221 protein-coding genes and 1 pseudogene (2 of these 222 only partly in view) are annotated in these 224267 nt (G+C 71.7%); 103 read left to right on the top strand and 119 right to left on the bottom strand.

The features are described 5' to 3' along the window. Both BLV05_RS03925 and BLV05_RS03920 read right to left on the bottom strand, forming a co-directional pair. Positions 1-438, bottom strand: the 5' portion of a protein-coding gene (locus tag BLV05_RS03925) for a GNAT family N-acetyltransferase (protein ID WP_046766383.1). 99 nt of this gene lie to the left of the window's left edge; 438 of the gene's 537 nt are visible here — the first part of the coding sequence; the start codon lies at positions 436-438; the stop codon falls past the left edge of the window. After that, positions 435-1727 carry a hypothetical protein gene (locus tag BLV05_RS03920; RefSeq protein ID WP_197683525.1) on the bottom strand — a complete coding sequence of 431 codons (1293 nt, stop codon included), beginning with the start codon at positions 1725-1727 and terminating at the stop codon, positions 435-437. The genes BLV05_RS03925 and BLV05_RS03920 overlap by 4 nt, the downstream gene beginning before the upstream one ends. 644 nt (positions 1728-2371) lie before the next feature. Here BLV05_RS03920 and BLV05_RS03915 point away from each other — a divergent pair. From BLV05_RS03915 to BLV05_RS03905, 3 genes are read left to right on the top strand one after another with little or no spacing between them, the layout of a single operon-like run. After that, on the top strand, positions 2372-2596 hold the full coding sequence (locus BLV05_RS03915) for a hypothetical protein (protein WP_152690512.1): 225 nt from the start codon (positions 2372-2374) through the stop codon (positions 2594-2596). A gap of 22 nt (positions 2597-2618) precedes the next feature. Then, the gene (locus BLV05_RS03910; protein WP_046766385.1) at positions 2619-2828 is read left to right on the top strand and encodes a hypothetical protein; all 210 of its coding nucleotides are present in this window, start codon (positions 2619-2621) and stop codon (positions 2826-2828) included. Next, positions 2825-3109 (top strand): hypothetical protein, encoded by a 285-nt coding sequence (locus BLV05_RS03905; RefSeq protein ID WP_046766386.1) that lies wholly within the window; start codon positions 2825-2827, stop codon positions 3107-3109. Before BLV05_RS03910 ends, BLV05_RS03905 begins: the two co-directional genes overlap by 4 nt. Before the next feature lie 21 nt (positions 3110-3130). Here the strand turns inward: BLV05_RS03905 and BLV05_RS03900 are convergent, their stop codons facing one another. Further along, positions 3131-4009: a hypothetical protein gene (locus BLV05_RS03900; protein ID WP_046766387.1), complete on the bottom strand. Its 879-nt coding sequence runs from the start codon at positions 4007-4009 to the stop codon at positions 3131-3133. 215 nt (positions 4010-4224) lie between these two features. Between BLV05_RS03900 and BLV05_RS03895 the strand changes: the two genes are divergently transcribed. From BLV05_RS03895 to BLV05_RS35505, 4 genes are all read left to right on the top strand, one after another. Continuing rightward, on the top strand, positions 4225-5307 hold the full coding sequence (locus BLV05_RS03895) for a hypothetical protein (protein WP_046766388.1): 1083 nt from the start codon (positions 4225-4227) through the stop codon (positions 5305-5307). 274 nt (positions 5308-5581) lie between these two features. Beyond that, positions 5582-6418, top strand: a complete 837-nt coding sequence (locus BLV05_RS03890; protein ID WP_046766389.1) for a DNA/RNA non-specific endonuclease — start codon at positions 5582-5584, stop codon at positions 6416-6418. Beyond that, on the top strand, positions 6415-6864 hold the full coding sequence (locus BLV05_RS03885; protein WP_046766390.1) for an antitoxin YezG family protein: 450 nt from the start codon (positions 6415-6417) through the stop codon (positions 6862-6864). The genes BLV05_RS03890 and BLV05_RS03885 overlap by 4 nt, the downstream gene beginning before the upstream one ends. Before the next feature lie 32 nt (positions 6865-6896). Beyond that, the gene (locus BLV05_RS35505; protein ID WP_152690513.1) at positions 6897-7976 is read left to right on the top strand and encodes a YaaC family protein; all 1080 of its coding nucleotides are present in this window, start codon (positions 6897-6899) and stop codon (positions 7974-7976) included. Between the two features lie 253 nt (positions 7977-8229). Here the strand turns inward: BLV05_RS35505 and BLV05_RS03875 are convergent, their stop codons facing one another. Together BLV05_RS03875 and BLV05_RS03870 are read right to left on the bottom strand one after the other, a co-directional pair. Further along, a complete protein-coding gene (locus BLV05_RS03875) occupies positions 8230-9144 on the bottom strand; it encodes a hypothetical protein (RefSeq protein ID WP_046766392.1) in 915 nt (304 codons plus the stop codon). Further along, positions 9141-9800, bottom strand: coding sequence for a TauD/TfdA family dioxygenase (locus BLV05_RS03870; RefSeq protein ID WP_082154850.1), 660 nt, complete (start codon positions 9798-9800; stop codon positions 9141-9143). The genes BLV05_RS03875 and BLV05_RS03870 overlap by 4 nt, the downstream gene beginning before the upstream one ends. A gap of 184 nt (positions 9801-9984) precedes the next feature. Between BLV05_RS03870 and BLV05_RS03865 the strand changes: the two genes are divergently transcribed. From BLV05_RS03865 to BLV05_RS03855, 3 genes are all read left to right on the top strand, one after another. After that, positions 9985-11100 carry a helix-turn-helix domain-containing protein gene (locus BLV05_RS03865; RefSeq protein WP_046766394.1) on the top strand — a complete coding sequence of 372 codons (1116 nt, stop codon included), beginning with the start codon at positions 9985-9987 and terminating at the stop codon, positions 11098-11100. Positions 11101-11108: 8 nt separating this feature from the next. Beyond that, entirely contained in the window at positions 11109-11639 is a 531-nt protein-coding gene (locus BLV05_RS03860) for a hypothetical protein (protein WP_052762004.1), read from the top strand. Positions 11640-11821: 182 nt separating this feature from the next. Then, positions 11822-12928 carry a hypothetical protein gene (locus BLV05_RS03855; protein WP_046766395.1) on the top strand — a complete coding sequence of 369 codons (1107 nt, stop codon included), beginning with the start codon at positions 11822-11824 and terminating at the stop codon, positions 12926-12928. 48 nt (positions 12929-12976) lie between these two features. Here BLV05_RS03855 and BLV05_RS03850 read toward each other — a convergent pair whose 3' ends face one another. Further along, positions 12977-14308, bottom strand: a complete 1332-nt coding sequence (locus BLV05_RS03850) for a hypothetical protein (protein ID WP_152690514.1) — start codon at positions 14306-14308, stop codon at positions 12977-12979. A 476-nt stretch (positions 14309-14784) separates the two neighbouring features. Between BLV05_RS03850 and BLV05_RS03845 the strand changes: the two genes are divergently transcribed. Then, a complete protein-coding gene (locus BLV05_RS03845) occupies positions 14785-15654 on the top strand; it encodes a hypothetical protein (protein ID WP_152690515.1) in 870 nt (289 codons plus the stop codon). A gap of 473 nt (positions 15655-16127) precedes the next feature. Here BLV05_RS03845 and BLV05_RS03840 read toward each other — a convergent pair whose 3' ends face one another. From BLV05_RS03840 to BLV05_RS03830, 3 genes are read right to left on the bottom strand one after another with little or no spacing between them, the layout of a single operon-like run. Further along, positions 16128-17396, bottom strand: a complete 1269-nt coding sequence (locus BLV05_RS03840; protein WP_046766397.1) for an MFS transporter — start codon at positions 17394-17396, stop codon at positions 16128-16130. Beyond that, the gene (locus tag BLV05_RS03835) at positions 17393-18661 is read right to left on the bottom strand and encodes an MFS transporter (RefSeq protein ID WP_046766398.1); all 1269 of its coding nucleotides are present in this window, start codon (positions 18659-18661) and stop codon (positions 17393-17395) included. The genes BLV05_RS03840 and BLV05_RS03835 overlap by 4 nt, the downstream gene beginning before the upstream one ends. Next, entirely contained in the window at positions 18658-19335 is a 678-nt protein-coding gene (locus BLV05_RS03830) for an ArsR/SmtB family transcription factor (protein ID WP_046766399.1), read from the bottom strand. Before BLV05_RS03830 ends, BLV05_RS03835 begins: the two co-directional genes overlap by 4 nt. A 93-nt stretch (positions 19336-19428) precedes the next feature. Between BLV05_RS03830 and BLV05_RS03825 the strand changes: the two genes are divergently transcribed. Next, a complete protein-coding gene (locus tag BLV05_RS03825; protein ID WP_046766718.1) occupies positions 19429-20799 on the top strand; it encodes an MBL fold metallo-hydrolase in 1371 nt (456 codons plus the stop codon). A gap of 3 nt (positions 20800-20802) precedes the next feature. Here BLV05_RS03825 and BLV05_RS03820 read toward each other — a convergent pair whose 3' ends face one another. Together BLV05_RS03820 and BLV05_RS03815 are read right to left on the bottom strand one after the other, a co-directional pair. Beyond that, on the bottom strand, positions 20803-21639 hold the full coding sequence (locus tag BLV05_RS03820; protein ID WP_046766400.1) for an ABC transporter permease: 837 nt from the start codon (positions 21637-21639) through the stop codon (positions 20803-20805). Further along, positions 21639-22595: an ATP-binding cassette domain-containing protein gene (locus tag BLV05_RS03815; protein ID WP_046766401.1), complete on the bottom strand. Its 957-nt coding sequence runs from the start codon at positions 22593-22595 to the stop codon at positions 21639-21641. Before BLV05_RS03815 ends, BLV05_RS03820 begins: the two co-directional genes overlap by 1 nt. Before the next feature lie 107 nt (positions 22596-22702). Between BLV05_RS03815 and BLV05_RS03810 the strand changes: the two genes are divergently transcribed. From BLV05_RS03810 to BLV05_RS03800, 3 genes are all read left to right on the top strand, one after another. After that, entirely contained in the window at positions 22703-23296 is a 594-nt protein-coding gene (locus BLV05_RS03810; RefSeq protein ID WP_046766402.1) for a TetR/AcrR family transcriptional regulator, read from the top strand. Between the two features lie 176 nt (positions 23297-23472). Then, the gene (locus tag BLV05_RS03805) at positions 23473-24234 is read left to right on the top strand and encodes a TetR/AcrR family transcriptional regulator (RefSeq protein WP_046766403.1); all 762 of its coding nucleotides are present in this window, start codon (positions 23473-23475) and stop codon (positions 24232-24234) included. An 89-nt stretch (positions 24235-24323) separates the two neighbouring features. Beyond that, a complete protein-coding gene (locus BLV05_RS03800; RefSeq protein WP_046766404.1) occupies positions 24324-24959 on the top strand; it encodes a class I SAM-dependent methyltransferase in 636 nt (211 codons plus the stop codon). A gap of 333 nt (positions 24960-25292) precedes the next feature. Here the strand turns inward: BLV05_RS03800 and BLV05_RS38485 are convergent, their stop codons facing one another. From BLV05_RS38485 to merA, 11 genes and pseudogenes are all read right to left on the bottom strand, one after another. Beyond that, a complete protein-coding gene (locus BLV05_RS38485; protein WP_407929308.1) occupies positions 25293-25364 on the bottom strand; it encodes a hypothetical protein in 72 nt (23 codons plus the stop codon). Positions 25365-25861: 497 nt separating this feature from the next. Continuing rightward, positions 25862-26035 (bottom strand): annotated as a pseudogene (locus BLV05_RS38480) (FAD-dependent monooxygenase); the annotation flags it as partial. A gap of 136 nt (positions 26036-26171) precedes the next feature. Beyond that, complete coding sequence (locus BLV05_RS03790) at positions 26172-28061, bottom strand: hypothetical protein (protein ID WP_046766405.1); 1890 nt, start codon at positions 28059-28061, stop codon at positions 26172-26174. After that, entirely contained in the window at positions 28058-28537 is a 480-nt protein-coding gene (locus BLV05_RS03785) for an ABC-three component system middle component 2 (RefSeq protein WP_152690516.1), read from the bottom strand. The genes BLV05_RS03790 and BLV05_RS03785 overlap by 4 nt, the downstream gene beginning before the upstream one ends. Positions 28538-28541: 4 nt before the next feature. Further along, on the bottom strand, positions 28542-29630 hold the full coding sequence (locus tag BLV05_RS03780) for an ABC-three component system protein (protein ID WP_052762007.1): 1089 nt from the start codon (positions 29628-29630) through the stop codon (positions 28542-28544). A 587-nt stretch (positions 29631-30217) separates the two neighbouring features. Then, the gene (locus BLV05_RS03775; RefSeq protein WP_160312693.1) at positions 30218-31045 is read right to left on the bottom strand and encodes an ABC transporter permease; all 828 of its coding nucleotides are present in this window, start codon (positions 31043-31045) and stop codon (positions 30218-30220) included. Between the two features lie 14 nt (positions 31046-31059). Beyond that, entirely contained in the window at positions 31060-31905 is an 846-nt protein-coding gene (locus tag BLV05_RS03770) for an ABC transporter permease (protein ID WP_046766408.1), read from the bottom strand. Next, complete coding sequence (locus BLV05_RS03765; RefSeq protein WP_046766409.1) at positions 31902-32879, bottom strand: ABC transporter ATP-binding protein; 978 nt, start codon at positions 32877-32879, stop codon at positions 31902-31904. The genes BLV05_RS03770 and BLV05_RS03765 overlap by 4 nt, the downstream gene beginning before the upstream one ends. Before the next feature lie 14 nt (positions 32880-32893). Further along, on the bottom strand, positions 32894-33541 hold the full coding sequence (locus tag BLV05_RS03760) for an alkylmercury lyase family protein (protein WP_052762008.1): 648 nt from the start codon (positions 33539-33541) through the stop codon (positions 32894-32896). A gap of 67 nt (positions 33542-33608) precedes the next feature. Further along, positions 33609-34055, bottom strand: a complete 447-nt coding sequence (locus BLV05_RS03755; RefSeq protein ID WP_052762009.1) for a MerR family transcriptional regulator — start codon at positions 34053-34055, stop codon at positions 33609-33611. Between the two features lie 17 nt (positions 34056-34072). After that, positions 34073-35473, bottom strand: a complete 1401-nt coding sequence (gene merA, locus BLV05_RS03750) for a mercury(II) reductase (protein WP_046766410.1) — start codon at positions 35471-35473, stop codon at positions 34073-34075. Positions 35474-35680: 207 nt separating this feature from the next. On the opposite strand from merA, the gene BLV05_RS03745 reads away from it, so the two are divergent. After that, the gene (locus tag BLV05_RS03745) at positions 35681-35995 is read left to right on the top strand and encodes an ArsR/SmtB family transcription factor (protein ID WP_082154905.1); all 315 of its coding nucleotides are present in this window, start codon (positions 35681-35683) and stop codon (positions 35993-35995) included. Between the two features lie 92 nt (positions 35996-36087). On the opposite strand, the gene BLV05_RS03740 is transcribed toward BLV05_RS03745, so the two are convergent. Both BLV05_RS03740 and BLV05_RS03735 read right to left on the bottom strand, forming a co-directional pair. After that, the gene (locus BLV05_RS03740; RefSeq protein ID WP_046766412.1) at positions 36088-36663 is read right to left on the bottom strand and encodes a permease prefix domain 1-containing protein; all 576 of its coding nucleotides are present in this window, start codon (positions 36661-36663) and stop codon (positions 36088-36090) included. After that, entirely contained in the window at positions 36642-36989 is a 348-nt protein-coding gene (locus BLV05_RS03735) for a PadR family transcriptional regulator (RefSeq protein WP_046766413.1), read from the bottom strand. Before BLV05_RS03735 ends, BLV05_RS03740 begins: the two co-directional genes overlap by 22 nt. 59 nt (positions 36990-37048) lie before the next feature. Between BLV05_RS03735 and BLV05_RS03730 the strand changes: the two genes are divergently transcribed. Both BLV05_RS03730 and BLV05_RS03725 read left to right on the top strand, forming a co-directional pair. Continuing rightward, positions 37049-38032, top strand: a complete 984-nt coding sequence (locus tag BLV05_RS03730) for an ATP-binding cassette domain-containing protein (RefSeq protein WP_046766414.1) — start codon at positions 37049-37051, stop codon at positions 38030-38032. Continuing rightward, positions 38029-38835: an ABC transporter permease gene (locus BLV05_RS03725; RefSeq protein WP_052762010.1), complete on the top strand. Its 807-nt coding sequence runs from the start codon at positions 38029-38031 to the stop codon at positions 38833-38835. The genes BLV05_RS03730 and BLV05_RS03725 overlap by 4 nt, the downstream gene beginning before the upstream one ends. Positions 38836-38952: 117 nt before the next feature. Here the strand turns inward: BLV05_RS03725 and BLV05_RS03720 are convergent, their stop codons facing one another. Together BLV05_RS03720 and BLV05_RS03715 are read right to left on the bottom strand one after the other, a co-directional pair. Continuing rightward, positions 38953-39588, bottom strand: a complete 636-nt coding sequence (locus BLV05_RS03720; protein ID WP_046766415.1) for a response regulator transcription factor — start codon at positions 39586-39588, stop codon at positions 38953-38955. Beyond that, positions 39585-40808, bottom strand: a complete 1224-nt coding sequence (locus BLV05_RS03715; protein WP_046766416.1) for a sensor histidine kinase — start codon at positions 40806-40808, stop codon at positions 39585-39587. The genes BLV05_RS03720 and BLV05_RS03715 overlap by 4 nt, the downstream gene beginning before the upstream one ends. Before the next feature lie 131 nt (positions 40809-40939). Between BLV05_RS03715 and BLV05_RS03710 the strand changes: the two genes are divergently transcribed. The 5 genes from BLV05_RS03710 to BLV05_RS03690 are packed head-to-tail and all read left to right on the top strand — an operon-like array spanning position 40940 to position 45459. Continuing rightward, entirely contained in the window at positions 40940-41662 is a 723-nt protein-coding gene (locus tag BLV05_RS03710; RefSeq protein ID WP_046766417.1) for an ABC transporter ATP-binding protein, read from the top strand. Continuing rightward, positions 41659-42465 carry an ABC transporter permease gene (locus BLV05_RS03705; protein ID WP_046766418.1) on the top strand — a complete coding sequence of 269 codons (807 nt, stop codon included), beginning with the start codon at positions 41659-41661 and terminating at the stop codon, positions 42463-42465. Before BLV05_RS03710 ends, BLV05_RS03705 begins: the two co-directional genes overlap by 4 nt. Further along, entirely contained in the window at positions 42465-43361 is an 897-nt protein-coding gene (gene lgt, locus BLV05_RS03700; protein ID WP_063932479.1) for a prolipoprotein diacylglyceryl transferase, read from the top strand. The genes BLV05_RS03705 and lgt overlap by 1 nt, the downstream gene beginning before the upstream one ends. Next, positions 43358-43678, top strand: a complete 321-nt coding sequence (locus BLV05_RS03695) for a DUF1707 SHOCT-like domain-containing protein (protein ID WP_197683523.1) — start codon at positions 43358-43360, stop codon at positions 43676-43678. Before lgt ends, BLV05_RS03695 begins: the two co-directional genes overlap by 4 nt. After that, a complete protein-coding gene (locus BLV05_RS03690; protein ID WP_046766420.1) occupies positions 43678-45459 on the top strand; it encodes an ABC transporter ATP-binding protein in 1782 nt (593 codons plus the stop codon). The genes BLV05_RS03695 and BLV05_RS03690 overlap by 1 nt, the downstream gene beginning before the upstream one ends. 722 nt (positions 45460-46181) lie before the next feature. On the opposite strand, the gene BLV05_RS03685 is transcribed toward BLV05_RS03690, so the two are convergent. Continuing rightward, positions 46182-47411, bottom strand: a complete 1230-nt coding sequence (locus BLV05_RS03685) for an IS481 family transposase (protein WP_046766725.1) — start codon at positions 47409-47411, stop codon at positions 46182-46184. 243 nt (positions 47412-47654) lie between these two features. Here BLV05_RS03685 and BLV05_RS03680 point away from each other — a divergent pair, with 243 nt between their 5' ends. Continuing rightward, a complete protein-coding gene (locus BLV05_RS03680; protein WP_046766726.1) occupies positions 47655-48662 on the top strand; it encodes an RNA polymerase subunit sigma-70 in 1008 nt (335 codons plus the stop codon). A 55-nt stretch (positions 48663-48717) separates the two neighbouring features. Here the strand turns inward: BLV05_RS03680 and BLV05_RS03675 are convergent, their stop codons facing one another. Together BLV05_RS03675 and BLV05_RS03670 are read right to left on the bottom strand one after the other, a co-directional pair. Further along, entirely contained in the window at positions 48718-49302 is a 585-nt protein-coding gene (locus BLV05_RS03675; protein WP_046766421.1) for a dihydrofolate reductase family protein, read from the bottom strand. 107 nt (positions 49303-49409) lie between these two features. Further along, entirely contained in the window at positions 49410-50033 is a 624-nt protein-coding gene (locus BLV05_RS03670) for a M15 family metallopeptidase (RefSeq protein WP_046766422.1), read from the bottom strand. A gap of 87 nt (positions 50034-50120) precedes the next feature. Between BLV05_RS03670 and BLV05_RS03665 the strand changes: the two genes are divergently transcribed. Together BLV05_RS03665 and BLV05_RS03660 are read left to right on the top strand one after the other, a co-directional pair. Further along, a complete protein-coding gene (locus tag BLV05_RS03665; RefSeq protein ID WP_046766423.1) occupies positions 50121-50816 on the top strand; it encodes a response regulator transcription factor in 696 nt (231 codons plus the stop codon). Further along, the gene (locus BLV05_RS03660; RefSeq protein WP_046766424.1) at positions 50809-51903 is read left to right on the top strand and encodes a sensor histidine kinase; all 1095 of its coding nucleotides are present in this window, start codon (positions 50809-50811) and stop codon (positions 51901-51903) included. Before BLV05_RS03665 ends, BLV05_RS03660 begins: the two co-directional genes overlap by 8 nt. Here BLV05_RS03660 and vanX read toward each other — a convergent pair. From vanX to BLV05_RS03640, 4 genes are all read right to left on the bottom strand, one after another. Continuing rightward, positions 51896-52504, bottom strand: a complete 609-nt coding sequence (gene vanX / locus BLV05_RS03655; protein WP_046766425.1) for a D-Ala-D-Ala dipeptidase VanX — start codon at positions 52502-52504, stop codon at positions 51896-51898. The genes BLV05_RS03660 and vanX overlap by 8 nt on opposite strands. Next, positions 52501-53541, bottom strand: a complete 1041-nt coding sequence (gene vanA-Sc, locus BLV05_RS03650) for a D-alanine--(R)-lactate ligase VanA-Sc (protein WP_046766426.1) — start codon at positions 53539-53541, stop codon at positions 52501-52503. Before vanA-Sc ends, vanX begins: the two co-directional genes overlap by 4 nt. Next, positions 53534-54499: a D-lactate dehydrogenase VanH gene (vanH, locus tag BLV05_RS03645; RefSeq protein ID WP_063932480.1), complete on the bottom strand. Its 966-nt coding sequence runs from the start codon at positions 54497-54499 to the stop codon at positions 53534-53536. Before vanH ends, vanA-Sc begins: the two co-directional genes overlap by 8 nt. A 64-nt stretch (positions 54500-54563) precedes the next feature. Beyond that, positions 54564-55712: a lipid II:glycine glycyltransferase FemX gene (locus BLV05_RS03640; protein WP_046766427.1), complete on the bottom strand. Its 1149-nt coding sequence runs from the start codon at positions 55710-55712 to the stop codon at positions 54564-54566. Positions 55713-55870: 158 nt separating this feature from the next. Between BLV05_RS03640 and BLV05_RS03635 the strand changes: the two genes are divergently transcribed. Beyond that, positions 55871-56524 carry a response regulator transcription factor gene (locus BLV05_RS03635; RefSeq protein WP_046766428.1) on the top strand — a complete coding sequence of 218 codons (654 nt, stop codon included), beginning with the start codon at positions 55871-55873 and terminating at the stop codon, positions 56522-56524. Here the strand turns inward: BLV05_RS03635 and BLV05_RS35500 are convergent. Beyond that, positions 56502-56663, bottom strand: coding sequence for a hypothetical protein (locus BLV05_RS35500; RefSeq protein WP_157524186.1), 162 nt, complete (start codon positions 56661-56663; stop codon positions 56502-56504). The two genes, BLV05_RS03635 and BLV05_RS35500, sit on opposite strands and share 23 nt — an antisense overlap. Positions 56664-57066: 403 nt before the next feature. On the opposite strand from BLV05_RS35500, the gene BLV05_RS03630 reads away from it, so the two are divergent. The 3 genes from BLV05_RS03630 to BLV05_RS03620 are packed head-to-tail and all read left to right on the top strand — an operon-like array spanning position 57067 to position 60451. Next, a complete protein-coding gene (locus BLV05_RS03630) occupies positions 57067-57498 on the top strand; it encodes a response regulator (RefSeq protein ID WP_197683521.1) in 432 nt (143 codons plus the stop codon). Between the two features lie 13 nt (positions 57499-57511). Continuing rightward, positions 57512-59479, top strand: coding sequence for a GAF domain-containing sensor histidine kinase (locus BLV05_RS03625; RefSeq protein ID WP_052762011.1), 1968 nt, complete (start codon positions 57512-57514; stop codon positions 59477-59479). 24 nt (positions 59480-59503) lie between these two features. Next, complete coding sequence (locus BLV05_RS03620) at positions 59504-60451, top strand: aldo/keto reductase (RefSeq protein WP_046766430.1); 948 nt, start codon at positions 59504-59506, stop codon at positions 60449-60451. A gap of 10 nt (positions 60452-60461) precedes the next feature. Here the strand turns inward: BLV05_RS03620 and BLV05_RS35495 are convergent, their stop codons facing one another. Then, positions 60462-61346: a serine hydrolase gene (locus tag BLV05_RS35495; RefSeq protein ID WP_046766431.1), complete on the bottom strand. Its 885-nt coding sequence runs from the start codon at positions 61344-61346 to the stop codon at positions 60462-60464. Then, positions 61343-62215, bottom strand: coding sequence for a LysR family transcriptional regulator (locus BLV05_RS35490; RefSeq protein ID WP_046766432.1), 873 nt, complete (start codon positions 62213-62215; stop codon positions 61343-61345). Before BLV05_RS35490 ends, BLV05_RS35495 begins: the two co-directional genes overlap by 4 nt. An 85-nt stretch (positions 62216-62300) precedes the next feature. On the opposite strand from BLV05_RS35490, the gene bla reads away from it, so the two are divergent. Next, entirely contained in the window at positions 62301-63248 is a 948-nt protein-coding gene (bla, locus tag BLV05_RS03610) for a class A beta-lactamase (protein WP_046766433.1), read from the top strand. 14 nt (positions 63249-63262) lie between these two features. Here bla and BLV05_RS03605 read toward each other — a convergent pair whose 3' ends face one another. From BLV05_RS03605 to BLV05_RS03565, 9 genes are all read right to left on the bottom strand, one after another. Beyond that, complete coding sequence (locus BLV05_RS03605) at positions 63263-64033, bottom strand: sugar isomerase domain-containing protein (protein WP_046766434.1); 771 nt, start codon at positions 64031-64033, stop codon at positions 63263-63265. A 5-nt stretch (positions 64034-64038) separates the two neighbouring features. Continuing rightward, the gene (locus BLV05_RS03600) at positions 64039-65256 is read right to left on the bottom strand and encodes a hypothetical protein (RefSeq protein ID WP_046766435.1); all 1218 of its coding nucleotides are present in this window, start codon (positions 65254-65256) and stop codon (positions 64039-64041) included. Beyond that, entirely contained in the window at positions 65253-65921 is a 669-nt protein-coding gene (locus BLV05_RS03595) for an N-acetylmannosamine-6-phosphate 2-epimerase (protein WP_052762012.1), read from the bottom strand. The genes BLV05_RS03600 and BLV05_RS03595 overlap by 4 nt, the downstream gene beginning before the upstream one ends. Beyond that, a complete protein-coding gene (locus tag BLV05_RS03590) occupies positions 65914-66864 on the bottom strand; it encodes an N-acetylglucosamine kinase (RefSeq protein ID WP_052762013.1) in 951 nt (316 codons plus the stop codon). The genes BLV05_RS03595 and BLV05_RS03590 overlap by 8 nt, the downstream gene beginning before the upstream one ends. Next, entirely contained in the window at positions 66861-67724 is an 864-nt protein-coding gene (locus BLV05_RS03585; RefSeq protein WP_046766437.1) for a carbohydrate ABC transporter permease, read from the bottom strand. The genes BLV05_RS03590 and BLV05_RS03585 overlap by 4 nt, the downstream gene beginning before the upstream one ends. Beyond that, positions 67721-68638, bottom strand: coding sequence for a carbohydrate ABC transporter permease (locus BLV05_RS03580; protein WP_082154855.1), 918 nt, complete (start codon positions 68636-68638; stop codon positions 67721-67723). Before BLV05_RS03580 ends, BLV05_RS03585 begins: the two co-directional genes overlap by 4 nt. Positions 68639-68642: 4 nt before the next feature. Beyond that, on the bottom strand, positions 68643-69941 hold the full coding sequence (locus tag BLV05_RS03575) for an ABC transporter substrate-binding protein (protein ID WP_046766439.1): 1299 nt from the start codon (positions 69939-69941) through the stop codon (positions 68643-68645). A 45-nt stretch (positions 69942-69986) separates the two neighbouring features. Beyond that, positions 69987-70748, bottom strand: a complete 762-nt coding sequence (locus BLV05_RS03570) for a GntR family transcriptional regulator (protein ID WP_046766440.1) — start codon at positions 70746-70748, stop codon at positions 69987-69989. A 171-nt stretch (positions 70749-70919) separates the two neighbouring features. Further along, positions 70920-72272: an FAD-binding protein gene (locus tag BLV05_RS03565; RefSeq protein ID WP_052762014.1), complete on the bottom strand. Its 1353-nt coding sequence runs from the start codon at positions 72270-72272 to the stop codon at positions 70920-70922. A gap of 67 nt (positions 72273-72339) precedes the next feature. On the opposite strand from BLV05_RS03565, the gene BLV05_RS03560 reads away from it, so the two are divergent. Further along, positions 72340-73401, top strand: a complete 1062-nt coding sequence (locus BLV05_RS03560; RefSeq protein WP_052762015.1) for a helix-turn-helix transcriptional regulator — start codon at positions 72340-72342, stop codon at positions 73399-73401. Here BLV05_RS03560 and BLV05_RS03555 read toward each other — a convergent pair. Further along, a complete protein-coding gene (locus BLV05_RS03555) occupies positions 73398-74129 on the bottom strand; it encodes an NIPSNAP family protein (RefSeq protein WP_046766731.1) in 732 nt (243 codons plus the stop codon). The genes BLV05_RS03560 and BLV05_RS03555 overlap by 4 nt on opposite strands. A 32-nt stretch (positions 74130-74161) precedes the next feature. Then, complete coding sequence (locus BLV05_RS03550) at positions 74162-74812, bottom strand: TetR/AcrR family transcriptional regulator (protein WP_052762016.1); 651 nt, start codon at positions 74810-74812, stop codon at positions 74162-74164. Positions 74813-74839: 27 nt separating this feature from the next. Here BLV05_RS03550 and BLV05_RS03545 point away from each other — a divergent pair, with 27 nt between their 5' ends. Continuing rightward, positions 74840-75406 carry an anthrone oxygenase family protein gene (locus tag BLV05_RS03545; RefSeq protein ID WP_046766442.1) on the top strand — a complete coding sequence of 189 codons (567 nt, stop codon included), beginning with the start codon at positions 74840-74842 and terminating at the stop codon, positions 75404-75406. Here the strand turns inward: BLV05_RS03545 and BLV05_RS03540 are convergent. Further along, positions 75343-76218 carry an alpha/beta fold hydrolase gene (locus tag BLV05_RS03540; RefSeq protein WP_046766443.1) on the bottom strand — a complete coding sequence of 292 codons (876 nt, stop codon included), beginning with the start codon at positions 76216-76218 and terminating at the stop codon, positions 75343-75345. The two genes, BLV05_RS03545 and BLV05_RS03540, sit on opposite strands and share 64 nt — an antisense overlap. Before the next feature lie 60 nt (positions 76219-76278). On the opposite strand from BLV05_RS03540, the gene BLV05_RS03535 reads away from it, so the two are divergent. Together BLV05_RS03535 and BLV05_RS03530 are read left to right on the top strand one after the other, a co-directional pair. Further along, positions 76279-78231: an AfsR/SARP family transcriptional regulator gene (locus BLV05_RS03535; protein WP_046766733.1), complete on the top strand. Its 1953-nt coding sequence runs from the start codon at positions 76279-76281 to the stop codon at positions 78229-78231. Between the two features lie 27 nt (positions 78232-78258). Next, positions 78259-79638, top strand: coding sequence for a pyridoxal phosphate-dependent decarboxylase family protein (locus BLV05_RS03530; RefSeq protein WP_046766444.1), 1380 nt, complete (start codon positions 78259-78261; stop codon positions 79636-79638). Between the two features lies 1 nt (position 79639). Here BLV05_RS03530 and BLV05_RS03525 read toward each other — a convergent pair whose 3' ends face one another. Next, positions 79640-80803, bottom strand: coding sequence for an ATP-binding protein (locus BLV05_RS03525; protein ID WP_269149058.1), 1164 nt, complete (start codon positions 80801-80803; stop codon positions 79640-79642). Between the two features lie 258 nt (positions 80804-81061). Here BLV05_RS03525 and BLV05_RS03520 point away from each other — a divergent pair, with 258 nt between their 5' ends. From BLV05_RS03520 to BLV05_RS03495, 6 genes are all read left to right on the top strand, one after another. Further along, positions 81062-82045 carry a LacI family DNA-binding transcriptional regulator gene (locus tag BLV05_RS03520; protein WP_197683520.1) on the top strand — a complete coding sequence of 328 codons (984 nt, stop codon included), beginning with the start codon at positions 81062-81064 and terminating at the stop codon, positions 82043-82045. A 148-nt stretch (positions 82046-82193) separates the two neighbouring features. Beyond that, positions 82194-84272: a beta-galactosidase gene (locus tag BLV05_RS03515; protein WP_197683519.1), complete on the top strand. Its 2079-nt coding sequence runs from the start codon at positions 82194-82196 to the stop codon at positions 84270-84272. After that, on the top strand, positions 84269-85147 hold the full coding sequence (locus BLV05_RS03510; protein WP_046766447.1) for a carbohydrate ABC transporter permease: 879 nt from the start codon (positions 84269-84271) through the stop codon (positions 85145-85147). The genes BLV05_RS03515 and BLV05_RS03510 overlap by 4 nt, the downstream gene beginning before the upstream one ends. Beyond that, positions 85147-86001, top strand: a complete 855-nt coding sequence (locus tag BLV05_RS03505) for a carbohydrate ABC transporter permease (protein ID WP_046766448.1) — start codon at positions 85147-85149, stop codon at positions 85999-86001. The genes BLV05_RS03510 and BLV05_RS03505 overlap by 1 nt, the downstream gene beginning before the upstream one ends. A gap of 22 nt (positions 86002-86023) precedes the next feature. Continuing rightward, positions 86024-87376, top strand: a complete 1353-nt coding sequence (locus BLV05_RS03500; protein ID WP_046766449.1) for an ABC transporter substrate-binding protein — start codon at positions 86024-86026, stop codon at positions 87374-87376. Between the two features lie 10 nt (positions 87377-87386). Then, positions 87387-88751 (top strand): GH1 family beta-glucosidase, encoded by a 1365-nt coding sequence (locus tag BLV05_RS03495; protein WP_046766450.1) that lies wholly within the window; start codon positions 87387-87389, stop codon positions 88749-88751. 43 nt (positions 88752-88794) lie between these two features. Here BLV05_RS03495 and BLV05_RS03490 read toward each other — a convergent pair whose 3' ends face one another. After that, on the bottom strand, positions 88795-89640 hold the full coding sequence (locus BLV05_RS03490) for a 2-keto-4-pentenoate hydratase (protein WP_046766451.1): 846 nt from the start codon (positions 89638-89640) through the stop codon (positions 88795-88797). A gap of 35 nt (positions 89641-89675) precedes the next feature. Beyond that, positions 89676-90398: an aspartate/glutamate racemase family protein gene (locus tag BLV05_RS03485; protein ID WP_046766452.1), complete on the bottom strand. Its 723-nt coding sequence runs from the start codon at positions 90396-90398 to the stop codon at positions 89676-89678. 113 nt (positions 90399-90511) lie between these two features. Between BLV05_RS03485 and BLV05_RS03480 the strand changes: the two genes are divergently transcribed. Next, the gene (locus BLV05_RS03480; RefSeq protein WP_046766453.1) at positions 90512-91441 is read left to right on the top strand and encodes a LysR family transcriptional regulator; all 930 of its coding nucleotides are present in this window, start codon (positions 90512-90514) and stop codon (positions 91439-91441) included. A gap of 50 nt (positions 91442-91491) precedes the next feature. Continuing rightward, complete coding sequence (locus BLV05_RS03475) at positions 91492-91842, top strand: cupin domain-containing protein (RefSeq protein WP_082154857.1); 351 nt, start codon at positions 91492-91494, stop codon at positions 91840-91842. Here the strand turns inward: BLV05_RS03475 and BLV05_RS03470 are convergent. Both BLV05_RS03470 and xylA read right to left on the bottom strand, forming a co-directional pair. Next, complete coding sequence (locus BLV05_RS03470; protein WP_197683518.1) at positions 91823-92584, bottom strand: arginase family protein; 762 nt, start codon at positions 92582-92584, stop codon at positions 91823-91825. The two genes, BLV05_RS03475 and BLV05_RS03470, sit on opposite strands and share 20 nt — an antisense overlap. Positions 92585-92735: 151 nt before the next feature. Further along, a complete protein-coding gene (gene xylA, locus BLV05_RS03465) occupies positions 92736-93893 on the bottom strand; it encodes a xylose isomerase (protein ID WP_046766454.1) in 1158 nt (385 codons plus the stop codon). A 169-nt stretch (positions 93894-94062) separates the two neighbouring features. Here xylA and BLV05_RS03460 point away from each other — a divergent pair, with 169 nt between their 5' ends. After that, positions 94063-94974 carry a fumarylacetoacetate hydrolase family protein gene (locus tag BLV05_RS03460; RefSeq protein ID WP_046766455.1) on the top strand — a complete coding sequence of 304 codons (912 nt, stop codon included), beginning with the start codon at positions 94063-94065 and terminating at the stop codon, positions 94972-94974. Further along, complete coding sequence (locus BLV05_RS03455) at positions 94971-95969, top strand: LacI family DNA-binding transcriptional regulator (protein WP_046766456.1); 999 nt, start codon at positions 94971-94973, stop codon at positions 95967-95969. Before BLV05_RS03460 ends, BLV05_RS03455 begins: the two co-directional genes overlap by 4 nt. Positions 95970-96106: 137 nt before the next feature. On the opposite strand, the gene BLV05_RS03450 is transcribed toward BLV05_RS03455, so the two are convergent. Next, positions 96107-96802 carry a haloacid dehalogenase type II gene (locus BLV05_RS03450; RefSeq protein ID WP_046766457.1) on the bottom strand — a complete coding sequence of 232 codons (696 nt, stop codon included), beginning with the start codon at positions 96800-96802 and terminating at the stop codon, positions 96107-96109. Between the two features lie 40 nt (positions 96803-96842). On the opposite strand from BLV05_RS03450, the gene BLV05_RS03445 reads away from it, so the two are divergent. Both BLV05_RS03445 and BLV05_RS03440 read left to right on the top strand, forming a co-directional pair. After that, positions 96843-99503, top strand: a complete 2661-nt coding sequence (locus BLV05_RS03445) for an ATP-binding protein (protein WP_063932481.1) — start codon at positions 96843-96845, stop codon at positions 99501-99503. 152 nt (positions 99504-99655) lie between these two features. Then, a complete protein-coding gene (locus BLV05_RS03440; RefSeq protein ID WP_046766459.1) occupies positions 99656-100972 on the top strand; it encodes an FAD-binding oxidoreductase in 1317 nt (438 codons plus the stop codon). Here the strand turns inward: BLV05_RS03440 and BLV05_RS03435 are convergent, their stop codons facing one another. Genes BLV05_RS03435 through BLV05_RS35485 form a run of 3 tightly spaced genes read right to left on the bottom strand, consistent with a single transcriptional unit; the run spans position 100973 to position 102334 of the window. After that, positions 100973-101959 (bottom strand): o-succinylbenzoate synthase, encoded by a 987-nt coding sequence (locus BLV05_RS03435; protein WP_082154858.1) that lies wholly within the window; start codon positions 101957-101959, stop codon positions 100973-100975. 4 nt (positions 101960-101963) lie between these two features. Next, on the bottom strand, positions 101964-102203 hold the full coding sequence (locus tag BLV05_RS03430) for a PIN domain-containing protein (protein ID WP_046766460.1): 240 nt from the start codon (positions 102201-102203) through the stop codon (positions 101964-101966). After that, complete coding sequence (locus BLV05_RS35485; protein WP_157524184.1) at positions 102194-102334, bottom strand: hypothetical protein; 141 nt, start codon at positions 102332-102334, stop codon at positions 102194-102196. Before BLV05_RS35485 ends, BLV05_RS03430 begins: the two co-directional genes overlap by 10 nt. 113 nt (positions 102335-102447) lie before the next feature. Between BLV05_RS35485 and BLV05_RS03425 the strand changes: the two genes are divergently transcribed. The 3 genes from BLV05_RS03425 (at position 102448) to BLV05_RS03415 (ending at position 104456) form a co-directional block, all read left to right on the top strand. Next, on the top strand, positions 102448-103857 hold the full coding sequence (locus tag BLV05_RS03425; RefSeq protein ID WP_046766461.1) for a lipase maturation factor family protein: 1410 nt from the start codon (positions 102448-102450) through the stop codon (positions 103855-103857). A gap of 90 nt (positions 103858-103947) precedes the next feature. After that, complete coding sequence (locus BLV05_RS03420) at positions 103948-104199, top strand: type II toxin-antitoxin system Phd/YefM family antitoxin (RefSeq protein ID WP_046766462.1); 252 nt, start codon at positions 103948-103950, stop codon at positions 104197-104199. Continuing rightward, positions 104196-104456 (top strand): Txe/YoeB family addiction module toxin, encoded by a 261-nt coding sequence (locus tag BLV05_RS03415; protein WP_046766463.1) that lies wholly within the window; start codon positions 104196-104198, stop codon positions 104454-104456. The genes BLV05_RS03420 and BLV05_RS03415 overlap by 4 nt, the downstream gene beginning before the upstream one ends. 54 nt (positions 104457-104510) lie before the next feature. Here the strand turns inward: BLV05_RS03415 and BLV05_RS03410 are convergent, their stop codons facing one another. After that, the gene (locus BLV05_RS03410) at positions 104511-104798 is read right to left on the bottom strand and encodes a WhiB family transcriptional regulator (RefSeq protein WP_046766464.1); all 288 of its coding nucleotides are present in this window, start codon (positions 104796-104798) and stop codon (positions 104511-104513) included. A gap of 221 nt (positions 104799-105019) precedes the next feature. Here BLV05_RS03410 and BLV05_RS03405 point away from each other — a divergent pair, with 221 nt between their 5' ends. Then, entirely contained in the window at positions 105020-107479 is a 2460-nt protein-coding gene (locus BLV05_RS03405) for a transglycosylase domain-containing protein (RefSeq protein WP_160312694.1), read from the top strand. A 4-nt stretch (positions 107480-107483) separates the two neighbouring features. Here the strand turns inward: BLV05_RS03405 and BLV05_RS03400 are convergent, their stop codons facing one another. The 5 genes from BLV05_RS03400 to BLV05_RS03380 are packed head-to-tail and all read right to left on the bottom strand — an operon-like array spanning position 107484 to position 113085. Then, complete coding sequence (locus BLV05_RS03400; RefSeq protein ID WP_046766465.1) at positions 107484-108635, bottom strand: ArsA family ATPase; 1152 nt, start codon at positions 108633-108635, stop codon at positions 107484-107486. After that, a complete protein-coding gene (locus BLV05_RS03395; RefSeq protein WP_046766466.1) occupies positions 108632-109609 on the bottom strand; it encodes an ArsA-related P-loop ATPase in 978 nt (325 codons plus the stop codon). Before BLV05_RS03395 ends, BLV05_RS03400 begins: the two co-directional genes overlap by 4 nt. 45 nt (positions 109610-109654) lie before the next feature. After that, complete coding sequence (locus tag BLV05_RS03390) at positions 109655-110470, bottom strand: phosphatase PAP2 family protein (protein WP_046766467.1); 816 nt, start codon at positions 110468-110470, stop codon at positions 109655-109657. Positions 110471-110509: 39 nt separating this feature from the next. Then, complete coding sequence (locus BLV05_RS03385) at positions 110510-112162, bottom strand: ABC transporter permease (RefSeq protein WP_046766468.1); 1653 nt, start codon at positions 112160-112162, stop codon at positions 110510-110512. Continuing rightward, complete coding sequence (locus BLV05_RS03380) at positions 112159-113085, bottom strand: ABC transporter ATP-binding protein (protein ID WP_046766469.1); 927 nt, start codon at positions 113083-113085, stop codon at positions 112159-112161. The genes BLV05_RS03385 and BLV05_RS03380 overlap by 4 nt, the downstream gene beginning before the upstream one ends. A gap of 83 nt (positions 113086-113168) precedes the next feature. Here BLV05_RS03380 and BLV05_RS03375 point away from each other — a divergent pair, with 83 nt between their 5' ends. Next, positions 113169-113681, top strand: coding sequence for a GbsR/MarR family transcriptional regulator (locus tag BLV05_RS03375; protein WP_046766470.1), 513 nt, complete (start codon positions 113169-113171; stop codon positions 113679-113681). Here the strand turns inward: BLV05_RS03375 and BLV05_RS03370 are convergent. Continuing rightward, the gene (locus BLV05_RS03370) at positions 113638-114471 is read right to left on the bottom strand and encodes a DMT family transporter (RefSeq protein ID WP_052762019.1); all 834 of its coding nucleotides are present in this window, start codon (positions 114469-114471) and stop codon (positions 113638-113640) included. The genes BLV05_RS03375 and BLV05_RS03370 overlap by 44 nt on opposite strands. 201 nt (positions 114472-114672) lie before the next feature. Here BLV05_RS03370 and BLV05_RS03365 point away from each other — a divergent pair, with 201 nt between their 5' ends. Further along, the gene (locus BLV05_RS03365; RefSeq protein ID WP_046766471.1) at positions 114673-115185 is read left to right on the top strand and encodes a GbsR/MarR family transcriptional regulator; all 513 of its coding nucleotides are present in this window, start codon (positions 114673-114675) and stop codon (positions 115183-115185) included. On the opposite strand, the gene BLV05_RS03360 is transcribed toward BLV05_RS03365, so the two are convergent. From BLV05_RS03360 to pdhA, 3 genes are read right to left on the bottom strand one after another with little or no spacing between them, the layout of a single operon-like run. Then, positions 115168-116481 carry a dihydrolipoamide acetyltransferase family protein gene (locus BLV05_RS03360; protein ID WP_046766472.1) on the bottom strand — a complete coding sequence of 438 codons (1314 nt, stop codon included), beginning with the start codon at positions 116479-116481 and terminating at the stop codon, positions 115168-115170. The genes BLV05_RS03365 and BLV05_RS03360 overlap by 18 nt on opposite strands. Further along, on the bottom strand, positions 116478-117482 hold the full coding sequence (locus BLV05_RS03355) for an alpha-ketoacid dehydrogenase subunit beta (RefSeq protein WP_046766473.1): 1005 nt from the start codon (positions 117480-117482) through the stop codon (positions 116478-116480). The genes BLV05_RS03360 and BLV05_RS03355 overlap by 4 nt, the downstream gene beginning before the upstream one ends. Before the next feature lie 10 nt (positions 117483-117492). After that, on the bottom strand, positions 117493-118623 hold the full coding sequence (gene pdhA / locus BLV05_RS03350) for a pyruvate dehydrogenase (acetyl-transferring) E1 component subunit alpha (RefSeq protein WP_082154861.1): 1131 nt from the start codon (positions 118621-118623) through the stop codon (positions 117493-117495). 117 nt (positions 118624-118740) lie between these two features. Here pdhA and BLV05_RS03345 point away from each other — a divergent pair, with 117 nt between their 5' ends. The 5 genes from BLV05_RS03345 to BLV05_RS03330 are packed head-to-tail and all read left to right on the top strand — an operon-like array spanning position 118741 to position 121365. Continuing rightward, positions 118741-119253, top strand: coding sequence for an Lrp/AsnC family transcriptional regulator (locus BLV05_RS03345; RefSeq protein ID WP_046766474.1), 513 nt, complete (start codon positions 118741-118743; stop codon positions 119251-119253). A 24-nt stretch (positions 119254-119277) separates the two neighbouring features. After that, positions 119278-119436: a DUF4177 domain-containing protein gene (locus BLV05_RS35480; RefSeq protein WP_119659507.1), complete on the top strand. Its 159-nt coding sequence runs from the start codon at positions 119278-119280 to the stop codon at positions 119434-119436. Continuing rightward, on the top strand, positions 119433-119897 hold the full coding sequence (locus tag BLV05_RS03340) for a RidA family protein (RefSeq protein ID WP_046766475.1): 465 nt from the start codon (positions 119433-119435) through the stop codon (positions 119895-119897). The genes BLV05_RS35480 and BLV05_RS03340 overlap by 4 nt, the downstream gene beginning before the upstream one ends. A gap of 8 nt (positions 119898-119905) precedes the next feature. Further along, positions 119906-120607, top strand: a complete 702-nt coding sequence (locus BLV05_RS03335) for an NUDIX hydrolase (protein ID WP_046766476.1) — start codon at positions 119906-119908, stop codon at positions 120605-120607. Between the two features lie 56 nt (positions 120608-120663). Next, on the top strand, positions 120664-121365 hold the full coding sequence (locus BLV05_RS03330; RefSeq protein WP_082154909.1) for an MBL fold metallo-hydrolase: 702 nt from the start codon (positions 120664-120666) through the stop codon (positions 121363-121365). 19 nt (positions 121366-121384) lie between these two features. On the opposite strand, the gene BLV05_RS03325 is transcribed toward BLV05_RS03330, so the two are convergent. After that, positions 121385-122062: a Crp/Fnr family transcriptional regulator gene (locus BLV05_RS03325; protein ID WP_046766478.1), complete on the bottom strand. Its 678-nt coding sequence runs from the start codon at positions 122060-122062 to the stop codon at positions 121385-121387. A gap of 169 nt (positions 122063-122231) precedes the next feature. On the opposite strand from BLV05_RS03325, the gene nth reads away from it, so the two are divergent. Genes nth through BLV05_RS03310 form a run of 3 tightly spaced genes read left to right on the top strand, consistent with a single transcriptional unit; the run spans position 122232 to position 124794 of the window. Further along, entirely contained in the window at positions 122232-122936 is a 705-nt protein-coding gene (gene nth, locus BLV05_RS03320; RefSeq protein ID WP_046766741.1) for an endonuclease III, read from the top strand. Then, a complete protein-coding gene (locus BLV05_RS03315) occupies positions 122933-123604 on the top strand; it encodes an NUDIX hydrolase (protein WP_046766479.1) in 672 nt (223 codons plus the stop codon). The genes nth and BLV05_RS03315 overlap by 4 nt, the downstream gene beginning before the upstream one ends. Next, positions 123601-124794, top strand: coding sequence for a MarP family serine protease (locus tag BLV05_RS03310; RefSeq protein WP_052762020.1), 1194 nt, complete (start codon positions 123601-123603; stop codon positions 124792-124794). The genes BLV05_RS03315 and BLV05_RS03310 overlap by 4 nt, the downstream gene beginning before the upstream one ends. A 30-nt stretch (positions 124795-124824) precedes the next feature. Here the strand turns inward: BLV05_RS03310 and BLV05_RS03305 are convergent, their stop codons facing one another. From BLV05_RS03305 to BLV05_RS03285, 5 genes are all read right to left on the bottom strand, one after another. Further along, on the bottom strand, positions 124825-125334 hold the full coding sequence (locus BLV05_RS03305; RefSeq protein WP_046766480.1) for a GNAT family N-acetyltransferase: 510 nt from the start codon (positions 125332-125334) through the stop codon (positions 124825-124827). Between the two features lie 128 nt (positions 125335-125462). Then, positions 125463-126389: an alpha/beta fold hydrolase gene (locus tag BLV05_RS03300; protein ID WP_407716977.1), complete on the bottom strand. Its 927-nt coding sequence runs from the start codon at positions 126387-126389 to the stop codon at positions 125463-125465. Then, complete coding sequence (locus BLV05_RS03295) at positions 126389-126802, bottom strand: phage holin family protein (RefSeq protein ID WP_046766482.1); 414 nt, start codon at positions 126800-126802, stop codon at positions 126389-126391. The genes BLV05_RS03300 and BLV05_RS03295 overlap by 1 nt, the downstream gene beginning before the upstream one ends. Positions 126803-126922: 120 nt before the next feature. Next, positions 126923-128206, bottom strand: a complete 1284-nt coding sequence (gene nhaA / locus BLV05_RS03290; protein ID WP_052762021.1) for a Na+/H+ antiporter NhaA — start codon at positions 128204-128206, stop codon at positions 126923-126925. A gap of 101 nt (positions 128207-128307) precedes the next feature. Then, positions 128308-128781 (bottom strand): pyridoxamine 5'-phosphate oxidase family protein, encoded by a 474-nt coding sequence (locus BLV05_RS03285; protein ID WP_046766483.1) that lies wholly within the window; start codon positions 128779-128781, stop codon positions 128308-128310. Positions 128782-128844: 63 nt separating this feature from the next. Between BLV05_RS03285 and BLV05_RS03280 the strand changes: the two genes are divergently transcribed. Together BLV05_RS03280 and BLV05_RS03275 are read left to right on the top strand one after the other, a co-directional pair. After that, complete coding sequence (locus BLV05_RS03280) at positions 128845-129810, top strand: helix-turn-helix transcriptional regulator (protein ID WP_046766484.1); 966 nt, start codon at positions 128845-128847, stop codon at positions 129808-129810. Between the two features lie 110 nt (positions 129811-129920). After that, positions 129921-131102: a Fic family protein gene (locus BLV05_RS03275; protein WP_046766485.1), complete on the top strand. Its 1182-nt coding sequence runs from the start codon at positions 129921-129923 to the stop codon at positions 131100-131102. Positions 131103-131160: 58 nt separating this feature from the next. On the opposite strand, the gene acs is transcribed toward BLV05_RS03275, so the two are convergent. The 3 genes from acs to BLV05_RS03260 all read right to left on the bottom strand — a co-directional run bounded on the left by acs (position 131161) and on the right by BLV05_RS03260 (position 135163). After that, a complete protein-coding gene (acs, locus tag BLV05_RS03270) occupies positions 131161-133122 on the bottom strand; it encodes an acetate--CoA ligase (RefSeq protein ID WP_046766486.1) in 1962 nt (653 codons plus the stop codon). A gap of 137 nt (positions 133123-133259) precedes the next feature. Then, on the bottom strand, positions 133260-134876 hold the full coding sequence (locus BLV05_RS03265) for a solute symporter family protein (RefSeq protein WP_046766487.1): 1617 nt from the start codon (positions 134874-134876) through the stop codon (positions 133260-133262). Continuing rightward, the gene (locus BLV05_RS03260; protein WP_082154862.1) at positions 134876-135163 is read right to left on the bottom strand and encodes a DUF485 domain-containing protein; all 288 of its coding nucleotides are present in this window, start codon (positions 135161-135163) and stop codon (positions 134876-134878) included. Before BLV05_RS03260 ends, BLV05_RS03265 begins: the two co-directional genes overlap by 1 nt. A 283-nt stretch (positions 135164-135446) precedes the next feature. Between BLV05_RS03260 and BLV05_RS03255 the strand changes: the two genes are divergently transcribed. Further along, positions 135447-135731, top strand: a complete 285-nt coding sequence (locus BLV05_RS03255) for a type II toxin-antitoxin system Phd/YefM family antitoxin (protein WP_046766744.1) — start codon at positions 135447-135449, stop codon at positions 135729-135731. Continuing rightward, positions 135728-136114, top strand: coding sequence for a type II toxin-antitoxin system VapC family toxin (locus BLV05_RS03250; RefSeq protein WP_046766489.1), 387 nt, complete (start codon positions 135728-135730; stop codon positions 136112-136114). Before BLV05_RS03255 ends, BLV05_RS03250 begins: the two co-directional genes overlap by 4 nt. Before the next feature lies 1 nt (position 136115). On the opposite strand, the gene BLV05_RS03245 is transcribed toward BLV05_RS03250, so the two are convergent. Genes BLV05_RS03245 through BLV05_RS03225 form a run of 5 tightly spaced genes read right to left on the bottom strand, consistent with a single transcriptional unit; the run spans position 136116 to position 141177 of the window. Next, complete coding sequence (locus BLV05_RS03245) at positions 136116-137843, bottom strand: sodium/solute symporter (protein ID WP_046766490.1); 1728 nt, start codon at positions 137841-137843, stop codon at positions 136116-136118. Beyond that, the gene (locus BLV05_RS03240) at positions 137840-138202 is read right to left on the bottom strand and encodes a membrane protein (RefSeq protein WP_046766491.1); all 363 of its coding nucleotides are present in this window, start codon (positions 138200-138202) and stop codon (positions 137840-137842) included. Before BLV05_RS03240 ends, BLV05_RS03245 begins: the two co-directional genes overlap by 4 nt. A 4-nt stretch (positions 138203-138206) precedes the next feature. Next, positions 138207-138941 carry a LytR/AlgR family response regulator transcription factor gene (locus BLV05_RS03235; protein WP_046766492.1) on the bottom strand — a complete coding sequence of 245 codons (735 nt, stop codon included), beginning with the start codon at positions 138939-138941 and terminating at the stop codon, positions 138207-138209. Between the two features lie 39 nt (positions 138942-138980). Next, the gene (locus tag BLV05_RS03230) at positions 138981-140165 is read right to left on the bottom strand and encodes a sensor histidine kinase (RefSeq protein ID WP_082154863.1); all 1185 of its coding nucleotides are present in this window, start codon (positions 140163-140165) and stop codon (positions 138981-138983) included. Between the two features lie 10 nt (positions 140166-140175). After that, positions 140176-141177, bottom strand: coding sequence for a threonine ammonia-lyase (locus BLV05_RS03225; RefSeq protein WP_046766493.1), 1002 nt, complete (start codon positions 141175-141177; stop codon positions 140176-140178). 83 nt (positions 141178-141260) lie between these two features. On the opposite strand from BLV05_RS03225, the gene BLV05_RS03220 reads away from it, so the two are divergent. Next, positions 141261-142154, top strand: a complete 894-nt coding sequence (locus BLV05_RS03220; RefSeq protein ID WP_046766746.1) for a LysR family transcriptional regulator — start codon at positions 141261-141263, stop codon at positions 142152-142154. On the opposite strand, the gene BLV05_RS03215 is transcribed toward BLV05_RS03220, so the two are convergent. The 4 genes from BLV05_RS03215 to BLV05_RS03200 all read right to left on the bottom strand — a co-directional run bounded on the left by BLV05_RS03215 (position 142141) and on the right by BLV05_RS03200 (position 146005). Continuing rightward, entirely contained in the window at positions 142141-142947 is an 807-nt protein-coding gene (locus tag BLV05_RS03215) for an ABC transporter ATP-binding protein (RefSeq protein ID WP_046766494.1), read from the bottom strand. The genes BLV05_RS03220 and BLV05_RS03215 overlap by 14 nt on opposite strands. Then, a complete protein-coding gene (locus tag BLV05_RS03210; RefSeq protein ID WP_082154864.1) occupies positions 142940-144046 on the bottom strand; it encodes a FecCD family ABC transporter permease in 1107 nt (368 codons plus the stop codon). Before BLV05_RS03210 ends, BLV05_RS03215 begins: the two co-directional genes overlap by 8 nt. Beyond that, a complete protein-coding gene (locus BLV05_RS03205) occupies positions 144043-145170 on the bottom strand; it encodes a FecCD family ABC transporter permease (protein WP_046766495.1) in 1128 nt (375 codons plus the stop codon). Before BLV05_RS03205 ends, BLV05_RS03210 begins: the two co-directional genes overlap by 4 nt. A 109-nt stretch (positions 145171-145279) precedes the next feature. Beyond that, on the bottom strand, positions 145280-146005 hold the full coding sequence (locus BLV05_RS03200) for a class I SAM-dependent methyltransferase (protein ID WP_046766496.1): 726 nt from the start codon (positions 146003-146005) through the stop codon (positions 145280-145282). Between the two features lie 96 nt (positions 146006-146101). Here BLV05_RS03200 and BLV05_RS03195 point away from each other — a divergent pair, with 96 nt between their 5' ends. From BLV05_RS03195 to BLV05_RS03185, 3 genes are all read left to right on the top strand, one after another. Next, positions 146102-146704, top strand: coding sequence for a PadR family transcriptional regulator (locus BLV05_RS03195; RefSeq protein WP_046766497.1), 603 nt, complete (start codon positions 146102-146104; stop codon positions 146702-146704). Further along, positions 146701-147285, top strand: coding sequence for a DUF1707 SHOCT-like domain-containing protein (locus tag BLV05_RS36845; RefSeq protein ID WP_052762023.1), 585 nt, complete (start codon positions 146701-146703; stop codon positions 147283-147285). The genes BLV05_RS03195 and BLV05_RS36845 overlap by 4 nt, the downstream gene beginning before the upstream one ends. 171 nt (positions 147286-147456) lie before the next feature. After that, positions 147457-148344, top strand: a complete 888-nt coding sequence (locus tag BLV05_RS03185; protein WP_046766498.1) for an oxidoreductase — start codon at positions 147457-147459, stop codon at positions 148342-148344. A 28-nt stretch (positions 148345-148372) separates the two neighbouring features. On the opposite strand, the gene BLV05_RS03180 is transcribed toward BLV05_RS03185, so the two are convergent. The 4 genes from BLV05_RS03180 to BLV05_RS03165 are packed head-to-tail and all read right to left on the bottom strand — an operon-like array spanning position 148373 to position 151612. Beyond that, entirely contained in the window at positions 148373-148663 is a 291-nt protein-coding gene (locus tag BLV05_RS03180; RefSeq protein ID WP_046766499.1) for a hypothetical protein, read from the bottom strand. Positions 148664-148696: 33 nt separating this feature from the next. Beyond that, positions 148697-150154 carry an MFS transporter gene (locus BLV05_RS03175; protein WP_046766500.1) on the bottom strand — a complete coding sequence of 486 codons (1458 nt, stop codon included), beginning with the start codon at positions 150152-150154 and terminating at the stop codon, positions 148697-148699. Beyond that, positions 150141-151037, bottom strand: a complete 897-nt coding sequence (locus tag BLV05_RS03170) for an SRPBCC family protein (RefSeq protein ID WP_046766501.1) — start codon at positions 151035-151037, stop codon at positions 150141-150143. The genes BLV05_RS03175 and BLV05_RS03170 overlap by 14 nt, the downstream gene beginning before the upstream one ends. Beyond that, positions 151034-151612: a winged helix-turn-helix domain-containing protein gene (locus tag BLV05_RS03165; RefSeq protein WP_046766502.1), complete on the bottom strand. Its 579-nt coding sequence runs from the start codon at positions 151610-151612 to the stop codon at positions 151034-151036. The genes BLV05_RS03170 and BLV05_RS03165 overlap by 4 nt, the downstream gene beginning before the upstream one ends. A 185-nt stretch (positions 151613-151797) precedes the next feature. Here BLV05_RS03165 and BLV05_RS03160 point away from each other — a divergent pair, with 185 nt between their 5' ends. Continuing rightward, the gene (locus BLV05_RS03160) at positions 151798-152532 is read left to right on the top strand and encodes a Fic family protein (RefSeq protein ID WP_046766503.1); all 735 of its coding nucleotides are present in this window, start codon (positions 151798-151800) and stop codon (positions 152530-152532) included. A gap of 255 nt (positions 152533-152787) precedes the next feature. Here the strand turns inward: BLV05_RS03160 and BLV05_RS03155 are convergent, their stop codons facing one another. Continuing rightward, positions 152788-153708 carry a hypothetical protein gene (locus tag BLV05_RS03155; RefSeq protein WP_152690518.1) on the bottom strand — a complete coding sequence of 307 codons (921 nt, stop codon included), beginning with the start codon at positions 153706-153708 and terminating at the stop codon, positions 152788-152790. Between the two features lie 99 nt (positions 153709-153807). On the opposite strand from BLV05_RS03155, the gene BLV05_RS03150 reads away from it, so the two are divergent. Further along, entirely contained in the window at positions 153808-154257 is a 450-nt protein-coding gene (locus tag BLV05_RS03150) for a tetratricopeptide repeat protein (RefSeq protein ID WP_046766505.1), read from the top strand. Positions 154258-154374: 117 nt separating this feature from the next. Here the strand turns inward: BLV05_RS03150 and BLV05_RS03145 are convergent, their stop codons facing one another. Beyond that, entirely contained in the window at positions 154375-155190 is an 816-nt protein-coding gene (locus BLV05_RS03145; RefSeq protein ID WP_046766506.1) for an HAD family hydrolase, read from the bottom strand. 438 nt (positions 155191-155628) lie between these two features. Here BLV05_RS03145 and ssd point away from each other — a divergent pair, with 438 nt between their 5' ends. From ssd to BLV05_RS03105, 8 genes are all read left to right on the top strand, one after another. Beyond that, positions 155629-156756 carry a septum site-determining protein Ssd gene (gene ssd / locus BLV05_RS03140; RefSeq protein WP_046766507.1) on the top strand — a complete coding sequence of 376 codons (1128 nt, stop codon included), beginning with the start codon at positions 155629-155631 and terminating at the stop codon, positions 156754-156756. Between the two features lie 79 nt (positions 156757-156835). After that, positions 156836-158026, top strand: coding sequence for a TadA family conjugal transfer-associated ATPase (locus BLV05_RS03135; RefSeq protein ID WP_046766508.1), 1191 nt, complete (start codon positions 156836-156838; stop codon positions 158024-158026). Continuing rightward, complete coding sequence (locus BLV05_RS03130; RefSeq protein ID WP_152690520.1) at positions 158023-158835, top strand: type II secretion system F family protein; 813 nt, start codon at positions 158023-158025, stop codon at positions 158833-158835. Before BLV05_RS03135 ends, BLV05_RS03130 begins: the two co-directional genes overlap by 4 nt. A 234-nt stretch (positions 158836-159069) precedes the next feature. Continuing rightward, positions 159070-159831, top strand: coding sequence for a type II secretion system F family protein (locus tag BLV05_RS03125; protein ID WP_160312695.1), 762 nt, complete (start codon positions 159070-159072; stop codon positions 159829-159831). A gap of 38 nt (positions 159832-159869) precedes the next feature. After that, positions 159870-160298: a TIGR03668 family PPOX class F420-dependent oxidoreductase gene (locus BLV05_RS03120; protein WP_201777953.1), complete on the top strand. Its 429-nt coding sequence runs from the start codon at positions 159870-159872 to the stop codon at positions 160296-160298. 172 nt (positions 160299-160470) lie between these two features. Further along, on the top strand, positions 160471-160659 hold the full coding sequence (locus tag BLV05_RS03115) for a DUF4244 domain-containing protein (RefSeq protein WP_046766510.1): 189 nt from the start codon (positions 160471-160473) through the stop codon (positions 160657-160659). Further along, positions 160656-161072: a TadE family type IV pilus minor pilin gene (locus tag BLV05_RS38100; protein ID WP_197683517.1), complete on the top strand. Its 417-nt coding sequence runs from the start codon at positions 160656-160658 to the stop codon at positions 161070-161072. The genes BLV05_RS03115 and BLV05_RS38100 overlap by 4 nt, the downstream gene beginning before the upstream one ends. Then, positions 161072-161437: an Rv3654c family TadE-like protein gene (locus tag BLV05_RS03105; RefSeq protein WP_160312696.1), complete on the top strand. Its 366-nt coding sequence runs from the start codon at positions 161072-161074 to the stop codon at positions 161435-161437. Before BLV05_RS38100 ends, BLV05_RS03105 begins: the two co-directional genes overlap by 1 nt. A 54-nt stretch (positions 161438-161491) precedes the next feature. Here the strand turns inward: BLV05_RS03105 and BLV05_RS03100 are convergent, their stop codons facing one another. From BLV05_RS03100 to BLV05_RS03090, 3 genes are all read right to left on the bottom strand, one after another. Beyond that, positions 161492-162361, bottom strand: coding sequence for an EamA family transporter (locus BLV05_RS03100; protein ID WP_052762026.1), 870 nt, complete (start codon positions 162359-162361; stop codon positions 161492-161494). A 173-nt stretch (positions 162362-162534) separates the two neighbouring features. After that, positions 162535-162948 (bottom strand): hypothetical protein, encoded by a 414-nt coding sequence (locus BLV05_RS03095; protein ID WP_046766513.1) that lies wholly within the window; start codon positions 162946-162948, stop codon positions 162535-162537. Between the two features lie 76 nt (positions 162949-163024). Next, on the bottom strand, positions 163025-165532 hold the full coding sequence (locus BLV05_RS03090) for a DEAD/DEAH box helicase (RefSeq protein WP_046766514.1): 2508 nt from the start codon (positions 165530-165532) through the stop codon (positions 163025-163027). Between the two features lie 89 nt (positions 165533-165621). Here BLV05_RS03090 and BLV05_RS03085 point away from each other — a divergent pair, with 89 nt between their 5' ends. Beyond that, positions 165622-165969 (top strand): STAS domain-containing protein, encoded by a 348-nt coding sequence (locus BLV05_RS03085; protein ID WP_046766515.1) that lies wholly within the window; start codon positions 165622-165624, stop codon positions 165967-165969. A gap of 236 nt (positions 165970-166205) precedes the next feature. After that, positions 166206-168464, top strand: coding sequence for a sodium-translocating pyrophosphatase (locus BLV05_RS03080; protein WP_046766516.1), 2259 nt, complete (start codon positions 166206-166208; stop codon positions 168462-168464). 185 nt (positions 168465-168649) lie between these two features. On the opposite strand, the gene BLV05_RS03075 is transcribed toward BLV05_RS03080, so the two are convergent. After that, positions 168650-169951: an aminotransferase-like domain-containing protein gene (locus BLV05_RS03075; RefSeq protein WP_052762027.1), complete on the bottom strand. Its 1302-nt coding sequence runs from the start codon at positions 169949-169951 to the stop codon at positions 168650-168652. Between the two features lie 68 nt (positions 169952-170019). Here BLV05_RS03075 and BLV05_RS03070 point away from each other — a divergent pair, with 68 nt between their 5' ends. Together BLV05_RS03070 and BLV05_RS03065 are read left to right on the top strand one after the other, a co-directional pair. Beyond that, a complete protein-coding gene (locus tag BLV05_RS03070) occupies positions 170020-170949 on the top strand; it encodes a DMT family transporter (RefSeq protein ID WP_046766517.1) in 930 nt (309 codons plus the stop codon). Between the two features lie 95 nt (positions 170950-171044). Continuing rightward, entirely contained in the window at positions 171045-171455 is a 411-nt protein-coding gene (locus BLV05_RS03065) for a protein-tyrosine phosphatase family protein (protein WP_046766518.1), read from the top strand. Here the strand turns inward: BLV05_RS03065 and BLV05_RS03060 are convergent. The 5 genes from BLV05_RS03060 to BLV05_RS03040 form a co-directional block, all read right to left on the bottom strand. Further along, positions 171452-171997 carry an RNA polymerase sigma factor gene (locus BLV05_RS03060; protein WP_267884839.1) on the bottom strand — a complete coding sequence of 182 codons (546 nt, stop codon included), beginning with the start codon at positions 171995-171997 and terminating at the stop codon, positions 171452-171454. The genes BLV05_RS03065 and BLV05_RS03060 overlap by 4 nt on opposite strands. 535 nt (positions 171998-172532) lie before the next feature. Continuing rightward, entirely contained in the window at positions 172533-173405 is an 873-nt protein-coding gene (locus tag BLV05_RS03055) for a heme ABC transporter ATP-binding protein (RefSeq protein WP_082154868.1), read from the bottom strand. After that, a complete protein-coding gene (locus BLV05_RS03050) occupies positions 173402-174568 on the bottom strand; it encodes a FecCD family ABC transporter permease (protein WP_063932482.1) in 1167 nt (388 codons plus the stop codon). The genes BLV05_RS03055 and BLV05_RS03050 overlap by 4 nt, the downstream gene beginning before the upstream one ends. Continuing rightward, positions 174565-175752, bottom strand: coding sequence for a heme/hemin ABC transporter substrate-binding protein (locus tag BLV05_RS03045; protein ID WP_197683516.1), 1188 nt, complete (start codon positions 175750-175752; stop codon positions 174565-174567). Before BLV05_RS03045 ends, BLV05_RS03050 begins: the two co-directional genes overlap by 4 nt. Before the next feature lies 1 nt (position 175753). Continuing rightward, positions 175754-176443, bottom strand: a complete 690-nt coding sequence (locus BLV05_RS03040; protein ID WP_046766519.1) for a biliverdin-producing heme oxygenase — start codon at positions 176441-176443, stop codon at positions 175754-175756. A gap of 231 nt (positions 176444-176674) precedes the next feature. Between BLV05_RS03040 and BLV05_RS03035 the strand changes: the two genes are divergently transcribed. Together BLV05_RS03035 and BLV05_RS03030 are read left to right on the top strand one after the other, a co-directional pair. Continuing rightward, on the top strand, positions 176675-177373 hold the full coding sequence (locus tag BLV05_RS03035) for a hypothetical protein (protein WP_152690521.1): 699 nt from the start codon (positions 176675-176677) through the stop codon (positions 177371-177373). Continuing rightward, entirely contained in the window at positions 177370-184752 is a 7383-nt protein-coding gene (locus BLV05_RS03030; protein WP_082154870.1) for an HtaA domain-containing protein, read from the top strand. Before BLV05_RS03035 ends, BLV05_RS03030 begins: the two co-directional genes overlap by 4 nt. 131 nt (positions 184753-184883) lie before the next feature. Here the strand turns inward: BLV05_RS03030 and BLV05_RS03025 are convergent, their stop codons facing one another. Further along, entirely contained in the window at positions 184884-186410 is a 1527-nt protein-coding gene (locus BLV05_RS03025) for an MFS transporter (RefSeq protein ID WP_046766758.1), read from the bottom strand. 140 nt (positions 186411-186550) lie between these two features. Here BLV05_RS03025 and BLV05_RS03020 point away from each other — a divergent pair, with 140 nt between their 5' ends. Beyond that, on the top strand, positions 186551-187201 hold the full coding sequence (locus BLV05_RS03020) for a LysE family translocator (RefSeq protein WP_046766521.1): 651 nt from the start codon (positions 186551-186553) through the stop codon (positions 187199-187201). Between the two features lie 30 nt (positions 187202-187231). Here the strand turns inward: BLV05_RS03020 and BLV05_RS03015 are convergent, their stop codons facing one another. Further along, positions 187232-187789, bottom strand: a complete 558-nt coding sequence (locus BLV05_RS03015) for a dihydrofolate reductase family protein (protein WP_046766522.1) — start codon at positions 187787-187789, stop codon at positions 187232-187234. Between the two features lie 71 nt (positions 187790-187860). Continuing rightward, complete coding sequence (locus BLV05_RS03010; RefSeq protein ID WP_152690522.1) at positions 187861-189099, bottom strand: DUF2470 domain-containing protein; 1239 nt, start codon at positions 189097-189099, stop codon at positions 187861-187863. 17 nt (positions 189100-189116) lie between these two features. Between BLV05_RS03010 and BLV05_RS03005 the strand changes: the two genes are divergently transcribed. After that, positions 189117-190616: a DUF7059 domain-containing protein gene (locus tag BLV05_RS03005; protein WP_082154872.1), complete on the top strand. Its 1500-nt coding sequence runs from the start codon at positions 189117-189119 to the stop codon at positions 190614-190616. Here BLV05_RS03005 and BLV05_RS03000 read toward each other — a convergent pair. From BLV05_RS03000 to BLV05_RS02960, 9 genes are all read right to left on the bottom strand, one after another. Further along, positions 190613-191449 (bottom strand): hypothetical protein, encoded by an 837-nt coding sequence (locus BLV05_RS03000; RefSeq protein ID WP_046766524.1) that lies wholly within the window; start codon positions 191447-191449, stop codon positions 190613-190615. The genes BLV05_RS03005 and BLV05_RS03000 overlap by 4 nt on opposite strands. Next, entirely contained in the window at positions 191446-192174 is a 729-nt protein-coding gene (locus BLV05_RS02995; protein ID WP_046766525.1) for a hypothetical protein, read from the bottom strand. The genes BLV05_RS03000 and BLV05_RS02995 overlap by 4 nt, the downstream gene beginning before the upstream one ends. Before the next feature lie 166 nt (positions 192175-192340). Further along, positions 192341-192748 (bottom strand): VOC family protein, encoded by a 408-nt coding sequence (locus BLV05_RS02990; protein ID WP_046766526.1) that lies wholly within the window; start codon positions 192746-192748, stop codon positions 192341-192343. A gap of 41 nt (positions 192749-192789) precedes the next feature. Beyond that, a complete protein-coding gene (locus tag BLV05_RS02985) occupies positions 192790-195015 on the bottom strand; it encodes a glycoside hydrolase family 31 protein (RefSeq protein ID WP_046766527.1) in 2226 nt (741 codons plus the stop codon). Beyond that, entirely contained in the window at positions 195012-196151 is a 1140-nt protein-coding gene (locus BLV05_RS02980) for a glycoside hydrolase family 15 protein (RefSeq protein ID WP_052762031.1), read from the bottom strand. The genes BLV05_RS02985 and BLV05_RS02980 overlap by 4 nt, the downstream gene beginning before the upstream one ends. Further along, on the bottom strand, positions 196148-197395 hold the full coding sequence (locus BLV05_RS02975; protein WP_046766761.1) for an ABC transporter substrate-binding protein: 1248 nt from the start codon (positions 197393-197395) through the stop codon (positions 196148-196150). Before BLV05_RS02975 ends, BLV05_RS02980 begins: the two co-directional genes overlap by 4 nt. A gap of 12 nt (positions 197396-197407) precedes the next feature. Next, entirely contained in the window at positions 197408-198208 is an 801-nt protein-coding gene (locus BLV05_RS02970) for a carbohydrate ABC transporter permease (RefSeq protein WP_046766528.1), read from the bottom strand. Beyond that, positions 198201-199064 carry a carbohydrate ABC transporter permease gene (locus BLV05_RS02965; protein ID WP_046766762.1) on the bottom strand — a complete coding sequence of 288 codons (864 nt, stop codon included), beginning with the start codon at positions 199062-199064 and terminating at the stop codon, positions 198201-198203. The genes BLV05_RS02970 and BLV05_RS02965 overlap by 8 nt, the downstream gene beginning before the upstream one ends. A 95-nt stretch (positions 199065-199159) precedes the next feature. Continuing rightward, complete coding sequence (locus BLV05_RS02960; RefSeq protein ID WP_046766529.1) at positions 199160-200320, bottom strand: ROK family transcriptional regulator; 1161 nt, start codon at positions 200318-200320, stop codon at positions 199160-199162. A 178-nt stretch (positions 200321-200498) separates the two neighbouring features. On the opposite strand from BLV05_RS02960, the gene BLV05_RS35475 reads away from it, so the two are divergent. After that, a complete protein-coding gene (locus tag BLV05_RS35475) occupies positions 200499-200669 on the top strand; it encodes a hypothetical protein (protein ID WP_157524182.1) in 171 nt (56 codons plus the stop codon). Positions 200670-200773: 104 nt separating this feature from the next. On the opposite strand, the gene BLV05_RS02955 is transcribed toward BLV05_RS35475, so the two are convergent. Continuing rightward, positions 200774-202414, bottom strand: coding sequence for a DEAD/DEAH box helicase (locus BLV05_RS02955; RefSeq protein WP_231948726.1), 1641 nt, complete (start codon positions 202412-202414; stop codon positions 200774-200776). A 195-nt stretch (positions 202415-202609) separates the two neighbouring features. Here BLV05_RS02955 and BLV05_RS02950 point away from each other — a divergent pair, with 195 nt between their 5' ends. Beyond that, positions 202610-203107 carry a cupin domain-containing protein gene (locus tag BLV05_RS02950; RefSeq protein WP_046766530.1) on the top strand — a complete coding sequence of 166 codons (498 nt, stop codon included), beginning with the start codon at positions 202610-202612 and terminating at the stop codon, positions 203105-203107. On the opposite strand, the gene BLV05_RS02945 is transcribed toward BLV05_RS02950, so the two are convergent. From BLV05_RS02945 to BLV05_RS02935, 3 genes are all read right to left on the bottom strand, one after another. Next, a complete protein-coding gene (locus BLV05_RS02945; RefSeq protein WP_046766531.1) occupies positions 203108-204190 on the bottom strand; it encodes a fatty acid desaturase family protein in 1083 nt (360 codons plus the stop codon). A gap of 169 nt (positions 204191-204359) precedes the next feature. Continuing rightward, the gene (locus BLV05_RS02940) at positions 204360-205565 is read right to left on the bottom strand and encodes a sensor histidine kinase (protein WP_052762032.1); all 1206 of its coding nucleotides are present in this window, start codon (positions 205563-205565) and stop codon (positions 204360-204362) included. Beyond that, positions 205562-206233, bottom strand: coding sequence for a response regulator transcription factor (locus tag BLV05_RS02935; RefSeq protein ID WP_046766532.1), 672 nt, complete (start codon positions 206231-206233; stop codon positions 205562-205564). The genes BLV05_RS02940 and BLV05_RS02935 overlap by 4 nt, the downstream gene beginning before the upstream one ends. 157 nt (positions 206234-206390) lie before the next feature. Here BLV05_RS02935 and BLV05_RS02930 point away from each other — a divergent pair, with 157 nt between their 5' ends. The 9 genes from BLV05_RS02930 to BLV05_RS02890 all read left to right on the top strand — a co-directional run bounded on the left by BLV05_RS02930 (position 206391) and on the right by BLV05_RS02890 (position 215125). Further along, positions 206391-207077: a GNAT family N-acetyltransferase gene (locus tag BLV05_RS02930; protein ID WP_046766533.1), complete on the top strand. Its 687-nt coding sequence runs from the start codon at positions 206391-206393 to the stop codon at positions 207075-207077. Next, positions 207074-208084, top strand: coding sequence for a hypothetical protein (locus BLV05_RS02925; RefSeq protein WP_046766534.1), 1011 nt, complete (start codon positions 207074-207076; stop codon positions 208082-208084). The genes BLV05_RS02930 and BLV05_RS02925 overlap by 4 nt, the downstream gene beginning before the upstream one ends. A gap of 169 nt (positions 208085-208253) precedes the next feature. Beyond that, complete coding sequence (locus BLV05_RS02920; RefSeq protein ID WP_152690523.1) at positions 208254-209396, top strand: tyrosine-type recombinase/integrase; 1143 nt, start codon at positions 208254-208256, stop codon at positions 209394-209396. Then, the gene (locus BLV05_RS02915) at positions 209393-209737 is read left to right on the top strand and encodes a helix-turn-helix domain-containing protein (protein ID WP_046766536.1); all 345 of its coding nucleotides are present in this window, start codon (positions 209393-209395) and stop codon (positions 209735-209737) included. Before BLV05_RS02920 ends, BLV05_RS02915 begins: the two co-directional genes overlap by 4 nt. Before the next feature lie 22 nt (positions 209738-209759). Next, positions 209760-211970, top strand: a complete 2211-nt coding sequence (locus BLV05_RS36840; RefSeq protein WP_197683515.1) for a hypothetical protein — start codon at positions 209760-209762, stop codon at positions 211968-211970. A gap of 77 nt (positions 211971-212047) precedes the next feature. Beyond that, entirely contained in the window at positions 212048-212785 is a 738-nt protein-coding gene (locus BLV05_RS02905) for a class I SAM-dependent methyltransferase (RefSeq protein ID WP_046766537.1), read from the top strand. A 167-nt stretch (positions 212786-212952) separates the two neighbouring features. Next, positions 212953-213348 (top strand): GntR family transcriptional regulator, encoded by a 396-nt coding sequence (locus BLV05_RS02900; protein ID WP_046766538.1) that lies wholly within the window; start codon positions 212953-212955, stop codon positions 213346-213348. Continuing rightward, entirely contained in the window at positions 213345-214232 is an 888-nt protein-coding gene (locus BLV05_RS02895) for an ABC transporter ATP-binding protein (RefSeq protein ID WP_046766539.1), read from the top strand. The genes BLV05_RS02900 and BLV05_RS02895 overlap by 4 nt, the downstream gene beginning before the upstream one ends. Next, complete coding sequence (locus BLV05_RS02890) at positions 214229-215125, top strand: ABC transporter permease subunit (protein ID WP_052762033.1); 897 nt, start codon at positions 214229-214231, stop codon at positions 215123-215125. The genes BLV05_RS02895 and BLV05_RS02890 overlap by 4 nt, the downstream gene beginning before the upstream one ends. Positions 215126-215207: 82 nt before the next feature. Here BLV05_RS02890 and BLV05_RS02885 read toward each other — a convergent pair whose 3' ends face one another. Next, a complete protein-coding gene (locus BLV05_RS02885) occupies positions 215208-216041 on the bottom strand; it encodes an alpha/beta fold hydrolase (RefSeq protein ID WP_046766540.1) in 834 nt (277 codons plus the stop codon). Between the two features lie 108 nt (positions 216042-216149). On the opposite strand from BLV05_RS02885, the gene BLV05_RS37480 reads away from it, so the two are divergent. After that, positions 216150-216665: a CGNR zinc finger domain-containing protein gene (locus BLV05_RS37480; protein WP_046766541.1), complete on the top strand. Its 516-nt coding sequence runs from the start codon at positions 216150-216152 to the stop codon at positions 216663-216665. On the opposite strand, the gene BLV05_RS02875 is transcribed toward BLV05_RS37480, so the two are convergent. Next, positions 216646-217050: a VOC family protein gene (locus BLV05_RS02875; protein ID WP_046766542.1), complete on the bottom strand. Its 405-nt coding sequence runs from the start codon at positions 217048-217050 to the stop codon at positions 216646-216648. The two genes, BLV05_RS37480 and BLV05_RS02875, sit on opposite strands and share 20 nt — an antisense overlap. A gap of 44 nt (positions 217051-217094) precedes the next feature. Here BLV05_RS02875 and BLV05_RS02870 point away from each other — a divergent pair, with 44 nt between their 5' ends. Further along, positions 217095-217634 carry a gluconokinase gene (locus tag BLV05_RS02870; RefSeq protein WP_046766767.1) on the top strand — a complete coding sequence of 180 codons (540 nt, stop codon included), beginning with the start codon at positions 217095-217097 and terminating at the stop codon, positions 217632-217634. Positions 217635-217864: 230 nt separating this feature from the next. Next, positions 217865-220384, top strand: a complete 2520-nt coding sequence (locus BLV05_RS02865; RefSeq protein ID WP_052762034.1) for a transglycosylase domain-containing protein — start codon at positions 217865-217867, stop codon at positions 220382-220384. On the opposite strand, the gene BLV05_RS02860 is transcribed toward BLV05_RS02865, so the two are convergent. Continuing rightward, positions 220365-221714: an FAD-dependent oxidoreductase gene (locus BLV05_RS02860; RefSeq protein WP_046766543.1), complete on the bottom strand. Its 1350-nt coding sequence runs from the start codon at positions 221712-221714 to the stop codon at positions 220365-220367. The genes BLV05_RS02865 and BLV05_RS02860 overlap by 20 nt on opposite strands. A 180-nt stretch (positions 221715-221894) precedes the next feature. Between BLV05_RS02860 and BLV05_RS02855 the strand changes: the two genes are divergently transcribed. Both BLV05_RS02855 and BLV05_RS02850 read left to right on the top strand, forming a co-directional pair. After that, complete coding sequence (locus tag BLV05_RS02855; RefSeq protein WP_046766769.1) at positions 221895-223328, top strand: MFS transporter; 1434 nt, start codon at positions 221895-221897, stop codon at positions 223326-223328. 94 nt (positions 223329-223422) lie between these two features. After that, on the top strand, positions 223423-224267 hold the 5' end (the start) of the coding sequence (locus BLV05_RS02850; protein WP_046766544.1) for a molybdopterin oxidoreductase family protein. The gene runs 1243 nt beyond the window's last position; the window shows 845 of its 2088 coding nt (coding positions 1-845); its start codon is at positions 223423-223425; its stop codon lies beyond the right edge, outside the window.

Genomic DNA, 224267 nt, shown 5'->3' with positions numbered 1-224267 from the left:
GACGACCGCGATGGAGGCGGCGTTCTGCGGGCCGATCGCGGCCGTGATCCGGTGCAGGTCGAGGACATCCCACGCGTAGCGGATCACGGTCTGGACCGCGTCGGTCGCGTAGCCGTGGCCCCAGTGGTCAGCCGCGACGGCGTAGCCGACCTTCGCCGCTTGAACGCCGGTGAGGGCGAGCCGGATGAAGCCCACGGCGGGCGGGCCGGCCAGCGGTTCGATCGCGAGGTAGAACTCGGCGCGCGGTTCCGTCCTGGCGCTGCTGAGCATGCCGGTCAGCAGCGCGCTCGCCTGGTCGCGGGTGCGGCTGTCGAAGGACAGGAAGGTCGTCACGCGGTCGTCGCCGGCGATGCCGGCGATGGTGTCGAGGTCGTCCGGCGTGAACTCGCGCAGGCTGACCCGCTGCCCGTGCAGGCTCAGCGGATACGTGTCGCTCACTGCTCGGTCGCGGGTAGCGCAGCGCGGCGGAAGAACTCGATCTCGTCTTGAAGCTCGACAGCATCAGCGGATCGGATACCGGAGCTGATCAGCGCCCCGTGCACGCGTTCCACCGAGGAGGCGATGCCATGGATCCTCTGTTCCGGCGGCAGATCGAGCACAGGCCGGACAGCCTCGACGGCGCCGTCGAGCTCCTGACGCTGAATCCGCGCGACCGCCAGGTCGCTCATCGCGCCGGCCTCGTCACCGAAGGCCCAGTCGTCGTCGTGCGCGGCGTAGGCGGCCACGGCGGCTTCGCCGTATCGCTCTGCGTCGGCCCCGGCCGTCGGGAGCCAGGCCAGCGCGTCGGCGGCGTAGTACAGCTGCCGGCTGCGGGAGAAGGTACATAGGCCGCCGAGATCGTCGAGGTCGTCTGGCTGCGCGCCGTCAAGCGCGGATTCGGCTCGCCCGATGGCGGCCTTCGTCTCGTCGGTGCGGCCAAGGGCGGCCCACGCTCGAGCCTCGCTCGCTGGGAGCCACACGGCGACTGTGGAGCCCGCGCGTTCGGCGAACTCGGCGCCGCGCTGGGCGTATCGCACGGCGTCACGTGGGCGTCCGGACCAGTAGCTGAACAGGCTCTCCAGACCGTTGATCCATGCCCGCAGGCCGTCATGGCCGGCCTGCTCGGCGCACAGGAGCGCGGTGCGGGCATGTGTCATCGCCGCGGGTGCGCGGCCCAGGTCGTGTGAGGACTTGGCGACCAGGCCCGAGGTGACCGCGGTCAGGAAGTAGAGCCGGCGCAGATGCATCGGGTGCTGCTGCGGGGTCTCGATCAGGTCCATCAGGTCGCCTTGGACCTTGATCAAGCTGGGGAGCAGCTGAAGGACCGGCCGTTGCGGGTAGTCGGTCGCGAGTGATCGAACCTCATCCTGAATCTGTTCCATCGCCTCGTCGGTCAGTCGCGACCGCGACCGCTCGCCAAAGGCTCGTGCGCGTTCAGCCGCCATGTCGACCTCATCTCCCAGACCGGTGTTTCCGCCGGTTGCGTCGGTTAGATCCGAGGGAGGAGGCGACAGCAGCTCGTCGACGGACCGATTGAAGAGGAGCCGAAGCACGCGTCGCGTTGGCGCGCTCGGCGAGCGTCCACGCGTCTCGGCGCGTGCCATCCGCCCGAGGTGGCGCGGGCTCATCGTCGCGCTGATCCCCGCCCTCTCCGCGGTGACCTCGAACTCGTGAGCTGCGTCCTCGAAGGTCCAGTCCTTCTGGACGATCAGCCAGTGAAGGAGAGTCGCAGGCTGCAGATCCGTCACGTCGTCACCTCCCATCCCACTGAGAGCAAGCGTCGCTCCCCAGCCCGACGCGGGAAACCGATGTCACCGAGATGTCCTGCCAGGACCCGCACATGTCCGCCGGTGGCGGTCGAGATGTCCGGACCACTGACAGGACGATTTCGACATGGTCAACGCTACACGTCACCGCCACGGCCGCTGGGCTCGTCGAGGGAGACCAGCCCTCTGGTCTATCGACGCCGCTGCCACGTTCGTGAGGCCGCGCTGACCAACGTCCGTCTGCCCGCTCAGAGATCACGAGCGGGAGAAGGCTCGACGTCCTCGTGCGCTGGGTGTCGTTCCACTCATCCAGGCGGAGCGAACGGACGCCGATCCTCGACGGCCCGCCCACCCACCAGGCCAACACCGCAGAACGCTCCCCGGAGATGGAGAACCGCAATGGCTGGTTTCACCGCCCGCGTGCAGGGGCACGGCCTCGTTGACTGGTCGGCGGAACGCATCGACCTCTACGCCGAGGCGGTGCGGAAGGCGCATGTGCCGGTCGGTCGCTGGATCCCGCACCGCCGATCGACCTGTGCCAGCTGTGCGGCGCCTTGGCCGTGCGCCTGGGCCGGCTGGGCCGAGCATTGGCGGCGCAGCCTCACGCGTAGTGAGGCGACCCGATCATGACTATGGGTGCGTTCGTCCTGCCCTCGTCGCGCTCGGGATCTCTGCTGCGCCACGTGTTCGTCACGAGGGCCGGCGAACCGATCACCGACCGGCCGTTGCCGTACGGCACCCGGCTACCCGACGGCGCTGATGTCGAGCTGAACGGGCTTGGCTATGCCCGGGTCGACGACTGGACCGAGGCCGCCGATGGCTGGCGCTGCACGGTCCAGCCGCACGCCTGAGATCACAGGGAGGAAGGACTCCATGGGATTCACGCCCCGACAGATCCAGGCCGTCGCCGACCGGCTCCACCACATCGCCACCCATGCGCAACGGGACAGCTGGACGCCTGCGCGTGCCCACGGCGCCGTCAACGCAGCACTCGAACAGCTCGGGCCTGCCGAGCCCCTGGACGACGTTGAGGCCGCCTTCCCGCCGCTGCGGATCTGCTACGAGGCGGAGTTCACGCAATGACCCAGAAGCGGCGCATCATCAAGAACGACAAGTGCCATCTCAGGTGGTGCCAGGAGGCCGGTGCCCACGCCGTGCACCGCCAGTACCTGACCTCCTTCCTGACAGATGAGGGGCGGGCCGTCGGAGTCAATGTTGTGCAGTCCGGCGATAGGCCACGTGCCGTCGAGCTGACCATGCTCCCGAGGCGCGGCAGGGGGCAGACCGTCGTCTTCCAACTCACCGAGGCCGAGGCCGTCGCCAAAGGCATGCGGGCCGGGATCAGACTTGCCCGCCCCCGCTGAGCCTGCCGGGTGCCGGCGGTTCTACATCCCGGGCGCAGGGGGGTCGGTGCGTTCAGTGCCTCGCGGCGACGACGGCGGTTGTGGCGTCCAGCCGCCGGGCTGCCGCGGCGAGTCGGGAGGCTGGGGTGCGTCCGTCGATCCAGGAGGATTGTTCGTGCGTTGCGTCCGTGGGCGGTCAGCTGGGCGGAGCCGAGTGAACGATGCCGCCATCGGTTCGCCTGACAACTCTGACTTCGCGACGATCACGACGAGCCTCTGTGCTGGATGGTGACGCAGATGCGCGTGGTACCGGCCAGGTGACAGGCGGTAGTGAGCGTCGCTGGCGGGTCCTTCGTACAGTGGAGGACCGAGCGGATCATCGGGGTCTGGGACTGCGACATCTCGGTCTGCCGTTGCCGCGAGTCTCTGCAACTCGGCAAGGGTCTCGGGCCCGAAGAGGCCAGGTCCGTTCATCTGTGTTTCGACGTGCAGTGCTTCCCGGGCGATCTCGACGGCCAGGAGAAGCCGATCCGCGGGTATCCCGACCGTGTGTACCTCGGCAGGGGTCACCCCGGTCAGGGCGACCATCTTCAGGTCGTTCAGGTGCCGGGCGGCCATCGCCGACAGCCAGATCGGAAGCTTCATCGCTCCAGGGGTGTCGGAGAAGAAGTCCTCGCCGGCGTCGACCAGCAGGCCGGCCAGCACGCGCAGGCCATCCCGAGGGGTCAACTCCCTGGCACCGATGTCGTACTGGTGGTCGTCGAACAGCCTGCCCGGCAGGTGCGGATCCGTCGACACCACTCGCCACCCGAACCGCGTCACGACCTCGCCCGGACCCAGGCTCGCCGAAGCGAGGTACGACACCGACAGGTGGAGTGCACCCACAAGACAGTGCACTTCGTGCCCTTCCTCCGCAGCCATGGCTTCTCCCGTCGCGTCTGTGTCCAGTGCTGACGTCGATGAGGTACGCCACCGCGCCCGCACCCCGCCGCGACGGCTGCGCGCGCACGCTCAGAACAAGATGTGGTCGCCGCTCAGGGGTCTGCGCGCGATGCACCGGTTGGGGGCAGCGCCACACCAGGTCCTACGAGGATGCGGAACCACCGCGCCCTCGTCTCGAGGGAGGACCTGCACCCATGACGCACGACGACCTGCCGATGAATGATCCGCACGTCGCGACCATGGTCGCGCTGACAGCGGTCGCTCGAGAGCGACAGCTGACCGACGCCGGCGAACGCCCCTTCGACTTCGCTGACGAGCTGGCGGAGATCCTTGCCGCTGTCAACGCCCGCGTCGGCGGGACCGACGAGCTCTTCGCCGGCCAACCCGCCACGGAGCGCACCGAGCTGATCACCTCGCTGATCGCCGCCGGCACGCAGCGCCGCCCCGGCCCCGACCGCGGCATCCACGAGGCCACCGTGTTCCGCGCGATCGTCGCCGTCACGGAGCTGGCCCGCCAAGCCGTGGCCTACATCGCCGACGACGGCCGCTCACCGTTCCCCTTCGCCGACGAACTGACCGACGCCCTGGACAGTGTCGCGACCCGCATCGGCGGGATCGAGGAACTGTTCGCCGGCCAGCCGATCACGCCGAACATGACGACCGTCGCCGCGCTGCTCGGCTCGGCACTGCCGGACACCCTGCCCGGCCATCGGTCAGAACCGGTCCGCGTACTGCTCGACGTCGACGACCAGTTCGACGCATTCGGGCTGTGGGATGACTACCGCTGGGCACTCCAGGGACTCTTGATAGCGGACCCGGACGAGAACCTCCCCGAGGAAGCCCGGCGCCGGGCAGCTGCCGCCGACCAGGCGATCCGCGCCGACTACACCGCGCAGAAGGCCGCCTACGCCGAGAACTACATCAGCACCGCTCCACAGGTCGCACGCGACCTCGGACTACACGTGCCGATCGAGGTGCTCCTCGGACCTCACTACGACCCGGCCGCGCCCGCCATCGACCCGCTCTCCGAGCACGTTACCTGGGCGCTGACCCAGGCCACCGTCGTCCCCGCCACCGGCCAGGCGCCCCGCGACCACCCCGGCCGCCGACCAGCTGACCTCCCCGGCACCCGGCAGCCGACCGGCACCGGCGACCATCCGGGGGCCAAGCCCTCACCGCCGGCGCCCACCCAGCCACGAGCCGATTCCGGCACCATCCCCAGCCCGCCCACGAAATGCCCGTCACACGATCACCGCTCCCACGGGCTCCACCTGTAGTGACTAACTTCTGAAGCTACAGCCGTGTGCCTGGGCGTAAGCGTCGAGAACGGTCTGCGCTAGGTCGGCCGTGTTGGCACAACGACGCTTCGCACGTTCGGGCTGAATGACGTGCTGCTCCGGGCCGGGGCGGAATAGGGCAGGGGGCGGTCACTTCCTCTACCAGGCGATTCATTGGCGTTGCTGTTGAACACTCCTGTCGCTCCGCGCAGGTGATCCAGATGTGAGAGCCTTGAATCACGATCAACAAACTCGCAGGGCAGGAGATCGTGGCATGACCGATCGGCCGATCGAGCACGCCGTCGACGGCCTGCACGAAGTGCGCGATGACGCCGCGCGCGGCGTGGCCGAGGTGGCGGACCACGCCAAGAAGGCCGCCGAGCGAATCACGCGCGTGGTCGAAGGGGCCAACGTCGGCAGCGGCACAGAGAACCCTGCCGCCGACGTGGCGGATCTCGGTCAAGCTATCCAGGCCGCACTGGGCCACCTCGGCATCGAACTACATTCCCTCCTCGACGGTGCTGCTGATGACCTCGAGGAGCTGCGCCGCCCCGCCGGCAGCTCGGCAGCTGCTGCCGCGCCGGCTGCGGTCGCTGCGGTGCCCGCCGACACGCTTCCCGTCGTTAAGGTCTCGACCGATGCTCCCGAACGGCACCCGGCGCTCAGCAACCCGCCGCCGTCGAGCGTCATCGAGGTCGACGAGACCGTGCGCTACACCACCGACGACCGCGGCCGGGTCATCCGCACCCAAGCCGTCCTGATCGAAACCACGCCCGATCAGCCACGCCACAAGTACGCCCAGACGAGCTTGCAGGACAAGCTTCCCGGTGATCATGCCGGGCACATCATCGCCCGAATCTTCGGCGGCATTGGCCAGCGCCTCAACCTCGTGCCCATGGAAGGCAAGCTCGTCAACCAGGGCCAGTACGCCACACTCGAGGGCCAGTGGCAGGAGGCCGTCGAAGCCGAGAAGCAAGTCGAACTCGACGTCCGCCTGTACTACAACGATCAGACCCGCCGGCCGTACAAGTTGGTGGTTTTCCACACCATCGACGGCAAGACCGAGAAGACCACCATCCGGAACAAGCCAGCCCGCAAGAGGTCATCGTGAACCTGGAAACCACCAAGGCGCTGCTCAACGAGATCGGCAAGGCCATGGTCCGGTCCAGCCCCGACGGCTGGCGGACCATCACGCTCAAGGTCACCGCGGCCGCCAACATGATGACGAGTGCGCTCGACGTAGAACTGAGCGACGGCAGCCACGACACCAGCGCGGCGATCGACAGTGACGGCGATGACGCCCTCGACGAGTTGCGCGACGCGCTGTACCAGGAGGACACGGGCACCTGGTACAACGCGACCTTCATCGTCAGCGAGGGCGGCGACCTCGACTACACGTACGACTACGACAACCCGCCCTACGGCGGCATGGCCGACGACCCCACGAACACCGGCAGCGCCGCTCGCGAACTGCTGCTGTACGACCACGAGATGTTCCCGCGTGATGATGCGAACCTACCGATTTGGCATCCGGCGAGACTGGCCCACTCCGACTGAACCGGTGAGCATCGGGACCGCAAGGAGCAGCGATGGCCCGGACCTGGCGTGACCTTGGCCTGCCGACCCGTGACGAGGTCTGGCGTGACTTGCGTGGGATGCGCGCTCTCGCCCCCAGCAGGGCGGCAAAGTCAGCGCGCCGCGCAACGTTTCAGACTTCGCTGGAGCAGGCCCAACAGTTCATGGAGGCCGCAGCTGGAGCAGGCTACGCCACCCGAGCGCTCCACCTGTTCTACGCAATCTCCCAAGGCGGGCGCGCGATCGCGGCAGCCTCCGAACGACTCCCACACACAGCAGAACCCCCAGCGGGCAGCAACCGAGCCGCGAAGATTGTCGACTGGCGACTCGGTGGCCACGGCATCAAGACATCCAACACGGAGGCCGTTCACATCTCCGAGACCCGAATCAGATTCGACGGGTACGGTCTTCCTCAAGGTGTCGCTTTGGCGATCGGAGTCGAGCTTCCAGGCGCACAAGGTGAGTTCCGATTGGGCGACTTGTGGGCACTACTGCCGGAGGCTCATGACGTGCCGCTCAGCGCAGCAACTATTGCGGCGCTATCGTTTGACGGCGATCTTGTGCGGCGTCGCACGTCCAATGGACACGATCAGGCAACTCTTAACTATGTACCGCGCGCCGTACGTGACGAGTGTGGAGACGATCGCGAGAAGATTCGAGAATTCCTTGACCACTACCCGTCGCTGAACGGATGGGCGTATCCCTTTAGTGACGGGAATCCCGTCGGCTGGTCTGACAGCCCCGAACGCCTCTACAGCGGCCTGCCTATCTATTGGAAGTATCCCGTCGAGGGAACGCCCGAATTCGATCAGCTAATCGCCGCCACGAAGGCAACGGCATATCGCACGCCAACCGACCACTGGGTATTTCCGAAGCTCGGCAATATGACGACGCCGATGCACCCGCTGTTGGCCTGGTGGACAGTGCTGCTTGCCCTGTCGATACTAACCCGGTACGAGCCGAGCAACTGGGGCCGTGCCATCAACATCGACGTCTCGCCAGAAGCGAACGCGATCGAGCACATCCTCGATATCGCGCTCGACGTACTGCCGGCGATCATCCTTCGCGGAATCCACGCGGCCATCGAGACCTAGGCGGGTGTCTCCGCATCGATGCTGCGCCATCGCCATGTCGCCAAGCGTCTCTCCATCGCCATCCACATAGTCGGTGCGCCGCGGATATCAAGTGGGCCCCGCCCTCGGCCGGTAGACCTCGGTTCCTTCGCTGCGTAGAGCCAGATCAAGATCATCGGGGATCTGTGGGATGATCTAGATAGTCAGGCTGGGCCAAAGGCCTTAAGTTGGGCTATCCAGGGCCGTGAACGCAGAGCTCGAATGCGGCGGCCAGTCAATCGTTACCGTAATCACCCTCGTAAGGGATGTCGCTGTCATCGCCCTCGGCCTCGAATGTCGGCTGGATTCCGGCCTGCTCCAGGAGCTGGTAGTTGTCGAGGACTAGGCCGCAGTGAGGGCAGCTGAAGAATTCCGAGTCGACGGTGAGCGTCACGATCACCTCGTAGTCCTCGTCGATCCGCTCGTACTGGGTGTCCACGTCGGACACGTCTTCTCCCTCGATCACGCCTTGTCTTCCGCAGGCGGGGCAAGGCTCCTCCTGGGAGTGCGACAGCCCGGCCGTAAGTAGTTGTCCGGGTTGCCATTCGCCCGCCACCCTGGCAGGCAGGGTGCCGGCGTCGTACTGCGCGCGCCGTTGTCGCGCTCGTTCGAGGAGCATCTCGGTGCGGTGCTCCACGTTCTTCTTGTTCTGATCGAGGTGGTCACGGACCAGCGTGGCGCGTGAGTCACCCACCAGATCCTCGATCTCCTTGTCGCATGCCGCGACGACGATCACTGCCTGTGCCCAGTACCGCGGCCACCACGCCGCTTCGGGGATCAGCGTGAACCCGGCGGACACGCCGTGGAGGTACTCGTTCCTGGCTTGGCTGATCTTCCCGGCCTCGGCCTTGCTGAACGGTTTGAAAGCTTTCTCGCAACGCGAATACAGGGTCTTCGCCGGCACCGACTCGAACCGCGCTGTCCCACCAATTAGACCTAATGCGATGAGCACGTTCATGCCGTCCTCGGTCGGAACGGCGATGAGCAACGGCGACGCACGGGCGAGTGCTGCCTTGGCCAGCAGTTCCAGCGCCAGCGACGCCCACATCGCCTGCTCGTCGAACGACCGCGCCTCGTCGTTGTCCATTGCCCGGTTGAGGAACAATTTGGCCTTCAACCACAGTGCCTCGTGGTCGTACGGTGCGTTCACGAGTGCTCGCTTTCCGCGATTCGAAACATCAGGCGTTGGAGTTCTCGATCAGGATCGGACTGCGCATCGGCTCGCGCGTGGAGGACGGTGCGGTTGTCGATCACCAGCACCTGATCTGGGTCAGTCCAGTTGAACGACGTGGCCGAGTCGAGGACGTCACGGAAGTGTGCGGCGACCCGGCGCGCACGTGAGTCGGCAGGCGTCATGCAACCTGGGTCGAACCGAAGCCTGCCTCGAGCGTAAGCCGGCGCCAGGAAGTGGGTCTTCCCGTCGTCAACGGTGAACAGGCCGTGGGAAAGATCATCATGAAGGGCGCCCGCGGTTGACCGGTCGTGCCGCCAGAGCATCGTCGCAACGGTGCTTCGTCGCGTCGAGGCCAGTATGACGATATCCGGCGGAGCGGTTAGGTGCGCGCCATCGGTGTGGAGCGGTTGCGCACCGCGGCCGTAGGCCGCACTCAGGGACCGCTTCGGGGCGTCCGCTGAGGTGATCGGATGCAGGACGTCCTGCCTGTCTTGGCCCTGACGGCTCGTCACCGGGTCGAGCAACAACAAGCTCGCCTGAAAGCGCAGGTGCAACATCGATGCTGTTCCCGACGCCCAGCCATCGGCACGAGCAGTTCCCACCAGGTCGCGAAGCGCGCTCGTCAGCGCCATTGCGGGCTCCTCGGCGTCACCCGTCCGCGCGACCGAACAGGTATGGGCGTGTCTCTCAGAGTTGGAGGCACAGGCGGGTAGCTTGAGCCGCTTACGCTGACTGAGCTAGTCAACGGCAAGTGCCCAAACGAAACAGACTGCCACACCGATTGCGATTTTCGCAACTCGTCGGTAGACTACAGGCATGGCACACGAGGTGACGGCAGCGCGAGTGCGCCAGGTGATCAAAGAGAGCAGTCTGACCCAAGCACAGTTCGCGGTCAAGGCTGGTCTCGACGCACCCAAGATGTCGAAGTCTCTGACCGGTACCCGGCGCTTCACCTCCCTTGAACTCGCTCAGATTGCCGAGCTGGGCAGTGTGACGGTTGACTGGCTGCTTGGTGCTGAGCGTCAGCTGCCGGCCCTGGCGGCCAGGGCGCCCGGTGCGGCCTCGCTCGAGGTCATGCAGGTCATAGATCGGGCGCGGCGGCTTGCGCAATTTAGGTCCGATCTCGCGTTCCTGGGTTATGAGCAGAATGTTCCGGAACTGCCTAGACTCCCTGAGCGTCGGCGCCTTGTGGATCAGGGTTCATACCTCGCCAATCAGGCTCTAGCCTACGCCAGAGCCAAGGGGATAGAACCTCACGAGGTTCGCGATATCGCAGACGCGATCGAGGATGCATTCGAAATTGACGTCGCCATCTTGGATCTACCGGACCACTTTGACGGTCTCGCTTGGAGCGATCCGGAGGCGAAGCTTATTGTCGTTGCCGCTTCTGAGATCCCCGCGCGGCAAAGGTTCACGCTTGCTCACGAGCTGGAGCACATCCTTGCCGGCGACGACCAGGCGCTCATCATAGATGAGAACATCGACGATCCTGAGCGCAAAAAGCATCCGAGCGAGATGAAGGCGAATTCCTTCGCTGCTTCGTTCCTAATGCCGGAAGATGTGATACGCGAGGCGGCGGCTGGCGGAGCCCTGACGGAGGAATCATTCGCACAGCTCTCGGTGAACCTTTCTGTTTCCCCAAGTTCGCTCGCATGGCGCTTGCACGATCTTCGGATCATTGATAGGCGGCAGCATGAAATTTTCCGTCGCATCACCATGGCGCGCGCCGCCGATTTGGTTGGTTCGGTAGGCGACCTTGCGGAGTGGATCGCTGTTTCGTCTCGGAGTCGAGTTCCTGGCCGGCTGGTACGGGGAACGCTCGACGCCTACACTGAGGGTAAGGCAACCATTCGACCGTTCGCCAATCTCATCGGTGCTGATCCCAGCCAAATTAGGCTGAGCATCGATGAGGCTGGGGTTCCCTTGCCCTAGGTGCGACCGTGTTCTTCTTCTTCCCGGACAACACCGTGCTCAACAACTTTGCCGCGGTGGACAAGCTCGACCTGTTGGAGGAGCTACTGCGAGGGCGTGGCCGGTGGGTCGACGCCATCGCGTATGAGGCGTCTCGATCGGCGGCGTTTCACCCAAAATTGGCGTCGATCGCAGACGACGGGTGGCTCGGCGACCCCATCGTCATCACCGACGAAGGCGAGCAATACATCGTAGAGCGCACCCGGCGTTCCGCGTTCGGCGGCGACGAACGCGAACCCTTGAAGCACCTGGGCGAGGCGCAGACCTGTCACGTCCTGCAGCATTGGGAAGAGTTCAACGGGTCGTACTGGATCACCGACGACGGCGCCGCCGCAGAATACGCGCGGGATAGAAGCATCACCACCCGCGAAACGATGGACCTGATATCGGAAGCGATCGCAGACGGCGCCGTGACACGAGAGGAAGGCTTCCGAATCCTTCAAGCGATGCGCCTCGCGGGAAGAAACCTCCGGATACCGAAACGCGCGTCGGAACTGTAAGCAGAGCGCAAGGTGAGGGCTTCAATCACCCCTTGATGTCGGGCAACCAGCCCACGATCCTCACCAATGACCTCTGCGACCTGGCCAGCGCCTTTCCCAGCCGTTGACGTTCGTGGTAGGCCACGTTCAGCTAGCTTGCCGGCGCCCGTCGGCCATGTCGTGTAGACGGAAGGAGAATCTGGATGGCTCAGAAGGACGTGCGGAAAGCGGTGATGATTACCGCATCGAACGGAGTTAGGTGGACGCGCCGGCTTGAGGGCCGTTCCACCGGTCCGGAGTTCCTCCAGGCGCTGGAAGACTTCTGCAGGACGAGCGACTTGTCTCGCCAGTGGAATTGGTGGCAGGAAGGCCGCCGCGATCACGAGCACGACTGGCTGTGGCAGATCCTCAGCGAGTGGGACAACGGCGCACCCCAAAAGTCCGAGGAGGAAGCAGAGGACTTCGCACAAGCCGAAATGGACAAGCTCGACGAACGGCGCGAGGCGGACAGGAGACGTCGAGCCGATCTCGTGGCCCGGTCGTACAACGAGGACCGTGGGCTCCAACGGCTGCGCCTGTTGCGGGCCGAGTCCGACGCCGCGTTCTTCGCACACGTTCTCGCAGCGCCAGCCAGTGCGGCGCAGCAGAAGGACGCGCAACGCCGCGTCACCGAACGCCGGACCGAAGCAGATGAGCTGCGACGGCAGCTTGGCGACCCTGACCAGGTCATCGACCGCCAGGGGTTCCTGCCAGCCGAGCGGCGCGAGATGAATCTACGGTCGCACATGGACTGCTGGCGGCACCGCGTCCTCCGCGATTGGGAGAAGACCGATAGGCGACGGTTCAGCGCCCTGCTGAAGATGCCAGTGCCGGACCCGACCGACATGTGCTCGGAGTGCCAGGCGCCGGCGGAGTGGCAGGAGTATGACCTGTCGCTGCGGTTGTTCCAGCAGCCACCTGAACCAGGCTCGACGGCCGAGCAGATCGCCCGACTGATGCCCGGGTGGTGGGAGAGGTGCCCGGCCTGCACGGCATACAAGATCGAACACCAGTGGGGCGGTCATGCGGCGCTGCCCGACTTTGACTACAAGCAATGGCGGGCCATGCTCCCGCCGCTGGTCCGCACGATCTTCACCCCAGCAGAGCCACGGCCGAAGCGACAGCAGCAGCCCAAGCCGCAGCCGTTAGCGGTCATCGCACCAGGGCCGATCAGCGAGGTAATGACTAAGCTGGCAAAAGCCCAAGCCAAGCACCCCAGCGCACAACTGCGCCGCGGAAAGGGAGACACTTGGGAGCTGTGGCCGACATGACCGCGTGCCTCGCCACAGCACCCCGTCCTCGTGAGTTGCGCACCGTGATCAACGGCCGAAGGGCCAGCGGCTACGCCGGCGAGGACGGCCGGACTTGCTGGTCTCCATAGGGTCGCTCCGTGGGACTGTCATCCGAGGCGGGAGGATGGCGTGCTGGATGGACTCCCAGTCCCCGCGTCTCCACCAGTCGAACAGTTCGCGGGTACTCACAACCGCTACCGCCAGGCTCGCGACGAACTCGGCCCGCGTGTAGACCTGGGTGTGGCGTAGCGATGGGTCGGTCCTGATGTGGTGATTGACGATCAGCACACCGGTGCCGACCGGCACGCCAGGCTTGAGCTCGGGCCACGTCGCCAGGTGGCGTTGAAGATCACCGACCAGGGACTCAGACGGCGCACCGCTCGCCGACTTCACCTCAATCAGCACATGGTGGCCGCCGACGGAGACGAGAAGGTCCGCAGACTTGGTGCCGAGTTCACGGTCGAGGTCCACGACGGTGAGACCGGCGTCACGCAACACCGCGGCGACTGCGTCTTCGAGCGGTTTGCCGGTGCTGAAGAGCAGCCCGTAGCGGATCGGCTCGGCGGACTCGCGTGCCTGCCGAAGCGCGTCCTCGGCCTCGGTCGCCTCCTGAGCGTGCCGGGCGTTCATCTCAGCCAGAGCCTCGGCGGCGCCGGCCTCCGCCGTGGTTTGAAGGTCGGGATCGTGGAAATGCGGAGAACGGACGCGGCGCAGCGCATTCGGAACGAACGTCGGCAGCGCCTGCTGCACCAGCCAGTCAACGACCAGCTTTCCATTGGTGCCGTCAGGCACGATGTACCACCGCTCGTCCGCATCGTCGGGCAACCAGACAGCGACCAGCGGGTCACCGAGGGCATCCTGAAGAATCGGTTCGAGCCGTCCCTGAGCAGGGTGATGCACCGCAGGCCCACCGGACCCGGGCTGCAGCGTGAGCCCTGAGAGACTCAGCGCCCACCACGTCTTCCCAGTCCCGTTCAACAGGCGCAGACCAAGATCTCGGTCAGGTCCGGTAAGACCAGGAGCCAGAATGGGCTGCGTGCCCGAAGGTAGGCGCCGGCCGCTGATGTATCCCGTAAGATCGGGCAGGCTCACCGAGGAGTCGTGGGTCCGCATAGCCGATCGTGGCGAATCGTCATCCAGCACACCGATCGTGGCGACAAGCAGCGCGGTCTCACCACGCACCTTGGCGCCAGCCAGAAACCGCCGAACCTCATCGACGCCATGGCCGAAGACTTGGCCCGGGTCGAACGCGGCCGCACACTCGCTGGTGTCCTGCCCCAGCCACCGAGGCTCGACACCCAAGGTCTCCCAGTCGATCTGCTCACCGAAGACCGGCTTCACCCGGAACCGCGACGCCAAGTACGAAGACTCCGTCCCGCCAGTCGGGGCTGGGCGCGAGACAAGCACAGGAACGAGTCCAGGACCCCTGTCGCCGGCGGCAAATGTCACCCGATCACGGTACTAGCCCACGGGACAACTCCGTTCGCGTCGGTGAACGGGGCGGTGACCGGCGTCGGGAGCCGCCGGAGCCGATCGCAGCCGTCGGCCCCCGGCTGTCCCCGATCGGGAGCGACGCGGAGTTGAGCAGTGTCTCGCTGTGTCGGGCGGTCTGGTTCCCGACGTCACGCTGGCCGGCCTCGACAAGAACGCTCGGCCTCGCCACCGCCTACGCGGCTGCCCACGATCTGGCAGACCGTGCGAACACGGCGCTCAGGAGCGTCGTGGGCCGGAAGCGTGCTTGTCGACGGTCTGAGCCACGACATCGATTCCGCGAAGTCGACATGTGCTGATCACCGTCTGGCATACGCACGCCCGAAAGGCGCAGACTTACCGCTGTGGACACCCTCTCAATGAGAACACTGGGTCATCTTATTCAGCTGGTTGTGACCATGAGAAAGTCCGATATCCGGGATCTGCTGATGCAGTCTGGCGTCTATGACGCCACCGGCATGGACGCCGCGGACCTGATGGATCGTGGGATCGCGGGTCCGAACAAGAACGAGACTCTGCGGGACCCGCTGTTGAAGGCTCAGGACATGGCCATGCGCGGCAACCGGGAGGCTCACGATGCGCTATTGGAGATCGTCCGGCTCGGCGCGGAACGGATCGCGGCCTTCAACGACGACGCTACAGCGAAGTTGTCAGCGCTGCGGGAGGCGCTGCTCAGTGACGGCTACGAGCTCCGTGTGATCCAGACAGACTCGGACTTTGGCTTCAGTGTCACGAACACGATTCAGTTGTTGCCAGTCGATCCAGATGCGATACCGATCAGCGACGAGCTCACTGCGTTGGAAGCCGAGCTGGAAGACCGCGGGTACGCCGAGGCGCGGGAGCACTACCGCTTGGCTGTCAAACACTTCACCGAGCAGGACTACCCATCAGCCAATAGCCAGCTTCGCAACATGGTGGAGAGCCTGGTCGTCAGACTTGCGGTTGATCACACGAACTACACCGATACGAAGAAGGCGAACCAGGGAAGTCAGGCGATCAAGGCTCTATACACGCCTGGCGGCCGGGCACCCGCAGCCGTTGGGCGGCCGCTGCCGGAGTTCGACGGAGGCAGGATGCTGCATGGCATTTGGGAGACCCTGCACCCGAACGGTTCCCATCCGGGACTGTCCGATGCGGATGAGGCTCGCCTGCGAATGCAACTCTGCACAGGGCTAGCGCGGTTCCTGCTGAAGCACTTTCCGGCCAAGCCATGAGACGCAGCCCGCCAGCCGGACGGTCAGCCATGACCGCCGCATGAGCAAGTGACGACTGCTCTGGGTTACCCGCTAGGACGCCCAAGTCGCCCGCCTGACTCGCCCGCCTGGGGACGACAGAGCGGGTGAGCATGCTGCTCATGGAGTCCTGTTAGCCGGCCATGGCATCCATAACCCACAAGATGCGACGGTCAGGCCGCACATCGGGCCGTGCCTCAGAGTTCTTGTCGGAGGGGCCGTGGATGGGTGCGGTGACGAGAGTTCGTCTGGGGCGGCTTGCGGCCCCCTCACGGTCGCAGACCTCCGAACGTTCGCTGAGCAGACGCACATCAAGATCAAGGGAGATCTGTGGGATGATCTTGCTCGCAGGTCTCCGACCAAGTCTCTGGCGGCAGCTTGGTTAGTGCTCGTGAGAGCACATTCATCCGACGTATCTAGGCTCGTTGAGCAGACACCTCTTGGCCGTTCGTCGCTCAGGTGCCGGTCGATCCTTTATGGCCGGGCCGCAGCTCGGCGCGGGGGTGGGTTTCATACATGCGGATGGCGACGATGAGCCCAGAGGCCAGGGACAATGCGGCGGCGGTCCAGACGGCCGCGGTGAGATTGATGGCGTCGGCGACGAGGCCGCCCAGGACGGCTCCGACGGCGTAGCCGAGGTCGCGCCAGACTCGGTAGATGCCGATGGCGCGGCCGCGCCAGGCGGGGTGGGCGACGTCGCCGACGGCGGCGAGTAGCGCGGGGTAGACCATCGCCGTGCCGAGCCCGAGCAGAACGGTGCCGGCGGCCCAACCGGTGGGGTCGGCGGCAAGCGCGATGACCGCGAGCGACGCGGCCTGGAGGAGCATGCCGCCGCTGATGAGGGGTTTGCGGCCCCATCGATCGGATAGCCATCCGGTGGCGAGCTGGCCTGCTCCCCATACGGCGGGGTAGAGCGCGACGAGGATGCCGATCTGGGCGATGTCGAGGTCGCCGGTGGCGAATAGGAGGGGGAACACGCCCCATGACAGGCCGAAGTTGAGGTTGTTGACGAGGCCGGCTTGGCTGGCGGAGGAGAGGGCGGGTTCGCGCCAGGTGACGTCGGCGAAGATCTGCCGATTGCTGGCCGGCGATGGCGGGGTGGAAGCGGCTTCGAGTGCTACGTGGTCGCGGGTCTCGCGGACGAATGTGGTGGTGAGCAGCAGCGCGAGGGCGGCGTAGCTGAGGCCGAGCAGGAACGGGGCCGGGCGCAGGCCGTGCTGTTCGGCGAGGTGTCCGGCGATCACCGAGGTGACGGCGACGGCTCCGTATCCGGCGGCTTCGTTCAGGCCCATGGCCAGGCCTCGTTGGCGGGGCCCGACGAGGTCGATCTTCATCATGACGGTGGTGGACCAGGTCAGGCCTTGGTTGATGCCGAGGAGGATGTTGGCGGCGATCACCCATTCCCAGGCCGGTGCCCAGATGATGAGCAGTGGTATCGGGATCGCGAAGAGCCAGCCGATCACGAGGACGGGTTTGCGGCCGTAGCGGTCGGCCAGGGTGCCGGCGGCGTAGTTGGTGGCGGCTTTGGTGACGCCGAAGGCGGCCACGTAGGCGAAGATGAACGGGTACCCGGTGAGACCGAACTCGGTCTCGGCCAGCAGAGGCAGCACTGTCTGCTGTTGCCCGACCATGCCGCCGACCAGGGCGTTGACCGCGACCAGGAGGGTGAACTGGGCGGCGTTCTCGCGCAGGCCCAGCTGTATCGGGGCGGGTAGGCGTGTCATCCGGCAGCCGGGGCTGGTGTGCGCTGGTCGCGGTGGGCCCAGAACAGTACCGGGATGAGGACCAGCGCGAGCGCGCCGCCGCCGAGGGACAGTGTCGCGTAGTCCGAGGCGGACATGACCACGCCGGATATGGCGCCGCCGCCGGCGCCGGCCAGTGCAACGAGCACGTCGGTGGCGCCCTGGGTGCGGGCTCTGTTTGCCGGCACGGTGGCGTCGACGACCAGGGCGGTCCCGGCGATCAGCCCGAAGTTCCAGCCGAGTCCGAGCAGCGCGAGCGCGACGATCAGCAGGCCGAGCGAGTCGCCGGGCGCGGCCGCAGCGGTCACCCCGGCGAGCAGCAGGGTCAGGCCGGACGCGACGGCCATCGGTGTGCGTCCGATCCGGTCCACGAGCATGCCGGTGACCAGTGACGGCAGGAACATCGCGCCGATATGGATGCCGATGACGAGGCCGACCTCGCCGAGGCCGTGGTGGTGCGCGCGCATGTGCACCGGGGTCATCGTCATGATGGCGACCATGGAGATCTGGGTCAGCACCATGATCGTCGCGCCGACGTAGGCGGCGCCGCCGGGTCGCGGCCCGGTACTAGCGGCGGGCGCGTCGACGGGTTCTGCCGCCGCTTGTCGGCGGGCGAGCAGAAACGGGTCGGGGCGCAGCAGGGCGAACAGCGCGGCGCCGGCCGCGGAGTAGGCGACGGCGGCCAGCAGGAACGGCCCGGCCAGCGCGGGGATGCCCAGACCGGTGGCGAGGTCGCCCAGTGGTTCGACGAGGTTCGGGCCGGCGACGGCGCCGAGTGTGGTGGAGACCATCGCGACGCTGATCGCTGTGCCGCGCCGCGCGGGCGGCGCGAGGTCGGTGCCGGCGTAGCGGGCCTGCAGGTTGGTCGCGGTGCCGGCGCCGTAGACGAACAGCGCGGCGAACAGCAGCGGCACGTTGTCGGTGGCAGCGGCGATGACCACGCCGGACGCGCCGGCGCCGCCGGCGGCGAACCCGGCGCCGAGGCCGATTCGTCGGCCCCACCGCTGGGTGAACCGTCCGACAAGGTACGCGGCGAGCGCGGAGCCGAGCGTGAACAGCGCGGTCGGCAGCCCTGCGACGCCGTCGGAGCCGAGCATCTTCTGCGCCAGCAGCGCCCCGACGGTGACCCCGGCGGCCAGGCCGGCGCCGCCGAGGACTTGGCTGACGACGACGACGGTCAGGGTGCGCCGCTGTACCCGCTGCCGCTCGGCCTCGTCGAGCGCGACGGCGGTGTCCGGCGCAGTCACGGGCGGTCGCCGTCGTCGACGGGCAGGTCGGCGAGGCGCCACTCCAGCATGCCGTCGTTGAGGCGGATCGCCCGCCGGTCGTTCGCGGTCAGTAGGCGGACGGCGTCGTGGGCGAGCACGCAGTATTCGCCTCGGCAGTACACGACCGTCTCGGCGTGCTCCGGTAGCTCGGTGATCCGCTCCGCGAGCTGGTCGACCGGGATGGAGATCGCGCCGGGGATGTGCCCGGCCAGGTACTCCTCCACCGGGCGCACGTCGAGCAGGACGACGTCAGCGGCCGCGACCCGGGCCCGCAGCTCGTCGCGGCTGAGTTCTGCGGTGCCGGGACCGCCGAGGTAGGCATCGCGGGCGGCGGGGACGGCGGCCTGATGGTGCTCCGCGACCTTGCGCAGCAGCGCGAACAACTGGGCGACGTCGTCGCCGGCGAGCCGGTAGAAGATGCGCACGCCGTCGCGGCGGGTGGCGACGAACCCGGCCTGCTTGAGGGTCTGCAGGTGAGCCGACGCCGTCGTCAGGTTCAGCCCGGCCACCTTCGCCAGCCCGTCCACGGTGCGCTCGCCCTGCGCCAGCAGGTCGAGTAGTTCCAGTCGTTTTCCGCTGGCCAGCGCTTTGCCGCTGGCCGCGAACGCCTCGTACAGCTCGGTCTTCGCCAGTGCTCGGATGGTCGCCGCCACAAATCCTCCAATAATCTGTGGAGTATCGTATAACAGCGTGTGGAACGCCGCACCACACGCCGCAGCGCCGTCTCAGAGACCTGGAGCACCGTCGTGGGCTTCGCCGAGGAACACCTGATCCCGCTGGTCGACGAAGGATTGGGTAACAGCGCCTATGTCCTCGACCTGGGCGACGGACGTGCATTGGCGGTGAACGCCAGCCGGGACCTGCGCGCCCTCTACGCGACCGCAGGGCGGCGAGGCCTGACTGTGGCGTTCGCCGCCGACACGCACCTGCACGCCGACTTCCTCTCCGGCGCCGTCCAGCTCGCCCACGACCAGGGCGCCACCGCGCTGGCGTCGGCGGCCGGGCGGCGCGCCTTCGCTCACACACCTCTCGCCGACGGCGACGAAGTGGATCTCGGCGGGCTGCGGCTGCAGACGCTGGCCACGCCCGGGCACACCGACGAGCACCTGGCGTTCCTGCTGCTGGACGGAACCCGTGCGCTCGGTGTGTTCACGGGCGGCTCGCTGATCGTCGATTCCGCCGCCCGAACCGACCTGCTGGGCGCCGACCGCACCGAGGAGCTCGCTCGCGCCCAATACCGGTCGCTGAAGAGGCTGGCCAGCCTGCCGGACGAGACCGCGGTATGGCCTACCCATGGTGCGGGTTCATTCTGCTCCGCCCCGTCCGGTGCGGAGCGCACCACAACCGTCGGCGCACAGCGGCGCGACAACCCACTGCTCGCCGCGCCGGATGAGGACACGTTCGTCCGCGAGCTGCTGGACCGCCTGGGGTCGTACCCGGCCTACTTCGACCGGCTCACCGAGCGCAACCGGCGCGGCCCGGCCGTCGTCACCGCCGCCCCGCTGATGACGGCGCTCACTGTCGACCAGGTCGTGACGCTGATCGACGGCGGCGGCTACGTGATCGATGTGCGGCCCGCGGTCGACTACGCAGCCGGCCACATCCCCGGTGCGGTCTCCATTCCGATGCGCTCGCAGTTCGGGACCTGGCTGGGCTGGCTCCTGCCCGACGATGCCCCGCTCGTCTTCGTGTCCGGCGACGACCAGGACGTCGGCGAGATCGTCTGGCAGGCGTACAAGATCGGCTACGAGCGGCTGGCAGGCCGGCTCGTCGGTGGCATCCCGGCCTGGCTGGCGGCCGGCCGGCCCCAGCGCACCACCGCGTTCGTGACTGCGGACCGTGCCCCGTCCGGGCCCTACCTCGACGTGCGGCAGCAGACCGAGTACCGCGATGGCCGCGTCGCCGGTGCTCTCAATGTCGAGCTCGGCCAGCTCGCCGATGTGGCCGATGATGTGCCGGCGGGTGCGGTCGTGGCGTGTGGTCACGGCGAGCGGGCGATGACCGCGGCGAGCATCCTCGAGCGTGCCGGCCACACCGGCCTGACGGTCCTCGACGGCGGCCCGGCCGACTTTGCCGCCGCACATGGCGCCGAGCTGGTCCAGGAGGGGAACGCGTAAGGATCAGCGGCTGGTGCGGCTGAACACCCGCACCGCGAGCGGTGCGAAGACAACGGTGAAGACTGCGGCCCAGAGGAGGGTGAGGGTGACCTGGCCCGCGACAGTCTGCCCAGGTGGCAGGGCTCCCTCACCCAGCATCAGCCCGCGAAGCGCGCCGGCGGCGACGGTAACCGGCTGGTGGGTGGCGAACGGTTCGAGCCAGCCCGGCATGGTCTCGGCGGGGACGAAGACGGCGCTGGTGAAGCCCAGCGGGAACACGACTATGTAGACCGCGGCCTGGACCGCTTCGGCGGATCGGACCACGAGCCCGACCAGGGCCATGAGCCATGACATGCCGTAGCTGAACGCGAGCGCGACGCCGATGCCGGCGATCAGCCCGGCGGGGCTGGTCTGCCAGCGGAACCCGATGAGGATGCCGACGCCGAGCATCAAGGTGACGGTGACCGCGGAGCGGAACAGGTCGGAGAACGTGCGGCCTGCCAGGACGGCGAGCCGGCTCATCGGCAGGGACCGGAACCGGTCGACTGTGCCGGAGGTGAGGTCGTCGGCCAGGCCGGCGGCGGTGGCGGCGCCGCCGAAGAGGGCGAACTGGGCGATCAGGCCGGGGACGAGCCAGTTGACGTATTCGCCGGCGGCCGCCGCGGGGAGCACGCCCTCGATGGCGCCGCCGAACACGAAGGTGAACATCAGGATGAAGATCACAGGCATGGTGGCGGACAGGACCAGGACGCCGGGGAGCCGGACGGTGTGCCGCAGGTTGCGCCGGGTGACGGTCCAGATGTCGGCGACTGTGCGGCGGGTGCCGCGCGGCCGGACCAGGGGAGCGGTGGCGGTGGTCATCAGGCGGCCCTTCCTGGGGTAGTGGTCCGGTGCCCGGTCAGTGACAGGAAGACGTCGTCGAGCGTGGGCCTGCGCAGGGCGACATCGATGGCGTCGATGCCGGCGGCGTCCAGGACCTGGAGCACGCGCCAGAGCGTGCGGGTGCCGTCGGGGGCAGGCAGGACGACGGTGTCGGGTGCGTTTTCGCCTGGCCGGGCGTCGAGGTCGCTCAGCTCGTGGAGGGCGCGGGACCGGTCGGCCGGATCGACGGTGATCTGCACCGTCGCCGCGCCGACCGTGGCCTTGAGCTGCTGCGGAGTGCCGTCGCTGACCACACGACCGTCATCGATGACGGTGATGCGGTCGGCCAGCTGGTCGGCCTCCTCGAGGTACTGCGTGGTCAGCAGCACCGTGGTGCCGTCGCGAACCAGCAGCCGGATCAGCTCCCACAGGTCGCGGCGGCTGGCCGGGTCCAGTCCGGTCGTGGGCTCGTCGAGCAGCAGCACCGACGGCCGGCCCACCAGCGAGGCGGCCAGGTCGAGGCGCCGGCGCATCCCGCCGGAGTAGGTCTTCACCTGCCGATCGGCGGCATCGGCGAGCCGGATGCGGTCGAGGAGCTCCCCGGCGCGCCGCCGGGTCTCCGCCGCGGTGAGCCCGTAGAGCCGGCCGACCATCTCGACGTTCTCACGGCCGGTCAGGTAGTCGTCGACGGCGGCGGACTGGCCGGCCAGGCCGATGCGGGCACGCGCCGCCGCCGGATCGGCGAGCACATCCACCCCGGCGACCCGGGCCCGGCCCGCATCCGGCGGGAGCAACGTCGACAGCACCCGGATCAACGTCGTCTTACCGGCGCCGTTCGGACCGAGCAGGCCATGCACAGTCCTGCCCTCGACCGACAGCGTCAGGCCATCCAGCGCCTGGACACCTCCACGGAACGTCTTGGCCAGGCCGGTCACCTCGACGATCGGGTTGATCATCAGTCCCTCCCTTGATGTTGACTTCTAAATGTAGACGCTAGCGTGTACATATCGAGATGTAAACTGTGGAGGGTTCTTGCTGGTTCAGGGGAAGGTGGGTTTCACCCATGGAGACTGCGGCGCAGCCTCGGCTACCGCGGGCCGAGCGGCGCGAGCAGATCGTCGCCGCCGCCACCAGGGCGTTCGCCACGGAGGGCTTCGCGGCGACCGGCCTGGACGAGATCGCCGCCGAAGCGGGCATCAGTCGCGCCATCCTCTATCGGCACTTCGAGTCCAAGACCGATCTCTATCGCGCCGTCCTCGATCGGGTCTGCGAGCGGCTCGGCGCCGCCGTCGGGGAACGGCCCGGCGGCTTCACCGACGCCGCCGTGGACGGCCTGATCGCCGGCGCGGCCGCCGACCCCGACGGCTTCCGGCTGCTGTTCCAGCACGTGCCCCGCGAGCCCGAGTTCCGCGACTTCGCCGACCGGTTCGGAACCGGGATGACCGCCGCCGCGCACCAGCAGATCGCCGCTCTCGTGCCCGATCCCGCCTGGGCGCGATGGGCGGCCAAGCTCGCACCCGTCGTCGCCATCGAAGCCGTCATCGCCTGGCTCGACGCCGGCCGGCCCGACATCGACGCGGCGGCCGACCGCGTGCGGGGCGCCATCGGCGGCGTCGTCTCCGCCGCCCAACACCGACCGGAGCCGACCGAGGCGTAGTGCACCGAACTGTCGCGGCATCGGCGCGTCTGAGTGGCGGCTTGAAGCCGATAGCCCGGGTGGGACTCGAACCCACCGGCACGCATTTCGAGTGACCTCGAAGGCGTGAACGCCAATGCGAGCGCGATGGCCAAGAATAGTTGACCGACTGGGTCGGTCAGTTATAGCGTGGGTCCATGGCGCGGACAATCCCCTCGGACCGGTTCGCAGCGGTGATCGCCGCGGCGGCACGGGTGTTCATCACGCATGGCTACCAGCGTGCTCAGCTTCAGGACGTGGCCAACGCTCTCGGTTTGGGTAAGGGCACCCTGTACGGCTATGCCCAGGGGAAGGCGGCATTGTTCGCGGCCACGGTCCGGTACGCCGACGGTCGCGAGCCGCTGCCGACGCCGGCTGAGCTCCCGGTACCGGTCGCAGCGGACGGGGAGACCGCCGCGCTCGTGGCGGGCCGGTTGGCGTCCGAGGTCGCCGACATGCAGCTGTCGCGGGCGCTGGCCGAGCCGCTGCCTCCGTCCGCGACACCGGCGGATCGCAGCGCCGAGCTCGCCGGCATCGTGACTGACCTGTACGCCCGGCTCGCCCGCCACCGCATGGCCATCAAACTCGTCGACCGCTGCGCCCCGGAACTGCCCGATCTGGCGCAGGTGTGGTTCGGCACCGGACGGCGGGCCAATGTCGCCGGTGTCGAGGAGTATCTCGTGCGCCGTCAGCAAGCGGGCACGGTGACCCTGCCCGGCCCGGCGCCGTTGGTCGCCCGCACCATCGTCGAGCTGTGCGCGTTGTGGGCGGTGCACTGCCATTTCGACCCGGCACCCGACCCGCTCGCCGGCAACAGAGCAGGCGCCGACCAAGCCCCCGGTATCGACGACGGGGCCGTCGCCGCGACCCTCGCCGAACTGATCGTGCGGGCCACCACACCATCCGCCGACCAACCCTGAGTCCATCTCTGAATCGACCGGAGGGCCGCATGATGCTGCGCCGCACCTGTCCCAACCCGAGTGTCCGCAGACCACCCTGGCATCGACGGATGGGCGCCGCTGCCATCGGCCCTGTCGGGCGATACCTGTCCCGGCAAGCGGCCAGGCCGCACGGCGTGGTCGGACGGTTGCTTGGAAGGATCTGGGTCAACGAATCCGCCGCCGTGAACGACGTGGCCGTGGAGCTGCTAGGTCCGGCGCCCGGAGAGCGCATCTGCGAGATCGGCTTCGGTCCCGGCCGAACCCTCGGCCGGCTCGCCGCCGCCGGTGCGCAGGTCATCGGGGTCGAGGTGTCCACGATCATGGAGGAAGCGGCCGCGCGCCGCAACGCCGACCTGATCGCCGCCGGCCGCCTGAGCCTGCACCGAGGTGACGGCATCCACCTCCCACTACCCGACGACAGCCTCGACGCCGTGCTCGCCGTGCACAACATCTACTTCTGGCCCGACCCGGCCGCCACGCTGGCCGAGATCGCCCGAACTCTGCAGCCCGGCGGCAGCCTCGTCCTGGCATTCCCCGCCGGCGAACACCCCCTCCCGGCCCGATTCGACCCGGCGATCTACCGCCTCCCCACCACCACAGAGGCGACGCACTGGCTCCAGTCCGCCGGCTTCGTCGACATCGACGTCGAACGAAGGCCGCACATCTCCGCCGCCGTAGTCTGGATCATCGCTACCGCCCCGTGATGAGCGGAACCTGACCCAGGCGCCGCTCGCTCACATGAAACGTCGGCCGTGGCGCCTTCGGCATGGCCAGCCGCGGTGGCGCACGGCTTGCCCCGGCGCAGTCACGACAGGAAGCATGTTCATGACGTCGTCGCCGCGCGTGGAGTGGTTGACGACAACGTGATCGTTGCTCGGTTTCGGCTCGTCGGAACCGACGTCGTGCAACCTGAGATATTCGACCTCGACATCGAGTTTAGGTGACGTGGAAGGGTCGTCGTGGTGCCGTCGCATTGTGGTGGTAGCGGTTGATCGCATCGTGCGGTGCAGGGCGCGACCGTGGTCGGCGGGCGCGCGTCAGCCGGGAATCAACCAGCGACGTAGATATTCCTGCACGCCGCTGAGATCGGCGTCGCCGCGGTACCCGATGTAGCCGTCGGGACGGACGAGCAGGTGAGCGGCTGTGCCGCCGACGCTGAGGATTCGGCGCGCAATTCCGGTGTGATCGAGCAGAACGTCGTGCCGTCGTGCCGTCCGAGTCTATGGATCGTGAGAAGGCCTGGGTGGCCGGTTGCCAGGTCGTTTCCGGCCGACGTCGGCCATTGGGCCGACGAGCCGCACAACAGCAGGTGGAACCCCGGTGCGCCGAGCTCGGTGTGCAGCGTCGTCACCCGCCCCCCGCGGGTGACAGGAGCGTCGGGGAGCCGGTCACCGGGACGTGGCCTGCGGCGGGATGCTCCGCCTGCGGACAGTGGGCTCTGCCGGTAGCGGATGGCGAGCTGGGCGAGGACGCGGAATCCGTAGCCGCGGACCTGCCGGAACCGGGTGGCCAGCGGCGCGATGTAGGGGACGACGCGGGCGCGGGCGGTGCGGATCAGCGGGTTCGACGAGGTGGCGATGGTGAAGGCGCGGTCGGTGAAGCGCAGCACGCGACGCCCGACCGGTGCGTGTTCGGTCTCGTAGGTGTCCAGCAGCGCGGGGTCGCCGCGGCCGGTGACGACGAGGCCGAGTTTCCAGCCGAGGTTGATGGCGTCCTGGATGCCGGTGTTCATGCCTTGCGCGCCGGCCGGGCTGTGGATGTGGGCGGCGTCGCCGGCCAGGAAGACGCTGGCTCAGGGCAAATTGGTCAGGCGCCACCTGGGGACATGCGTCAGTCGTGCGCCGCTGGGGCACCGACAATAGCCAACCGGCGCACCAAGATCGTCGACGACTGCCCGGGTTGCCCAGCGTGAGCAGTCAGGTGGAGGCCGGATAGAACCCAGCTCGGCCATGTGCCGCGCTGCCAGTGAAGTACAGGATCTTGCACCCTTCCGTATCGACACTGGGCGGCGTTTGATTCTCGAGCACGAGGGTTTGCCCCGGGTGAGTGGTGGCGAGGTAGTCGTAGAACGCTTGGGCAACCGTCGTGCTCATCAGTTCGTCCTCAGCGTTGTGGGCTCGCCCTTCACCTTCGCTGTCGGGGCGGATGTCGCCGTGGGAGGTGGTTGATTGTCCCGCGTCTGCGTCGCGATAGGTCAACACAGGGGTGTCGAGTGCGACGAAACCGGGATGCGGCAGATCCCGCTCCAAGCAGTATTCGCTGAGTGCGATGCTGAAGCCGGCGTGAAGGACTGAGCGCATGCCCTTGCCGCGGTCCGCGCGCCGACGGTCCTGAAGCACTACGTCCGGAGGAGCGTCGAACCGGAATCCCGCCTCATCGGCCCTGGGCACGCCCCAGTCGACCAGGACGCGACGCAGGTCCGAAGAGAAGTCACGCCCAGTCCTCACTCCCACGCCGTCCGCGACCGGGTCGGCGGTCAACGGCTTCTCCTGCGCGACGCTGGCTCGCAAACCCTCCAGATCGGTGACCTGCTGCCAGAGTCCCAGCCACCGTTCGAGCTGAGACCGCCGCGCGATGAGCTGATCCAGATCGCGCTGCGCAGGAAGCATGCGCCGAGCGATTCCATCTACCTGGTCCGTGGCTGCTGCAATGTCGGCGCCGAGCGATGCGGACAGCTCTTGGGCTCGAGCTTGAGCCGCCTGTATCGAAGTCAACGTGGACGCCAGATCGGTGCGGAGCGCGCGCGTCCTGCTCGTCTCTGCATCGACCGATTCAGCCAGTTGCACGGTCTCGTAAACGGCATGCTCACGCTGCTGATGCTCGGCCGATGCGCCGCAGAAGACGCATGCCTCGGCGTCGAAGTAGCCGAGCAGCGTTCCTGCGTCCTTCACCATCTGCAGCCGAGCAAGGTCTGCCTGGTACTGGGCATCGAGTAGCGAGAAGCGGTTGAACAATGTGATCGCCTCACTGGCTCGCACGTTCTGGCGACGTTGCTCAGCCTGTAGTTCGTCGCGCCGGGCGACGATGAGGTCTCGTTCAGCGAGCCCAGTCGATATCGACGCTGAGGCTTGCTGGATGGATGCGTTCACCCGCGCAAATAGGTCCAGGCGCTCCGGCTGTTCCGGTGCCTCGTACAGGTGGGTGCGGACCTGGGTGATGGCGCGATCGAGAACCTCCAACTGGGCGCGGTTCACCCGGCTGAACGCGGCTGGGTCTTGGCCAGCGCCCAGACCTGAGTCGTCGTCGCCCTCCAGCAGGAGCTTCAGCGCGGACCGCTCCACGGTGCGTGTCGCAGGGATGCCCGTTTCGACTGGCGACGTCCGGGACTGCATTCGCTCCTCGTCGACGAGCACCAGATGGGCGATGTTGCGGAAGCTCATCGCCACGACTTCGTTGCGACTGTTCTTCCGTAGCTTCGCGTCGGCGACACCGAGCCGGTCCAGAAGGAAGTAGGAGATGGTGTCGGTGGCGTCCTTGCGATGTTTCGCCGCGAGTTGTCGGTCGCCCGGTCTATCGGGCAGGCTCCGTATGTCTTCGTCGAAAGCCGAGATGGGCCCGCCCCGCAGGCTCCTTGCCAATGTGACGACGTCGTCGCCGCCAAAGTCGATGCCCAGAAGCATCGCCCGATAACCGGCTGCCTCGGGGATGTCGCGCAACTGCGAAGCGCCGAACATGTAGTCGAGCGCCTCGATCACGTACGACTTTCCGGCTTCCGACGCCCCGTACACAACGGTCAACCGAGGAGCGAACTCCAATGTGGCCGTGGGGACATCCGGACCGACCGCACTCAGATGCAGCAGTCTCACAGCAACGTCTCCTCGTCGTCCGGTCCTGGCCCGAACCAGCTGGGGAACTCGTCGGTCCACTGCTCGGTCCACCGGTCCGCGATCGCTCGGATCCTGTCGCGGACCTCGTCGGTCGGCAGGTCGCTGAACTCCGAGGCAGCCCACGCCGCAATCTCGCTGAGTGAGCGCACCAGCGGCGAGTCGACGAGCCGGAGGAACGGGGCTGCCTCCTCGCTGGCGCGGTACGTCAGGCCATCGGCGGTAGCGACCAGATCAACCATTTGAGCTCGGGCCATGACCTGCACGCCGTGCTCCAGGACTGATCGCTTCACGCCCAGTTCGCCACCTCTGGTCGGGACCGGCGGAAGCACACTCGGCGGCCCGCCGAGGTCGGCGCTGTGCAGTAAGCAGTAATCCATCAGCACCAGCCGGTCGATATCGAATGACCGTGGGAAGGAAGCCGTTAGCACCACCAGCGCACGCAGCCCGAGCTCCAACGGGCTATTCAGGGGTCGCATGGCACCAACTCAACCTGTCGTCGTTCGCCAGCTGGTGACAGATGCCAGTGCGGTCGCGAAGTTCCACCACCGGCAACAGACCATTGGCCGTCATCGCCAGGCTGTGTGCGGCACGAGTCACCTGCAGCAGCCGCTCCATGCCGTCGGCATGGCCGGTGTCATGGACATCGACCACACCGTCGAAGATCTCTTCCTGCAACGCATCGAACGTGCCCTCCGGGACCGAGTCGCGAGCGAAGACCCGTAACGCTTCGGCGCTGTAGAACGCCACCCGTTGTCGGAGATAGTGAGCGCTTACCTGGTTGCGACCAGCGGCGAGGGTTGCGGTGAACTCCTCACCGTGCCGTTCCTTATACGCGGCAAGCAGCTTCGCGATATACAGCTGTTCATCAACGGTCGGCTGATCTGTTGGGGTGGGCGGGTCGGGCCGGTTCGGCAGGTCGACCCCGAATCGTGCCGAATGCCAGCGTGTCTGCTGATGCATCGAGATCATTTCATGCGGCTCCACCGTGCCGAAGCGTGAGAAGTCGGCATCGTCGATGAACTCCAGCACCGACGCCAGAGAGTGCTCACCAAGCAGCCGCTGCAGCGGGCTTCCCTTCTTGGTCAACGCGGCCTTCAAGCCTGCTCGTAGCTTCGACGGAGAGTGGATCACTCCTGCCAGCGTCGTACCGCATCCCTTCGGAGCAGCGAACCGGTAGGCACGAGGCCACGTGTAGTGACCCGACATGGTGCCCACCACGACCTTGACGATCTCCGGGTATGCGTCGCTTGGCAGCAACGCCTTGCCGTAGTGCTTGCACTGGAAGCAGTCCCACTCGCCGTCGAAGCCGGCGCCGGCCACGAACCCCGCAACATCCACTCCGTGGTCGTGGGCCCCGCCGCTGCGCATCACCTGTACGTACGGGAGCACTGTCGCCCACTCCAGGACGAACTCCTCCCACTGCTTGTCGCTGCACAGAGAAAGGCGCTGCTCGGGCGTGATCGACAGGTGGCTCGGAGCCGGCACCCACGACCCGGCGTCGAGCAATGTCGGCTTTGGGACAGGAACTAACCTGACGCCAGCGTCCATCGAGTCACCGCCCAAACCAGTTCTCCTTGTCAGACGCCTGCCGCAGACATAGAGCACCGCAGGAATGCTCGGCAAGCAGGATGGACCACACCCCGGACAGAACATGGCTGGCACATTCGTCCGGGACCGCAATCCTGTTCGGAGCGGACCGAGCAAGCAGAACCCCACGGGTCAGCCCTAACCATCCGGTGTTGGTGCTTGCTTCTGCCCAGTGCCATAGCGACCCGACTGCTCATCCGCAGGTCGACCGACGTGCGCGGAAGTGTCGGTACTCTCGGAACCGGACCCGGGGACCACCGACATCAGACCTAGCCGACAGGGCTAGAGCTGATACTCCTCGACGAGCACGAGCCGTCCGCCCCCGGCGGTTGCCACGTTTGTGCGCCCGGACGTGATCACCCTGAGCCCGCCAGTCCGCGCGAACAGCTGACGTTGCGAACACCGCTCTCGTCGTGTGCCCTGCGTTCTTCGCCGCTGCCGGGGTGACGGCCCCCCTGGGTGGTGTCCCCGCTGGGGTGGTGTCCACCCCAGCTGGGGGATTGCCCGTAGAGAGAAGCCGACTTGGGGCGGCTCCACCTGGTTTGCGGTCAGAAGCGGGAGAGGCTGCCGCGGCGTAGCGCGATCCGTTCGCAGAAGTGGAAGATGGTCAGGCCGGCGAGGAACCAGCCAGTGGCGGTGGCGAGGGTCCAGGCCCAGCCGCCGGTGCCAGCCCAGGCGAGGGCGTCGCCGTCGACCATGACGATGCGGATTGCTTCGGTGGCGTGGGTCATGAAGATCGGCTTGCCGATGTCCTGGGCCCAGCTGGGCATGTCGGCGAGGGGTAGGGCGGCGCCGCTGAAGAAGAAGATGAGCATGAGGATGAGGTCGTTGAGGAGCTGGATGCGTTTCCAGACCAGGGTGATGCCGGCGATGATCATTGCCAGCCCGGCTGCCCCGGTGATCAGCAGGGCGAGCGGGACCAGCGCCGCGGGCCGCCAGTGCAGGTCGATCCGGACGAACAGGCTGGTGACGGCGTATACGACGCCGGCGACCACGGCGGTCTCGGCGATGGCCGCGGCGATCCGGCCGGCCACGACGTGCACCCAGGATGGCAGCGGGCTGAGGTAGGTCTGCTCGAGTGTGCCGGTCTGGATCTCGGCGAGGAACCGCCAGAACATCTTCTGCACGTGCAGGTAGGTGTAGATGAACACGACCATGCCGATGATCAGCCAGGAAGCATGGCTGGTGTCGATCGACCAGTCGAGCGCGCCTGTGGCGGCGATGGTGTCGCCCTTGCCGGTGGTGTACCCGAGCAGCAGCACGAAGATGATGAACAGCGGCATCTCGATGAGGATCTGTAGCCGCTCGCTCCAGCCGTGGCGCAGACCCTTGACGGTCTCGTTGCCGACGGCGGTCAGCGCGCGCCGCGGTGTCATGGTGTGGATGGTCATCAGGCGCCGAGCCTCCCTTCGCGTAGGCCTCGGCGGATGGCAGCCTGGTAGACCGCCCAGCCGAGGATCAGGAGCAGTGCGGCGTGCGCCAGTGCCCACGGCAACGTGCCGTCGGCCCAGATGTCACCCAGCGTCTCGTTCGTGGTGATGAGCCGGCGGGTCGCGTCGGCGCCCAACGCGCTGGGGACGAACTTCGCCGCCAGTTCCAGCCCGTCCGGGAAGACGAACAGCGGGATGAACGCGCCGTTGCCGAACATGATGAAGCCCTGGATGACGTGGACGATCGCGCCGATGGAGTTCACGATCAGAGCGATACCGCCGATGAGCATCGCGAAGCCGGCGATGTCAGCCATGGTCACGAGGGCGGGAATCACCGCCGACCAGTGCGCAGTGAACTCGACGTCCATTACGGCGAAGATGACCAGGTAGGCGACGGCCACAACCGCGGCGGTGACCAGGCTTTCGACCATGGCAGCGGCGAGCCGGCCGATCGACTGTACCCAGGGCCGCAGCGGGCTGAGCAGGCTCTGTTCCAGCGTTCCGGTGAACATCTCCTCCAGCAGCCCGGCCGCCATCCGCAGGAGCGCCATGTAGCTCACGACGTAGGCCAGGTAGCCGGCGAACGTCATGGCCAGCAGCTCGTCGACGAACCCCCCGCCACCGATGAACAATTGGATGATCCAGTAGTTCACCGCCATGAGCGCCAGCTGCACCACCAGCGGTCCCTTGTGCACCCACATCACCCGCAGGCCCTTACCGGTCTCGTTGCCCAGCATCCGCAGACCCGCACCGAACCGGCCTGTGGCGGTCGGGATGACCGGGGAGGCGGTATGGATGGTGGTCATGGTCGGTCCTCTCGCACTAGCTTGACGAAGACCTCTTCCAGGCTTGGCTTCACCCGGTTCACCCCGAGCAGCGACACGTCGCTGGCGTGCAGCCGGGCGAGCACCTCGAAGAGCGCGTCCTGGTCCGACGTCGGCAACTGGATCGTGGTGCGCCCGTCGGCGGACTCCAGGGCGCCGTTGACCGGCAGCGCCGCGGCGACAGTGGGCCCCGCGCCGGCCACGTCGACGGCGAACCGGTCCTCGACGTAGCGGTCCAGCAGTTCGGCGGTGGGCAGGTCGGTGATGATGCGGCCGTCCCGGATGACCGCCACTCGGTCGAACAGCTCCTCGGCCATCGCCAACTGGTGCGTGGTGAGCACGATGGCCTTGCCCTCCTCGTGGGCTAGCCGGAGGATCCACTCCCGCACGGTTCGGGCGGCGTCGACGTCCAGCCCGATCGTCGGCTCGTCCAACAGCACGATCGCCGGATCGGTGACCAGCGCGGCGGCGATGGCGACCTTCTGCTGCATGCCACGGGAGAACCCACCGACCTGCTGCCCGCGTCGCTCCCACAGGCCCAGCTCGCGCAGCAGCCATTCGGCGCGCGGCTTGATCTCGGCCGCGCGTAGGCCCTTGAGCCGGCCGAAGTACAGCAGGTTCTGCCACGCCGACAGCGACCAGTACACGTTGCGTGAGCCCTCCAGCACAGCGCCGATCTGGTGGACGGCCTGGCTGCGCTGCTTGCCGATGTCGTAACCGCGCAGTAGCGCCGTCCCGTCCGTCGGGGTGACGAGGCCGGCCATCATCTTGATCGTTGTCGTCTTGCCGGCGCCGTTCGGCCCGAGCAGCCCGAAGATCTGCCCGGGCGGAACGTTCAGCGACACCCGGTCGACGGCGGTGAACGACCCGTACCGCTTGGTCAGGTCGCGCAGCTCGATGGCCGGACGTGCCGCACCTGTCGCCGTCTGCGGCTGGTGGGTGAGCGTCTTGCGCATCGCCGGTCTCCGCCTCACGGTGCGACCCGGAGCAGGGCACCGAACTCGGTGATCCCGCATGCCAGTGCCTCGGGTTGGTCGAGCAGGCTGCCGGTGACGTCGGGGTGGCGGTGTGCCCACCGGCGGGCGGCCTCGTGGGTGGTGAAGAAGTTGATGGTGCTGCAGGTCCGGTCCACTGAGGGGCAGCAGGCGTCGCCGGTGGTGCCGGCGAACACGACCGCGGTGTCCGGGGTCCAGGCGGCTCGGTCGCCGTCGACCTCGACGGTGACGACGCGGTCATCGTCCGGCTCAGTCGCGGTGATCGTGACCGGACGTCCGAGCATGGCCGACATGCCCAGCGCGTCGACGGCGCACATCGCATAGACGGTGGGGCCGCCGCCCCAGGTCACCCGGATCGCCGTGGGAGTCGGCGAGAACGGGTAGGCCGCGCGGATCTCGCCATGGGCGTCGAACGCGACGACGTCACGGTCGGCCAACTCGGCCAGCGCCGCTGCAGGATCGGTGCCGAGATCACCGGCGAGGCGCAGCAGCTCGGTGCGCGCCGGCGGCCGGCCGGTCTCCGCGAAGCTGGTCAGGACGGCCAGCTGCACCCGCCGCGCGGACGGTGTGAGCTGGGCCGCGGCGCTGTTCTTGTTCAGCTGCAGGTCGGGTAGCTCGGTCATCGCGATCCTCTCCACGTGTGGGCGTGTGGTCTGATCGCGACCGTAGGGTCTGACCCCGGGGTGAGGGTCAAGCCTTCGAGCAGGACTGTCTGGGGTCGTCGGCGCCCAGGTCGACGCCCGGTCGATCGGACAGCTCGGCCTGGTGGCGTGATTCGAACTCGTTGATGCGGTGAAGCGTCTGCTGCAGCTCGGCGATCCGGTCTTCGATGCGAGCCCGGGCGGTGTGCAGCCGTTTGGCGACTAACGGGCCGAACGGCTGGTCGCATCCGTGGTCCAGGTATTCGTGGGTGAGCTCGCGGATCTCGGCCACCGTGACGCCCAGCTGCCGCAGCGTGCCGATGAGTTGCAGGCACCACAGGGCGTCGTTGTCGAAGAGCCGGTAGTTCCCGGCGCTGCGGCCGACCGTGTAGACCAGGCCCCAGTCGGTGTACTGGCGCAGGTTCTTGACCGATACCCCGGTGCGGCGGGACAGCTCTCCCACAGTCATCAGCTGTCGCTCAGTGTCGATGGTCATGTGGGTTCTCCCTCCGGTCAGGCGGCGCAGCAGGACAGCTTCGACACGTCGCGGGTGAAGGTCTGCGCGGCCAGCTTTAGCCCCTCGGCCATGGTCAGGTACGGGCTCCAGGTGCTGGCCAGTTGGGTCACGGTCATGCCGGCCTGGACGGCGTAGACGGCGGCTGCGATGACGTCGCCGGCGCCCTCGGCCACTGCGGTGACGCCGACGACGCGGCCGGTGCCGCGTTCGGCGACGATCTTCACGAAGCCTCTGGTGTCGCGGTTGACGATGGCGCGGGGCACGTTCTCCAGCGGCAGCACCCGGCACTCACACGCGATCCCCTGCTCAGTGGCCTGGGCGTCGGTGAGGCCGACGCCGGCGATGGCCGGGCCGGTGAACGTCACCCGGGGCAGGTAGCGATAGTCCAGAACCCGCTCGGCGCCGTCCAGGGCGTTGTCGGCCACCAGCGTGCCATGCGCCGCGGCGACGTACACGAACTGCGGGTGCCCGGTCACGTCGCCGGCAGCCCAGATGCGCGGGTTGCTGGTCCGTAGGTGCTCGTCGACCAGGACCTCGCCGCGATCACCCACCGTGACTCCGACCGTGTCCAGTCCGAGGCCGTCGACGACCGGGCGGCGGCCGGTGGCGACGAGGACCTCGTCGGCGCGCAGCTCCCGGTCGGCGAGCGTGGCCACGACCTGGCCGGCGCCGCGCCGGACCGCCCTCGCCGTCGCGCCGGTGTGCACGGCGATGCCCTCGTCGGCGAACACACCGGCGATCACCGGGCCGACCTCGGGTTCCTCGGTGGGAGCGAGCCGATCCAACATCTCCACCACACTCACCTCCACACCGAGGCGAGCAAATAGCTGCGCCTGTTCCAGCCCGATGAAATTGCCGCCCACCACCAGCAGCGAGGAGGGCAACCGGTCCAGCTCCATCGCGGTCGTCGAGGTCAGGTAACCTGCCTCCTCCAGGCCGTCGATAGGCGGGATCCACGGCGCCGAGCCGGTGGCGATCACGTAGTGGTCGGCCTCGACCCGTAGCGTGCCGCCCTCGTGCAGCAGCACGTCCAGCGCCGGCCCGTCGGCGAAGCGAGCCTCACCGCGGATGATGTCCCAGCCGTACTCCTTCGCCAGATCGACATACTTGCCGGCGCGCATCTCCTCGACCAGGGTCCGCTTGCCGTCGATCAGCGCGGCGAAGTCCACGTCGTCCCTGCTGGCCCGGATGCCGGGGAACCGGCCCGCATCCAACGCAACATGCCGCGCCTCGGCGGCGGCCAGCAGGGCCTTGGATGGCACACACCCCGTGTTGACACAGGTCCCGCCAACGGTGCCGCGCTCGATCATCACCACCGAGCGGTCCTTCCGCCGCGCCGCGATCGCCGCGGCGAACGCCGCCCCGCCCGACCCGATGATCGCCAGATTGAACCCCATGACCCCTCCTAGATCGCGGCTTGGCGGCCGCGCCTACCGCGTCGTATTCGCCCAAGCGGATGTATCATCGCTGTCATAGTATTCGCCTAAGCAAATACGTCGAGCCGCAATCGCAAGGGAGTCGCCGTGGCGACCGACACCGCGACGCGAACCGCGACCAAGACGCCGCGCGCCTCGTGGGTGCTGTTCCCCGCCCAGGGCGCCGACATGGCCACGGTGGCGAAGTTCTTCCGCGCCCTCGGCGATCCGAGCCGGCTGCGGCTGCTGGAGTTCCTGCTCCACGATGAGCACACCGTCACCGAATGCGTCCAGCACATCGGCCTGTCCCAGGGCCGCGTCTCCACCCACCTGGCCTGCCTGGCCGACTGCGGCTACGTCCAGTCGCGACGCGACGGCCGTCGCGTCTACTACCGCGTGGCGGACCCACGCGTCGCCGACGTGATCGTGCTCGCCCACGCCCTGGCCGCCGACAACCACGCCGCCCTGGCGTGCTGCGACCGGATCGACGCCCACACGCATTGAGGCCGCCGCTGATGTCTCTTTTTGTCCGCTGAATTCGACAGTGCACTGAGGCGTCAACAAAGACTGGCAGTTGACGGACCTCCGTACGGCGTCTAGTTGCAGAGGATGCGGCGGACCTGGTGCGCACCGAGCGTGATGCGGCTGATGCTAGCTGTCGCGGCGAGGGCGGCGGACCAGGTCAGCGATGGTGCGATGACCGCGACCAGGGTGATCATGGTGACGTCGAGAACGATCATGCCAGCGCAGGCTGGAGCCGCTAACCGGGTGGTGAGGTAGTTCTGACTGGTGGCCACGGTGACCAGGAGCGTGACGATGGCCAACAGAATGGCCGCGTAGACGATGGTCGCAGCGGTGGGGATGGTCCACGTCCAGGCATGGCTGGTGATGAGCGTGGTGCCCCAGAGTGCGGCGAAGATCGGGCCGCTGGCCAGCATCGCGAGCGCGGTGCGGTGTCCCGGCGACTGGCGGGCGAACTCGGCGGTAATGCGCGCCGGGTCGCCGAACTCGGCGGTAGCCGCGGTGGCGGCCTCGTCCGGGCTCAGGCCGCGGGCCAGGTGGTGCTGGAGTGTCTCGTCGAGGCCGTCTGCGAGCTCGTTGACGATCCCGGGTGGTAGCCGGCGGGCCAGCTCGGCCAGGTAGGTGTCGATCAGCTGCTCGTGGCCGGCCATGGCCTCTGTCCCAGCAACGAGGTGACGGCGTCGGCGAACTCGCGCCAGTTGGTGCGCTCGTGGGCGAGCCGGCGCTCACCTTTGGCGGTGAGGTGGTAGCTGCGCCGGCGCCGACCATCCACGGTCGACCAGTCGCCGGCGATCAGTCCGGCTTGTTCGAGCCGGTGCAGCGCCGGGTAGACGGTGCCGGTGGGCAGGTCGAACCGGCCGCCGCTGCCCTCGCGCAGCGCCTCCTTGATCGCGTAGCCGTGGCGTGGTCCGTCGGTCAGGGTGGCGAGCAACAGGACGTCGAGGTGTCCCTTGAGTGCTTGTGCATCCGACCTCATAGGTAGGTATCCTACGCTCAGGTGTATAGGTAGCAATCCTTGTTATAGGTGGTGGCGGCGTGGACGAGCCGGCGATTGTGGCTGAGGGCCTGGTGAAGCGGTTCGGGCCGATCGAGGCCGTGGCCGGCGTGGATCTGCACGTTCCGGCCGGAATGGTGCTGGGGTTGCTCGGCCCGAACGGGGCGGGCAAGACCACGATGGTGCGGCTGCTCACGACACTGCTGCGCCCGGACGCCGGGACGGCTCGGGTGGCCGGGTGGGATGTGGTGTCCCGTGCCGCCGACGTGCGGCGGTTGATCGGGTTGTCCGGCCAGTTCGCCGCGATCGACGCCTACTTGACCGGGCGGGAGAACCTGCGGATGATCGCCCGGTTGTCCGGGCTCGGCCGGCTTCGCACGCGGCGCCGCGTGGACGAGCTGCTGGACCGGTTCGACCTGGCCGAGGCCGCGGATCGGGTCGCGGGCGGGTACTCCGGTGGCATGCGCCGGCGGCTGGATGTGGCAGCGAGCCTGGTCGCCGAACCCCCGGTGCTGTTCCTCGACGAGCCGACGACCGGCCTGGACCCGCGTGGCCGGATGGGGCTGTGGGAGCTGATTTCGGGTTTGGCCGAGCAGGGCACCACGGTCGTGTTGACCACTCAGTACCTTGAGGAGGCCGACCGCCTAGCCGGCATGATCATGGTGATGGACGGCGGGAGAGTGCTCGCCACTGGCACGTCGCAGGAGTTGAAGGACCGGGTGGGTGGCGCCCGGCTGGAGTTGCAGATCCCGCCGGGCGGTGACCTGGACGCGTTGATCGCCACGGTGGCGGGTCTGGGGTCCGGCCCGCCGGTCACAGACACCGACACCGGCGGCGTGGTGCTGCCCGTGGACGACGGCCCGCGGGTGCTGCTGGACGTGGCCGCCCGGCTCGCCGGCGCCGACGTGCCCGTGAGCGATCTGGCGCTGCGGCGGCCGTCGTTGGACGACGTGTTCCTGGCGCTGACCGGGCAACGGGCTGGGACATCACAACCGGACGACGTCCAGGCAGGGAGGGTGGCATGACGGCGACCTCCAGGGTCGATGTGTCGACCAGCGGGCCGGGTTGGCTGGTGGTGAACGTGGCGACGATCACCACACGCAACCTTCGGCGGTTGGTCAGGGTGCCGACGCTGATCGCGTTCGCCACCGTGCAGCCGGTCATGTTCGTGCTGCTGTTCACCTACGCCTTCGGTGGCGCCATCGACCCGCCCGGGGTGGACAACTACGTCGACTACCTGCTGCCGGGGATCTTCGTGCTCGCGATCGCGTTCGGAGCCTCGCAAACCGGTGTGGCGATTGCCGACGACCTGGCCACCGGGATGATCGACCGGTTCCGGGCACTCCCCATGCACTCCGCGGCAGTGCTGGCCGGCCGCACCGCCGCGGACGCCGTGCGCAACCTGTTCGTGCTGCTGCTGATGACCGGTGTCGGCTACGCCATCGGGTTCCGCTTCCATGCCGGCCCCGCCGCGGCGACCGCCGCGATCGCGCTGGCGCTGCTGATCGGCGTCACGTTCTCGTGGATCAACGCTCTCATCGGGCTGATCGTGCGCGACGCCGAGTCGGCCGGCCTGGCCGGGCTGCTCGCGGTCATCCCGCTTGTATTCACCAGCTCCACCTTCGTTCCGGTCGACACCATGCCCGGCTGGCTGCAAGCCTTCGCCAACGTCAACCCGGTCACCGTCACCGTCGATGCCCTGCGCGCCCTCACCCTGGGCGGACCCACCGCAGAACCGGTGTGGCAGGCGCTTGCTTGGATCACCGGCCTGCTCGTCATCGCCGTGCCGGCGGCGGTCCTGAGCTATCGGCGGACCACCGCGCGATGACCACCGGACATGGGAGTCCCGCCGGCCGCCGGAGGGTGCTGCGTCGCTGGCTGCCCTTCCTTCAAGAGGTCCACGGCCGACTGCGGGCGGCCGGCTTCACGCATATCGAAATCGTGATCAGGCGAGGCGGATGATGCCGCGTGCCAGTGCGGTGGTGACGGCGGCGGTGCGATCGGCGACACCGAGCTTGGTGTAGATGTGCAGCAGGTGGGTCTTGACGGTGGCCTCACTGAGGTGCAGGTCGCGGGCGATCTGCTTGTTGCCGCGGCCGCGGGCGGCCGCGGTGAGGACTTCGATCTCGCGCGGTGAGAGCCGGGTGTCTGACGCTCCGCGCATCCGGTTGAGTACCTTGGCGGCGACGTCGGGAGACAGCGCCGAGCCGCCGTTCGCGACGGTGCGGATTGCTGCGCACAGCTCGTCTCGTCCGGCCTGTTTGAGCAGGTAGCCGTCCGCTCCGGCGTCGATGGCGGCGATGATGTCGGAGTCGGTGTCGTATGTGGTGAGGACGAGGACGTGCGCTTGGGGGTGTGCGGCCTTGATCGCCGCGGTCGCCCGTACCCCGTCCATCTCCGGCAGCTGCAGGTCCATGAGCACAACGTCCGGGATGACGGTCGCGACCTGGCGCAACGCTTCCTGGCCGGTGCCTGCGAGGCCGGCGATCTGCAGGTCGGGTTGCGTGCCGAGCACGGCCGCGATCCCGTCCCGGACGACCGGGTGGTCGTCCACGATCAGCACTCGGATCGATGTGGTCATGGCGACGCGGGCGACCGGTGGTTGGCGACGGAGTCGCCGTCGGGCACCATGTCGACCCGTGACGTGGCCGTGGCCGGGACGGTGACCGCGACGGTGGTCCCGTCGCCGGGCGTGCTCTCGATGGTCAGCGCTCCGCCGACCCCGTCCACCCGCTCCCGCATGGCCGGCAGCCCGACTCCGGGGGACCGCGCGCTGGTGTTGAAGCCGAGGCCGTCGTCGTGGACGTCGACGACGACAACGTCATCGAGGTAGGAGATCGTCACGGTCACCGTGTCGGCGGCAGCGTGCCGCCGCGCGTTGGTCAGCGCCTCCTGGATCACCCGCAGCATGGTGGCCTCCACCGTGGGGTCGAGGCCGACCGGGGTCCCAGTGATGACGGTGTCCGCGGCGACGCCGGTCTCGTCGGTCAGGCGGGAGGTGAGCTGCCGGACGGCGTCGGGTAGCCGGGCGTCGTCGAGGTGCACCGGGCGCAGCGCCTCGACCAGGCGCCGGCTCTCGGCCAGGTTCTCCCGGGCGGTGCGGATCGCCTGGTCGATGCGGCGTTGCGCGGGCCCGTCCGGCGGGAGATCGGCCAGTGCCGCGTCCAAGAGCATGGAGATGCTGGCGAAGCCCTGGGTGAGGGTGTCGTGGATGTCGCGGGCCAGACGTTGCCGTTCGGCCAGCCTGCCTGCCTGCCGTTCGGCCGCGGCCAGTTCGGCGTGGGCGGCCGCCAGTTCCTCGAGCAGCGCCTGCCGCCTGCGTCCCTCGCGATCGAGCATGGCGATGTACCCGGAGATCGCGGCGACGGCCACGACACCGAGTGCACAGCCCAGCACCGTGGACCAGTCCAGCGCGCCCTCGGTGGCGAACCGCTGCCAGAGCCAGGCCCCGCCGAGGACGACGAACCCGGCCGCTGCCCACCACGCATGGCGCATGCAGTAAGGAACGACTGCCACCGCGCCGACCCACAGCAGGGCGGGATCGAGCGCCGCCATCACCGCCCACAACGCTGCAGCTCCGAGCAGGTACGGCAGATGAGCCACGCTCGCGTCTGGTCGCAGCACGAACCAGTACCCGTACCAGGCCCCCAGTCCGGCCGCGAAGCCCAGACGCGCCGCGGCCGGGACGCCCTCGGTAGAGCTGGTGACCGCGCCCAGGCTGGCCAGGCCGAGCGCCACGACGAAGAACGCGTGCTGCCACTCGGTCTTCCACTGCTCCCACGGCTGCGGTTCACGCGCCATGCCACCAGGGTAGGCCGTGCGCCACAGCCGGCGAATCCATGAAAAGTCGTGACCGCCATCAACCACCTGGTGGCGAGGAATCCATCCGGTGGTCGATGCGCAGCCGGCACCGGCCTGGCGACGATCAACTGGTGATAGAAGTACGAGGACTGAGCAAGCGATACGGGCCGACCACGGCGGCCGACTCCCTGACGTTCACCGCGAAGCCTGGAGTCATCACCGGGTTCCTCGGACCCAACGGTGCCGGCAAGTCCACCACCATGCGGCTCGTCCTCGGCCTGGACCGGCCCGACGCCGGACACGCACTGGTCGGCGGACGGCCGTACTGGTCCTACCGTCGGCCCATGCGCGAGCTCGGTGCGCTGCTCGAGGCCGGCAGCGTGCATCCGGGACGCACCGCGTTCCACCACCTGCTCTGGCTGGCCCACACCCACGGCATCGGGCCAAGCCGGGTGCTCGCGGTCCTGGACCAGGTCGGCCTTTCCGACGTGGCCCGCCGGCGCGTCGGCGCCTACTCTCTTGGCATGCGCCAGCGCCTCGGTGTGGCTGCGGCGCTGCTGGGCGACCCGGGCACGGTCATGCTCGACGAGCCGATGAACGGCCTCGATCCCGAAGGCATGGTCTGGATCCGCCGGCTGCTGCGCACGCTCGCCGACGACGGCCGCACCGTCCTGGTCTCCAGCCACCTGATGAGCGAGATGGAGAAGATCGCTGACCACCTGATCGTCATCGGCCGCGGACGGCTGGTCGCTGACACGACGCCTGCCCAGCTGCGCGCCGGTCACGACTCGCTCGAGGATGCGTTCCTTGAGCTGACCCGAGCCACTGCCGAGTACCACGGGAGAGCCCGATGAGCGCCCTCATCAGCACGACCGGCTCTGCGCCCGCCCGCGGTGACCTCGGCCGACCCGTGCACGCGGAGTGGACCAAGTTCCGCACGGTGAGATCCAGCTTCTGGACACTGGTGATTTCGGCAGCGCTGACTGTCGGGATCGGGGCCGGGTTCCTCCCGTTCGTCATCGACACCTACGACGGATCCGTCGACGAGGCCGCGGCCTGGGCCGTCGAGGAGGGGTGGTGGTTCGAGGGCCTGCACATCGGCATCCTCGCCGTGATGATCCTCGGCGTTCTGGTCGCCAGCTCCGAGTACGGCACCGGCACCATCCGCGCCACCCTCGCAGCGGTCCCCTCCCGAACGCGGGTCCTGGCGGCCAAAGCCGTCAGCTTCAGCCTCGTGACGCTGGTGACCGGTGCCATCCAAGCGGCGGCGGCCTTCCTCATGGCCCGGCCGATCCTGGCCGACCGGTCGATCGACGTCCCGATCAGCGACCCGGGCGCGTGGCGCGGCGTCGCGATGGCGACCCTGGCGATCGTGGGTGCCGGGTTGTTCGGCCTCGCCGCCGGGTTGCTGATCCGGCACACCGCCGGCGCCATCGGCGCCGTCGTCGCCGTCATGTTCGTCGTTCCGATCCTCGCCCTGCTGCTGCCGCCATCCTGGGACACCGTGGTCAAGACCCTCCCCTCGTTCGCCATGAACGGGATGTTCACCCCGAGCGCGAACACCTTCTCCGCCGGGACGGCTACCGCGGTCTTCGCCGCCTATGCGGCGGTCCTCGTTGCGGCAGCCGGCATCCTGTTCGCTCACCGGGACGTGTGATGGTGCCGGCGTCGATCCCGAGCCCGAGCCAGGGCGTGTGGCACCTCGGGCCGATCCCCGTCCGCGCCTACACGCTGGCCATCCTGGCCGGCATCTTGATCGCGATCTGGGTGGGAAACCGCCGCTGGATCGCCCGCGGCGGACGGCCCGGCGTCGTCGCCGACGTCGCGGTGTGGGCGGTGCCGTTCGGCATCGTCGGCGCCCGCGCCTATCACGTGCTCACCGACTGGGATCGGTACTTCGGCCAGGGACGCGACCCCGCCGACGCCCTGCGGATCTGGGAAGGCGGGCTCAGCATCTGGGGCGCGATCAGCGCCGGCGTGCTCGGCGGCTACCTCGCCGCTCGCCGCAACGGCATCCCGATGCCGGCGCTGGCCGACGCCGTCGCGCCCGGCATCATCCTCGCCCAGGCGATCGGACGGTGGGGCAACTGGTTCAACCAGGAGTTGTTCGGCCGCCCCACCGGCGTGCCGTGGGCGCTGGAGATCGACCCCGACCACCGGCCGGCAGGCTACGCAGACATCGAGACGTTCCACCCGACGTTCCTGTACGAGTCACTATGGGCCGCAGCCGCCTTCGCGATCTTGATCTGGGCGGATCGAAGGTTCCGCATGGGCCATGGCCGGGTGTTCGCCCTGTACGTCGTTCTCTACACCAGTGGGCGCACCTGGATGGAGACACTGCGGATCGACACCGGTGGAAGTGTCGACGGGCCGGCGCGTGAACTCCTGGGCCTGCGGATCAACGGGTGGGTCTCGCTGCTGCTCCTGCTGGGCGCGCTGGTCTACATCGCTGTGTCCGCACGTCGACACCCGGGCCGCGAGGACCCCAATGAGGTTGCCGGCCGAGACAGCACGCACGTTCACGTCGGCGACCAAAGGAGCAGGGACACGTGAATCGTGACGACCCGGGAGGCTTGATCATGACAGACGCAGCAGCGCAGCATCGGCTGCGCGCCGCCGATGCCGACCGCGACGCGACAGTGGATCGGCTCGGCGCGGCGATGAGCGAGGGTCGGCTCCGGCCGGACGAGTACGAGGAACGGCTGGAGCGGGTCTTTGCCGCGATCACCTATGCCGAGCTCGATCGACTCGTCGCGGACCTGCCCGGCCCGCCACCGACCACCCCTTTGACCGAGCCGGCGACGGTGCGGCGACGTCGTGCTGCTGCTGGTAGATCGCGACAGCCCGGCGTGAAGGGCAGGTCGGTGTGATGAGCCGAGCGGTTCCGGCGGCGTACAGTGCCGGCTTGGACTCGGTGGGGCGTGTGCCGGCCTGGCGAGTGATGCTCGGATACGCGCGTCGTCACTGGCTCGCGTTGGTGTGCGGTGGCGTGTTGAGCTTGGCGACGGCGGGGACCGGATTGGCGTTGCCGCTGGTGGTGCGTGAGCTGATCGGCGAGCTGGGTGCGGACCGGACGGTGGCCGGCCTGCTGGGGCTGATGATCGTGCTCGTGGTGGCCAACGCCGCCATCGGCGCGGTGGGCAGCTACGTGCTGGAGCGCACCGGTGAGTCGGTGGTGCTGGAGGCTCGCCGCGGGCTGGTGGCTCGGCTGATCAGACTGCGCCTGTCCGCCGTTGAGAGCGCCGAGCCCGGTGACCTGATGTCGCGGGTGACTGCGGACACGACGTTGCTGCGTGCCGTCGCCACCCAGACAGTGGTGTCGTCGATCACCGGGACGCTGACCTTCGTCGCCACGATCGTGCTGATGTTCCTCATGGATCCGGTGCTGCTCGGTGTGACCATGGCCGTGCTGGTGGTAGCCGGTGTCGTGATCGGCGTGGTGGTGCCCCGGATCAACCAGGCGTCGACGCGGGCGCAGGAGTCGGTCGGGGTGATGGGCGCGGCGCTGGAGCGGATGTTCGGTGCCTTCCGTACCGTCAAGGCCTCGGGGGCGGAGCATCGGGAGCGGCAGCGCGTCGACGATGCGGCCGCCGAGGCATGGCGGGCCGGTGTTCAGGCGGCGGCGTGGAACTCCGTCGCCGGCAACACCGCCGGGCTAGCGGTCCAGGCCTCGTTCGTCGCTGTGCTCGCCGCCGGCGGCGCGCGCGCCGCGTCAGGCGCGATCGACGTCGGAACGCTGGTGGCGTTCCTGCTGTACGTGTTCTACCTGATGCCGCCGGTGCAGGAGCTGGTCGGCGCGGTGACGCGGTACCAGGTCGGCGCTGCCGCGATCGCCCGCATCCACGAAGCCGAGATGCTGCCGGTGGAGCCGCACTGTGAGCCGGTCAGCCTCCTCGGGTCTGGCGCGCAGCCGGCGATGGTGGCGTTCGAGCAGGTACGGTTCCGGTACCGGCCGGAGCTGCCGCTGGTGCACCACGGCGTCACGTTCACCATCTCACCCGCCGGCATGACGGCGTTCGTCGGTCCGTCCGGGGCCGGCAAGACCACGGTGTTCTCCCTGATCGAGCGGTTCTACGAACCCGACTCGGGTGCGGTCCTGGTCGATAGGACGGACGTGCGCGACTGGCCACTCGCCGACCTGCGGGCCGCCATCGGCTACGTGGAACAGGACGCGCCGGTGCTGTCCGGGACGCTGCGGGAGAACCTGCTCTTCAGCGCCCCGCAAGCCGGCGATGACGCGCTCACCCGCGTGGTCGCGACCGCCCGGCTCGACGCCATGGTCGCCGCCCTGCCCGACGGCCTGGACACCGCCGTCGGGCACCGCGGCATGAAGCTGTCCGGTGGCGAGCGCCAGCGGGTGGCGATCGCCCGGGCACTGCTACGCCGTCCCCGGCTGCTCCTGCTGGACGAGGCCACCTCACAGCTCGACGCGGTCAACGAAGCCGCGCTACGAGACACCATCGCCGACGCCGCGACGACCACCACCGTCCTGGTCGTCGCACATCGGCTGTCCACCGTGACGATGGCCGACCGGATCGTCGTTATGGACGCCGGACGCGTCGTCGCCGCCGGCACCCACGAGGAGCTCATCGCCGGCAACCCGCTGTACGCCGAGCTCGCCGCCACACAGTTCCTCACCACCGTCAGCTGATCCAGGACAACAGTCCACGAACGACCCGACAGAGTCACGCGAACGGCGCGGCTGCTCCAGATGGCCGACCCGGAGGCGGTCGCGGACCGGGGGCCCCTACGACATCATGCTTACGCACCGGAGCTAGAGCTGATACCGCTCGACCATCACGAGCTGCCCGCTGCCAGCGGTTGCCCATGTTTTGCGTGCCCCCGGCAGGGCTCGACCTATTCCACGGCCATTGGCTGATGCCGTGCAGGTGTCCGACCGTATGCGATGACGACCGACTCTGTACGACTGTCGTGTGGCAAATACGTGTCCAAAGTTCCCGAGAGTTGCGGCCGTTAACGCGTGTTGCGGCAGGTCAGAGCCGGGTTAGATGTCTGCGGCCACGATGCGCTCGCAAGGCGGTAGCGAGGCTTCGAATCCCGTCGGCTTGGGCCTCGAGGAGCGCCGACGCGGTCGGGGCGGAGCAAGGCGGCGGGACTGGGGAGCGGCGGTAGACCTCCGATCAGTCGATGCGCAGAGCCGCGACAAGATCATGGGAGATCTGTGGGATGATCTTGATAGCCAGAGTGGGCCAGGCGTGGTGAGCCTGGGTCAGGCAAGGGTGTGACCTCGGCAGATGTGAGTCCGGCAAGGTCACGAGCGTCGGGTTTCCTTGTTCGGGACGAAGAGGTCGCAGGTTCAAATCCTGTCACCCCGACCAGTGTGATGTCTCAGGACATCCCGGACGGCCGGACCTACGATTTCGTAGGTCCGGTTTTCTGCTTCTTGGGTTGCGGGCCGGGCGGGCGTCCGGTGCCCTGGTAGTCCTTGTCGGGGTCGAGGGTGAGGTCGCGTAGGAGTTCGCCGGTGGTGGCGTCGATGATGCGGATCTCGAGGTCTTGGACCAGGAGCAGGACGTAGGTTCCGGCGTAGGTTCGTCCGACTCCGATGTGGTGGAGTTTGCCGTCGTTGCGCAGGGTGACGGCGCCGGCTTTGTCGACGCGGTCGTGGCGGATTCGCTCGTGGGTCGTGCTGGCGCCGCCAGGGGTGGCTTTGGGGCGTGCGGCGTAGGCGGTGGCCGGGGTGGCGCGGTGCGGCAGGGACCGGTGCGGGCGCCGGTGGTTGTACTCGTCGACGAACTCGTCGATCAGGGTCTGCAGGTCGGCGATGTTGGTGGGCTGGGTCGGCTGGGTGGTGAGCCACTTCTTGAGGGTCTGCTGGAAGCGTTCGACCTTGCCCTGGGTCGTGGGTCGGTGCGGTTTGCCGTTCTTCTGGGTGATGCCGCGTCGGGCCAGTTCCTTTTCCAGCGCGGTGCGTCCGCCCTGACGGCCGGTCCCGGCCAGGCGCACGGTGTAGACCATGGCGTTGTCGGTGAGTGTGCTGGCAGGGTATCCGTGCTTTTCAGCGGCCTGACAGAAGGTCTTGTGGACGATCGGCGCGGTGGTTGTCGGGTGGGCACTGACGTGCAGGGCGAAGCGTGCGTGGTCATCGAGCCAGGTGATGATCTCGGTGTCGGCGCCGGGGCGTCCGTCGGGTTTGGTGAGGCGGTAGTGGGTGAAGTCGGATTGCCAGGTCTCGTTGGGCTGTTCGGCGGCGAAGCGGATGTAGGAGCTGCGGGGCCGCTTCTTCGGCTCGGGTGTCACGGCTCCCTCGCGGGACAGGACGCGGTGGATCGTGGCGCGCGACAGGCGCACGTCGTGGTGGTGTTCCAGATGCCAGGCGATGGTCTCAGCGCCCGAGTCGAGGCCGGCGTCGGACAGCTTCTTGCGCAGGGTCAGGATCTGCTCGACGACGGCGGCCGGGGTGGCGGCAGGTGAGGTCTTGGGGCGTCGCGAACGCGGGGTGAACGCGGCCTCGCCCTCGGCTCGGTAGCGGGCCAGCAGTTCATACACCCAGGAGCGGGCCACGGCGTACTCGGCAGCGACTTGGGCGACGGGACGGCCTTCGATGGCGACGGCGGTGATGACCAGGCGGGCCTTTGACATGCGCTGCACACCATCAGCCGCCGCCGGCGTCCGGGATCACCCGCGACAGCGTGTCCGGGATGTCGTGAGACAGGTGTCCGGGATGTCCTGAGACTGAACACTGTCACCCCGACACAGGTCAGCGAGATGTCGATCACCTATTCCTGGTGATCGGCCCGGTGCCAGCGGCTGCACCGATCAGAAATCCTCCGCCACGTCGTCAGTTCTGGTTGCCCCCTTGCACCGGTGGAAGGATTGATGACCATGACCGACGCTAGACCGCTGGGCGCCGACGAGGCCACGTTCATCGCGGCGGTCCGCTCAGGCGATGCGGCACGGTTCGCGCTCATCACGGAGCGCCACCGGCGTGAGCTGCAGGTGCACTGCTACCGGATGCTCGCGAACTACGAGGACGCCCAGGACATGACGCAGGAGACGTTCCTGCGAGCGTGGAACAAGCGGGAGTCGTTCAAGGGCCACGCTGCGCTGCGGACCTGGCTCTACCGGATCGCGACGAACGTCTGCCTGGACTTCCTGGAGAAGCGCAACAACCGCACCCCCATACCGTCCGAGCTGCCGGACTCCGCCTCCGAGGTGCTGTACCTGCAGCCGTACCCCGACCGGATGCTTCCCGAGGACCCGCAGGAGTCGGTGGTGGCGCGGGAGACGATCGAGCTGGCGTTCATCGTCGCCGTCCAGCACCTGCCGCCGCGGCAGCGGGCGGTGTTGATCCTGCGCGACGTCCTCGGCTGGCCGGCGTCGAAGGCCGCCGACGCCCTCGAGCTGACCGTCGCATCGGTGACCAGCGCACTGCAGCGGGCGCGCGTGACGATGCGCGCGCAACTGCCCGACCGCCGCCTCGACTGGCGCAGCCCCGCCACGCACGAGCTGTCGGATGACGAGCGCGGCGTGGTGAAGTCGTACATCGACGCCCATGAGCGCAACGACCTCGACGGGCTGATGTCCCTGCTGCGCGACGATCTGCGCTTCGCGATGCTGCCCGAGCAGGGCACCATGACCATGACGGCCGAGGACGCGGTGGACGGCTGGGTCTCCGGTGGGCTCTTCCAGCCCGGCCACGACGACTGGCGCGGTGTCGCCACGACGGTCAACCACATGCCGGCCGCCGCGCTGTACCTGCGCACCCCCGACGACCCGGAGTACCGGCTGTTCGCCGTCGCGGTCCTGCACATCGTCGACGGGAAGATCGCCGAGCTCACCGGATTCGACGCCACCGACAAGCCATGGCTGGACCTGCCCCCGACACTGTGATCACACCGCCCCGCCGGCGTTGCCGGCGGGGCTTGTTCATGCCCTGAGCCCGCGCTCATCGCCTCGTCGCGTATCGGGTCAGCACCACGCCGCCGGGGAACGTCCGCGTCTCCACCAGGGTCAGGTTCACCCAGCTGTTCAGCGCGGTGAAGAACGGCGTGCCGCCACCCACCAGCACCGGATAGGTGACCAGCACGTACTCGTCGATCAGCCCGGCCCGCATGGCCGCCGCGGCGAGCGTCGCGCCGACGATGTCCATCGGGCCGCCGTCCTCGGCCTTGAGCCGGGTGATCTCGGTGACCGCGTCGCCGGTGACCAGGCGGGTGTTCCAGTCGACCTTGTCGATCGTCGAGGAGAACACCACCTTCGGCATGTCCCGCCAGCGGCCGGCGAACTCGATCTCCGCCGGTGTGGCGCCGGGCTGCTGGTCGGCGGTCGGCCAGTGGGAGCTCATCGCCTCCCACAGCTTGCGCCCATACAGCGACAGGCCCGTCGCACCCACCCGGTCGGACCACCACTGGAACAGCTCATCGCTCGACGACGAGTCCGGTCCCTCACCCCCACTCCAGCCGAGGTCGTCGCCGGGCGCGGCGATGTAGCCGTCCAGGGTCACATTCATGGCAAAGGTCAGTGTCCGCATGGCGTCAGCCTTCCGTGAGTCGATCTCACACGTACAGACGGGCGCGGCGCGAGAACCTGATCGGTCCTGTTCGAGAAGATCAACTCGCGGTGGTGAAGGCCGCGAGGTCAGCGCTGCATCCTCGGATCGTGCGTCGGGTCGGCGTACATGGGCGGGCAGCCGTGGTCGACGGCGTCGGGGCGCAGCTCGTAGTGCCAGGGCTCGTTGCGGTAGATCTGGCACAGCCCGTACCGCGCGCCGTTCTCGGACAGCCACGCCTTGGCCGCGGCGTGCCCGATGTCGATCGCGTTCCCCTGCACGTGCGGCGACGTCTCGGGGGTGGCCACCCAGCGGGCCGCCTCGGCGGCCGAACCGTACTTCGCCACCGCCTCCCGGAGCAGGTGCTCCTGGTACTCCGGCGACCGCCAGCCACTGTTGACGTAGAACTCGACGCCATCGGCCGCGGCGTCGGTGGCGGCTCGGCGCAGGGCGGCGAGTAGTTCGGGATCGAGGTTGGCCACCGCCGGGAGGTCGGCGAACACCGTCAGGCCGTCCGGAACGGCGCCGTCGGCCTCGCCGAGAGCACGCGGGCGCTGACGGGTGTCGCCGGGCGAGACGGCCGATGAGGACGGGGCCGCCCACGACTGGTAGGCGAGGACCCCGGTGAGCGCCGCGCTGAGGACGACGAGGGCGGCGAGGCCGGTCGATCGGGGCCGGCGCCCGACTGTTCGTGCTGGTCGGCTGAGAGGCATGCCTCCAGTCGATGAAACGCGGTGTTGCCAGCACGTATCTGGTTTTCGATACGCAGACGATAGGTTCCGGCTCGTAGCATCGAGAGCGTGCGTGTGCTGATCGTCGAGGACGAGCCCTATATGGCCGAGGCCATCCGCGACGGACTGCGCCTGGAAGCGATCGCCGCCGACATCGCCGGCGACGGTGACAGCGCGCTGGAATTGTTGAGCGTCAACGGCTACGACATCGCCGTCCTCGACCGCGACATCCCCGGGCCCAGCGGTGACGAGATCGCCAAGCGCATCGTCGCCTCCGGCACCGGCATGCCGATCCTCATGCTCACCGCGGCCGACCGTCTCGACGACAAGGCCTCCGGGTTCGAGCTCGGCGCCGACGACTACCTCACCAAGCCGTTCGCGCTGCGAGAGCTCGTGCTCAGGCTCAGGGCACTGGACCGCAGGCGTGCGCACAACCGGCCGCCGGTGCGCGAGATCGCCGGCCTGCGGCTCGATCCGTTCCGTCGCGAGGTCTTCCGCGACGGCCGCTATGTCGCGCTGACCAGGAAGCAGTTCGCCGTGCTCGAAGTGCTCGTCGCCGCCGAGGGCGGTGTCATCAGCGCCGAGGAGCTGCTGGAGCGGGCGTGGGACGAGAACGCCGACCCGTTCACCAACGCCGTGCGCATCACCGTCTCGGCCCTGCGCAAACGCCTCGGCGAACCCTGGATCATCGCCACCGTGGCCGGTGTCGGCTACCGCATCGACACCGAACGAGACGACGGCCCCGAGGGAGGCGACCGTGGATAGGCCGCCCGGCTTGAGCGTTCGCCTCAAGCTCACCCTCAGCTACGCCGGGTTCCTCGTGCTCGCAGGTTCCATGCTGCTGGCCCTGTGGCTGTTCCTCATGTGGTACTTCCCCAACGCCGCGATCATCAACGACACGAGATCGGGCATCGGCGGGGCGTTCGCTCCGGGCCGCTCCGGCACCCAGCGATCCTTCACCCAAGTGGCGATCGCGGCGCTGGCGTTCCTGCTGGTGTTCGGCCTCGTGGGCGGCTGGATCCTCGCCGGCCGCATGCTCGCGCCCCTGACGCGCATCACCGACGCCACCCGCATGGCCGCGCACGGGTCGCTGTCGCACCGCATCCGGCTGGAGGGCCGCAACGACGAGTTCCGCGAGCTCGCCGACAGCTTCGACAAGATGCTGGCGCGGCTGGAGTCACATGTCGCCGAACAGCAGAGATTCGCCGCCAACGCCTCCCATGAACTGCGCACCCCACTGGCGGTCACGCAGACGCTGCTCGACGTCGCCCGCAACGATCCGCACCGCGACCCCGGCGAACTCGTCGAACGCCTCCACGCCGTCAACACCAGGGCGATCGACCTCACCGAGGCGTTGCTCATGCTCAGCCGTGCCGACCAGCGATCGTTCAGCCGCGAGCTCGTCGACCTGTCGCTCATCGCGGAGGGGGCCACCGAGACGCTGCTCCCGCTTGCGGAGAAACGCGGCCTCACCATCGAGACCTCTGGCGACCCGACGCCCACCGTCGGCTCGCACGCGCTGCTGTTGCAGCTGACGACGAACCTCGTGCACAACGCGATCGTCCACAACCTGCCCGATCAGGGCAGCGTGACGGTCACGACCGGCGTCCGCGCCAAGACCGTGGTGCTCACCGTCGAGAACACCGGCAAGAAGCTCGACCCGCACTCGGTCTCGACGCTGGTCGAGCCGTTCCAGCGCGGCAGCGGACGCGTCCGCACCGACCACGTCGGCGCCGGCCTCGGCCTGGCCATCGTCAAGGGCATCACCGAGGCCCACGACGGGACCCTCACCCTCACCGCCGTCCCGGCCGGCGGGCTCCGCGTGACGGTGGAACTGCCCGCCGTCAAGTGATGGGAACATCGAAGTAGGTGTCGCGATACGGCTCGTCGCGCAGCGTGTAGTGCCACCACTCGCGCTCGTAGGCGCTGAAGCCGCAGGCCTCCATGACGGCGCGAAGCGTTCGGCGGTTGCTCGCCTCGACCGGCGTGATTCCCGTCGCCCCATGGTGCGAGACCGGATCCATCAGGTCGTGGTCGCCGCCCATGGGAGCGTGGTCGCCGGTCGCCAGGTGATAGAGCGTGAGGTCGACCGTGCTGCCTCGGCTGTGGCCCGACTCGGCCGACACGTAGCCCTGCTCGAACAGCTCGGTCCGGTCGAGGTTCGGATAGTGCCGCGGCTTGGTGCGGCCGTCTTCCGGCTCCTTCGACCAGCGCAGGAAGCCGGCCACGGCGCGTTGCGGGCGATAGCCGTCCCAGAGCAGCAGGCCCAGGCCGAGCGGCGCGGCCTTCTCGCGTGCTCGTTCCAGCGCCGCACACAAGGCCCTCGTGCCGACGATCCGATTCGCCAGGTATCCGTCCACCGGTCGGCCGGTGAAGTTGTCCCAGGTGGCGTACTTGGCGTCCCAGCGGACTCCGGAGACGAACTCGTCCACGAAGACGAGGTCGTCGTTCATCGGGCTTTCCCGGTCAACGTCAGCGACACCAGCTGGTCGATCACCTCGTTGAGCGGCACCCCCGCGGCCGCCATCATCCTCGGATAGCGGCTGTACGACGTCATGCCCGGGAAGGTGTTGACCTCGTTGAGGACCACCCTGCCGTCCTCGAGGAGGAAGAGATCCACCCGCGCCAGTCCGCCGCAGCCCAGGGCGCGGTACACGGCCTTCGCCGTCTCCTGGACGAGCGCGCGCGACTGCGCCGGGATGTCGGCGGGAACGATGGGCGTCGAGTTGTCGGAACCGCTCTCGGGCGTGCTCTCCTGATGGATGCGGAAGAAGCCGTGCGAGAGCGCGATGTGGTCGACCTCGCCCGCGATCAGGTCCAGGTCGTTGCCCAGGATGGCGCAGCCGACCTCGCTGCCGACGACGGCCTCCTCGATCAGCACCTTCGAGTCGTACTGTCGCGCGACCTCCACCGCACCGAGCAGGTCCTCGGGTCCGGACACCTTGCTGACGCCGAACGACGACCCCGAACGGGCCGGCTTCACGAAGACGGGGTAGCTGAGCCGGTCGGGGTCGAGCTGCTCGTTCCCGGTGACGGTCCAGAAGGTCGGCGTGGCGATTCCCGCGCTTCGAACGACGGTGTACGCCAGGGACTTGTCCATGCACAGGGCCGAGCTCTGGATGTCGCAGCCCACGTAGGGGATGCCGGAGAGCTCCAGCAGGCCCTGCATCGCGCCGTCCTCGCCGAGCTTGCCGTGCAGCACCGGCAGCACCACGTCCAGCGCGATCGTCTCGTACCGTCCCTGCTCCAGCACGAGCAGCCCGTGGACACTGCGGTCCGGCGACAGCACGGCCGGCCGGTGGTGGCCGTTCTCCCAGTCCGCGTCGGGGCCGTCGCAGAGCCGCCAGGCGCCGTCCTTCGTGATGCCGATGTAGAACGGCTCATACTTCTCGGCGTCGAGGTGTGCGGCGATCTCTCGCGCGGACTTGACGGAGATGGGGTGCTCTTCGGAAGCGCCCCCGAACAGGATTCCGACCTTCAACCTATCCATGCTGATGCTCGCTCTCGAATGTCAGGCAATTGATGATGGAGTTCTCGACGGTGTCGCTCAGGGCGTGATCCGTGTAGTACGCCGTGTGTGGGCTCACCAGCACGTTCGGCAGCTCCTGCAGCCGCAGCAGCGCCTTGCTCTCGATGACCCGGTCCCTGCAGTCGGCGTAGAAGATGCCGTCCTCTCCTTCGAGGACGTCCAGCGCCGCACCGCCCAGCCGGCCGCTCTCCAACGCCGAGACGAGGGCCTGGGTGTCGAGCAGTGCGCCGCGTCCGGTGTTGACGACGAACGCGCCGGGTTTCAGCCGCTCGATGCGGCGGCGATCCAGGAGATGGTGGGTGTCCGCGGTGAGCGGGGTGTGCAGCGTGACGATGTCGCTGTGCCGCAACAACTCGTCGAGAGGGACGTACCCGGCCGTGGTCGTGGGGCGACTGTCATGCGCCAGCACCCGGCAGCCGAACCCACGCAGCCGGTCGATGACCGCGGCGCCGATGCGTCCCGTTCCCACGACACCGACGGTCAGGTCGCGCAGTTCTCGCCCGCGGACGTCATGCAGCCGGTAGTCGTGGACGTCGACGCGGCGGATGACGGCCTTCGCCTGCCGCACCGCCATCAGCATCAGCATCAGGGTGTAGTCGGCGACGCTGTCCGGCGAATAGGCGACGTTGCCGACCGTGATGCCGACGCGCCGCGCGTAATCAACGTCGATGTGGTCGTAGCCGATGCTTCGGGTGGAGACATACGCGACGCCCGCCCGGCTGAGTGCCAGGAGGGTGCGGTCGGTGAGACGTGTCTTGTGACCCACGCTGATGCAGCGGTTGCCGAAGGCCAGCTCGATCGTCGCCTCGGACACCGCCGCCTCGGTGAGCGTCGGCCTGACGCCCAGACGAGGCGCCAGCTCGCGGAACAGGGCGGCCTCGTCCGGCCCGCAGCCGTAGACGGTGATCCCCATGACCATGCTGCCATTCAAGGCAGCGTGGTGTTGCCGTCGCGTATCCGGTTTTCGATACGCCGGCGATATGCTACCGGCCGGTAACATGTGCCCGCCGGCGCCCGCGCCGCCTCATGTAGAGGTCGAAGACCCGGTAGGCGATCGGCCGCAGCGGCAGGTCCCACTCGCCGGCGTACCTCACCGCTTGGCCGCCGGTGCCGACCTTGAACTGGATCAGCCCGACGTGCGGGTCGGCGGTGTCGACGGTGGGCGTGATGCCGCGCAGGTCGTAGACGTCGCAGCCGGCCGCCAGCGAGTCGCGGATCATCGCCCACTGGCAGGCGTTGGAGCCGCGTACGTCGCGCTTCTCGGTGGAGGAGGCGCCGTAGGTGTACCACGTGTGGGTGCCGACGCGGACCAGGATGCTCGCGGCGACCAGCGCTCCCTCGTGGCGGGCCAGGTAGAGCCTGATCCGGTCCGGATCCTCGGCACTCATCGCCGCGAACATCGTCTCGAAGTAGCGCAGCGGCCGGGGTGTGAAGCGGTCGCGCTCGGCGGTGTGGACGTAGAGGTCGTGGAACGCCTTCAGGTCCTCGCCGGTCGTGACCTCGACGCCCGCCTTGGCCGCCTTCTTGAGGTTGCGCCGCCAGAGCTGGTTCATCCCTCTGAGCAGGTCGTCCTCGGTCCGGCCGGCCAGCGGGATCTCGTAGCTGAACTGCGGCTGCCCGGCACCGAAGCCGTCCTCCGGGCTCTGCGGCAGCCAGCCGGCGTCGGTGAGCCGGCTGGTCACGCCGGCGCCGACCGGGTCGGCCTGGGTGGCCAGGTCGGTGAGCCGCTTGCTGCCGGCGTCGGCGATGCCGTCCTTGACCTGGGCGGCGCTCCAGGTGTTCGTCCGCACCGGCGGGCCGAGCCTGATCGCGAACGCGCCGTGCGCCTGGAGATGCGCCGACAGCGGGTCGAGCCACGCGCCGAGATCGCCGGTCCAGTCGATGACCGGGCCCTGGGGCAGATAGGCCAGCGTGAAGCGCTCCAGCCGCGGCACCGGCCGGTGCAGGACCAGCCCGGCGCCGACCAGGCCCCGGTCGTCGTACCAGCCGAGGGACTCGCTGCGCCACTCGGTCTTGACCCGGCCCCATGCCGGGGTCTGCAGGAAGCTGACCGACCGCTGGTGCCGGACGAAGGTCAGGTGCTCGGCCGCGCTGATCGGCGCGACGGTCAGGGCTTGCTCGCGGTGGGGCACGCGCCCAGTGAAGGCGGCGCGATGTTGCCAGGACGTATCCGGTTTTCGATACGCCGGCGATATGTCCGGCCCAGAACTCGCCCGCTCCGGACCGCCGGTTCGCTGACAGACTGGACCCGGGTGCCCGCGTGCGGGCGGGGGGCAAGGTGGTGGACCGGATGAGCGGGACACGGATCGTCATCGCCGACGACGACGTCCTCCTGCGCGAGGGCCTGGCCAGCCTGCTAGAACGGTCCGGGTTCGACGTCGTGGGGCAGGCGGGCGACGCCGACGAGCTGCTCGACCTGGTCCGCCGCCAGGAACCCGGTCTCGTGATCGTCGACATCAGGATGCCGCCGGAACACGCGACCGAAGGGCTGGAGGCGGCGCACGCGATCCGGCGCGACCACCCGGCGACCGCGATCCTGGTGCTGTCGGCGCACGTCGAGGTCGAGCACGCGATGCAGCTGCTGGCCGGCGGTGCGGGCACCGGCTACCTGCTGAAGAGCCGGGTGACCGACGTGGCCGAGTTCGTCGACACGGTCGAGCGGGTGGCCCGGGGCGCGACCGTCGTCGACCCTGCACTGGTGCAGGAACTGGTCGGCGCGCAGCGCCGGCACGACCCGCTGGCGGTGCTGACGGGGCGTGAGCGGCAGGTGCTGGGACTGGTCGCGGAGGGACGCTCGAACGCCGGCGTGGCCCGGCGGCTGTGGGTGACCGAGGGCACCATCGAGAAGCACGTGCGCAGCATCCTCACCAAGCTCGACCTGCCGGAGACCGACGACGATCACCGGCGGGTGCTGGCGGTACTCACGTTTCTCGAGCAGCGGTAAGGTCCTCGGCGGTCCGGACGGGCAGCCGAGACGCGAGCAGCCGTCCGGCCTCCTGGACGACGGCCGGGATGGCTTCGAGCGGCACGTTGAGCATCGACACGAGGTCGCGGGTCGACAGATCCTCGTCGCAGGCCAGCATGGTCGGCTCCTTCCACCCCCTGCGTCCAGCATCGCGCCGGACGGCCGCGGTGTCGTCAGGGCCAGCGGGTGACCCGTCTACCGGCTAGCTGGAAGCCCGGAACACCTGCTGGCCGCGATGCGCCGGAGGGCCGGCCGGGGCGAGCCTGGCTGGAAGCGTCCGTTCGAGTGTGCGAGGAGGTCCGCGATGATCGCCGGGACCCACGTACGTCCGGGTCGCTCCCACAACGTCGTGGCGCCGGGCCGGAAGCCCGACCCCCCAACGCTGACCCCTAGCGCCACGACGATTTCAGCCGGCAGCCCCCGCGCCGGTTGGCCCCGGGCCGGCGTCCCCCACGCCGGCCCGCTCGCCGCCGTCCCCGTCCAACCGGCCGGGGACGGCGGTGGGGTGGCAGGGTCCGGGTGTGGCCGGCTTTCCGGTTAGCAGCAATGCCGGGCCGATGCTCTGGTGCAATGCTGGTGCCGTGGTGCGGCGCTGTGTCATCGTTGATGACAACGAGCGATTCCTGGCCGTGGCGCGTTCCAGTCTCGAGCGCGGCGGCCTCGAGGTGGTGGGGACCGCGACTACGACGACACAGGCCCTCGAACTCATCGGCGCCCTCCGACCGGACGTCGTGCTGGTCGACATCGCGCTCGGCGCCGAGAGCGGCCTCGACCTCGTCCACCTGATCGCCGCGGTGGAGGTGTCCGCCCGCCCGCAGGTGGTGCTCATCTCGACCCGGCGCGAAGACGACGTCGCTGAGCTGGTGTCGGCCAGCCCGGCGGCCGGGTTCGTCTGGAAGGCCGACCTGTCGGCGAGGGCCGTGCGAGATGTGGTGGCGTCGGGGGAGCAGTGAGGCATCAGGACCGGTGACCGACTCGCCGCTGCGGCGGTGGGTGGGTGGGGCGCTCATCGGCGCCGCTCTGGTGGGCCTGGTGACCGCCCTGGTCGCGGTCCTGCACCTGAGCCTCCCGCCCCGCGGGCTGCTCGTCCTGTATCTGCTGGCGGTCCTGCCGGTGGCGATCCGCTGGGGCGCCGGCCCGGCGGCGCTGGTTTCGGGGCTGAGCGTGGCCACGTTCGTGCTGGTCATCGCGCCGCCCCAGAGCGAGGGTCCGGCCTTGGTGGCCTTCGCCGTGTTCGTGGCGACAGCGGTGGTGGTGGACCGGCTGGCCGCGGGGCTGCGCCGCGGTGCGCGCCGGTCGCGGGAGCTGGCCGACGAGGCGTCCGCCCTGCGGCGGGTCGCGATGCTGGCGGCACAGGAGGCGCCCGCGACCGAGTTGTTCGAGGGCGTCTCCCGCGAGGTCGGGCTGATCTGCGACGCGGACATCGCCGGGCTGGAGCGGTACGAACCCGGCGCCGCGGCGGCGGTGGTGATCGGCGGCTGGAGCCGGGTGCCGCAGCGGCTGCCTATCGGCACCCGCTTCACGCTGGACGGCATCAGCGTCGCCCGTGACGTGCTGCGCACCGGTGGCCCGATCCGCGTCGCCGACTACACGTCGTCGGACGGTGCGCTCGCCACGGAGGCTCGTGAACTCGGCATCCGCTCGTCGATCGGCTGCCCGGTGATCGTCGACCGCCACCTGTGGGGTGCCATCGTCGTGTCGTCGCGGCGTACGAAGCCCTTCCCCGCGGACACGGAGGCGCGGATCCTGCGCTTCACCGAACTCGTCGCCATCGCCGTCACGAACGCCGAGGCCCGCGCCGAGGTGCGGCGCAATGCGGACGAGCAGGCGGCGCTGCGCCGGGTGGCGACGCTGGCGGCGCGCGGCGGCGCCGACCCGAGCCCCGTCTTCCGGGCGGTCGCCGACCACGTGGGCGGGCTGCTGGGCGCGGACTGCACCTCGGTGCTGCGATTCGAGAGCGACGGGACGGCGACGTATCTCGCGGTGGACGGCTGGCGCGACACTCAGCGGCGCCGGCCGGGCGCACGGTGGCATCCGGAGACGCCGTCGGTCATCGAGCGGGTGCTGCGGACCGGCCGGTCCGCGCGGCTGGACTTCGCCGGGCCGGGCCAGCCGCCGCGCCCGTCGCCCAGCCTAGACGGTGAGGACATCACGTCGACGGTGGCCAGCCCGATCGTGGTCGAGTCGCGGCTGTGGGGCAGCATCGGCGTGGCCGCACGGAGCGGGCCGTTGCCGCCCGACACCGAGGAGCGCCTGGTCGCGTTCACCGAGGTCGTCGCCACCGCCATCGCCAACACCGAGAGCCGGGCGCAGCTCGCCGCGTCGCGGGCCCGGGTCATCGCCGCGGCCGACGCCACCCGCCGCCGGGTCGAGCGCGACCTGCACGACGGCGCGCAGCAGCGGCTGGTCTCGCTCGCGCTGGAGCTGCGCAACGTCCAGGCGGAGGTGCCCGAGGAACTGCCCGGCCTGAGCGTGGACCTCGGCCGCCTCGCCGCCGACGTCACGACGGTGCTGGACGAGCTGCGCGAGCTGTCGCGCGGCATCCACCCGGCGATCCTGTCCGAGGGCGGTCTCGGCCCGGCGCTGCGCACACTGGCCCGCCGCTCGCCGGTCCCGGTCGACCTGACCGTCCGACTCGACCACCGCTACGGCGACGCGGTGGAGGTCGCGGCGTACTACGTCGCCTCGGAGGCGCTGACGAACACCGTCAAGCACGCCGACGCGACGCACGCCGAGCTGGTCGTCGAGGAGCACGACGGCGAGCTGCGCCTGATGGTCCGCGACGACGGCGTCGGTGGCGCCGCCGCGGCCGGCGGCACCGGGCTGACCGGCCTGTACGACCGGGTCGAGGCGCTGGGCGGCACCATCCTGGTGAGCAGCCCCGCCGGCGACGGGACCCGCATCGAGGTGGCGCTGCCGCTGGCGCCGCCGTGAGGTCGGCGTCGTTACGCTGGCCCGGTGACGACGCAGGGGGAACGGCCCGCGGTGCGGGGCATCGGGCTGGGGCTGGCGGCGCTCGGCCGGCCCGGGTACCTCGCGCTCGGCCACGGCGACGACTTCCGCGACGGCGCGACGGTGGACGACCTGCGGGTGCGCACGCACACCGTCCTCGACGCGGCGTGGACTGCCGGGATGCGGTACCTCGACGTTGCACGGTCGTACGGGCTGGCGGAACGGTTCCTCGGCGAGTGGCTGGCGGCGCATCCCGGGCGGCGCGACGCCGTGACCGTCGGCTCGAAATGGGGCTACACCTACACCGCGGACTGGCGCGTCGATGCCGAGGTACACGAGGTCAAGGACCATTCGGCAGCCACGTTCGAGCGGCAGTGGCACGAGACGCTCGAGGCGCTGGGCGGGCCGCCCGACGTGTACCTGGTGCACAGCCTGACGCGTGACAGCCCGGCCCTCGACGACGCTGGGCTGCTGGACCGGCTGGCGGCGCTCGCGGCCGGCGGCGTGACCGTCGGGTTCTCGGCCAGCGGCCCGGACCAGGGCGCCGTCATCGACCGCGCGCTGGCGCTGACGGCGGCCGGCCGGGCACCGTTCCGCGCGGTCCAGGCGACGTGGAACGTGCTGGAGCCGTCCGCCGGTCCGGCGCTGGCCCGGGTCCACGACGCCGGTTGGTTCGTCGTCGTCAAGGAGGCGGTCGCCAACGGGCGGCTCACCGCTCGCGGCGACGTCGCCGCGTTCCGGGGCGCTGCCGACGCGGCCGGGGTCGCACCCGACGCGCTGGCACTGGGCGCCGTCCTGGCGCAGCCGTTCGCCGACGTCGTGCTGAGCGGCCTCAGCACCGTCGGCCAGCTGCACAGCAACCTCACCGCTCGCGCCTACTCGGGTGAGCTGCCGGACGTCGCCGAGGAGCCGGCGGCCTACTGGGCGGCGCGGTCGAGCCTGACCTGGACCTGACGCTGCGGGCTCAGCGACCGCGCAGCTCGTCGTGCAGGCCGCGGGCGACCCGCCCCATCGCGATCTCCGCGGCCGGCTGGGCGGCCGCCGCGACCCGCGACCTGGTCAGCGCGACGACGGCGAACCGGCCGCCGTCGGCGTGCTCGACGACGCCGGCCTCGTGCCGCAGGTTGAGCAGCGTGCCGGTCTTCGACGACCACGTCGAGGCGTCGCTGACGAACTCCGGCGCGAGCCGGTTGCGGTGCACGTTCGCGGCCAGCAGCTGCCGCAGCCGCGCGGTCACGCCGGCGTCGATCGCGTCACCGGCCCAGACGGCCGCGAGCAGCCCGGCCAGCGACCGAGCCGAAGCGGTGTTGGCACGCGCGACGTCCAACTCGGCGATCGGGCTGGCACCACCAGGTCCGGTCGTGCCGATGGCGAGGTCGTGACGCAGCCCGCCGTCCAGCGCCTCGGCCGGCGTCGCCATCAGCACGTCCATCCGGTGCCGCAACGTGAACCCGTCGATGCCCAGGTCCCGCAGTACCGCCGCCACCTGCGGCGGCGGGGTGAGGTCGAACAGCGCGTCGGTGGCGGCGCTGTCGCTCAGCGACGTGCTCAGGTAGACGAGGTCGGCGACCGCGACGCGGGCCGGGTGCTGGAACCGGGTGATGCCGGTCGGCCCTGGCGTCTCGACGCGGCCCGGCGCGACCTCGACCGGTGCCGCGCCGTCCAGCTCACCGCGCCTGACGCGGTCCAGTGTCGCGAGCGCCAGCGGCAGCTTGACCAGCGACGCGATCGGCAGCTCGACGTCGGCGTCGAGGGCCAGCTCGGTGCCGTCGTCGAGGTCGCGGACGAGGAACGAACCGGCCAGGCCGGCGTCGTCGAGGCGCTCACGCCACTCGCGCAGGGACGTCACGACGGCTCCGCCCCGAGGCAGCGGGCCAGTAGCGGCCCGAGCGCCGCCGTCGTCCGGTCGGCGTCGAGGACCGACGCGGCGGCGACGGCGTACCCGCGCATCAGCGGCGCGTCGCCGAGCGGCCGCCAGGTGAGCCCGGCGGCAGTCGCCTCGCGCGGCGTGCACAGCAGCGCGTCGTCGGTGCGGATGACCTCGGCCACGGCGCCGGCCAGCGACGACACTCGCAGCTGCGACGGACGCAGTCCGCCGGCGACGGCCAGCCGGCCGAGTGCGTCGCCCACGTGCGGCACGTCGTCCTCGGGCCGCAGCCAGATGCGGCGGTCGGGCGTCGCGGCGTCGCGCCCCGGCCGGAACTCGGCGAGGAACACCCGCCGGGCGTCGGACGGCCGCAGCGTCGCCAGCCCGAGCGGCACCGTCCACCGGGCCTCCGGCTGCGGCACCGGCAGGACGGCGGCCCGGACGGTGCGGTCGCGGACCAGCTCGCGGCGGCGGTCCGGCTCGGCGTGGTCGATGATGAGCGCGACCCCGGCGTCGCGGGCGTCGGCGACGAGGTCGACCAGTGCCGCGAGCGGGAGGTCGACGGGCAGTGCCAAGCCGACCGGCGCGGAGCCGGCCCGGGCGGCCCCGGCCCGCAGGTCGTCGGCGGCGTCGAGCATGCGGCGCGCGGCGGGGAGCATCGCGCGGCCGAAGTCGGTCAGCGCTGCGCGGCGGGTCGTGCGGTCGAAGACCACGCCGCCCAGGTGCTCCTCGAGCGCGGCGACCCGGCGGCTCGCGACCGGCTGGGGGATGCCGATGGCGGCCGCGCCCTGGGTGAAGCTGCCGCGCTCGCTGACGGCGACGAATGCCGCGCAGGCGGCCACCAGGTCCATGCCGGCACCGTACTATGCCGGATTCGCATGAAAACGCCGGCATCCGTCTTTGCGTGTATGGAACGGGACGGGTGAGGCTGACGGCATGCGACTCACCACCCTGCCGGCCCTCGCGGCCGTCACCGTCGTCGTCCTCGCCGGGTGCGGCTCGGACGACGACCCGGCGCCCGCCGCGACCATCCCCGCCGAGACGAGCACAAGCACGAGCACGAGCGCGCCGGCCGAGACCCCCAGCCCGACGACCGACCCGGCCGTCGCTGCCGCGCTGGCCGCGCTGGAGACCGACTACGCCGCCCGGCTCGGCGTCTACGCGGTCGACACCGGGACCGGTGAGACGGTGGAGCACCGCCCCGACGAGCGGTTCGCGTTTGCCTCCACCCACAAGATGCTGTCCGCCGCCGCGGTGCTGCAGGCCACCGAGCCCGCGGATCTCGCCGAGGTGATCGCGTTCGACGCCGCCGACGTGGTCGGCTTCTCGCCGGTCACCGAGCCGGCCGCCGGCACCGGACTGACATTGCAGCAGATCATCGAGGCGGCCATCACCGTCAGCGACAACACCGCCGCGAACCTGCTGTTCGAGCAGGTCGGCGGGCCGGACGGGCTGGAGGCCGTGGTCCGCGACTTCGGCGACGAGGCCACGTCGTTCGACCGCATCGAGCCCGACCTCAGCGACTGGGTGCCCGGCGAGACGCGCGACACGACGACGCCGCGGGCGATGGCGGCGAACGTCGAAGGGCTGCTGCTCGGCGATCTGCTGGCGGAGGAGGACCGGACGCTGCTGCACGACACGATGCGCGCCAACACCACCGGCGACGAGCTGATCCGCGCCGGCGTCCCGGACGGCTGGGTGGTCGCGGACAAGACCGGTTCGGCGTCGCACGGCGGGCGCAACGACATCGCCGTCCTCGAGCCGCCCGGCGCGGCGCCGATCGTGCTCGCGGTCTACTCCAACCGGCTCGACCCGGAGGCCGAGTCGGACCCCGCGCTGATCGCCGCGGCCGCCGCGATCGTCGTCGACGAGTTCGCCGGCTGACGCCGCGGCTCTTTTCACGGCTCCGACGGACGCAGCCGCGACCCGTAGCGCGCGAACAGCGTCTCGTTGTGCGCGTCACCCTCGGGCACGTTCGCCGAGACCAGCACCGGCACGTCCTCGCCGGCCGCCAGCAGCAGCCCGCACACCTCGGTCACCAGCAGCTGCGCGATCAGCACGCCGGTCAGCGACGACGTCGGCGTGATCCGGACGCCGGTCGGCAGCTCGAGGGCGGCGTCGCCGCGCGGCGCGCCGTTGTCGATCACCACGTCGGCGAGCTCGAACAGCCGCTGGCCGGACGGGTGCCGCGACGTGATCCGGCGGCTCTGCTCGGCAGACGTGATCGCGATGACGGGGTGTCCGCCGGCCCTGGCCAGCCGCGCCAGCTCGACGACGGAGCCGTTGCCGCCGGAGTTCGAGGTGATGACGAAGACGTCGCTGGGGTGGATCTCGGCCAGGTCGAGGATCCGCTCGGCCAGCGCCGGGTCGCGTTCGACGGTGGGGTCGAGGATCTCCCGCGGGTCGGCGCCGCCGTACATGACGAGATCCTTGATCGACAGCGCGTTCGCCGGGACCAGGCCGCCCGCGCGGCCGACGATCTCGGCGGTGATCGAGCGGGAATGCCCGGTCGCGAACGCCTGGATCAGCCCGCCGGCCCGTAGGCCGTCGACGATCAGCCGGGCGGCCGCGGTGATGGCGCCGGCCTGCGTGGCGACCAGACGGTCGGCCGCCTCCCGCAGGATCCGCGCGGCGGTGTGCTGGTTGATCGGCTCGACGTCGGTCGTCATGGGTGTCAGCCTCCGTGGCTCGGATCCGTGGACAGTTCGTGCAGGACCCCGGCGACCCGCCCGGCGGCGTCGGGGCGGAACGGCGAGATCAGGACCTCGTAGGCGGGCGTGGCGAAGTCGGCCGCGGCCGGAAGATAGCCGGCGTAGCCGTTGGCGTACCCGAGCAGCACCGCCGGCGCCGCGGCCTCGCGCAGGGACAGGAACGGCTCGCCGCCGATGCCTTGCAACGTCAGCCCGCCGAGCCGGACGGCGGCCAGCTCCAGCGGCACCGCAGCCGTGTCGCCGGCCCGGCCGGCGGCCGCCTCGACGCCCTGCAGCGCGGTGACGACGGCGCGACCGGCCGGGTCGTCGTCGGCCAGTCCGGCCAGCCGGGTGGCGAACGCGTCGCGCAGCTCGTCGAGCCGATCGCGGTCGTCGCGGCGCCCCGGCAGCGGCAGCGTCGCTCGTGCCGTCGCGATGCCGTCGTCGGCGGTCCAGGACCGGCCCGGTTCGGCACCGAGTGCGGCGAGCTGCTCCGCCGCCAGTGCGGCCAGCCGCCGGCCCTCGGCCTCGGTCTGCGCGGCGCGGGTCCAGCGGGTGCTGATGTCTCCGGCCGCGCCGGTGGCGACGACCACCCACGGCGACCCGCCGAGCCGCGCCCGCAGCTCCTCACGTACCCAAGCGGCGAGGTCGCCGCTGACCACCGACGACGACGCCGGCAGGACGGTCGGGTGCACCGGCAGCACGACCAGCACCCCCACAGGCGCCTCGGCCGGCCCGAACCGGAGCACGTCCACGGAGACCTGCCGATCGCCGGTGTCGGCGCCGCGGCGAGAGCCGACGCCGGCCAGCTCGCCGGCGAGGTGGCTCGCGACGCACTCGGACTCGCTCGCCACCGCGAGCCGGGCCGCCTCGGCCGCCGCGTCGGCGACGGCGGCCAGCCAGGCGACCGGGGTGGTCCCGCCGCCGGGCCGCGCGCCGACGTCGGGGCCGGAGTGCGTGTGGGTCGCGCAGACCCAGACCTCACCGTCCACCCGCCGGCGGATCTCCGCCGCGAGGTCGGCGTTGACCCCGACCAGCTCGGCGACGACCAGCAGGAAGCGGTCGGCGCCCGCGGCGATCGAGACGCAGTCGACCCGCAGCGGCGCGAGGGTCCCCGATGACAGGTCGGTGCGGGCCGCGTACCCGCCCAGCGGCGTGCCGTCCGCAACGGTCAGCGTCGCGGACCCGTGACCGGCCCTCATCGCGCCGCCTCGACCAGCCGCCGGGTGATCGCCATCGGGTTCGTGACGGCGGTCCCGACGACGACGGTGTGCGCTCCCGCGTCGAAACCTGCCAGCACGTCATCGCGGGTCCAGTAGCGGCCCTCGGCGACGATCGGGCAGTCCAGCTCGTCCGCCAGTGCCTTGACCAGCGCGAGGTCCGGGCCGTCGCCGTACACCGAGCCGTCGGTGTAACCGGACAGTGTGCTGCCGACCAGGTCCGCGCCGGCCGCGCGGGCGTACCGGCCGGCCGCCAGCGTGTCGACGTCCGCCATGACGGGCACGCCCAGGCGCTCGTGGATCTTGGCCACCAGCCGGGCCAGGTCGCCGCCGGGCCGCGGCCGCGCCGTACCGTCCAACGCCACCACCGTCGCACCTGCCCGCACGACGGCGGCCGCCGCCTCGAACGACGGCGTGATGTAGACGCCGTCGCGGTCGCCGGTCTTGTTGATGCCGAGGACCGGCACCGAGACCGCCGCGCGGATCGCGGCGACGTCGGCCGGTCCGTTGGCCCGAATGCCGGCCGCGCCGCCGGCCTCCGCCGCCCGCGCCATCAGCGCCATCGGGCCGGGACCGTGCAGCGGGTTGTCCGGGCCGGCCTGGCACGACACCACGATCGAGCGGAACGGGAACACGGCGTCAGACACGGGAGTCACTCTCCGCGGTGAGCATCAGTGGTGTGTACGGGCCGAGCCCGCCAGCCAGCAGCCGCACGGCGCCGTCCAGCTGACTGCCCAGCGGCTCGTGCACGCGCACGCCCGGGCACCGTTCCTGGACGGCGTCGAGGTACGGGCGGCGCACGAGGTCGTCGATGGTGAACAGCCCGCCGGCGTAGGACACCGGGACGTCCTCGGCATCGGGGAACGCGCGGGCCAGCACGGCCGCGGTCGTCGTCACCAGGTCGTCGACCGCGCCGGACCAGATGGCCCGGGCGATCGGGTCACCGGCCCGGGCCACCGCTGCCACCCAGGGCGTGCAGGTGGCGAGCAGCCGCACCGGCGCTGGCGAGGTGTAGATGCGCTGGGGCAGCCCGGCGAGGTCACCGAACGCGTCCTGCGCGGCCTCGGTCAGCAAGGTCGCCGGACCGCGTCCGTCCCTGGCGGCCAGTACCGCGCGCAGCGCCGCCCGGCCGATCGCGAACCCGCTGCCGGAGTCGCCCAGCAGGTAGCCGTGGCCGTCGGCCTGGTGCGCCGTTCCGTCGGCGGCGATGCCGAGGCAGACGACGCCGGTGCCGGCCGCGGTGACCACCCCGGCCGCGCCGCCGAGCGCGCCGGCGTGCGCGGTGACCATGTCCGGGCCGAGCCACACCTCGGGGCCGCCGAGCCGGTCGCGGATGCGCGCCGCCAGCCGCCGGCGGCGCACCGGCTGCAGCGGCGCCGCCGTCAGGCCGAGACAGATCCGCCGCACGCCGGCCGGCGACCCGAGGGCGACATATGCCTCGGTCACCGCGTCCGAAACGCTGTCCAGCAGGTCGGTCTCGGCGCTGTACGCGAACCCGCCGGCGTGCGCGATCTCGACGGCGGCGCCGTCGCGCACCACCGCCATCCGCAGGTTCGTCTGCCCGCCGTCGACGGCCAGCTCCAGACTCACTTGATCCCCGCCGTCATCGTGATCCCTTCGACGAACTTGCGCTGGAGGACGAGGAAGAGCAGCAAGGTGGGCAGCAGCGCCAGCAACGCCGCCGCCATCATCATCGGGAGGCCGCCGGAGCCGAGGTTGTTCGCCTGCATCGCCGCCAGCCCGACCGGAAGCGTCCGGTGCTCCTCGTCATTGCCGACCAGCAGCGGCCACAGGTGGCTGTCCCAGTTGGTCATGAAGATGAACAGCGCCAGAGCGGCCATCGGCGAGACCATCATCGGGGCCACGACGTTCCAGAGGATTCGCAGCTCGCCCGCGCCGTCGATGCGGGCGGCCTCCAGCAGCTCGTCGGGCACGCCGTCGATGCTCTGACGCATCAGGAAGATCCCGAACGCGCTGGTGGCCGACGGGATGATCAGCCCGGCGAAGCTGTTGACCCAGCCCAGGTCGAAGACCAGCGCGTAGAGCGGCACGTAGATGACCTCGAGTGGCACCATCAGCGTCGCCAGCACGACGAAGAACAGCAGGTTCCGGCCGCGGTAGGCGAACTTGGAGAAGCTGTAGCCGGCCAGCGTGCAGGTGAGGACGTTGAGCAGCGTCACCGCGACCCCCACCACGGTGCTGTTGAGGTAGTACCGCGCGAACGGCGCCTGCTCGAACGGCAGCGCGAAGTTGCCCCAGAGCCATTCCGACGGCAGCCAGCGCATGGGGTTGGCCAGCACCTCGTCGGCCGGCTTCACCGCCGCCAGCGCCGCGTACACGAACACCGACGCGAACACCAGGCCGCCGGCGAGCAGCAGCACGAACACGACGATCTTCCCAGCCCGGCGGCGCCGCCGGACCGGGTTCACGACGGCGACACCGGCGCTCATGCCGACCTCCGCAGCGCCCGCAGCTGTACGAACGTCACCATGATCAGCAGGACGAACATGAGGACCGCGACGGCGGAGGCGCGGCCCATACGCGCGCTGGCGAAGGCCGTCTTGTACACGAACAGGTTGATCACCTCGGTGCCGAAGCTGCCGCCGGTGAGCACCACCTGCGGGCTGAACGACTGGAAGCCGCGGATCACCGCCATCACCAGGACGACGACGGTGATCGGCTTGAGCAGGGGGAGCGTGACGTAGCGCAGCCGGCGCAGCGAGCCGGCGCCGTCCAGCGACGCCGCCTCCTGCAGGTCCTTCGGGATGTTCTGCAGGCCGGCGAGGAAGATGATCAGGAAGAACCCGACCTCCTTCCAGATCGCGGCGATGGCGATCGCCCACTTGGCCCAGGTGCTCGACGTCAGCCACGGGATGTCGGTGTTCAGGGTCTGGTTGAGCAGTCCTTCGGGCTGGAGGACCAGCCGCCAGATCACCGACACCGCCACCCACGACGTCGCCACCGGCGCGAAGTACAGCAGCCGCACGAACGCGCTGCCGCGCATCCTGGTGTTCAGGCCGAGCGCCAGCACCAGCGCCAGCAGCACCGCGGGGCAATAGGTCACCACGACGTAGAACAGCGAGGCGCCGAGCGAGGCCAGGAAGCGTTCGTCGCCGAACAGGAACCGGAAGTTGTCCAGCCCGACCCAGACCGGCGGGCTGGTCAGGTTGTAGTCGTACAGGCTGAGCTGGAACACCCGCAGCATCGGGTAGATCGCGAACGCCGCGAAGAGCACCAGCGCGGGCAGCGCGAACGCGAGGCCCACGGCGTTGCGGCGACGGCGCCAGCCGCTGCCGCCGCCGGAGCCCGGGGCACGGGCCCGCCCGGAGCGGGCCCGTGCCGGTGCGGTTCGAGTCAACGCCATGCGTCTAGCTCGAGACGCTCTGGTCGACGGCCTCCGAGGCCTCCTCGAGACTCTCGGCCGGCGGCTGCCCGTCGAAGATGGACCGCTCGACGGCCGCCTTGATCGCGTCCTGCACCTCGCTCCAGTGTGGGCCGACCTCGTCGAACTTGCCCTGCTGGTAGGCCTGCGACCAGACCTCGAGGAACGGGATGTCGGCCGCGGCCGGCGACTGCTCCCAGCCCTGCAGCGGCTGCACGAAGCTCACGTCGGTGAGCCAGCGCTCGTGCTGCGAGGTCATGTACTCGATGAACTTCCAGGCTTCCTCCTGCTGCTCGGAGGCCTTGTTCACCGCGAAGTAGTAGCCGTACCAGCGCCCGGACGGGTTGGCCGGGTCGACCTGCGGGAGCGGGACGACCTGCAGGTTCTCGAACGTCTCGGGGTTGTCGATGGCGATCTGCTCGACCGCCCACGGGTAGATCATGGTCATCGAGCGGCGGCCCGAGGCGAAGTCCTCGAACGGCGACGTCGCCTCGCGCGAGGCGGTGTCGGCATCGCCGACCTGGTCCTCGCGGATGAGGTCGTGCCAGATCTGCAACGCCTCCACGGACTCCGGCTCGGTCAGGGCCGACCCGGTGCCGTCGTCGTTGAGGATGGAGCCGCCGGTCTCGTTCAGCAGCGTCTGCAGCTGCTGGGTGTACCAGCCGGAGTGCAGGTAGACGAAGTTGAACCCCTCGTGCCCGGCGGCGACCAGCTGCTGGCCGTACTCGGACACGTCCTCCCAGGTCTCCGGCGGGCTGGCCGGGTCCAGCCCGGCGTCGGCGAAGTGCTGCGTGTTGATGGCGAACGCCGTCGCGTTGAACTCGCTGGGCACGCCGTAGAGGGTGCCGTCGTCGCCCTTCGCGCCATCGAGCGTGCCGTCGACGTAGAGCGCCTCGAGCTCCTCGACGGAGTCGACGCTGAACGCGGCCGGCTCGATCGGCGCCAGCAGCTGCTTCGGGATGTACTCGCCGCGCAGCGCGCTGTCGTCCATGTTGATGATGTCCGGCCCGGAGCCGTTGCTCAGCGACGTGAGCATCTTGGTGCCGAAGTCGTTGTTCGGGATGGTCTCGTAGGTGATGGTGACGTTCGGGTTCGCCTCTTCGTACTCCGCGATGAGCTGCTCGTTCAGCTCCGTCATCGGCGGGTGCGTGTGCGTCCAGTAGGTCAGCTCGATCTGGTCGCCCTCACCGGTCGACCCGCCGTCGTCGGAGCCGCAGGCGGCGACGACCGCCAGCACGGCAGCGGCCGGGATCAGGACCGCGCGGGCGCGCGTTCGTACGCTCATGGTTGCTCGCTTTCGTCGGTCCGCCCAGGTGGGCGGCAGGGAAGGTCAGGCGGTACGCCGGGCGCGCCGGCGCAGCGCCGGGGCCGGGACGGGCCGGAGCTCGGCCGTGAGCTGGAACCTGTCGCCGCGGAAGATGTCGGTGCCGCACTCGACGACCCGTCCGTTGGCGCCGAACGTGACGACGTCGAGCCGGAACGCCGGTCGCCCCGGCTCGGTGTGCAGCAGGGTGGCGTCCTGCTCGTCGAGCAGCGTCGGCTCGATGGTCGTGCGGCCGGTGAGGATCGGGATGCCGTAGCGCCCCGCAAGCAGGTCGTACCAGGAGCCGTCCAGGTCGGCCGGCGCCAGGCCCGGCACGACGTCGTCGGCCACCCAGGTGGTCTCCAAGCCGATGGGGTCGCCGTCGGCGGTGCGGAGCCGGGTGAACCGGACGATCGCTGTGTTGACGGGGATGCGCAGCGTCCGGGCCTGGCGCGGCCCGGCGGGCAGCCGCCGGAACTCCAGTGTCACGCTGCCCGGCACGAGGCCACGGTTACGCATCTCCTGCGAGAACGAGGTCATCGCGAGGCGGCGGGTCAACTTCGGTCGCGCGACGAAGTTGCCCCGGCCGTGCTCGCGTACGACGAACCCGGCCGTCGCCAGGTCGTCGAGGGCCCGCCGCAGGGTCATGCGGGCCACGCCCCAGTCGTGCGCCAACTGACGTTCCGATGGGAGCGCGACGCCCTCGTCGCCGTGGTCGATGAGCTCCAGCAGGCGGCCGCGCACCTGTGCGACCTTGCCGGCCGCCGACCCGAATGCGTCACTCGCCATGTCATGCGCTCCTCGACGTGAGGTGAGGTGCGCACCTTTATAGTCCGTGGCGCTGGACCGCACCAGAGCGGCGGCGAACCTGCATTAGACCAGTCGTCCGCACTTCCGGGCGATGATGCCGCAGGCCAGTGCCCATTCCGCCGAGTCGTGCCGCAACTGGTCCAATCGGTCTCAGGCCGGCGGCCGGTATCCCGGCGTGAGGACGCCGAGCGGGTCGGCCCGCTCCTTCCACCGCCGCCAGTCCGCCCACCGCTCGCCGAGGTGCTCTTCCAGAGGAACGTCCAGGGCGCTGACCGGATACAGCGTGCCGCCGGCCGCCCGGACCCGTCCGTACACCTCGTGGTTCTGCCGGACCATGGCCGCGGCCCTACCGGCGTCGGGCCGCGAGGCGAAGCGGACGAGGTTGAATGAGTAGACGACCGGCTCGTCGGGGAGCCGCGCGAGCGGCGTCGCGATCGCATCCGTGCTCAGCGGGTAGAAGAGGACGCGGCCGTGGTCGCCGAGGTCGTCGGCGGTGAGGTCGTCGAGGATGCCCCGTGCCGTTTGCACCGCGGCCGAGCCCGGCAGGAACGTCAGCAGCCACGGATGCGGGCCGGACCACTCGCCGGTCGACCGCAGCAGCGCCGTGAACCGGTCGAACGCCTCCAGGTGCTCGCGGTACGACACGTCCTCGACCTGCGCGTCGGGCCGGAGCTCGGCGAGGTCGGCGAGCACGTCCGCGTCGTCGGGCTCCCGTCCCGGCGCGTGGAAGGCGGCCAGCTCCAGCTGGTAGTGCCAGCCGCCGTCCGCGCGGACGGCCGCGCCCTGCAGGTGGTCCGCGCGCCCGGTGCGCAGCAGCAGCTCCTGGTCGGCGGCCAGCTCGGCGAGGCCGGCGTAGCGCAGCGTGAACCTGCGCACCCGGGCGGGCGCCGGAATCAGGGACAGCACCGCGCGGGTGATGATGCCGAACTGCCCGAGTCCGGCCCGCACGTGGTCGAACAGCTCGGCGTTCTCGTCGCGCGAGCAGGTGAGGACCTTGCCCTCGCCGGTGACGACGTCGAGCTCCGTGACGGTGTCGGTCACCAGGCCGTGCCGGTGCGACGTCCCGCCGACCCCGCCGACCGACACCGTGCCGCCGATAGAGAGGTCCAGGTAGTTCAGCAGGACGGCCGGGGTCAGCCCGGCGCGCAGAGCCGTGGCGGCGACGTCGCGCCAGGTCGCACCGGCGCCCACCTCGATGTTGCCGTCGTCGCGCAGCCGGACGGCGTCGAACGGTCGCGTGTCGACCACGATGCCGTCCGCCACTTGCGCCCGTCCGTAGACCGAGTGCCCCTGCCCGCGGGCGGCCACCTGGAGTCCGTGGTCACCGGCCCAGCGGACGACCGCCGCGACGTCGGCGACCGAGCCTGGCCGCAGCACCGCCAGCGGCCTGCGTGACACCAGGTGCCCGAAGTCGTCGGCGGCCAGCGCCCGCGCGTACTCCGACCGCAGCAGGTCGCCGTCGAGCCGCGGCAGGTCCGCCCACGGCACGTCACGTTCGTCCATCACTCCACTCTGACGTGGCCGGCGGCGGGCGCCCATCCCAGATTCCTGGGCGAGCTAGCCTGGCGACGTGGCCACCTTGCCGGTCGCACGCGCGCGTCGCGACCTCACGACCTTGCTGGACGACGGCCTCGGCGTCGGCGACTTCTCGCTGCGGGCCGCCGAGGTGATCCGCCGCTCGGTGCCGTTCGCCGGGGTCTGCGTGCTGACGATGGATCCCGCGTCGCTGCTGCCCACCGGCGAGGTGGTCGTCGACGGCCTGCCCGCGCACAGCCGGACCCGGCTGGCCGAGATCGAGCTGCTCGAGTCCGACGTCAACACCTACGCCCAGCTCGTCCGGCAGCCGATCCCCGCGGCCAGCCTCAGCGCCGCCACCGGGGGCGAGCTGGACCGGAGCCTGCGGCAACGCGAGCTGCGCCGGCCGGCCGGGTTCGGCGACGAGCTGCGGGCCGTGCTCGTGGGCGAGACCGGCACCTGGGGCGCCGTCACGTTGCTGCGCGAGGCGGGCGATCCGTGGTTCACGCTGCGCGAGGTCGGGTTCGTCGCAGCGCTGTCCCGGGTCCTCGCCGAGGGCGTCCAGCGGGCCCTGCTCGTCGCGGCGACCGACGCGGCGCCGGACGACGACACCGGCATGCTCGTCGTCGGCGCGGAGATGACCGTAACGGGGTCCGATCCGGCGGCCGAGCGCTGGCTGGACGATCTGCGGGTGGCCGGCGCCGGCCCGCGGGAGCTGCCGGTCGCCGTGCGGGCGGTGGTGAGCCGGGCCCGGCTCGGCGCGGCGTCGGCGTCGCCCGGCCGCGCCGCCTACGGGCGGGCCCGGACCCGCTCCGGACGCTGGGTGAGCCTGCGCGCGTCGCTGCTGGATCCGGGCGATCGGCAGGTCACCGTGGCGCTGCAGGCCGCCGGCCCTCGCGAGCTGGCGCCGTTGATCGCCGACGTCTACGGCCTGACCGAGCGCGAGCGGGTCATCACCGGGCTGATCGCCCAGGGCCGGCCGACGCAACGCATCGCCGCCGACCTGCACCTGTCGCCGTACACCGTCCAGGACCACCTCAAGTCGATCTTCGACAAGACCGGGGCGTCGTCCAGGGGCGAGCTGGTGGCGCGCATCTACCTCGGCGAGCCCGGTTAGCGCAGCAGCGACCGCGCCGTCGGCGCGAGCCGCAGCGTGACCGGCGGCGCGGACAGCCGACGGTCCAGCTCGGCCCGCAGAGCGGTCTGCCGCTCCCACTCGGCGAGGTGGACGGCGTGCGCGGGCGCGTCGTCGAAGCGGGCGGCCCACGCGAAGACGTTGACGCCCGCGCGGACCGGCAGCGACGGGAAGGTGTTCGGCGAGGTGTCGGTCTCGAGCCGGGCCAGCGGGGTGACACCGAGCGCCGGCTCGACCTCCGCGGCGAAGAACCGGCCGAACGCCCGCAGGTCGCCGACGACCGGGTAGACGACCACGCTCACCAGCGATGACGGCGTCAGGGTCGCCCCCGCGGGTGGCCGCGCCGACGCGACGTCGCCGCCGACGCCGGGGAACGGGAAGCCCGACCCGGCGCCGGCCGGGTGCAGCAGGTGGACGTCGTCGATGTCGATCATGGTGACGTTGGCAGCCGCGGCGTGCTCTTTCCAGACCGGCCCGGTGTAGAACGCCGTCAGTGCCTCGTGCCGTGTCGCCATGTCGGCGAAGCCGCGGATCCAGACGAACCGGCCCGGCGCGTCGAGGTTGCGGAACTGGCCGATCAGCCGCATGCCGAGCACCTCCTGCGACTCGACGAGCTCGCGGTCGAACAGTGTGATGAGGTCGTCGCGGCGCTCCGGGTACACGGTGTACTGCCGCAGTTCGACGATGGGGCAGCAGAGGTCGCTCGGCATGGTGCGCACGCTAGCCGCCGGCACCGACAGCATCACCGGCCCGCGTAGAGCCGGTAGAACAGCGCGACCGCCTGAGTCGCCCGCGCCTCCGCCATCGGCCGCGTCCACGCCGGTCCGCCGCCGAGCAGCGCGGTGATCTGAGCGTCGCGCACCGCGAGGCCGAACAGGACGCCGAACGCCTCGGCCGGGTCGGGGCAGTCCAGCTCGCCCGACGCGGTGGCGCGGGCCAGCAGCGCCTCGAACAACGGCCCGGTGGTGGCCCGGCCGCGCTGGTACAGGACCTCGGCGAGGTCGGTGTCGGCGGGGACGCCGGCGATCGCGGCCCGGTTGAGCGCGAGCGAGCGCGCCCCTGTGAGCAGCGTCAGCAACCCCGCCACGGCGTCCTCGAGAACGGGGCGGACCGGCCGGTCGGCGGGCGCATCGAGCGCGGCGCGCAGCAGGTCGTTCGTCGCCGTCGACTGCTGCAGGACCAGCGCCTCGAGCAGCCCGCGCCGGCTGCCGAAGCGCGCGTAGATCGTCTCCTTCGACGCCCGGGCCTGCTCCGCGACCCGCCGGGTGGACAGCGCGGCGGCGCCGTCGCGCTCGAGGACGACACCGGCCGCCTGCAGGATCGCGTCCTCCCGGGCCTGCCCCCGAGCGGTGGATCTCGGGGTCGTTCTCGGGGTTCCTCCGGATGTCGCCATGTCCGAACCGTACCGTACGGTTCGGACATGACGAACTCAACCCGTGGCCAGTTGGCCACCGCCATCGTCGCCGTGCTGCTGCTCGGCCTGATTGCCGGCTTCTTCTACGCCTACGCCTGCTCGGTGATGGTCGGACTGGCCGACACCGACGACCGGACCTTCATCGCCGCGATGCAGGCGATCAACGCCAACGTCCGCAACGCCGGCTTCGCGCCGAGCTTCTTCGGCGCGCTGATCGCGACGGCCGCGGCCGCCCTGCTCGGCGTGCGCCGCCGGCCGTCGCGGGCGACCGTCCTGCTGGCGGCCGCCGCGCTGACCTACGCCGTCGGCGGCTTCCTGCTGACCATGGGGGTCAGCGTCCCGCTCAACGACGAGCTGGCCGCCGCGGGGGCGCCGACGACGATCGCCGACCCGGCGGCCGTCCGCGCCGACTACGAGGACCCATGGGTGGCGTGGAATCTGGTCCGGACGATCGCGTCGACCGTTGCGTTCGGGCTCGCGGTCGCCGCCGTCCACGACTTGGGACGTATCTACCGCAGCAGGTCGCGCAGCTCGGCGACGATCGCGCCCGGCGCCTCCTCGGCCATGAAGTGACCCGCGGTCGTGGTGGTGTGCCGCAGGTCCGGCGCCCACGCCTTCCACAGCCCGGCCGCGTCGTAGCCGAGCGCCGCGCCCCAGTCCTGCTGGACGACGGTGACCGGCATCGGCAGGCGCCGCCCGGCCGCCCGGTCCGCGGCGTCGTGCTCGACGTCGATGCCGGCGGAGGCGCGGTAGTCGGCCACGATCGACGGGACGGCGGCCGCGGACGCCCGCAGGTACTCGGCCCGCACGTCGGCCGGGATCGCCTCCGGCCGGGCGCCCCACTGGTCGAGGAAGTACCCGAAGAACTCGTCCGCCGACGCGGCGATCAGGCGTTCCGGCAGGCCGGGCGGCTGCGCCATCAGGTACAGGTGGAACGCGACCACTGCCGAGGCGCCGTGCAGCACGTCCCACATGTCCAGCGTCGGCAGCACGTCGAGGACGGCGAGGTGCGTGACGTGGTCCGGGTGGTCCAGCCCGGCGCGGAACGCCACCAGGGCGCCACGGTCGTGGCCGGCCAGAGCGAACCGCTCGTGCCCGAGCGCCGCGGCCAGCGCGACGACGTCGGCCGCCATGGTCCGCTTGGAGTAGGTGCCGTCGCCGGTCTCGGCGGGCTTGTCGCTGCCGCCGTAGCCGCGTAGGTCCGGGACGATGACGGCGTGGTCGGCGGCCAGATCGGCCGCGACGTGCCGCCACATCAGGTGGGTCTGCGGGAACCCGTGCAGCAGCACGACCGGGCGGCCGGTGCCGGCGACGGCGACGTTCAGCGCGACGCCGTCGGTGACGGTGACGCGCCGGTGCTCGAAGTCGGGGATGGTGGGCGGCATGACTCTCCTCTGGACGAAGGTGGTGACGTGTCCAGCCTCCGGCCCGCCGATGAGCGTTCGATGAGCATGCGGTTCGGCGTGCTCGGCCCGGTCGTCGCGTGGACGGGCGACGGCGTGGCCGTCGACCTCAAGGGGCCGCGGCACCGCGAGGTTCTGGCCCGGCTGATCGCGGCGCGCGGCCGGGTGGTCCCGGTGGACCGGATCGTCGCCGACCTCTGGGAGTCGCCGCCCGACGGCGCCGTCGTCGCGGTCCGCACGTTCGTCGCCGCGCTGCGCCGGGCGCTGGAGCCGGACCGGGCGCCGCGCTCGCCGGCGACGTTGCTGGTCACCGAGGGGCCGGGCTACGCGCTGCGGGCCGGCGCGGACGCCGTCGACGCGTGGCGGTTCGCGGCCCTGGTCGAGGCGGCGGGTGACGCGGCGCCGGCGCCGGCCGACGCCCTGCGGCTGCTGGACGACGCGCTCGCGCTGTGGCGCGGCCCGGCCTACGCCGACTTCGCCGCGGCCTCCTGGGCGGCGGTCGAGCGGACCCGTCTGACCGAGCTGCGGCTCACGGCGGTGGAGCGGCGGGCCGACATGCTGCTGGCGCTGGGCCGCTCGGCCGACGCCGTCCCCGACCTGGACGCGCACGTCGCCGAGCACCCGTGGCGCGAGGACGCATGGCGGCTGCTGGCGCTCGCGCTGTACCGCACCGGGCGGCAGGCCGACGCGCTGGACGTGCTGCGGCGGGCGCGGACGCTGCTCACCGACCGGCTCGGCGTGGATCCCGGGCCGCGGTTGCGGGCGCTGGAGACGGACATCCTCCGGCAGGACCTGCCCGTCGACACGGTCGGGCGGGTGTGGGCCGATGCCGCCGCGGCGTACGACCAGACGGTGGCCGCGGGTGCGCCCGGCCGGCTGGAGTCGACCGTCGGGCTGCTGCGGACGCTCGCGCTCACCGGCGGGCGCGGGCTGGCGGCGGCGCAGGAGCAGCGGGTCGCCGCGATCGCCGCCGCCGAGCAGCTGGGCGACCCGGAGCTCACCGCGCGGGTCATCGGCAGCTACGACGTGCCCGGCGTCTGGACCCGCTCGGACCATCCGGACCGGTCCGCCCAGGTCGTCGCGGCGGCGGAACGGACGCTGGCCGCGCTGCCGCCGTCCACCCCGCCGTCCACCCGCGCCCGGCTGCTGGCGACCGTCGCGATGGAGTCGCGCGGCGCCCGCTCACCCCGTCCGGCAGGGGCCGCCGCCGAGGCGGAGCGGATCGCCCGCCGCCTGCACGACCCCGCGCTGCTGGCCTTCGCACTGAACGCGCGGTTCCTGCAGACGTTCCAGCGGGCCGGTCTGGCGCCGGCGCGCGACGGCATCGGCGCCGAGCTGGTCGCGGTGTCCGAGACGCATGGGCTGTCGGCGTTCGAGATCCTCGGCCGCCTGGTCCGCGTGCAGGCGCGCGCCGCCCTCGGCGACTTCGCCGGCGCCGACGAGCACGCCGCCGCGGCCGACGACCTGGGGCGGCGGCACGAGCGGCCGCTGGTCGACGTGTTCACCCGCTGGTACCGGGCGATGCGGCTGGCCGCGGACGGTGGCGCCGCCGCCGTCGACGACGCCGAGGACGCCTACCGCGCGGCGGCGCAGCGGCTGGAGGGCGCCGGGATGCCGGGCCTGGAGCGCGGGCTGCTGCCGCTTGCCCTGCTGTGCCTGCGGGTCTGGCACGACCGTCCCCTGGACTTCGCCGACGACACCGACTGGGGCCCGTACGCGCCGTGGGCGCGGCCGCTGGTCCTGCTGGCCCGCGACCGTCCGGCCGACGCCGCCGCGGCGCTGCGGATGGTGCCGGAACCGCCGCACGACCTGCTGTTCGAGGCGTCCTGGTGCCTGACCGGACGGGCGGCAATCGCGGTCGGCGACCACGCGCTGGCGGCACGGGCCCGGGCCGCGCTTGCGCCGGCGGCCGGCGAGCTGGCCGGGGCAGGGAGCGGCGTCCTCACCGCCGGCCCCGTCGCCCTGCATCTCGCCGCGCTCGACGCCGCCGGGTGAGGTGTACGGTGCCGGGCAGGGGTCCGTATGAGCGCTCCACGCGAAAGCTTCGACGCGGCCTTGGACGTCGCCCATGAGCGGGCGCGGGCCTGGCTGGAGGGGCTCGACGAGCGGGTCGTGCGTGCGAAGACCGACGCCGGCTCGGTGGCCGCGGCGCTCGGCCGCGAGCTGCCCGACGGTCCGGCCGACCCGGCCGACGTCGTCCGGCTGCTCGCCGACGCCGCGGAGCCGGGACTGGTGGCGACGCCGTCGGGCCGGTTCTTCGGGTTCGTCATCGGCGGCACCCTGCCGGCCGCGTTGGCCGCCGACTGGCTGGTCAGCGCGTGGGACCAGAACGCGGCGCTGCGGGCCGCGAGCCCGGCCGGCACCGCCGTCGACGACATCGCGGCGGCCTGGCTGCTGGACGTCCTCGGGTTGCCCGCGGACGCCGGGGTCGGCTTCGTCACCGGCGGGACGATGGCGAACTTCGCCGGCCTGGCGGCCGCGCGCGACGCCGTCCTGGCCCGGGCCGGCTGGAACGCGGCCCAGCGCGGGCTGGCCGGTGCGCCGTCCGTCCGTGTGCTGGTCGGCGCCGAGCGGCACGACTCCGTCGACGTCGCGCTGCGCTACCTCGGGCTCGGCGCGCCCGAGCCGGTCGCCGTCGACGACCAAGGACGGCTGCGTCCCGACGCGCTGGCGGCGGCGCTGCGTTCCGGCCCGCGCGGGCCGGTGATCGTCAGCCTGCAGGCGGGCAACATCCACTCCGGCGGATTCGACCCATTCACCGAGACCATTCCGATGGCACACGACGCCGGCGCCTGGGTCCACGTCGACGGCGCGTTCGGGCTCTGGGCGGCCGCGTCGCCGCGGACCCGCGGGCTGGTCGAGGGCGCCGAGGCGGCCGACTCGTGGGCGACGGACGCGCACAAGACCCTCAACGTGCCCTACGACAGTGGCATCGTGGTGGTCCGCGACCCGGCGGCGCTGCGCTCGGCCATGAGCTACCACGGCGACTACCTGCTCACCGACGCCTCCTACCTCGAGCCGTACGAGCGCGTCCCCGAGACGTCGCGGCGGGCACGGTCGGTGCCGGTGTGGGCGGCGCTGCGCTCACTCGGCCGGTCCGGCCTGGCCGCGCTGGTCGAGGGCCTGTGTGGGCACGCCGCCGCGTTCGCCGACGGCATCCGGCGCGACGTCGCCGGGGCAGAGGTCGTCAACGACGTCGTCTTCACCCAGGTCTGCCTCGCCTTCGCCGACGACGCCCGCACCCGCGAGGTCGGCCGGCGCCTGATGGCCGACGGCGCCGTCTGGATGACCGGCTCGCGCTGGCGCGGCCGCGAGGTGCTGCGCATCTCGGTGAGCAACTGGTCCACCGACCACACCGACGTCGCCCGCGGCATCGACGCCCTCGCCCGCGCCGCCGGGTGACTCACGCGGCCCAGAGGGTGGAGATCGGCCGTGCGGTGATGCGCTCGCCGAGCGGCATCGAGAGCGTGCCGGTGTGGTAGACGATGCCCTGCCGGAACCGCTGGCCGATCGTCGCGCGCAGCCAGGCGATGTGCCGGGCGTCGTTGGCCGCAGGGGCGGCGGTCGCCTTGATCTCGATGGCGACGACCCCGCCGTCGGCGGCCTCCGCGATCACGTCGATCTCGTGTCGGCCGTCTTGCACCCGCAGGTGGTGCAGCCTCCAGTCGCCGTCGGCGGTGGCGAACAGCGACCGCAGCTGGGCGATGACGAACGTCTCCAGCAGGTGCCCGACGATGTCGCCCCGGCGAAGCACGCCGAAGAGGTCGACACCGAGCAGGGCGGCGGCGAGCCCGGAGTCGACGAGGTAGCGTTTCGGCGCCTTGACAAGGCGGCTGATCCGGCTGTCGTGCCAGGCCGGGAGGGAATCGACCACTCGCAGGTCGGTGAGCACGCGCTGGTACCCGCGGACGGTGCGCACGTCGATGCCGACGGCCCGGGCGATTTCGGAGTCGTCGACGATCGCGCCGGAATACTCGGCCAGGACCCGGAACAGCCGTCGCAACGCGGTGAGGTCGCGGATCGGCTCGGCCTCCGCCGCGTCGCGGGTCACGAGCTGGTCGGCGAAGCTGCGCAGCCAGAGCTGCCGGTCGCGGTCGTCGAGGCCGAATGTGGCCGGATAACCGCCCACGAGCGCTGCCACCAGATAGTCCGTGAGGTCATGACCGCTGGGAGCGGACGCGGGCTCGCTGAACAGCAGCTCCTCCGGGCGTACCGCGTCACCACGCCCCTGCCGTTCCGCCTCGGTGAGCGGGTACATGTCCACATGGACGGTCCGGCCGGTGCCGGCCCAGGAGGCGCCTTCCAGTGCTGCGTGCACGCTGCCGGTGAGGACGAAGCTGCCAGGCCCGGCGCCTGTGTCGACGGCTCGCTTGACGGCGCCCAGAACGGCCGGGACCTCCTGCCACTCGTCGATGAGCAGCGTGCCGTAGGCCGGGCGAAGTGCCGCCAGCGCGGCCGACGGGTCGAGGTGGAAGGCAGCCGCCTGCCGCGGGTCGTCGAGCGCCACGGTGGCCGCCGCCATCCGCCTGGCCGTGGTCGTCTTGCCACATCCGCGCGGTCCGAGCACGATGACCGCGGGGAAGGCCCCGACGAGTCGGCCAAGAGTGCTGTCGGCGAACCGAGGAAGGTAGGTGGACACGGGCGGATCGTAGCAGCTCAGAAGCTGCTAATGTATGTCTGCCACAGACGCTGATGTTCGTTTGCCACAGTAGGTAATGCACGTCTTGCACGTCCTGCGATGCTCGTCTCCCACATGCTCATAATGGAGGCCCGGGACCGAAGGAGTGTGATGGGGCGTCAGGGATCCAGGTCGCGGCCTCCCACCATGGCCGACGTCGCGCGGCTGGCGCAGGTGTCGCCGCAGACGGTGTCCCGGGTGCTCAACGACTACGCGTTCATTCGGCCCGACACCCGCGACCGCGTCCTGCAGGCCATCGACGTGCTGGAATATCGGCCGAATCTGGCGGCGCGGACGCTGGCCACCAGCCGGTCGCGCACCATCGGCGTCGTCGCGACCGACTACCTGAGCTACGGGCCGGCCGCCGCGCTGTGGGGGGTCGAGCGGGCTGCCGGCGAGGCCGGGTACGGCGTCAGCATCGTCAGCCTGCGCGAGTCGAACCACCGGGCGTTCACCGACGCCCTGCAGCGGCTGGTGGGCCAGTCCGTCGAGGGCATCGTGCTGATCGCGCCGCAGGACCAGGCCGCGCACGAGGTGTTCGACGCCTACGACGACGTGCCGGTGGTGACGCTCAGCGCGTTCGAGACCGGCGAGCACAAGCCGATCATGCTCGACTCCGTCGAGGGGTCGCGCATCGCCACCCGGCACCTGGTGGAGCTCGGCCACACCGGCATCGCGCACCTGTCCGGGCCGCCGGGGTTCACGGTGTCCGAGTCGCGGGTGCGCGGCTGGCGCGAGGTGCTGGCCGACGCCGGGCTGGCCGCGCCCGAGCCGGTGGTCGGCGACTGGACGGCCGAGAGCGGCTACGTGCTGGGCCGCGAGCTGGCCCGCGACCGGGACGTCACCGCGGTCTACGCGGCCAACGACCGCATGGCCCAGGGTCTGCTGCTGGCCCTGCACGAGGCCGGCCGCCGGGTGCCCGAGGACGTCAGCGTCGTCGGCTTCGACGACGTCCCCGAGGCGGCGTACATGATCCCGCCGCTGACGACGGTGCGGCAGGACTTCGCCGCGCTCGGCCGGCGGTGCATCGAGTCGGTGCTGGCGCTGATCGACAACGAGCCCCGGCTGGAGCTCGACCCGCTGGTGCCGAGCCTCGTCGTCCGCGCCAGCTCCGGCCCCGCACCGCGCTGAGCGCATTCCCACGCGCGTCACCAGCGCTTTTCGCCAGCCCGGATTGTTTGCGATAACAAGACCGAAAGATCCAGTTCAGACCATGGGTTGACGCGCGCTTTGATAGCGCAAACAATGGCACCCACACCACGCCCGAAGGAGTGTTCTGGTGGCTCAGCACAGGTACCGCATCGGTGACCGGATCCTGTTCGGCGCCGCGTACTACCCCGAGTACCAGCCGGTCGAGCGGCTGGACACCGACTTCGGGCTGATGCGCGACGCCGGGTTCTCGCTGATCCGGGTCGGCGAGTCGGTGTGGAGCACCTGGGAGCCACGCGACGGCGAGTTCGAGCTGGAATGGCTGGACCGCGTCCTCGACGCCGCGCACGACCACGACGTCGCCGTCGTCCTCGGCACGCCGACGTATGCGGTGCCGCCGTGGCTGATGCGCAAGCACCCGGAGATCGCCGCCGAGGAGCGCACGGGCGTCCCCGTCCCCTGGGGCGCGCGGCAGGAGACCGACACGTCGCACCCGGTGTTCCGCCGCTACGCCGAGCGGGTCATCCGCGCCGTCGTCGACCGGTACGCCGGACACCCGGCGGTCGTCGGCTTCCAGGTCGACAACGAGCCGGGCAACGTGCTGGCGCACAACGAGCACGTCTTCGCCGGCTTCAAGGCCTGGCTGCTGGAGCGGTACGGCGACGTTAGCGCCGTCAACGACGCCTGGAACCTCACCCACTGGGCACACCGGATGAGCGACCTCGCCGAGCTGTGGCGGCCCGACGGCAACCACGTGCCGCAGTACGACCTCGCCTGGCGCCGCTACCAGGCCGAGCTGACCACCGAGTACATCGCCTGGCAGACCGCGCTGGTCAAGGAGTACGCGAGCCCCGACCAGGCCGTGTTCACCTGCATCGACATCGCCCGCCCGGCGGTCGACGACCACGCGCTGGGCCGAGTCGTCGACGTCGTGGCGGCGAACCAGTACCACGCGACACAGGACGAGCTCGGCCCTGACGCCGAGGGCGGCCACGAGTTCCCGCCTTCGGGCAGCTGGGCGCCGTTCTTCGTCGCCGACCGGACGGCGGCCGCCAGCGGCGGCGAGCGGTTCATGGTCACCGAGACCAACGCCACCAGCGTCGGCTTCCCGTGGTTCAACCATCCCGCCTACGACGGCCAATGGCGGCAGGTCGCGTGGGCGATGATCGCCCGCGGTGCGCGGGCCGTCGAGTACTGGCACTGGCACACGATGCACGGCTCGTGGGAGACGTTCTGGGGCGGCATCCTGCCGCATAGCTTCCGGCCCGGCCGGGTCTACGAGCAGGTCGCCCAGCTGGGGCGGGAGATCCGGACGGCCGGCGCCACGGTCGAGGGCCTGACGCCCGACGCCGGCGTCGCGCTGGTGTACTCGATGCCGACGCGGTGGGCGTTCGAGTTCCACCCGCCGCTGCAGGACCCGTCCGCCGACCCGCGGAAGCAGGGCGGCCCGGACCGCGCCGCCTACGAGCGCATGGTCTACCGCTGGTACGGCGGGCTCAGCCGGGCCGGCCATCAGGTGCGGGTCGTCCACGCCGACGACCTGACGCCGGACGGCGCCGAGCTGCCGCCGGTCGTCGTCGCGCCCGCGCTCTACCTCGCCACCGACGCCCAGCTCGCGGCGCTGCGGGCCTACGCGGCCGCCGGTGGGCACCTGGTGCTCGGCGCCCGGTCGCTCTACGCCGACGAGGTCGGGCGGCCGCGGCTGGACCGGCAGCCGGCCGGGCTCGCCGATGCCGCGGGCGCCTGGTACGACGAGTTCAGCAACCTGCTCGTGCCGGTCCCGGTGACCGGCGGGCTGACCGGCCACGCCACCGGCCTGATCGAGGGGCTGACGGCCGACGGCGCCGACGTCGTGGCCGGTTACGACCACCCGCACTTCGGCCGCTGGGCCGCCGTCACGACCCGCGAGTACGGCGCCGGCCGGGTCACGTACGCCGGCATGGTGCCCGACCTCGAGCTGGCGACGGCGCTCGGCACGTGGCTCGGGCCGGTGAACCCGTGGCTGACGCAGCTGGTCCCGGGCGCGGTCACCGCGCACGGCGCGACCAACGCGGCCGGGCAGCGGCTGTGGTTCGTGCACAACTTCGGCTTCGAGCCGCACACCGTGACCCCGCCGGTCCCCGTCGCCGACGTGCTCACCGGCGCATCCGCCGAGCGGCTGGAGCTGGGCCCCTGGGACGTGCGCATCCTGCGCGAGACCACCCCATGAGCGGCGCCCGGGCGAACCGGACGGCGTACCTGTTCCTGCTGCCGTTCCTCGCCGTGTTCGCGGTGACGATCGTCGTGCCGCTCGGCTACGCGGTCGGGCTGAGCTTCTTCAAGAAGCAGCTGATCGGCGGGACGGTCTTCGCCGGACTGGACAACTACACCCGGGCGCTGTCGGACCAGCTGCTGCACGAGGGCGTCGGCCGGGTGCTGCTGTTCCTCGCCATCCAGGTGCCGATCATGCTGGTCATCGCGCTGGCCATGGCGCTGGCGATCGACAGCGGACGGCTCGGCGGCAGCGCCGTGGTGCGCATCGGGCTGTTCCTGCCGTACGCCGTCCCCGCCGTCGTCGCGACGCTGATGTGGGGCTACATCTTCGGCGGCCAGTTCGGGCTGGCCGGCCAGGTCTTCGACGCCGCAGGGCTTTCCACGCCGGACTTCCTCGGCCCCGGGCTCATGCTCGCCAGCATCAGCAACGTCGTGACCTGGTCGTTCGTGGGCTACAACATGCTGATCTTCTACGCGGCGCTGCGGACGATCCCGGCCGAGGTGTACGAGGCGGCGGCCATCGACGGTGCCGGCGAGGTCCGCAAGGCGTGGTCGATCAAGCTGCCGGCGCTACGGCCGGCCCTGGCCCTGGCGCTGATCTTCAGCGTCATCGGCAGCATCCAGCTGTTCAACGAGCCGAGCATCCTGCAGGCGCTGCGCCCGAGCGTCGTCACGACGAACTACACGCCCAACCTGTACGCGTACAGCCTCGCCTTCACCGGGGGGCAGACGAACTACGCGGCGGCGGTCGCGGTGCTGCTCGGCGGCGTCACGGTCGTCATCGCCTACGCCGTCCAACTGGGCGTCGCGCGCCGGAACCGGGTGATCTGATGACGCGCCGCCGCTCGCCCGTCCTCACCGTCGTCTGCTGGGCGCTGCTCGCCTACTTCCTGCTGCCGCTGGTCTGGCTGCTGGTCAACGCGACCAAGACGAACGCCGACCTGTTCTCGACCTTCGGGCTGCGCTTCGGCACCGAGTTCGCGCTGTTCGACAACCTCAGGGCCCTGGCGACGTACCAGGACGGCATCTTCTTCCGCTGGTTCGCCAACACCGTCCTGTACGCCGTCGTCGGCGCGGGCGGCGCGGCGCTGGTCGCGGCGATGGGCGGCTACGCGCTGGCGAAGTACGACTTCACCGGACGACGCGGCGTGCTGGCGGCCGTGCTCGGCGCGGCCGCCGTCCCCGGCACGGCGCTCGCGGTGCCGACGTACCTGCTGTTCAGCCAGTGGGGTCTGGTGAACACCGAGGCGGCGGTGATCCTGCCGGCCCTGGCCAGTCCGTTCGGGCTGTTCCTCATGATGATCTACGCCCAGGACGCGGTGCCGGACTCGCTGGTCGAGGCCGCCCGCATCGACGGCGCCCGTGAGGGCCGCATCTTCTGGTCCATCGGGTTCCGGCTGCTGGTCCCCGGGTTCGTCACTGTGCTGCTGTTCCAGCTGGTGGCGACGTGGAACAACTACTTCCTGCCGCTCATCGTGCTCAACGAGTCGGACAAGTTCCCGCTCACGGTCGGCCTGAGCCTGTGGAACGAGCTCGCCAACGCCGGCGGCGTCAACCTCACCGAGCCGCTGTACCCGCTGGTCATCACCGGCTCGCTGATCGCCGTCGTCCCGCTCGTCGTCGCGTTCGTCGTGCTGCAGCGGTACTGGCAGTCCGGCATCGCGGCCGGCGGCGTCAAGCAATGACCACATCACTGGAGCTGAGGCCATGACCACCACCCACCGCACCCACCGTGCCCGCCGGCTGACGGCGCCGGCCGCCGCCCTGACCCTGCTCGTGCTCGCCGGCTGCGGCGGCTCCTCGACCGACGACGGCGGAAGCGACGGCGGGCCGACCGGCACCGCCGACGACCCCGTCGAGATCACCTTCTGGTCCTGGCTGCCCGACATCCAGACGACCATCGACCTGTTCGAGGAGACGCACCCGGAGATCGACGTCAAGCTCGAGAACGTCGGCGTCGGCACCGACCAGTACACGAAGATCCAGAACGCCGTCGACGCCGGCAGCGGCGGGCCCGACGTCGCGCACATGACCTACGACGCCATCCCCAGCTTCGCGCTGACCGGGGCGCTGGCCGACCTCGCGCAGCACGGCGGCGAGGACATCCCGGACACGTTCCTGCCCGCCGTCGTCAGCCTGGTGCAGCAGGGCGACGCGATCTACGGCGTCCCGCAGGACTTCGGGCCCGGCGTCATGTACTACCGCACCGACGTGTTCGACGCGGCCGGCGTCGAGGTGCCCACCACCTGGGCCGAGTACGCGACCGCCGCCGAGGCCATCCACGCCGGCGACCCGAACCGGTACATCACCTACCTCGACCCGGGCCTGGCCGACGCCGCGTACATGGGACTGTGGCAGCTCGACGCCGCGCCGTGGACGCTCGAGGGCGAGTCGGACCTGACCCTCGACCTCGGGTCCGAGGCGTCGCTGCGCTGGGCGGACTACTGGGACGGCCTCAACCACGGCGGCCTGACCATCGAGTCGGTGCAGGGCTCGGACGAGTGGTTCCGGCAGCTCGGCGAGGGCCAGATCGCCACCTGGGTGGTCGGCGCCTGGGGCCTGCAGGCGCTCACCGGCGTCGTGCCGCAGAACGAGGGCCTGTGGCGGGTCGCGCCGATGCCGGTGTGGGACGACGGCGACACCGCGACCAGCCAGTTCGGCGGCAGCGGCACCGTCGTCCTCGAGCAGAGCGAGCACAAGGACGCGGCCACCACGTTCGCGCTGTGGATGAACTCCGACCCGGTCGCGGTCGAGTCGCTGAAGAACGACCAGGGCCTGCTGCCCACCACGAACGCGGCCTGGGAGGACCCCGCCTTCCTCGACGAGGAGATCGCCTACCTCGGCGGCCAGCAGGCCCGGCAGGTGTTCGCGGAGTCGGCGCGCAACTCCGTCACGACCTGGCGCTGGCTGCCATTCCAGCCGTACGTCGGCAGCGTCTACAAGGACACCGTCGGCCAGGCGATCTCCGGGAAGACCAGCCTCGCCGACGGGTTCGCCGCCTGGCAGGACCGCGTCGCCGAGTACGCGCAGCAGCAGGGCTTCACCGTCACCACCGACTGAGAGGACGTTCGTGCCCAGGATCAACTTCCCCGACGGCTTCGATTTCGGCGTCGCGACCAGTGCCTTCCAGATCGAGGGCGCGTGGGACGCCGACGGGAAGGGTCCGTCCGTGTGGGACACCTTCGGCCACACGCCGGGGAAGGTCCACGACGACGTCCCCGGCGACGTCGCGTGCGACCACTACCACCGGTTCCGCGACGACGTGGCGCTGCTGAAGGACCTGGGCGTGGACAGCTACCGGTTCTCGCTGAGCTGGCCGCGGATCCTGCCGGACGGGACCGGCGCGGTGAACCGGAAGGGCTTGGACTTCTACAAGGAGCTGGTCGACGAGCTGCTCGAGGCCGGCATCGCGCCGAACGTCACTCTCTACCACTGGGACCTCCCGCAGGCCCTGGAGGACCGCGGCGGCTGGCCGAACCGCGACGTCGCCGGCTGGTTCGCCGACTACGCGGCGCTGGTGTTCGACGAGTTCCACGGGCTGGTGCCCCGGTGGAGCACGCTCAACGAGCCGATCGCCCTCTGGGTCGGCTACGGCATGGGCGCGTTCGCACCGGGGCGGGCCGACGAGCGGGCCGGGCGCCAGGCGATGCACCACGCGCTGCTGGCGCACGGCCGCGCGCTCGAGGCGTTCCGCGCCGGTGGGGACGCCGAGGCGGAGATCGGCATCGTCCTGGACATCTGGAAGCGGCACCCGGCGACGGCGTCGGTGGCCGACCACGACGCGGCCGAGCGCGGCGACGACGAGAGCTTCCGGTTCTTCCTCGACCCGCTGCTGCTCGGCGGCTACCGGGACCGGCTGGTGCGGCGGCTCACCGAGCGCGGCGTCATGCCGGAGACCCGGCCGGAGGACTTCGAGCTGATCGCCCGGCCGGTCGACTACCTGGGGCTGAACGTCTACTCGAGGGTGGTCGCCAGCGCCGCCGACGCCGAGCAGCGCTGGTGGGTGGCCGGCGACGCGCACCCCGGCGGCAACTTCCTCGACAACGGCATGGAGTTCTACCCGAAGAGCGTGTACGACGCGATCCGCATGGTGACCGGCGAGTACGGCTTCGACCGGCCGCTCTACGTGACGGAGAACGGGGTGTCCGACGCGCTCGGCGACGACGCCGCGCACCCGATCGACGACGCCGAGCGGATCCGCTACGTCGCCGGCTTCCTGTCGTGGATCGCCAAGGCGGTCGAGGAGGGCGCCGACGTGCGCGGCTACTACCTGTGGTCGCTGATGGACAACTACGAGTGGTCGGCCGGGTTCAGCCAGCGGTTCGGGCTGTACCACGTCGACACCCGGACGCTGGCGCGCACGCCGAAGCGGTCGGCGCACTGGTACCGCGACGTCATCGCGGCGCGCGGCTTCGACCCGGCCGCGCTGCCCTGACGGGAGGGTGGTCCGGCGGCGCCCGGGCGCCGCGGCACGTCCATCAGCGCAGGTCCTCGTCCACGTCGTCCTCGTCTCTCGTCGCTGGAGCAGCCAGCCGCAGCGGAGAGGACATGAACGCCGTCACGCGGCCGATGCCGGCTATGTCGGCGGTGAAGGTGTCGCCGGAGTCGACCGGGACGGTTCGGGTCAGGGAGCCGGACAGCACGACGTGCCCGGGCTCGAGGCCGACGCCGAGCAAGCCGAGCGTGTTCGCCAGCCAGGTCAGCGAGTCGAGCGGTGATCCGAGCAGCGTTTGCGCAGTGCCGGTCTCCAGGACTTCACCGTTGCGTGACAGGCTGCAAGTGCTCGACATCCCGGCCAGCTCCTCCGGGCTGATCGGGGTATCACCGAGAACGACACCGCCGCTCGAAGCGTTGTCGGCGATCGTGTCCACGATCGAGATCCGCCAGTCCGCGATCCGCGAGTCGACGATCTCCAGAGCGGGCACGGCGTACTCGACTGCCTGTGCCGCCTCGGCGACGGTCACGCCCGGTCCCTGGAGGGAGGACTCGAGCACGAACGCCAGCTCCGGTTCGATCCGCGGCTGGATGAACGAGTGCGCCGGGACGGGCTGGTCCGCCGGATGGAACATGCTCGCCGTCAGATGACCGTAGTCGGGCTCGTGCACGCCCATCTGCTCCTGGAGCGCAGCGGAGACCAGGCCGATCTTGTGGCCGCGGATCAGGTCGCCGCTCGTGGTCCAGGCCCGAACCTGCTCCTGCTGGATGCGGTACGCGTCGACGAGCGTGGCGTCGGGATACCTCTCGCTCAGGGGAGCGATCGGCGAACCGGTTCGATACACGCCGAGCAGGGCAGCCGCCGCGTCCCGCACGTCACGATCGTCCATCGGGATTCCCGTCCGGCCCTGCCTCCCGGGCGCCGTCACCGGCTCGGTCCGCCGCGCCAGGCGGGCATCGGCCTGTCGCCCACCGCGACCTCGTATGCGGCCTGCGCCACCAGGCGGGTCGAGTCGAGGACGGGCAGTGGTGAGTCCTCAGGGCCGATCAGGATCGGGATCTCGGTGCAGACCAGGGCAACCGCGTCGCAGCCCCGTTCGGCCAGCTGCGTGATGATTCGAACGTACTCGTCGCGGGATGCGTCGGTGACGACGCCGTTCACCAGTTCCTTGAAGATGATCTCGTCGACGATCCGTCGGTCGTCGGCGTCCGGGAACTCGGCGGCGATGCCGCGCCGAGTCAGCGCGCGCGGGTAGATCGGTCCGTCCATCGTGAACTTCGTGCCGAGCACGCCGACGCGGGTGCGGCCCTGGCGGTCTGCCTCGTCGGCGACGACGTCAGCGATGTGCAGCCCCGGCAGCGCAAGGGCCTCACCCGGCACTTCGAGTGCCAGGTGAGCGGTGTTGTCGGGGCAGACGAAGAAGTCCGCGCCTGCCTGGGCGAGCCGCTCTGCACTCCGCGCCAACGTCGCCCGGACCGACGCGTGGTCGCCGGCCTCCCACGCGGCCATGCTGAAACCGAAAGCGGTGTAGTCGAGGGTCACGTCCGGGTGCTCGTTGCGGCCCGTCCGGCGGAAGCCCTCCTCGCAGTAGGTGAGAAAACACAGCGCCGCGCCTTCGGTGCTGTGGGCGAGGATGCCGAGATGCATGACGACGGCTCCGAGGTTCCGATGGGCTGGACACCACTCATCCTCGCCGGTGCACGAGTAGCCTCCTATCCCGAGGCATCGATTGATATGGTTGCCATGCCTTGGAGGTATAGGTGGATCTTCGGTTGCTCGGCTATGTGGTCGCGATCGCGGAGGAGGGATCCATCAGCGCCGCCGCTCGCAGGATGCACCTGACCCAGCCGACGCTGAGCCGGCAGCTGCGGCAGCTCGAACGGCAACTTGACGTCGAATTGTTCAGCCGAGCGGGCCGCGGGCTCGTGCCCACCGCCGCCGGTGACGCGTTGGTGCAACGGGCCGGGAAGGTGCTTGCGGAAGCCGACGCGGTGCTGGACGACGTCCGCCTGGCCGCCCTCGGTAAACGCGGCCGGCTGACGATCGCGTTCGCCGGATCGGCCATCAACGGTCCCCTCGGACAAGCCCTCGGCCGCATTCGGGCGGAGCTACCGGATGTCGACCTCCGCCTCGTCGACCTGTTCGACGACGCCGACATGTCCGCCGGCGTGCTCGACGGAGGTGTCGACGTCGCCGTGCAACGCCTGCCGCTGCGTGACGCCCGTCTCGCCCGCCGGATCTGGACCCGAGAACCGCTGTCACTCTTTCTGCCTGCCAGTCATGCGTTCGCGAGGGCCGCCGAACCGGTGCCCGTCGCCGTCCTACGCGACATTCCGCTCGTCCTCTGGCCGCGGGAGGCGTCGCCGCAGTCTTACGACGAGATCATCGCGCTGTGCCACCGGGCCGGGATCGTGCCGCAGATCGCTGCGGAGGGGCGCAGCATCCAGACGATTCTCGCCCTTGTCGCAGCCGGCTTCGGCGGGGCCGTCATGACTGACTCCTACCGCATGCTGCACCGCGCGGGTGTCGCGGCCCGCCGGCTGACCGCCACCTCCACGACGCTGCATCTCGTCTGGCGCACCGATGACGACCGCCCGCTCATCAGAGGACTGCTGGCCCTTCTGGACGACCCGGCCTCGCCTCGGGACCCGGCACGCGGGACCACGACCGGTCGGTCGGGAGAGGCCTGACCGGCGCTCCGCCACTGACTCGACGGGATCGGCGGTCGTACGATCGGAGCATGAGCCGCGCCACCGTTGTCGACCAGAGCGACCTGCCGATCGAGCTGGACGGGTCGGCGGTGGAGTTCGAGGGACGCGACCACGGCGGCAGCGTGTCGGTCATCCTGGTCAGCACCGACGAGGACGGCGCCGGCCCGCGGCTGCACCGTCACCCCTACGACGAGACGTTCGTCATCCGCGGCGGTCAGGCGCTGTTCACCGTCGGCGACCAGGAGCTCGTCGGCCGCGCCGGGCAGATCATCGTCGTGCCGGCCCAGGTGCCGCACAAGTTCGCCAAGACCGGCCCCGAACGCCTGGAGATGACCGACGTCCACGCCAGCCCGGTGTTCATCACCGAGTGGCTGGAGTGACCGAGACGATCCCGCGTAGCAGCTCGACGACGCGCTCGGCGTAGTCGCCCGACGGGTCGAGGTCGGGGCGGAAGTCGGCGACGCTGAGGCCGAGCAGCCGCGGCGACGCCGCCAGCGGCGCGAGCGCCTCGGCCAGCTGCTCCCACGCCGGCCCGCCGGACTGCGGGTAGGTCACGGCCGGCAGTGCCGACGGGTCGAGCACGTCGAGGTCGATGTGCAGCCAGCAGCCGGCCGTCCCGGCCCCGTCGTCGATCAGGTCGCGGGCGGTGCGCCCGGTCGCCGCCGGGTCGGCCAGCAGCTCCGGCGCGGCGATGCGGTGCAGCGTGGCCGGCAGCCGGCCCACCTCCGCCGCCGACGCGGGGTCCAGGCCGGTGGTCCGGTGCCCGAGCAGGACGACGGCGGACGGGTCGACCATCGGGACCGTCCCGGCCAGCGACACCAGTGGCGGCGCGCCCTCGCCGGTGAGGACGGCGAGCTCCATGTCCGCCGTCTCGCCGGTGTCGGATGTCGCGCCGTCGAGGTAGTCGGGGTGGCCGTCGGCGAACCACAACCCGGCCGGACCGAGCACCGTCAGCAGCGCCGGAACCACGCCGAGCAGCAGGCTGCAGTCGCCGCCAACGACCAGCGGCCGCGACCCCGGCCGGTCCCGCAGCGCGGCGGCCAGCGACGCCGTCAGCGCCCGGGCCGCCGCGATGGTCGCCGGCAGCGCCAGCACCCCCGGTCGCCGGGTCCCGCTCCGCACCCTCGACGAGGGTGGCGGCGTCGCCGAGGTCGGCCTCGACCAGCGAGGTCAGCCCGGCGGCTCGCAGCGCGCCCGGCGCCGCTGCCTCACCTCGCAGCGACGCCGAACAGTCCCACGGAGCACCGAGCAGGAACCAGCCCACTCCTCGATCTCAGCGCACGCCGTACAGGTAGTCCAGCGCCAGCTGGTCCAGCCGCTCGAACGCCATGCCGCGCTGCGCCGCTTCCTCGGGGTCGAACTCGTCGGCCCGCAGCGAGTCGACGGTCTCGCCCGGCGCCGCGGTCGGCGTGGCCAGCTGGTCCAGCCGGGCGGCGACCAGGGCCTCCTGGACCTCGGGGTCGGCGCGGAACGCCGCGGTCTTCTCGAGCAGGATCAGGTAGTTGCGCATGCAGCCCGCGGCCGACGCCCACACGCCCTCGATGTCCTCGGTGCGCGGCGGCTTGAAGTCGAAGTGCCGCGGGCCGTCGTAGCCGCCGGACTCGATGACGTCGACGGTCCAGAACGCGCCGCGGGCGTTGCCGGCGCCGAACCGGAAGTCCTGGTCGTAGCGCGGGCCGGTCTGGCCGTTGAGGTCGATGTGGAAGAGCTTGCCGTGCCACAGCGCCTGGGCGATGCCGTGCGCGTAGTTCATCGAGGCCATCTCCTCGTGCCCGACCTCGGGGTTGAGGCCGACCATCTCGGGGTGCTCGAGCTCGTTGATGAACGCGATGGCGTGGCCGATGGTCGGCAGCAGGATGTCGCCGCGCGGCTCGTTCGGCTTCGGCTCGATGGCGACCTTCATGTCGTAGCCGCGGTCGAGGATGTACTGGCCGAGGAGGTCGAACGCCTCCTTGTAGCGGTCCAGCGCGGCCCTGATGTCCTTGGCGGCGCCCGACTCAGCGCCCTCGCGGCCGCCCCAGGCGACGAACACCTTGGCGCCCAGCTCGGCACCGAGGTCGAGCTGGTCGGCGGCCTTGCGGATGGCGAACCGGCGTACGTCTCGGTCGTTGTTGGTGAAGCCGCCGTCGCGGAAGACCGGGTGCGAGAACAGGTTCGTGGTGACCATCGGGACCTGCAGGCCGGTCTCGTCCAGCGCCTGGCGGAACGGCTTCAGCGCGGCATCGCGCTCGGACGGCGACGCCCCGAACGGGATGACGTCGTTGTCGTGGAACGTGATGCCGTAGGCGCCGAGCTCGGCGAGCTTGTGCACCGCCGTGGCGGGGTCGAGCCGCGGCCGTACCGCGCCGCCGAAGACGTCCACCCCCTCCCAGCCGACCGTCCAGAGGCCGAAGGAGAACCTGTCCTCGCGGGTGGGGGTGTAGTCGTTCATGCGCGTCCTCCAGCCGAAAGTTTCTTCAGATACGCCGACACCCTAAGCCCGGGTAGAGAGCGTTCACAAGGGTGGACGTGGGTGAATGTCACGCCGTTGACATCTGGCTGTGACGCTCGTTACGGTGACGGCTCCGAAACTTTCGGTCGCCGTTCGGACGGAGAGCGCTGTGCTGCTGGTCAGGTTCGCCACCCCCTCGTCCCCGGTCGCGAGCGTCGGGGTGCTCGACGGCGACACCGTCACCACGCTGGACGGCGTCGAGTCGCTCGGATCGCTGTGGCGGCTGCCGGTGGCGTCGCTTCGGCCGGTCGTCGAGGGCGCCGGCGGGCCGGCGTTCCCCGCCGCCGACGTCACCATGCTGCCGCCGGTCGACGCCGGCACCGAGGTGTGGGCCTGCGGCGTCACGTACAAGGTGTCCGAGGAGGCGCGGGTCGAGGAGAGCGAGCGGGCCGCGTCCGTCTACGAGCAGGTCTACGATGCCGAGCGGCCGGAGCTGTTCTTCAAGTCCGTCGCCTGGCGGGTGGTCGGCCACGGCGAGCCGGTCGCCGTCCGGGCCGACTCCCGCATCGACGTGCCCGAGCCCGAGGTCGCCGTCGTCGTCACCGCGCAGGGCGAGATCGCCGGGTTCACCGTCTGCAACGACGTCTCCTCGCGCACCATCGAGGGCGAGAACCCGCTCTACCTGCCGCAGGCCAAGGCCTACCTCGGCGCGTGCGCCGTCGGCCCGGGCATCCGGCCGGTGTGGGAGGTCGGCGACCCGTACGCGCTGCCGGTCTCGATGAGCATCGTGCGCGACGGTGCCGAGGACTGGTCGGGGTCGGCGAGCACCGGCCAGCTGCGCCGGCGGTTCGACGAGCTGGTGTCGTTCCTGGTGCGCGCCGACGTGTTCCCCGACGGCGCCGTGCTGTCGACCGGCACCTGCCTGGTGCCGGCCGCGCCGTGGACGCTGCGCGCCGGCGACTTCGTCCGCATCGAGGTCGGCGGTGTCGGCGTGCTGGCCAACCCCGTCGTCGAGGGCGTCGAGGCGATGTCGTGGCTGGTCGACGCGCGCGACGACGTCAGGCTGCGTGCCGCACCGTGACCACCACTCGCGTGACGATCGCGGAGATCGCCCGTGAGGCCGGCGTCTCCGAGGCGACGGTCAGCAAGGTGCTCAACGGCCGGACGGAGGTCGCGCCGGCCACCCGGGCCCGCGTCCAGGACCTGCTCGACGCCCGCGGCTACGAGCGTCGCGGCACCCGGGTCGAGGAGCGCACCGGCCTCATCGACCTCGTCATCTCCGAGCTGAACACGCCGTGGTCGATGGACGTGCTGCGCGGGGCCGAGCAGGAGGCGCGCCGGGCCGGTGCCGCCGTCGTCGTCACCTCGACCGAGGGCCGCGATGACGCGAGCTGGCTGGACCGCGTCACTGCCAGGCGCTCCGACGGCGTGCTGCTCGCGCTGGCGCCGCTGCCGGCCGGCGGGGCCCGCCGGCTCACCGCGGCCGGCATCCCGTTCGTGCTGGTCGACCCGGTCGGCGGGTTCGACCCCGCCATCCCGACCGTCGGCGTCACGAACTGGGCCGGTGCGCTGGCCGCCACCGAGCACCTGATCGGGCTCGGGCACCGGCGCATCGCCGCCATCACCGGGCCGCCGGAGCTGGTCTGCAGCCAGCAGCGCGTCGAGGGGTATCGCGCGGCGCTCGGCCGGGCCGGGCTGCCGGTCGACGACGCCCTCGTCCGCTACGGCGACTTCCGCCCAGGCGGCGGCGAGGACCAGGCCCGGGCGCTGCTGGAGCTGCCCGACCCGCCGACGGCCATCTTCGCCGGCTCCGACCTGCAGGCCACCGGCGTCTACGCCGAGGCGCACCGGCGCGGGCTGCGGGTCCCCGACCAGCTCAGCGTCGTCGGCTTCGACGACGTCGCGCTGTGCGAGTGGGTGTCGCCGGCGCTCACCACGGTGCGCCAGCCGCTGCTCGAGATGGCCCGACTCGCGATCCGCACCGTCCTCGACCCGCCCGGCACCGGCCAGCCGCTGCGCATCGAGCTCTCCACTGCCCTGATCACCCGCGAGAGCACGGCCCCGCCGCCCGGCTGAAGGCGCAGACGGATCTTCGGGCCGCCGCCCCGTTGATCTTGGAGTTGTTAGGCCATCTATCGGACAAATCGCCAAGCAATTGCCGAAGAACTCCAAGATCAACTTTTGGCGGCGGTGGAGTCGGCTGCCGGCGGGTGCTAGACGTCGCGCTCCAGCAGCGCGGCCAGGTCGTCGAGGCTCGGCGCCAGCAGGTCGAAGGAGTCCGCCGGGCTGGGCGGATCGCCCACCGGACGCTCCACGTACGCCGTGCGCATGCCGACGGCCTGCGCGCCGCGCAGGTCCCAGGCGTGCGCCGCGACCATGAGCAGCCGCTCCGGCTCGCACCCCGTGGCGCGGATGGCGAGCCGGTAGACCTCGGGATCGGGCTTGTAGCTCCATGCGGCCTCGGCGGAGAGCAGCTGGTGCCAGCGCAGCCCGGCGTGCGCGCTGATGCGGGTCAGTGCGACGGGGCTGGCGTTCGACAGGCCGACCACCGGGAAGTGCGCGGCGATGCGGTCCAGCCCCCGGACGGAGTCGGCCCACGGCTCCAGCCGTTGCGCGGCGGCCGCCAGCGCGCCGGTCACGCCGGGGTCGTCGACGCCGGCCTCGGCCGCGACGAGCGCCGCCGCCTCGCGGTCGATGACGGTGCTGTCGGCGTAGGGACGGTGGCCCGCGAGCACCTCCTGCTGCTGCTCGTCGACGTAGCGGTACCACCGGTCGGCCAGCGCGCCGGTCGTTGCGTCGTCGACACCCGGGAGGGCGGCCCGGATGCCCTGCCTGATCCCGGTGGGCTCGTCGACCATGGTCCCGAGGATGTCGAAGACCACGACCTCGATGTCGGGGCGCGGCGTCATGGTCAGCACTCTAGGCCGCGTCCTGGGCCACAATGGCCGGGTGGTGGCCCCGGAGATCTCGGCGCGCGAGGCCGAGGTGCTCGCGGCGCTCGGCCAGCACCTGACCAACGCCGAGATCGCCGCCCGCTTCGTCATCTCCGTCCGCACCGTCGAGAGCCACGTGTCGGCGCTGCTGCGCAAGTTCGGCGCGAGCGACCGGCGGGCGCTGGCCGCGCTGGCGCCGTCGGTCGTGCCGGATGGCCCGGCGGGGGTGCCGGCGCCCGAGTTGCCCGCGCCTCTGACGTCGTTCGTCGGGCGCGAGGACGAACGGGCCGCGCTGCTGGCGGCGGTCGATGAGCAGCGGCTGGTCGTCGCCGTCGGGCCGGGCGGGGTCGGCAAGACCCGGCTGGCGCTGGCCGTCGCGGCCGGTGTCACGGACCGGTTCGCCGGCGGCGTCTGGTACGCCGACCTCGTCCCGGTGCCCGACGGCGACGCCGTCCCGGCCGCGGTCGCGACGGCGCTGGGCCTGGGCGAGCAGCCCGGCCGGACGGCGCTCGACACCGTGCTCGGGTGGGCGCGCGGGCGCTCGGCGCTGCTGGTGCTGGACAACTGCGAGCACGTGCTCGACGGCGTCGCCGGGCTCGTGGAGCCGCTGCTGGCCGCCGCGCCCGGGCTGACGGTGCTGGCCACCAGCCGGTCGCGGCTGCTGCTGCCGTTCGAGTGGGTGGTGCCGGTGGGCGGGCTCGGCGCCGCCGCTGTGGCGTTGTTCGGCGAGCGGGCCAGGGCGGCCGGCGCGGTGCTGGACGCCGCTGCCGACGAGCGAGTGGCCGCGATCTGCGCCGCGCTCGACGGCAGCCCGCTGGCGATCGAGCTGGCCGCCGCGCGCCTGCCGGCCGTCGGCCTGGACGGGCTGGAGAGCGGCCTGGGCGACCGGCTCCGGCTGCTAGACGGCGCCCGTCGCGGTGGCGGACGGCACGGCTCGCTGCGGTCGGCGCTGGACTGGAGTCACGACCTCCTCGACGACGACGGCCGGGCGGTGTTGCGCCGGGTGTCGGTGTTCGCGGCGCCGTTCCGGGCCGACGCGGCCGCCGCGGTGGCCGGGGTCGCGCCGTCGTCGGCCGGTCGCGTGCTGGCGGCGCTGGCCGACGACAGCCTGCTGGTCCCGGTCGCGGGCGGGGACGGGACGCGGTACCAGGCGCTGGAGACGATCCGGCAGTACGGCGCCGAGCTGCTGGCCGCGGCCGGCGAGGCCGACGCCGTCCACGCCGCCCACCTGCGCTGGTGCGTCGGCGGAGGGACCGCGCTGCTGGACGCCGATGCCGCGGCCCCTGACTGGCGCGGCCGCTTCGACCGCCTGGCCGACGACCTCCGCGCCGCCGTCGCCTGGTCCGCCTCCGCGGAGGCGGCGGCGTTGCTGGGCCGGCTCTGCCACCGTCGCGGGCGGCCGGCCGAGGCGCAGCGCCGGTTCGAGCAGGCCGCCGCGCTCGCGCCCGACGACGCGGGCCGGGCCGCCCAGCTGCGGCTCGCCGCCGGGTCGGCCCGGTCCCGGCTGGCCGGCGACGAGGCGCTGCGGCTGCACCTCGCGGCGGCGGAGGTGGCGGAGCGGGCCGGCGACGCCGTCCTCGTCGCCCACCAGTACGCCCACGCGGCGGAGCTGGTGCACCGCTCGGCCGGGATCCTCGCCGAGGTCCCTCCCGCGGCCACGGCCGCCGGCTGGCTCGCCACCGCGACGCGGCTGGCCGACGACCCCGGCACACGCGCCCGGTGCGCCGTCGTCGAGGCGTTCGCCGCCGCCGACGACGAGCCGGGCACCGTCGCGGCCACCGAGCGGGCGATCGAGCTGGCCCGCGAGAGCGGCGACCCGATCGTCGAGAGCGCCGCCCTCGACCAGCTCACCGGGCTGCGCCTCGCCCGCGGCGAGGCCCGCGCCGCGCTGGAGAGCGCGCTGCGCCGGACTGCGCTGCTGGCCGGGCCGCCCGATCCGGAGCGCGGCTTCGAGCTGTCCGACGCCTACGGCATGGCCACGGAGTCGGCGATCGCGGCCGGCGACCTCCGGCGGGCCCGGCAGGCCGCCGAGACGCTGCGCGCCCTGCCGTCGCAGCGCGAGGTGGCGCACGTCGGGACGGCCCGGCTCATCGTGGTCATGGTGCTGACCGGCGACTGGACCGAGGCGGTCGCCGTCGGCGAGCTGTTCCGGGAGAGCTGGGAGGGCGCCGGCCGGCCGCGCATCCCGTCGCTGCGCCGGGTCGCCGCCGCGCTCGGCGCCGTCCACGGTGCCCGCGGCGACGCCGCCGCGCAGGACGTCTGGCGCGACGTCGAGGCAGGCGTCGGGTCGGCCGAGCGGCGGCCGCACGACCAGCGCTCGGTCGAGAGCTTCTTCGCCGCCCTCGAGGCGCTGCACCTCGGCCGCCCCGCCGACGCGGTCGCCGTCCTGCACCGGCCGCCGGAGGAGTTCCGCAGCTGGTTCGAGCTGATCTGGCGGCCCTGGTACGCCGCCGCCTGGGCCGAGGCCGCGGTGCTGGCCGAGCTGCCCGACGCCGCCGAGCGGATCGGCCGCGCCCGCCCGTTCACCAGCGACAACGTGGTGGCGGCCGCCGTCGTCGACCGGGCCGCGGCGCTGGCCGCCGACGACCGCGACGGCGTGCTCGCGACCGCCGAGACGCTCGACGCGGCCGCCTGCCGCTACCAGTGGGAGCGCAGCCTGCTGCTGGCCGCCCACTGAGTGCTTTCCGTGGTCGATCCGTGCTCAGCACGGATGTCCGGACCCACCCCTCACGGCGATCGTGAAGTCATCGAGAAAAAGTTCCGCCGCGGATGTCGAAAACGGGTTCCGCCCGACGACGTACCGGGTGAGACCGCCCAGAGGAGACCACGATGACGATCACGATCCAGCACCAGCAGACCACCGCGGCGACCGTGCTGCGCGGCGCCATCGCGGGCGACGTCCACGAGCCGGGCGACGCCGGGTACGACCAGCACCGCAAGCCGCTGCTGCCGACGCTCGACCCGCGGCCGGACGTGGTGGTCGAGGCGCGGTCGACGGCCGACGCGCAGGCCGCGGTGCGCGCGGCCCGCGAGCACGGCCTGCCGTTCTCGGTCCAGGCAACCGGCCACGGCACGTACGTCCCGAACAACGGCGGGCTGCTGCTCAAGACGACGGCGATGTCGTCGGTGTTCGTCGACCCGATCCGCCAGGTCGCCCGCGTCCGGCCCGGCACCCTTTGGGGCGACGTGCTGGCGGCGACCCGTCCGTACGGCCTCGCGCCGCTGTCCGGCTCGTCGCCGACGGTGGGCGTCACGGGCTACACGCTCGGCGGCGGCATGGGCTGGCTGGCCCGCAAGCACGGCTTCGCCGCCGACAGCGTCCTCTCCGCCGACATCGTGACGGCCGACGGCAGGCTGCTGACCGTCAGCCCCGACCGGCACCCGGACTTGTTCTGGGCGATCCGCGGCGGTGGCGGCGGCTTCGGCGTCGTCACGTCGCTGGAGTTCCGCGTCTACCCCGTCGCGCAGGTCTATGGCGGCATCTCCTGGTTCGACGTGTCCCGCGCGGCCGACGCGCTGCGCGTGTACCGCGACTGGGCCGCCGCCGCGCCCGACGAGATGAGCAGTGCGGTCGTCCTGACCAAGATCCCGGACGTCGAGGCGATGCCGGCCGAGCTGCGCGGCCGCCGGGCGCTGGGCATCAAGGCCCTGTACACCGGCCGCGCCGACGACGCCGAGCGGCTGCTCCGCCCGCTGCGGCTGGCCGCCGGGCCGGCGCTGGTCGACGGCTACCGGAGCATGGACTACGCCGACGCCGCGATGGGCGGCACACCGGCCCGGTTCTTCGACTTCTTCCCGGCCCTCGGCGACGACGTTGTCGACACGGTCGTCGAGGCGGCCGAGGCCGGCTCGGCGGTCGAGATCCGCAACTACGGCGGCGCGACCGCCCGCCCCGGCCCCGGCGCCGGTCCGGTCAGCCACCGCGGCGTGCCGTTCAGCGTCATCCTCGACACGCCGACGCCGGAGTTCGTCGACCGGCTGCGCCCGCACGGCATCGGCGGCGCGTTCCTCAACTTCCTCGCCGACACCACCCGGACGTCGGCCGCCTACACACCGGCCGACTACGCCCGGCTCTGCTCGGTGAAGGCCGCGTACGACCCGGACGGGTTCTTCGCCCAGGGCCACGCCGCCCTCGGCCGGAACTGATCAGCCCGGCACCGCCAGCGCCCGGACCCGGGCCAGCCGGTCCCGCCACCATCGGTCCCGTTCGGGATCGGGGTGGCGGAACTCGGCCAGCTTCGCCGGGTCCGGGGCGGGCGGTGCAGCTGGGACGTCGATCGCACCGTCCACGGGCCGCAGGCTGGCGTCGTCGCCGACCAGGTCGCCGGTGAACAGCGAGAGCGTGCCGAGCCCGCACGCGTACGGCAGCTCCGGCAGCGCCGCCGCGAGCGCCAGCTGACCGGCCAGCCCGACGCTGGTCTCTAGCGCCGACGACACGACGCACGGCAGCCCGGAAGCCTCCGCGACCCGCAGCGCCCGCCGCGCCCCGCCCAGCGGCGTCCCCTTGACGACGGCGATGTCGGCGGCGCCCGCGACGGCGACGCGGAGCGGATCGTCGGCACGGCGGATGGACTCGTCGGCCGCGATCGGGACGTCCACCGCACGCCGCACCGCCGCCAGCTCGTCCGGCGTCCGGCACGGCTGCTCCGCGTACTCCAGCCCACCCGCCGCCCCGTCCAGCAGCCGCAGCGACCGCACCGCTGTCGCCACGTCCCACACCGCGTTGGCGTCGACCCGCACCCGTCCCGCCGGACCGAGCGCCGCCCGGACCGCCTCGACGCGGGCCAGGTCCTCGGACAGCGCGTCCGGATGGTCGGCGACCTTCACCTTCGCCGTCGTGCACCCCGAGGCCGCGACGAGAGCGTGCGCCCGCTCCGGGCCGACCGCCGGGACCGTGCAGTTGACCGCGATGCGGCCGCGCACCCGCGCCGGCGGCGGCCGCGTCGCCTGCTCGACGGCGGCCAGCAGCCACGACACCGACTCGGCGTCGTCGTAGTCGGCGAACGGGCAGAACTCGCCCCACCCGGCCGGCCCTTCGATCAGCATGCCCTCGCGGACGGTGATGCCGCGGAAGCGCATGCGCAGCGGGATCGCGTAGACCAGCGCGCCCGCGAAGTCGAGGTCGGCAGTCACCAGGTCAGTCGACCGATCCGGCCGGCACGATCCATTCCGCCGGCGACCACGATGCCAGGTGCCGCGCCGCACGCCGTGCTTCGTAGTCGGCTGGAGAGACCGAACCGCGCAGGACCTCGAGGTCGGTGACCGCGCACCGGTACAGCGGCCGCTGGACGCCGAGTACGTCGACTCGATCTGCGACCTGGGGCCTCGCCAGCCGGTGGATGACCGACGGGTCGAACAGGTAGCCCGTCAGTGCCACGCCTGCTCCGCCTCGCGGTCGAGCTCGGCGGGCGTCAGACCGGATGCCGCGACGAGTTCGCCCAGTCGCCGGCGGGCCTGCCGCGCTGTCGTCGCGCGAAGCGCCGCCTCGACCGTCTCGCGCTTCGTCATCGGTCCTCCTTCGCTCGCGATGTCAAAGCAAGGATATTCGCCGGACGTACGAGTGTCGGGCAGGACGTTTGACCAGGCGATCGCCGGGCACCCTACGTGCGGAGGCGCGTGTCATGGACTGGTTCTCCGCCGAGGGCTACTGGCTGGGCCGGCTGGTGTTCCAGCGGGCGCTGGCGGTCGTCTACCTGCTGGCGTTCCTCGGCGCCGTCCGCCAGTTCCGCGCGCTGATCGGCGAACGCGGCCTGACACCCGTCCCGCGGTACGTCGCGCGGGTGCCGTTCCGCAGCGCGCCGAGCCTGTTCCAGCTGCACTACTCCGACCGCTTCTTCGCCGCCGTCGCGTGGCTGGGTGTGCTGTGGTCGGCGGGCCTGCTGCTCGGCCTGGCCGACGACCTGCCGGTGTGGGCGAACCTGCTGGCCTGGGCGGTGCCGTGGGCGCTGTACCTGTCGATCGTGCAGGTCGGGCAGGTCTGGTACGGCTTCGGCTGGGAGTCGCTGCTGTGCGAGGTCGGGTTCCTGGCGATCTTCCTCGGTCCGGCGCCGGTGCCGCCGCCGCTGCTGGTGCTGGTCGCGCTGTGGTGGGTGCTGTTCCGGCTGGAGTTCGGCGCCGGGCTGATCAAGCTGCGCGGCGACCGGTGCTGGCGCGACCTGACCTGCCTGTACTACCACCACGAGACGCAGCCGATGCCGAACCCGCTGAGCTGGTGGTTCCACCGGCTGCCGCGGTGGGCGCACCGGGCGGAGGCGGCCGCGAACCACGTGACCCAGCTGGTCGTCCCGTTCCTGCTGTTCGGGCCGCAGCCGGTGCGTACCGTTGCCGCCGTCGTCGTCATCGTGACGCAGGGCTGGCTGGTGCTGAGCGGCAACTTCGCCTGGCTCAACGCGCTGACGATGGTGGTGGCGACGACGGCGGTGGGCGGCGGCCTGTGGTCGGCGCTGCTCCCGGTCGATCCGCCGTCCGGGCCGTCCGACCCGCCCGCCTGGTACGCCGGCGCCGTCATCGGGCTGGCCGCCGTGCTGGCGGTGCTGAGCTACTGGCCGGTGCGCAACCTGGTCTCCAGCCGGCAGGTGATGAACACCAGCTTCAACCCGCTGCTGCTGGTGAACACGTACGGCGCGTTCGGCAGCATCACCCGGCTTCGGCACGAGGTGGTCATCGAGGGGACCGCCGACCGCGTCCCCAACGCGGACACCGTCTGGCAGGAGTACGAGTTCAGGGGCAAGCCGGGCGACGTGCGCCGCCGGCCGCGGCAGGTGGCGCCGTACCACCTGCGGCTGGACTGGCTGATGTGGTTCGCCGCGATCTCACCGAGCTACGCGCACCCGTGGTTCCCGCAGCTGCTGGCGAAGCTGCGCGACAACGACCCGGACCTGCTGGCGCTGCTGCGGCACAACCCGTTCCCCCACCTGCCGCCGGCCCACGTGCGGGCACGGCTGTACCGGTACCGCTTCACCGACCGGCGGGAGCGGCGCGACACCGGCGCGTGGTGGCGCCGGACGCTCGTCGGCGACTACCGGGCCTGACGGCGAGTCGGTGGCTCACCGCATCGGATGTTTGTGGCGCGCCGCCAGAAGCGCGTACAATTTCCTGTACGTCGACGAAGGGAACCTGGCATGCGCACCATGACGTACTCGGAGTCGCGAGCGAAGTACGCGGAGACGCTCAATGCCGTGGTCGACGATCGCGAGGAGGTGGTCGTCACGCGGTCCGGGCACGATCCTGTCGTCATCGTCGCGCTCGACGACTACCAGTCGCTGAAGGAGACCGCTTACCTGCTCAAGAGCCCTGAGAACGCTCGACGACTGCTGGCTTCGATCGACCGTCTGGAGCATGGCGGCGGCGCGGAGCGGGACCTGGTCGAGTGAAGCTGGTCTGGGACGAGAGCGCTTGGGAGGACTACGTCTGGTGGCAAGCGCAGGACCGCAAGGTACTCAAGCGGATCAACGCACTGATCAAGGACGTGCAGCGCAACGGTAACGAGGGCATCGGCAAGCCCGAGCCGCTGAAGCATGGGTTCCAGGGCTACTGGTCGCGCCGGATCACTGATGAGCACCGTCTCATCTACAAAGTGGCCGACGGGGAGATCCGGATCGCCGCGTGCCGGTACCACTACGCCCTCTGACATGCGCCGGCCCCGGGCTCGTCGCCCGGGGCCTCGGCGTCCTTCTGTGAGGTGTCAGCCGGCCTTGACCGTGTACTCCTCGCGTGCGGCCTCGAGCAGCCCTCGCCACGAGTCGACCTCGGGACGGCGGCGGAGGAGGGCACGACGCTCTCGCTCCGTCATGCCACCCCAGATACCGAACTCCGTCCGGTTGTCCAGCGCGTCGGCCAGGCACTCGGTGCGTACCGGGCAGCCCAGGCACACGGCCTTGGCCCGGTTCTGCGCTGCGCCCTGGACGAACAGTTCGTCTGGCTCGCTGGTGCGGCATGCCGCCAAGCTGGTCCAGTCATCGATCCACGTCATCCGGCTGTCACCCCCGTCAACTCGGTGAACACACCAAACCCTCTCTAGTTCACCCCGATGACGTGACGCTATGCAAACCCGCGGGTCATGACCAGACCCTGATTGACCGAAACCAATATCAGCCGGTTGGCCGATGGCGGCCGGGCGGAGCATCTGATAGCCAGCGGCGCGCCGTCTCTCAGTTAGAGTCAGTGTGGCATAAGCACGTAAGCTTGCCGTCCATGGCGATACGTCCCTCCGCCGTGGTAGCCACGGTGCGCCGCGTCCTCCTCGTTGCCGGCGTCGCCGGCCTGTGCGGCGTCCTGCTCGCCGGCCTCGCCCTGCCCGTGGTCGCGGGCTTGGGGCTGACCGCCCGCGAGAGTGCGAACACGTTCGCCGAGATGCCGGCCGACCTCGAGCCCGGCCCCATGGCGCAGACCTCGTACCTGTACGACGCCGACGGCGCGCAGCTGGCCTCGTTCTTCGAGGAGAACCGCGTCCCGGTCGGGCTCGACGCCATCGCGCCGGTGATGAAGGAGGCCATCCTCGCCATCGAGGATGACCGCTTCTACGAGCGCGGCCCCATCGACATCCAGGGCACCCTGCGCGCGTTCCTGCGCAACGTCGAGGCCGGCGAGACCCAGGGCGGTGGCTCCACGCTCACCCAGCAGTACGTCAAGCAGGTGCGTATCTCGCAGGCCACCACGCCCGAGGAGGTCGCCGACGTCCAGGCGAGCACCGGCACCGAGGGCTATCGCCGCAAGCTCGAAGAGCTGCGCATGGCCGTCCAGGTCGAGCAGGAGCTCAGCAAGGACGAGATCCTCGAGCGCTACCTCAACATCGCCTACTTCGGGTCCGGCGCCTACGGCGTCGAGGCCGCGGCGCGGACGTATTTCTCCACTACCGCCGCGGAGCTGACGATGACCCAGGCGGCGCTGCTCGCCGGCATCGTCCAGCAGCCGGTCGCGTACGACCCCACCAACGACCCCGAGGCCGCGCTCGGCCGCCGCAACGTCGTGCTCAACCGCATGGCCGCGACCGGACGCGCCACCGAGGCGGAGGCCGCCGAGGCCCGTAATGCCGACCTCGGCCTGAACCCCTCCTCCACGCCGAACGGCTGCGTCAACTCCTACGCCGGCTACTTCTGCGACTACGTGGTGCACGAGCTGCTGACCATGCCCGAGCTCGGCGAGACCCCGGACGAGCGTGAGTCGCTGCTCCAGCGCGGTGGCCTGCGGGTGGAGACGACGATCAGCCCGACCACGCAGCTGGCCGCGCAGGAGGCGGTGTCCGACCGGGTGGCGCCCACCGACTCCGTCATCGGCTCGATCGCGACGGTGCAGCCGAACAACGGCTACATCAGAGCCATGGCCAACTCCCGCAACTACGGCGTCGAGGGCGACGGCGTCAGCAACCTCAACTACGCCGTCGACGAGAACATGGGTGGCGGCGCCGGCATCCAGTCCGGGTCGACGTTCAAGGCGTTCGTGCTCGCGGCCGCCATCGACCAGGGCATCCCGCTCAACACGTCGATCAACTCGCCGCAGCAGGTCAACCTGCGGGTGAACTCGTTCACGACCTGCGAGGGGCGCATCCGCAGCAGTGAGGTCTGGTCGCCGCAGAACTCCACCGGCAGCGGCGCGTTCAACCTGCGCACCGGAACGGAGCGCTCGGTCAACACGTTCTACGCCCAGCTCGAGCAGCGCACGGGGCTGTGCGCGCCGGCCACCATCGCGCAGAACGCTGGCGTCATGCGCGCCGACCTCGACGACGACGGCGCGGTGCAGCCGCTGAACCAGGTGCCGTCGTTCACGCTGGGCGCCAACGAGGTGTCGCCGCTGTCCATGTCCGCCGCATACGCCACGTTCGCCAACCGCGGCGCGCACTGCCCGACCACCTCGATCGCCCGGGTGCTCGACAGCGCGGGCAACGTACTGGTCGACCACACGGCGCCGACCTGCGAGCAGGTCCTCGAACCGGCGGTCGCCGACGCCGTCAACTCGGTCCTGCAGGGCGTCATGGAGAACCCCGGCGGCACCGGCGGCCAGATGCGCCTCGAAGGTGGCCGGGTGGCGGCCGGCAAGACCGGTACGACCGACGACGCCATCGCCGTCTGGTACGTCGGCTACACGCCGCAGCTGTCCACCGCCGTGGCCATCGCCGACGTCGAGGCGCCGCAGCAGTCGCTCGACGGCCGCACCTTCAACGGCGAGCGCATCAGCGAGGCGTGCGGTAGCTGCATCCCGGGCCCGGTGTGGAAGCAGATGATGGACGCCGCGCTCGACGGCGCAGAGGAGCTCGCGTTCACCGCGCCCGACCCCGAGACGATCCAGGGCGTTACGGTGCAGGTGCCCGACGTCCGCGGCATGGAGTCCGACCAGGCCATCGAGGCGCTCGATGCCGCGGGTTTCACCGCGTCCGTCGCCGGTGATGTGAACTCGGACTTACAGGAGGGCCTCGTCGTCAACACCGATCCTGGTGCCGGCGCCGAGGTCCCCTCGGGTACGAACATCGCCCTCACGATCAGCAACGGCGAGCCGGAAGTACCCACCGACGACTTCACCGTCGGCCCGCCCACCGAGGAGCCGCCGGTGTTCGGCGACGAGAACGGCAACGAAGAGGGCGAAGGCGGCGAGGACGGCTGGCGCGACGGCTTCTCACCCGGCGAGCTGCTACCGGGCGAGGTGCAACCGGCCAGGTAGGGCGTCAGCGGGCGTCGAAGAGGGCGCCGATCTGACGGAGGCCGTCGAGGTCGTGGACGTCGCCGGCGAGCGCCGGGATGAGGGTGACCGGGACCTCGGGGTGCGCGGTGCTGAACCGTTCGCCGATCCGCTCGTCGCGGGTGGCCAGCTTGAGCCGGTCGGCGTGCAGGCGCAGCAGGGCCGCGGTCAGCGCGTGCTCGCCGGACGACTCCAGCCGCTCGGCCGCCGCGACGGCCTGTTCGGCGCCGATGCCGGCCGCGTCGGAGGCGTGCACCCGGTTGAGCACCAGCCCGGCCAGCGGCATCGCGTCACGACCCAGACGATCGACGAAGTAGGAGGCCTCGCGCAGGGCGTCGTGCTCGGGCGCCGCGACGACGATGAACGCGGTCTCGGGCCGCTTGAGCAGCGCGTACGTCTGCTCGGCCCGCTCGCGGAAGCCGCCGAACATGGCGTCGAGGGCGTTGACGAACGTCGAGACGTCCTTGAGCAGCTCGCCGCCGAGGATCTTGGTGAGCGCCGAGGTGACGACGCTGAAGCCCGCGTGCAGCAGCTTGAGATACGTCCGGCCACCGGCCCGCGCCGTGCCGCCGAGCAGCCGGATCAGCCGCCCGTCGAGGAACGAGCCGAGCCGCTCGGGCGCGTCGAGGAAGTCCAGCGCCGACCGCGCCGGCGGAGTGTCGACGACGATGAGGTCCCAGTCGGACCGGGCCCGCAGCTGGCCCAGCTTCTCCATCGCCATGTACTCCTGCGTCCCCGCGAACGACGACGACAGCGCCTGGTAGAACGGATTGGCGAGGATCTGCTTGGCCCGCTCCGGCGTCGTGTGCTCCTCGACCACCTCGTCGAACGTGCGCTTCATGTCGAGCATCATCGCGTCGAGGCCGCCGCCTGACTCGCCGTCGACGCCCTTGACGGCGCGCGGGGTGTTGTCGAGCTCGGACAGCCCCATCGACTGCGCCAGCCGGCGGGCCGGGTCGATGGTCAGGACGACCGCCTTGCGGCCCCGCTCGGCCGCCCGCAGCGCGATCGCCGCCGCCGTCGTGGTCTTGCCGACGCCGCCGGAGCCGCAGGTGACGACGATGCGGATGCGGCGGTCGTCGATCAGGCGGTCGACGTCGAAGTGCGGGGGCTTCGCGGCCCGTGGCCCGGGATTCACACAGCACCCTGCTCGGCCAGTGCGTCGGCCAGCTCGTAGAGGGCGGTCGGGTCGATGCCGTCGGCGATGCGCGGCAGCTCGTACATCGGCCGGCCGAGCTCGTCGACCTGCGTCCGCTGGGTCTTCTCCAGCGCGGTCCGCTCGGCGTGGTCGGCGGCCTCGCGGGTGAGCAGGCCGACCACGCGGTCGGACGCGGGCAGCCCGGCCGCGCGCAGCCCGGCCAGCACGTCGTCGTGGTCGAGCCGGCCGCGCCGGGCGGCGGGCAGCGACCGGGCCGCGAGGTGCGGCGGCCGGACCTGGTTGACGATGACGGCGCCCACCGGGATGTGGGCGGCCTGCAGCGCGGCGACGGCGTCGGCGGTCTCCTGGACCGGCATGTCCTCGAGCAGCGTCACGACATGCACGGCCGTGCGCGGGCTGTGGATGAGGTCGGTGATGGAGTTGGCCTGCCGGTTGATCGGGCCGACCCGGGCCAGCGACGACACCGACGTGGTGACGTCGAGGAAGCGGACCACACGGCCGGTCGGTGGCGCGTCGAGCACGACGGCGTCGTAGGCGAAGTGGTCGCCGGTGCGCCGCCGGGTGGCCTCGTACGCCTTGCCGGTGAGCAGGACGTCGCGCAGGCCGGGCGCGATGGTGGTGGCGAAGTCGACGAAGCCGAGCTTGTCGAGCGCGCGACCGGCCCGGCCGAGCCGATAGAACATCGCGAGGTACTCGTGCATGGCCTCGCGCGCGTCGATGGCCAGCGCGTACACCTCACCGCCGCCGGGCGCGGAAGCCACCCGCTGCTCCTCGTAGGCCAGCGGCGGCACGTCGAACAGCTGCGCCAGACCCTGCCGCTCCTCGACCTCGGCGATCAGCACCTTGCGGCCGCCGGCGGCCAGCGCCATGGCGAGCGCACCCGCCACGGTCGTCTTGCCGGTGCCACCCTTACCGGTGACGACGTGCAGCCGCACGCCCTCCCAGTCGCCCATACCTGTGCCCTCGCTCGAACGTCATGTCTTGCACAGGATATGAGCCTATGGAACCGCCGGCACGTGCTGCTTGAAGTCACGCAACGAGCGCCCGTGCAGCAGCCGCTGCAGCCCGAACCCGGCCGCCAGCGTGAGCCAGCCGCCGACGGCGTCGAGCACGTAGTGGTTGCCGGTGGCCGTGATGACCAGCACGGTCGCCAGCGGGTACAGCACGCCCAGGACACGCACCCAGTTGTGCTTGGCGAACATGATCAGCGCGATGCCGCACCACATCGACCAGCCGGCGTGCATGGACGGCATGGCGGCGTACTGGTTCGACAGGTCCTGCAAGTCGCCGGACGTCAACGCGCCGACGGTGTCGTGGATGGCGACGGTGTCGTAGAACAGGCCCGACGGCAGCAGCCGCGGCGGCGCCAGCGGGTACAGGTAGTACCCGAACAGCGCCAGGCCGGTGGTGAACGCCAGCACGGTGCGGGCCGCGCGATAGCGGCCGGGATGGCGGACGAACAGCCAGATCAGCACCGCACCGGTGACCACGAAGTGCAGGAACACGTAGAAGTAGTTGACGGTGACGGTCAGCCACTCGACGGCGTGTACGGTGTGGTTCAGCCAGAGTTCGAAGTCGATCTGCACGTCCTGCTCGGTGGTCCAGATGCGCACGCTGTTGGCCATGGCGCGCGCCTGGTCGTCGGGGACGCTGTTGCGGATCAGCGAGTAAACGGCGTAAACGGCGGCCAGGATGCCGAGCTCGACGATGAGGACGGGACGCCGCGGCGTGCGGAGATGTCGCACCAGCCGCCGGAAGACCGACGGGGCGCGCGCGGCGGCCGGCGCAGGGGCGTCCCGCGCCGGCTCGTCCACGACTGATGGATGTGCCACCCTGGTTCCCCCAGTACCGGTTCAGGTCGTCGTCAGGTCACGCCGGCGGAAGCCGAGCAGACCGATCCAGACCAGAGCGACCGCTAGCACACCCATTATGACAACCGCTACCGTGTCGAGGTCTCCTCCTGGAAGAGTAGAAGCGGCCTGGAAGGGCGAGACGTTCGTCACCCAGTCGGGGAACTGGAAGAATCCGCCCAGTACGCCGACCACGACGCCGTAGGTCAGGACGACCCACGACAGCTGCACCAGTTGCGGTGCCAGGCCGCTCAGCGCGACGGCGACGGCGATGACCAGCCACATGCCCACGGTGTGCGCCACCGCCGCACCGAGGAGCCGCCCGAAGACGCTCCCGTCGTCCAGCGCGATGGACGCTGTGATGCCCAGGCCCAGCCCGCCGACCAGCATGACCAGCAGGCTGCCGGCCAGTGCCACGGCGAGGTGACTGGCGGCGAACCGGGTCCGCGAGACCGCGGTGGCGAGCACCGGTTCGGCCCGGCCGGAGGTCTCCTCGCTGCGCAGCCGGAGGACGGCGGTCAGCCCGTATGCCGCTGCCAAGAGCGCCATCATGAGCACGACTATGGCCATGAAGCCGTCGATCAGACTGTCGGCGTCGCCCAGGAAGTCCTGCAGGGTCGAGTTGTCGGAGGCGAACTCCTCGATCGACGGGGCGAGGCTGCCGTAGGCGAGACCGAACACCAGCAGGCCCACGCCCCAGCCGATGAGGCCGCCGCGCTGCAGCCGGACCGCCAGGCCCAGCGCCGACGACAGCTGCCGATCGGCCCGCGGGCTGCCGAGCCGCGGCTGCACCAGGCCGGCGCCCACGTCGCGGCGGCTGGTGGTCGCGTAGGCCGCGGCGACCAGCAGCGCAGTGAGGCCCACCGAGAGCAGCAGCGGCCACCAGCGGTCGTCGACGTACACCTTGGTGCGCTGGGCCCAGCCGATGGGCGAGAGCCACGACAGCGCCTCCGTGCCGACGTCGCCGATGGCCCGCAGCCCGAATGCGACGCCCAGCACGGCGGCGCCGAGGCCGGTCGCGGCCCGGGCATGCTCGGTGACCTGCGCCGTCAGTGCGCCGACGCCGGCGAAGACCAGACCGACGGATGCGACCGCGGCCCCGAACAGCAGCGAGCTGGAGGTGGACAGGTCGTCCAGCGCCGCCGGCATCAGCAGCCCGAGCAGCAGGGCGATCAGCACGTTCGCGCCGGCTACGACGGTGAACGCGGCGGTGGTGCCGGCGTGCCGGCCGAGCACGCCGGCCCGGAGCAGCTCAGTGCGGCCGGTCTCCTCCTCGGCGCGGGTGTGCCGAACCATCAGCAGAATGCTCATCAGAGCCATGGTGATGGCGACCCAGAGCAGCAGCTCGTTGGCCGTCATGGCGCCGAAGGTGTAGTTGTCGGTGCCGTACGCGGGGCCGGTCAGCGCGATGGTGGCGGGGTTGTCGAGCAGGTCGGCGCGCGCCTGGCGGTCGGCCGCCGTCGGGTAGGTCTCTGGAAATGTCGGCAGGCTGCCCACGACCAGCAGGACGATGGCGCCGATCCAGATCGGCAGCCGGACGCGGTCGCGGCGCAGGATGAACCGGATCATGATGCCGGTTCCGGTGAGGGTGGTCCCGCCCTTGCCCCGTTGTGCGGTGTGCTGGCGGGGCCGGGCCTCGGCGATCGTGACGCTCACGACGAGGCACCCGCCTTAGCCACGGCCGCTTCGGCGGCGACCTCGTCGCCGTAGTGGCGCAGGAACAGCTCCTCTAGCGTGGGCGGCTGACTGGTGAGTGACAGGATGCCGAACGGAGCGAGGTGTTTGACGGCGCCGTCGAGCACAGCGGTGTCGACGCTGAAGCTGACCCGCCGGTCCTCGACCACCAGGTCGTGGATTCCGGCCAGCTGGTCCAGGCCGGTGGCCGGACGCTCGGTCTCGGCCATGATGGACGTGCGGGTGAGGTGCCGCATTTCGGCCAGCGTGCCGCTCTCGACGATGCGGCCCGTCCGGATGATGCTGACGCGGTCGCACAGCTTCTCGACCTCGGTCAGGATGTGGCTGGACAGCAGCACCGTCTTGCCATCGTCCTTCCACTCGTCGATGCACTCGTTGAACACGGCCTCCATCAACGGGTCCAGCCCCGAGGTCGGCTCGTCGAGGATGAGCAGCTCGACGTCGGAGGCGAGCGCGGCCACCAGCGCGACCTTCTGCCGGTTGCCCTTGGAGTAGGTGCGGCCCTTCTTCCTGGGGTCGAGGTCGAACCGCTCGAGGAGATCCTGACGGCGCTTCTCGTTCAGCCCGCCGCGCAGTCGGCCGAGCAGATCGATGGCCTCGCCGCCGCTGAGGTTGGGCCAGAGGTTGACGTCGCCCGGGACGTAGGCCAGCCGCCGGTGCAGCGAGACCGCGTCGTTCCAGGGGTCGCCGCCGAGCAGCCGCGCGGTGCCGGAGTCGGCCCGCAGCAGCCCCAGCAGCACGCGGATCGTCGTCGACTTGCCGGCCCCGTTGGGACCGAGGAAACCATGGACCTCGCCGGTGGAGACCCGCAGGTCGAGCCCGTCGAGCGCACGGACCGTCCCGAAGGTCTTCACGACGCCGGCGACGTCGATCGCAGTTGTCATGATGGCGACACTACACACTCTTCACAGTTTTGTGAATTGCTTTAAGTCCGTTATGGTCGAGAACACAACGAGGGGGTGGGAGTGTGTCCGGCCAAGACACTGAGCGGGCGCGCAGCCGGTTCGTCGAGCAGTTCGCGCTGGCCCTGAACGACGCCGGCATGCAACGGATGCCGGCCCGGGTGTTCGCGTACGTGCTGGCCTCCGACGCCGACACGCACACCGCGGCTGAACTGGCCGACGGCCTGCGGGTCAGCCCGGCCGCGATCTCCGGTGCCGTGCGGCTGCTCGTCGACATGGGCATGCTGGTGCGCGACCGCGTCCCCGGCGACCGCGTCGACCATTACCGCATCTACGAGGACGACGTCTGGGCGACCGTCGTCGGGCGGCAGGAGCCGATGTTCCGCCACATCGACGTGCTGCTCACCAACGGCCTGCAGTCCTTGGCGCCGGGGGCCGGCTACTCCCGGGTCCACCAGACCCGCGAGTTCTACCGGTTCCTGCAGTCTCAGATCGAGACGCTGGCGGTGCGCTGGCGCGAGCACCGGGCGGCGGTCACGGCGTCACCGGAACCTGCTCGGGCCGCGTCGGGCGAGTGACCGGCGCCCGGCTGCCGCGGGCCAGCAGCACCACGCCGGCCGCGGCGGTCAATGCGGCGGCCACGGACAGCGTCACCTCGGCCGGGCCGCCGGTGAACCGCTCGCCCAGCAGCCCGATGCCGATGGCCGAGGCGGTCACGGGGTTGACGATGGTCGCGGTGGCCAGCGGGGCGCCGAGCCCGCCGCGGTACGCCCGCCGGGCCAGCAGCAGGCCGGTGGCCGCCAGCACCAGCACGACGGCGCTGGCCGGCTGGAGCGCCGCCGCCGCGCCGTCGTCGGCCACGCGGATGGTCACGGTCTGCGTCAGCGCGGACGACACGCCGAACGTCGTGCCCGAGGCGAGCGCGAACAGCAGGCTCCGGCGGATCGGCCGCGACAGGAGCCGCGAGGCGGCGGCGACGGCGACCGCGATGAGCGCGACGACCGCGACCGTGAGGAGCAGGATCTGCGTGGAGCTCAGTTCGCTGCGCGGCCGGGTCGGCGCGGCCAGCAGCAACAGCGCGGCGAGGCCGGCCATGCTCAGCGCCATGCCGCGCCACTCGCGCGGGGTGACCCGGCGCCGCGTCAGCGCCCACGAGAGCACGAGCGCAAACGCGAGGCTGAGCACGCCCAGCGGCTGCACGAGGGTTAGCGGGCCGAAGTGCAGGGCGCACACGTGCAGGCAGGACGCGGCGACGGTCAGGGCGGTGGGGTACCACCAGCGGCGCTGGGCGACCATGCCCAAGGCGGCCAGCGCGTGCAGGCTCGCGGCGCCGACGGCGAACATCACCGCGAGGCCCGTGCTGCTCACGCCATCCCCCAATCAGGCACCGAAGGGTGGGTCCGACCGCAACGCCCGCGGCTCCACCGAGAATACGGCTATACCGAGAATCAGTGGTGCGCCGGAGCGTGCGGCCATGGCACCACCGCCTGTACCACAACCTAGCGTTCATTCACGAAGTTGTGAAATGGCTAAACGTATGATGGTGCTCACAGTGAAGGAGGACGCTCGATGACCGGTCCGGCGGCCGACGACGACCAGGACGCGTTGCTGCGGTTCGTGGAGCAGTTCGCGCTGGTGCTCACCGAGTCCGGACTGCCCCGCATGCCCGCGCGGGTGTTCGCCTACGTGCTGGCCGAGGACGCCGAGCGCTACACCGCCGCGGAGCTGGCCGACGGCCTGCGGGTGAGCCCGGCCGCCATCTCCGGCGCGGTGCGCACCCTGGTGCAGGCCGGCCTGCTGGCCCGCGAACGTGAGCCCGGCTCTCGCGCCGACCACTACCGCATCTACGACGACGACGTCTGGGCGCACATCATCATGCAGCGCGAGCCGCTGCTGCGCCGCTACACCGCCGTCCTCTCCGACGGCCTCGGCGCCCTCGGCGACGGCCGCGGCGCCCGGCGCATCGCCGAGACCATCGACTACATGCAGTTCATGCGGGCGGAGCTGCCGCAGATGATCGAGCGCTGGCGCAAGCACCGCGCCGAGCACGCCCCGGTAGATCCCTCAGAGGTCGAGCAGTAGGCCGAGCGGCGACTCGACGCGGTCGGCGACGTAGCGGAGGAAGCCGCCGGCGACGCCGCCGTCGCAGACGCGGTGGTCGAAGGTCAGCGAGAGCTGGGTGACCTTGCGAACGGCCAGCCGGCCGTCGACGACCCACGGCTTGTCGACGATGCGGCCGACGCCGAGGAGCGCGGCCTCGGGGTGGTTGATGATCGGGGTGGAGCCGTCGACGCCGAAGACGCCGTAGTTGTTCAACGTGAACGTGCCGCCGGTCAGGTCGGCCGGGGTCAGCGCGCCGGCGCGGGCGGCCTCGGTGAGCCGGGCCAGCTCGGCGGCCAGCTGGGCGGTGCTGAGGTCCTGGGCGTCGTGGACGACGGGGACGACGAGCCCGCGGTCGGTCTGCGCGGCGAAGCCGAGGCCCACGGAGCCGTGGCGGACCAGCACGAGGTCGTCGCGGTCGTGGTCGACGGAGGCGTTGAGTTCCGGGAACCGGGTGAGGGCGGCGACCGTGATGCGCCCGAGCAGCGCCAGCACGCCGACCCCGAGGGCCTGGCGCGCCTCCATGAGGCCGGTCGCGTCGACGTCGACCCAGGTGGTGGCGTCGGGGATCTCGCGCCGGCTGCGGGCCAGCTTCTCCGCGATGGCGCGGCGCACTCCGCGCAGGGGTTCTCTGCTCTGATTCGACGGAATCGGCTGCGAGGCCCGCTGTGGCTGGGCTGGGAAGACAGCCGGGTCGACGTTCGCCGGAATCGCGCCGTTCGCCGACGCCGCCTCGACGTCGCGTCGGACGATCACGCCGCCGGGACCCGACCCGCTGAGCACGCGTACGTCGACGCCGCGGTCGCGGGCCAGTCGCCGGACCACCGGCGACAGCACCCGCGGCGCCGCACCCGGCGCCGTCCGGGACCGGGACCGGCGCCGCATCGTCGCGTTCCCGGTGCCGTAGCCCACCAGCACCGCGCCCGACCCCGCCGCTCCGTCCGCGACAGCCGGCGCCGCGGCCGGCGGCGCCACAGCCGGAGCACCGCCCGCCCGCTCCGGCGTCGCGACCGTGATCAGCGGCGCGCCGACCTCGATCGTCGTCCCCGCCGCGCCGTGCAGCCTGGTCACCCGGCCGGCGTGCGGGCACGGCACCTCGACCGTCGCCTTCGCCGTCTCGACGTCCACGACCACGTCGTCGACGCCGACCTCGTCGCCCTCGGCGACCCGCCAGGCGACGATCTCGGCCTCCGTCAGCCCCTCGCCGAGGTCAGGTAGATAGAAGGTGCGGTCCGGTTGTCTATCGGACTCGACGGAGAAGCGTGTCTCGTCCGTCATCTCGCCGCCAGGAAGCGCGGGTCCGGCGCGTCGTCCCACTGCAGCCGGTCGACGGTGTCGAGGACGCGGTCGACGCCGGGGAGGTGGTACTTCTCCAGCACCGGCGGCGGATACGGCACGTCCCAGCCCGTGACCCGGAGCACCGGCGCCCACAGCGAGTGGAAGCACCGCTCCTGGACCCGCGCCGCGATCTCCGCGCATACGCTGGCGAACCCGGCCGCCTCGGCGACCACGACACAGCGGCCCGTCTTGCGCACCGACGCCGCCACCGTCTCGTCGTCGAACGGGACCAGCGTGCGCAGGTCGACCACCTCGAGCGAGCGACCCTCGGACTCCGCCGCCTCGGCCGCCTCCAGCGCGACCGGCACCGCCGGCCCGTACGCCACCAGCGTCGCGTCGCTGCCCGCCCGCCGGACCTCCGCGGTCCCGAAGGGCGCCGTCCGCACCGGCAGCGTGACCTCGTCCTTGGCCCAGTAGAGCTTCTTGGCCTCCATGAACACAACCGGGTCGGGGTCGGCGATCGCGTCGCGCAGCAACGAGTAGGCGTCGGCGACGGTGGCCGGCGTGACGACCTTGAGGCCCGGCGTGTGCGCGTAGTACGCCTCGGACGAGTCCGAGTGGTGCTCCACGCCGCCGATGCCGCCCGCGTACGGCACCCGGATCACCATCGGCAGGCCGACGGCGCCGCGGGTGCGGTTGCGCATCTTGGCGACGTGCGAGGCGATCTGCTCGAACGCCGGGTAGGCGAACGCGTCGAACTGCATCTCGACGACGGGCCGGAACCCGTTCATCGCCATGCCGACGGCCAGGCCGACGATGCCGGCCTCGGCCAGCGGGGTGTCGAAGCAGCGGTCCTCGCCGAACTCGGCGGTCAGGCCGTCGGTGACGCGGAAGACGCCGCCGAGCGGGCCGACGTCCTCGCCGAACATCAGGACGGTGTCGTCCTCGCGCATCGCGTCGCGCAACGCGGCGTTGAGCGCCTTGCCCATTGTCGTCGTCATGGGGTCACCGTCATCGCGCGAGCTCCTCGGCCAGCCAGCCGGCCTGCTCGCGCAGCTGCGGCGTCGGCTCGGCGTAGACGTGCGCGAACAGCTCGGCGGGGTCGCCGGTCGCCTCCTCCGACAGCCGGGTCCGGACGTCGGTGGCGTACTCCTCGGCCGCCGACCGCGCCGCCGCGACGTCGTCGTCGGTCAGCTCGCCGCGGGAGCGCAGGTGCGCCTCCAGCCGGGCGATCGGGTCACGCCGCTTCCACGCCTCGACCTCGTCGTGGTCGCGGTAGCGGGCGTCGTCGTCGGCGTTGGTGTGCGGCTCGACGCGGTAGGTGTGCGCCTCGACGAGCACCGGCCCGCCGCCCGCGCGGGCGGACTCGACGGCGTCGGTGAGCACGGCCAGGACAGCGAGCGGGTCGTTGCCGTCGACGCGCTCGCCGCGGATGCCGTAGCCGACGCCCTTGTGTGCCAGCGACGGCGCCGCCGTCTGACGCGACAGCGGGACCGAGATGGCGAACCCGTTGTTCTGCACCAGGAACACCACCGGCGCGTGGAAGACCGCGGCGAAGTTCAGCGCCTCGTGGAAGTCGCCCTCGCTGGTGCCGCCGTCGCCGATCAGCACCAGCGCGACGGTGTCCTCGCCGCGTCGCTTGGCGGCGTAGGCGACGCCGACGGCGTGCGGGGCGTGAGTGGCCAGCGGGGTGCACTGCGGCGCCGTGCGCGTGGCCATCGGGTCGTAGCCGCAGTGCCAGCTGCCGCGCAGCAGCGTCAGTGCCTCGACCGGATCGATGCCGCGGCCGATCAGCGCCATCGTGTCGCGGTAGGTCGGGAACAGCCAGTCGGTGTCGCGCAGCGCGAGGACGGCGCCGATCTCGCCCGCCTCCTGGCCGCGGCTGGACGGGTAGACGGCGAGCCGGCCCTGCTTCGTCAGAGCCGTCGCCTGGGCGTCGAACCGGCGGCCCAGCACCATCGCGTCGTAGGCGCGGCGCAGCAGTTCGGTGGACGGCCGTTCGTACCGGCCGTGGGCGTCGCCCGGCGCGGGGCCGCCGTCGTCGTCGAGGAACCGGACCGGTTCGGCGGACGGCAGCAGCGCGGCGTCGGCGGACCCGATGGCCGTGGCGGCGGGCATCCGGTGCTCGGCCTGCGTGGTCATGGCTCAGTCACCTCTGTCGGCAGGCGGAAGCTCTATATCCTCGAATCGTCCTCCTCATGAGATGGTCATCTCTACAACGGGGCCGAAATCGGTGACAACTGGTAGAGCGGAGCGACGATGAGCGACCAAACGTCTCAGGGTGATGGCGGTCACACCTGGAACACCGGCCGTTCGTCTGCCCGCGACCTCGACGACGTCGACCGCCGCATCCTGGCCGAGCTGGTCGAGCAGGGCCGGCTGTCCATCCGGCAGCTGGCCGAACGGGTGCACGTGTCGCGGGCCAACGCCTACGCGCGGGTCGACCGGCTGCTCGCCGACGGCGTCATCACCGGCTTCTCCGCGCAGGTCAGTCCCGAGCGCGCCGGCCTGGCCACCAGCGCCTACGTCATGCTGTCGATCCAGCAGAACGCCTGGCGCGAGGTGTCCGCCGCGCTCGGGTCGCTGCCGTACGTCGAGCACTTCGCGCTCGTCGGCGGCGACTTCGACGTGCTGGCCCTGGTCCGCGCGCCCAACAACAGCGAGCTGCGCCACGTCGTCCTCGAGCACATCCAGGACGTCGCCGGCGTGCTGAGCACCCGCACCTGGCTGGTCTTCGACGAGCACCTCGGCCAGGGCTCGCGCTGGGCATGACGAGCGCCCAGTAGGCTCGCGCCCATGGCCAAGTGGGAGTACGCGACCGCGCCCGTGTTGGTGCACGCGACCAAGCAGATCCTGGACAACTGGGGCGAGGACGGCTGGGAGCTGGTCCAGATCGTCCCCGGCATGAACCCCGAGAACGTGGTGGCTTACTTCAAACGGGAGAAGCCGGAATGACGGGCACCCCCGAGGAACGGCTGGCCGAGCTCGGTCTGAGCCTGCCCGACGTCGTCAAGCCGGTCGCTGCGTACGTCCCGGCCGTACGCAGCGGTTCGTTCGTCTTCACGTCCGGCCAGGTGCCGATGCGCGACGGCGAGCTGCTGCACAAGGGCAAGGTCGGCGCCGACGTCACACCGGAGCAGGCGTACGAGTGCGCCCAGCAGTGCGCGCTCAACGCGCTGGCCGCCATCCGCGCCGAGGTCGGCGACCTGTCCGCCGTCACCCGCGTGGTGAAGCTGCTCGGCTTCGTCGCGTCGACGCCCGACTTCACCGGGCAGCCGCAGGTGGTCAACGGCGCCAGCGACCTGCTCGGCAAGGTCTTCGGCGACCTCGGCCAGCACGCCCGCAGCGCGGTCGGCCTGACGGTGCTGCCGCTGGACGCGCCGGTCGAGGTCGAGATGATCGTCGAGGTCGGCTGAGGCCTCGGGTGACCGACGGCGGACGGCGGGCGCTGCCCGCGCCGATCGCGGAACGGGCCCGGGCGTTCGCCGCCGGCGGCCTGCCGGTCTCTTCGCCGCGACCCTCGTCGACGGTCGGCCTGTTGCGCGACGGAACCGGCGGCGGCGTCGAGGTGTACGTGCACGTCCGGCACGTCGGCATGGCGTTCGGCGGCATGCTGGCGTTCCCCGGCGGCAAGGTCGATCCGGTCGACGGCGCCGACGCGGCCGAGGCGTTCGTTCGCGCCGCGATCCGCGAGACGCACGAGGAGACCGGCGTCACGCTGGCGCCGGGCGACCTCGTGCCGTGGGCGCACTGGGTCACGCCGCGGTTCGAGGAGCGCCGCTACGACACCTGGTTCTACCTGGCGGCGCTGCCGGACGGACAGGAACCGGCCGACGTCTCCGGCGAGGCGTCGGAGGTGGGGTGGGTGCGGCCGGCCGACGCGCTGGCCCGGGCCGACGCCGGCGAGTGGGTCGCGCTGCCGCCGACGGCGGTGCTGCTGACCTCGATCACCCAGTTCGCGACGGTGGCGGAGGCGCTGGCCGCGGGCGCCGGCCGGGCCACCGAGACCGTCCTGCCCGGCTGGCTCGACGACGGCGCGCAGGTGTGGAGCCTGCTGCCCGGCGATCCGGACTATCCCGGCGACGACCCAGGCGACGACCCAGACGACGAGGGGAAGCCGACGTGACCGACGTGGTGCTGCCGGAGTGGTGCCGGCTGGTCCGCGCCGACAACCCCGGGCCGATGACGCTCGACGGCACCAACACCTACGTGCTGCGCACCGCCGACGGCATCGTCGTCATCGATCCCGGGCCGTGGCTGGAGGAGCACCTCGACGCCGTCCTGTCGCTGGGTTCGGTGTCGCTGGCGCTCGTCACGCACCACCACGAGGACCACTGCGGCGGCATCGAGCTGTTCCGCGAGCTGACCGGCGGCGCGCCGGTGCTGGCCCGCGACCCGGCCGCCAGCGGCGCCGACGCGGAGCTGCCGGCGCACGGTGAGCGGCTGGACGACCTGGGTCTGCTGGTCCTGGACACCCCCGGGCACACGGCCGACTCGGTGTCGTTCGTCGCCGACGACGGCGAGTCGGTGCTGCTGTTCAGCGGCGACACCGTCCTCGGCCGTGGCACGACGATCGTGTCGCACCCCGACGGCGACCTCGGCGACTATCTGGCGTCGCTGGAGCTGCTCCGTACGGCCGTCCCGCGCGACGCGCTGCTGCTGCCCGGCCACGGCCCGCTGCGGCCGCACGCGGTCACCGTCGTCGACGAGTACATCGCGCACCGGAAGCAGCGGATCGAGCAGGTGCGGGCCGCGCTGGCCGGCGGCGCGACCACCGCCCGCGACGTGGTCGAGGTGGTCTACGCCGACGTCGACCGCACGCTCTGGCCGGCCGCCGAACTCACCGTCGAGGCGACGCTCGCCTACCTGCGCGCGACCGGCTGACCGCGCAGGCCGACACGCGTCAGCGGGCGCGGCGGCGCAGGCGGTCGACGTCGAGGACGACGACGGAGCGCTGCTCCAGCCGCAGCCAGCCGCGCGACACGAAGTCGGCCAGCGCCTTGTTGACCGTCTCGCGGGACGCGCCGACCAGCTGGGCCAGCTCTTCCTGCGTGAGGTCGTGGACGACCCGCATGCCCTCCTCGGACGGCACGCCGAACCGGGTCGAGAGGTCGAGCAGCTGCTTGGCCACCCGCCCCGGCACGTCGGAGAACACCAGGTCGGTCTGGATGTCGTTGGACCGGCGCAGCCGCGACGCCAGCTGCAGCAGCAGGCCGCGAGCCACCTCGGGCCGCCCGGTCAGCCAGGGCGTGAGGTCGGCGTGGCTGAGGCTCCACAGCGTGGTGTCGGTGACGGCGGTCGCCGTGGCCGAGCGTGGACCGGGGTCGAACAGCGACAGCTCGCCGAACATCTGCCCGGGACCGAGCAGCGCCAGCAGGTTCTCGCGGCCGTCGGGCGCGGTGCGGCCGAGCTTGATCTTGCCCTCGGTGACGACGTAGACGCGGTCGCCCTCGTCGCCCTCGCGGAAGAGGGTCTCGCCCCGGCTCAGGTGCACTTCGGTCATCGACGCGCGCAGCGCGCCGGCGGCCTCGTCGTCGAGTTCGCGGAACAGAAGTGCGCTCCGTAGAGCGTCGTCAGCCACTGCCAGATCCTCCTTGCCGTCGAGCCACGCGCGGTCACGGTCTGGTGTTTCGCGTCACGTCGGCCGCAACCTATTGTGCCTGGGTGCCATCATGGCGGACCATTCGCCCCCGCGATGCCTATTCGCGCACGGGGTTGTCGGCGCGGGAACGTAGAGTGAAGTGGTGTCGATGGTCGCTACCGAGTCCAAGCTCGCGCTCACCCGGCGGGCCCGCAGGATCAACCGTGAGCTCGACGCGACGTATCCCGACGCGCACTGCGAGCTCGACTTCGCCTCGCCCTTCGAACTGCTGATCGCGACGGTGCTGTCCGCCCAGACCACCGACGTCCGGGTCAACGGCGTCACGCCCACACTGTTCGCCCGCTACCCCGACGCCGTCGCGCTGTCGGCCGCGGAGCGCGACGACGTCGAGAAGATCATCCAGCCCACCGGGTTCTTCCGGGCGAAGACGCAGTCCATCCTCGGGTTGTCGCAGGCGCTGGTCGAGCGGTTCGGCGGCGAGGTGCCGGGCAAGCTGAAGGACCTCGTCACGCTGCCCGGCGTCGGCCGCAAGACCGCCAACGTCGTGCTCGGCAACGCGTTCGGCGTGCCCGGCATCACCGTCGACACCCACTTCGGCCGCCTGGTGCGCCGGTTCGGCTGGACCAGCCAGACCGACCCCGACAAGGTCGAGGCCGAGATCGGTGCGCTGTTCCCGAAGAGCGAGTGGACCATGCTCTCGCACCGGGTCATCTGGCACGGACGGCGCCGCTGCCACGCGCGCCGGCCGGCCTGCGGCGCGTGCCCGCTGGCCCGGCTGTGCCCGTCCTACGGCGAGGGTCCCACCGACCCCAAGGTGGCCGCCAAGCTGGTCCGTGAAGGGCCGCGTGCATGACGACCGCCGCCGGCCTGCCCGCGTGGATGCGGCGCATCGCCGACGCCGCCACCGGCGCGTGGGCCGCTCAGGCCGGCCAGTGGCCGACGCCTGACGACTCCGCGCGCGAGTCGGCGGTCCTCATGCTGTTCGGCGAGACCGACGGCCGGCCCGACGTCCTGCTGATCGAGCGGGCGGCCGGGCTGCGCAGCCACGCCGGTCAGGCGGCGTTCCCGGGCGGTGGCGCCGAGCCCGACGACGGCGGCCCGGTCGGCACGGCGCTGCGCGAGTGCGCCGAGGAGACCGGCGTCGACCCCACCGGCGTCGAGGTCATCGCCACGCTGCCGCCGCTGTGGCTGTCGGTCTCGAACTACTCGGTCACGCCGGTGCTGGCCTGGTGGCGCGAGCCCTGCGAGGTGCGCGTCGCCGACCCCGCCGAGGTCGCGTCGGTGCACCGGGTGCCGGTCAGCGAGCTCACCGACCCCGCCCACCGGCTGCAGGTGCGGTACCCGTCCGGGTACACCGGGCCGGCCTTCCGCGCCAGTGGGTTGTTGATCTGGGGATTCACGGCGGGCGTTCTGTCCACTTTGTTCGATGCTGCCGGAATCGCCGAGCCGTGGGATCGTACTCTCGTCGAACCGATGCCAACGGGGCCGGGCCTGATCCGTGAAGGTCGAGGTGGGTCGTGACGCTGGGCTTGAACGCCGTCGACCTGATCATCATCATCTTGGCGGTGGTCGTCGGCTACACCGGCTGGACCCACGGCTTCGTCGTCGGCCTCCTGTCCTTCGTCGGGTTCGTCGGCGGCGCCGTCGCGGGGCTGCTGCTGGTCCCGCTGGTCCTCGGCAGCTTCGACCCCGGGCTCGGGGTGTCGGTGCTGGCCGTCCTGCTGGTGCTGGGTGTCGCCTCCATCGGGCAGGGCGTGCTGGCCTGGGCCGGTGGATGGGTGCGGGCGAAGGTGTCGTCGCAGCCGGCGCGGAAGTTCGACGCCGCCGGCGGCGCCGTTCTCGGCGTGGCCGGCCTGCTGCTGGCCGCCTGGGCGGTCGGGCTGGCCGTCTCGACCGCGGCCGTGCCGTACGCGTCGCCCGGCGTGCGCGAGTCGCGGCTGCTGCACCTGGTCGACGAGGCCGTCCCGATCTCGCCCGACAGCCTGCGCGACGCCTTCGAGGACGTCGTCGCGGCCGGCGGGTTCCCGCAGGTCGTGGTCCCGTGGGCGTCCGAGCCGATCGTGGACGTCGGCCCGCCCGGCAGCCTGCTGCGCCGCGACCCCGAGGTGCGCACGGCCGCTCAGAGCGTCGTGCAGATCACCGGCCGCGCCGAGGCCTGCGAGCGGGTCATCACCGGCAGCGGCTTCGTGGTCGCGGCCGAGCGCATCATGACCAACGCGCACGTGGTGGCCGGCGTCCGCGAGCCGGTCGTCACCTTCCCCGACGGCGACCCGCTGGCCGCCGAGGTGGTCGCGTTCGACCCCGAGACCGACCTCGCCGTGCTGGCCGTCCCCGGCCTGCCGCTCGAGCAGCTGACCATGACCACCGACGACCCGGGCAACGGCGACGACGCCGCCGTCATCGGCTACCCGAACAACGGCCCGCTGCGCAGCGAAGAGGTCCGCGTCCGCGACGTCCACGAGCTGATCGGGCACGACATCTACGACGAGAACACCATCACCCGCGAGGTCGTCTCGCTGCGCGGCAGCATCCGGCCGGGCAACTCCGGCGGCCCGCTCATCTCGCCCGACGGCACCGTGCTGGGCGTGGTGTTCGCCGCGTCGCTGACCGACCCCGACACCGGCTACGCGCTGGCGCCGAGCGAGTTCACCGAGCTCGCGGCCGGCGCGGCCGAGGCGACGGAACCGGTGTCGACCGGCTCCTGCACCTGACCGCGCCGGCGCGCGACCGCTCTCCGGCGGCTAGACGCCGAACGGCACCGCGTACCGGATGGTGCCGGACGGCAGCGGCTGGGCCTGGTCCAGCGTGAGCGCCATCAGCGCCTCGTCCGGCACGGGCAGCGTCGTGTCGATGCCGTGCTTCGACGCGCGCTCGAAGCCGAACCGCGGGTAGTACTCCGGGTGCCCGAGGACCGCGACGAAGCGCTCGCCCCGGTCGCGGGCGGCCCGCAGCGCGGCCCGGATGGCCGCGGAGCCGGCGCCGGAGCGCTGCCGACCGGGCCGTACGGCGCACGGCCCGAGGCACAGCGCCGGGGTGTCGCCGATGTGGCAGCGGGTCAGCAGGGCGTGGCCGACGACGGTGCCGTCCGAGCCGGCCGCGACGATCGACAGGCCGTCGATCCAGGCGGAGTCGGCACGGAGCGCGTCGATGAGGTCGGCCTCGTCCGGCCGGCCGAACGCCGCGGCGGTGAGATCGTGGATGGCCGGGATGTCGGCGCCGGTCTCGGCGCGCGTGATCCAGTGCTGAGACATGGTGAGGGTTCCGTTCGTGCTCGAGTGACTGAGGTCAGGACGAAGTCAGGCCGCGGCCTGTCGCGCCGACATCAACCCCACTCCCTCACGGATCCTCGAAGAGACACGAAACGTCGTCGATCCTAGCGTCAGTCGTGCCGATCGCGCTGTTTCACCAGCCAGTCCAGCAGTGCGTCGGTGACGGCGTCGGGCGTCTCCTCGTGCGGGAAGTGCCCGGCCGACTCCAGCGACAGCCAGTGGTACTCGCCGGCCACCATCTCGCGCGACGCCGCCGCGAGGTCGAGGTCCATGTTGGAGTCCTGGACGCCGTGCACCTGCAGCACCGGCATGGTGAGCGGGTCCTGGACGCGCTTGGCGAACCGGCGGCCGTCGCCGCGGAACAGCGAGCGGACCAGCCAGCGCTGGTACTCCAGCGCGCAGTGCGGCGCCGGCCACAACTGCATCGCGGCGCGATAGTGGCGCGACGCTTCGTCGTCGGGGAATGCCGAGCCGGGCGCCGACCAGCGCCGCAGCAGCGTCTCGACGTGGGCGCCGTCGTCGGCGATCAGCCGCCGCTCCGGCGCCATCGGGGTCTGCACCCAGGCCAGCGACCCACTGTGCCGGAACCGGCCGCGCAGCAGGTGGCGGCGCAGCACCAGCGGGTGCGGCATCGAGAGGACGGCGAGCGCGTCGACGTGCGCCGGGCGCATCGCCGCCGCCGTCCACGCACCGTAGGCGCCCCACCCGTGACCGACGAGCACGGCGCGGCGCTCGCCGAGGGAGAGGATCGCGCCGGTGATGTCGGCGGCGAACGTGAACGCGTCGTACCCGCGCGGGGTCTTGTCGCTGCCGCCGGCGCCGCGCAGGTCGAGCGCGACGGCGCGCCAGCCGGCCGCGGCGAGCGCGGGCAGCTGGTGGCGCCAGGCCCACCAGAACTCCGGGAAGCCGTGCAGGAGCAGGACGAGGGGTCCGTGTCCCATCTCCGCCGCATGGAACTGCGCGCCGTTGGCGGCGACGGTCCGGTGTGTCCAGGGGCCGGGGATCTCGACCGTCTGGCGATGTGCGTCGTTGGTGATCACGTGCTGTTGGGGGACCTCTTCAGAGCGCGGGCGGCCTCGCGAGCGGTGGTCTTCGTCCGCTCGACCTTGGAGATCCTGCCGAAGCGGCTACGAGCCGTCAGCAGCAGGAGGAGTGCGACGAGCACGTAGGCGCCGGCGACCACGAGGAACGACCAGCCGAGGCCGAGGCCGAGCGCGTGGACGCCGTACACGAGCGCGAACGAGCCGAGGATGGTCGCCAACAGGCCGAGGAACAGGGCGACCGCGATCAGGGCGCCGCCGAGGCCGGCCTCCTTGGCGTCCTGCTTCAGCTCCGCCTTCGCCAGCTCGATCTCGTCCCGGACCAGCCCGGTGAGGTCGTCCTTGATGGAGGCCACGAGCTGGCCGATGGAGGCAGAGCCGTCGGCCTCACTGGTTGCCCGCGCGGCCATCGGAACCCCCTCGTCGCAGTAGTCACGAGTCACGTCGGCCGCGGCGGCGAACTGCCGGCGTGGCCTCCCTTCGACTCTAGAGCAGGTCGGGGACCATAACGGCAAGGACGGGCCGACGGGTCACGGCCGAGTGCCCGGCTCCTCGGCCTGGTACACGTCCGGGATGCCGTCGTGGTCGTCGTCGCGCGCCTCCTCGGCGGCCAGCCGTTTGTAGATGACGTTGCGCCGGCCGAGCACGATCGTGGCCAGCAGCGCCGCCAGCAGCGAACCGACCAGCACCGCCGTCTTCACCAGCTCCGCGTTGTGCGCGTCGTCGCGGAACGCCAGTTCGCCGATCAGCAGCGAGACGGTGAACCCGATGCCCGCGATGGTCGCCAGCCCGAACACGTCGCCCCAGGTCAGGTCGTTGCTCAGCTCGGCCCGCGTGAACCGCGCGGTGAGGTAGGTGCCGCCGAAGATGCCGACGGCCTTGCCGACGACCAGTCCGAGCGCGACGCCGAGCGCCACGGGCTGCGTGAACACGTCGCGCAGCGAGTCGGACGAGATCGTGACGCCGGCGGCGAACAGCGCGAAGACCGGCACGCAGAGCACGGCGGAGAACGGCCGGACCCGGTGCTCGATGCGCTCGGCCGGCGCCTGCTGCTCGCCCTTCTCGCGGTGGGCGCGCGTGAGCAGGCCGAACGCGACACCGACGACGGTGGCGTGCACGCCGCTCTCGTGCATGAGCGCCCACGCCACGACCCCCATCGGCACGTAGAGCCACCAGGCGGAGATGCCGCGGCGCTGCATGAGGTCGTACGCGACGAGGATCGCGGCCGCGCCGACGAGCGGCCAGATGCGCACGTCGGTGGTGAAGAAGATCGCGATCAGCAGGATCGCCAGCAGGTCGTCGACGACGGCCAGCGTCAGCAGGAACGCGCGCAGCGCCGATGGCAGCTGCGACCCGATGACCGCGAGCACGGCCAGCGCGAACGCGATGTCGGTGGCGGTCGGCACCGCCCAGCCGGCCATGGTGCCGCCGCCGACGCCGTTGACGACGACGTACACGAGGATCGGACCGGCCATGCCGCAGACCGCCGCGATGATCGGCAGCGCCGCCTCGGCCGGCCGGCGCAGGCTGCCGACGACCATCTCGCGTTTCAGCTCCAGCCCGGCCACCAGGAAGAAGATCGCCAGCAGGCCGTCGGCGGCCCAGGTCGCGAGGTCGAGGTCGAGGTGCAGCGAGGCCGGCCCGAAGGTCGTCGTCCGCAGCGCCTCGTAGGACTCGGTGCCGACGTTCGCCCAGACGATCGCCGTGGCCGCCGCCAGCAGCATGAGGAAGCCGCCGGTCGTCTCGCTGCGCAGCACGGACGCGACGTATTGGGCCTCGGGCCAGGTGGAGCGGGCGAACAGGCGGCGGGGCACGAGATCACCACTTCCGGTCGGGGTCGCGAGGACTCACGCCGACCAGACTTCCCGGCACACCCCTGGATACTTTACCGGACCCGCTGTCCGGTTCCGCTGCCTCAGCGGGCGAAGGTCCGGACCGGCTGTCCCGGCCGCCAGAGCGTGATCTCCATGCCGGTGCGCGTGTCGTTCAGACCGGCCAGCACGACGTCGTCGATGCCGAGCCGGAACAGGTGGAACGGCCCGGGCGGCAGAGCGCCCTCGCGGGCGGCCTGGTACGCCTCGAACTCGGGCCCGAGGACCTCCTCCGCTCGGCCGGAGATCTTGACGTCGGCCACCGTCATCGACGCGTCGCCGGGGTTGTTGTGCAGCGCGTACCGCGGGTCGCGCTGCAGGTCGTGCGCCTTGCGCGCCTCGGGCATGGAGCCCAGCGTGAGGTGGTCGCCGTCGAAGTCGACCTCGGTGCCGCTGACCCGCGGCGCGCCGTCGGCCCGCAGCGTCGCGATGACGTGGTGCTTGGTGGCCGTGAGCTGCGCGTGCACGATCGTCGCCAGCTCCGGTGCTTCGGTCTCGAACTGCTTCCAGGTCGCCATGGCTCCATGCTGGCGGGACATCACTGACATCTTCTGTCAGCGTTATGGCGTAGGTTCGGCGCCGTGAGAGCCAGCCGGTTGATGGCGATGATGCTGCTGATCCAGCAGCGGCGGACGATGACGGCGGCCGAGGTCGCCGACGAGCTCGAGGTGTCGGTGCGCACGGTGTACCGCGACATCGCGGCGCTGCAGGCCTCCGGCGTGCCGTTGTGGACGGAGTCGGGGCCGGGCGGCGGCATCCGCCTGGTCGAGGGCTGGCGCACGAAGCTCGACGGCCTCACCGGCGACGAGGCGGCGGCGCTGTTCTTCGGCGGCGTCCCGAGCGCGGTCGCCGACCTCGGGCTGGGCACCGTTCTCGTCGCGGCGCAGACGAAGGTCATCGCGATGCTGCCGCCGGAGCTGCGCGGCCGGGCCGCCCGCCTGCGCGAGCGCTTCCATGTCGACGCTCCGGGCTGGTTCGACGACGGCGCGCCGCCGGAGGCGCTGACGGCGGTGTCCGACGCGGTGTGGTCCGGCCGGTGCCTGGACGTCGCGTACCGGCGGGCCGACCAGACCGTCTCGCGGCTGCTCGACCCGCTCGGCCTCGTGCTCAAGGCCGGCACCTGGTACCTCGTGGCGGCGCACCGGCAGCAGGCGCGCACCTACAAGGTGAGCCGCATCGACGCCGCGACGGTGCTGCCGGAGGCGAGCTGGCGGCCCGACGGGTTCGACCTCGCCGAGTGGTGGGCGCGGTCGTCGGCCGAGTTCGACCGGTCGCTGCTGCGCTACCGGTGCCGGATCCGGCTGTCCGCCCGGGCGCTGCGACGGCTGCACCTGGCGGTCGGCGCGATGGCGGCCACCCGCGCCCGCGAGACCGCCTCCGCCCCCGGCGACGACGGCTGGTCCGAGGTCGACCTCTGGACCGAGAGCGAGGACGTCGCCGTGTACCAGCTGTTCACGCTCATGACCGGTGTCGAGGTGCTGGAGCCAGCATCGCTGCGCGCCGCAGTCCGCGCTGTGGCGCAAGAACTCGCCGATCGCAACTGCTAGTTCATTGCGGTGGTTCTAGTTCCAGAGAACTGGAACTTCTCGAGTCGATGTTCTAGTTTTCAGCGAAAGACTTGAATCTCTCCGCTGTAACTTCCAGTTTGCGAGGACACATGGACCGAGATCGGTTCAGCAAGAGTCCCATCGGTTCGCTCGTTCCCATCCACGGTACCGATGGGCGCACTGGTGCGGAGTATGACCACGTCGCGTTCGTGCCGGATCCGCTGGCCGATGAGCCGGTCCTCGACAATCTCACGTGGCGAGCGGTGAGCGCGGCGAACCGCGCGCTCGGCGCGCTGGATCAGGCCGGCCGCCAGGTTCCTGAACCGGCGCTGCTGCGCCGGCCCACGCTACGTCGGGAGGCGCAGAGCACCTCGGCGCTCGAAGGGACGTTCGCGCCGCTCGCTGCGGTCCTTGAGGCGGACGACGATGATCAGCTGACTGCTGAGCTGACCGAGGTCTTGAACTATGTGCGCGCCGCAGAACTGGGGTTCACCACGCTCGCGGACGGACAACGGACGTCCGTCGGCATGCTGCTCGAGTTGCACCGCCGTCTAGTCCGCGGCACTGCCGCCGAGACACGTGACGCCGGCCGGATCCGGCAGATCCAGGTGGCCATTGGCAGTCCGACGACACAGATCACTGAGGCCCGTTTCGTTCCGTCACCACCAGGTGTGCAGCTCGAGACGGCAACACGTGACCTGATCGACTGGGTCAACGACTCGCCGCGCGCTGGGCGTGATCCCGTCGTGGCTGCTGCCATGGCGCACTACCAGTTCGAGACCCTCCATCCGTTCAACGACGGGAACGGCCGGCTGGGCCGGTTGTTGATCGTCTTGGGTCTCATTCAGGACGGTGCGATCGGCGAGGCGCTTCTCAGCGTCTCCCCATGGTTCGAAGCCAGGCGCACCGAGTACCAGGATCAGTTGGCTGAGCTGAGCGCGTCAGGCGACTGGAACCGGTGGGTGCGGTTCTTCGCTCTGGGGATCAGGGATTCGGCCGAACAGACGTCGGCGATCGTCAAGGATTTGTTGGATCTGGAGACGACCCATCGGGAGCGACTCCGGGCCGCGAACGTGCGAGGGGCGGCCATCGACATAGCGCAGGCGCTGATCGCGAGGCCGATCATCACGGTGCCGGAGGCCGCAAGGATCGTGCGGAAGGGCTATCAGACGGCGAGCAACGCAGTCCAGAAGCTCGTGGATCTAGGCATTCTCCAGCCGTACGGCGGGGACCACCCGCGACGGTTCGTGGCGGCGGACGTCCTTTCTGCGATCCAAGGCCGGCAGACCTGAACGAGCGAACGGGCGGGGAGGGCCGTCGCCTCCCCGCCCGTTTCTGCCGGCCGCCGGGTCAGTCCTCGGACGAGCCCTTCGACAGGCCGTCACTGATGAGGTTCATCACCGTCGGGTCGGCCAGCGTCTGGACGTCGCCCAGCTCGCGGTTCTCGGCGACGTCGCGGAGGAGGCGGCGCATGATCTTGCCGGAGCGCGTCTTCGGCAGCTCCGGCACGATCATGATCTGGCGCGGCTTGGCGATCGGGCCGATCTCGTGCGCCACGTGGTTGCGCAGCTCCTGGACCACGTCGGCCCCGCCGTCGCCGGCCGCGGTGCGCAGGATGACGAACGCGACGATGCCCTGGCCGGTGGTCGGGTCGGAGGCGCCGACGACGGCGGACTCGGCGACCTTCGGGTGCGACACGAGCGCCGACTCGACCTCCGTCGTCGAGATGCGGTGGCCTGACACGTTCATGACGTCGTCGACCCGGCCGAGCAGCCAGATGTCGCCGTCGTCGTCCTTCTTGGCGCCGTCGCCGGCGAAGTAGCGGCCCTCGAAGCGTGACCAGTAGGTGTCGATGAAGCGCTGGTCGTCGCCCCAGATGGTGCGCAGCATGGACGGCCACGGCTCGGTGAGCACGAGGTAGCCGCCGTGGCCGTCGGGTACGACGTTGCCGGCGTCGTCGACCACATCGGCCGAGATGCCCGGAAGCGCGGTCTGCGCGGAGCCGGGCTTGGCCGCGGTGACGCCGGGCAGCGGGCTGATCATCATGGCGCCGGTCTCGGTCTGCCACCACGTGTCGACGACGGGGGTGCGGTCGCCGCCGATGACGCGGCGGTACCAGATCCACGCCTCGGGGTTGATCGGCTCGCCGACGCTGCCGAGGACGCGCAGCGACGAGAGGTCGCGCCGGACGGGGATCTCCTCGCCCTGCTTCATGAACGTGCGGATGGCCGTGGGCGCCGTGTACAGGATGCTGATCTTGTACTTCTCGACGATGTCCCACCAGCGGCCGGGCTCGGGGAAGTCGGGCGTGCCCTCGTACATGACCTGGGTGGCGCCGTTGGCCAGCGGCCCGTAGACGATGTAGCTGTGGCCGGTGACCCAGCCGACGTCGGCCGTGCACCAGTAGACGTCGGTCTCGGGCTTGAGGTCGAAGACGTTGCGGTGCGTGTACGCGGCCTGCAGCAGGTAGCCGCCGGACGTGTGCTTGATGCCCTTCGGCTTACCCGTGGTGCCGGACGTGTAGAGGATGTAGAGGGTGTCCTCGGAGTCGTGCGGCTCGGGGGTGTGCTGGTCGGACTGGCGGTCGACGAGCTCGTGCCACCACACGTCGTGGCTCGCGTCCCAGTCGACCTCCTGCTCGGTGCGCCGCACCACCAGGACCTTCTCGATCGACGGCGACTTCGCGACGGCCTCGTCGACGGCCGGCTTGAGCGCCGACGGCTTGCCCCGCCGGAATCCGCCGTCGGCCGTGATGACGAGCTTGGCCTGGGCGTCCTCGATGCGGCTGCGCAGCGCCTCGGCGGAGAACCCGCCGAACACGACGGAGTGGATGGCGCCGATGCGGGCGCAGGCCAGCATCGAGATGGCGGCCTCGGGGATCATCGGCAGGTAGATCGCGACGCGGTCGCCGTGGCCGACGCCCAGCTCCGTCAGCGCGTTGGCGGCCTTCGAGACCTCGCGCTGCAGGTCGGCGTAGGTCAGCGTGCGGGTGTCGCCGGGCTCGCCCTCCCAGTACAGCGCGACGCGGTCGCCGTTGCCGGCCTCGACGTGGCGGTCGACGCAGTTGTACGCGACGTTGAGCGTGCCGCCGACGAACCACTTGGCGAACGGCGGGTTGGTCCAGTCGAGGACCTGCGACCACTCGGTGTCCCAGCTCAGCAACTCACGCGCCTGGCGCTCCCAGAACGCGAGGCGGTCCGCCGCGGCCTCCTCGTACAGGTCTGCCTTCGCGTTGGCCTGGGCGGCGAACTCCGCGGACGGGGGGAAGCTCCGGTCCTCGTGCAGCAGATTGGAGAGAGCGTCATTGGTCACGTTCGTCTGCTCCTCATGTCAGTGATCTCGGGCAACGGGCTGCCCCGGCGGCGCACCCGAGCGCGCTGCCGTCTACCTCACCATCGCATGTGCCCGCTGGGCAAGGACGACGAGGTCGACGGCAGCGCGCGCCGGTCTCAGTGGGTGGACGTGGCCTTCTCGGCGCCGGCGCCGCTGAGCGACCGGACCTCCATCTCGGCGTACTTGGCCTGGTTGTACTCCTTCGACAGCCGGGCGCCGATGAAGCCGAACAGGAAGCCGGCCGGGATCGAGATGATGCCGGGGTTGTCGAGCGGGAACCAGTGGAAGTCGACGTCCTGGATCATCGACAGGCTGCGTCCGGTCTCCGGGTTCTCCGGCTTGCCGGACACGACCGGCGAGAAGACGATCAGCGTCACCGCGGTGAGCAGACCGCCGTAGATGCTCCACACGGCGCCCTGGGTGTTGAACCGCCGCCAGAACAGGGAGTAGAGGATCACCGGCAGGTTCGCGCTGGCCGCGACGGCGAACGCGAGCGCCACGAGGAACGCGACGTTCTGACCGTTCGCCAGGATCCCGCCGAGGATCGCCACGGCGCCGATGACGACCGCCGTGATGCGGGCGACCCGCACCTCGTCGTTCGCGCCCAGCTCGCCCTTCTTGATGACGTTGGCGTACACGTCATGGGCGAACGAGGCCGACGCGGTGATCGTCAGGCCCGCGACGACGGCGAGGATGGTCGCGAACGCGACGGCGGCGATGATGCCGAGCAGGATCGTGCCGCCCAGCTCGTAGGCCAGCAGCGGAGCCGCGGAGTTCACCCCGCCCGGTGCGCCCAGGATCTCCTCCGGGCCGACCAGCGCGCCGGCGCCGTAGCCGAGCACCAGCGTCAGCAGGTAGAACAGGCCGATCAGCGCGATCGCCCACGTCACGCTGTGCCGGGCGTCGCGCGCCGTCGGCACCGTGTAGAACCGCATCAGCACGTGCGGCAGGCCGGCGGTGCCGAGCACCAGGGCCAGCGCCAGCGAGATGAAGTCCAGCTTCGAGGTCTCCGTCGCGCCGTACTGGTTCATCGGGTCCAGCAGGCCCGCAGCGCCGCCGGCGCTGTCGACGGCCGCACCGAGCAGCTGCGACAGGTTGAAGTCGTGCTGTGCCAGCACCCAGATCGTCATGATGAACGCGCCGGTGATCAGCAGGATCGCCTTGATGATCTGCACCCACGTGGTGCCCTTCATGCCGCCGACGAGGACGTAGAAGACCATCAGCGCGCCCACGACGGCGATGACGACGCCCTGGCCGCCGCGGTCCGTCACGCCCAGCAGCAGTGCGACCAGGCCGCCGGCGCCGGCCATCTGTGCCAGCAGGTAGAAGAACGACACCGCCAGCGTCGACGTCGCCGCCGCCGTGCGGACCGGCCGCTGCCGCATCCGGAACGACAGCACGTCGGCCATGGTGAACCGGCCGGTGTTCCGCAGCAGCTCGGCCACCAGGAGCAGCGCGACCAGCCACGCCACCAGGAAGCCGATGGAGTACAGGAAGCCGTCGTAGCCGTAGATGGCGATGGCCCCGGCGATGCCGAGGAACGACGCCGCGGACAGGTAGTCACCGGCGATCGCGATGCCGTTCTGCTGGCCGGTGAACGCCCGGCCGCCGGCGTAGTAGTCCGCCGCGGTCTTGTTGTTCCGCGACGCGCGCAGCACGATGACCAGCGTGATCGCGACGAAGACCGCGAAGATCGTGATGTTGACCCCGGCGTTTCCGACGTGGCTGTCCATCAGCGCACCCCCTCCAGCTCGTCGCGGATCTGCTTGGCGATCGGGTCCAGGTTCCGGTCGGCGTGCCGGATGTACAGCCACGTGATCAGGAACGTCGACGCGAACTGCCCGAGCCCGAACAACAGGCCGACGTTGATGTTGCCGACCACCCGCTCCGACATGAAGTCGACCGCGTACGTCGACAGCAGGACGTAGACCAGGTACCAGGCCAGGAAGCCGGCGGTCATGGGGAACGCGAAGTTGCGGAACCTCCGGCGCAGCTCGGCGAACTCCGGGCTGGCCTGCATGCGCTCGTATTCCTCGGCGGTGGGTAGGGCCCGCTCGGGCGGGGGTGTCTCGAGACTGGCCACGCTCCGACCTCCTCGTCGTCATGTGGTCCGGCTCACAGTGATCCGGCTCGGGGCGCCACCGTAGGGCCGGCCGCTCCGGCCTGGGGAGACGCCTCGCTCGGGCCTGCGCTGAGCGGTTCGAGAGATCGGCGTGCGGAGGTCACGCCTGCGACGAACGGTCGTTGATCTGCGACGAGCGGTCGCGAGATGGCGTAGTGAATTGCAGTGGTACACTTGGTACATGGCTGAAGCTCCGATCGAGTCGATCCGCCAGGTCCGCCAGCACTTGGCCGATGTCGTCGAGCGCGCGGCGAGCACTACTCCTACCGTCATCACTCGACGCGGGCAGGCCGTGGCCGCGGTCATCTCGCTGGCGGACTATCAGAGACTGCGCGGTAAGGACGGCGGTTCGCACCGAGCTTGGGAGGCCCGCGTGGCGGCACTGCCGCCGATCTCGGGTGAGGTCGACACGCTCGAGGTGCTGCGTGCCGCCCGAGCCGAACGCGACGCCGACCTCGCGCCGTGATCGTCGTCGACGCGTCGGTCGTTGCGGAGGCGCTGCGAGATCACACGTCTGGATACATGAGTGTGCTGATGACCGGCGAGGCTGCGGCACCGGCACATCTCGATGCCGAGGTCCTGTCCGTCCTCCGCGGTCTGGTCCGCGGTGGGCACCTGAAGGGCGAGGATCTACCCGTGTATGTCGATGCCCTGGCCACGGCTCCGATCGACCGGCTGGACATCCCGGTGTTGTTGAGCACCGCAGTCACGATGTTCGACAACCTCAGCGCCTACGACGCGTTGTATGTGTCGGCCGCTCTGCATCATGATGCGCGCTTGTGCACCCGTGACAGTGGCATGGAGCAGGTCGCTACACGGCTGGGTGTGCCGCTGGTGGCTGCCACCTGATTCAGGTGCGCCAGCGGTCCTCGGGGTCCCAGTCGCCGCGGTTGAGGTCGAGGTTCTCGGGGGTGTGCAGCCGGACCATGGTGCGGTTGACGCCGGGGGCGAGGTGCTGCTGGGTCGCGAGCGACACCGCGATCATCACGACGAACGCGAGCGGCATCGTCCAGGCGGCCGGCTGCGCCAGCAGCGCCCCGATCCAGCCGGACTGCGGCCCGCCGAGGATCGTCACGACGACGGCGGCCGTCGACGCGCCGCCGCCGGCCAGCAGCCCGGCCACCGCGCCCGGCCACGTCAGCCGCCGCCACCAGATGCCGAGCAGCAGCAGCGGGCAGAACGACGACGCCGCGACGGCGAAGGCGAGGCCCACCACGTCGGCGATGCCGAGGAACGGGCTGGTCAGGGCGAGCCCGATCGGCACCAGCAGCGCAAGGAACGCGCCCAGCCGGAACCCGGTGACGGGGTTGCGGACGCGGCTGTGCAGCAGGTCCTGCGACAGCACGCCGGCCACCGACACCGTCAGTCCTGACGACGTCGACAGGAACGCCGCGAACGCGCCCGCCGTCACCAGCATCGACAGCGCCTCGCCGGCCGCGCCGTCGATCAGCCGCCCGGGCAGCACCAGCACGACGGCGTCCGTGCGGCCGGTCAGCAGCAGCTCCGGCGTGTACAGCCGGCCGAGCGCGCCGTACAGCCCGGGCAGCACGTAGAACACGCCGAGCAGCCCCAGCACCGCCAGCGTCGTCCGCCGCGCGGCCCGGCCGTCGGGGTTGGTGTAGAACCGCACCAGCACGTGCGGCAGCCCCATCGTCCCGAAGAACAGCGCGATGATCAGCGAGTACGTCGCGTACAGCGGATGATCGCCACCGGCGGTCAGCGGCAGTGCCCACGACTCGCCGCTCATCGGGGTCAGCGACGTCGCGTGCGGAATCGGGGCGCCGGCCGGGAAATCGAGCACGGTCCCGGCCTCGACGTCGTGCTCGCCCGGCTCGAGCACTAGCGGCCGGCCGTCGCTGGTCACCACCACCCGCGACGGCACGTCCACCGTCACGTCGATCGTGACCTCGACCGACGTCGCCTCCTCGAACACCGGCTCGCCCGGCGCCGCCAGCTCGGGCCGTCCGTCGTTCTGCCACACCAGCAACAGGAAGATCACCGGCAGGGCGAGCGCGGTGAGCTTGAGCCAGTACTGGAACGCCTGGACGAACGTGATGCTGCGCATGCCGCCGCCGAGTACGCTCACCAGCACCACGACCGCGACGACGACCGGGCCGGCCCACTGCGGCGCGCCCGTCACCGTCCGCAGCGTCAGCCCGGCCGCCTGGAACTGCGGCAGCAGGTACAGCCAGCCGATCGTGACGACGAGGATGCTGGCCGCCCGCCGCGCGTACGCCGACTCCAGCCGCGCCTCGGCGAAGTCGGGCAGCGTGTACGCGCCCGACCGCCGCAGCGGCGCCGCCACCAGCACCAGCAGCATCAGGTAGCCGGCGGTGTAGCCGACCGGGAACCACAGCATGTCGGTCCCGTATGCCAGCACCAGCCCGGCCACGCCCAGGAACGACGCCGCCGACAGGTACTCGCCGCCGATCGCCGACGCGTTCCACCACGGCGTCACGGTGCGGGAGGCGACGTAGAAGTCGCTGGTCGTGCGGGCGGCGCGGACGCCGTACATGCCGATCAGCACCGTCGCCAGCGCCGTCACGACGACCGCGATGATGCCGGCCGACGAGCTCACGACCGGTTCACCATGTCGCCGAAGTCGCGCTCGACCCGTTCGGCCGCGCGGACGTAGAACCAGGCGGCCACGACCAGCGCCGGGTAGATCAGCCCGCCGAGCACCAGCCACGGCAGCGGCACACCGGCCAGCTCGATCGCGGTGACCCGCGGCGCGAGCGCGAACAGCAGCGGCAGGGTGGCCAGCAGCCCCAGCACGACGCCGGCGACGGCCAGGCTGAGCCGCAGCTGGGCCCGCAGCAGCGCCCGCATGTACACCTCGCCGAGCTGCGTCTGGGCGTCGATCTCCGCGGTCACGGCGCGCCGCCGGGCGGGCGGCCGGCGCCGCCGCGGTCCGGTGACGGTGACCCGCTCCGTCATCGGGTCACCGGGTCCCGCCGGCCCGCCGGACCAGCCGGTCGCGCAGCTCGCGGGTGTGCCGCCGGCTCACCGGCAGCGTGGTGTCGCCGATGACGACGGTGTACCGCCCGGCGTCGGCGCGCAGCTCCTCGATGGACGTCAGCGCGACGAGGTAACTGCGGTGGATGCGGACGAACCCGGCCGGCGCCCAGCGGTCCTCCAGCGTCGCGAGCGGCACCCGCAGCAGGTGGCTGGCGCCGTCGGCGGTGTGCAGCCGCGCGTAGTCGCCCTGGGCGCTGACGTAGGCGACCTCGCTGCGCCGGATGAACCTGGTGACGCCGCCCAGCTCGACCGAGATGGTCTCGTCGTCCTCGTCGTCGCCCGCGGCCCGCGCGTCGCTGACGGCGTCGGTGGCCCGCCGGATCGCCTCGAACAGCCGCTCGCGCCGGTACGGCTTCATTACGTAGTCGACGGCGTGCAGGTCGAACGCGGTGACGGCGTGGTCGTCGTAGGCCGTCACAAAGACGACGGCGGGCGGACGGCGGAACCGGGCCAGCACGCGGGCGAGGTCGAGCCCGGACAGCCCGGGCATCCGGATGTCGAGGAAGACGGTGTCGACGTGCTGCTGCTCGAGCAGTCGCAGCGCCGCGGCGCCGTCGCCGGCGGTCAGCACCTGGCCGACGTGCTCGTCCTGCTCCAGCAGGAACGCGAGCTCGGCGAGCGCCGGTGGCTCGTCGTCGACCGCCAGAACGCTGAGCATGGCCGCGAGGCTAATGCCCGCCGCCCGGCGAAGCCAGCGTCAGGTCGCGTGCACGCCCGGCCGGTACTTCGGCACGCGCAGGCTGACCTTCGTCCCGGCGCCGTACGCGGTCTCGATGACCAGGCCGTACTCGTCGCCGAAGACGGCGCGCAGCCGCTCGTCGACGTTGCCGAGGCCGACGCGGTCGCCGGCGCCGTCGCCGGTCAGCAGGCTGCGGGCCAGCTCGGGGTCCATGCCGACGCCGTCGTCGTCGATGCTGATCAGGGCCTCGTTGCCGGCGTCCTCGGCGATGATCGTGATGTGGCCCGGGTCGGCGCGGCCCTCGAGCCCGTGCCGGACGGCGTTCTCGACCAGCGGCTGCAGGCACAGGAACGGGACGGCGACGGGGAGCACCTCGGGCGCCACCCGCAGCGTCACCGACAGCCGGTCGCCGAACCGCGCCTTCTCCAGCGTCAGGTACCGCTCGATCGAGCGCAGCTCCTCGGCCAGCGTCGTGAAGTCGCCGTGGCGCCGGAACGAGTACCGGGTGAAGTCGGCGAACTCCAGCAGCAGTTCGCGCGCGTGCTCGGGATCGGTGCGCACGTACGACGCGATCGCCCCGAGCGCGTTGTAGATGAAGTGCGGCGAGATCTGCGCCCGCAGCGCCCGGATCTCCGCCTCGGCCAGCTTGGCTCGCTCGCGGTCGAACTCGGCCAGCTCGAGCTGCCCCGACACGAAACGGGCCACTTCCTCGACGGCGCGGACGAGACCGGCGGACGGCCGCGCCGACGTGTACGCGATCAGCGCGCCCTCGACGCGGTCGTCCGAGGTGAGCGAGGCCGCGACGGCGTGCCGGACGGGGCAGTCCAGCCGGTCGCACTCGACGACGGCCGGGCCGAGCACGTCGGTGTTGCCGTCCAGCGCCCGGGCCGCGTGCCGCCGGACGTCGTGCACGTGCGCGTTGCCGCCGGCGCCGTCCCACGTCACGACGCCGTCGCCGTCGGTCAGCGCCAGCGCGGGCGTGGCCAGCAGCTCGCGCAGGTGCCGGACCGCCTTGTCGGCGCCGGCGGCCAGCCCGGCCCGCAGCTCCGGCGAGGCGAGGCTCGTGGTGTGCAGGATCCGGTACGTCGTCTGGTCCTCGGTCGTGCCCAGCACCAGCCGCGACCGGACCAGCCGGGTCAGCAGGACGGCCGCCAGCGACACCGCGATGACCGCGACGACGAACACGACGACCTGCGACTCCATGCCCCGGACCCTACTGGGCGGCGGCGACCTCCCACGGCCGCTCAGCGGCCGGTGGGGCAACGTGGAGACAGCGGCGCAGCTCGGCCTCGCTCGCGTTGCCGCCGGTGCAGACGACGGCGACCCGGCGGCCGGCGAACCGGTCCGGGTCGGCCAGGACGGCGGCGAGCGCGGCCGCACCGGCGCCCTCGGCCAGCGTGTGGGCGTCGAGCAGCAGCCGCCGCTGCGCCGCCGCGATCTGCTCGTCGTCGACCAGCACGAAGTCGGCCAGCCGCTCGCGCAGCACCCGCTGTGGCAGCGCGAACCCGGACCCGGTCGCCAGCCCCTCGACGGCGGTCCGGTTCGGCCGCCGCACGAGCTCGCCGTGCCGCCAGGAGTCGTGCGCCGCCGGCGAGGCCGCCGCCTGCACCGCGATCACCTCGCACTCCGGCGCCAGCGCCGCCGCGACCAGACAGGCCGCCGCCGCGCCGCTGCCGCTCCCGACCGGGACGACGACGGCGTCCAGGTGCGGCTGCTGCGCGAACAGCTCGGCGTACGCCGTGGCGACCCCGGCGACGATGTCAGGCTCGTCCGCCGCGCTGACCAGCCGCATCCCGCGCTCGGCCGCCAGGGCGCGGGCGTGCGGCGCGGCGTCGTCGAAGGTCGCGCCGAACTCCACCAGCTCCGCGCCGAGCCGCCGGACGGCGTCGGCCTTGGCCGGGTTGGGGCGCTCGGGCATGACGATCGTGCACGGGACGCCGAACAGCCGCGCCGCGTAGGCCAGCGACTGCGCGTGGTTGCCGGTCGAGTAGCCGACGACGCCGTGCTGGCGCTCCGCCGGGTCCAGCCGCGACAGCAGCGTGATGCCGCCGCGCACCTTGAACGCGCCGGTCGGCTGGGCGTTCTCGTGCTTGACGAACACCGTCGCCCCGGCCGCAGCGTCGAGCGCCGGGTAGTTCCAGGTGGGCGTCGGCGGCAGATGGTGGGCGAGCAGCCGCTGCGCGTCGAGGACGTCGGCGAGGGTGGGTGGCTCCATGCGGTCCACCGTCGCGCGCGGCGACTCATAGGTCCAATGCGGGTCTTCTCGCTGAGCATCGACGGCGTCTATGCTTGCTGGTCATGCTGGATCTGACCCGGCTGCGGGTGCTGGTCGCGGTCGCCCGCGAGGGATCAGTCACGGCGGCCGCCGACGCGCTGCACTACGCCCAGCCGTCCGTCAGCCACCACCTCGCCCGGCTCGAGGCGGAGGTCGGGCTGCCGCTGACCCAGCGGGCCGGCCGCGGGCTGCGGCTCACCGAGGCGGGGGAACTGCTGGCGCGGCGGGCCGAGGAGATCCTGGGCCAGGTCGAGGCCACCGAGGCCGAGCTGTCCGCGCACGCCGGCCTGCGCACCGGCCGGGTCCGGCTGGCGGCGTTCCCGTCGGCGCTGGCCACGCTGGTCCCGGCGGCCGCGGCCCGGTTCGCCGCCGCGTATCCGGACGTCGAGCTGGCGCTCACCGAGGCCGAGCCGCCGGCCGCGCTGACGGCGCTGCGCACCGGCGTCGTGGACGTCGCGGTCGTCTTCACGCACGGCGCGCTGGAGGAGCGCGGGGTCACCGTCGAGCCGCTGCTGACCGAGCCGCTCTTCCTCGTGACGCCCGCGGACGGTGCCCGCGCGCGTCCGGACGGCGGCCTCGCCGCCCACGCCGATGCGCGGTGGATCGCCGGCTGCGAGCGGTGCCGCGCGCACCTCGTCGAGTCGTGCGAGCGGGCCGGGTTCACGCCGGCCATCGCGTTCGAGACCGACGACTACGTGGCGGTCCAGGCGCTGGTCGCGGCCGGGCTGGGCGTGAGCACGCTGCCCGGGCTGGCGTTGACGGCCAACCGGCATCCCGGCGTGCGCGTCGACCCGCTGCCCGGCGACCGCCGCGCCGTCGCCGTCGCGACCTATGGCCGCTCGCCCGCGCCGCTGCCCGTGCAGGCGTTCCGTGCCGCGCTGCGCGAGGCGGCGGCCGCCGACTTCACGCAGTGGTGATGAGCGGCTGCTTCGCGGCGGGGATGACCAGCGGCGTGCCGGTCTCGGGGTCGTCGATGATCCGGCAGGCCAGCCCGAACACCTCGCGCACCAGGGTCTCGTCGACGATGGCCCCGGGCGCGCCCTCCGCGACGATCTCGCCGTCGCGCATGGCGATCAGGTGCGTGGCGTAGCGGCAGGCGTGGTTGAGGTCGTGCAGGACGGCGACCAGCGTGCGGCCGTGCGACATGTGCAGGTCGTGGCAGAGGTCGAGCACCTCGATCTGGTGCGCGATGTCGAGGAACGTCGTCGGCTCGTCGAGCAGCAGGATCGGCGTCTGCTGCGCCAGCACCATCGCCAGCCAGACCCGCTGCCGCTGCCCGCCGGAGAGCTCGTCGACCCGGCGGTGCCGCAGGTCGGTGATGCCGGTGTTCGCCATCGCCTCGGCGACCGCCTCGGTGTCGGCGGCGGACCACTGCCGGAACAGCTTCTGGTGCGGATACCGGCCGCGGGAGACGAGGTCGGCGACGGTGATGCCCTCGGGCGCGATGGACGACTGCGGCAGCAGCCCGAGCCGGCGCGCCGCCTCCTTCGTCGAGTACTGGGTGATCAGCTGGCCGTCCAGGTGCACGGCGCCGGCCGACGGCTTGAGCATGCGGGCCAGCGCGCGCAAGAGCGTCGACTTGCCGCACGCGTTCGGCCCGACGATCACCGTGAACGACCCGTCGGGGATCGACACGGACAGCTCGCGGGAGATGACCCGCTCGTCGTATGCGAGCGTGAGGTCGTTCCCGTGCAGCCGGGGTTCAGACATGGTTGCGCCGCCCTTCCCGCGCGAGGAGCCAGACGAGGTAGAGACCGCCGATGCACACCGTCACCACGCCGACCGGTAGCGGCGTCGGGAGCACCCATTGGGCGACGAGGTCGCTGGCGCCCAGCAGTGCGGCGCCCATCAGCGCGGCCGCGCCGACCGCCGCGCCGGACGCCCCGGTCAGCCGCCGGGCCAGGTGCGGTGCCGACAGCGCGATGAACGCGATCGGCCCGGCCGCGGCGACGGCGATGGCCGCGAGGATCGTCGCGGCGATCAGCATGCCGAGCCGGGTCCGTTCCGCGTTCACGCCGAGCCCGGTCGCGGCCTCGTCGCCCATCTCGATCAGCCGCATCGGCCGGGACAGGACGGCGAGCAGCGGCGCGACCACCGCGACGCCGATGCCGACGGCGATGACGTGGTCCCAGGCGCGGGTGTTCAGCGACCCGGTCAGCCAGACCTGCGCGCTCGCCGCCTGGATCAGCTCGGCCCGCATGAGCATGTAGTGGACCGCCGACGTCAGCATGGCGCCGGCCGCGATGCCGACGAGGATCAACCGGAACCCCTGGACGCCGCGCTTGTAGGCCAGCAGGTAGACGGCGATCGCGGTGGCCAGCCCGCCGATGACGGCGCCGCCGGCGACCTGCAGCATGCTGCCGCCGGTCACCAGGATCACGAACACCGCACCGGCCGACGCGCCGGACGTGAAGCCGATGACGTCCGGGCTGCCCAGCGGGTTGCGCGACAGGCTCTGGAACACCGCGCCGGACGCGCCGAGCGCGCCGCCGACCAGGAACGCGACCAGCACCCTGGGCAGCCGGCGGCCGTTGACGATGAAGTCGGCCAGCGGGTCCGGCGGGTTCCCGAACAGCGTCCGGACCACGTCGCCCGGCGAGATGGTGAAGTCGCCGACCGCCAGCGACGTCACGAACACCGCCACCAGGATCGCGATGAGCAGCCCGCACATCAGCACGACGCGGCGGTCGAACCGGACGGACGTCTCGCCGGGCCCGCGCAGCACGTAGGCGGTGGGCGACAGGTCGGTGGGCGCGACGGTGATCCGCCGGGTCGGCGCGGCCTGTGGGGTTGCCGGCGGGGCCGTCATGACGCGACCATCCGGCGGCGGCGCACCAGGGCGATCAGCACCGGGCCGCCGATGACCGTCGTGACGATGCCGACTTGCAGCTCGCCGGTCGACAGCACGACCCGGCCGACGATGTCGGAGGCCAGCAGCAGGATCGGCGAGACGACCAGGCAGAACGGCAGGATCCAGCGCTGGTCCGGGCCGGTGAACGCGCGCACGATGTGCGGCACGATCAGCCCGACGAACGCGACCGGGCCCATCGCCGCCGTCGCCGCGCCGCACAGCAGCGTCACCGCCAGCACGCCGATCACCCGGGCCAGCAGCACGTTCACGCCGAGCGCCGCCGCGGTGTCGTCCCCGAGCGCCATCGCGTCGAGCGTCCGGGCCAGGCCCAGCGCGAGCAGAACGCCGACGACTATGAACGGCAGCACCGAGCCGACGGTCTCGACGTCACGCCCGGCCAGCGAGCCCACCTGCCAGAACCGGAAGACGTCGAGGACCTGCGGGTCCATGATCACCATCGCCTGGGTGAACCCGAGCAGCACCGCCGCCAACGCGATGCCCGACAGCGCCAGCCGCACCGGCGACGTCTGCCCCCGTCCGACCGACGCCAAGGCGTAGACGACGACGCTGGCCAGCGCCGCGCCGGCGAACGCGAACCAGATGTAGCCGTACAGGCTCATCGACCCGAACAACGTCACGCCCAGCACGACGGCGAACGCGGCGCCGGCGTTGACGCCGAGGATGCCGGGGTCGGCGAGCGGGTTGCGGGTCAGCGCCTGCATGAGCGCGCCGGCCAGCCCCAGCGCGATGCCGCAGATCACGCCGAGCAGCGTCCGGTTCACCCGCATGTCCCCGACGATGACTTGGTTGTTCGCGTCGCCGGAGTCGAACAGCGCCCGCACGACGTCGTCCAGCGGGATGTACTTCGCGCCGATCGCGATGCTCGCCAGGCAGGTCACCGCCAGCACGACCGCGCAGACGCCCAGCCACACCAGCCGGCCGCGGGTCGTGCGGACCAGCCCGGCCGCGGCCCTCGCGGCGTCGGCAGCGGTCGCGGCGGTCCCGGCGTCGGCCGAGCTCACCGCCGTCGCGGCGCCTCCGGACGGCGGCTCAGGAGGCCGGTCGACGGGCGGAGCGGGCATGAGCAGAGGCTAACCTTACTCGCCCCGGCCGCGCGAATCCGCCCCGTCCGTCCGCGTCCGGCTCGGAATGTCCGCCGCGCCCTGCGATGCCGCGGCGGCCGGGCGGGTGTCAGGCGCGGGTGGAGCGGAAGCAGTGCGTCAGGTAGGGCAGTACGACGCCGTCCGGGCCGGCGACGCGGTCGTAGAGCGTGCCGACGCGGCCGAGCAGTTCATCCCGCTCCGGCGCGGCGAGGATGGCGACGTACGAGCGCGACGCGACCAGGCCGAGCAGGCCGTCGCGGTCCAGTCGCTGCTCGTGTCTGAAGGTCCGCTGCTCGACCGGCCCGAACGGCGGGATCACCTCCGGGTCGTCGGCGCGGCGGCCCTCGTGGTCGCCGAACATCGACCAGAGTTCGTCGACCCAGCCGACGGAGTCGTCGCGCAGGTTCCAGACCAGGCCGAGCCGTCCGCCGGGCCGCAGGACGCGGGCGATCTCGGGCAGCGCCGTCGCCGGATCGAACCAGTGGTACGCCTGGCCGGCCGTCACGACGTCGACCGTCGCGTCGTCCAGCGGCAGCCGCTCCGCCGACCCCGCCCGCGCGTCGACGTCGGGCAACGCGGCCCGGAGCTGGGCCAGCATCAGCTCGGACGGGTCGACCGCAACGACGTCGTGACTGGCGGCGATGAGCGAACGCGTCAGCTTGCCGGTCCCGGCGCCGAGGTCGAGGACGCGCACGGGCCGGTCGCCGGTCAGCCAGCGCACCGCGTCGTCGGGGTAGCCGGGCCGGGTGCGCTCGTACACGTCGGCGACCCCGCCGAAGGAGGTGGCCCGCAGATGGAACTCGTCGGTCGTCACCTCGTGACTGTAACTCCGTTGGGGGGTTGTCGTCTGAGCGATCGCGATATATCGTCTGAGTATCGCGACCGTTCGATGGAGGAGTAGGTGAGAACGATGCACGGACGACGCGGAGGCCACGGCTTCGGGCCGTGGGACATGTTCGGAGGAGGGGGCCGCGGCTCCTGGGGCGGACCGCCGTGGGCCGGCGGGCCGTGGGGCGGGCCGCCCTGGGCGCGGCGTGGCCCGAAGGCGCGTCGCGGCGACATCCGCGCGGCGATCCTCGGGGTGCTGGCCGACCGGCCGATGAACGGCTACCAGATGATCCAGGAGATCGCCGAGCGCAGTGGCGGCTTCTGGAAGCCGAGCCCCGGATCGATCTACCCGACGCTGCAGCAGCTCGAGGACGAGGGCCTGGTGCGCGCCGAGGAGGAGAACGGGCGGCGGACGTTCCGGCTCACGACCGAGGGCGAGGAGTACGTCCAGGCGCACGAGGCCGAGGTCAACGCGCCGTGGGAGTCGATGTCGGCGAACGCCGAGGGCGAGGACGCGGCCGGGCTGCGTCCGCTGATCGGCCAGACGGCGCAGGCGCTGTGGCAGATCATGGCGACCGGCAGCGAGGACCAGCAGACACGCGCCCGCGAGGTGCTGTCCGACACCCGGCGCAAGCTGTACGGCATCCTCGCCGACGGTGACGACGCGGAAGGTGGCTCCCGATGAGCGCGGCGGCCTTCCGGGTCGGTGACGTCGAGCGCGATGCGGCTGTCGCGGCCCTCGGCGAGCACTTCGCCGCGGGCCGGCTCACCAAGGACGAGTTCGACGAGCGGTCCGGCCGCGCGTGGTCCGCACGCTACGGCGACGACCTCGACGACCTGTTCACCGACCTGCCGCAGCCGGTCGCCGTCCGGGCGGAGGCCTCGCCTTCGCCGCGGGCCCGGCGGCCGCGGCCGGTGGGGCGGATGCTGCTCACGATCCCGCTGGCGATGATGGCGTTCGGCGGCCTGCTGTTCCTGATCGTCTTGGTGGCGCCGTGGCTGCTGTTCGTCTTCGGGCTGCTGTTCCTGTTCGGCGGGCCGCCCGGGCGGCGGCGCCACTGGTGGCACGACGGCGGCGGCCAGCGGCCCGGCTGGTCCGGGCGCGGCTGGGACCGGCGGGGCTGGGACGGCCCGAGTGGACGGGGCGCCGGCCGCGGCTGGGCACCGTCGAGCCGCGACGACCGGTCCGGCGAGCGCCGCGACTGGCCGCCGGCCCGCCCTGGCTGGGGACCGCAGCCGCGTGGCGGCTGGGCGTCCAGCCACTGAGGGTCTGACGTACGGCCGGCGGCACGGCTCGACGCCCAGGCGTCGCCCTGCCGCCGGTCGACGCCGGCCAGCGCGCTGAGCAAGACCGGCCGCCCCGCGGCGGGTCGCGCCGGGCGATGACGTCGCCCGGCCGAGTCGGAGGACACCGGCACGGCGGCGAGGAGGCTCGACATGACCGGATGGACGGCAGCAGACCTACCCGACCAGCATGGGCGCACGGTGGTCGTCACCGGCGCCACCAGCGGACTCGGCGTGGAGGCGGCCCGCGCGCTGGCCGGCGCCGGCGCGACGGTGATCATGGCCTGCCGCGACCTCGACAAGGGCCGGGCGGTGGCCGCCGGGATCGACGGCGCCACCGAGCTCCGCCGGCTCGACCTCGCCGACCTGTCGTCGGTGCGGGCGTTCGCCACCGGCCTCGACCGCGACGTCGACGTGCTGATCAACAACGCCGGTGTCATGGCGGTGCCGCACGACACGACGGCGGACGGCTTCGAGCGGCACCTCGGCGTCAACCACCTCGCGCCGTTCGCGCTGACCGGGCTGCTGGTCAACCGCGTGCGCGACCGGGTCGTGACGGTGTCCAGCGGCCTGCACGTGCTCGGCCGCGTCCACGACGACCTCGACTGGGAGCGTCGCCGGTATCAGCGCTGGCTGGCTTACGCGCAGTCGAAGCTGGCCAACCTGCTGTTCGCCTACGAGTTGCAGCGCCGGCTGGCCGCGGCGGGACGCCGGACGGTGTCCGTCGCCGCTCATCCGGGCGTCTCGGCGACCGAGGGGCAGCGCCGGGACACCTCGCTGCAGGGCAAGATCCTGGCCGGCGGACCGGCGCAGCGTCCCGAGATGGGCGTGCTGCCGATCCTCTACGCGGCGGCCGCTCCGGACGTGCGGGGCGGCGTCTGCATCGGGCCGGACGGGTTCCTGCAGCGCCGCGGCCACCCGAAGGTGGTCGGCACGATCGGCCGGTCGCGCGACGCCGTCCGCGCGGCGTGGCTGTGGGAGCGCTCGGAGGAGCTGACCGGCGTCCACTACGTCATCGAGCCGACCGGCGTCGTTCCGTGACCGTGGTCTGGTGGGCCCTGGCGCTGGGTCAGCCGAGGTCGATCGGTGACTCGGCCAGCACCGCGGCCAGCGACGACAGTGGCGCCCGCCGGAAGGCCCCGGCGCTCTCGAAGCCCTCCGCGCGTACCGCGGGGAGCCAGACCAGCGACCGCGCGATCTTGCCGACCCGGCAGGCCAGCTCGAGTTCCGTCACGAGCTTCGGCGAACGCCTCGAGGTAGGCGTCGCGCACCCGTCGTGCTCGCGGGTGTCGTCGGCGAGGTGGAGTTCGGAGCGGAGGAAGCCGAGCGTGACCAGCATGCTGGCGAACGGGTGCGCCACGACCGCATCGCCCCAGTCGTAGAACCGCGGTCGTCACGGTGGGTCCTCGGCGCCGACCGGGCGGACGTGGCGAAGGGCGGCCAGGGCGAGGACGCCGAGCCCGACGGCGATCACGGCGCTGACGGTCGCCGTGCCGTTGAGCGCGCCGGCCAGGGCGTCGCGGACGTCGGCGGCGAGTTCCCCTCGGGGGGCGGGCAGTTGGTCGGCGTCGGCGGCGTGGCGGTAGATCGCGGTGCCGATGACCCCCATGACGGCGACTCCGGCGGCGATGCCGAACTCGCCGGCCGTCTCGGACATCGCCGCCGCGGAGCCGGCCTGGTCGGGGCGGACCGAGCCGAGCGCCAGCCCCATGCTGAGCCCGGCCATCGGCCCGATGCCGACCGCGGTCACCACGAGCCCGGTGATCAGCAGCCCGAGCGAGCCGGACCCGTCGACCCGCGTCAGCAGGACGTAGCCCGCCGCGACGAGCACCAGCCCGGCCGCCATGACCCGCGCCGGCGCGAACCGCCGGGCCAGCAACGGAGCGACCTGCAGGCTGACGATCGTCACCAGCGCCGACGGCAGCAGCCACAGCGCGGCGTCCAGCGGCGACAGGCCGGCCACCAATTGCAGGTACAGATAGACGAACAGCTGGCTGCCGGCCATGACTCCGGCGATGGTCGAGATGGTCAGCCCGGCCGTGAAGGTGCGGTTGCCGAACAGCCGCAGGTCGAGCATCGGCTCGGCCGACGCCCGCTGCCGGCGGACGAACCGGTGCCCGGCCAGCAGCCCGGCCACGACCGCCGCCGCGGGCAGCACCCGGACACCGTCGCGGGAGATCTCCTTCAGTCCGTAGACCAGCGGCAGTACCGTGCCGAGGCAGAGCAGCACACTGACCGGGTCGAGCCGGCCGCCCGCCGGGTTGCGGTACTCGGGCAGCACCGCCGGCCCGGTGACCAGGAGCAGCAGCATCACCGGCACGCCGAGCAGGAACACCGAGCCCCACCAGAAGTGCTCGAGCAACACGCCGCCGACGATGGGGCCGAGGGCCAGGCCGCCCATGAAGCACGCCATCCAGACGGCGATCGCCATGCCGTGCTGGCGCGGGTCGCGGAACATGGTGCTGATCAGCGTCAACGTCGACGGCATCAGCGTCGCGCCGGCGACCCCCAGCAGCGCACGGGTGACGATGAGCATCTCGGGACTGGTGGAGTAGGCGGCCACGACCGAGGCGACGCTGAACGCCGCCGCACCGATCAGCAACAGCCGGCGCCGGCCGATGCGGTCGCCGATCGTCCCCATCGTGATCAGCAGCCCGGCGACCATGAAGCCGTACACGTCGGTGATCCACAGCTGCTGCAGGCTGCTCGCGCCGAGGTCGGCGCCGAGGTGCGGCAGCGCCAGGTACAGCACGCTCATGTCCAGCGAGATGAGGGTCGTGGGCAGGGTGAGGACGGCCAGTCCGGCGTACTCACGCCGGCCGGCCCGGGCGACGACGTCAGCGCTGGTCATGGCTTGACTCCGTCAGCATGCCGTCGGGGAGGCCGGGCAGGTCGAGCTGCACCCAGATCAGGTCGGGGTGGTACAGCTCGTGGAACCGGCGCAACGCTGCGACTCCGCCGAGCCAGCCGAGCCAGCCGCCGTACGGCGGGTTGTCCTCGTCGAAGCCGCTGTGCACGAACGTCAGCCGGGTGCCGCCGTTGGAGCCTTCGAGCTCCCAGGTGGCGACCAGCGACGGCCACTCGAGCCTCACCTTGCGGTCCGGCTCCAGCTCGACGATGACCGCGGGCTCGTCGTCCAGGTCGAAGCCGCCCATGGCGAACCGGCCGCCGACGTGCCGTTCGATCTGGACGTTGGCGCCGAACCATTGGCGATACAGCCCGGGGTCGACCATCGACTCGTAGACGTCCCGGGGTGTCGCGGCGATGGTGACCTCGCCACGCATGTCGAGCGAGGTGAAGTCGCACTTCGGGGTGAGGTCGCGGCCCTCGAGGTAGTCGACGAGGTTGGCGATGGACAGCGCCCAGAACGTCGGGAGCATGCCGAGGATGTCGGTCTCGGCGACCTCGACGCTCCACGGCGGCACGTGCGACTGGGTCAGCGTGATGAGCGTGGCGTCGGGCCCGTCCGGGGCCAGCACGATCTCGGTCGTCGTGTCCTCACCGCCCAGCGACCAGGCGAGCAGGATGGTGGTGTCGTCGAGATGGAGCAGGCGCTGCCGCGGCTCGGCGCCGTCGGGCGTGTAGCGGCCCCAGAACGCGTAGCGTCGCCGCCGCGGGTCGACCTCGGCGAACTCGGCCAGCCAGCTGCGCAGGGCGGCGGGATCGGTGAGCGCGCGGCGGACGGCGGCCAGCGGCGCCTGCGCGCGGGCTCGCAACCTGGCGGGCGGGGTCATCGTGGGGTCTCCTTCGCGATGCGTGGGTACAGCGCGACGGCGAGCCGGAACTCGTCGCCGTCGGCGCCTCCGTAACGGGTGAAGAGGTCCTCGAGGGTGGAGCGCAGGTCGGCGAGGAACTCCTGGCGCCGCTCCGGGTCGACCCGGATCTCGCCGGAGACGCCGATGGACGGCAGCTCGGGCGCGGCCGGGCTGCCGGCCAGGCCCGCGATCGTCGCGACATCGTCCTGCACCTCCTCCATGAGGTCGAGCAAGTAGCCGAGGCTGAGGGCGTCCCTGCTCCGACGGGGGCCGAGCCGGCCGACCAGGCGCGGCGACAGCCAGTACGACCGGGCGGTCGCCTGGTAGACGCCTTCGTTGATGCCGCGCACCCGGCGCTCGTTCACCCGGACCGCCAAACCCGCGTCGACCAGGCGTTTCACGTGGTAGTAGACCCACTGTGGCGTCTGGCCGAGGGCTCTGGCGACCTCGGTGCACGAGCGTGGCTCGGCCAACTGCCGCAGCACTTCCACGCGCTGCGGCTTCATCAGCGCTTCGGCCTTGCCGACCTCGTCGAGGTAGAGCACATCCCTCATGCGAAGAGATTCTTGTATGTAAAGTTGATTTTTGTCAATCGGGCTTCTTGGCTGGACATCAGAGTCGTCGGGCCGAGCAAGCTCCTGTACGGCCACCCGATCCTGCGCCTCGCACCGACGATGTCGAGGAGACCTCCGGCCCCCTCTCATCGCCGGTCTTGCCCGGCCCCTCCTAGGCTGACCGCATGGACGATCCGCTCGCTGAGGTGCTCAGCCTGACCGGCGTGGGTGCGGCGGCCGCGCAGGCCCGCAGCTCCGTCGACGCGTTGCTCCGGCATCCGGCCATGCGCCGCGACGCCGGCCGGGTGGCGGCGTTGTCCGCGCTGCGTGGTGCGCAGGCATCGGCCGCGCTCGATGGCGGTGACCCGGACGCCGTCGACGATCCGGTGCTGCAGGGCGCGCTGCGGGTCACGGCGGCGGTACCCGAGCTGGCCCAGGTGTGGGGACGGTCGCCGCGGCAGGCGCTGGCCAGGCTGCACATGCTGGCCGCACGCGATCTGGTCGCCGACGCCGATCAGCTGGGGCGCCCGCGCGAGTCGGCGGACGCCGTCCGGCTCGACCAGTTGCTGCGGCTGGCGACGGCGCCGACCGCGGCGCCGGGCGTTGTCGTCGCGGCGCTGGTGCACGGTGAGCTGCTGGCGCTGCGCACGTTCGGGGTCGCCGACGGCGTGGTCGCGCGGGCGGCGGAGCGGGTCGTGCTCGTCGCCCTGGGCGTCGACACGAAGGCGGTGAGCGTGCCGGAGGCCGGGCACCTCGCGCTGGAGCGGGCCTACGAGGCGCTGGCGCAGGCGTACGCGGGCGGTGCGCCGGACGGCGTCGGCGCGTGGATCCGCCAGTGCGCCGACGCGTACGCCCGCGGCGCCGAGGTGGGGCTCACGCTGGCCGAACACGTGCGGACGCCGGCGTCCGAGGCGGGCTAGAAACTCACCTCACGGCGGGGCTGCGTCACGCACATGCGAGCGGCGCCCCGCGTGAGGTAGGGCGCCGCCGCTGACACGGCTGAGATGGGTTACCAGAGCGTGCATCGCGTCCGTCGCCCCGGCATTCCCGGGGACGACTGCCCGTACATGGGTGGATCGCCGCGTGGGTTCCCTACCGCCGTGCGTGGACCTTGCGGTCCGTACTTCGTTTCTAGGTCATCGCGGGGGGCCAGCGAAAGGGCAATGGGCAGATCTTTACGTTTCGCAGACGCGGACCGAGAGGCGGACCAGCTCGATCAGCGTCGTGTTGTCCAGCGGCTGCGAGACGCGGGTGTCCATGCTCTCGTTGTGGATGTTGACGGCGACGGTCGCCTCGGCGAACCGGGCGGCGGCCTCACAGTCCGTCACCGTCCACACCGTCTCGACCTGGACCGTCGCGCCCGCCTCGACATCGACCGGCAGCGGATCGGTCGTCATCGCGAAGCCCGGCGTCGTGGTCTCCATGGTGGTGACGGTGAGCGGTTCGTCGGCGCCGTTCGTCACCGGCAGGACGATGCGCGCGCCGCTGGCGTCGGCCGAGATGGTGCGGGTGTCGCCGATGAACACGCCTGTGCCGCCGGCCGTGTCGCAGCCGGTCTGCCAGGCCCAGATCAGCTGATCGTCGCCCGGCTGCCCGGCCACGGCCACGGTCCGCTCGCCCGAGCCGGTGCGGACGTTGACCTGCAGCGTTCCGGGCGGCCGGGTGTCGCAGTCCGACTCGACCGTAGCGTCGACGCGGACCCACTCTCCGGGTGCCACCGACACGGGCCTGTCCTCGCCGTCGGGGTTCGGCACCGACGTGAAGCCGTCGACGTCGACCTCGAGGATCTCCAGCTCACGCGGCCCGGTGTTGACCAGGTTGATGGACAACCGCTGCGCGTTCGACGACAGCGGCGAGCCGAACTCGACGTCGACCGTGCCGCGGACGAGGCCGACCTCGGCGTACTCGGCGGCGTCGTTGCGGGCGTTGTTCGCGACGATGCCCACGACTGCGCCCACGACCAGCGCCGCGCCCAGTCCGGTCCACAGCCGCCACCGTGGGATCGGGCGGGAGTTCTCCGCATCGTCGTCGTCGGCAGACGGCGGACCGACGGTGCCCAGCTCCAAGGGCACTGTTCGCTCGTCGTCGGTCTCCATGGACCGATTGTGGCCCCGACCTGCTGATCCGGACAGCACATCGCGGTCACGGTTCGTTCCGTTTGCGAGGTCTGCCTATCGGGGCCATGATCGGAAACCATGGTGAACCGGGGGAACCGGCTCAGACACGTCATGTGGATCGTTCTGGCCGGCGTAGTGGTGCTGCTCGCTGCGCTGATCGTGGCGATCGCGATGGACGTGCAGATCTCGACCGCCGCCTCGGCGACGATCCTCGCGGCCTGCGGGGTGATCTCCGCGGCCCTTGTGGTCGGGTCGCGAGCGCTGGCGCAGCAGCAGGCCGGTACGGACCAGCAGATCGAGTCCGGACCGGTCACCGACCCATCCGCCGGCAACCTCTCCAACTGGATGTTCCTCGCCGACTCCTACGTGGAGCGAGGGGAGTTCGAGTCCGCGGAACGGATCTACCGCCGCGCCGCCGACGCCGGCCACGGTCCCGCCATGGCCCGCCTCGGCGAAGTCCTGTACGAGCTCGGCCGCGACGACGAGGCGGCGTACTACCGCGATCGGGCGCGCGAACTCGGCGGCTGACGCCGCTCCCGGCTCGGGATCCCGGTCGGGACGAGACGAATCCGGCGGACGGCCGCCCGGCTGTCTTCGAGCTCGAGGGGCAGCGAGGTCGCAGCCGATACCGTCAATCCTGAGGCGTCAGGAGCGGCGCCGGCGGACGGCGTACCAGGCCAGCCCCGCGGCCGCCGCGCCCGCACTGATCGCCGCCGCCGCGATGGCCGGCTTCGGCGCGTCGCGGATCGACGCCCGCTGGCGCAGCGCGACCGGCTTCGAGAACACCAGCACCGGCCAGCCGTGGTCGGCCGCGGCCCGGCGCAGCGCACGGTCGGGGTTGACGGCGTACGCGTGGCCGATCGCCTCGAGCATCGGCAGGTCGGTCGCCGAGTCGGTGTACGCGTAGCTGCGGCTGAGGTCGTAGCCCTTGTCCTTGGCCAGCTCGCGGATCGCGTCGGCCTTGTTCTCGCCGTAGGCGTAGAAGTCGATCTCGCCGGTGTATTTGCCGTCGTCGCCGACGACCATGCGAGTCGCGATGACGCGGTCGGCGCCGAGCATGTCGCCGATCGGCTCCACGACCTCCACACCGCTCGACGACACGACGACGACCTCACGGCCGGCCAGGTGGTGCTCCTCGATCAGCGTGACCGCCTCGTCGTACACGATCGGGTCGACGATGGTGTGCAGCGTCTCGGCCACGATGTCCTTGACCACCTGCACGTCCCAGCCCGTGACCAGGCCGGACAGGTACTCGCGCATGCGTTCCATCTGGTCGTGGTCGGCGCCGCCCACGAGGTAGACGAACTGGGCGTACGCACTGCGCAGCACAGCTCGACGGTTGATCAGACCGCCCTGGTAGAAGCTCTTGGAGAAGGCCAGCGTGCTCGACTTCGCGATGATCGTCTTATCGAGGTCGAAGAACGCCGCGGTCGGAGGGCGGTCGTCGTTGTCCACAAGTATCGAGGATATAGATCCGCGCGCTGGGCCGCTTCCAGGCGGCTCCGTGGCGGGTGTGGATTAAAAAGTTGTCACGTGTGTTTGGCCCCCGCCACCGCTGGGGACTATCCGTTCTGGCGGCACCCCCCCGCCGCCTTTTGACCCGGCCCGCCCCCCTGGCCGGGTCCGCACGGCTCCTGCCTCCCACCCGGCAGGGGCCGTGTTCTTTTGTGGCACCGGTTACATCGGATTCTGCCGGTGGGGTGGGGACGGTCTCCGGCCCCCGCGGAGTGCCCGCCAGCCGGCATGCCTGCCGCCACGGCCAGGTCGGCTGACGCGCCCGCTGTCCACAGCACCAACGGGTTCGCCGAGTTGTCCACATTTCGCGAATCGGCCCGCGAACGAACGGATCTCAGCGGCAAGGGTGGAAGGGAGTTCCGCACCCATCCCCGGAGGTCCCCCGTGTCCAACACCATCACCCGTTCCCGCCACCGGCCGGGCAGTCCGATCGACGTGCCGCCGCCACCGCGCCCGTTGGTGGTCACCCACAACGACGCGCTCCTCGACGATCTGTTGCGGCTCGCCGCCGCGGCGTCGGTCGAGCTCGAGGTCACCCATCGGCCCGAGTCGGCGCGCTCGCGCTGGGCGCAGGTCCCGCTGGTGGTCGTGGGCAACGACGAGGCCGATGTCCTGCTCGCCATGTCGCTGCCTCGACGACCCGGCGTCCTGCTGATCGGCGAACGCAGTGACGATGCCGGCGTCTGGCGCCGCGGCGTCGCGCTCGGGGCCGAGCAGGTGTTGTTCTTCCCCGAGGACGAGCCCTGGCTGGCCGGCCGGTTCGCCGACGCCGCGGAAGGGGGCGGCGGCGAAGCGCTCGTGGTCGGGGTCGTGGGCGGCCGGGGCGGCGCGGGCGCATCCGTGCTGGCCACAGGTCTCGCGGTGACGGCGAGCCGGCAGGGGATGGCGGTCATCCTCGCCGACCTCGATCCGCTCGGCGGCGGCCTCGACCTCGTCCTCGGCGCCGAGGACGTCACCGGCCTGCGCTGGCCCGATCTCGCCGACAGCAGGGGCCGGCTGGGCGCGCGGGCACTGCGGTCGGAACTGCCCGGCCGGCACGGACTGGCGGTCCTGTCCTGGGATCGCGGTGACCTGCTGACGCTGGCGCCCGACGCCGCCGACGTCGTCCTGGCCGCGGCCAGACGCGCCGTCGACCTGGTCGTGCTCGATCTGCCGCGCTGGCCCGATCCGGCCGCCGAGTACGCCATCGGACTGTGCGCCTCGGTGCTGCTGGTCGTGCCGGCGGAGGTGCGGGCGGTCGCGGCGGCCACCCGGGTCGCGGCGAGCCTCACCACCCTGGCGGCCGACGTGCGGGTGGTGACGCGCGGACCGTCGTCGTCCGGCCTGAGCGGACCTGACGTCGCGATGGCGCTCGGCCTGCCGTTCGCCATGCACCTCCCGGCGGAACCCCGGCTCGGGGTGCAGCTCGACCGCGGCGAATCGCCCGGCCTGGACGACAAGGGCCCGCTGGTCCAGGGGTGCGGACGGCTGATCGAGACTCTGCTGCGCGAGCACCGGCCGGTGGGCGTATGAGGCCGGGCGGGGTGAGAGGCGGCCGAGGGTTCGCTCCGGCTAGGCCGACGCTCGATCCGTTGCGCTCGGCGGTGGGCCGATGAGGTTCGACGAGACTCTCCTCGACCGCATCAGGTCCGCTCTGGCTCAGGCGGCCGAGGCACCGACGCCGGCCCGGGTCGCCGCGCTGCTGCGCTCCGAGGGCGCGGTCCTCGGCGACGCCGCCGTGCTCGAGGTCACCGAGGTGCTGCGGGCCGAGATCACCGGCGCCGGTCCGCTCGATCCGCTGTTGCGCCGGCCCGGCGTGACGGACGTGCTGGTCAACTCTCCTGACGAGGTCTGGCTCGACGACGGCGACGGCTTGCGGCGCGAGCCGGTGCGCTTCCGCGACGAGTCCGCCGTGCGGCGGCTCGCGGTCCGTCTCGCCGCCTCGGCGGGCCGGCGACTCGACGACGCCGTTCCTTACGTCGATGCTCGGCTGGCCGGTGGCGTGCGGCTCCATGCGGTCGTACCGCCGATCGCTCCCGACGGGACCGTCATCTCATTGCGCGTTCCCTCCGACCGGGCCCTGAGTCTCGCCGACCTCGTCGCGGCGGCGACCGTGCCTGCCGAGCTCGATCCCTGGCTGACGGCGCTCGTCCAGGCCCGGCTGGCGTTCCTCGTGACTGGCGCTACCGGTTGCGGCAAGACCACGGTGCTCGAGGCGTTGCTGGGGGTCTGCGATCCACGTGAGCGGATCGTGCTGGTCGAGGATGCCGGCGAACTGCGGCCCGACCATCCGCACGTGGTCAGGCTCGAAGCCCGCGCCGCCAACGTCGAGGGCGCCGGCCGCATCGGACTCGACCTCCTGGTGCGCCAGGCCCTGCGCATGCGGCCGGACCGGATCGTGGTCGGCGAGGTCCGCGGCGCCGAGGTCGTCGATCTGCTCGCAGCGCTGAACACCGGCCACGAAGGCGGCTGCGGGACGCTGCACGCCAACTCGACGGCGGACGTTCCGGCCCGGCTCGAGGCGCTCGGGCTGGCCGCCGGGCTGGGCCGGGCGGCCGTTCACGCACAGGCGCGGGCGGCCCTCGACGCCGTGATCCACCTCGTCCGCGATGACGACGGCCGGCGGCGGGTCGCGCAGGTCGACGTGATGGTCGGCGACGGAGCGGGCGCGGCGTCGCGTGCCGCCGCGGGCGGACTGGAGACGGCGACGGCGTTCTTGGTGGACGGTGACGGCGCGGTGTCGCGTGGTCCAGGGTTCGACGTGCTGGCCGGACTCCTCGCGCGGCGGGGGTGGGAGCCGTGACGGAGCTACTGGCGATCGTGCTGGGTGGTTTGGCGGCGGTCGTCTGGACCGGGCGGCCGTCGTTGCTGGAGACGCGGCTCGGCCGGCCGGCCCATCGTCGTGCGATGGGGCCGGATTCGCTGTCGCCGCGCGTCGTCCTGTTCGGTGCAGCGGTCGCGGCAGGGGTCGGTGGACTTGCTCTGGCCGGACCGGCCGGGCTGGTGGGCGGGCTGCTCGCCGTCCCGCTCGGGCGGTCTCTGCTGCGGCGTCGGCGGCAGCGACAGGACCGGCGGCGGCGGGAGTCCGAGGTCGCCGAGGGTTGCGTGGCCCTCGCGGGCGAGCTCGCCTCAGGTGTCCCACCGGCCCACGCGCTCAGCGCGGTCGCCACCGAGTGGCCCGACCTGTTCGGTCCCGCCGCCGGACGAGCCGCGCTCGGCGGCGATCCGGCAGCCGCGCTTCGGGCCACCGGCGCGTTGGCAGGTGCGGGCGCGCTTCGAGCGGTCGCTGCCGCCTGGGAGGTGTCCGAACGCACCGGCGCCGCCCTGTCCTCGGTGCTGGTCGCGGTGGCCGACTCGGTTCGAGCCGAGGCGACCGTCCGGCGCGAGGCCGACACCCAGCTGGCGTCGGTCCGGGCCACGGCGCGGCTCATGGCCTGCTTGCCGGTGGCGACGCTGCTGTTGTTCTCGGCGGGCGACGCCGACGCGGCCGGGTTCCTCACCGGCACGCCGTACGGCCTCGCCTGCCTGATCCTGGCCGCGCTGTTCGTCGCGATGGGCCTGGTCTGGGTCGACCGGGCGTCGCAACAGACGAGGTCATCGTGGGAATCGTGACCTCGCCGAGCCCGGCCTGCGGGGCTCCGATGAGGCCCGACGAGCAAGGACGGTGAACCGATCATGACCCTGCTGGCCATGACATGTGCCGCTCTTGCCGCGGTCGTGGCGTTCGCACCGGCGCCGGGAGTCGCCCGGCTGCGCTCCGTCCTGCACCACCGCGAACCCCGTTTGATCAGGAGACGGACGGGTTCCCGCGGCCCGGCTGTGGCAGACGCCTCCGCCGAGGACCTGATGGACGGGTTAGGCCGTGGCCGGGTGGTCGACGGTTCGGGTCATGGCCTGGTCGCCGACGGGTCGACCGGTCGCCGGGCGGAGCGGCCGGTGCGGTTCGGCCGGCCGACGCCTCTCCTGCCGGCCAAGCGGTCGGGAGGTCTGGAGCGCCCCGATCGTGCAGCAGCCCCGCGTCACACCCGAGGGCTCGCCGCGGCGATCGCCGGAGTCGCCGCGGTCTGGCTGATCGGCGGCGCCGTGGGGTTCGTCGTGGGAGCTGGTGTCGTGGCCGGAGCTTGGTACGGCCTGGGCCGGCTCGAACCGGCGGCCCGCAAACGTGAGCGCGAACGGGTCGTCGCGATGCTGCCGCTGGCCGCCGACCTCATGACGGCGGCGCTCTCGGCGGGCTGTCCACCCGCGGTCGCCGCCGAGACCGTCGGCGCGGCGATCGGCGGACCGCTCGGCCGTGCTCTCATCGACGCCGCCGCGGCTGCGAACGTCGGCGTCGAACCGGGCGTCGCCTGGGCCGATCTCGCCGCCGAGCCCGCGGTGCGGCCGCTGTCCAGAGCGCTCACCGCGGCGATGACTCGTGGGACGTCTCCGTCGCCCGTCCTGGAGCGCGTGTCCGCCGACGCCCGCGACGCCGCGCGGTGGGCGGGCGAGGCTCGGGCCCGTTCGCTGGGCGCTCGGGCCGCCGCGCCGCTGGGACTCTGCTTCCTGCCGGCGTTCGTGCTGGTCGGCGTCGTGCCGGTCATCGCGACGTCGGGTCCACTGCTGCTCTGACACCGCGCCGGTAGCCTCGACCTGGGCGGTGATGCGTCGTGCGGCTGACGCCAGAGGTGTGCAGGCAGCGGATGGCGGCTGCCCGGGTCGCGCACTTGGCGACCACTGGTGCCGATGGCCGTCCGCACCTGGTCCCCATCACGTTCGCCCTGGTGTCGGCGTCCGGAACCGACCGCGTCGCGATCGCCGTCGACCAGAAGCCGAAGACCACCCTCGCCTTGCAGCGGCTGCGCAACATCGCCGAGAACCCGTTCGTAGCGATCATGTGCGACCACTACGACGAGGACTGGACCCGGCTCTGGTGGGTCCGAGCCGACGGTCGCGCGGTCGTCCTCGACGACGGCCGCGGGCGCGACGGCGCGCTCGTCGTGCTGAGCCTTCGCTACGGCCAGTACCGCGCCGATCCTCCGCGCGGGCCGATCATCCTGATCGAGATCACCGCCTGGTCCGGTTGGTCCTACGCCTGAGCGGACGCCGTCAGGGCCGGGCTTGTCCACAGGCCGACCCGATTCCGTTGGTTGTCCCCAAAATCGCGATCGGCGCTGGGATCCGCCCGTCCGGCCGAAGAACCTGGTCGCAGGCCTGCAGAACGCGGCCTCCGCGCCGGCCGGTCCGCCGGTTTCCAGGGAGGTTCCTACCATGTCCAAGATCATCAACCGGTTCGGCCGGCTGCGTAGCGAGCGCGGTATGACGACCGCTGAGTACGCCGTCGGGACTGTCGCGGCGTGCGGCTTCGGCGGCGTGCTCTACAAGCTGCTGACCAGTGAGCCGATTCAGGACCTGCTCAGCAACGTCATCGACAAGGCGTTCGGGGTGATCGGCGGATGAGCCGCCGGCGACCCACGGCGCGGGGCGATCCAGGCATCGGCAGCCGATTGCGACGCCTGACGTCGGCCCACGACCGCGGCATGGTGACGGCCGAGATCGCCGCCGGGTTCCCGGCACTCGTGCTGGTGCTGCTCATGGCGGTCTGGGCGGTGACGATCGCCGCTGGGCATCTGAGGTGCACCGACGCCGCTCGTGAGGCGGCGCGGGCAGCAGCACGAGGCGAGGACCTGGCGGTCGTCCGTGACGTCGCGGCCGAGGCGGCGCCGGCGGGCGCGGACGTCGACGTCGACGAGATCGGCGGGACGATCGAGGTCCGGGTCAGCGCGCGGATGTCCATGCCGGGTCCGTTGGGCGACACGCTTCCGGCGCCGACGGTGTCGGGCGGCTCGGTCGCGCTGGCCGAGGCGGGATGATGCCGGTCCGACGCCGCTGCAGCCAGCGCGGCGCGGGAACGGTGTTCATCCTGTCGATCGTGCTGGTGGTCATGGTCGCGTTGCAGGCCGTGGCGGTCCTGGCGGCGGGTCAGTCGGCTCGTCATCGGGCGGCCGCGGCGGCAGACCTCGCCGCGCTGGCGGCGGCGAACCGGCTGGCGTTCGGCTCAGCGGATCCCTGCGCCGACGCCGGCCGCATCGCCGATGCCAACGGTGCCGTCCTCCGCGACTGCGTCATCGACGGCATGGAGGTGGAGGTCCAGGTGCGGGTCGAGACCACGTCAGCGTTGCCGTGGCTGCCCGCCCAGGACCGGCGTGCCCGCGCCGGCCCGCCGCGACCTGGCTAAGGAATGGCGGTCCGGCGTGGGGGCGACCTCCGTGCGTGGGCAGCTCCGGCGAGGTCAGGTCTCGGCGCGGCTCGCTGGTTGCCGAGTCGCGCCGAGACAGGCTGCCACGACGAGCCCGATCGCGATCCATTCCTGGACGTGCAGCACCTCGTTCAGCACCACGAGCCCGACCAGCGCGGCCGCCGCCGGTTCGAGGCTCATCAAGATCCCGAACACCGTCGCCGGCATGCGACGCAACGCCTCGAGTTCGAAGGAGTACGGAATCACCGATGACAACAGCGCGATCCCTGCCGCCAACACCAGCACGTGCGTCTGCCAGAGGTCGGCACCGCCCGTGGTCAGTCCGATCGGTGCCACCGCGACGGCGCCCACGACGCTGGCCACGGTCAGGCCGGACGATCCCGGGAACCGCTGGCCCAGCTGCTTGCCGAGCAGGATGTACGCCGCCCAGCCAACGGCTGCCACCAGTGCGAACAGCACGCCCACCGGATCGATGCCGCCCGGCCCGCCGCGGGCCAGCAGCACGACCCCGGTGGCGGCGAGCAGCACCCAGACCAGGTCGAGCCGACGGCGCGACAGCGCGACCGCCACCCCGAGCGGGCCGATGAACTCGATCGTGACGGCGACGCCGAGCGGGATGCGGGAGAAGGACTCGTAGATCGCGATGTTCATCGCGGCCAGCGAGAGCCCGAAGGTGACCGCGAGCCCCAGGTCACCGCGCGAGGCACGACGCAGCGCGGCGCGGACCGCCCGCTGGGTGATGGCCGCCAGCGCCACGGCCGAGAACGCCAGCCGCAGGAACACGACGGCGGTCGGCGGCAGCGTGTCGAACAGGCCCTTCGCGAGACCGGCGCCGATCTGGAGGGAGAAGATGCCGCCGAGCACCAGCCCAGGTGCGGGGATCGACCCCAGCGGCGACGTCACGCGGCCAGCCTAGGTGGTGGTTCGACGTACCCGTCCGGCGTGCTGGGGACCCCGCGGACGCGTGCTGCCGCGCCGCACAAGGCGGCGGCACGGTCGTCCGTCGGCCGTCATGGCGCGGCCGGCGCTCGGGCACGGAGCCGGTGGCCGTGCGTGGTCGATTGGCGGGGCAGCGGTCAGGAGCGGTCGCGGTCGGTTGTCCCGGAGTCAGCGCGGGCCGGCTCCGGGTCGCCGTCCTTGTCGCGACGGTGCTCGTCTTCGTCGGATCGCGGACGGTCGGCGTCGGAGGACGGACGCTCGTCGGCCGGCGTGCCGTGCGGTTCGTCGGCGCCGCCACCGGCACGTCGCTCTAGGTCGCGGATCCGCTTGCGTTGCTTCAGCTCCTTGCGCAGCCCGATCCGCAGCAGCCACAACGCGGCCAGCGTCGCGAGGCCGGTGATCAACCCGGCGATGTACAGCCCGGACCCCGACGTCGTGACCTCGGAACCGAGCAGGTCCACCGAGAGCGACTCACCGGCGCCGGTGAGCACACCGATGGTCAACAACAAAGCGAGCAGGAGAACGATCAGTGCGACAGCGACCAGACCCACGGCGACACCCCTTCATCGACCCCCTACGTCTCACCGTAGCGACGACCCGCCCGCCGACGTGCGGATATAGCGCGGGTCAGTCGGTCGCGGACAGCAGCACGTCCAGCAGCCGGACCGCCCCGGCCTTGTCGAGCGGCTCGTTGCCGTTGCCGCACTTCGGCGACTGCACGCACGATGGGCAGCCGTCGGGGCAAGGGCAGGCGGCGATCGTGTCGCGCGTCGCCGTCAGCCAGGAGCGCGCCGCGTGGAAGCCGCGTTCGGCGAAGCCCGCGCCACCGGGGTGACCGTCATGCACGAAGACCGTGAGCATGCCGGTGTCCGGATGCAGGACCGTCGACAGCCCGCCGATGTCCCAGCGGTCGCAGCTGGCCACCAGCGGCAGGATCCCGATCGAGGCGTGCTCGGCCGCGTGCGCCGCGCCTGGCGCGTCCGCCATCGACACCCCGGCGGCGGCGATCGCGTCGTCGGGCAGCGTCCACCAGACGGAACGGGTCCGCAGCCGGCGTTCGGGCAGGTCGAGCGGGACTTCGCCGAGCACCTCGCCGCTGCGCAGCGCCCGCTTGAGGTACCCGACGACCTGGCTGACCACCTCGACGGTGCCGAACGCGAGGCGCGCCGACCCCCACTTCTCCGACGCCGACTCCTCCAGCACCCGCAGCGTGCTGACCTCGCGCGCCGTCGTCGTGTAGTCCGGCGCGCCGGGTTGCGCCATCGCGACGCCCTCGTCGAGGTCCAGGCTCTCGATGACATAGGTGTCGCCCTGGTGGACGTAGACGGCGCCCTCGTGGGCGGTCGAATGCGCCCGGACGCCGTCGACGGTGCCGAGCACGCGGCCGGTGCCCACCTCGACGAGGCTGACCAGTCCGCCGGACCCGCGCAGGTCAGCCAGGTCGGTCGGGCGTTCCCGCTTGGTCCAGTGCCAGGTGGTCTCGGCCTTGACCCGCCGCCGCAGCAGCCGCCGGTGTTCCAGTGTGGGCAGGACGTCCTCGGTCGACGGGCCGAAGATGGCCGCGTCCTCGACCGTCAACGGACGCTCGGCGGCGGCGGCGCACAAGTGCGGCGCCAGGACGTAGGGGTTGTCCGGATCCAGCACCGTCTCCTCGACAGGCTGCTCGAAGATCGCCTCGGGGTGTTGCACGAGGTACGAATCGAGCGGGTTGTCGCTGGCCACCAGGACCGCCAGGCTCTCCTGACCAGCGCGCCCGGCTCGCCCGGCCTGCTGCCACAGCGACGCCCGGGTCCCCGGCCAGCCGGCGATCAGCACGGCGTCCAGCCCGCTCACGTCGACGCCGAGCTCGAGCGCCGTCGTCGCGGCGAGGCCGACCAGCGACCCGTCGTTGAGCGCCGCCTCCAGCGACCGGCGCTCGTAGGCCAGATAGCCGGCGCGGTACGACGCGACCCGGTCCGGCAACGACGCGTCGACCTCGGACAACGCCGACCGTGCCAGCCCGGCGACGGTCTCGGCGGCGCGCCGGGACCGCACGAACGCGACGGTCCGGGCGTCGGCCACGACGAGGTCGGTGAGCAGGTCAGCGGTCTCGGCCAGCACGCTGCGCCGCCGTGCCGTCCCGCCGTCGACGCCCCACGAACCGGAACCGGCCGAGTCGGTGGTGCTGGCACCGGGGCCGACGACGACGGCACCAGCCGCAGGCGGACCGCCCGGGGCCGTGCTGCCGGGGTTGGCGTTGCCGGAAATCGGGTTGGCAGGCCCGGCGGAAGACACGTCCGTACGACCGCTGCCCAGCCCGCCGGTGTCGGCGCCGCGCGCGCCCCGCCCGGCGCCGTCGCCGAGGAGGGGCGGCTCCCAGAGCAGGAACGTCTTCGCGCCGCTGGGCGAACAGTCCTCCGTGACGGCCTCGATGGGCAGCATCCCGATGAGCAGCTCGGCGGTGCGGGCCGGATTCGCCGTCGTCGCCGAGGCGAGGACGAACGTCGGCGACGACCCGTAGATCTTGCAGACGCGCCGCAGCCGCCGCAGGACCTGCGCGACGTGGGAGCCGAAGACGCCGCGGTAGCCGTGGCACTCGTCGACGACCACGAACCGCAGCGACCGCAGGAAGCCGGCCCAGCGGTGGTGCGCCGGGAGCACCGCGTGGTGCAGCATGTCCGGGTTGGTGAGCAGGTACGTCGCATGCGTGCGGGCCACGTCGCGCAGCTCGATCGGGGTGTCGCCGTCGTACGTCGTCGCCATGACGCCTGGGACGCCCAGGTCGTCGAGCGAGCGCAGCTGGTCCGCGGCCAGCGCCTTGGTCGGCGAGATGTACAGCGTCGTGCCGCCGAGGCGCCGTCCTGTACGGGCCGCCGTCAGCGCCGGCAGTTGGTAGGCGAGCGACTTCCCCGACGCGGTACCGGTGGCGATGACGACGTGCCGACCGGACCAGGCCAGAGCAGCGGCCTGTGCCTGATGGGCCCAGGGCGCTACGATGCCAGCGGTCATGAAGCGATCGCGCACGACGGGATCCACCCAGAGCGGCCACGTGCCGGGCTTGGCGGCCCGGGCGGGGATCGATTCGATGTGCGTGACACGTCCGGTCCGGTGCGGACCGGTCAGCAGGACATCGAGCAGGTCGTTCGGGCGGGGCACCTCGTGAGTCTCGCATCATGGTTGAATGCGGATGAGCCCGGCACGCGGTGAGCGCTGTGTGTTGACCGATGGAGGCATGGAGGATCTGCGTGGACCTGTCGTTGTCGACCCGTACCGAGAGTGGCCGCAGCGTGGTCGCGGTCGGTGGTGAGATCGACGTCTACACGGCGCCGAGACTGCGCGACCAGCTGGTCGAGCTCGTCGACTCGGGTCACTACCACATCGTCGTCGACATGCGTGAGGTCGAGTTCCTCGACTCCACCGGGCTCGGCGTCCTCGTCGGCGGCCTGAAGCGGGTCGGCCAGCACGACGGCTCCCTCCGGCTCGTCTGTAACCAGGAGCGCATCCTGAAGATCTTCCGCATCACCGGTCTCACGAAGGTCTTCCCGATCCACGAGACGCTCGAGGAGGCCGTGGCCGCCACGGACATGCCCTGAGTGGCCCGTTGCGGTCGCGTCGTGTGGGTACTTTCACACGACGATGACGATGTCGGTAGGGGACCGACGTGAACTTTGGGGCTAGAGCACTCTAGACTCCGCAGGTCGGCCGGATCCTGCCCACGTTGCGGTCCGGCGACACCGAACGAGCCGATTCCTGTCAGCGGTCGGTCCAACGGACCGGGCGCGAACAGCTGTTTCAACGCCCTGCCCGAGGGCGACGTCAAGGAGGACGAATGACCGGGCTCAACCTCTCCTATGTGGTTGTCGTCGCGTTGATCGCGGTGGCAGCCCTCGCTATGGCGGCGCTGTTTCGCCGGGAGGTTCTCGCTGCCCCTGAGGGCACCGAGAGCATGAAGACGATCGCGCGCGCCGTCCAGGAGGGCGCCGCGGCCTACCTCAACCGGCAGTTCCGGACGCTGGCCATCTTCGTGGTGCTGGTGTTCGGGCTGCTCTTCCTGCTTCCCGGGGATCCCGGCGTCCGGTTCGGCCGGTCGCTGTTCTTCCTGGTCGGTGCGGCCTTCTCCGCCGCCATCGGCTACATGGGCATGTGGCTGGCCACACGGGCGAACGTCCGTGTCGCCGCCGCCGCTCGTGACGAGGGCCGCGACCCGGCGATGAAGGTCGCGTTCCGCACCGGTGGCGCCGTCGGCATGGCCACCGTCGGTCTCGGACTCCTGGGCGCGGCCATCGTCGTTCTCGCCTACCAGGAGGACGCACCGACGGTGCTCGAGGGCTTCGGCTTCGGCGCCGCGCTGCTCGCGATGTTCATGCGTGTCGGCGGTGGCATCTTCACGAAGGCCGCCGACGTCGGCGCCGACCTCGTCGGCAAGGTCGAGCAGGGCATCCCCGAGGACGACCCGCGCAACGCCGCGACCATCGCGGACAACGTGGGCGACAACGTCGGCGACTGCGCCGGCATGGCGGCCGACCTGTTCGAGTCCTACGCCGTGACGCTGGTCGCCGCGCTGATCCTGGGCCAGGTCGCCTTCGGCCAGGAGGGCCTGGTCTTCCCGCTGATCGTTCCGGCGCTCGGTGCGCTCACCGCGGTCCTCGGCATCTTCCTGACCCGTCCGCGGCCCGGCGAGAACGGCCTCACCACGATCAACCGGGCGTTCTACATCTCAGCGCTCGTCTCGGCGGTGTTGTGCGCCATCGCGGCGTTCGCCTATCTGCCTGACAGCTTCGCCCAGCTCGACGGTGGCCTCGGCGACCACGACGGTGACCCGCGGGTCCTCGCGACCGTCGCCGTCTTCATGGGCATCGTGCTGGCCGGCATCATCCTGTGGCTGACCGGCTACTTCACCGGCACTGACAAGAAGCCGACCGAGGACGTCGCCAAGACGTCGCTCACCGGCCCGGCCACGGTCGTGCTCTCCGGCATCGCGCTCGGCCTCGAGTCGGCCGTCTACACCGCGCTGGTCATCGGTGGTGCCGTGTACGGCACGTTCCTGCTGGGTGACGGCTCGGTCGAGCTGTCGCTGTTCCTGATCGCGCTGGCCGGCACCGGCCTGCTGACCACCGTCGGCGTCATCGTCGCGATGGACACGTTCGGCCCGGTCTCCGACAACGCGCAGGGCATCGCCGAGATGTCCGGCGACGTCGACGGCGAGGGCGCGCAGATCCTCACCGAGCTGGACGCTGTCGGCAACACCACCAAGGCCATCACCAAGGGCATCGCCATCGCGACGGCGGTCCTGGCGGCGACGGCGCTGTTCGGCTCCTACATGGACGCCATCTCGCGCGAGCTGATCAACGTGGGCGGCGACATCTCCGGTGATACGTCGTTCATCCTCGAGATCGTCTCGCCGAACGTCCTGGTCGGCGTCATCGTCGGTGCCTCGGTCGTGTTCATGTTCTCCGGCCTGGCCATCAACGCCGTCGGCCGGGCAGCGGGCGCGGTCGTGTTCGAGGTGCGCCGTCAGTTCCGCGACGACCCGGGCATCATGGCCGGTACGTCGACCCCTGAGTACGCGCGCGTGGTGGACATCGTCACCAAGGACTCGCTGCGTGAGCTGGCGACGCCTGGTCTGCTGGCGGCACTGGCGCCCATCGCGGTCGGCTTCGGTCTCGGCGTCGGCCCGCTGGCCGGCTACCTGGCCGGTGCCATCGCGACCGGTGTGCTCATGGCGGTGTTCCTGGCCAACTCCGGTGGTGCGTGGGACAACTCGAAGAAGCTGGTCGAGGACGGCCACCACGGCGGCAAGGGCTCGGACGCCCACGACGCGACGATCATCGGCGACACCGTCGGCGACCCGTTCAAGGACACCGCGGGCCCGGCCATCAACCCGCTGATCAAGGTGATGAACCTGGTCTCCGTGCTGATCGCGCCGGCCATCGTCTCCATGTCGGTGGGCGCGGACGCCAACGACGGCCTGCGCTACACGATCGCGCTGGTCGCGGTCGCGATTATCATCGGGGCGGTGTGGTTCTCGAAGCGGCGCTCGGCCGTGATCGGCGAGGACGAGCCGGCCCGGCAGGGCGCGGCGGTCTGACCGCCTGATTCACGCGGCGGCCGCTCCCATCACGGGGCGGCCGCCGTTCCATGTCCGCTGTGGCTCTTGTGAATTGACGGTATCGGCTGCGGCCTTGCTGCCCCTCGAGCTGGAGGACAGCCGGGTCCTAGTGCGTTCGCCGCGACGACCACGGCGGACCGCCCGGCCTCAGCGGACGCCCGGCCTCAGCGGACGGCGGCGACGGAGATCACGGCGCCGGGATGCCGCTCGTCGTCCACGGCGGCGGCGGGGATGCCGTCCGCCCGCAGTTCGCGCGCCAACGAGGCCGCGTCGTCCGCCGGGGCGAACGCGTGCACCCCGACCGGCGCGCCGCTCAGCCGATACCGCGGCGCCAGTCGCGCCGCCAGCACCGCCCGGCGTTCGTCGTAAACGCGGCGGGCCCGGCGCAGGTGCCGGTCCAGTCCGCCGGACTCGATCAGCGCCGCGACCGTCAGCTGCAGCACCGCCGACACCCCGAGGTCGGAGTCCTCACGCTGCTCACGAAGCCGGTCGGCGACGGTCGGCGGCGCGACGATCCAGCCCAGCCGGAGTCCGGGCGCCAGCAGCTTGGACAGCGAACCGGTGAACACGACCAGGTCCGGCGCCAGCGCCTGAACCGCCGCCGGCACGACGCCCGGTGCGGCGAGGTGCGAGTCGTAGTCGTCCTCGACGATCCAGCGGCCGGCGGCGCGGCACGCATCCACGAGCGACCGTCGCCGCGCCGCGGACAACTGGATGCCGGTCGGATACTGGTGGCTCGGCGTGATCATCACCGCCCCGGCCCCGCCCCCGTCACCTGCCGAGGCGCCGGGCAGTAGCGCCGGATCGATCCCGTCGGCGTCGATCGGCACCTCCACCACCTCGACCCGGCGGCGCACCAGGTGATGCGTCGTGCCGGGGGAGCAGGGCCGTTCGACCGACCAGGTCGCCGCGCCGAGCACCGTCGCCAGCATCCACATCGCGTGCGAGACGCCGCCGGTGACATGGATCTGGTCCGGCTCGGCCGCGACCCCGCGGGTCCGGGCGAGCCAGTCCGCCAGCGCGGCGCGGAGCCGGGGGTGACCGGCCGGATCCGGATAGCCGAGGTCCCGTTCGGACAGCCCGGCCAGCGCCTCGCGGGTCGCGGCGGCCCAGGCCCGGTGCGGGAAGAGCGCCGGATCGGGCACCCCCGGCGACGGCGGCGGAGCGGCCGAGCTGGGCGGGGCGAGCGCCGGCGCACCTGCCCCGGGCCCCCCGGTCACGACCGGCCGCCGCCGGGGCTCGGAGCGGATGAACCCCTCGTCCTGCAACTGCGCGTAGACCGCGTCGGCCGTGCCGCGGGCCAGACCGACGGCGTGGGCGAGATCGCGGGCGCCGGGCAATGCCGTCCCGGGCAGCAAGCGGCCGCCGAGGATCGCGTCGATCAGCCGTCCGCGCAGCCACGCGGCCTTCCCGTTCGGCGGCGGCGGACCCCAGGGCGTGGCCAGCTCGGCGGCGACGTCGGACATCACTGGCCTAGTGGACCACGTCGCGTCTGGCCCTGTCCATGGGCCAGTTGGCACGCCACGATCATCCCATGACCCGATTCACGTCGCCCGCCGTCGCCGGTGCTCTGGCCTGCACCGTCGGCATGACCGTCGTGGGCGCCTCGATCGCCTTCGGCCCGCTGCTGGCCGACTACCCGGTGCTGGCCGGGCAGGCGTGGCGGTACCTGGTGGCCGGACTCGTGCTGCTCGCCGTCATGCGGGCGCGCCGGGTCCGCCTCCCGCGCCTGCGGCCGCGTCAGCTGGGCCGGCTCGTGCTGTTGGCCGGCACCGGGCTGGCGGCGTTCAACTGGCTGCTCATCGAGGGCACGACGCGATCGGACCCGGCGTTCATGGCCGCGGTGCTCGGCGCGACGCCGCTGGTGCTGGCGTTGGCCGGTCCGCTGCTCGACGGAGGCCGGGTGCGCGCCTGGACGCTCGCCGGCAGCACGTTCGTCGTCGCCGGGATCCTGGTCGTGCAAGGCGCGACGACGGCCCCGCTCGGCGCGCTGCCGTACGCCGTCGGCTTCCTGCTCTGCGAGGCGGCGTTCACGCTGCTCGCCGTCCCGCTGCTCAGGGAGTTCAGCCCGTTGCAGGTGTCCGGCGCGGTGTGCCTGGTGGCGGTCCCGCTGCTGGCCGTCCTGGCCGTGCTCGAGCCGGGCGCCGACCTCGTCGTCCCGACGGCCTCCGAGGCGGCGACGCTCGCGTTCCTGGCCGTGTGCACGACGGCGATCGCGTTCCTGCTCTGGTACGGCGGCGTGGTCCGGCTCGGCGCCGACCGGGCCGGGCTGTTCGCCGGGGTCATGCCGATCGCCGGCCTGATCGTCGGAGTCGTCGCCGGCACGTCCGCCTGGACCCCGGTCGGCCTGGCCGGCTCGCTGCTCTGCGGCGCCGGCATCGCCCTCGGCCTACGTCGTCCGACCGCGTCGGCTCGCCGCCGTCGCGCCGAGCCCGCCGCTGACGCCGTCCCCGAGACCGTCTGAGCTGCCGGCCGCCGCCGGCCGGCGTTCGCGGTGGGCGTAGGGCGGATCCGGCCGAGCCGGCCGAGCCGGCCGCCGCGACCGGCGAGAATCGACGCATGGCGGACTGGCTCGACGACACCGGCGTGGTGACCCTGCCCAGCGGCGCGACGGTGCGCGGCCGGCCGCTCGGCGCAGCGGCCAGCCCGGCCGACTTCGCGCTGGTCCTGACGGGCGGGACGATGCCCGCGTGGCCGCATCGGCGGGTCCGCTGGCCGGACTTCTGGATCCCGCTCGACCGCGCCGACGCCCTCGACGCGCTGCACGAGGCGCACCGGCGGGCGCGCGACGGCGAGCGGGTCGAGGTCGCCTGCCGTGGCGGCCGCGGCCGGACGGGGACGGCACTGTCCGCGCTGGCGATCCTCGACGGCGTCCCGGCGGACGAGGCCGTCGACTGGATCCGCGCCCGCTACCACCGCAACGCCGTCGAGACCCCGCTACAACGCCGCTGGCTGCGCGGCGTCCGCTAGTCGGCCGCCGAGTACGCCGTCCGCAACGCCTGCCGGGCCCGAGACGCGAGGCTGGAGACCGCGTTCGGCGTCAGCGACAGCCCCGCGGCGAGCTCGGCCGGCGAGTACCGGTCGACCTCGACCAGCCACAGGATGCTGCGCCATCGCGGCGGCAGTGACGCCCAGGCCGCGGTGGCCCGCTCCGCCTGCGCCGGCGGCTGGACGACGATGTCGGCGTGCCGTTCCCACATGTCCGGGTCGTCGTTGGCGACCATGCGGCTCTCGGTCCTGCAGTACCGGTACGCCAGGTGCTTCACCGTCGCGAGGACGTACCCCGTGAACGAGTCGCGCGGGCCGCGGCCGGACCGGACCGCCCGCAGCACGAGATAGAACGTCTCCTGGACAAGGTCGTCGGCCGCGTGTGAGTCGCGCACGATGTTGTGCGCGGCGCGGCGGGCCATTGGGGACACCCTGCGATAGAGAGTGCCGAACGCGGCGTCGTCCCCCTGATACGCGCGATCGAGCAAAACGGTCGACTCTTCATGATCCCACCCCTTGATCATGCTGAAACGTTCCTCGTGACCAGGCCCGTCCGGCGTCGGGGATGTCCGCATTCGTGCATTCGGTAAACACGTACGTGGTCCGGAAATGGACCGAAATAGCTGGTTCAAAACCGATGAAAGTCGTGCAATGCGGACAAGTGAAACCAATGACTGTGAGACGAATCACGTTTATGATTCGTGCTGTGGTGCCGGCATGGCGGCTCTTCAGGGGTGAGGCCGCCAGTTGGAGGGGGCGAACGATCCATGGCAGAACGCAGGCGTAAGTACCGGGCCGCACATGCTCAGTTCGGCACGGGTCCGCGATACCTGACGGCGTTGGCTCGCGGCGCCGGAGCGCATCGAGCTCGCGCGCACCGGCCCGGGCTGCGTCAGCGGTTCAGAACCAGATTCGTGGCCCGGTCCTGGTGACGGCTCGCCGCACCCGACCGGCCCGCTGACTCGGCGCCTTTCCCGGCGACGGCCCGTCCGCCCGGAGCCGGGGAAGGCGCCGCGACGACCTTCGGCGTGCACGCCGTGATTCACCCCCGCCGCGAACTCAGCGGCGCGGGAGGATCACCGGCGTGCCCGTGCGCGGATGGGCGATCACCTCGACGTCGTGCTCGTAGACGTCGGTGAGCAGGTCGCTGCCCAGGACCTCGGTGGGCGTCCCGCTCGCGACGACCCGCCCGCCGTCGAGGACGGCGACCCGGTCGGCGTGCGCGGCGGCGAGGTTGAGGTCGTGCAGCACGACCACGACGGCGACCCCGGCGGCGGCGCGGGCACGGGCGGCCCCGAGGACGAGCTCCTGGTGACGCAGGTCCAGCGCGGCGGTCGGCTCGTCGAGCAGCAGCACGCCGGTCCGCTGCGCCAGCACCCGGGCCAACGCGACGCGGGCCTGCTCGCCGCCGGACAGTGAGGTGAACCGGCGCGCGGCGAACTGCGCGACGTCGGCGTCGGCAAGCGCGGAGCGGACCGCCTCGTCGTCGGCGGACTCGAGCGGCGTGCCGGTCCACGGCGCCCGGCCCATCTCGACGACCTCGGCGACGGTGAACGGGAACGAGAGTCGCACCTGCTGGAGGAGGACGGCTCGGCGCATCGCGGACTCCGTCGCCGACCACGCGTGCAGCGGTGCTCCGCCCAGGGTCACGGCTCCGGCCGACACGTCGACGTCGCCGGTGAGCGCGGAGAGGAGGGTCGACTTCCCGGCGCCGTTGGGCCCGACCAGCGCCAGCACCTCGCCCGCCCGGACCTCGATGCTCACGTCGTCCAGCACCCTTGCTCCGCCGAGGACGACGGAGACGCTCGCGGCCGCGGTCACGACAGCGCCGGGGACGGGTGCTTCGGGCAGCCGGTGGCCTCGGCGAACGGCCGCCCACCTCCGGCGCCGGTGGACCTCCGGTGGCAGCGGCTGGGAGGCGGCGCGGGTCATGCCCAGCCGCCTTGGCTGGTGCGGGTCCGGCGCAGCAACCAGAAGAACAGCGGCCCGCCGACGAGGGCGGTGAGCATGCCGAGCGGGAGGTCGGCGTACGCGATGGCCGTGCGTGCGACGAGGTCGGCGGAGACCAGGAGCAGCGCCCCGCCCAGCGCGCTGGCCGGCAGCAGGAGGCGATGACCCGGCCCGGCGATCATCCGGATCAGGTGCGGCACGACCAGCCCGACGAACCCGATGACGCCGGCGAAGGCGACGCCGGAGCCGACCAGCATGGCGACCGCGACGATGGCGATCAGGCGGAGTCGTTCGACCCGGACGCCGAGGTGGCGGGCCGAGCGCTCGCCGAGCGCGAGCAGATCCAGCGACCGCGCCATCCCGACCGCCAGCGTCAGCCCCACCGCGACGAACGGCAGCACCGCGACGACCGCCTGCCAGCGGGCGCCGTTGAGGCTGCCGAGCTGCCAGAACACGATCTGCTCCCGCGCCTCCGGGGTCGCCAGGAAGGTCGCGAACGCCACGATCGCGAACGCGACCGCGGTGACCGCGACCCCGGTGAGCACCAGCGTGATGACCTCCGTCCGCCCGCCCGACCGCGACAACGCATACACCAGCAACGTCGTCACCAGGCCCGTGGCGAACGCCGCCACCGCGACCGTCCACTCGCCGAGGAAGTTCGCGCCGCTGACGAACACCAGGCTGGCCCCGACCGCCGCCCCCGGCGAGACCCCGACGATGGCGGGCTCGGCCAGCGGGTTGCCGAACACGCCCTGCATCAGCGCGCCCGCCGTCGCCAGCGCGGCGCCGACCAGCAGCGCCAGCACGACCCGCGGGAACCGGACCAGCCAGAGCGTGTTCTCGCCCTGCACGTGCTGCGGCCGCGGCCCGGCGTCGAGCGGCAGGTCGACGGTCCACCCGACCTGCCGCAGCAGCCACTCCAGGTTCGCGTCCAGCCGGTGCAGGACCGACCCGACGACCTCGGACGGCGGGATCTGCAGCTGGCCGCGGCCGGCCGACACGATCGTCACGACGACCAGCGCGACCGACAGGCCGCCGATCAGCAGCCCGCCCCGCCCGCGCCGCCACCGGCTCGGCGTCGCGGCGGCGACGGTGCCGGCCGCCGCGGCCGCAGGCGCCTCCGGCGTCGACACCGTCGCCGTCATGGCTGGTAGACGGCGTGGGCGAGTGCCTCGATGGTGCGCCCCGTGCGCGGCCCGAAGCTGAGCAGGACGGAGTCGGCCATGTCGACGACGCGGAGCTTCTCGCCGGCGGGGGTCTGGGCGACGCCGGGGAGGCGGAGCATGCCGTCGACGCCGCCGATGGACTCCAGACCCTTGGTCATCATGATGATCACGTCGGGGGCGGCCTCGATCAGCGCCTCGGAGGTGATCTGCGTGAACGGCCGGTCCAGCCCGATGTCCGTGCCGACGTCGATCGCGCCGACCGCCCGGATCATCGCGTCGGCGCCGGACCCCGGCCCGGCCAGCAGCTGCACCATGCCGCCGCGCGTGTAGAGGAACGCGATCCGCAGCGGGTCGGCGCCGGTGGGCGCGAGCGCCAGCGCGTCGGCGATCTCGCCGGACGTCCGCTCGACCAGCTGCTCGCCCGCCTCGGGGACGCCGAGCGCGGCGGCGACGGCGCGGATCTGGCTCGGGATGCGGTCGAGGTCGCGGGCGTCGTCGAAGAAGATCATCGGGATGCCGGCGTCGCGCAGCTGCTGCTGCACCTCGGGCGGGCCGACACTGGCGTCGGTGAGGACGACGGTCGGGTCCAGCTCGAGGATCGCCTCGGCGTTCATGTCGTGCCCACCGGGCGTGACCAGCGGCAGGTCGGCGGCCTGCGGGAACCCGGTCGACGCGTCGCGGCCGACGACGTGGTCGCCGAGGCCGAGGCTGAACACGATCTCGGCGAGCGTGCCGTAGAGGTCGACGGCGAGGATGCGGCTGGCGTCGTCGACGACGACGGTCTCGCCGTCGCACGAGTGCACCGTCACCGGCAGCGCCGGCTCGACGTCCTCGGCGACCGGGTTCACCGTCTGGTCGACGATCGCGGTGGACGGCCCCAGGATCGACCGCGGATCCTCGGCCGTCCCCTCCGTGCCGGCGGACGCCGACGCACGAGGCGGCAGCGGCTCACCGTCCGCGTCGACGGTCACCCCGAACCCGGTCACCGGCTCCTGACAGGCATTGACGGGATCGGCTGCGGGCTCCCCTGGGGTGCTCTGCGACGACAGCCGGGCATCCGTACCCCCGTCAGCCGCGTCGTCCTCCGGTGCCACACACGCCGTCGCCCCGAACAGCAGGCCGGCCGCGACGGCGACGACCAGCCCGCGACCTCGACGCCGCACGTCAGCCGGCCGCGGGCGTCGCCGCGTGCACCGCGCCGAGCTCGACGAAGATCTCGGTGTTCATGCCGTACGCCGCGACGACCTCGTCGATGACGCGCTCCCGCTCGTCAGGGTTCCACGGCGCCGCGTCGAGCCGCGCGCGGTAGGCGTCCTTGAACGGCCGCGGCTTCGGGATCTGCGCGAAGTGATAGAACCGCACGCCGTCGCCGCCCAGCTCGAGGCCGTATGCGCGCGCGACCAGCGTCCCGACCGCCAGGCCGCCGGACAGGTCGCCCAGGTAGCGGGTGTAGTGGTGCGCGACGAAGCCGCCCGGCCACTGCGCCGTCTCGCGGATGCGGTCGGCGTAGCGGCGGGTCGCCGGCAGCGGCTCGAGGTCGTCGACGGCATCGGCGCCGCCCAGCAGGTGGGCGAGGTCGGCCCGCAGCGACGGGACCCGCTCGAGCTCGTCGGTGACGAACGGCCCGGCGATCGGGTCGTCGCGCATGCCGGCGGCGACCGACTCCAGCGCCTCATACACGAACAGGTGCTGCGTGACCAGTGCGGTGTAGCCCGCGCGGCTCATGCGGCCCTCCATCAGCGCGTTGATGAAGTCCGCGCCGTTGGCGACGTCGTGCAGGGGCCAGCTGCGCTCGCGCAGAGCCTGGGAGAACGTTCGGGGCTCGGCGTCGGCCGGCGTACGGGTGGTCGGCACGGATTCTCCTCCGGGTCGGCGCTGCACTTGAGACAAGTATTGCATCTTAGGTTTGCCTACCCCAATGTAGGTATGCCTTACCTATACCGATACTGTGCCTCATGATCCGCAGAACCCCGACATCAGGTTGAAGGGTGGGACATGTCGAACGTTTCCCGACGGCGATCGCGTCGCCGTCGACTCGCGACGGCGCTGGGGGTGGTCCTGGCGACGGGGGGTTCGCTGAGCCTCGTGGAGACCGCGGCGGCCGCATCCGCCACCGGTCCGGAAGGCCAGACGATCACCGTTTCCAAGGTCGACGGACTCGACCCCGCCGGTGAGACGATCACCATCCACGGTGAGGGCTACGACCTCACCAAGGGCATCTATGTCGTCGTGTGCGTCAACACCGGCGCAGGTCAGCAGCCCACGCCGTGTCTCGGCGGCGCTGACATGGAAGGCGGCGGCGGCTCGTCGGCGTGGATCTCGTCGAACCCGCCGTCGTACGGCGAGGGTCTGGCCACGCCGTTCGAGGAGGTCGGCGGCAAGGGCTCGTTCGACGTGCAGCTGAGCGTCGCCGGGAGCGACGAGTTCACCGACTGCCTCGACCCCGCCCAGGCGCCCGACGGCTGCGTCGTCGGCACCCGCGCCGACCACACCCGCACGGCCGACCGCAGCGCCGACGTGCTGATCCCGATCACGTTCGCCAGCGCCGGCGGCAGCGGCGACGCCAATGGCGACGCGTCCGGCGACGCCGGCACCGAGTCCGGCAGCACGCCGTCGCCGACGTCCACCACCGGCGCCGCGGGTGCCGCGGCCGGCGGCGGGTCCGACCTCGCCGAGACCGGCGCCCCGATCGTCCCGGCCGCGCTGGCCGGCCTGGCCCTGCTCGGCGGCGGGGTCGTGGCCGTCGCCGCCCGCCGTCGTTCCGAGGAGACGAACCGACCGTGAGGACCACATCGTTCAGACGGACCGTGGCGGCGCTGCTCGCCGCCGCGCTCGGCACCGGCACACTGGTCGCCGGCTCCGCGCCCTCCGTGGCCGCCCCCGCCGTGACAGCCGACACGGCCACCACGGCCGGCGCCGCCGCCGTTGACATCGGCGCGGCCCCACCCGCCGCCAACACCGCCAACACCGCCAACACCGCCGACACCGCTGCCGAAGCCGTCGCCGGCACCCTCGACTGGGGCGTGAAGGCGTCGTTCCGGAGCTACATCACCGGCCCGATCGCGCACGGTTCGATCGAGGTCCGCGATCCCGCGACGCGCAACGGCGACGGCACGTTCCGGTTCGCCGACGCGACCGGCACCGCCGACCCCGACGCCGGCACGGCCGATCTCGGCTTCGCCGGCGAGGTCTACTTCGCCGGCCACGACATGGGCGCCGGCCCGCTGCTCGAGCTGACCGTCACCGACCCGCGGGTCACGGTGTCGTCGGCGACCGACGGCGTGTTGGTCGCCGACGTCGTCAGCAAGTCGCTCGACTCGGGTCAGCTGGTCACCTACGACGACGTCGAGCTGGCCGACCTCGACCTCACCGACCACCCGCTGACGTTCGACGGCGACACGGTGTCGGCCGCGGGCGTGCCGGCGACGTTGACCGCGGCGGGCGTGCCGGCGTTCGCGAACTTCTACACCGCGGGCACCGTCCTCGACCCGATCACCTTCACCGCCACGCTGGAGGAGGCGCAGCCGGTCTGGGAGCCCTCGATCGAGGTGCTCGCCGCCGACGGCGTCACCCCGGCCGCCGACGCCGACCTCACCTACGGCGACACGGTCGTCGTCAAGGGCGAGGGCTTCGACCCCGCGGGCAACGTCGCGCCCGAGGGCAACCGCCCGCCGATCCCGGCCGGTGTCCCCGCGGGCACCTACGTCGTCTTCGGCAAGTTCGCCGAGCAGTGGCAGCCCTCCGCCGGCGCACCGTCGTCGGCCCGGACCGTCGGCACGCAGAAGTGGGCGCTCGCGCAGGCAGCGCTGGACCAGGTGCCGGCCCAGTACCAGAGCGCCATCCGCGCGCAGTGGGCCGACGTCCAGCCCGACGGCACGTTCACGGCCGAGCTGACCCTGGCCAAGCCGGCCGACCGCACCACCGGCGAGCCGATCGAGTGGCCTGCCACCGGCAACCTCGGCGTCTACACCTACGCCGCCGGCGGCACCGTCAACGCCGACCAGGAGCTGACCGTCCCGCTCACCGTCGCCGAGCAGCCCGACCCGGACCCGGACCCGATCGAGGTCACCGACGCCACGTTCGAGTGGGGCATCAACCTCGTCTCGCAGTACGGCTCGCCCGCCGGCGGCTGCAGCTTCTTCGTCGCCGGCATCGCCGACGGCACCGAGGCCAGCTACAAGGTGCAGGACGGCGACGTCTACCTGCTCAAGCGGCTGGCCGACGGCCGCGCCACCGCCGTGACCGCCGAGAACCGCTGCCTGCCGCTGGTCGACGACAAGATCAACCAGCGCGCTCTGTTCACCGGCGGCACCGGTGAGCTCGACGCGGCCGGCGCCGGCAGCATCGCCTGGACCGGCGCGTTCACCATCTACTCCTACGGCGGCATGGTGCCGTGGTACGTCAAGGACCCGGTGCTGACGGTCGACGGCGAGGGCAACGGCGCCATCACCGCGGAGGTCGGCGGCTTCGCGTCGTCGATGGAGGACCCGACGGTCAAGGAGCCGCTCGACCCGGAGCAGGGCGTCACGGTCCTGGAGCTGGACGGCGTCGCGATCGAGGACGGCGTCGTCACCGGCACCCCGGTCTACCAGGGCGTCGACTACTTCCCGCTGAACGACCCGGCCGACCCGGCGTCGGGCCGGCGCGAGACGTCTGCGATCCCGGACGAGGCGAAGGCCGCGAACCCGAACTGGGGCTCCTGGCCCACTCCGATCGTCGACTTCCACTACCGCACCGGCCTGTCGTCGTACTGGCACACCAGCGGCCTGAGCGCGGACCCGAACAAGCCCCCGCTGCCGGTGCTGCTCGAGCTCGACGGCGGCGTGCCGGAGTTCGTCGACGCGCACCCGGTGACCATCAGCGCCCAGCCGCAGTGGACCCAGGCCGTCACCGGCGAGGACACCACGTTCACCGTCACCGCCGAGAGCGACGACGATGCGCTGACCTACCAGTGGCAGCGGCGCAACCCGGGCACGAGCGACTGGGTGGCCGTCGGCGGCGCCACCGGCGTGACGCTGACGCTGCCGGGCGTGACACCGGCCGACACCGGCACCTACGTGCGCGTCGTTGTGGCCAACAGCACGACGTCGATCACCTCGAGCGCGGCCGGGCTGCAGGTCCAGGACGCGGCTGCGCCCGCGCTGGGATCGTCGCCGGCCGACGTCACCACGTTCGTGGGCTACCAGGCGCAGTTCGCCGCCGACCTCGCCGGCTGGCCCCGGCCCACCTACCAGTGGCAGACCAGCACCGACGGCGGCGAGACGTGGACCGATCACGGCGAGGCCGGGAACGCCAGCAGCATCGAGCTCACCGGCCTGACGGCGGACCAGGACGGCCTGCGGGTCCGCGCGGTCGGCAGCAACGGCCGCGGCGCGGACGTCGTGACCGAGGCGGCCGAGCTGACCGTGCTGCCGGCGCCGAGCGAGCCGACCCTGGCCTTCCCCGAGGGCGCCGAGTTCGATCCCGCCGCAGAGTTCCTCGTCCTCACGGCGGTGGGCGGCGGCTACCCGGTGCCGACCGGCACCGTGACCCTCGCCGTCGTCGAGGCCGACGTCTGGGCCGCGCGTGACGATACGTTCGACCGCGAGACCGACACCGTCGCGTGGAGCGAGATCCACTCGAGCAACTTCACCGGCGGCTTCTTCGACGCCGGGCTGTACGTCGAGCCAGGGCTGATCGACCCGGAGAAGGACTACGTCCTCGTCACGTTCAGCATCACGCCGGGCGACCACAGCCACGACGCCGAGGCGGCGATCCCGTTCGGCCCCGGCGAGCAGCCGACGTGGGAGCCGTCGATCGAGGTGTTCGCGGCCGACGGCGTGACGCCGGTCGCGGAGGCGGAGCTGACCTACGGCGACACCGTCGTCGTGCGCGGCAGCGGCTTCGACCCCGAGGGCAACGTCGCGCCTGAGGGCAACCGCCCGCCGATCCCGGCCGGCGTGCCCGCGGGCGCCTACGTCGTGTTCGGCTCGTTCGCCGACCAGTGGCAGCCGTCGCAGGGCGCGCCGTCGTCCGCTCGGACCGTCGGCGCGCAGCAGTGGGCGCTGGCGCAGGCGGCTCTCGACCAGGTGCCGGCCCAGTACCAGGACGCGATCAGGGCCCAGTGGGTGGAGATCGCGGCCGACGGCACCTTCACGGCGGAGCCGACGCTGGCCAAGCCGACGGACCGCACCACCGGCGAGCCGGTCGAGTGGCCCGAGGGCACCACGCCGGGCGTCTACACCTACGCCGCCGGTGGCACCGTCAACGCCGATCAGGAGTTGTACGTCCCTCTCACCGTCGCCGACGAAGAGCCGGCCGGGCCGGCGCTCACGCTGTCCGCGTCGACCGGGCTGGACAACGCCGGCAGCAACGTCGTCGAGGCGACCGGCACCGGCTTCGACCCGCAGACCGCGATCGAGGTCGTGCAGGCGGTGCGGGTGGAGGGTGCGGACCCGTCGAGCTGGCCGACGGCGATCGGCTCGGCCCGGGTGATGACCACGGCCGACGGCTCGTTCCTGGTTCCGGCGGCGCTGAACACCGTCACGTCGCGGTTCGTCCCCGACGGCAGCGGCGACGTCTATGACTGCAAGGTCGTGGAGTGCGTCGTGCTGGCCTACGACTTCGGTGACCCGGCCGACCGGACCCAGGACGCCTGGGCGCCGATCGCGTTCGACGACGCCGAACGGCCCGCGCCGTCGGTGACGCTGGACTCGACGGATTTCCCGGCCGAGGGCGGTTCGACCACGGTCCACGGCGGCGGGTTCATCGCCGGCGACCACCTGCTGGTCGTGCAGACCAGCGCGCTGGGCGCCGCGAGCGACCCGCGAGAGCTGCCGCGCAACCCGGCCGGCACCAGCCAGTTGGTACCCGGCGAGGGCGACGGCGCGTGGGCCCTGCGGCTCGACGGCCTGGCGCCGACGTTCACGTCGACCACCGGCACGGTGGTCGACTGCCGCGAGGTGGAGTGCGCGGTCGCGGTGTTCCCGAGCCGCCGTGCCGACCTCGGCCAGAGCGTGTTCGTCCCGATCACGTTCGCCGACGAGGAGCCGCCGACCGGCACGGGCACGCTCGACTGGGGCCTCAAGGCGTCGTTCCGGAACTACATCACCGGGCCGATCGCGCACGGTTCGATCGAGGTGCGCGAGCCGGCGACGCGGAACGAGGACGGCACGTTCCGGTTCGCCGGCGGCACCGGGACCGGGTCGGCGGAGGCGGCCGAGCTGGCCTTCGCCGGCGAGGTCTACTTCGCCGGTCACGACATGGGCGCCGGCCCGCTGCTGGAGCTGACCGTCACCGACCCGCGGGTCACGGTGTCGTCGGCGACGGACGGCGTGCTGGTCGCCGACGTGGTGAGCAAGTCGCTGGACTCCGGCGAGCTCGTCACCTACGACGACGTCGAGTTCGCGACGCTGGACTTCACCGGCCACGCGGTCACCGTGACCGACGGGGTCGCGTCGGCGTCCGGTGTTCCGGCGGCGCTGACCGAGGCCGGCGCCGCGGCGTTCGCCGGCTTCTACACCGCCGGCACCGAGCTGGACCCCGTCACGTTCAGCGTCACTCTGGAGGACGAGCCGCCGGCCCCGACGCCGACGATCGTCGTGTCGGAGGTGGAGGACCTCGACCCGTACGCCGACCAGATCACCGTCACCGGGTCCGGGTTCGAGCCCGCCGACCTGGCCGGTGGGCTGCGCGTCGGCGTCGGCGTGGTGACCACCGACGGCAGCGTGCCGGCGCTGGACCCCGTCGAGACCGTTACGTTCGAGCCGGTCAGCGGCCTGCTGTCGTTCGCCCGGGCGGCGCTCGGCACGTTCGAGATCACCCTGACGACGGGCGAGGTCGAGCCGGGCACGACGCTGGCGGTGCACACGTCGCCGGTCGACGCGTCGGCGGACCTGGCGTACACGACGCAGACCCCGATCGCGTTCGCCGATGTCCGCACCCCGCAGCTCACGGTCACCCCGACGGAGGAGCTCGCGGTCGGCACCGAGGTGAGGATCGAGGGGACCGGGTTCGCACCGAACCGCCGCATCTCGTTGGCGATCACCGCCAACGCGGAGCAGGACCTCGAGTACGGCTGGCCGACCGGCTGGCTGCAGCACGAGGTCGTGCAGGCCGACGCGTCCGGCGCGCTGTCGCGGATGCTGATGCTGGCCGGCACTGTGACCGGCAGCGGCGTGGACTGCGTGGAGACCGCCTGCTTCGTGGCGAGCTTCAGTTCGGCGCAGGCCTCCGACGCGACACCGGTCGACTACCGCGCCGACCGCAGCCAGGACGTGCTCGTCGCGGTGGCGTTCGCGACCGACCCCGGCCCGGAGCCGGAGCCGCCGGCCGTCACCGTCGACCCCGATCCGGCCGTCCAGGGCGAGCCGGTCACGTTCACCGGCACCGGCTTCGAGCCCGGCGCGACGGTGACCGCCGTCGTCGACCGCGACGCGCCGCCGCCGGGTGGCACCGGCACGCTCGACTGGGGCGTGAAGGAGTCGTTCCGGAACTACATCAACGGGCCGATCGCGCACGGCGCCATCGAGGTGCGCGACCCGGCGACGGAGAACGCCGACGGCACGTTCCGGTTCGCCGAGGGTACCGGTGACGCGACCGCGCTGGCCTTCGGCGGTGAGGTGTACTTCTCCGGTCACGACATGGGCGCCGGCCCGCTGCTGGAGCTGACCATCACCGACCCGCGGGTCACGGTGACGTCGGCCGATGCGGGTGTGCTGGTCGCCGACGTCGTGAGCAAGTCGCTGTCGTCCGGTGAGTTGGTCACCTACGACGGCGTCGAGCTGGCGGCGCTGGACTTCACCGACCACCCGGTGACCGAGACCGACGGTGTCGTCGCGGCGTCGGACGTACCGGCGGCGCTGACGGAGGACGGCGTGGCGGCGTTCGCGGACTTCTACCCCGCGGGCACCGAGCTGGATCCCGTCACGTTCGCGGTCCCGGTCGACGGGTCGGCGTCGGCCGACGGCGCTCGTGCCACGGCTGCGTCGGTCGAGGCCGGCACCGGTACGGTCGGCGACGACGGCGCGGTCGAGATCGGCTGGACCGTTCCGGCCGACCTCGCGACCGGCGGGCACACCGTCGACCTCGTCGTCGCGGACGAGTCGCTGGCGAGCACCGCGTTCACCGTCGAGGAGGCGGACGGGGAGCCCGAGCCCGAGCCGGAGCCCGACCCCGCGGTCAGCGTGGACCCGGAGACGGTCGCGCAGGGCGGCACGGTCACCTTCACCGGCACCGACTTCGGCGCCGAGGAGAGCGTCGAGGCGACGATCCTCATCGACGCCGCGACGGAGGAGCTCACCTTCGACAACGACCACGGCCAGGCGGTCACGGTCCGCTCGGCGGACGGCAACCCGCTGGTCCTGCGCGACGGCAACCTGCTCGTCGTCGACGGCGGCGAGCTGGACGTCACGCTGACCGGGCTGGAGCCGACCAGCGAGGAGAACACGCCGGAGGCCCCGGCCGGGTTCTACCTGCTGACGGCGGTCGACAACGGTCCGGGCGAGGTCGCGACGCCGGCCATCGGCGGTGCCGACACGACCGGCGAGTCGGGCACGTCGCGGTGGATCACCAACTTCCCGTACCCGGGGAGCGAGGACATCGTGGTGCCGATCGCCGACGGTGTCGCCGAGACGTCGCTCACGCTGGTCGAGGCCGACGAGTTCGCCGACTGCGAGGTGGACTGCGTGCTCTACCTGCGCACCGACCACCGTTCGGCGGCCAACCGGGAGTTCGACCTGCGGGTGCCGCTGGAGTTCGTCAGCGCCGACGAGCTGGCCGAGGCGGCGCAGGCCGAGCCGGTCACCGTCAGCGGGACGACGAACGCCGACGGCGAGGTCGCGCTGGAGTGGACCGTGCCGGCCGACTCGCCGGTCGGCCCGGCGACCGTCACCCTGACCGGCGCGGACTCCGCGCTGACCGCGTCGGCGCCGTTCACCGTCACTGCCGCCTCTCCGGGCGGCGACGACAACGGCTCTGACGAAGGCGGCTCCGACGAGGGTGGCTCGGAGGACGGATCGGACGACGGCACCGACGGTGGATCGGAGCCGGGCGCCGACGACGGCGACGGCGACGGCGACCTGCCGGACACCGGCACCGACCCGTCGGTGATCCTCATCGTCGGCTTGGCGCTGCTGGCCGGTGGCGTCGCGGTCGCGCTCTACGACCGCCGTCGCCGGGCCTGACCGCTGGATCGTGCACCTGGCCGCTCCTTCAGAAGGACGGCCAGGTGCACGTCCGTCTTTCGTACGCATGTGTCCCTCCCGTCGAGTCCGAGTTGATCTTGAAAGAAGGTTGGCATACTCTTCTTTCAAGATCAACTCGGATGGGAGGAACCATGGCGGCGAGAGCTCAGCAGCACAGCGGTCAGCGCGGCGGCCGCCAGCAGGATCCCGCCGCCGACGGCGAGTGCGGTCGTGTAGCCGTGCACGGAGGCGGCGGCCTGCGTGGACCCGACGGCGGCGGCTGTCGCGGCCGCGGCCACCGTGTTGAGCAGGGCTGTCCCCAGCGCGGCGCCGACCTGCTGCGCGGCGTTGTAGGTGGCCGACGCGGCGCCGATGTCGTGGCCGCGCATGCCCTCGGTGGCCAGGCCGGCCGTCGGCGAGAGCACACAGCCGAGGCCCAACCCCGTCAGCACCATCGCCGGCAGCAGGTACAGCACGAACACGTCAGGTGTGTCCGCGGTCAGCCGGGTGAGCAGCAGCGTCCCGGCCGCCGCGGCGAGCAGGCCCGGCACGATCAGCGCCGCCGGCCGGACCCGCCCGTACAGCCGCCCGGCGACGAACACCGACCCGGCCAGCGCGGCGACGGCGTTGACGATCAGCGTCAGGCCGGCCCGCACCGGCGAGTATCCGAGCACCGTCTGCGTGTAGTAGCTCATGAACAGGTAGAACCCGAACATCGCGATGAACAGCAGCGTCACGGCGACGAATGCGGCGGCACGGGCCCGGTGGCGCAGTACGTGCAGCGGCAGCAACGGCCGGGCCGCCCGCGACTCCACGACGACGAACGCTGCCAGCAGCGCCAGCCCGCCGGCCAGCAGGGTCCACACTCGCGCCGAGCCCCACCCCAGCGACTCGGCCCGGGCGAACCCGTACACCAGCGCGGCGAACCCGGCCAGGCTGAGCAGCGCACCGCTGACGTCGAGCCGGCCGCGGTCGCGGGTCGCCCGGTCGGCCGGCGCCGGGTTCGTACCGGGGGTGGTAGGCGTGCCGTCGGCGTCGAGCCGGCCGCGGTTGCGGTCACGGATCGCCCGGTCCGCCGGCACCAGGCCTGCCCCGAGCGCCGCGAGCAGCGCGATCGGCACGTTGACGTAGAGGCACCAGCGCCAGCCGGGGTACTCCGTCAGCAGCCCCCCGGCGATCAGCCCGACCGCCGAGCCCGCCGCTCCGACGGCCGCGAACACCCCGAACGCCCGGCCCCGGTCCCGCCCGGTGAACGTCGTCGACAGCAAGGACAGCCCGGCCGGGGCGAGCAGCGCGGCGAACACTCCTTGCAGGGCACGCGCGCCGAACAGCAGCTCCGGCGATCCGGCCGCGCCGCCCAGCGCGGACGCGGCGGCGAAGCCGAGCAGCCCGATGAGGAACGACCGCCGATGCCCCAGAACGCCGCTGACCCGCCCGCCGATCAGCAGCAGCCCGCCGAACGTCAGCGCGTAGGCGGTGATCGCCCAGTGCCGGCTTCCGTCCGGCATCCCCAGTGCCGCCTGCGCGGACGGCAGCGCGATGTTCACGATCGTGCCGTCCAGGACGACCAGCAGCTGCGCCGCGCTCACCACCGCCAGCGTCCACCACCGCCGTCCGGATCGGGCATCTACCTGCGTCTTCTCCGTGTCGAGACTCATGACTTCCATCGTGTCGTTGAAGTCGTCCCGGAGACTTCGCGTCGCTGGCGGCCCCGTGACCAGGGCGGATCGACCGGCCAACCCTCAAGCGGCGGACGAAGGGCCGGAATCGATCCGGCGGGCGGCGGGTTGGAGCGAGCATGGTGACCACCGGAGCGCTGCTCGGAATCGCAGCCGTCGCGCTGGGCCTCGTGCTCACGCCGGGGCCGAACATGATCTACCTGGTGTCGCGATCGGTGACGCAGGGGCGCCGCGCGGGACTCATCTCGCTGACCGGCGTCGCGGCCGGGTTCTTCGTCTACCTGCTCGCGGCGGCCATCGGCATCGCGGCGGTGTTCACGCTGGTGCCGGCGTTGTACACGGCCCTGAAGATCGCCGGGGCGGCGTACCTGCTGTGGTTGGCGTGGAAGGCCATTCGGCCGGGCGGCGAGTCGGTGTTCGCCCCGAAGCCGCTGCCGGCCGATCCGCCGCGCCGGCTGTTCACGATGGGTATGGTCACCAACCTGCTCAACCCGAAGATCGCGATCCTCTACGTGTCGCTGCTGCCGCAGTTCGTCGACCCGGCGCGGGGCAGTGTGGCGGCGCAGAGCGTCGTGCTCGGCCTGACCCAGATCGCTGTGGCGCTGACGGTGAACGCGCTGATCGTGCTGACGGCCGGGTCGCTGGCGTCGTTCCTCGGGTCGCGGCCGGTGTGGATGCGGGCGCAGCGCTGGGTGATGGGCTCGGTGCTGGCCGGGCTGGCGGTGCGGATGCTCGCCGACCGGTCCAAGCCGGTGGCCGCCGCAACCTGACCAACGCACTCAGTACCGGCGCGCTCGGTATCAGCGCACCCGGTAGCGCACGTGGACAACGCCGTTGTTGAACCGGTGTTCGCTCGCCAGTTCCAGGTCGAGGCGGAGGTCGTCGGGGAAGAACCGGGTGCCGCCGCCGACGACCACGGGGCAGACGTACTGCCCGACCTCGTCGACCAGCCCGGCCCGCAGCGCCGTCGCGGCGAGCTCCGGCCCGTCGACGGTGAGGTCGCGCTCGGTCGACGCCTTCAGTGCGCGGGCGGCGTCGGGGTCGAAGGCGCGCTCCAGCCGGGTCCGTTCGCTGCTGACGGATTCGAGCGAGGTGGAGTAGACGATCTTGTCCCTGGCCTGCCACATCCGCGCCCACTCGAGCATGAACTCGGGCTGGTCCGGGATCGTGTGGGCCGTCTCCCAGTAGACCATCGTCTCGTACATGCGCCGCCCGACGAGGAACGTGCCGACCGGTTGGGTCGCCTCGTTGACGAAGGTGTGCAGCTCCTCGTCAGGGGTGTACCAGTCGAACTCCCCCTTGGCGTCGTTGATGTAGCCGTCCAGCGACGTGATCATCTCGTAGATCAGCGTTCCCATGGTGCACCTCCACTGGTTGCGATCTGCAAGCGGCGGTGCCCACCCTAGCGGAGACTGATCTCGAAACGCAATCAGTTGAGTCGTCGGTAGACGCCGGTGAAACCGCGGGCGGCCTCGGCGCGGCAGTAGGCGGCCAGCGTCGGGAGCCCGGGCTTCGGCGGCTGGACGGCGCGCCAGGCCTGCGACCCGGCGAACGCGAGCAGCAGATCCGTCACGACGTCCGGATCGACCGGCAGTGCCGCGGTCTGCGAGTCGAACGCCGGAGTGTCCACCCAGGTCAGCGCCAGCATGAACACGTCGCCCCAGGACGGGCCGAGGCAGGACATGCCCCAGTCGACGATCACCGCGGAACCGTGGGGCCGGATCAGCAGGTTGTCCTCGCGCACGTCCCAGTGGCACAGCGACTCGACCACCAGCCGGTCCGGCAGCTTCGCGACCCGCCGGTACAGCTCGGCGATCCGGCCGGCCATCCAGGGCGGCAGCACGTGCTCGGGTGCGCCGGCCAGCTCGGCCCAGCGCTCGCGCCAGCGCTCGGCCATCTCCGGCAGCCGCCGGTTCGTCAGCCTCGGTGGCGACGGCGTCAGCTCGCGCGACTGCCGCTCGACCAGGTCGCGGACGGCGAGAGCGTCGGCGCCGTGTGGGTCGGCGAGGTCCGGCATGCGGCCGTCGACGTCCTCGAGCAGCAGGGCGACCCAGTTGCCGTCGTCGAAGGAGGCGAGCAGGGCCGGCCGGTACGGCGCCGGCGGCAGCGACCGGAGCACCTCGATCTCGCGCCGGAACAGCACCGCCGTGCCCGGCTGCAGTGGTGACGCGTCGACCGCCTTGACGAACGCCGTCCGCCCGCCGGCGGTCACCAGCCGGGTCGCGCAGCCGGGCGACATGCCGCCGACCTGCTCGTGAGTCGTCACGACCGGCGAGCCCAACAACCTCTCGACCCAGTCGCGCACCGCGGCCGGGATGTCGGCGTACCGGATACGGACGCCGACCGCGCGGGCCAGCGTCAGTCCTCGGTGCCGGGCTCGATGCCGAGCGCCGTGGCGGGCCTCGGTATAGAGGCGGACGATCTCGTGCCGGATCTCCGGGCGCTCGGTGAGCGGCCGCGAGAACGGCACCCGCACCGGGCGCTCGGCGCCGCCGACGGTCACCGCGAAGTCGACGCCGACGCCGTCGAGGTGCGTCATGCGGGCCGCCGTGGCGTCCGGCGTGTCGCCGAGGCCACGCACGATGACCAGCGAGTCCGCCGCGTGATCGTCGTTCATGTGGCGGCTGACCGCCGCGATGACGTCGGGTCCGAACGGGTTCTGGGTCACCACGACAGAATATCGGCGTGACGACACGACATCCCGGCCTGTCCGACGACGACGTCGCCCGCGTGCGCGACGCGCTGGGGGCGGCCGGGTACTCCGTCGACGGGATCCGCGACCTGCTCGGCGCGCGGGCGGCCGCCGCGCTGGACCGCAACGAGACCACGCCGGGCCGGCTGGCCGTCGCAGGGCGCGACGATCCGCCGGCGCTGCTGGCGCGGCTCTGGTCGCTGCAGACGCCGGCCGAGCGGCGGCTGCTCGAGCGGGTGCTGCCGGTCGAGCCGCTGCTGGCCGGCGGCATCCTCGAAGCCAGCGCCGACGGCGACACCGTCCGGGCCGTGGTCGACATCCGGCCGTACGCCGACGACGCCGGGGACTGGTGGGTGGTCGCGGACCTCACGCCCGGCATGGACGGCCAGCGGGCGCCGATCCCCGACGACCACGTCCTCGGCCTCAACGCCGCGTCCAGCACGCTCGCCCAGCTGACCGTCCGCCGGCCGGTCGAGCGCGCGCTCGACCTCGGCACCGGCTGCGGTGTGCAGTCGCTGCACCTCGCCCGGCACAGCGCCCGGGTCGTCGCGACCGACGTAAACCCGCGGGCCCTGGCCCTGGCCGCGCTGACCGCCCGGCTCAACGGCCTGGCCGACGTCGTCGACCTGCGCCGCGGCAGCCTGTTCGAGCCGGTCGCCGGCGAGACGTTCGACCTGATCGCGACCAACCCGCCGTTCGTCGTCTCGCCCGGCGGCACGCACGTCTACCGCGACGGCGGCCTGCCCGGCGACGAGATCTCCCGCCGCGTCGTCGTCGACGGCGCCGCGCACCTGGCCGAGGGCGGGCTGATGCAATCGCTGGCGAATTGGACGCACAAGCGCGGCGAGGACTGGCGCGACCGTCTCGGCGAGTGGGTCACGTCGACCGGCTGCGACGCGTGGGTGCTCCAGCGCGAGGTCGAGGACCCCGCCGAGTACGTCGAGCTGTGGCTGCGCGACTCCGGCGAGGTCGGCGACGCCGGCTACGCGCAGCGCTACGCCGACTGGCTGCGCTGGTTCGACGACAACGGCGTCGAGGGCATCGGGTTCGGCTGGATCGCGCTGCGCCGGTCCGGTGCGGCCGACCCGGCCGTGCGCATCGAGGAGTGGCCGCACGCCGTCGAGCAGCCGCTCGCGCCCGCCGTCGCCGCCTGGTTCGACCGCGTCGCCGACCTGCGCATCTCGGACGACGCACTGCTGGCCGCCCGGCTGGTGCAGGCCGACGGCGTCGTGCAGGAGCAGGTCGGCCGGCCCGGCGACGAGGATCCCGAGCACCTCGTGCTCCGGCAGCGGCGCGGCCTGCTGCGCGCCGTCACCGCCGGAACCGCCGAGGCCGGGTTCGTCGGCGCCTGCGACGGGACGCTGCCGGCCGGGACGCTCGTCGACGCGCTGGCGAGGGTGCTCGATGCCGACGCCGCGGCGCTGCGCGCGGACCTGCTGCCGCGGATCCGGACGCTCGTGCAAGACGGCTTCCTGGAGCTCGCGGCGCCTTAGGACGCGCCGGCGACGGCGGTGAGGCCGACCACCAGGTACACCAGCCCGCCGAGCGTCACGCCGACGGCGGCGAGCAGCGGCACGCCGCGGGTGAGCCACCGCAGCCGGGACGAGTGGTGCGCCGAGTCCGTCAGCATCGCGCTGCCCTTGATCACCAGCAGGCCGACGGCGGTCAGCGTCCCGGCCAGCCCCATAGCGAAGCAGACCACCAGGATCAGCGCGTACGCCGTCCGGCCGGTGAGGATGCCGCTGACCAGGATCAGGAACGCCGACGGCGACGGCAGCAGCCCGCCGGACAGGCCGAGTGCGACCAGGCCGCGTCGCGACCACGGCGCCACCCCGGGCGGCGGCTCATGGCCGTGACCGTGACCGTGCCCGTGACCGTGACCGTGCCCATGCCCGTGGCCATGCCCATGCCCATGGCCGTGTCCATGGCCGGCCGCGGCCAGCGCCGGTGCGGACCGGACGCTGCGCACGTACCGCCGCAGCAGCCCCGCGCCCACCGCGACGACGATCAGCGCGGAGATCACCTGCAGCCAGGACGTGAGCAGGCGCGTGTCGGTGCCGCCGGACGCCGTCAGGCCGACCCAGCCCAGCGCCAGCACGAGCACCGAGAACGTGTGCATGCCGGCGACGATCGCGCCCAGCACGAGCGCGTCGCGGTACCGGGCGTGCGCGCCGACCAGGTAGGCGGCCGCGATGGTCTTGCCGTGCCCGGGCGCGACGGCGTGCGCGCAGCCCACCACGACCGCGACTACCAGTCCGGCCCACCAGACGCCGGGGGTGTCGAACAGCGCGATCAGCCGGTTGTCGAGTTCGTAGAGCCAGTTCACAGGGCCGCCCCGACGGTGGGTGCGGCGGCCCGTTCGTCGGCGGCCGCGGCCGGCCGGGCACCGCTGCGGCGCCACCAGAGCAGCCCGCCGGCGGCGCCGGCCAGGATCAGCGCGCCGGCCGCCATCAGCGCGGTCTGCGCCGTCCCGCCGCCCGCCGAGTCGTCGAAGCTCCACTGCTGGGTGGCGGTCGTGCTGGTGAACAGCGCCTGCTCAGGCTCGGACGCGACGTCTGACGTGACGACCGTGCGGTAGTTCTCGTTGACGTCGGTGAGCGTCGTGACCGTCAGTTCGACGCTGTCGACCGGCTGCGGGCAGGTGTAGACGAGCTGGGCGCCGAGCGTCAGCAGGTCCTGCAGCTGCGTGACCTGCCCCTCGCACGGCTGCCCGTCCTGCTCGATGACGAAATGCGAGAGCAGATAGCTGGGCAGGTTGTCCGAGCCGGCCAGCAGTTCGGCGCCGGTCAGCTGCTCACCGGTTCCGCCGGTCTGGTCCGTCTGCCCGGTGAACGCGCCGAGGAACTCGCCCAGGCTGACCCAGTCGTCCTCGGCCGCGGTCCAGGTGACCGCCACCTCCGCCCCGTCGACGTCCAGCCGCGCCGACAGCGGCGGCCCGAACGGATGCGCGCTGACCGGCGGCGCCGCGGCCAGCATCCCGACGGCGGGTATGACGGCCGCGATCGCGACGGCGGCCAGCCGGCGTGACCCATGGCGGTGGACGATCGGCACCGGCCCCTCCTACGGCGTGACGAGACTCCGCACAGCCAACATCGGCCGGGCGCGCAGCATCCGCCCCGCGGCCGTCGCCCGCGTGAACCCCCGATGAACTTCCCGTTCGTACCGGCATGTCCGGTTCATCGGTGGTCGACGGCCGCTCGTCGTCGGATCGCTCGGATCAGGACTGTTTGGCCGCCGCGGCGAGCTGGGCGTCGCTGCGCAGGATGTCGAACTCGTTGCCCTCCGGGTCGGCGAGCGTGACCCAGCCGGTGCCGGGGCCGTACTTGCCGCGGTGGTCGGCCACCACGGTGGCGCCGATGCCGCGCAGCCGCTCGACCTCCTCGTCCTGCGTGCGGTCGGTGGGACGCAAGTCGAAGTGCACGCGGTTCTTGACCGTCTTCTCGTCAGGCACCTCGATGAACAGCACCTGGTGGCTGCCGTCGGGCGTCTGGATCATGCACTCCTCGTGGCCGGGCTCGTTCGGGTCGTCGGCGATGTCGACGTAGCCGAGCACCTGCTTCCACCACTCCGACAGCTCGTAGGCGTTGGCGCAGTCGATGCTCGTATGCGAGATGCGGGACGTCATGGGCTCACCCTGCCGCACGGCGGCGCTCGTGGACGACCGGTTTACGGCAGGTCCTCGAACGCCGGGCGAAGGGCCGGCCACGCGGACGCACGGCAGTAGACCGGGATCTCGTCGATCGGCACCGGCCGCGTCACCGTGCGTCCACCCGAGAGCACCGCACCCGTCCAGACGTCCACCCACGAGCCCTCCGGCAGGTACACGTCCCACGTCGACGCGCCGGCCGACAGCACCGGCGCCACCAGCAGCGAGTCGCCGAGGAGGAACTGGCGGTCGACGACCGACCAGGCCGAGGCATCGGCCGGGAAGTCGAAGAACAGGCCGCGCATCAGCGGCGCCCCGCCCGAAACAGTGGCCGACGCCGCCGACGACAGGTACGGCACCAGCTTCTCCCGCAGGTGGGCGAACCGGCGGAACACCGGCAGCACCCGCTCGTCGCCGGTCTGCGAGGCGACGTTCCAGGGGGTGCGGTCGCGCCACGGCAGCCTGTGGTGGTTGAACTCGGAGTGGTACTGCATGATCGGCATGAACGCCGACGCCGCCGCGGCGCGCAGGTACAGCTCGGCGTCAGGCACGTCGCCGGAGAAGCCGGCCAGGTCCCAGCCCCAGTAGACGATCCCGCAGGCCCCGGCGGTGACGCCCGCGACGACGGCCGCGCGGAAGCCGGACCACGTCGAGTCCTCGTCGCCGGCCCAGAACGCGCCGTGCGCCTGCGATCCGGTGAACCCGGCCCGGCTGAACGTCACCGGCGCCTTGCCCGCGGACCGCAGCAGGTCGCCGTAGGCCCGCGCGTACTCGACCGGGAACCGGTTGTTGCCGGCCAGCCCACGCAGCGCTCCATCAGAATGCCGCAGGTCATGCCCCCACGCGTGCTCGCCGCCGTCGGTCTTGAAGCCGTCGATGCCGACCTCCTCGACCAGGTACCGGCGCTTCGACGTCCACCACGCGCGCGCCTTCTCCGACGCGAGGTCCGGCATCAGCGCGAGCGGGAACCACCAGCCGCGGTTGCGGTACGGCCGCCCGTCCGCCTCGGTGACGACGAACCCGCCGGACACCGCCGCGCGGGCGTCGGCCGCCAGTTGGCCGCGCGGGTGCGGCCGCATCTTCAGCAGCGGGATCTGCCACAGCAGCACCTTCACGTCCCGCCCGTGCAGCTCCTCGACCATCCCGCGAGGGTCCGGCCAGGCGCCGTCGGCCGGGAAGGTGAAGTCGGCCAGCCGGTGCGGCCCGCCGTCCTCATTGACGTCATAGACGGCGTCGCGGAACGCGGTGAACGTCGACTCGTCGCTCCACGCCTCGATGACCAGGGCGCCGACGGGGATGTCGCGCTCTCGGTGGGCGTCCAACTCGGCCATGACCCGGGCCTGCGTGTTCCACTCGTTGCCGCTGGCCCAGAGCCGGAACACCCAGTCGGGCAGTGTCTCGGGCCGGCCCGCCTCGGCCAGGAACGCGTCCAGCACGGAGGCGGGCGACCCGCTGAAGACCCCGACGGAGAGCGCGTCGTCGCCGGCCAGGTCGGTCTCGATGACCAGCTGGTCCGGCGTCGTCGCGCCGACGTCGTACCAGGTGCGCCGGGCGGTGCGGACGTGGAACCCCCACGACGCGGACGGCCCGACGACCAGCGCGAACGGCATCGGCAGGTATGTCCGCCCGTGCGCGCCCTGCGCCTTGTACTGCTCGAACACGACGGCGTCCAGCGTGCGGCCGCGCTGGTCGACGGCGTCGTAGCGCTCGCCGAATCCGACGACGCGCTCGTCGGCCGCCAGCCGCAGCGCGAACCGGACCCGCCGCTGCCCCTCCGGACCGGTCAGCCACTCGACGCTGCCCGGGACCAGCCGGTCCCCGCCGGACACGTCCAGCCGCCCGCCGGACGCGGACCACGAACCCGCCGCCACCGAGAACCACCGCGTCCGCCGTACCGCACCGGACGCGGTCGTCGCCACGAACCGATAGCGGTACGTCGTCCCGGCGCCCAGCGGCGGCGTCGTCACCGACCAGTACGACCGGTCCGCCAGCGACCGGGCCTGGGCGGCCGCCAGGTGCCCGCCGTCACCGTCGCCGTCCTCGGACGAACCCGCCGACGACGGCGCCAGCAGCGGCCAGGTCTCGTCCCCGGCCGGGCCGGACCACTCGCACACCACCGACGTCACCGGCGCCGACGCGCGTGCCCGCAGCTCGCACGTCTCGCCGCCCACCGGGAGCGGCGGCACCCGCTGGTCGCCGGTGACGGCGTAGGGGTGCTCGGAGCCGAACGGACGGTGCCGGATCATCGCGCGCTCCCCACCAGGCCGAGCTCGGCCGCCAGCGTCAGGTACATGCCGTGCGACCACAGCAGCGGCGTCGCAACCGTGCCCCAGCGGTCGATCCACTCCTGTTCGCGGTCCGGGGCGAGCAGGTGGTGTCCGACCTGCTCGGGCAGCTCGCCCGACGGCGTCGCCTGCGCGGCGATCCACCGCAGGGCGGCCAGCGCCTCGTCCCGGCGCCCGGCCACCGCGTGGTTCCAGCCGAGGAACGCCGTGAGCAGCGGCCACTGCCCGCCGCCGTAGAACGTGTCGGCGGCGTACCGGTGCACGCCGCCATCGACGCACAGCGCGTCCTCGACCGCCGACACCGTCGCCCGCCCGAGCTCGCTGTCCACCCCGGCCAGCCCGAACGGCACGACGCACGCGAGCAGGCTCGCGTCGACGTCACCAGCGCCGAGCCACTTCGTCAGATGGCCGCCGGCGACGCCGTCACGCAGGACCAGCGCGTCGATCTCCTCGACCGCCTCCACGGCCGCCGAACGGTCACCCGCCGGCAGCGGACCGGCCAGCGCCGGGTGCGACGTCGCCGCCGCCAGCCCCGCCCGGATCGCGCCCAGCGTCGACACGTGCCGGTGGTCGACGTGCTCCTCCCACCAGTCGTAGCAGGGCCGGGCCCAGAACGTCGTCAGGTACCGGACCGCCGCGACCACGCCGCCGTCCACCCCGTCGACCGCGCCGTGCCGGTCGGCGTGCGCCGCGAGCGCCCACAACCAGGTGCCGTAGCCGTCGAGCTGGAAGTCCCACCACGGGTCGTTCCCGACGCCGCCGTCGATCGTGTACCGAGTCGGCAGCATGTCGGCGACCGGGATGCGTTCCCCGACGAGCGCCCGCGCCACCAGCGCGTCGACCTGGTCGGTCCGCTTGGCCAGCACGTCGGCGCACCAGCGGTGGAACGCGGCCGGGCCGTCGGCGTCGCCGTAGCGGCTGGCGCCCTCGGCGATGAACGCGCCGTCGCGGAACCAGCTGTAGCCGCGGTACGCGCTGAACGTCGGGCTGGCCGGGTAGGCGCCGGACGGGGCCTGGTGGGAGGCGATGACCCGGTGGCCGGCCTCGGCGAGCGCGACCAGCTCGCCGAGGTCAGCCGGAGTGGAGAGGTCGGTCACAGCAGCTCGTCCACCCGCGCGGCGGCGTCGGCGACGGCCTGCTCGACGGTCTTGCGGCCGGCCGCGGCGTTGCCCAGCTCCTCGGTGACGGCGTCCTGCATCTCCTGCTGGCGGACGATCACCGGCGGCAGCACGGTCGCGTCCAGCGCGTCGAAGACGGCCTGACGGTTCGCCGGCGGCGACTGCTCGAGGTACGGCGCCAGCTTGTCCTGGTCGGCGATCGGCGGCAGCTCCCAGCCGGCGCTCAGCCGGGTGTCGACCGTGGTGTCGGACGACGTGAGGAACTCCAGCCAGGCCTGCGTCTCCTCCGGGTGCTCGCTGTTCGCGCTGACGACGACGCCGTTGGTGAACATCGCGCTGGCCGGGGTGGTGTCGCCGGGCTCGACGACGACGTCCCACTCGAACGGGACGTCGGCCAGCGGGCCGAACATCCAGATGCCGCTGTGCCACATGGCCAGCTTGCCGTCGCGGAACAGCGTCGAGTCGAAGTCGGGCGTGCCGGCGCCGTCGGCCTCGGTCGGCATGACGGTGCCGGACTTGCCGGCCAGCCACGTCGCCGCGGCGATGCCCTCGGGGCTGTTGAACGCCGTCGCGCTGCCGTCCTCGGTGAGGAACTGCCCGCCGGCCTGGGCCAGCGCCTTGTAGAACTCGTGGAACGTCGCCGGCTGGTAGTCGCCCCAGACGCCGGCCGCGGTGTCGGTCAGCGCCTCGGCGGCGGCCCGCTCGTCCTCCCACGTCCAGTCCGCCGTCGGCTCCAGCACGCCGGCCGCCGCGAACAGGTCCTTGTTGTAGAAGAGGACGACGTCGCTGAACGACTCGGGCAGGCCCAGCTGGGCGCCGTCGTGCTGGAACGCCTCCAGCAGGGACCGCGTGTAGGCGTCGCCGTCGACGTCGAGCTCGGCGAGCGCGCCGCTGTCGGCGTACGTCACGAAGTTCTCGTAGTTCAGCTCGAACGCGTCGGCCTCGGTGTCGCCGGCGACCGCCGTCTGCAGCTTGGTGAAGTAGTCGGCGTACGGAGTCGTCTCGACCTGGACGTCGATGTCCGGGTTCTCCTCCTCGAACGCCGCTACGATCGCTTCGAGGTTCTGCTCGTTGCCGCCGTTGGACGAGAACTCCTGGTACCGGACGACGACCTCGCCGTCCTCACCGTTGTCCTCGCGGGTCGCGGACCCTTGCGAGCAGGCCGAAAGCGTCAGAAGTGCGGCCGCGGCGGCCACGGCGCCGAGCCGGATCGGGTGAGCCATGGGGAACTCCATTCACTTGAGCCCGGAGCGGGCCACGCCTTGGATGACGTACTTCTGCGCCGCGAGGTAGAGCACGGCGATCGGGACGATGCTGATCACGGAGCCGGCCATCACGACGTCCCACTCGGTCGTGAACTGGCCGTGCAGGGTGGACAGGCCGAGCGGCAGCGTCATCAGCTCCGGCGAGCGGATGACGACCAGCGGCCAGAGGAAGCTGTTCCAGCTGGACATGAACGCCAGGACGGCGAACGTGGCCAGCGCCGGGCGGATCAGCGGCCAGACGATCGAGGTGAAGATGCGCAGGTGCCCGGCGCCGTCGATGGTCGCGGCCTCGTCCAGCTCGATCGGCACCTGCGCGACCGCCTGGCGGAGCAGGAAGACGCCGAACGCCGACGCGATGCTCGGCGCCAGTAGGGCGGCATAGGTGTCGACGAGGTTCAGCTCGCGCATCTCGATGAACAGCGGGACGACGAGCACCTGCATCGGCACCATGAGCGTCGCGAGGTACACCAGGAACAGCGCGTTGCGGCCGGGGAAGTCGAGCCGGGCGAACGCGTAGGCGGCCATCGCGCTGGTGACGAGCTGCAGCAGCGTCGACGCGACGGCGATCCACAGGCTGTTGGCCAGGATCCGCCAGAACGGCATCGCGTCGAGCAGCGTCCGGTACGCGTCCAGCCCCGGCTCGTCGGGAATGAGGTCGGGCGCGCCCAGCCCGGCGCCGGGCGTGATCGACGTGACGACCGTCCACACGAACGGGAACAGCATGATCAGCGCGCCGATGGTGACGGCGGCGTACAGCGCGGCCCTACGCATACGTCACCCACCGGCGCTGGCCGCGGACCTGGACGATCGTCACCAGCAGGACCACCACGAACAGCAGCCACGACAGCGCCGACGCGTCGCCGGCCCGGCCGTACCGGAAGGTGAGGTCGTAGATCTGCTGGACGACCACCTCGGTCGACCCGGCCGGGCCGCCGCCGGTCATCACGTACACCTGGTCGAACACCTGGAAGCCGTTGATCAGCGAGATGACCACCACGAAGAACGTCGGCGGTGACAGCAGCGGCAGCGTCACGTACCGGAACCGCTGCCAGGCGCTGGCGCCGTCGACCCGCGCCGCGTCGTACAGCTCGCCCGGGACCGCCTGCAGCCCGGCCAGCAGGATGATCATGACGAAGCCGAGGTCCTTCCACGCCGACGCGAGGATGACCGACGGCATCGCCCACGCGGGGTCGGTCCACCAGCCGGGTCCGTCGATACCGACCAGCCCGAGCAGGTGGTTGACCAGGCCGTTCGACGGGCTCAGCAGCCAGCGCCACAGCAGTGCGACGACCACCCAGCTGGTGACGACCGGCAGGAAGTACGCCGCCCGGAACACGTTGCGGCCGCGCAGCGCGGTGTTGAGGGCGAGGGCGGCCCCGAGGCCGAGGAGGTAGACGAGCGGCAGGTAGCCGGCGATGTAGCCGAGCGTGTGCCCGAACGCCGCCCAGGTGTCGCCGTCGGAGAGCAGCTCGCGGAAGTTGGCCAGGCCGACGAACTCCATCGGCGTGATGAGGTTCCAGTCGTGCAGCGCAACCCACAGCGAGCTGACCATCGGGACTAGCGTGAACAGCGTCAGCGGGACCAGGCTCGGCGCGAGGAACAGCGCGACGATCCCCGCGTAGCGCAGCCGGTTGCCGCCGTAGCGCAGGGCGTTGCGGTTGCGGCGGGACCGGCGCGGCCGCTTCGTCGCGGCGTCGCTGGGGCGGCTGGTCGTGGTCGTGCTCACGGCAGCTCCCCGGCGAGCGCGCCGCCGAGCCGGGCCCGGACCAGCTCGCCCTGACCGCCGGTCGCGCCGGCCGCGTCGTACGGCGTCGCGAGCACCAGCGCGGCGGCGCCAAGGGCCCACGACGTGTCGTCCCACGACTCGACGACGACGGGCACGCCGCGCCGCGACGGCATCAGGTGCGCGCGCAGGCTCGGCTCGAACCCCGGCCGCCAGTGCTCCCAGGCGCGGGTGCCCTCGCCGAGCACGATGACGATCTCCGGGTCCATCACGTTGATCAGCCCGGCGACGCCGCGGCCGAACAGCTCGCCGGCCGCCGCGAAGATCGTCGCGTCGGGTGCGTCGAGACCGGCCTCGTGCGCGGCGCGCAGCAGCGCCTCCTGGCCGACCGACGCCTCCAGGCAGCCGGCGTTGCCGCAGGAGCACCGCGGGCCGCCGGGCTGGACGGGGAAGTGGCCGAACTCGCCGGCCCCGCCGCCCGCACCGCGGTACACGCTGCCGTCGACGACCAGCCCGGCGCCGACGCCGCGGCCGATCGTCACGACGAGGAAGTTCCGGTGCTCGCGGCCCCGGCCGTAGAGCCGCTCGGCGACGGCGAGCGCGTTGACGTCGTTCTCGACCAGGACGGGGACCGGCAGGGCGGCGCGCAGCCGGGCGCCGAGGGCGAGCCGCCGCCACCCCAGCGTCGGCGCGTCGACGGCGCCCGCCTCCTGGTCGTCGACCGCGCCGGGGACGCCGACGCCGACGCCGAGGATCGGCGCGTCGTCGCCGGCTGGCGCCTCGACCAGCGGCCGGAGCAGGTCGACCAGCCGGTCCGGCGCGTCGGCCGCCATCGCGTCGAACGGCCGGTCCCACGACTGGCGCACCTGACCGTCCAGCCGCACGTCGACGACGGCGACGTGGTCGGCGGCGACCTTGGCGCCCAGCGCCCGTCCGGCCGAGCCGACCAGCCCCAGCAGCACCGCGGGCCGTCCGCCGCGGGACGGCCGGTGCTCGACCTCGGCGACCAGGCCGCGGGCCAGCAGGTCCTTCACGATCTGGGTGACGGTGGCCGGGCTCACGCCCAGCGTCCGCGCGATGTCGGTCCTGCTCAGCGGGCCGGACGTGCCCAGCGCGGCCAACACGGCCGAGCGGGTGAGGTCACCGCGGGGAACGGGCATCCGACACTTCCTTCGGGACTAAAGTTAGTCATAAAGAAACACCTGCGACATCGGGCTGTCAAGTGGGCGGCGCCACCGACAAGGAGGCGATCTTTGACAAAAAGATTTGTCGGTACGATGCTGGAGGTGTTCCGAGACGGCGCACGAGTGCCGTTCAGCGGCAGAAGCGGAGTACCCGATGAGCACCAAGACCGTCGCCGAGACGCTGCTGGTGATGCCCGGCAGGTCGGTGTGGGTGTCGCACCCCGACCGGCAGTCGCTGCTCGACCCGCTGCCGGCCGGCGTGCGGGTCGTCGACGGCCCGGCGGACGCGGGCGTGGCCGTCGTGTTCACCGGCGCCGCGAACTAGCCGCACCCCTCACCGATGTTGATCTTGGAGTTATGCGGCCATCTACCGGACAATTCGCCCGGCAATTGGCGAACAACTCCAAGATCAACTCGGGCGGGCGGGGGTCAGCGGCGGCGGAGCGAGGCGGAGAAGGAGCCGGCGGTCGTGGAGCTGGACCGCTCACGGCCGGAGCCGCCCGTCCGGCCCGAACCGCCGCCGGTGCGGCCGGAGCCGCCCGTGCGACCGGAGCTGCCCGTGCGGCCGTTGCCTCGCGTCGTGGGCTCGCCGTTCGCGCGGCCGCCGCGGCCGGAGCCGCCGGTCGCTCCCGCGGACCTGCCGGAAGCGCCGCCGCGCCCACGGCGGCGTCGGCCACCGTCCGGGCGGGCGCCGTCGGCGTCCGAGCTGCCGCCACGCCGGGTGGCCGCAGCGGCCTGGGCCGGCGGCGGGGTGACGACGGGCGCCTTCGGGCCGGTGAGCTCCTCGATGGCGGGGTGGCCGGCCGTGACCCGGGTGATGGTCGGCTTGATGCCGGCCTGCCGGGTCAGGGTGCGGACGTCGGCGGTCTGGTCGGGGGTCATGACGGTGACGACGACGCCCTCGGCGCCGGCCCGGGCGGTGCGGCCGGAGCGGTGCAGGTACGCCTTGTGCTCGGCCGGCGGGTCGACGTGGACGACCAGGTTGATGTCGTCGACGTGGATGCCGCGGGCGGCGATGTCGGTGGCCACGAGTACGCGCGACGTCCCGGCCGAGAACGCGGCGAGGTTGCGCTGCCGTGCGCCCTGGCTGAGGTTGCCGTGCAGGTCGACCGCGGGGATGCCGGCGGCGGTGAGCGCCTTCGCCAGCTTCTTCGCCCCGTGCTTGGTGCGGGCGAACAGCAGCGTGCGCCCGAGTCCGGCGGCGAGCTCGCGCACGACCAGCGCCTTCTCGGTCGTCTCGACCGCCATGACGTGGTGGGCCATGGCGGAGACGTGGGCCACGGCCGGCGCGGTCGAGTGCATGACCGGGTCGGTCAGGTAGCGGCGCACGAGCGTGTCGACGCCGTTGTCGAGCGTGGCCGAGAACAGCAGCCGCTGGCCACGCCGCGGCGTGGTGTCGAGCAGCCGCCGGACCGCGGGCAGGAAGCCGAGGTCGGCCATGTGGTCGGCCTCGTCGAGGACGGTGACCTCGACGGCGCCGAGGTCGCAGTGGCCTTGGGCGATGAGGTCCTCGAGCCGGCCGGGGCAGGCGATGAGCACGTCGACGCCGTTCTTCAGCGCCTTGACCTGGGGGCCTTGCCCGACACCGCCGAAGACGGTGGTGATGCGCAGACCCGTGGCGGCGGCGAGCGGTGCGATGGTGGCGGCGACCTGGTTGGCCAGTTCGCGGGTCGGCACGAGGACCAGCGAGCGCGGCCGGCGAGCCTGGCGCGCGACCCGCGAGTCGACCAGCCGGGCGATGGTCGGGACGGCGAACGCGATGGTCTTGCCGGACCCCGTCTGGCCGCGGCCGAGCACGTCGCGCCCGGCGAGGGTGTCGGGGAGCGTCGCGGCCTGGACGGGGAACGGGGCGGTGACGCCTTCGGCGGCCAGGGCGGCGACGATGGCGGCGGGGACGCCGAGCTCGGCGAAGGAGCGGTCGTCGGCGACGGCGGCCGAAGGCGCGGACGCGTATGCGGTCTCCGCCGCGACCTGCGGGTGGCTGGTGGTGGTGACTGCCGCCGGGCGGCGGCGGTTGCGGGGGCGGCGGCGAGCGCCGTCACCCCGCGACGTGCGGGTGTCGATGGGCACGGACGTCCTTCCAGGACGTTGGAGGGAGTGGCCGGTCACGATGGGGCCGCCCGCTCATCTGGAAGGGGGAACCTGCGCCGTCATCGGCGCGTCGCACTCGACCTCGGGGGCGTGTACTCACGCCCCGTCGTTGCCTAGTGTGCCTTATCAGGGCCCGGCGACCAACTGCGGGCGCGTCGAGACCGGAGGAGCGACATGAGTTTCCCGCCCTATCCGCCCGTCCGCTACGAGGGTGAGAACGGCGAGGCCAACGTCGCATTGCGGCGCGCCGACGCCGCGCCGGAGGTGACCTACGCCTCCGGCGTGACGGTCGACTACCTGGCCACCGGTGCGTCGACCGGCGGCGACTTCGGCCTCTACCGCTGGACGTTCGGCCCGGGCGAGTCCGGCCCCGGCCCGCACTTCCACCGCACCATCACCGAGTCGTTCTACGTGCTCACCGGCGCGGTCAGTCTCTACAACGGGACCGAGTGGATCGAGGCCGGCGTCGGCGACTTCCTGCACGTCCCGCCGGGCGGCGTGCACGGCTTCAAGAACGTCCTCGGCGAGCCGGCGTCGATGCTGCTGATGTTCACGCCGGGCGCGCCGCGCGAGGACTACTTCGAGACGCTGGCCGCGGTGTCCAAGGGGCTGGAGCTGAACGAGGAGGAGCGTGCCGCGTTCTACCTGCGGCACGACAACCACTGGGCGTAGCTATGTGCGGTACTGCGCCGTGAGCGGACACTGGAACGGGTCGCGCGCCTTCAGCCCGACGTCGTTGAGGTACTGGACCACGATGCGATAGGACCCCACCAGCGACGTCTCGGTGTACGCCACGCCGTGGCGTTCGCAGAACTCGCGCACGATCGGCTGTGCCCGGCGCAGGTTGGGCCGCGGCATGCTGGGGAACAGGTGGTGCTCGATCTGGTAGTTGAGGCCGCCCATGGCGAGGTCGGTGACCGGTCCGCCGCTGATGTTGCGCGACATCAGCACCTGACGGCGCAGGAAGTCGACCTTCATGGAGGCCGGGACGATCGGCATGCCCTTGTGGTTGGGTGCGAAGGCGCCGCCGAGGAGCAGGCCGAACAGGCCCATCTGCACGGCGAAGAACGCGATGGCCTTGCCGGGCGGCAGGACGATGAACAGCGCGGCGAGGTAGCCGCCGAGACGCACGGTGACGAACAGGATCTCGACCCAGCGGTGCTCGAGCCGCTCGCGCCGGGCGATGTTCTGGATGCTGTGCGCGTGCAGCGCGAGGCCTTCGAGCAGCAGCAGCGGGAAGAAGAACCAGCCCTGCCGCCGCGCGAACCACAGCCCGACCGGTCCGCGGACGGCCAGTGCCGCGGGCGAGAACGCGAGGACGCCCGGCCCGATGTCGGGGTCGGCGCCCTCCTTGTTCGGGTTGAGGTGGTGGCGGGTGTGCTTGCGCATCCACCAGCTGTAGCTGAGCCCGGCGAACAGGCCGGAGATGACGCGGCCGGTCCACTCGTTCCAGCGGTGCGAGGCGAAGATCTGCCGGTGCGCGCCCTCGTGGCCGATGAAGCCGAACTGGGCCAGCACGACGGCGAGCGCGGCGGCCAGCAGCAGCTGGTACCAGGAGTCGCCGAGCATGGCGAAGCCGACCCAGATGGCGGCGAACGCGGCGACGGTGCCGAGCATCAATGACCAGTAGAACGTGTACCGGCGCTCCAGCAGCCCGGCCCCCTGGATGAGCTTCGACAGCTCCGCGTACACGCTGACATGTCGTTCGCGGGGCGAGGCTGGGGACGCTGTGGCGTCAGACGTAGCCGTGGTCATCAAGGGGGCACCCTTCTGGTGATCGCGGCCGGGACGGCCGATGCGTCAGAGATGTGACGTCGTCACTGCGACAACGGCTCCATCGGGAACCTGGTTCCAGCAGTAGCCCGAACATATAGGTGCCGACCGCATGAGGCTACGCAAGGCCCGCGCATCGGACATGACGGCTTCATGGCGCCGCGGGAAACGCGAGGGTGACGGTGGCGCCGTCGCCCGGGCGGCCGTCGATGGCGAGGGTGCCGTCGTGGGCGTGCACGATCTCGTCGACGAGCGCCAGCCCGAGGCCGAGCCGCGGGTGGTGGCCGTTGCCGTTGGCGTCGGGACCGCGGTGGAACCGCTGGGTCAGCTGCGCCGCCAGCTCGGGGTCGAGGCCGTCGCCGTCGTCGATGACGCTGATGCGGACGGTGCCGTCGGACGCGGACAGCCCGAGGGTGATGGTGCCGCCGCGGGCGACATGGTCCATCGCGTTGTCGACCAGGGCGGCGACGGCGCGGCGCAGCGCGCTCGGCACGCCGGTGACGACGTGGTGGTCGGTCGGGACGCTGTCGACGACGAGGTCGACGCCGGCCTCGTCGGCGGTCGCGGAGAACGAGTCCTTGACCTCCGTCGCCACGCGGGCGAGGTCGACCGGCTGGCGCGCCTCGGGCCGGAACTGCATCTCCGCGGACAGCAGCAGATCGTTGACGATGTCGTTGAGCACCCGGGCGTCGTCGACCAGCTGGTCGAGCTCCTGCCGCTGGTCGTCGTCGGCGGTGGGCCGGCGCTGCAGCAGCTGGGCGCGGGTGTGCAGGATCGCCAGCGGGGTGCGCAGCTCGTGGCTGGCCTCCGCGACGAACCGGCGCTGCGACGTCAGCGCGTCACCGAGCGGGCGGACGGCGCGCCGCGCCACCAGCCAGCCCAGTCCGGCCGCGGCCAGCGCGCCGACGACGCCCACCACGATGGACAGCTGCGCCAGTCGCTCGGTCTCCTCCTCCTGCTCGGTGAAGTCCGTCACCGCGGCCACCCGGTCGTCGCCGCTCCCCTCGATGTAGGAGAGGAACGGGGTGTCGCACACCTCGAACCGCTGGGTGCCCGGCGGCAGCTCGTCGACGGCGGCGCGGATCTCGTTCTCGGGGCAGCTCGCCGGCGCGCCTTCGACGATCGTCTCGCCGGGCGCCGCGTGCTCGGTGACCTTCGTCTCCAGCTTGGCCGCGGTGGCGGAGACCCGCTCCTGCCCGCTGATCGAGTAGACCAGCGCGATGATCACGCCGATGACCAGCGCGACGGCGACGCCCGTCTGCACGGCGACGACGATCGACGCCCGTCGCAGCAGCCGCCGGTCGGCCGGCGAGGACGGTGTACGGCGGCGCTGTGAGCCGCCTGGGCGCCAGCTCAAGCAGATCCCATCCGGTAGCCGAGGCCGTGGACGGTGCGGATGACGTCACGGCCGAGTTTCCTGCGCAGATAGTAGACGTAGGTGTCCACGGCGCCGGGGCTGTCCGCGTCCTGGAACACCTGCCGGCGCAGCTCGTCGCGGGTGAACACCTGGGACGGGTGCGCGGCGAACAGCTGCAGCAGCTGGTTCTCGCGGCCGGACAGCTCGATCGGCCCGGCGGCGCCGCCGAGCACCCGCCGCGCTGTGACGTCGAGGTAGCGCTCGCCGAGCTCGAGCCGGGTCGACGTGTCGGTGTGCCGGCGCAGCAGCGCGCGCAGCCGGGCCAGCAGCTCGTCGATCTCGAACGGTTTGACGACGTAGTCCTCGGCGCCGGCGTCCAGACCCTCGACGCGGTCGTCGGTGGTGCCGCGGGCGGTCAGGATCAGGATCGGCGTCGCGACGCCCTGCGCACGCAGCTTGCGCACGAGGTCGACGCCCTCGATGGCGGGCAGCCCGCGGTCGATGACCATGACGGCGTACCGGCTGGTGAGCGCGCGGTGCAGCCCGGACTGACCGTCGCGCGCGACGTCGACGGCGTAGCCCTCGCCGGTGAACAACCGGTCCAGCAGCGCCGCCAGCTTGGCGTCGTCCTCGACCAGCAGCAACGAACAGTCCTGGTCGTCGTTCATGTCCCGATGGTCGCACGGGTGCTCTGAGGTTCCTCTGAGATTGGCGCCGAACCATGGTTCTCAGCGGTCGCGCCCTCATGACAACAAAGTCGCGCGAAGCGGCGTCTACCAAGGAAAGAGGAGCCGGTTGCGCAGTTCGGTCGCAGAGAGGCTGATAATGAGCACTGAAGGCGAGATCGAGGTCCTGCCCGCGAGCGAGGACGACCTGCGCACGACGGCGGCGTTGCACGTGACGGAGCTGCCGCACGGGTTGTTCCCGCGGCTCGGCGAGGCGTTCGTCCGCCGCTGGCACCGTGCCCACCTGGACTCGGAGTATGGAATCGTGCTGGTCGCGAAGGTCGAGGGCGAGGTCGTCGGGTTCACGCTGGGCAGCACCGACCGGCCGGCCAACGTCGCCTGGATGATCGGCCACCGGCGCCGCGAGCTCGCGCTGGCCGGCTTGCGGGCGCTGCTCACCCGGCCGGTGGTCGCCGCCGGGTTCGTCCGCACCCGCGGGCTGCGCTACGCGCGGCGGCTGCTCGGACGGGGCGCCGCGCCGGCCCGCGTGGCCGCACCGGGCGACGTGCCCGAGGCGGGCTTCGGCTCGATCGCCGTGCTCGAGGCGATCGTCGTGGCGCCGGACCGGCGTGGGCGCTCGATCGGCACCGCGCTGACCGAGGCGTTCCTCGCCAAGGTCGCCGCGGCCGGCGTCGACCGCGTCGAGCTGGTCACGAAGGCCGGCGCCCGCGGCGCGGCCGGGTTCTACGAACGGGCCGGCTGGCGGCGGGTCGGCGACCATGTCGACCGCGACGGCGACCAGGTCCACACGTACCGAATCGATCCGCGGTTCGTGCGGGCTCGATGAGCGGTCGCGGCGTCGGCCGCCGCGGCTTGCTCCTCGCGGCCGTGGCCGCCTTCGCGGCGGCCTGCGGAGCCGGCGGCGCGGGCGTACCGGACGCTCGCGCCGTCCGCACGCCCCCTGCCCGGCCGAACCCCAAGCAGCCGGCGGGTCCACCACCGGAGCCCCCGTCACCGGTGGCGGACCTGCCGGCGTCGTCGCCCTGGCAGCCGGGCGGCAACGAGATCTCGCCGGAGGTCAAGCTGGCCGCGGTCCGGGTGCTGGAGGCGCTCGGGACGGTGCCTGACGGTGTCGCCGTCACCCCCGCGGCCGACCGGCTGACCGCCGCCGGGGCGCAGCCGGTCCTCGAGCGCACCGCCGGCCCGCTGCTGCCGCCCGCCGGGCCCGCCGTCGCGCAAATCGTGTACCCGCAGTACGGCGGGCTGGAGCGCAGCACGGCGAGTGTCATGGCCGTCGTGCGGCAGACCTGGGCCGACGGCGCGGCGCTGCGGGAGCGGGTGGTGACGGCGGACGTCCGGCTGCAGCGCGCGGGCAGCGCGTGGACGGTCACCGAGCTGCACCCCGTCGCGCCGGTGCCCGACGCGGCCGCCAGGCTGACCGGGCCGGCCGCCGACCTCGCCGCGAGCGGGCGGGTCCAGCTGCCGGAGGCCGCCGTCGCCGACCTCGCCGCCGGCATCGTCGACGCGCGCGTCCTCGCCGCGCTGCTGGAGCTGTCCGCGACCTACGAGCTGGCGGTGTCGGTGTTCAGCAGCGGCCACCCCGAGACCGTCTTCGGCAGCGACCGCACCAGCAACCACACCCGCGGCCGCGCCGTCGACATCTGGGCGGTCGACGGCCGCCCGGTGGTGTCGATGGACAAGGACGAGCCGTTCCTGCTCGACTTCCTCGCCGCGGTCCGCGCGACCGGCAGCGACGAGATCGGCGGCCCGGTCGACCCGGACGGCCCCGGCGGCAAGCACTTCGCCGACGACCTGCACCGCGACCACGTCCACCTCGGGTTCGAACGCAATTAGCAATTATTGCATCGGATGTACGATTCTTACGTCTGATGTAGGCGTGGATCGTGGTGACCTGCCGCCCTGTCGAGACCCCTCATGGCTGAGATGCGCAGCTCTGATCAGCCCGTTCGTCAATCTGCTTACATCTAGAGCATGATTCTTACATCTAATGTACGGTCGCCGGGTGGGTTCGAGAGATGAGTCGGTGCCGGGGTCGGTGGTCTCGTTGCGGCCGGCGAACGTGGCGGTGCTGCGGCCGGCGGAGCAGATGTTCGACGACATGCTCGCCGGGTGGGCGGGGCAGCAGTCGAGCCGGCTGCTGTCGCCGGTGACGATCCGCGCCCGCGAAGGCGCGGTGCGACGGTTCGCCGAGTTCTGCGCGACGCTGCCGTGGGAGTGGACCGCGACGGATGTGGAGGAGTGGACCGCGCAGCTGCTGTCCGGGCCGCGGCCGAAGGCGCCGTCGTCGATCCGCGGCTACCAGAACGCGGTGGCGTTGTTCTGCTCGTATCTGACCGATTCCCGCTACGGCTGGGCCGAGGCGTGCCTGGAGGCGTTCGGGACGCACCCGGTCCAGGTCTGCCACGAGTGGAACACCGCGATCCATGTCAGCGACCACGAGGCCCGCCCGAGCGTGCGGCCGTTGACCCGGATGGAGGTGCAGGCGTTGTTCGACCATGCCGACGACCGGGTGGACTTCGCCCGGACGTCCAAGCGGAAGGGCTGGACGGCGTTGTTCCGCGACGCGACCCTGTTCAAGGTCATCTATGCCTACGGTCTGCGGCGGCGCGAGGTGGCGATGCTCGATCTGCATGACTTCACCCGCAACGCTGCCGTGCCGGAGTTCGGCGCCTTCGGGGTCTGTAACGTGCGCTGGGGCAAGGCCACGCGCGGGTCACAGCCACGACGCAGGGCGGTGGTGACCGTGTTCGACTGGACCGGGCCGGTGCTGGCGGAGTACGTCGACGACGTGCTGCCCCGGTTCAAGGTCGCCGACGATGCGATGTTGTGGCCCACCGAACGCCAGAGCCGGGTCAGCGGGAGCTACATCGGTTCCCGGTTCGCCGAGTATCGTGACGCGCTCGGCCTGGACCCGGTGCTGCATCCGCACTGCCTGCGGCACTCCTATGTGACGCATCTGATCGAGGACGGGTTCGACCCGTTGTTCGTGCAGCAGCAGGTCGGGCACCGGTGGGGCTCGACCACCGCCCTCTACACCGGCGTGTCCGGCGACTACCGCAACAGCGTGCTGCGCCGCGCGCTGGACCAAGCATTCACGGCACCCGCGTCGGCGTCGGCGGACGGATCGGAAGGACAGCAAGGATGACGACGACGGTCGCCTACCACTGGCATCTGCGCACGCTGATGTCCGAGCACGGCATGCACAACACCACTGATCTGGTGCCGCTGCTGGCCGATCGGGGGGTGGTGATGACCTCGACCCAGGTCTATCGGATCGTCACCGGCGAACCGGAACGGCTGAACATGCGGCTGCTGTCGGCGTTGTGTGACATCTTCGCCTGCACGCCGAACGACCTGATCGAGCCCTACGTCGTGGCCACGTCGACCCGTCGCCGCAAGACTGCGGCAGAGGCGGCTCCCGCGCCGAGGGCAGCCAGCAAGAATCGGCCCAGGCGGGCCACCGTCACCGCGACCGACGAGTCCTGACCGCCGGCACGGGGTCCCAGCGATGCCGAGACCGTCGGCGCGACCGTGCCCGGAGTGCGACCGGCCACGCAGCGGCCGCACGCCGGGCGTGCTGATGTGTCGATGCGCCAGCAAGCGGCTGCTCGCCCAGCGGCGCGAGCGGCAGCACGTGGACCGGCTCGCCGCCCTCACCGCGCTCATCGCCGGGCTGGATGCGTCGGTGACGACCGAACGGGTCGAGGCGGTGGCAGCGCAGATCGCGCCGGGCTGGTCGATGCAGCTGCGCCTCATGGGCCTCATCGTGGCCGACCCGGCGGTGCTGACCGCCGGCGGCTCGAGGATGCCCAAGGTCGTGGCCGACTTCCTTTACGCCGCGATCTCCGCCGGGATCACCGGGCTGACCAGCCCGTCATGCGCGCTGTGTCATCGCCCGAAGACGCTGTTCCACACCCACGCCGGCCAGCGGATCTGCCAGGACTGCTACAACCGGTCACACACCGCCACCTGCTCGGTCTGCGGGCGCGACCGCCGCGTCAACGCCCGCACCGCCGACGGCGCCCCGGTCTGCCCGCGCTGCCAGGCCAACACCCACCAGGGCGAATGCGACGGCTGCGGCCGCACCCGGACGCTCAAGCGCAGCGTGATCGACCAGCGGCGCTACTGCCGGGCCTGCCGCGCCCGCCGCACCCCCACCGAGATCTGCGTGATCTGCGGCCGTGACCGGCGGGTCAACGCCCGCGACGGCGACGGCGGCGCTATCTGCAGCACCTGCTACACCCGGCGCCGCGTCGGTGAACAGGTCTGCGACCAGTGCGGACAGCTCGCCCCTCTCCATGCACGCGCGGGCGGGCGAGGCGGACACTCGGTGAACCTGTGCGCCGGCTGCTACACCAACCCGCGGCGCGAGTGCGGCATCTGCGGCCGCACCCGCCGCGTCTCGGTGAAGGCCACCGCCAGCGCCCCCGACGTCTGCCCGACCTGCCACCAGTGGCCGGTCATCGACTGCTCGGTCTGCGGCCGCACCGAACCAGGACGCCGGACCACGAACCACGGGCAACCGATGTGCTTCCGCTGCGACGCCACCGCGAAGATCGACACCATCCTCACCGACGCCAGCGGCGTGATCCCGGCACCGCTCAAGCCGGTCCGCGACGCGATCGCCGACCGTGACCGGCCACGCTCGATCCTGTCGAACCTGACCCGCACCGCCAGCCTGGCCCTGCTTGCCGGCATCGCGCAGGGCCGGATCGAGCTCACCCACGACGCACTCGACGAACGCGGCCGCGGCTTCAGCATCACCTACCTGCGTTCGGTCCTGGTCGCCACCGGCGCGCTGCCGCCCCGCGACGAGCACCTGGCCCGGCTCGAGCGCTTCACCACCGGCCTGCTCGCCGACATCGCCGACCCGGCAGATCGGGCCCTGCTGGCCCGATACGCCCGCTGGCACGTCATCGGCAGAGCCACACCCGACCGGCACGGACACCTGTCGGCCAACGTCGCCGACCGCTGCCGCGGCGACATCCGCGCCGCCCGGCAGTTCCTCGACCACCTCAACGCCCACGGCCAGAGCACCCTCGCGTGCACCCAGCCGACCCTGGACACCTGGCTGGCCACCGGCACCCGGCGCGCCTCGTTCATCCGGTGGCTGCAACGCGACGGCCACCTCACCGCAGTCGCTCTCCCCGACCCACCACCGCCCACGAGTCCCGGCGCCTTCAACGCCGAGGACGAGCGCTGGGCCACCGTCCGGCGGATGCTCCACGACCCCGGCAGCGCCAGCATCGAGGACCGAGCCGCGGCCTGCCTGCTGCTGCTCTACGCCCAACCCGCCGCGAAGATCGCCGCGCTCACCACCGACGACATCACCACCGACCAGGCCGGCAGAACCTACCTGCGCCTCGGCCCCGAACCCCTCCTGCTGATCGCCCCGCTCGACACCCTCATCACCGCGCTGCCCCTGGCCAAGCCGTTCGGGACCGCCCAGGTCCTCGCCGACCACCGCTGGCTGTTCCCCGGCAAGAAGGCAGGCGAGCACATTCACCCGGCCTCCCTGATCCGACGACTACAACAGCTCGGCATCACCACCCGGACCAGCCGCAACACCGCGCTGCGACACCTCGCCGCCACCACCCCACCCGCCGTGTTCGCCAGCCTCATCGGCATCAGCACCGGCGCCGCCGTCCGCTGGGCCGAACTCGCCGGCAACAACTGGACCACCTACCCCGCAGCACGCCGAGCCGGCCGCCGCCGATAGACGAGCAACGCGACAGACACACGCACCAGCCCCGAATTGCATTGGCACAGGGCCACGACCTCTGCTCAAGTGAGGCCATGGGACAGCGCTATGACGAATTCGCCGACTGGTACGACACCTACGTCACCAGCGGAATGGGGCAACCGTTCGCCCGCTCAGCAGACCGCCTTCTGGAACGACTACTAGGCCCAGGAGCGGACCGTCTCTGCCTTGATCTCGGCTGCGGCGGCGGCGCACACGTCCCAGCGCTGACCGGCCTGGGTTGGCGCGTGACCGGTGTTGACATCTCCGCCCGGCAGGTCGACCTCGCCCGCCGAACCGGCATCACCGCAACAGTCGCCAACGCCGAAGATCTCCCGCTTGCAGACCAATCCGTGGACGCTGTCGCCACGATCATGACGACCACCGACTTCGACGACCTGCCACCAGTGTTCGCCGAAGCCCACCGAGTACTCCGCCCCGGCGGCCGCCTCGTCGTCATCACCAGCCACCCCTGCTTCGGCGGCGCCTTCGTCGAACGCGACACCCACGGGTCCTGCATCGTCCATCCCGGCTACCGCCGCCACGAACGCATCGAGGAACACCCGCTCCTCGGAGACGGGATCCGCTCCCGCGTCGGCGTGGTCAACGTCCCCCTGCCTGCCTTGCTGAACGCCCTGACCGGGGCAGGGCTCATCCTGCACGAGACCGCCGAAGACGACGGCGAGGAACCGATCCCGACCCTCCTCGGCCTGACCGCCATCCGACCCCGGCAGCAACTGGATGACCTCAGCACGCCACACGAACAACCGCCGACAAGCGCCATGACCTCATGAGCGACGCCCACCCGGCACCTGCCCGACACCAGGAAAGCTATTCCGTCAGTTCGAACATCTGACTCCGCCGGTTGCCGCCTGACGCCCAGCCTCCCGATGCCGGTTCGTTGACGGCACCTGCTACCCCTGCTTTACTAGTTCCATAGGAAAGCAGAGGAGGCCGTCTCGTGTTCGTATTCCAGCTCGACAGCACCTCCGGGGTTCCGCCGTACCTGCAGCTGGTTCATCAGGTGCGGCAGGCGGTCATGGTGGGCTACCTCAGGGAGGGAGACCGGCTGCCGCTGATCAGAGAGGCGGTCGAGCAGCTCGCGATCAACCCCAACACCGTGTCGAAGGCCTATCGCCAGCTCGAGCACGAGGGCCTGGTCGATCCCCGGCCCGGGGTGGGGACGTTCGTCGCGCGAGCTCCCGCCGTCACGGTGCCGCCGGCGCAGTACGCGAAGCTGCGCCGAGGCCTGGAGCGGTGGCTGCGCGAGGCCGAGGCCGCCGGACTCGACGAGGAAGCGGTCGGTGCGCTGCTGGCCGTGGTGCGGCGGGACCTGGCCGAGGAGGGTGTGGCGTGAGCGCGGCGCTCGTCACCCGCGGACTGGGCAAGCGGTACCGGTCGACCTGGGCGCTCCGGGACTGTGACCTCGAGCTGCCGACCGGGGCCGTGATCGCCCTGGTCGGGCCGAACGGCGCGGGGAAGACCACGCTGTTGCAGCTGGTCGCCGGGCTGCAGCGGCCGTCGGCCGGGTCGGTCTCGCTCTTCGGCCGGCTGGCACCGGCCGAGTCGCCGCAGGCCTTGGCGCAGCTGGGGTTCGTGGCTCAGGACCACCCCGTCTACCGGCGGTTCCGGGTGTCCGACCTGCTGCACCTGGGCCGTTCGCTCAACCCGGCCTGGGACCAGGACCTCGCCGAGCGGCGCATCGACGAGCTCGGCATCCCGCTGCGGCAGCGCACGGGCCGGCTCTCCGGCGGCCAGCAGGCCCAGGTCGCTCTGGCGCTCGCCCTGGCCAAGCGACCCCGGCTGCTGATCCTCGACGAGCCGGTGGCCAGTCTCGACCCGCTGGCCCGGCGCGAGTTCCTGCAGGTCCTGATGGCCACGGTGGCCGACGAGGGCCTCACGGTGCTGCTCTCGTCGCACAACGTCGCCGAGCTGGAGCGCGTCTGCGACCACCTGGTGGTGGTCGCCGGCGGCCGTGTGCAGCTCGTAGGGGACGTCGACTCCCTGCTCGGCGCTCACCGCGTGCTCACCGGTCCGAGCACGGGCCTGCCCGACGGCCCGGGCGTGATCCACGTCGACCGGTCCGACAGGCATGCCCACATCGTCGCCCGGATCGGGCGCGCCGAGCCGATGCCCGGGTGGGCGGCACGTCCGATCGGTCTGGAGGAGCTCGTCCTCGCCTATCTGCGGCGGGCCCGGGAACCCCGGCCCGCCCCGAGCGAACTGGAAATGAGCGCATGATCTGGGTGGCGTGGCGCCAGCACCGCGGCGAGTTCCTCGGTGCGGCGATCCTGCTGGCCGGCCTCGGCGTGCTGTTGCTCACGCACGGTGTGGCCATGCACGACGCCTACGAGCGTCTGGGGCTGCGAGAGTGCCAGCTGGTCTTTCTCGCCGACACCGATCAGGCGTGCATCGACCAGGTGATGGCCTTCGAGGACGACTACGCGGGCCTGCCGCAGCAGTTCACCTCCTGGCTGCCGTTCCTGCCGATGGTCGCGGGCATGCTCCTCGGGGCCCCGCTGCCGGCCCGCGAGTTCGAGCAGGGCACCTGGCAGCTGGCCTGGACCCAGAGTGTGACCCGGACCCGCTGGCTCGCCACCAAGCTCGTCGTGGTGTTCGGCTTCGTCCTGGTCGCGTCGGTGGTGTTCGCCGCCGGCCTGAGCTGGTGGTTCGAACCCGTGTACATCCAGCGATTCACGAGCGGGACGTTCAACCACGCCGTGCTGGTGTTCCCCGGCTACGTGCTGCTGGGGGTGGCGATCGGCGTTCTGGCCGGCGTGGTCGTCCGTCGCGTGCTCGTGGCGGCGGCCGTCGTCATCCCCGCCTACCTGGCCGTCCGGATACCGGTCGAGTTCGGGCTCCGTCCCCGGTATCGCGAGCCGCTGACGTCGGACGACCCGGACCGCATCGCGCACGGCTGGCCCATCGACGGCATCACCATCGGCCCCGGCGAGGGGTTCCCGTCGGTCCGCTACCAGCCCGACGACAGGTTCTGGCAGTTCCAGCTGATCGAGACCGCGATCCTGCTCGGCATCGCCGTTGTCCTGCTGGCGATCGCCTGGCGGCTCGTGCTCGGCCGCGGCGCATCGGGACGTAGGGCTCGGCCTGAAGTGGCCGAGCCGGTGGCTGCCTGAGTGACGGAGCGGATCGTGCGTCGAGGGCGAGTCACTACTGCCATGGCCGTAGCAACTCGCCCTCGACGCCGAGCTCAGTGGCTCACTTGCGGAGGAAGGCGAGCAGCGCCTCGGTCACCTGCTCCGCATGCGTCCAGAGCAGGCCGTGCGGAGCGCCCTCGATCTCGACGTAGTCGGCGTCCGGGAGCCGCTTGGCGAACTCGCGGGCCGTCGCGTCGATCGGGAGGATGCGGTCGGCCGTCCCGTGCAGGATCAGCGCCGGGACGTCGATCTTCTCGATGTCGGCGCGGAAGTCGGTCAGCCAGCTCTGCACGACGGCGGACGAGGCGTACCAGGAGGCGCCGGCGGCGACGGTCCAGCTGGCCCGGACGGCGGCCTCGCCGATGCGGCTGCCGAGGTTCTCGTCGAGGTTGTAGAAGTCGGCGTAGAACTGGTCGAACCATGCGTAGCGGTCGGTCTTCGCGGCCTGCTCGATGCCGGCGAACACCTCGGCCGGCACGCCGGTCGGGTTGTCGTCGGTCTGCAGGAGGAACGGCTCCAACGACGCGAGGAAGGCGGCCTTGGCGACCCGCTCACTGCCGTACGTGCCGAGGTAGCGGCCCACCTCGCCGGTGCCCATCGAGAACCCGGCCAGCACGACGTCACGCAGGTCGAGGGTGTCGAGGACGGTCTTGAGGTCGGCGGCGAAGGTGTCGTAGTCGTACCCGGTGGTCGGCTGGCTGGACCGGCCGAAGCCGCGGCGGTCGTAGGTGATGACGCGGTAGCCGGCGTCCAGCAGCGCCGCCGACTGCTTCTCCCACGAGTGCCCGTCGAGCGGGTAGCCGTGGATCAGCACGACCGGCTGCCCCGTGCCGTGGTCCTCGTAGTACAGGTCGATGGTCGTGGAGTTCTCGGTTCCGACGGTGATGTACGGCATGACGCTCCGCTCCTCTAACTGGTTCGACTGACTGTGGAGGTTATAAGAGCGATCGAAGCACGGGTATTCCAACCTGTCAAGATTGGCGGTGGGGTTAGAATGGGGGGTATGGACCTGCTGCTCGACCTGGTGAACTCGCGCATCGTCTATCCCGACGGGCCGCGCGACGAGCTGGGCTCCGACGGCGACGCCCGCGAGTGGCTGCGGTCGCGCGGCGCGGCCGGAACCCGCGCCGAGATCGCCGACGCTCGCGCCGTGCGTCCCGTGCTGGCCGCCGTCATCCGCGGCGAGGCGGCGATCGACGCGCTGGCGCCGTGGGTCGACGTCATGCAGCGGCGGGCCCGGCTGACCGGCGACGGGCTGGCGTGGGAGGACGACGTCCCGGCCGGGCGCCGGGTGGGGGTGCGGGCCATCGAGGAGTGGGCCGCGCTGCAGGGGCCCGAGGGGTCGCGCATCCGGCCCTGCGCCGACGCCGACTGCCAGCACTTCCTCGTCGACCACAGCCGCGCCAACGCCCGCAAGTGGCACTCGATGGAGCTGTGCGGCAACCGCGCCAAGGCCCGCCGCCACTACGCCCGCTCGAAGGAGCAGGACTCCAGCGGAGTCAGTCGCCGAGTTCGGTGAAGAGGGTGAGCTGCAGTCCGCCGGGGGCGTCGAGGCGGGCGTTGAGGGAGTCCCACGGCGTGCGGGTGGGTTCGGCGAGCACCTCGGCGCCGCCGTCGGCCAGCTGCCGCGTCGTCCTCGCGGCGTCGTCCACCTCCAGGGCGACCCGGATCTGCCCGGCCACCCGGCGGCCGACCTCGACGCGGTCGATGAACTCGGCCTGGGCCTGGTCGACGATCTCGATGGTGGCCCGGCCGGCGCCGAGCAGGATCACCCGGCCGTCGGGTGAGGAGTAGTCGGCCAGCTCGGGCAGGCCCAGCACGTCGCGGTAGAAGCGGACGGCGGCGTCATGGTCGGGGACGGTGACGACGAGCCGCAGCTCGCGCACCGGCGCGGAGTCGGTCATGGCCCCAGTCTGGACGCGGCCGACGCCGGCGGCCAGGGCGTGTGATGCTGGACCGCGTGACCCTCCCGCCCCACCTCGTCGTCATGGGTGTGTCCGGCTCGGGCAAGACGACCGTCGCGACGCGGCTCGCGGACCGGCTCGGCCGGCCGTTCGCCGAGGCCGACGACATGCACCCGCCGGCCAACGTCGCCAAGATGTCGGCCGGTACGCCGCTCACCGACGCCGATCGCCGTCCGTGGCTGGCCACTGTGCGTGACTGGCTCACCGGGCAGGCCGAGCAGGGTCGCGGCGCCGTCGTGACGTGTTCCGCGCTGCGCCGGGTCTACCGCGACGTCCTCCGCGAGGCCGCCGGCGGCGTGACGTTCGTCCATCTCGACGGCGACCCGGAGCTGCTGGCCGAGCGCATGGCGGCACGGAAGGGCCACTTCATGCCGTCCAGCCTGCTGCGCTCGCAGCTCGACACGCTCGAGCCGCTGGAACCGGACGAGGACGGCGTGCGGGTCCCGATCGACGGCACGCCGGACGAGATCGTCGCCGAGGCGCTGCGTCGGCTGGAGGAGAAGGCCCACCGTCACGCGCAGTGATATGACCCGGACCTCGGTTTCAGCCGAGGTGCAAACCGGGTATACAGGGTCGGCGGGCAGGGCGCGGCGAAACGTGGTCTCCGCTCGCGGGGGTGGCGGAGAAACGTCGCTGCGCCGTGCCCGTCCCCGGGCGGGCCGCAGCGGCGGCGCCCAGGAACTCCGCGACGGCCCCGGCCGTCTTCTCAATGGCACGAGCGACCAGAACCGCGCAACGTACCATCGAAGAAGTCATGAGCACGGAACCTGAACCCGAGAACTCTGAAACCGCCGACACCTCCGACCGCCCCGACCGGGGTGGCGCCCGTTATCGCGCCGGCCGCCCGAAGCGGACCGGCTGGCGACGCGTCGTCAACTGGAAGGTGTTCGGCTTCACAGTGCTCGGCATGTTCCTGCTGGGTGCGGGTGCCATCGGCGTAGCGTTCGCCATGATCGACGTGCCCGAGCCGAACGACTTCTCCACGTCCGAGTCGACCATCGTCTACTGGGACGACGGCGAGACCGAACTGGGTCGGTTCAGCGCCGAGAACCGCGAGATCGTCGGCATCGAGGAGATCCCCGAGACCCTCCAGCAGGCCGTCGTGGCCGCCGAGGACCGCACCTTCTACGAGAACGACGGCTTCTCCGTCACCGGCATGCTGCGGGCCGGCTGGGACTCCCTGAGCGGCTCGGCCAGCGCCGGCGGCGGCTCCACGATCACCCAGCAGTACGTCAAGAACTACTACCTGACGCAGGACCGCTCCTACACGCGGAAGCTGCGCGAGCTGGTCATCTCGGTGAAGATCGACCAGGACGTCGACAAGGACCAGATCCTCGGCGACTACCTCAACACCATCTGGTTCGGCCGCGGCACGTACGGCGTGCAGACGGCGTCGCGGTCCTACTTCGGCGTCGACGTCGCCGACCTCGACCTCGCGCAGAGCGCCGCGCTGGCCGCGATCCTGCGCTCGCCGACGCGCTACGACCCCACGCTCGGCCCCGAGAACGCGGAACGGTTCGCGCAGCGCTTCCAGTACGTCATCGACGGCATGGTGACGACGGGCGCCATCGACCAGGCCACCGCCGACGCCACAGTGCCGCCTGAGGTCCTGCCGGAACAGCAGGTCAACCGCTACGGCGGGCCTAACGGCTACCTGCTCATGATGGTCCGCGACGAACTGCTCGCCATGGGCTACGACGAGCAGGAGATCGAGACCGGCGGCCTGCGCGTCACGTCGACGTTCAACACGCAGGCGCAGTCGGCGGCCATCCAGGCGATCCAGGACGAGCGGCCGACCGAGGACGCCGACGGCGTGCACATCGGCCTCGCGGCGGTGCGGCCCGGCGACGGCGCCGTCGTCGCGGTCTACGGAGGACCTGACGCCGTCGAGCAGAGCTACAACGACGCCGTCGACGCCATCCCGCAGGCCGGCTCGACGGTGAAGCCGTTCGTACTCGCCGCGGGCCTGGAGGACGGCTACTCGCTGCGCAGCACGTTCTGGGGCAACTCGCCGTTCGACCCGCCCGAGCTCGGCCCGCCGGTGAACAACCAGGGCAACGAGGACTACGGCCGCAACGTCAGCCTGGAACGCGCGATGGAGAGCTCCGTCAACACCGCGTTCGTCGACCTCGCGATGGAGATGGGTCCGGAGAAGGTGGTCGACTCACTGGTCCGGGCCGGGTTCCCCGACGACGAGCAGTTGTCCGCGAACCTGAACCCCCGGGTCGCCATCGGCATCGGCGGCGTCTCGGCGTTGAACATGGCCAACTCCTACGCCACGCTCGCGTCGCAGGGCCTGCACTCCGACACGACCACGATCCAGCAGATCGTCGACCGCGACGGCGCGGTCACCCACGAGCTTCAGGCGGCCGGGGAGCGGGTGTTCGAGGAGGACGTCACGGCCGACGTCACCTACGCACTCACCGAGACCGTCGACGGCGGCACCGCCGAGGTCGCGCGCGACCTCGACCGTCCTGTCGCGGCGAAGACCGGCACGCACGACGACCTCACCGCCTGGTTCAGCGGCTACACCCCGCAGCTGGCCGCGTCGGTCGTGTACTTCCGCGGCGACGGCACCGAGTCGCTCGACGGCGTCGGCGGCATGGACCACTTCAGCGGCGGCGCCTACCCGGGCCGCACGTGGACGGCGTTCATGGACGCCGCGCTCGAGGGCATGCCCGAAGAGGACTTCCCGGACGCCGCGAACATCCGCGAAGAGAACGACAACGACGACAACGACTCCGGCAACGACAACTCGAACCGTCCCGACGACGACGATGAGGACGAGAACGACAACGGTGACGAGGGCGGCCAGGGCGACGAGAACGGCGAAGAGCCGCCGCCGAGTGACGAGAACGGCGCAGAGCCCCCGCCCAGCGACGAGAACGGCGGCGACGAGACGGGCGGCGACGAGTCCGGCGCGACCGAGTCGGGCACGGAGACCGGCGGCGACGAGTCCGGCGCGACCGAGTCGGGTACCGAGACCGGCGGCGACGAGTCCGGCGCGGCCGAGGAGGGCACCGAGTGGGGCGGCACCGACACCGGCGGCACCGAGTCGGGCACTGACGCCGGCGGGACGGAGTCCGGCACCGACACCGGCGGGACCGAATCGGGTACCGAGAGCGGCGCCGAGTCGGGCACCGACAGCGGCACCGACACGGGGGCCGAGAGCGGTACGCCGGCTCCGGGCGCGCCCGCCGGCCAGGCGGTCGCCGTGCTCGTGCTGGGCGCCGGGGCGCTGGTGACCGGACGGATCAGCCGCCGGCGCCGATGACCTCGAGGGCGGTGGCCAGCTCGTGCACCACGATCGGGTCGCCGCCAGCCGCGTCGCCGGCCGCCTTCTCGTGCGCCTCCAGGCGCAGCCAGTCGACCCAGGTGACCACCCGGACGTCGCGCTCGGCCAGCAGCTTGTCGACGCTCTCGGGGTCGGACGGCCGCTCCGGCAACGTGTCGAGGTCGGCGAGCACCGACTCCGCCACCTCGTTGGCGTCGCCGCGGTTGGTCGCGATGACGCCGGTCGGGCCGCGGCGCAGCCAGCCGGTCACGTAGACCCCGGCGACCACCTCGCCGTCGTCGAGCACCCGCCCGTCGCGCGACGGCACAGTGCCGCTGCCCTCGTCGAACGGCAGCCCCGGGATCGGCCTGCCGTGGTAGCCGATGGCCCGCACGACCAGCTGCGTCGGCAGCGTCAGCGGCGGCGCTGCCCCGGGCCGGGTCGGCTCCAGCTCGATGCCGGTGACCGCGGTCTCGCCGAGGATGCGGACCGGGCGGCGCCAGTAGTGCAGGTGGATGCGGCGCGGCGCGCCGGTGGCCGCCCGCTGCGACCACTCGCGGCACACGTCGACGGTCACCTTGGCGTGCCGGTCCTGCGCGACGGCCTCCTGGTCGGCCGGGCCGAGCTCGAGGTCGGCGGGGTCGACGACGAGGTCGACGGCGTCGAGCGCGCCCAGCTCGTGCAGCTCGGGTGAGGTGAACTTGGCCTGCGCCGGCCCGCGCCGGGCGACCAGGTGTATGTCGGTGACGGTGCTCGCCGCCAGCGCCTCGACGACCGGCCGCGGCATCGACGTCGTCCGCAGGGTGGCGGCGTCCTTGGCGAGGATGCGGGCGACGTCGAGGGCGACGTTGCCGGCGCCGATGACCGTCGCGCTGGTGAGGTTCGCCGGCAGCTCGACGGCGCCGGCCTCGGGGTGGCCGGTGTACCAGGCGACCAGCTCGGACGCGCCGAACGAGCCGGGCAGGTCCTCGCCCGGGATGCCCAGCTTCCGGTCGCCGAGCATGCCGGTCGACACCGCGACGACGTCGTAGCCGAGGCGCAGCTCGTCGACGGTGACGTCGCGGCCCACGCTGACATTGCCGAGGAACCGCACGCGGGTGTGCTCGAAGCCGCGGGCCAGCACGCGCGAGATGTTCCGGGTCTTCGGATGGTCGGGCGCGACGCCGTAGCGGACCAGGCCGTACGGCGCGGGCGCCGCCTCGAACACGTCGATGCGGTCGAACCGGTCGCTCTTGACCAGCGCCGCCAGCGCATACAACCCGGCCGGCCCGGCCCCGACGATGGCGGCGGCCCGGCCGGCCGCTTCGGATCGACTCCCGTCGTCCTCCATCCCTCCAACGTATGCCGACAGCGCCCGCCCGCACCAGAGGCCCGCCGCGGCGTCTCACGGCCGCGCGCGGCCCGGGGTGAGGAGACGTTGACACGGGAGCGCCGCTCGAGGCACGTCGCCGTAATGGCGCGTTCCTAGCGTCGGCGGGCAGTGGAGTCAGACCCCGATCCGGAGGACGTCATGACCGACACGCCGACGCTCGCGCCCGCCCCACCCGTCGCCCCGCCGGGCATCACTCGTCGCGGGGGACGGTGGATCGACCACTGGGAGCCGGAGGACGAGGCGTTCTGGCAGCGCACCGGCCGCCGCGTCGCCCGGCGCAACCTGGTCTTCTCCATCTTCGCCGAGAACATCGCGTTTTCGGTGTGGACGCTGTGGAGCATCTCGTCGGCGCTGCTGGTCGCGCACTACGGTTTCGGCTTCTCCGCCGCGCAGATGTTCTTCCTGGTCGCGGTGCCGAACGTGGTCGGGGCGATACTGCGCATCCCGTACACGTTCGCCGTCCCGCGCTTCGGCGGCCGGAACTGGACGGTGGTGAGCGGCCTGCTGCTGCTCGTCCCGACGATCCTGCTGGCCGTGGCGGTTGGCAACCCGGGCACACCGTACTGGGCGTTCCTGCTGATCGCGGCCACGGCCGGGTTCGGCGGCGGAAACTTCGCGTCCAGCATGACGAACATCAGCTTCTTCTACCCGGACAAGTCGAAGGGCCTGGCGCTCGGGCTGAACGCGGCCGGCGGGAACGTCGGCGTCGCGCTGATCCAGCTCGGGCTGCCGCTGATCGTCGGCGCCGGGGGATTGTTCGGCCTGGTGGGCGCGAGTGCCGCCGGGGTGGACCTGGCCCGGGCGGGGTGGGTGTGGGCCGCGCTGGGTGTGGTCGCGGCGGTCTGCGCGTGGTTCTTCATGGACAACCTGTCGGTCTCGCTGGCGACGTTCCGCGAGCAGATCACCGTGGTGCGGCACAAGCACACGTGGATCGTGTCGTGGCTCTACATCGGCACCTTCGGCTCGTTCATCGGCTACTCGTCGGCGTTCCCGCTGCTCATCCTGTTGCAGTTCCCGGAGGTGCCGGCGGCGAACTTCGCCTTCCTCGGCGCGCTGGTCGGCTCGGTGGCGCGGCCGTTCGGCGGCTGGCTGTCCGACCGGATCGGCGGCGCCCGGGTGACGCTCTGGAACTTCGTCGCGATGGCCGCGGGCACCGTGGTCGTGATCGTCGCGGTGGACGCGGGGCGTTGGCCGCTGTTCCTCGGCGCGTTCCTGCTGGTGTTCGTCACGACCGGGATCGGCAACGGGTCGACGTTCCGGATGATCCCGATGATCTTCCAGCAGCAGGCGCTGCGCGAGGCCGGCGACGACGGCGACCGCGCCGCCGCCCTGGCGCGGGGCCGGACCGAGGCGGCCGCCGTCATCGGGCTGTCGTCGGCGGTGGGCGCGTTCGGCGGGTTCCTCATCGTCGCGACGTTCGGCGTGCTGGGGCTGGTGAACGACGGCCGGGTGCCGACCAGCGCCGTCGCGACCGCGTTCGTGATCTTCCTCGGCTTCTACGTGACGTGCGTGCTACTGACCTGGTGGAACTACGGGCGCCGGGGGTCCGCGCTGGCCGGCGCGGACATCTGATCACCGCACGCGGAGGGGACGGGTGCGACCCATTTATCGCGGGCGTAACGTGCCGGAGGCGGTTCGGAAACCGCCGGTTCACACCGTAGCGGGCATGGGCACCACGGCTACCCACTGCGCGTACTGCGCTCTGCAGTGCGCGATGACGCTGACGGCGGACGCCGGCGGCCGGGTCACCGTGGGCCCGCGCGACTTCCCGACCAACCGCGGCGGACTGTGCCAGAAGGGCTGGACGGCGGCGGACCTGCTCGGCTCGCCGGAGCGGCTGACGACGCCGCTGCTGCGCGACGACCGGTCGCGGCCCTTTCGGGAAGCGAGCTGGGACGAGGCGCTGGACGTGGTCGCCGACGCGATCAGCGCCACCCAGGCCGCGCACGGCCGCGACGCGGTCGCCGTCCTCGGCGGCGGCGGGCTGACCAACGAGAAGGCCTACCAGCTGGGCAAGTTCGCCCGGGTCGCGCTGCGGACCAAGAACATCGACTACAACGGCCGGTACTGCATGTCCTCGGCCGCCGCGGCATCGAACCGGGCGTTCGGCATCGACCGCGGGCTGCCGTTCCCGCTGCCCGATCTGGCCGAGACCGGCGCCGTCCTGATCGCCGGCGGCAACGTCGCGGAAACCATGCCGCCGTTCATGCAGCACCTCACCGCCGTGCTCGACCGCGGCGGCGCGCTGATCGTCGCCGACCCGCGCCGCACCGCCACGGCCGACCGCGCGACGCTGCACCTGCCGGTGCTGCCGGGCACCGACCTGGCGCTGGCGCTCGGGCTGCTGCACCTCGCGGTCGCGGACGGGCACGCCGACCGCGCCTACATCCACGACCGGACGACCGGGTTCGACGACGCCTGGCGCACGGCCGCGCAGTGGTGGCCGGAACGGGTCGAGCGGGTCACCGGGGTGTCCGTCGCGGCGCAGCGGGCCACCGTCGCCCAGCTCGC

This window comes from Jiangella alkaliphila, assembly GCF_900105925.1.
GTDB classification, from domain to species: domain Bacteria; phylum Actinomycetota; class Actinomycetes; order Jiangellales; family Jiangellaceae; genus Jiangella; species Jiangella alkaliphila.
The sequence above is the reverse complement of the archived record's forward strand: the minus strand, read 5'-3'. Positions and strand labels throughout refer to the sequence as shown.

Bases quoted from the DNA above. Each gene is read 5' to 3' on its own strand.
- BLV05_RS03915 (WP_152690512.1), top strand. From the start codon at position 2,372: ATGACTATGGGTGCGTTCGTCCTGCCCTCGTCGCGCTCGGGATCTCTG.
- BLV05_RS03910 (WP_046766385.1), top strand. From the start codon at position 2,619: ATGGGATTCACGCCCCGACAGATCCAGGCCGTCGCCGACCGGCTCCAC.
- BLV05_RS03905 (WP_046766386.1), top strand. From the start codon at position 2,825: ATGACCCAGAAGCGGCGCATCATCAAGAACGACAAGTGCCATCTCAGG.
- BLV05_RS03900 (WP_046766387.1), bottom strand. From the start codon at position 4,009: ATGGCTGCGGAGGAAGGGCACGAAGTGCACTGTCTTGTGGGTGCACTC.
- BLV05_RS03895 (WP_046766388.1), top strand. From the start codon at position 4,225: ATGACGCACGACGACCTGCCGATGAATGATCCGCACGTCGCGACCATG.
- BLV05_RS03890 (WP_046766389.1), top strand. From the start codon at position 5,582: ATGACCGATCGGCCGATCGAGCACGCCGTCGACGGCCTGCACGAAGTG.
- BLV05_RS35505 (WP_152690513.1), top strand. From the start codon at position 6,897: ATGGCCCGGACCTGGCGTGACCTTGGCCTGCCGACCCGTGACGAGGTC.
- BLV05_RS03870 (WP_082154850.1), bottom strand. From the start codon at position 9,800: ATGGCGCTGACGAGCGCGCTTCGCGACCTGGTGGGAACTGCTCGTGCC.
- BLV05_RS03865 (WP_046766394.1), top strand. From the start codon at position 9,985: ATGGCACACGAGGTGACGGCAGCGCGAGTGCGCCAGGTGATCAAAGAG.
- BLV05_RS03855 (WP_046766395.1), top strand. From the start codon at position 11,822: ATGGCTCAGAAGGACGTGCGGAAAGCGGTGATGATTACCGCATCGAAC.
- BLV05_RS03840 (WP_046766397.1), bottom strand. From the start codon at position 17,396: ATGACACGCCTACCCGCCCCGATACAGCTGGGCCTGCGCGAGAACGCC.
- BLV05_RS03820 (WP_046766400.1), bottom strand. From the start codon at position 21,639: ATGACCACCGCCACCGCTCCCCTGGTCCGGCCGCGCGGCACCCGCCGC.
- BLV05_RS03815 (WP_046766401.1), bottom strand. From the start codon at position 22,595: ATGATCAACCCGATCGTCGAGGTGACCGGCCTGGCCAAGACGTTCCGT.
- BLV05_RS03810 (WP_046766402.1), top strand. From the start codon at position 22,703: ATGGAGACTGCGGCGCAGCCTCGGCTACCGCGGGCCGAGCGGCGCGAG.
- BLV05_RS03805 (WP_046766403.1), top strand. From the start codon at position 23,473: ATGGCGCGGACAATCCCCTCGGACCGGTTCGCAGCGGTGATCGCCGCG.
- BLV05_RS03800 (WP_046766404.1), top strand. From the start codon at position 24,324: ATGGGCGCCGCTGCCATCGGCCCTGTCGGGCGATACCTGTCCCGGCAA.
- BLV05_RS03780 (WP_052762007.1), bottom strand. From the start codon at position 29,630: ATGGACGCTGGCGTCAGGTTAGTTCCTGTCCCAAAGCCGACATTGCTC.
- BLV05_RS03775 (WP_160312693.1), bottom strand. From the start codon at position 31,045: ATGACACCGCGGCGCGCGCTGACCGCCGTCGGCAACGAGACCGTCAAG.
- BLV05_RS03770 (WP_046766408.1), bottom strand. From the start codon at position 31,905: ATGACCACCATCCATACCGCCTCCCCGGTCATCCCGACCGCCACAGGC.
- BLV05_RS03765 (WP_046766409.1), bottom strand. From the start codon at position 32,879: ATGCGCAAGACGCTCACCCACCAGCCGCAGACGGCGACAGGTGCGGCA.
- BLV05_RS03760 (WP_052762008.1), bottom strand. From the start codon at position 33,541: ATGACCGAGCTACCCGACCTGCAGCTGAACAAGAACAGCGCCGCGGCC.
- BLV05_RS03755 (WP_052762009.1), bottom strand. From the start codon at position 34,055: ATGACCATCGACACTGAGCGACAGCTGATGACTGTGGGAGAGCTGTCC.
- merA (WP_046766410.1), bottom strand. From the start codon at position 35,473: ATGGGGTTCAATCTGGCGATCATCGGGTCGGGCGGGGCGGCGTTCGCC.
- BLV05_RS03745 (WP_082154905.1), top strand. From the start codon at position 35,681: ATGGCCACGGTGGCGAAGTTCTTCCGCGCCCTCGGCGATCCGAGCCGG.
- BLV05_RS03740 (WP_046766412.1), bottom strand. From the start codon at position 36,663: ATGGCCGGCCACGAGCAGCTGATCGACACCTACCTGGCCGAGCTGGCC.
- BLV05_RS03735 (WP_046766413.1), bottom strand. From the start codon at position 36,989: ATGAGGTCGGATGCACAAGCACTCAAGGGACACCTCGACGTCCTGTTG.
- BLV05_RS03725 (WP_052762010.1), top strand. From the start codon at position 38,029: ATGACGGCGACCTCCAGGGTCGATGTGTCGACCAGCGGGCCGGGTTGG.
- BLV05_RS03720 (WP_046766415.1), bottom strand. From the start codon at position 39,588: ATGACCACATCGATCCGAGTGCTGATCGTGGACGACCACCCGGTCGTC.
- BLV05_RS03715 (WP_046766416.1), bottom strand. From the start codon at position 40,808: ATGGCGCGTGAACCGCAGCCGTGGGAGCAGTGGAAGACCGAGTGGCAG.
- BLV05_RS03705 (WP_046766418.1), top strand. From the start codon at position 41,659: ATGAGCGCCCTCATCAGCACGACCGGCTCTGCGCCCGCCCGCGGTGAC.
- lgt (WP_063932479.1), top strand. From the start codon at position 42,465: ATGGTGCCGGCGTCGATCCCGAGCCCGAGCCAGGGCGTGTGGCACCTC.
- BLV05_RS03690 (WP_046766420.1), top strand. From the start codon at position 43,678: ATGAGCCGAGCGGTTCCGGCGGCGTACAGTGCCGGCTTGGACTCGGTG.
- BLV05_RS03685 (WP_046766725.1), bottom strand. From the start codon at position 47,411: ATGTCAAAGGCCCGCCTGGTCATCACCGCCGTCGCCATCGAAGGCCGT.
- BLV05_RS03680 (WP_046766726.1), top strand. From the start codon at position 47,655: ATGACCGACGCTAGACCGCTGGGCGCCGACGAGGCCACGTTCATCGCG.
- BLV05_RS03675 (WP_046766421.1), bottom strand. From the start codon at position 49,302: ATGCGGACACTGACCTTTGCCATGAATGTGACCCTGGACGGCTACATC.
- BLV05_RS03670 (WP_046766422.1), bottom strand. From the start codon at position 50,033: ATGCCTCTCAGCCGACCAGCACGAACAGTCGGGCGCCGGCCCCGATCG.
- vanX (WP_046766425.1), bottom strand. From the start codon at position 52,504: ATGAACGACGACCTCGTCTTCGTGGACGAGTTCGTCTCCGGAGTCCGC.
- vanA-Sc (WP_046766426.1), bottom strand. From the start codon at position 53,541: ATGGATAGGTTGAAGGTCGGAATCCTGTTCGGGGGCGCTTCCGAAGAG.
- vanH (WP_063932480.1), bottom strand. From the start codon at position 54,499: ATGGTCATGGGGATCACCGTCTACGGCTGCGGGCCGGACGAGGCCGCC.
- BLV05_RS03635 (WP_046766428.1), top strand. From the start codon at position 55,871: ATGAGCGGGACACGGATCGTCATCGCCGACGACGACGTCCTCCTGCGC.
- BLV05_RS35500 (WP_157524186.1), bottom strand. From the start codon at position 56,663: ATGCTGGCCTGCGACGAGGATCTGTCGACCCGCGACCTCGTGTCGATG.
- BLV05_RS35490 (WP_046766432.1), bottom strand. From the start codon at position 62,215: ATGGACCTGGTGGCCGCCTGCGCGGCATTCGTCGCCGTCAGCGAGCGC.
- bla (WP_046766433.1), top strand. From the start codon at position 62,301: ATGCGACTCACCACCCTGCCGGCCCTCGCGGCCGTCACCGTCGTCGTC.
- BLV05_RS03605 (WP_046766434.1), bottom strand. From the start codon at position 64,033: ATGACGACCGACGTCGAGCCGATCAACCAGCACACCGCCGCGCGGATC.
- BLV05_RS03600 (WP_046766435.1), bottom strand. From the start codon at position 65,256: ATGAGGGCCGGTCACGGGTCCGCGACGCTGACCGTTGCGGACGGCACG.
- BLV05_RS03585 (WP_046766437.1), bottom strand. From the start codon at position 67,724: ATGAGCGCCGGTGTCGCCGTCGTGAACCCGGTCCGGCGGCGCCGCCGG.
- BLV05_RS03580 (WP_082154855.1), bottom strand. From the start codon at position 68,638: ATGGCGTTGACTCGAACCGCACCGGCACGGGCCCGCTCCGGGCGGGCC.
- BLV05_RS03575 (WP_046766439.1), bottom strand. From the start codon at position 69,941: ATGAGCGTACGAACGCGCGCCCGCGCGGTCCTGATCCCGGCCGCTGCC.
- BLV05_RS03570 (WP_046766440.1), bottom strand. From the start codon at position 70,748: ATGGCGAGTGACGCATTCGGGTCGGCGGCCGGCAAGGTCGCACAGGTG.
- BLV05_RS03565 (WP_052762014.1), bottom strand. From the start codon at position 72,272: ATGGACGAACGTGACGTGCCGTGGGCGGACCTGCCGCGGCTCGACGGC.
- BLV05_RS03555 (WP_046766731.1), bottom strand. From the start codon at position 74,129: ATGCCGAGCGACCTCTGCTGCCCCATCGTCGAACTGCGGCAGTACACC.
- BLV05_RS03550 (WP_052762016.1), bottom strand. From the start codon at position 74,812: ATGGCGACATCCGGAGGAACCCCGAGAACGACCCCGAGATCCACCGCT.
- BLV05_RS03545 (WP_046766442.1), top strand. From the start codon at position 74,840: ATGACGAACTCAACCCGTGGCCAGTTGGCCACCGCCATCGTCGCCGTG.
- BLV05_RS03540 (WP_046766443.1), bottom strand. From the start codon at position 76,218: ATGCCGCCCACCATCCCCGACTTCGAGCACCGGCGCGTCACCGTCACC.
- BLV05_RS03535 (WP_046766733.1), top strand. From the start codon at position 76,279: ATGAGCATGCGGTTCGGCGTGCTCGGCCCGGTCGTCGCGTGGACGGGC.
- BLV05_RS03530 (WP_046766444.1), top strand. From the start codon at position 78,259: ATGAGCGCTCCACGCGAAAGCTTCGACGCGGCCTTGGACGTCGCCCAT.
- BLV05_RS03520 (WP_197683520.1), top strand. From the start codon at position 81,062: ATGGCCGACGTCGCGCGGCTGGCGCAGGTGTCGCCGCAGACGGTGTCC.
- BLV05_RS03510 (WP_046766447.1), top strand. From the start codon at position 84,269: ATGAGCGGCGCCCGGGCGAACCGGACGGCGTACCTGTTCCTGCTGCCG.
- BLV05_RS03505 (WP_046766448.1), top strand. From the start codon at position 85,147: ATGACGCGCCGCCGCTCGCCCGTCCTCACCGTCGTCTGCTGGGCGCTG.
- BLV05_RS03500 (WP_046766449.1), top strand. From the start codon at position 86,024: ATGACCACCACCCACCGCACCCACCGTGCCCGCCGGCTGACGGCGCCG.
- BLV05_RS03490 (WP_046766451.1), bottom strand. From the start codon at position 89,640: ATGGACGATCGTGACGTGCGGGACGCGGCGGCTGCCCTGCTCGGCGTG.
- BLV05_RS03485 (WP_046766452.1), bottom strand. From the start codon at position 90,398: ATGCATCTCGGCATCCTCGCCCACAGCACCGAAGGCGCGGCGCTGTGT.
- BLV05_RS03475 (WP_082154857.1), top strand. From the start codon at position 91,492: ATGAGCCGCGCCACCGTTGTCGACCAGAGCGACCTGCCGATCGAGCTG.
- xylA (WP_046766454.1), bottom strand. From the start codon at position 93,893: ATGAACGACTACACCCCCACCCGCGAGGACAGGTTCTCCTTCGGCCTC.
- BLV05_RS03450 (WP_046766457.1), bottom strand. From the start codon at position 96,802: ATGACGCCGCGCCCCGACATCGAGGTCGTGGTCTTCGACATCCTCGGG.
- BLV05_RS03440 (WP_046766459.1), top strand. From the start codon at position 99,656: ATGACGATCACGATCCAGCACCAGCAGACCACCGCGGCGACCGTGCTG.
- BLV05_RS35485 (WP_157524184.1), bottom strand. From the start codon at position 102,334: ATGACGAAGCGCGAGACGGTCGAGGCGGCGCTTCGCGCGACGACAGCG.
- BLV05_RS03425 (WP_046766461.1), top strand. From the start codon at position 102,448: ATGGACTGGTTCTCCGCCGAGGGCTACTGGCTGGGCCGGCTGGTGTTC.
- BLV05_RS03420 (WP_046766462.1), top strand. From the start codon at position 103,948: ATGCGCACCATGACGTACTCGGAGTCGCGAGCGAAGTACGCGGAGACG.
- BLV05_RS03410 (WP_046766464.1), bottom strand. From the start codon at position 104,798: ATGACGTGGATCGATGACTGGACCAGCTTGGCGGCATGCCGCACCAGC.
- BLV05_RS03405 (WP_160312694.1), top strand. From the start codon at position 105,020: ATGGCGATACGTCCCTCCGCCGTGGTAGCCACGGTGCGCCGCGTCCTC.
- BLV05_RS03395 (WP_046766466.1), bottom strand. From the start codon at position 109,609: ATGGGCGACTGGGAGGGCGTGCGGCTGCACGTCGTCACCGGTAAGGGT.
- BLV05_RS03380 (WP_046766469.1), bottom strand. From the start codon at position 113,085: ATGACAACTGCGATCGACGTCGCCGGCGTCGTGAAGACCTTCGGGACG.
- BLV05_RS03365 (WP_046766471.1), top strand. From the start codon at position 114,673: ATGACCGGTCCGGCGGCCGACGACGACCAGGACGCGTTGCTGCGGTTC.
- BLV05_RS03360 (WP_046766472.1), bottom strand. From the start codon at position 116,481: ATGACGGACGAGACACGCTTCTCCGTCGAGTCCGATAGACAACCGGAC.
- BLV05_RS03355 (WP_046766473.1), bottom strand. From the start codon at position 117,482: ATGACGACGACAATGGGCAAGGCGCTCAACGCCGCGTTGCGCGACGCG.
- pdhA (WP_082154861.1), bottom strand. From the start codon at position 118,623: ATGACCACGCAGGCCGAGCACCGGATGCCCGCCGCCACGGCCATCGGG.
- BLV05_RS03345 (WP_046766474.1), top strand. From the start codon at position 118,741: ATGAGCGACCAAACGTCTCAGGGTGATGGCGGTCACACCTGGAACACC.
- BLV05_RS35480 (WP_119659507.1), top strand. From the start codon at position 119,278: ATGGCCAAGTGGGAGTACGCGACCGCGCCCGTGTTGGTGCACGCGACC.
- BLV05_RS03340 (WP_046766475.1), top strand. From the start codon at position 119,433: ATGACGGGCACCCCCGAGGAACGGCTGGCCGAGCTCGGTCTGAGCCTG.
- BLV05_RS03330 (WP_082154909.1), top strand. From the start codon at position 120,664: ATGACGCTCGACGGCACCAACACCTACGTGCTGCGCACCGCCGACGGC.
- nth (WP_046766741.1), top strand. From the start codon at position 122,232: ATGGTCGCTACCGAGTCCAAGCTCGCGCTCACCCGGCGGGCCCGCAGG.
- BLV05_RS03315 (WP_046766479.1), top strand. From the start codon at position 122,933: ATGACGACCGCCGCCGGCCTGCCCGCGTGGATGCGGCGCATCGCCGAC.
- BLV05_RS03305 (WP_046766480.1), bottom strand. From the start codon at position 125,334: ATGTCTCAGCACTGGATCACGCGCGCCGAGACCGGCGCCGACATCCCG.
- BLV05_RS03295 (WP_046766482.1), bottom strand. From the start codon at position 126,802: ATGGCCGCGCGGGCAACCAGTGAGGCCGACGGCTCTGCCTCCATCGGC.
- BLV05_RS03285 (WP_046766483.1), bottom strand. From the start codon at position 128,781: ATGGCGACCTGGAAGCAGTTCGAGACCGAAGCACCGGAGCTGGCGACG.
- BLV05_RS03275 (WP_046766485.1), top strand. From the start codon at position 129,921: ATGGACCGAGATCGGTTCAGCAAGAGTCCCATCGGTTCGCTCGTTCCC.
- BLV05_RS03265 (WP_046766487.1), bottom strand. From the start codon at position 134,876: ATGGACAGCCACGTCGGAAACGCCGGGGTCAACATCACGATCTTCGCG.
- BLV05_RS03260 (WP_082154862.1), bottom strand. From the start codon at position 135,163: ATGCAGGCCAGCCCGGAGTTCGCCGAGCTGCGCCGGAGGTTCCGCAAC.
- BLV05_RS03255 (WP_046766744.1), top strand. From the start codon at position 135,447: ATGGCTGAAGCTCCGATCGAGTCGATCCGCCAGGTCCGCCAGCACTTG.
- BLV05_RS03240 (WP_046766491.1), bottom strand. From the start codon at position 138,202: ATGACGGAGCGGGTCACCGTCACCGGACCGCGGCGGCGCCGGCCGCCC.
- BLV05_RS03235 (WP_046766492.1), bottom strand. From the start codon at position 138,941: ATGCTCAGCGTTCTGGCGGTCGACGACGAGCCACCGGCGCTCGCCGAG.
- BLV05_RS03230 (WP_082154863.1), bottom strand. From the start codon at position 140,165: ATGGAGTCGCAGGTCGTCGTGTTCGTCGTCGCGGTCATCGCGGTGTCG.
- BLV05_RS03225 (WP_046766493.1), bottom strand. From the start codon at position 141,177: ATGGAGCCACCCACCCTCGCCGACGTCCTCGACGCGCAGCGGCTGCTC.
- BLV05_RS03220 (WP_046766746.1), top strand. From the start codon at position 141,261: ATGCTGGATCTGACCCGGCTGCGGGTGCTGGTCGCGGTCGCCCGCGAG.
- BLV05_RS03215 (WP_046766494.1), bottom strand. From the start codon at position 142,947: ATGTCTGAACCCCGGCTGCACGGGAACGACCTCACGCTCGCATACGAC.
- BLV05_RS03210 (WP_082154864.1), bottom strand. From the start codon at position 144,046: ATGACGGCCCCGCCGGCAACCCCACAGGCCGCGCCGACCCGGCGGATC.
- BLV05_RS03205 (WP_046766495.1), bottom strand. From the start codon at position 145,170: ATGCCCGCTCCGCCCGTCGACCGGCCTCCTGAGCCGCCGTCCGGAGGC.
- BLV05_RS03195 (WP_046766497.1), top strand. From the start codon at position 146,102: ATGCACGGACGACGCGGAGGCCACGGCTTCGGGCCGTGGGACATGTTC.
- BLV05_RS36845 (WP_052762023.1), top strand. From the start codon at position 146,701: ATGAGCGCGGCGGCCTTCCGGGTCGGTGACGTCGAGCGCGATGCGGCT.
- BLV05_RS03185 (WP_046766498.1), top strand. From the start codon at position 147,457: ATGACCGGATGGACGGCAGCAGACCTACCCGACCAGCATGGGCGCACG.
- BLV05_RS03175 (WP_046766500.1), bottom strand. From the start codon at position 150,154: ATGACCAGCGCTGACGTCGTCGCCCGGGCCGGCCGGCGTGAGTACGCC.
- BLV05_RS03170 (WP_046766501.1), bottom strand. From the start codon at position 151,037: ATGACCCCGCCCGCCAGGTTGCGAGCCCGCGCGCAGGCGCCGCTGGCC.
- BLV05_RS03165 (WP_046766502.1), bottom strand. From the start codon at position 151,612: ATGAGGGATGTGCTCTACCTCGACGAGGTCGGCAAGGCCGAAGCGCTG.
- BLV05_RS03160 (WP_046766503.1), top strand. From the start codon at position 151,798: ATGGACGATCCGCTCGCTGAGGTGCTCAGCCTGACCGGCGTGGGTGCG.
- BLV05_RS03155 (WP_152690518.1), bottom strand. From the start codon at position 153,708: ATGGAGACCGACGACGAGCGAACAGTGCCCTTGGAGCTGGGCACCGTC.
- BLV05_RS03150 (WP_046766505.1), top strand. From the start codon at position 153,808: ATGGTGAACCGGGGGAACCGGCTCAGACACGTCATGTGGATCGTTCTG.
- BLV05_RS03135 (WP_046766508.1), top strand. From the start codon at position 156,836: ATGAGGTTCGACGAGACTCTCCTCGACCGCATCAGGTCCGCTCTGGCT.
- BLV05_RS03125 (WP_160312695.1), top strand. From the start codon at position 159,070: ATGGACGGGTTAGGCCGTGGCCGGGTGGTCGACGGTTCGGGTCATGGC.
- BLV05_RS03115 (WP_046766510.1), top strand. From the start codon at position 160,471: ATGTCCAAGATCATCAACCGGTTCGGCCGGCTGCGTAGCGAGCGCGGT.
- BLV05_RS38100 (WP_197683517.1), top strand. From the start codon at position 160,656: ATGAGCCGCCGGCGACCCACGGCGCGGGGCGATCCAGGCATCGGCAGC.
- BLV05_RS03105 (WP_160312696.1), top strand. From the start codon at position 161,072: ATGCCGGTCCGACGCCGCTGCAGCCAGCGCGGCGCGGGAACGGTGTTC.
- BLV05_RS03080 (WP_046766516.1), top strand. From the start codon at position 166,206: ATGACCGGGCTCAACCTCTCCTATGTGGTTGTCGTCGCGTTGATCGCG.
- BLV05_RS03075 (WP_052762027.1), bottom strand. From the start codon at position 169,951: ATGTCCGACGTCGCCGCCGAGCTGGCCACGCCCTGGGGTCCGCCGCCG.
- BLV05_RS03070 (WP_046766517.1), top strand. From the start codon at position 170,020: ATGACCCGATTCACGTCGCCCGCCGTCGCCGGTGCTCTGGCCTGCACC.
- BLV05_RS03065 (WP_046766518.1), top strand. From the start codon at position 171,045: ATGGCGGACTGGCTCGACGACACCGGCGTGGTGACCCTGCCCAGCGGC.
- BLV05_RS03060 (WP_267884839.1), bottom strand. From the start codon at position 171,997: ATGATCAAGGGGTGGGATCATGAAGAGTCGACCGTTTTGCTCGATCGC.
- BLV05_RS03055 (WP_082154868.1), bottom strand. From the start codon at position 173,405: ATGACCCGCGCCGCCTCCCAGCCGCTGCCACCGGAGGTCCACCGGCGC.
- BLV05_RS03050 (WP_063932482.1), bottom strand. From the start codon at position 174,568: ATGACGGCGACGGTGTCGACGCCGGAGGCGCCTGCGGCCGCGGCGGCC.
- BLV05_RS03025 (WP_046766758.1), bottom strand. From the start codon at position 186,410: ATGAGTCTCGACACGGAGAAGACGCAGGTAGATGCCCGATCCGGACGG.
- BLV05_RS03020 (WP_046766521.1), top strand. From the start codon at position 186,551: ATGGTGACCACCGGAGCGCTGCTCGGAATCGCAGCCGTCGCGCTGGGC.
- BLV05_RS03015 (WP_046766522.1), bottom strand. From the start codon at position 187,789: ATGGGAACGCTGATCTACGAGATGATCACGTCGCTGGACGGCTACATC.
- BLV05_RS02990 (WP_046766526.1), bottom strand. From the start codon at position 192,748: ATGACGTCCCGCATCTCGCATACGAGCATCGACTGCGCCAACGCCTAC.
- BLV05_RS02985 (WP_046766527.1), bottom strand. From the start codon at position 195,015: ATGATCCGGCACCGTCCGTTCGGCTCCGAGCACCCCTACGCCGTCACC.
- BLV05_RS02975 (WP_046766761.1), bottom strand. From the start codon at position 197,395: ATGGCTCACCCGATCCGGCTCGGCGCCGTGGCCGCCGCGGCCGCACTT.
- BLV05_RS02970 (WP_046766528.1), bottom strand. From the start codon at position 198,208: ATGCGTAGGGCCGCGCTGTACGCCGCCGTCACCATCGGCGCGCTGATC.
- BLV05_RS02960 (WP_046766529.1), bottom strand. From the start codon at position 200,320: ATGCCCGTTCCCCGCGGTGACCTCACCCGCTCGGCCGTGTTGGCCGCG.
- BLV05_RS35475 (WP_157524182.1), top strand. From the start codon at position 200,499: ATGAGCACCAAGACCGTCGCCGAGACGCTGCTGGTGATGCCCGGCAGG.
- BLV05_RS02950 (WP_046766530.1), top strand. From the start codon at position 202,610: ATGAGTTTCCCGCCCTATCCGCCCGTCCGCTACGAGGGTGAGAACGGC.
- BLV05_RS02945 (WP_046766531.1), bottom strand. From the start codon at position 204,190: ATGACCACGGCTACGTCTGACGCCACAGCGTCCCCAGCCTCGCCCCGC.
- BLV05_RS02935 (WP_046766532.1), bottom strand. From the start codon at position 206,233: ATGAACGACGACCAGGACTGTTCGTTGCTGCTGGTCGAGGACGACGCC.
- BLV05_RS02930 (WP_046766533.1), top strand. From the start codon at position 206,391: ATGAGCACTGAAGGCGAGATCGAGGTCCTGCCCGCGAGCGAGGACGAC.
- BLV05_RS02925 (WP_046766534.1), top strand. From the start codon at position 207,074: ATGAGCGGTCGCGGCGTCGGCCGCCGCGGCTTGCTCCTCGCGGCCGTG.
- BLV05_RS02915 (WP_046766536.1), top strand. From the start codon at position 209,393: ATGACGACGACGGTCGCCTACCACTGGCATCTGCGCACGCTGATGTCC.
- BLV05_RS36840 (WP_197683515.1), top strand. From the start codon at position 209,760: ATGCCGAGACCGTCGGCGCGACCGTGCCCGGAGTGCGACCGGCCACGC.
- BLV05_RS02905 (WP_046766537.1), top strand. From the start codon at position 212,048: ATGGGACAGCGCTATGACGAATTCGCCGACTGGTACGACACCTACGTC.
- BLV05_RS02890 (WP_052762033.1), top strand. From the start codon at position 214,229: ATGATCTGGGTGGCGTGGCGCCAGCACCGCGGCGAGTTCCTCGGTGCG.
- BLV05_RS02885 (WP_046766540.1), bottom strand. From the start codon at position 216,041: ATGCCGTACATCACCGTCGGAACCGAGAACTCCACGACCATCGACCTG.
- BLV05_RS37480 (WP_046766541.1), top strand. From the start codon at position 216,150: ATGGACCTGCTGCTCGACCTGGTGAACTCGCGCATCGTCTATCCCGAC.
- BLV05_RS02875 (WP_046766542.1), bottom strand. From the start codon at position 217,050: ATGACCGACTCCGCGCCGGTGCGCGAGCTGCGGCTCGTCGTCACCGTC.
- BLV05_RS02870 (WP_046766767.1), top strand. From the start codon at position 217,095: ATGCTGGACCGCGTGACCCTCCCGCCCCACCTCGTCGTCATGGGTGTG.
- BLV05_RS02865 (WP_052762034.1), top strand. From the start codon at position 217,865: ATGAGCACGGAACCTGAACCCGAGAACTCTGAAACCGCCGACACCTCC.
- BLV05_RS02860 (WP_046766543.1), bottom strand. From the start codon at position 221,714: ATGGAGGACGACGGGAGTCGATCCGAAGCGGCCGGCCGGGCCGCCGCC.
- BLV05_RS02855 (WP_046766769.1), top strand. From the start codon at position 221,895: ATGACCGACACGCCGACGCTCGCGCCCGCCCCACCCGTCGCCCCGCCG.